The sequence below is a fragment of the Polaribacter marinivivus genome, from assembly GCF_042651285.1.
In the GTDB taxonomy this organism is placed as follows: domain Bacteria; phylum Bacteroidota; class Bacteroidia; order Flavobacteriales; family Flavobacteriaceae; genus Polaribacter; species Polaribacter marinivivus.
Map to the genome: position 1 here is coordinate 1 of NZ_JBHSCY010000002.1, position 230,686 is coordinate 230,686.

The window sequence follows — 230,686 nt, forward strand, 5'->3', positions numbered from 1 at the left end:
TTCGCAAAAATGGTAATCGATAAAAAGGAATACAAACCTGCTACCTAACTTATTCAGATTAGCTTTTTGCGAAAATTGGTTTAAATTCGCAAAAATGGTAATAGATAAAAAGGAATATAAACCAGCAACATAAAATAATTTTTTAAAAATAATTTATAATATTAATCTTTAATTCATATTTCTTTTCTATTTTTGCAGTCCAAAATTTATAAATCAACAGTTTAACTGTTTTAAAATATTAAAGATACGATGAAGGGAGGTGCCAACTTATGTTAATTATACCAGTAAAAGAAGGAGAGAATATAGATAGAGCTTTAAAACGTTACAAAAGAAAGTTCGATCGTACAAAGACAATGAAGAATTTACGTGAAAGAAAAAACTTCACAAAACCTTCAGTTGCGAAAAGAGCTCAAAAAATTAAAGCATCTTACATCCAACGTTTAAGAACACAAGAAGAAGTAGGTTAGAAATAATTTCTTTTTCAAAATATAAAAATCTCACATTATTAAATGTGAGATTTTTTTTATACATTCATTTCATTAAAAATTACTAATTCCAAAATACTTGAACTTAATAGATAGCTTTTTAGAGTATCTTTTACATGAAAAAAAATATTCATTGTTAACTGTTAAAGCTTATAAAAATGATTTAACTGTGTTTAAAGAATTCATTGTTTCAGAATTTGATGAAAATGATATTACAAAAGTAGAATACAATCAAATACGAAGTTGGATTATTGAATTAGTAAATAAGAATTTATCAAATAGATCAATTAATAGAAAAATTAGCTCTTTAAAGTCTTTTTATAAATTTTTACAAAAATCACATCAAGTAGAGGTAAATCCATTAGCTAAACATAAAGCATTAAAAACATCAAAAAAAGTTCAAGTTCCATTCACGTATAAAGAAGTAAATAGAGTTATTTCTAATATATCTGAAGATTCTAATTTTGTTTCAATAAGAAATAAATTAATTGTTGAACTTTTTTATTCAACAGGAATTAGAAGAATGGAACTGATTAATATTAAATTGTCTGATGTAAATTTAAGTGATAAAACAATAAAAGTTTTAGGGAAAAGAAATAAAGAAAGATTTGTACCAATACTAAATTCTGTAAACAACTCTATTGAAAAATATTTAATAGAAAGAAAAAAAATAAACTTAGTAACAGAGAATCTATTTGTAACAGAAAAAGGAAACAAAATTTATGAAACACTTGTTTATAGAATAATTAATTCTTACTTTAGTTTAGTTTCTTCAAAAGTAAAAAAGAGTCCTCATATTTTAAGGCATTCTTTTGCAACACACTTATTAAACGAAGGAGCAGATTTAAATTCGGTTAAAGAATTGCTAGGGCATTCTAGTTTAGCCTCTACTCAAGTCTACACAAATAATAGTCTTGAGACTTTAAAAAAAGTGTATAACCAAGCTCATCCTAGGAGCACTAAAAAATTTTAGTTTATGAAAGTATTCACACAATCAGTTAATTTTAATGCAGATAAAAAACTTATAAATTATGCTGAAGAAAAAGTCAGTCATCTTGTAAAATTCCATGATAAGATTGTAGATGCAGAAGTTTTCTTAAAAGTTCAAAACACAAGTGATAAAGAAAATAAGATTACAGAAGTTAAAATTAATATTCCAGGACATGAATTAATAGTTAAGAGAGAGACTAGAACCTTTGAAGAAGGATTAAACATGGCTGTAGATAATTTAAAAAGACAGTTAAAAAGACATAAAGAAAAATTAAGAGATTCATTAATTTCATAATTTTTAAAAAAATAATAACAAAAAGTTTTACAAATTAAAAAAACTTTATACATTTGCAATCCGTTAGAAATAGCGGATTGTTTTTTTATAACAAAAGCCGATGTAGCTCAGCTGGCTAGAGCAGCTGATTTGTAATCAGCAGGTCGTGGGTTCGAGTCCCTCCATCGGCTCAAAAAAACAAAAAAAGTTCATTTATTTATTGAATTTTAGGGGAGATTCCAGAGCGGCCAAATGGGACGGACTGTAACTCCGTTGTCTTTCGACTTCGCAGGTTCGAATCCTGCTCTCCCCACATAAAATTATGCGAGAGTAGCTCAGTTGGTAGAGCGTCAGCCTTCCAAGCTGAATGTCGCCGGTTCGAACCCGGTCTCTCGCTCAAAAAAACTGAGTTGTAGAATTAAGTATGTTAATAATAAAATTATTGACATTTACTTAAAACTTTAAACTGACAAAAGCCGGTGTAGCTCAGTTGGTAGAGCGCATCCTTGGTAGGGATGAGGTCACGGGTTCAAATCCCGTCATTGGCTCATTTAATTAGTATTATTAGACACTAAATATATTTAAACTAAGAATTAAAATTAATAATTATGGCAAAAGGAACTTTTGACCGTTCGAAACCACACTTAAACATTGGTACTATCGGACACGTAGATCACGGTAAAACTACTTTAACTGCGGCTATTACTAAAGTATTAGCTGATGCAGGTTTTTCTGAAGCTAAATCTTTTGATCAGATTGATAATGCTCCTGAAGAGAAAGAAAGAGGTATTACAATTAACACTTCTCACGTAGAATATCAAACTGCTAATCGTCACTATGCACACGTTGACTGTCCAGGTCACGCGGATTATGTGAAGAACATGGTAACTGGTGCTGCTCAAATGGATGGTGCTATTTTAGTTGTTGCTGCAACAGATGGTCCTATGCCACAAACTAGAGAGCATATCTTATTAGGTCGTCAGGTAGGTATTCCTCGTATCGTTGTTTTCTTAAACAAAGTTGATATGGTTGATGATGAAGAGTTATTAGAATTAGTTGACATGGAAGTTAGAGAATTACTTTCTTTCTATGACTATGATGGTGATGAAGGGCCAGTTGTTTCTGGTTCAGCTTTAGGTGCTTTGAATGGTGAGCAAAAATGGGTTGATACAGTTTTAGAATTAATGGAAGCTGTTGATAACTGGATTGAAGAGCCAACTCGTGAGGTTGATAAAGATTTCTTAATGCCGATTGAAGATGTATTCTCAATTACTGGTCGTGGTACTGTAGCTACTGGTAGAATTGAAACTGGTATTGCAAACACTGGAGATCCTGTTGAGATCATAGGTATGGGAGCTGAGAAATTAACTTCTACTATTACAGGTATCGAAATGTTCCGTCAAATCTTAGACAGAGGTGAGGCAGGAGATAACGCTGGTATCTTATTAAGAGGAATTGAAAAGACACAAATCAAAAGAGGAATGGTAATCTGTAAGCCAGGTTCTGTAACTCCACATGCTAAGTTTAAGGCTGAGGTTTATGTTCTTAAAAAAGAAGAAGGTGGACGTCATACTCCATTCCATAACAACTATCGTCCTCAGTTTTATGTTAGAACAACAGATGTTACAGGTACTATCAACTTACCTTCTGGTGTAGAAATGGTAATGCCAGGTGATAACTTAACAATTACTGTAGACTTAATTCAACCAATTGCATTAAACGTAGGTTTACGTTTCGCTATCCGTGAAGGTGGTAGAACAGTTGGTGCTGGTCAGGTAACTGAATTATTAGACTAATAATAAGTTAGTTTATTAATTGATAAATATAAAAGGGTGTCCCGTTTTTACGGGATGCCTTTATCAATGAATAAACGGGTTTAGCTCAGTTGGTAGAGCACTAGTCTCCAAAACTAGGTGTCGGGAGTTCGAGCCTCTCAACCCGTGCAAAATAGAAGAAAAATGAACTTTATACAATATATCAAAGACTCTTTTGATGAATTAAATAACCACATGACGTGGATATCTAAAGAAGATGCTCAAAAGACAACAGTAACTGTAGCTGTATTTACAATACTTTTTGCTTTAGCTGTTGCTGGTATAGATTACGTTTTTCAAACTGGATTAGATAACTTTTTCAAATTATTTTAAGAAATAAATTATGGCTGATTCAGTAATGAAATGGTATGTTGTTAGAGCCATTGGAGGACAAGAAAATAAAGTTAAATCTTATATAGAAACTGAAATTTCTAGAGTAGGTTTATCTGATTATGTAAGCCAAGTGATTGTGCCTACTGAAAAAGTTGTTCAGATTAGAAATGGGAAGAAAGTAAATAGAGAAAGAGTTTATTTCCCAGGATATATAATGGTAGAAGCAAATTTATCTGGTGAAGTTCCTCACGTTATTAAATCTATTACTGGAGTAATTGGTTTTTTAGGTGAAACCAAAGGAGGTGATCCTGTACCAATGCGTAAATCTGAAGTAAATAGAATGTTAGGTAAAGTAGATGAATTATCTGTACAAGATGAAAACATTGCAATACCATATAATGTTGGAGAAACAGTAAAAGTTGTAGATGGACCATTTAATGGTTTTGATGGAACTATAGAAAAAGTAAATGAAGAAAAGCGTAAACTTGAAGTAATGGTGAAAATCTTTGGAAGAAAAACACCATTAGAATTAAGTTATATGCAAGTAGAAAAGATATAATTGTTACACAAATATATATCGATTTGTTTTTAAGCTTCCAAATTAAAACAAGTCACAAAACATTTTTAAAATGGCAAAAGAAGTTAGTAAAGTAGTTAAATTACAAGTAAGGGGAGGTGCTGCGAATCCGTCGCCACCAGTTGGACCCGCTTTAGGTGCTGCTGGTGTTAACATTATGGAGTTCTGTAAACAGTTTAATGCAAGAACGCAAGACAAACAAGGTAAAGTTCTACCTGTTGTTATTACTGTTTTCAAAGACAAATCGTTCGATTTTGTTGTAAAAACTCCTCCTGCAGCAGTCCAGTTACTAGAAGCGGCCAAAATCAAGAAAGGTTCAGGAGAACCAAACAGAAAGAAAGTAGCATCAGTTACTTGGGATCAAATTAAAGTAATTGCAGAAGATAAAATGGCAGATTTAAATGCTTTTGAAGTTTCTTCAGCAATGAGAATGATTGCAGGTACAGCTCGTTCTATGGGATTAACAGTAAAAGGTGATGCACCAGCATAAACTTTATAAACAATAGTAAAATGGCAAAATTAACAAAAAAGCAAAAAGAGGCTTACGCTAAGATTGATAGATCTCAATCTTATGATTTAGCAGCTGCTTCAGCGCTAGTCAAAGACATTACTAATGTAAAGTTTGATGCATCAGTAGATTTAGCAATTCGTTTAGGAGTAGATCCTCGTAAAGCTAATCAAATGGTTAGAGGTGTAGTAACATTACCTCATGGAACTGGTAAAGATGTAAAAGTTTTAGCATTAGTAACTCCAGATAAAGAAGCAGAGGCTCAAGAAGCAGGTGCAGATTATGTTGGGTTAGATGAATACCTTCAAAAAATTAAAGGAGGTTGGACAGATGTAGATGTAATTATTACAATGCCAAGTGTAATGGGTAAATTAGGTCCTTTAGGTAGAATTTTAGGTCCTAGAGGTTTAATGCCTAACCCAAAAACAGGTACTGTAACAATGGATGTAGCTAAAGCTGTTCAAGATGTAAAAGCAGGTAAAATCGACTTTAAAGTTGATAAAACTGGTATCGTTCATGCAGCAATTGGAAAAGTATCTTTTGATGCTAAGAAAATCCAAGAAAATGCTAACGAATTAATTCAAACAATTATTAAATTGAAACCAACTGCAGCAAAAGGAACTTATGTAAAGAGTGTTTACATGTCTAGTACAATGAGTCCTTCTATTGAGGTTGATGTAAAAGCTGTTTAATAAGTTAAAACTTAACATTATGACAAGAGAGGAAAAATCACAAGTAATACAAGATTTAACAGCAACATTAGCAGATACTAACACTGTATATTTAGCCGATATTTCTGGTTTAAATGCACAGACTACATCAAACTTACGTAGAGCATGCTTTAAAGCTGGTGTTCAGTTATCAGTTGTTAAAAATACATTACTTGCAAAAGCAATGGAGGCGTCAGATAAAGATTTTGGCGATCTTCCATCAGTATTAAAAGGTAATACTTCTATGATGATTGCAGAGGCTGCAAATGCACCTGCAAAATTAATCAAAGAATTTAGAAAAAAATCCAAAGATAGACCATTATTAAAAGGGGCTTTTGCAGAAGAGTCTGTTTATATTGGTGATGATCAATTAGATGCTTTAGTAGATATCAAGTCTAGAGAAGAATTAATTGGAGAAATCATTGGATTATTACAATCGCCAGCTAAGAATGTTGTTTCAGCATTACAATCTGGTGGACAAACACTTTCAGGTATTATAAAAACATTATCTGAAAAATAATTAGCGCACAAATAAACTATAATAAAACAAAATTTTTAAAAACAATTAAAATGGCAGATTTAAAAGATTTCGCAGAACAATTAGTTAACTTAACAGTAAAAGAAGTTAACGAATTAGCTACTATTTTAAAAGACGAATATGGTATTGAGCCAGCAGCAGCTGCAGTAGCAGTAGCAGGTCCAGCAGCAGGTGGTGGAGATGATGCAGGTGAAGAGCAAACTGAATTCGACGTAATCTTAAAAGCAGCAGGTGGTTCTAAATTAGCAGTTGTTAAATTAGTTAAAGAATTAACTGGTTTAGGATTAAAAGAAGCTAAAGGTATCGTAGATAGCGCTCCAGCAGCAGTTAAAGAAGGTGTATCTAAAGATGAGGCAGAAGGTCTTAAAAAATCTTTAGAAGAAGCAGGAGCTGAAGTAGAGCTTAAGTAAGCTATTACTCCCGCTTTTTGAAGAGTTCAAAAACGGGAAAACAAATATAGGTTTAGGTACTAAAACGTTATGTTTTAGGCCTAAACCATTTTGTGTATATATTCGTTCTTTATTTTAATCAGATTTTTAATCAAAAAATATATTCTCTTTTGGCAACGAAAAACACTACTGAAAGAATCAACTTCGCAACTTCTCAAATGATTAAAGAGTATCCAGATTTCTTGGATATTCAGGTAAAATCTTTCCAAGATTTTTTCCAACTTCAAACAAAAGCAGAAGAAAGAGGTGAAGAAGGTTTGTACAAAACCTTCATGGATAACTTTCCAATCACAGATACAAGAAATCAATTTGTATTAGAGTTTTTAGATTACTTTGTAGACCCACCAAGATATAGCATTCAAGAATGTATAGAAAGAGGTCTTACTTACAGTGTCCCTTTAAAAGCTCGTCTTAAATTATATTGTACAGATCCAGAGCACGAAGATTTTGAAACTATTGTTCAAGATGTGTATTTAGGTACAATTCCTTATATGACTAACTCTGGAACATTTGTTATTAATGGTGCTGAACGTGTTGTTGTTTCTCAACTTCACAGATCTCCAGGAGTTTTCTTTGGACAATCTTTCCACGCAAATGGTACAAAATTATATTCAGCAAGAGTAATTCCTTTTAAAGGTTCTTGGATAGAATTTGCTACAGATATCAATCAAGTAATGTATGCTTACATTGATAGAAAGAAAAAATTACCAGTAACCACTTTATTCAGAGCCATTGGTTTTGAAAGAGATAAAGATATTTTAGAAATCTTTGATCTTGCTGAAGAAATTAAAGTTTCTAAAGCAGGACTTAAAAAAGTATTAGGACGTAAATTAGCAGCAAGAGTTCTTAAAACTTGGTTTGAAGACTTTGTTGATGAAGATACAGGTGAAGTAGTATCTATCGAAAGAAATGAAATCATTTTTGATAGAGATACTATTTTAGAAAAAGAACATATTGATGAAATAATTGAAGCAGGTGCTAAAACGATTTTACTTCATAAAGAAGATAATCAAATGGCAGACTATGCTATTATTCACAATACACTACAAAAAGATCCAACAAACTCAGAAAAAGAGGCTGTTGAGCATATCTATAGACAATTACGTAATGCAGAACCGCCAGATGAAGAGACTGCAAGAGGTATTATAGATAAATTATTTTTCTCAGAACAACGTTATAATTTAGGTGAAGTAGGTCGTTTTAGAATGAACACTAAACTTCAGTTAGATGTTGATATGGATGAAAAAGTATTAACAAAATTAGATATTATAACAATCATTAAATATTTAATTGAGTTAATCAATTCAAAAGCAGAAGTAGATGATATAGATCACTTATCTAACAGACGTGTTCGTACTGTAGGTGAGCAATTAGCTGGTCAGTTTGGTGTTGGTTTAGCACGTATGGCAAGAACTATTCGTGAGCGTATGAACGTTCGTGATAATGAAGTTTTTACACCTATTGACTTAATTAATGCAAAAACATTATCATCAGTAATTAACTCATTCTTTGGTACAAACCAATTATCTCAATTTATGGATCAAACCAATCCATTAGCAGAGATTACTCACAAGCGTAGATTATCTGCACTTGGACCTGGAGGTTTATCAAGAGAAAGAGCTGGTTTCGAGGTACGTGATGTACACTATACACATTATGGACGTTTATGTCCAATTGAAACTCCTGAAGGACCAAATATTGGTTTAATTTCTTCACTTTCTGTTTTTGCAAAAGTGAATAACTTAGGATTTATTGAAACACCTTATAGAAAAGTTAGTAATGGAGTTGTTGCTAAGGAAGAGCCAATTTATTTAAGTGCAGAAGAAGAAGAAGGTAAGAAAATTGCTCAATCTAATTTAGCATTAAATGAAGATGGAAGTTTTGCAACAGACAGAGTTATTGCTCGTGAAGAAGGCGATTTCCCTGTAGTTACTCCAGATGTAATTGATTATATGGACGTTGCTCCAAATCAAATTGCATCAATTTCTGCATCGTTAATTCCTTTCTTAGAACATGATGATGCAAACCGTGCATTAATGGGATCTAACATGATGCGTCAAGCTGTTCCTTTATTACGTCCTGAAGCACCAATTGTAGGTACAGGATTAGAAAGAAGAGTTGCTAAAGATTCTAGAATCTTAATTAACGCAGAAGGTAAAGGTGTTGTAACTTATGTAGATGCAAACAAAATTACAATTAAGCATGATAGAACTGAAGAAGAAAACTTAGTAAGTTTCGATTCTGATGAAGTTACTTATGACTTAATTAAATTTAGAAAAACGAACCAAGGTACTTCAATTAACCTAAAGCCAATTGTTAAAAGAGGTGATAGAGTAGAGGAAGGACAAGTACTTTGTGAAGGTTATGCAACACAACAAGGAGAATTAGCTTTAGGTAGAAACATGAAAGTAGCCTTTATGCCTTGGAAAGGGTATAACTTTGAGGATGCCATCGTGATTTCTGAAAAAGTTGTTCGAGAAGATATATTTACATCTATACATATTGATGAGTATTCTTTAGACGTAAGAGATACAAAATTAGGAACTGAAGAGTTAACTAATGATATTCCAAACGTTTCTGAAGAAGCTACTAAAGATTTAGATGAAAATGGAATGATTAGAATTGGAGCAGAAGTGAATCCTGGTGATATCTTAATTGGTAAGATTACACCAAAAGGAGAATCAGATCCAACTCCAGAAGAAAAATTATTACGTGCCATTTTTGGTGATAAAGCAGGTGATGTAAAAGACGCATCATTAAAAGCTTCTCCATCATTAAGAGGTGTAGTAATTGATAAAAAATTATTCAAAAGAGCTGTAAAAGATAAAAATAAGAGATTAAGAGATAAAGAAGCAGTAGCTACTTTAGAGCAATCTTTTGTATCTAAGTTCGAAAGTTTAAAAGACCAGTTAATAGAAAAGTTATTTAACCTTGTTAGTGGTAAAACATCACAAGGTGTATTTAATGATTTAGGTGAAGAAGTATTACCAAAAGGTAAAAAATATACACTTAAAATGTTAAACTCTGTAGATGACTATGTGCATTTAACAGGTACTTGGACAACTGATGAAGATTTAAACAAATTAGTTGGTGAATTAGTTCATAACTATAAAATAAAAGTAAACGATTTACAAGGATCTTTACGTCGTCAAAAATTTACAATTTCTGTAGGTGATGAGTTACCAGCAGGTATTTTAAAATTAGCTAAAATTTACATCGCTAAAAAACGTAAGTTAAAAGTGGGTGATAAAATGGCTGGACGTCATGGAAACAAAGGTATTGTTGCAAGAATTGTAAGAGCAGAAGATATGCCTTTCTTAGAAGATGGAACTCCTGTTGATATCGTTTTAAATCCATTAGGGGTACCATCTCGTATGAATATTGGTCAGATTTATGAAACTGTTCTTGGTTGGGCAGGTCAAAAATTAGATAAGAAATATGCGACACCAATTTTTGATGGAGCTTCTTTAGATGAAATCAATAAATATACAGACGAAGCTGGTGTTCCAAGATTTGGACACACATATTTATATGATGGAGGTACAGGTAAACGTTTTGATCAACCTGCAACTGTTGGTGTAATTTATATGATTAAGTTAGGTCACATGATTGAAGATAAAATGCATGCGCGTTCTATTGGACCTTACTCATTAATTACTCAACAACCATTAGGTGGTAAAGCACAATTTGGTGGTCAGCGTTTTGGAGAGATGGAAGTTTGGGCACTTGAAGCATATGGAGCATCAAGTATCTTAAGAGAAATCTTAACTGTAAAATCTGATGATGTTATGGGTAGAGCTAAAACTTACGAGAGTATCGTAAAAGGAGAAGAAATGCCTGAACCAGGTTTACCAGAATCGTTTAACGTATTAATGCACGAACTTAAAGGTTTAGGCTTAGACGTTAGATTAGAAGAATAAATTTTTTCAGTAACCAGTTTCCAATAGTTTCTATTGGAAACTGACTACTGCCAACTATACTTATTAAAAGACATGGCAAGAAGACAAGAGAAATACACTGTAAAAAAGTTTAATAAAATCTCAATTGGTTTATCATCTCCAGAAGCTATATTAGAAGTTTCTAAAGGAGAAGTTTTAAAACCAGAAACCATAAACTATCGTACGCACAAACCTGAACGTGATGGTTTATTCTGTGAGCGTATTTTTGGTCCTGTAAAGGATTATGAGTGTGCTTGTGGTAAATACAAAAGAATACGTTACAAGGGGATAGTTTGTGATAGATGTGGTGTAGAAGTAACTGAAAAGAAAGTACGTAGAGATAGAGTAGGACATATTAATTTAGTAGTTCCTGTTGCTCATATTTGGTACTTTAGATCATTACCTAACAAAATGGGTTACCTTTTAGGTTTACCTTCTAAAAAGTTAGATATGATTATTTACTACGAACGTTATGTAGTAATTCAACCAGGTATTGCTAAAAACGCAGAAGGTGAACCATTACAAAAAATGGACTTCTTAACAGAAGAAGAATATTTAGATATTGTTGATGAGTTACCACAAGATAATCAGTATTTAGAAGATACAGACCCAAACAAGTTTATTGCTAAGATGGGTGCAGAATGTTTAATTGATTTATTAGCTCGTATCGATTTAGATGAGTTATCATTCCAATTAAGACACAAAGCAAATACAGAAACTTCTAAACAACGTAAAACAGAAGCATTAAAGCGTTTAAATGTTGTTGAAGCATTCAGAGATTCTCAAAAAAATAGAGAAAACAATCCTGAGTGGATGATTATGAAGGCAATTCCAGTAATTCCGCCAGAATTACGTCCATTAGTGCCTTTAGATGGTGGTCGTTTTGCAACATCTGATTTAAATGATTTATATAGAAGAGTTATTATTAGAAATAATCGTTTAAAAAGATTAGTTGAAATAAAAGCTCCAGAAGTTATTTTACGTAACGAAAAACGTATGTTACAAGAATCTGTAGATTCATTATTTGATAACACACGTAAATCATCTGCAGTAAAAACTGAATCTAACAGACCATTAAAATCTTTATCAGATTCATTAAAAGGTAAACAAGGTCGTTTCCGTCAAAACTTATTAGGTAAGCGTGTTGATTATTCTGCACGTTCTGTAATTGTTGTTGGACCTGAAATGAAATTATCTGAATGTGGATTGCCAAAAGATATGGCTGCTGAACTTTACAAGCCTTTTGTAATTAGAAAATTGATTGAAAGAGGAATTGTAAAAACAGTTAAATCTGCTAAGAAAATTATAGATAGAAAAGAACCAGTTGTTTGGGATATTTTAGAAAATGTAATTAAAGGTCATCCAGTTTTATTAAACAGGGCTCCTACATTACACAGACTTGGTATTCAAGCTTTCCAACCAAAGTTAATTGAAGGGAAAGCAATACAATTACATCCTTTAGCATGTTCTGCATTTAATGCCGATTTTGATGGGGATCAAATGGCGGTTCACTTACCTTTAGGACCAGAAGCTATTTTAGAAGCACAATTATTAATGTTAGCTTCTCATAATATCTTAAATCCTGCAAATGGTGCTCCTGTTACTGTACCTTCTCAGGATATGGTACTAGGTCTATATTATATGACTAAAGAAAGAAAGTCAACTCCAGAAGTTCCTGTAAAAGGAGAAGGATTAACTTTCTATTCACCAGAAGAAGTAACTATTGCTTTTAACGAAGAAAAAGTTGATTTAAATGCTGGTATTAAAGTAAGAACTCAAGATTTAGATGAAAATGGCGAGCAAGTAACTAAAATTATAGAAACTACTGTAGGTAGAGTTTTATTTAATGAGAAAGTTCCTACTGCTGCTGGTTACATCAATGAAGTATTAACTAAGAAAAACTTAAGAGGTATTATTGGTGGTATTTTAAAAGCTACAGATATACCAACAACAGGTGCATTCTTAGATGAAATAAAAAATATGGGATATAAATTTGCTTTTGAAGGTGGTTTATCATTCTCATTAGGAGATATCATTATTCCTGCTGAAAAACAATCTATGATTGAAGAAGCAAACAAGGAAGTAGATGGTATTGTAATGAATTATAACATGGGTATGTTAACGCAAAAAGAGCGTTACAATCAGGTAATTGATGTTTGGGGTTCTACCAACAACAGATTAACTGAGTTATCTATGAAACGTTTACGTGAAGACCAACAAGGATTTAACTCAGTATATATGATGTTAGATTCTGGAGCAAGGGGTTCTAAAGAGCAAATTCGTCAGTTAACTGGTATGCGTGGATTAATGGCTAAGCCTAAAAAATCTACTGCTGGTGGTGGTGAAATTATTGAAAACCCAATTCTTTCTAACTTTAAAGAAGGGTTATCAATCTTAGAATACTTTATCTCAACTCACGGAGCTCGTAAAGGATTAGCAGATACCGCTTTAAAAACGGCAGATGCTGGGTACTTAACAAGACGTTTAGTAGATGTTTCACAAGACGTTATTATTAACGAAGAAGATTGTGGTACATTAAGAGGATTAGAAGTTACTCCTTTAAAGAAAAATGATGAGATTGTAGAATCTTTATCAGATAGAATTGAAGGTCGTATATCTTTACAAAATGTATATGATCCATTAACTGATGAAATTTTAATAGAAGCTAATCAACCAATTACTGCACAATTAGCAGAAAAAGTTGAAAAATCTGGAATTGATTCTGTAGAAGTTAGATCTCCATTAACTTGTGAGTCTGCAAAAGGTATTTGTGCTAAATGTTATGGTCAGAGTTTATCTACTCGTAACAAAGTTCAAATTGGTGAAGCAGTTGGTGTAATTGCAGCACAATCTATTGGAGAGCCAGGTACGCAGTTAACATTAAGAACATTCCACGTAGGTGGGGTTGCAGGTAACATTTCTGAAGAGAATAAGTTAGTTGCTAAGTTTGATGGTAATGTAACAATAGACGATTTAAGAACTGTTAAAGGAAAAGATAACGAAGGTAATGAAGTAGATATCGTAATTTCTAGAACAGCTGAAATTAAAATTGTTGATAAGAAAACGGGTATAACTCAAAGTACAAACATACTTCCATATGGTTCTATCATTTTTGATAAAGATAGAAAGACAATAAAGAAAGGTGATGTTATTGTACAATGGGATCCATTTAATGGTGTAATTGTTTCTGAATTTGCTGGTAAAGTTAAGTTTGACAATTTAGAGCAGGGTATGAACTATTCTGTAGAAATTGATGAACAAACTGGTTTCCAAGAAAAAGTAATTACAGATTCTAAGAATAAGAAAATTATTGCTTCTTTAATTATAGAAGATAAAGATGGTAATGCTCTACGTTCTTATAGTTTACCTGTTGGTGCTCACTTAATGGTTGATGATGGAGATACTGTAGAAAGTGGAAAAACATTAGTAAAAATACCAAGAAAGTCTGGTAAAGCAGGCGATATTACTGGAGGTTTACCACGTGTAACAGAATTATTTGAAGCACGTAACCCATCTAACCCATCTGTTGTTTCAGAGATTGATGGTGTGGTTTCTTTTGGTAAAATAAAAAGAGGTAATAGAGAAATTATTGTTGAGTCTAAAACTGGAGATGTTAAAAAGTATTTAGTTAAACTTTCTAACCAGATTTTAGTTCAAGAAAATGACTTTATTAAAGCTGGTATGCCTTTATCTGATGGTGCTACAACACCTTCTGATATCTTAAGAATTAAAGGACCATCTGCAGTACAAGAATACTTAGTAAACGAAATTCAAGAAGTATATCGTTTACAAGGTGTAAAAATTAATGACAAGCATTTCGAAGTTGTAGTTCGTCAAATGATGCGTAAAGTTAAGATTATAGATTCAGGAGACACACTTTTCTTAGAGAATCAATTAATCCATAAAAATGACTTTATCGCAGAAAATGATGCTATTTACGGAATGAAAGTTGTTGAAGATGCTGGAGATTCAGAAAATTTAAAAGCAGGTCAAATTATTACTGCTCGTCAATTAAGAGATGAAAATTCTTTATTAAGAAGAAATGATCAGAACTTAGTTGTAGCAAGAGATGCACAACCTGCAACAGCAGAACAAGTTTTACAAGGTATTACAAGAGCATCATTACAGACAAAATCATTTATCTCAGCAGCTTCTTTCCAAGAAACTACTAAAGTATTAAATGAAGCAGCTGTTAATGGTAAAGTAGATACGTTAGAAGGATTAAAAGAAAATGTAATTGTAGGTAAAAGAATACCTGCAGGTACAGGAATGAGAAAGTACGACAATGTTATTGTTGGTCCTAAAGACGAAATAGAACAAAGTTTCTAAAGTATAACGTGTAAACGTTTAAATATTTAAAGTTGAATTGTTTGCTGTAATTTTAATTACACTATTCAATTCAACTTTTTCTTTTTTAATAAGATGATAAAATTGCATCAATAAACGAACAAAATTTTTAACCATGGAAGAAAATCAAAATAAAGAAGGCCAATTAAATATTGAACTAGATCAAGAAGTAGCAGAAGGTACCTATTCTAACTTAGCAATTATTAATCACTCAATGTCAGAATTTATTGTTGACTTTATTAATATTATGCCTGGTGTGCCAAAAGCAAAAGTAAAATCTAGAATAATTTTAACACCACAACATGCTAAAAGGTTAACAAAAGCTTTAGCAGATAATGTTAGTAAATTCGAACAACAACATGGAGAAATTAAAGACTACGAACAACCTCCAATTCCAATGAATTTTGGGCCTACAGGTCAAGCTTAAAAAAAATAAAAAGAAAAACATTTGTTTTTCTTTTTTTTTATAAATGATTTTTTTTTATAAATAATATTAATATAAATCATAAAAAACATATATAAAAATTTATAAACTTAAATTCCCATCTTTGTATTGTTAAAATAAACAATTAGATGGAAAATACTCAAATTAAACAAAAATCAAGAAAACGTAACGAAAACGATATCGTAAAAGTTGCTGTTGCTTATGGAGATGGAATTGGTCCTGAGATTATGGATGCAACCCTTAGAATTTTAGATGCTGCTGGTGCTAATATAAAACCAGAAAGAATTGATATTGGTGAAAAAGTTTATTTGTCTGGTAACTCTGCTGGAATAGAGAAAAGTGCTTGGGAAACCATCAATCAAAATAAAATCATTTTAAAAGCTCCTATTACAACACCTCAAGGAAAAGGATACAAAAGTTTAAATGTTACTTTACGTAAGTCTTTAGGTTTATTCGCTAATGTTAGACCTGTAAGTGCATATGCTCCTTATGTAGAAACAAACTTTCCAGAAATGGATGTGGTTATTGTAAGAGAAAATGAAGAAGATTTATATGCTGGTATAGAGCATCAACAAACACAAGATGTTGTACAGTGTTTAAAGTTAATTACAAGACCTGGTTGCGAAAAAATTGTAAGATATGCTTTTGAGTATGCTAAAGCTTATGGTAGAAAAAAAGTGACGTGTATGGTTAAAGATAATATTATGAAATTAACAGATGGTTTGTTTCATAATGTCTTTAAAGAGATTGCTTTAGAGTATCCAGAAATAGAAAGTAATTCAGAAATTATAGATATTGCTTCAGCACGTTTAGCTGCTCATCCAGAGAGATATGATGTGGTTGTAACCTCTAATTTATATGGAGATATTATATCTGATATAGCAGCAGAAATCGCTGGTTCTGTGGGTATGTGTGGTTCAGCAAATATAGGTTCTAATGTAGCAATGTTTGAAGCTATACATGGTTCAGCACCAGATATTGCTGGTCAAAAAATAGCAAATCCTTCTGGTCTTTTAAATGCAGCTATTTTAATGTTATCACATTTAGGTAAAACTGAAATTGCAGATACTATTAAAAATGCTTGGTTAAAAACATTAGAAGATGGGTACCATACAGCAGATGTATATCAAGCAAATTTATCTAAAGAAAAAGTGTCTACAAGTAAGTTTGCAGATATGGTAATTAAAAACTTAGGAGAAAAACCTACAAAGCTACCATTGAGTAAACTATCTTCAGGAAAGGGAGAGATTGTAATTCCTGAATATGTTAGAAAAGAAGAGAAGCAAGAATTGGTTGGTGTGGATGTTTTTATCAATTGGAAAGGTAATAATCCAAAAATAATTGGTGATGCTTTATCAAGTTTAGATTCATTTAAAATGAAGCTTAAGATGATTACAAATAGAGGTGTAAAAGTATATCCTAATGGATTACCAGAAACCTATTGTACAGATCATTGGAGATGTAGATTTGTAGATGCTGAGTGTAAAACTGAAGGTCAAACTGTTTACAATGTTATTGAGTTTGAAAAAGTAATTGCTTTATTATCTAAACTTCATAGCGAAGGTTTTGAAGTTATTAAAACAGAAAATTTATATGAGTTTGATGGAAAGAGAGCATTCTCTTTAGGTCAAGGTGAATAAATAAATTTGAGTTAAGTTAATGTTTAAGTGGCTATAGATCTGTAGATGTATAGTCACTTATTTTTTTTACAACTTCTTTTTGTTGGTATTTAGATTGTAAAACCTGATGATCTATAAAAGAAATCATTTCTCTAAAGTATACAAACATTGGTTTCGAATTCCAAGAATGATTTCCATTTTGTATAGTATATAAATTGTAAGAAGTATTTAATTCCTTAAGCTTATTTGCTATTGCTTTAGAACCATAAAGCTGCAAATAGCCTTTTTTATTTTTTTTACAATAATGATGAGGAGCTACATTGTAGGGTACTAATTTATCTTTTGTGCCATGAAATAATAAAGTAGGGATAGCTCTTTTAGTTGAGATTTTTTCTATTGAAGTTATTGCACCAGCCATGGCTATTACTCCTGCATACTTAAATTCTTTTGCTAAGATTTTATTCTCGTAAACATAGGCTAAATTTAAAATTGCTTCTGCTCCAGCACTAGAACCAACTAATATTATCTTAGTCGTATCTATATTAAATTTTTTCTTATTATCAATTAAATATTTTGTGGCATAACTTATATCCTCAGAGGCTTTTATAAAAGCTTCTTTTTTCAAGCTAGCCTCTGTGTTACAACCAAACCCTAATTTTTTCATAGTTAATCTGTAAGAAATAGAAGCTACAGCAAACCCATTTTTTGCCATCTTTGAGCAATAATTTTTTATGTAATTTTCATCTCTTGCTCCTCCAGAAAAACCACCTCCATGAACATATAAAATTAGAGGTTTTGTGTTTTTATAATTAATAGATTGATAGAAATCTAACTGTAATTTGTTTTTGTTTTCAAAAGTATGATAAGTATAAGTTTCTTTAGTAATAGACTTAGATTTATCAATAAAATTTTGTTTTGATGCACAGCCTAAAAGAAGTAATGAAACTACTAAAGTTAAAAAGTAAAGTTTATATTTTGTAATCATATAAACTATATTAAGATTTAACTTTATCAAATAACTTTCTTAAATTATTATATAAAAATGCATTTGTTTTTACATAATAGAAAGAAATAAAACAGACGATAAATAAAAATAAAATGGCCCCTACTACAGCTTGAGTTGGATTTAGTGTTTTTCCAATAATTCTATTAAGTCCATATCCAGTAAAACTGCCATAAATTATAATAAAATGAATGACATAAATAGATAATGTTTTTTGACCAATTTTTAATACTAATGGAAATTTTAAATAGTTTTCAAAAGCATAAAAAAGAGCAAAATAGAGTAGAACATTTCCAAACCTTGTAAATAAATAATTATAACTAGCAGAATCAATAAATAATTGAATATCTGTTAGTTTAGATATTGTTGCTAATAAATAAGATGAATAAAATATTAATATAAAACCAACAATAATAAATGAAATTATGGTAATTAATTTAAAATTATTTTTACTTAAGTTTTTAAAAAACAATGTTGCCAAAAATGCTCCTAAAGAAACATAGCCAAACCATGGTATTATTCTAAAAACAGATCCATTGTTTTTAGAAATATAGTTACTAAATATTAAAGGAATATTTTCTGGATTTAGATTTCTGTATAAAGGTTCTGTTAAAAATATAAGAATTCCTAATAGTAAAGTAGATAAAGAAAAAATGGTATTTTTTTTAAAACAAATGATGTAAACCAATATCACTAAAATTAGACTTAATCCAATGCATTGTAAAACATCAACAGCTAAAAAATAAGTAGTAAACTTTCCAGAAAGCCATTTAAATATTGGAGCTCTTAATAAATAACCAACTCCTATTAAAAAAAAACCTCTAATAATTCCTTTTTTAATTCTTAGTTTTTCATTTCCTTTTTCTTTAGCTTTAAGTAAGAGATAGGTAAAAATTAATCCTGAAATTGTAAAAAAGGTAGGGGCAGTTATACCTCTAAAATAGCTCCAAATTTTAAAAGCAGTTGAGCTTACATCTCTATATTCTATAGATAAAAGTGTATCTATAAAATGCCCTTGCAACATCATTAAAATGGCAAAAGCTCTTACAATATCAATAAAATATAATCTCTCTGAATTCAAAAAACTTCTTTAAAAATTTAAAGATAGATAATTTATTGATTTTTAAAATACTTCTAGATAAATAAGTGTATTGTAATTTAAAATTTAGCAGAGTTAAGCTTTTCTAGTTTTATTTAATAAATAAAAATCAGCTAATACTAAAGCTGTCATAGCTTCCACTATAGGTACAGCTCTTGGTACAACACAAGGATCATGTCTTCCTTTACCCACAATTTCAGTTTCTTCACCTTTAGAGTTTATGGTTTGTTGATTACTCATAATTGTAGCCACAGGTTTAAAAGCTACTCTAAAATAAATATCCATACCATTAGAAATCCCTCCTTGTATACCTCCAGAAAGATTAGATTGGGTAGAACCATCTGCATTAAAAATATCATTGTGCTCGGAGCCTTTCATTCTTGCTCCACAGAAACCACTTCCAAATTCAAACCCTTTTACAGCATTTATAGATAACATTGCTTTACCAAGTTCTGCATGTAATTTATTAAAGATAGGTTCACCTAAACCAATAGGCATATTTTGTGCAATACAAGTAATAGTACCACCAATAGTATCACCAGCTTTTCTAATTTCTTTTATTTTAGAAATCATTTTTTCTGCAGAATTTTCATCTGGACAACGTACAATATTATTTTCTGTTTTTTTAAAATCTAACTCTTGATAAGGTTTATCAATAAAAATATCTCCAACAGATGAGGTAAACGCATTAATTTTTATGCTTGATACTAATTGCTTTGCTAAAGCACCAGCTACAACCCAATTTGCAGTTTCTCTTGCAGAACTTCTTCCTCCACCTCTGAAATCTCTTAGGCCATATTTCTGATCATAAGTATAATCTGCATGAGAAGGTCTATATACATCTGTATTATGATTATAGTCTTTACTTTTTTGGTTTGTATTTTTAATAATAAAACCAATAGATGTTCCTGTGGAAATACCTTCAAAAATTCCTGATAAAAATTCAACTGTATCAGGTTCTTTACGTTGAGTCACAATTTTCGACTGACCAGGTTTACGCCTATTTAATTCTTCTTGTACAGCATCTAAATCTAATTTTACTCCAGCAGGAAAACCATCAATAATACCACCAATAGCAGTTCCATGAGATTCTCCAAAAGTTGTTAATTTTAATAAATTTCCAAAAGAATTAAATGACATATGAAATACTTATAATTAAGCTAGCAAATATAAGAAACTAGCTAAAAGGAATTTGATTTTAAATTATAAAAGATGATTTCTAATTAATTTAATTTTTTAATAACTGTTGATTATTAACAAGATAGATATTTGTTAGTCTTATATTCAAAATAAGATAAAATTTCATAATTTTTTGTTTCACATAATAAAAAAGCTTTCTATATTTGCATCCGCATTCAGAGAATATCTGATGAGACTTCTGGAGAAATGGCAGAGTGGTCGAATGCGGCAGTCTTGAAAACTGTTGACTGTAACAGGTCCGGGGGTTCGAATCCCTCTTTCTCCGCCAAGATTTATTCAAAATCGACGAAAGTCCTGTAAACTCAATGTTTATGGGACTTTTTATTTTACCCAAAACATCAAAATATGTATTAAAAACCATTCTGTTGGTGACCTATTAGGTGACCTTTTTTAAACCTTAATTAGGTCACCTAATTGTTTATAACTGTTTATAAATCAGTGTAATATATCAATTAAAAGACCTTGAAATTTTGTAAATTAATGTATAATTAAAGGTCACCAGAATGAACAAAACATTTGGATTATTATTCTACTTAAAAAAGAGTAAAGTAGATGCACAGGGCAAATGCCCTATTTACCTACGTATTACCATAGATGGTAAGCGTACAGAGATAAGTACAAAACGTACCATTGAGATTGAGAAATGGAGCGTTGAAGCCAATAAAGCTATCGGAAGAACAGAAGATATACGAGAACTAAATGCCTATTTAGATTCACTTACTACAAAAGTATATCAAAGCCAAAGAGACTTAATACAAGATAATAAAGAGGTTACAACCGAAACCCTTAAAAACAAGTTTTTAGGTGTTGAGGAAAAACAAAGAACACTTATAACCATCTTTAAAAATCACAACAAGCAAGTTGAAAAGTTAGTAGGTAGAGAGTTTTCGGCAGGCACTTTAGAGCGTTATAAAACAGTATGTAAGCATCTGCAAAAGTTTATGCAACATCAGTATAAAGTAAGTGATATACCTGTAAACAGAATAGACCACAAGTATATTACAGATTTTGAGTTCTATCTAAAAACCGTTAGAAACTGCGGACATAATAGTACAATTAAGTATATCAAGAACTTTAAAAAGATAGTGCGTATAGCAATAGCAAACGATTGGATTAAAAAAGACCCATTTCTAAATTATAAAGTCCGCCTAAAAGAAGTAGAACGTCAATTCCTTTCAAAAGAAGAAATACAAAAACTAATTGAAAAAGAATTCTCAATAAAACGATTAGAACAAGTTAAAGACATATTTGTTTTTTGCTGTTTTACAGGTTTGTCATATGCAGACGTAAAAAAGCTATCAAAAAATGATATTGTTATTGGTATTGATGGAGATAGATGGATAAAAACGAAAAGAACAAAGACAAATACTCGAAGTAACATTCCGTTACTTAAAACCCCAGAAGTTATTTTAGAAAAATACAGTTCTTCTTCAAATTTTGCAAATAGTGATTACCTTTTACCTGTTTTAAGTAATCAAAAAATGAATGCCTATTTAAAAGAAATAGCAGATTTGTGTGAAATAAATAAGAATCTAACTTTTCATTTGGCACGTCATACTTTTGCTACAACTGTCACTTTAACCAATGGTGTGCCAATAGAATCTGTTAGCAAAATGTTAGGGCATAAATCTTTAAAGACTACACAACATTATGCTAAAATAATTGATAGAAAAGTTAGTGAAGATATGGCTGTTTTGAGAGCTAAATTGAATGTCAATAAAGTTGATAATAATAGAAAAGAACTTTACTTATAAAAATGTTTTTATATATTCATTATATGAAAACAACTCACATAGAAAAAATAATTGACACATATTTAAAAAAAGAGAAAACACAAAGTGCTATATTAATTAACGGTGTTTGGGGTAGTGGAAAAACGTTTTATTTAAAATCTCAATTAAAAGAGATTATTGAAAAAAACAATCTCAAAATCATGTATATCTCTTTAAACGGTATAAGCTCAATTGAAAGTTTAGAGCACAAATTATTTTTACATTTTATTCCAAAATTAGGCAAAAATCAAAATGATTTAGTTAAAAGTATCACTAATATTTCTACAAATTTAGCAAACGCAACAACTAAACTTTTTTTTAGAACAGAGGCTACAGATTTATTGAAAGGGTCAACTGTAAAATCTTTTAATTTTAAAAAGTTCTGTATATGTTTAGATGATTTGGAAAGATGTAAAATTCCTGTTGATGAGTTATTTGGTTATTTATCAGAATTTACAGAGCATAAACATACAAAATGTATAGTTCTTGCTGATGAAGAAAAGATAAAAAAACAAAAATCCAATAAAAAAATTGCTCTCAAGTATGATAAAATAAAAGAAAAAGTTATCAGCAGAGTTCTTAATTACGACCCTAAACTATCATCTATTTTTCCTAATTTAATTCAGAAATATAAATCAAAAACAGTTTTTTATAAATTTTTAGAGCAAAATAAATCATTAATAATTTCAATTTTTAAAGAACAAAAAGTTAAAAATCTTCGAAATATAATTTTCTATTTAGATATTTTAGAGGCAATACATCCAAACATAAAGATTGCTGACCAAAAATATGTTCAAGAAATTCTATTTATTACAGCTGTATTTAGTATTGAGTTTAAAAATGGAAATTTAACTTCAAAAGACAATAATGATTTTAAAGAGTTTAAAGAAATAAATAAAGATTGGTACTCAAGAATAGTATCTAATTTTTTAGGTAATAATAATGATGAACCAAGAAAAAAGTCTAGTTCAGAAATTTTTTATGAGAAATATTTAACAAAAAGGATAGATCAATATTACTTCTATCCGAGTATTTATCAATTTGTATTATCTGGTTTTCTGGATAGTAAAAAATTAAAAGAAGAATTAAAGAATAGAGAACCAGAAAAAGTATCCGAAGAAATTATTAGTTTTAGAAAATTATTAAATTATAAATTTAGAGAACTTAACGATGATGAATTTGAAAGTTCATCAAAATATGTTTTAGAAAAAGCAGAAGAAGGTTTTTACTGGATGTATGATTACAAACAAATAGCAAACTTTTACTACCACTTTATTGATAAAAAATTAATTGATATTCCAAAAAAGGATTTAGAAACAAAATTATTAAAGGGCTTAAAAATTTCTGCAAAAAGAAAAGAATTTCATTTAGCAACTTTTGAAACTTTAAAACATTTTAATACTCCAGATCCTGATACTAAAAAAATACTCAATAAAATTTTCGAGTTTCATATTAAAATACAATCAGAAAAAAATACAGAAACTTCAAAGCAAATTTCAAAATTAATTTCTAATAATGATATTGTTGAGTTGGCTGTATTATTTAGTAAGGAAAAATTTAATAAAGCATTCCTACCTCTTGTCAATGTGTCAAGTTTTATAAAAGCTATTAAAAAATCTGAAAATAAAATGATTTTCACATTGTGCGAAATATTTAAAGATAGATATGATTATAATAATGTTATCGATTTTATGAAAGGTGATTTAGATTTTTTAAATAATATTACCGAAAAAATAGAATACTACAAGTCAAACTTAAACCCTGATGAAAGAGTGAGAGTTCTTAATTTAAATGAGTTTATTGATGCTCTAAAAGAAATAATTAAAAAACTATCATTGGAAGTTAAATAATTTTTTTAATACATATAATTTTTATTAACATCAAAAGGTCATTTTATTTGCACAACCATTGCATTAATTAATTTATATCTTTGCTACAATGAAATATTTAACCTTCATATTATCGATTTATATTTTGGCTCTTAATTTAGCATCTTGCGAAGATTATACTGCGCTTGATAATAAGGTTAAAACAGAAATTTCACAAGCAACAGAAAGTGAACATCAACATCAAGATTTAGATTTATGTTCTCCTTTTTGTATTTGTCAATGTTGTCATATTAATACAATAGACTTCAAATTTGTAGATGTAAATATCATCTCATACTACATTTCTACACAAGATTTTTTCTACCAAAATGGTACAGAAAAAGACTTTACTACTTCAATTTTACAGCCACCAAGGGCATAATTCAGTTTTTTTAAAGGATAACTATATCCTATTTCGAGCCTAAAAGGTTCTTAAAATTTCGTGTAATTCTGTTTTTTACATCAGAATTGTCTCAACAAAGTTTAACTGTATTAACACATTTTCTATGATTAATAAAATCATTGATTTTTCAATCAATAACAAATTTATTATTGGTTTGCTTACGCTTACCATTATTGGATCAGGTATTTGGAGTATAACCCAAGTACCAATAGATGCTGTTCCAGACATTACCAATAACCAAGTACAGGTTATTACACAAGCACCAAATTTAGGAACAGAGGATATTGAACAATTTGTAACCTACCCTGTGGAAGTTGCAATGAGCAACCTGCCTGATGTAAAGGAAATTAGGTCAATCTCTCGTTTTGGCTTATCGGTTGTTACCATCGTATTCGACGATGATATGGGAACCTATCTACCTCGTCAATTAGTAGCCGAAAAACTAAACGAAGTCAAAGAACAAATTCCAGCTGGTTTTGGAGAACCTACTATGGGACCTATTTCCACAGGATTAGGGGAAATTTATCAATACACCTTAAAAGTAGCACCAGAGTATAAAGACAAATACGACATTGCAGATTTACGCTCAATGCAGGATTGGATTGTACAACGTCAAATGGCAATGGTAGAAGGTGTGGTTGAGGTTAACGCCATAGGCGGTAAAATTAAACAATACGAAGTCGCGGTTGACCCAAACGATTTAAACGCAATTGGATTGACCATTACAGATGTCTTTAATGCACTTGAAGCCAATAATCAAAATACAGGTGGTGCATATATTGAAAAGAACCATCAGGCTAATTTTATTCGTGGAGAAGGCTTGGTACGGAGTTTAGAAGACATTAAAAAAATTACGGTAAAAACCGTTAATAATATTCCTGTAACTATTAATGATATTGCAACTGTGCAATTCGGTTCTGCCATACGTTACGGTGCATTAACCCAAGATGGTGAAGGTGAAGTTGTAGGTGGATTGGTGATGATGCTAAAAGGTGCAAATTCCAATGATGTTATTGCCAATGTAAAAGAGCGAATGACTCAAATTGAAAAGTCATTACCTGAAGGTGTAATTATTGAACCCTTATTAGACCGAAGTAAATTAATTGGAGAAACAACTTCTACTGTAACCACAAATCTTATTGAAGGTGCATTGATAGTTATTTTTGTGCTTATCTTCTTATTGGGTAATTGGCGAGGTGGTTTAATCGTTGCTTCAACAATACCATTATCCTTATTATTCGCTTTTATTTTAATGAACGTGTTCGATGTTTGGGTAAACTTAATGAGTTTGGGAGCAATAGATTTCGGTATTATAGTTGATGGCGCTGTAATTATTGTAGAAAGTACAGTATTTCTCATTGCATCACAAGTACTAAAAAAGAAACAGCTTACATCCAAAGAGCGAGATAAAGTGGCGTCTAATGCTTCAAAAAAGATGATGAACGCTGCGTTTTTCGGTCAGTTGATTATCCTTATCGTTTTTCTACCCATTTTAGCCTTACAAGGTATTGAAGGAAAGATGTTTAAACCAATGGCATTGACCTTTATTTTTGCTATGATTGGTGCAATGGTACTGTGTTTAACCTATGTGCCAATGATGTCTGCTTTAGTGTTAAGAGCACCAAAAAATGATAAAAAATCTTATGGAGATAGATTTGTACATTGGGTTGAAGACAAATATCAACCTATATTGGTTAGAGCCTTGCGAAAAGGTAAATGGGTAATTGGTATTGCAGTTGTGTTGTTTGGGATAACCGTTTTTATGTTTTCAAGAATGGGTGGTGAATTTATCCCGCAACTCGATGAAGGTGATATTGCATTTCACGCTATTTTAAAACCAGGTAGTTCCCTTACTGAAACCATTGAAACTACCACTAAAATAGAGCAAATAGTAAAAGCAAAATTTCCAGAAGTAGAAAAAATTGTTAGTCGTATTGGTGTTGCCGAAGTGCCTACAGACCCAATGCCGATGGATTTTGCGGATATTTTTGTAATCCTAAAACCTAAAAGCGAATGGACAACAGTGTCTTCAAAAGATGAACTCATTGAAGAAATAAAAGAGGCAGTCGAAATTATTCCTGGCGTTAATTATGAGTTTACCCAACCTATTGAAATGCGTTTTAACGAGTTGCTTGAAGGTATTAGAGAAGATATTGCTGTTAAACTTTATGGCGAAGATATAAACATCCTCGCTCAAAAAGCAGAGGAAATATCAAAAATTATTGCAGGTACTGAAGGTATAGGTGATATGCGAGCAGAAGCTACGAAAGGATTGCCACAAATGACCATTACTTACAATAGAAATAAATTGGCACAATACGGACTTCAAATAAACACGTTAAATCAAATTGTGCAATCAGCTTTTGCAGGAGGAGTAGCAGGTACTATATTTGAAGGAGAAAAGCGATTTGATTTGGTGGTTAGGTTAAGTTCTCATAATCGTAAAGACATAACAGATGTGCAAAATTTGTTTATCAACTTACCTTCTGGTGCACAGATTCCACTTCGCGAAGTAGCTGATGTAAGTTACAAAGCAGGACCAATGCAAATAAGTAGAGACAATACCAACAGAAGAACCTATGTAGGTATCAATGTCAGAGGTCGAGATGTAAAATCGTTGGTAACTGAAATAAAATCAAAATTAGATGCACAATTGGAACTACCATCGGGTTATTTTATTCGCTATGGTGGTGCATTTGAAAATCTGGAACGTGCCAGCAACCGATTACAAACCGTTGTTCCTATCGCCTTATTACTCATATTTATACTAATATACTTTGCATTAAAATCACTACCTCAAACCTTAATGATTTATATAGCCATCCCAATGGCAACCATTGGTGGTGTAGTAGCCTTATGGTTGCGTGATATGCCATTTAGTATTTCGGCAGGTGTTGGTTTTATTGTGTTGTTTGGTGTTGCGGTATTAAATGGATTGGTAATGATAAGCGGACTCAACGAATTAAAAGAAGAAGGTGTAACCAATCTAAAGGATAGAATAGTTGAAGGTACTAAACGAAGAATCAGACCTATTATGCTAACTGCTTTTACAGATGTATTAGGCTTTCTACCAATGGCTATTTCATCATCAGCTGGTGCAGAAGTACAGCGTCCTTTGGCAACTGTAGTTATTGGTGGATTATTAACTTCAACTTTGCTTACCTTATTTGTTTTACCAATTTTATATCATTGGGTAGAAAACAAATCTTTTACGTTTAAGCCAAATAAAAAGTTAGTAACAGCAACAGCAGTTGTATTATTACTATTTGGCTTTTCACCACAAAGTAATGCACAAGAGTTGAATGATACAATTCCCGAAATTTCATTACAGGAAGCTGTTAAACTCGCAAAAAGTAATTATCCATTATTGAAGCAAAAGCAGTTGGAAATTACAAAACAAGAACAATTAAAAGCGACTGCCTATGATTTCGGAACGACTCAAATTTTTACAGGTGGAGAAGAAGTTAATAGTGACAATGGTATTTATACAACCATAGGTATTGGTCAATCTAATATTGATGTGTTTGGTATTGGTTCAAAAAGGAAGTTACAAGAACAACGCATTCAGTTAGCACAAAAAGCCTTTCAACTTTCCGAATTGGAACTGGAATTGGAAGTAAAAAAAGCGTGGTCTAAATGCTATCAAATGAAACGGAACTATAACTTGTATAAAGAACTGGATTCCATTTATTCCAAATTTGAACAAGCAGTAGCTTTAAATTATGAAGTCGAAGCCATTTCTAAATTAGAATATTCAGCAGCAAAAAATCAAGCGTTTCAAATTCAGAATAAAAAAGCGCAAGCCTATAGTAATTATCTTATTGCCTTACAACAATTCAATTTGTGGTTGGTATCAGAAGAAGTTTTTACAGTTTCAGATGAGTTTGACGTAGTGATGGAGAATGATATGGAAACGTTCAGTATTGAAAATCATCCATTGTACAGTATGTCGCAGAACATTGTAGATGAAGCAGAAGCCAAATATAAAGCTGCAAAGGCAGATAATTTACCGAAGTTCAATCTTCAAGGTGGCTTACAGCGTGTCAATGGCAATTCAGGATTTTACACCTATCAAGCAGGAATTTCAATTCCGTTTTTATCAGGTTCTAACAAAGCACAAGTTAGAAGTGCCAGAATTGATAAAGAAATAGCAGAAACCAACGTAGCGTTCAAAAAACAGGAAGTACAATCAAGGTTTGTTCAGGCTAAAGAAAATTATTTCAAATGGAAAACGTCTTGGGAATTTTACAAAGACCAAGTTTTACCATTAACAAAAGAGCAAAAAACAGGTGCATTACTGGCATATAGAGAAGGCGAAATTGATTATACTGCATTTACGCAGTTGATAAAAGAAGCAATTCAATCGGAACTTGAAGCACAGACTGCATTAGTAAACTATTTAGAAAGCACATTTCAATTACAATATTTTAATCAATAAGACAATGAAAAATAAAATATATAAAATTCTTACCGTAATGGTGTTAACCATTTTTGTTTCAGCTTGCGGAAATAAAGAAAATCATAACGAGAATGATGGTCATTCCCACGATAAGGAAGAAAAAACAGAAGTTAATGAAGAACATAATGAAAGCGAAGAAGTAATGCTTTCACAACAGCAATTCGATGCTTTAAAAATGAAAATAGATACGTTGGCATTACGTAATATGAGCGGCTATGTAGAAGCAAACGGAACGTTAGAAGTACCACCACAAAACGAAGCAGCTATTACTACTGTTGTTGGTGCAAATGTCGTTTCAATTGAAGTGATTGAAGGTGATAAGGTTAATAAAGGTCAAGTTGTGGCTTATCTATCGCACCCAAATATCATACAAGCGCAAACGGATTATTTAAACGCTTATAGCAATAGCGAGCTTGCAAAGAAAAATTATGAACGTCAACAAAAATTATACGATGCTGGTGTTGGTTCTGGTGCTAATTTCCAGAAAGCAGAAGCAGAATATCAAGCATCAAAAGCAATGGTTAATGGTTTAGAAGCGCAATTAAGAATATTGAACGTCAATACAACTTCTGTTCGTAATGGCACAATTTCACAACGCATAGCATTGCGAAGTCCAATAGAGGGTTTCGTACAAAAAGTTGAAGTAAAAACAGGACAATATGTAGAACCGCAAACCGAATTATTTGAAATTGTAAATACGCATCACGTTCACGCCGATTTAATGGTCTTTGAAAAAGATGTCCATAAAGTACAGAAGGGTCAAAGAGTAAACTTTACGGTACAATCTATACCAGATACAGAACTTACCGCAGAAATCTATTCCGTAAGCATAACCTTTGAGGACAACCCAAAAGCAGTCCACGTTCAGGCAGAAATAGAAAACAAAAAAGGTAACTTAATTCCTGGTATGTATATTCAAGGTAAAATTCAAGTAGATAATACCCAAGCAAAAGCATTACCGGAAAGTGCCATTTTTAAAGAAGGAGATAAACATTATATATTTTCAGGAGAAAAAGAAAATGATGATTGGAGCTTTAAACCTGTTGAAGTGATTGTTGGAGAAAAAGATGGCAAATGGGTAGCAATTAAATTTACTGAAGAAATAGATGAAAACACAAAATTCGCTTATAACAATGCTTATTATCTTATGGCAGAAATGAAAAAAGGAGAAGCGGAAGACCACGATTAATTATGGAAACAATAGAACAAGTATTAGAGTCAAAAAATATTCGTGTTACAGCAATGCGTATGTTAATTTATAAGTTTCTTGCAGAAAAAGAGATAGCGGTAACATTAAGTGATATTGAAAATGCTTTCTCAAAAGCAGACAGAACCACTTTATATAGAACTATTAAAACCTTTGAAGAAAAGGCTATTGTGCATCAAATAGACGATGGTACAGGGATTACAAAATATGCATTATGTGAAAAGGGATGTAATTGTGAAATTGAAACCGATTTGCACTTACATTTCCATTGTAATAATTGCAATGAAACCATTTGCTTAACAGAATATAAAATACCTCAAATAAAAGTGCCAAATGGTTTTGTGTCAGAGAATGTAAATTTGGTGGTAAAAGGTATTTGTGATAAATGTAGTGGACAATAATTGCACTTCCATTGCACTGTTTTTAATTGCATTTTTGAAATCAAAGAATTAAGTAATTATGAAAAGTAAATTAGCGATAACAAGTTTGCTTACAGCAATTACAGCTTCATTATGTTGTATAGCCCCAGTTTTGGCTCTAATCGCGGGAACAAGTGGATTTGCTTCAACTTTTTCTTGGATAGAACCATTTAGACCTTACTTAATAGGGCTAACAATAGTAGTTCTTCTATTTGCTTGGTATCAAAAACTAAAACCAGAAAAAGAAATAGACTGTGAATGTGAAACGGATGAAAAACCAAAATTTATGCAGTCAAAAACCTTTTTAGGTGTTGTAACAGTATTCGCAATAGTGTTGTTGGCTTTCCCATACTACTCAAGTATGTTTTATCCCAATTCAGAGAAACAAATTGTTGTCGTTGATAAATCAAATATAAAAATAACAGAGTATAAAATAAGTGGAATGACTTGTGCCAGTTGTGAAGCTCACGTAAACCACGAAGTAAATAAACTTAACGGAATTGTAAACTCAAAAACATCATACGAAAATGGTAACGCAATCATTGAGTATGATAAAACTAAAACAAATGAAGCGGAAATTGAGAAAGCAATTAACGCAACAGGTTATAAAGTAACTGATAAAAAAGAAAATTAATGAAAACCATATTAAAATCGGAAATCACTTGCCCTAACTGCGGACATAAAAAAGAAGAAGATATGCCAACAAATGCTTGTCAATTCTTTTACGAGTGCGAGAATTGTAAAACGGTACTAAAACCAAACGAAGGTGATTGTTGTGTGTATTGTTCTTATGGTACAGTTCCTTGTCCACCAATTCAACAAAACAAAAGTTGTTGCTAAAACAAAACTAAATGAAAAAAAAGAAAGTCAATTTAAGAGATTTAAAACCAAATTCAGAAGAACAACATTCTCACGATGATGGTCACAATCATAGCAATCCTAAAAGTGTTTCAAATTTAAACACCTATTTACCAGCTATTTTCAGTTTCGTAATGTTAATAGTTGGTATTGCTGTAGATTATTTTGAAGCATTTCCTCATTTTTCTGGATGGATTCGTATTCTTTGGTATGTGGTAGCCTATATTCCTGTTGGTTTTCCTGTGGTAAAAGAAGGATGGAAAAATCTTATAAAAGGCGATGTTTTTACCGAGTTCTTTTTAATGTCTATTGCCACAATTGGTGCGTTTATAATTGGTGAATATCCCGAAGGTGTTGCAGTAATGCTATTTTATGCAGTAGGCGAATTATTTCAAAGTGCTGCTGTAAATCGTGCAAAAGGAAATATAAAAGCATTATTAGATGTTAGACCTAAAGAAGCCAATGTATTTCGTGAGGGAGATTATAAAAGTGTTTCGCCTGAAGTTGTCAATATTGGAGAGAAAATTCAAATTCGTGTAGGTGAAAAAATTCCATTGGATGGCATTTTATTATCCGAAAAAGCATCTTTAAATACAGCTGCGTTAACAGGAGAAAGCAAACCAGATTCCATTCAAAAAGAAGCAAAGGTTTACGCAGGTAGTATCAATTTAGAAAGTGTTATTGAAGTTGAGGTAACCAACAAGTTTGAAGATAGTTCTATTGCGAGAATATTAGACTTGGTTCAAAATGCTACAGCTCGTAAGTCTAAAACAGAATTATTCATCAGACAGTTTGCTCGTATCTACACACCAATTGTAGTGTTCTTGGCTATTGGTGTTACTTTTATACCTTACTTTTTTGTAGATGATTATATATTTAGAGATTGGTTATACAGAGCATTAATATTCTTGGTAATATCTTGTCCTTGTGCGTTAGTGATTTCAATTCCATTAGGATATTTCGGTGGATTGGGAGCAGCTTCAAAAAATGGAATATTATTTAAAGGCGCTTCGTTTTTAGATGCAATGACCAAGATAAATACTTTGGTAATGGACAAAACAGGAACGGTTACCAAAGGAATTTTCAAAATTAAAGAAGTAAAAGCAATTAATTGGAAAGAAACCGAATTTATGCAATATTTAATGGCGATGGAAGAGCAATCTACGCATCCAATTGCAAAAGCAATTTTAGAGTATAAAGCAGAAGGAGAAGATTTTGAAGCACAAGACGTTTCTGAAATTGCAGGTAAAGGATTAAAAGGCATTGTAAATGGTAAAACAGTTTTAGTAGGAAATAAAGCCTTAATGACTGCAAATAATATTGAGGTTCCAACGGAAACGGAATCTATTGTAGAATCTATCGTTTTAGTAGCAATCGATAATCAATTTGCAGGTTATGTTGTCATTGCCGATGAATTAAAAGACGATGCAAAAGAAACAATTACTAATTTACATAAAGTAGGAATTAAGAATATTATGATGCTTTCTGGTGATAAAGATTCCATTACCCAACAAGTAGCAAAGGAATTGAATATTGAAAATGCCAAAGGTGGTTTACTACCAGAAGATAAATTAAACGAAGTTGAAATTTTAAAGAAAAATCCTGAAAACCAAATAGCCTTTATTGGTGATGGTATTAACGATGCACCAGTTTTAGCAGCGAGTAATGTTGGTATTGCAATGGGTGGTTTAGGTAGTGATGTAGCAATAGAAACCGCAGACGTCATTATTCAAACAGACCAACCTTTAAAAGTCGTGAGAGCGATTAAAATAAGTCGTTCGACACGAAAAATCGTTTGGCAGAATATTATTTTAGCTTTTGGTGTTAAAGTTATTGTATTGATTTTAGGAGCAGGAGGTTTAGCCACAATGTGGGAAGCAGTTTTTGCAGATGTAGGTGTGGCTTTATTGGCTATTTTAAATGCGGTTAGATTACAAAGAATGTCTTGGAACTAACTATTTTTCCAAATTATTTTTTTAACAGAAAAAAGATTTGTGATAATTTTGTACTTTTGTATTTCTAATGAAAGAATTTTCTCATAAAATATTAGCAATTTTAATGGCTTTTGTAGTATTAATTTCTACAACTTCATTTGCAGTCACAAAACATTTTTGTGGTGGTACACTTGTAGATATTGCTTTTTTTGATGAGGTTTCTACTTGTGGAATGGAAAATCAGAAAACTTCTTCAAATTCTATTTCTGGGTGTTCAATAGTTAAAAAAGACTGTTGTAATGATGTGCAATTATTAATTGAGGGTCAAGACGAACTTCAATTACAAGTTGACAAAATTTCATTTGAACAACAGGTATTCATAGCTTCATTTGTTTACACTTATATCAACCTTTTTGAAGGTTTAGATAAAAATGTATCTTCCTTTGAAGAATATAAACCACCACTCGTCGTCAGGCAAATCTTCAAGATTGACGAGACGTATTTAATTTGATTTTTAAACAATAGACTGTGTTATCCTATGGCTTTATGCTATATGGATAATTTGTTGTATTCGGTGTTTTCTAAACATCAATGTCTAACTGTTTAATAATCAAACTATATGCTTAATAAAGCAATCAAATTTCTTATAGAGAATAAACTCGTTGCAGTACTACTACTCGTTCTTTTCGTAGGATGGGGAACTGTAAATGCACCTTTCAATTGGGATACAGGATTTTTACCAAGCAATCCTGTAGCTGTAGATGCTATACCTGATATAGGTGAAAACCAACAAATTGTATTTACAAAGTGGGATGGTCGTTCACCACAAGATATTGAAGACCAAATTACCTATCCATTAACCACATCCTTGTTAGGTATTCCTGGAGTAAAAACCATTCGTAGTTCTTCTATGTTCGGCTTTTCAAGTATCTATATCATTTTTGAAGAAGATATAGAATTTTACTGGAGTAGAAGTCGTATTCTCGAAAAACTAAACTCATTACCAAGTGGTTTATTACCTGAAGGTGTTAATCCTGCTTTGGGTCCAGATGCAACAGGATTAGGACAAATATTTTGGTACACGCTTGAAGGACGTGATGAAAACGGAAACGTAACTGGTGGTTGGGATTTACAAGAATTACGCAGTATTCAAGATTACTATGTGAAATATGCGCTATCATCTGCAAGTGGTGTTTCTGAAGTCGCTTCAATTGGTGGTTATGTTCAAGAATACCAAGTTGATGTTAATCCTGAATTGATGCGTCAATATAATATTGGATTGCATCACATTGTAAAAGCTGTTAAGGAAAGTAATAAAGACATTGGTGCACAAACTATTGAAATCAATAATGCAGAATATTTAGTACGTGGGTTAGGTTATGTCAAGTCTATTTCAGACATAGAAAATGCAGTAGTTACTTCCGAAGATTATACAGCAATACGAATTAAAGACATCGGAAAAGTATCATTAGGTCCAGCAACAAGACGTGGATTATTAGATAAAGAAGGTGCAGAAGTTGTGGGTGCTGTTGTTGTGGCTCGTTATGGCGCAAACCCAATGGAAGTAATCAATAATGTAAAAGAAAAAATTAATGAATTAAGTGCAGGCTTACCTTCAAAAGTATTAGCAGACGGTAGAACTTCACAAGTAACTATAGTTCCATTTTACGATAGAACAGAATTGATTCAAGAAACGTTAGGCACACTGAATGAAGCCTTAACATTAGAGATACTCATTACCATTTTGGTCATTATCATTATGGTATTCAATCTTCGAGCGTCTGTACTTATATCTGGACTTCTACCAGTTGCGGTTTTAATGGTATTTATAGCAATGAAGTTCTTTGGTGTAGATGCAAACATTGTCGCTTTATCAGGTATTGCAATTGCTATTGGAACAATGGTCGATGTTGGTGTCATACTTTCAGAAAACATCATTAGGCACTTGGACGAAGATGATGGAACACAATCCATCAATACAGTAGTATATAATGCCACAGCCGAAGTATCTGGTGCAATAGTAACCGCAGTAATGACAACAATAATCAGTTTCATTCCTGTATTTACTATGATTGGTGCAGAGGGAAAACTATTTAGACCATTAGCTTTTACAAAAACGTTCGCTTTAACAGCATCTATTATTGTTGCTTTATTTTTAATACCACCATTTGCAGCATTTTTATTCAGAAAGAAAAGCATTAAAAACACTTTTAAATATGTTTTAAATGGTGTTTTAATAGCTTTAGGAATCGTAGCAATAGTCTTTGGGTATTGGTTAGGATTGATTTTGATAGCTTTTGGAATTACAGCACTTCTAAATCTTCAAAATAAAATATCAGACACACAAACTAACCTTATCAATATCATTATTTCAGCATCTGCGATAGTATTCCTATTAGCCGAATATTGGCGACCATTAGGCGTTGATAAAAGCATCTTTTGGAATCTCATTTTTGTAAGTGTTATATGTTTTGGTTTATTAGGTGTTTTTTCGCTATTCATCAAATACTACACACGTATTTTAAAGTGGTGTTTAGATAATAAATTATTGTTTCTATCTGTACCAACAGCTATTGTAATTGCAGGGTTTTTCATTATGAAGAACACAGGCAAAGAGTTTATGCCATCCTTAAATGAAGGCTCATTTCTACTAATGCCAACTTCAATGCCTCATTCTGGCGTAGAAGAAAACAAACGAGTTTTACAGCAATTAGATATGGCAGTTGCCAGTATTCCAGAAATTGAAACAGTTGTGGGTAAAGCAGGTAGAACAGAATCAGCGTTAGACCCAGCACCGCTATCAATGTATGAGAACATTATTCAGTATAAATCAGAATATATGCTGAATGCAGATGGAGAAAGACAACGCTACAAAGTAAATGATGATGGTTTGTTTGAATTAAAAGATGGTCGATTAATTCATAACGAAAATATAGATGTCAGTTCGAGCGCAGTCGAGAACAAAGCGATTAACAAATCAACTTTGTTAAATATCCAAAGCTCTCAACTAATCGAAGATGACGATGGTGAATACTATCGCAATTGGCGACCAGAAATTGAATCACCAGACGATATTTGGAATGAAATTGTAAGAGTCACCAAATTGCCAGGTGTTACGTCAGCACCAAAGCTACAACCTATTGAAACCCGATTGGTAATGCTTCAAACAGGAATGCGAGCACCTATGGGAATTAAGGTAAAAGGTCAAGACTTAAAGCAAATTGAAGCATTTGGCGTCCAATTAGAGAACATTATCAAGGAAGCAGAAGGTGTTAAAGAAGAAGCTGTTTTTGCAGACCGGATAGTTGGTAAACCCTATTTGTTAATTGATATTGATAGAGAGAAAATCGCACGCTACGGTATTTCTATACAAGATGTTCAAGATGTATTAAAAGTTGCAGTTGGTGGTATGGTTTTAACCCAAACAGTTGAAGGTCGTGAGCGATATGGTGTTCGTGTGCGATACCCAAGAGAATTAAGAGCAAATCCAACAGACTTACAACAGATTTATGTGCCAGTTGAAAAAGGCAGTCCTGTTCCTTTAAGCGAATTGGCAACTATTCGTTACGAACAAGGACCACAAGTCATTAAAAGTGAAGATACCTTTTTAGTAGGTTATGTACTGTTCGATAAATTAGATGGTTTTGCAGAAGTAAGCGTTGTTGAAAATGCACAAGCATTGATTCAAGAAAAGATAGATTCTGGTGAGCTAATAGTACCAAAAGGCATCAACTATGCATTCACAGGAACTTACGAAAATCAATTACGAGCAGAAAAAACACTATCTGTTGTTGTGCCATTAGCCTTGGCAATCATCTTTTTAATACTGTATTTCCAATTCCGTTCTGTTGGCACATCATTAATGGTGTTTACAGGTATTGCAGTGGCGTTTGCAGGTGGCTTTATAATGATATGGCTCTATGGTCAAGATTGGTTTTTAAACTTCAGTTTCTTTGGCGAAAATCTGCGTGATTTATTCCAGATGCACCCAATTAATTTAAGTGTGGCTGTTTGGGTAGGCTTTATTGCACTATTTGGTATTGCAACAGATGATGGTGTGGTTATGGCAACGTATTTAACGCAAACTTTTGATAGAAATACACCAGAGAATAAAAAGGAAATTAGAGCGTCCATAGTAGAAGCAGGAGAAAAACGTATCAGACCGTGTTTAATGACTACAGCAACAACCATTCTAGCATTATTGCCAGTATTAACCTCTACAGGACGAGGAAGCGATATTATGATTCCAATGGCAATACCAAGTTTTGGTGGAATGCTCATAGCCTTAATAACCCTATTTGTAGTTCCTGTATTATATAGCTGGAAATCAGAAGTTCAACTTAAAAGAGCATCAAAATGAAACATATAAAAACAGTCTTTTTTCTTTTTTCAATTCTCTTTTGTCTCAAAGGTAACGCCCAACAATTAGAAATTTTAATTAATCAAGCGTTGGAAAACAATCCAGAAATTCAAAAATTCGAGTTACAATACAAAAGAGTTTCAGAAAAAGTAAATGAAGCCAACACGATTCCAAACACCGAATTTGGTGTCGGTTACTTTGTTAGTGAACCCGAAACACGTACAGGCGCTCAACGGTTTAAAGTATCAGCAAAACAAATGTTACCGTGGTTTGGTACAATTACATCAAGAGAAAATTATGTGAGTTCGTTAGCCGATGTAAAATATGAAGACATCGTTATTGCAAAGCGAAAATTGATGGTTTCTGTATCACAATCCTATTATGATTTATACGCCAACAAAGCGAAACAAAGGGTGCTGACAGAAAACATTAAACTATTGGAAACCTATGAAACATTAGCACTAACATCTGTTGAGGTTGGTAAAGCATCTGCTGTAGATGTATTGCGATTACAAATGCGTCAAAACGAAATGCAACAACTCAAAGATGTATTACATCAACAGTTTTTAGCAGAACAAACGAATCTTAATAATCTTTTGAACAGAGAAAATGATGCTGCTGTTAGGGTGGTAGATAGTCTAATGATGCCTTCAGAAGACTTTGAAGTCACTACTAAAAATTTAGCATTGCATCCTGAATTGTTAAAGTATGATAAACTATTTCAATCCATTGAGCAATCAGAATTACTAAACCAAAAAGAAAGCAGTCCTTTGATTGGTTTTGGATTAGACTACATCAATGTTTCTGAAAGACCAGATATGAATTTCTCGGATAACGGTAAAGATATTGTGATGCCTATGGTTTCGGTTTCTATCCCAATTTTTAATAAAAAGTATAAATCTCAAACCAAACAAAATGAGTTGCAACAACAGGAAATTACGGCTCAAAAACAAGAACGATTAAATACTTTGGAAACGCTTTTGAGTAAAGCGATTAATGAACGTATTTCTGCAAGAATAAGTTATGCAACGCAAACAAAGAACTTAAAACAAGCCAAAGATGCTGAAGACATTTTAATCAAAAACTACGAAACAGGAACGATAGATTTTAATGATGTTTTGGATATTCAAGAGCTACAATTAAAGTTTCAAATGAACCAAATAGAGTCTATTAAGGGCTACTATGTGCAAAGCACAATTATTAATTATTTAATTCAGTAAACTATGAAAACAATTAATACTATTTTTTTCTTATTTCTAACATCAATTGCATTTGCCCAAGTAGGAACAAATGGCGATGACAGAAACGAAGAAGGACGATCTATAAAGGAATATAACCTCACTATAGAGGAAAATGAAATGACACTTGCAGGTGTAACAGTAAAAGGTATGACTATCAACGGCAATATTCCTGGTCCAACATTAGAGTTTAATGAAGGAGACCTCGCTATTATTAATGTTACCAACAAAATGAATGAAGAAACCTCTGTGCATTGGCACGGATTAATTCTTCCCAATTTTTACGATGGCGTGCCCTATTTAACAACGCCACCAATAAAACCTGGCACTACATTTCAATATAGAATTCCTATAAACCAATCAGGTACCTATTGGTATCATTCACATACAATGTTGCAAGAGCAAAGTGGAGTTTATGGGTCTATTATCATTCATCCCAAAGAAAAAACTTTAGAATATGATAAAGATTTGGTGGTGCTAATCTCTGATTGGACGAATGAAGACCCTATGAACGTGTTACGAAACCTTAAAAGAGGTAACGAATGGTATCAAGTTAAAAAAGGTACAGCTGTACCGTTAAGTAGAGTTATAAAAGAAGGCGCATTAGGTGCACAATTTAAGTTTTGGCGAGACCGAATGGAAGGTGCAGATATTGCGGACATTTATTATCCTGCCTTTCTATCTAATGGTAAAAAATTGGCGGAATATCCAGAGTTTAAAACGGGAGAAAAGGTAAGACTTCGTTTTATCAACGCCTCTGCATCGACTTACTATTGGATGGATTTTGGAGCAGGTAATCCTACAATCGTTTCAAGCGATGGTGTCGATGTCACACCAGTCAATAAAAGTAGGTTTCTTTTTGGTATCGCAGAAACCTATGACGTAATAGTGACTATTCCAAATGGAACATTGGAAGTTACAGCAACAGCACAAGATGGCTCTGGTAATACATCCATTCGTTTAGGAAGTGGCAAACTTTTTCAAGCAACTGTAATAGATAGACCAGACAAAGTTGCGATGATGAAGCAAATGGCTAAAATGGATATGAAAATGGGAGCACCTGCAATGGCAGGTAATCAAAAGAAAAATACACCTGAAGCTTTAATGAAAAGGTATGGAATGCAAATGGATATGAAAGATGGCAAGATGAACATGGATATGAATAATAAGATGTCTATGAAAGATGGTAAGATGGATAACCAAATGAGTATGAAAATGGACGACCAAAAACCTATGAATATGAATGATAATCATATGCAAATGGAAATGGACAAAAAGATGGATATGAAAAAGGATTCTATGCCAATGAACCATAATATGTCTATGATGCAGAAAGACTCTACATCGTTTGATTACAATACACGTAAAACATATTTCAATTATGATTTTTTAAAGGCAAAAGAAAATACTACTTATAAGGCAGATTTACCTGTAAATGACCTTTTACTCAATCTAACAGGTAATATGCAACGCTATGTGTGGAGTATAAATGGTGTGCCATTATCTGAAACCGATAAGATTAAAATTAAAGGTGGAGAAGTAACCAGAATAACCTTAAATAACTTAACAATGATGCATCACCCAATGCATCTTCACGGTCATTATTTTAGAGTAATTAACGAAAACGGAGAGCGTTCCCCATTAAAACATACGGTTAACGTACCACCAATGCAAAAAGTAGTCATTGAGTTTTATAATGAAGAGTATGGAGATTGGTTTTTCCATTGTCACATTTTATATCATATGATGGGTGGAATGGCTCGTATTTTTAGTTACGATACCCCACGTGATGAAAGAATGAAAGATTTTCCTGTTCAAATGCTGATTGATGAAACAGACCATTATTATTCTTGGGGCTTGTTGCGTGGAGGTTCAAATTTTAATGAACTCTTTTTAATGTCAAGCAATATCCGTAATGGATTTGGTTTAAGGGCAGAGTTCGATTATGACAAAAATCTTGAAGCTGAAATAAATTATGATAGATACCTTAATGACTGGGTACGTCTGTATGTTGGTATTAATACTGAAACTAAAATACCTAATTCTTTCGATGAATTCAATACAGTGGGGCTTGTTGGTGTTAAATATTTTACACCTTACAGGTTCAATGTAGATGTGAGTATGGATAATCAGCTACGCCCAAGGATAAGACTTGACAGAGAATTGTACCTATTTCCAAGAATTTTCCTCGAGGGTGAATACGAATATAGAGCAGACTTTGGATGGGTCAATGATTTAGGAGGCAGTTCTTTTGAGAGTGAAACACAATGGTTGGTTGGTCTTTCATACATCCTGTCAAGAAATTTTTCAGTACAAGCAAACTATAACAATCGTTACGGTTGGGGTGGTGGTCTTTTAGCAAGATTTTAAATACAAATTAAAATATATCAATAACAATTAAATAATAACAAAATGAGAAAATTACTATTGGGATTAAGAGTAGTTACAATAGCATTTGTAACCCTAACAGCAGTGTCTTGTAAAGATGCTAAAACAGATAAGAATGTCACAACAGAACATCATTCAGATATGAAGCACGATAATAGTGATGGTCATCATAATGATAATAAAAAGGAAATGATGAAGAATGAGAATGGCACCTCACAAGCTGTGTTAAATGATTATTTCAATCTTAAGGACGCTTTGGTAGCAGATGACAATGCAAAAGCGAAAAATTTAGGAGGTATGTTGGCTAAATCCCTTAAAGCTTTTGATATTTCTAAATTTTCAGATGATAAGCAAAGTGATTTAAAAGATATTATAGAAGATGCTACTGAACATGCAGAACATATTGCAGAAAGTAATATAGCACACCAGCGAGAACATTTTAAAGTATTGAGTAAAGATATGGTAGATATGATAGCAATTACAGGAACTTCAATGAAAATTTACGAGCAGTTTTGCCCAATGTACGATAACAACAAAGGTGGTGCTTGGTTGAGTATGAACAAAGAAATAAAAAACCCATATTTCGGTGCTAAAATGTTGAAATGCGGTAAAGTACAAAGAGAAATAAACTAAATGAAAATCGCAAAAATCATAGCATGGGTTGCATTGATTGCCTTTGTGGTCATTCAGTTTTTCCCTGTGGATTCTAACCAAAGTGAAACCTTACCACAAACCGATTTTATGCTTGTAAACAACGTACCTGCAACGGTTAAAAAATCGTTGCAGGTTTCCTGCTATGATTGCCATAGTAATAACACACAATACCCTTGGTACAACAAGATGCAACCTATTGCTTGGTTTCTTGAAGGACATATTAAAGAAGGAAAAGAAGAATTGAATTTTAGTGAATGGGGTAACCTTTCCGAAAGAAGAAAAACCAGCAAGTTGAGGTCAATTATCAAACAAATTGAAAGTCGAGAGATGCCTATGAATAGCTATACATTAATTCATAAAGAGGCACAGTTTTCAGAAGCAGAAGCCCAACGAGTTATTGTCTATATAGAAAAATTAAAAGATAGTATAACTAATTAAAAACAAATCCTATGGAACTCAAAAAATCCGTATTACTCATTCTTTTAAGTTTTGCAATTATTAGCAGTTGTAAAAACAAAGAAAAAGTTGAAGAAGAAACGTCAATAAAAGAAGTAGTTATAGATATAAAATCTGAAAAACAGTTAGTTGAAAACGTAATGAAATCATATAAAGATGCTATTCAAAACCTAACAACTGAAGGCACTTTTGAGCTTTTTACACCAAATGCAACCGTATTTGAGCAAGGTAAAGTTGAAGGGACTTACAAAGATTATATTGACCACCATTTAGGACCCGAATTAGGTCATTTTAAAAGCTTTACATTTTCAGATTATGAAATTCATACTACTGTAAATTTACCTTATTCGTATACTACTGAAAACTATTTATATACAATAGTTCTAAAAGGTAATGAAGCTAAAGGCACACAAGAGCGAACTATTGAAAGCAAAGGAGTTGCAACGTCTATTCTTCAAAAAATTGATGGTAGGTGGAAGATAATGCATTCTCATACGTCATTTAGAAAAATAAGATCATAAATGAGCCAAACCCTTTACATAAAAAATATGGTATGTAACCGTTGTAAAATGGCGATACTTAATGTATTAAATAATCAAAATATTGAAGTAAAAAGCATACAACTTGGTAAAATCACAATTGATGAAAATGTAGAGATAAACTATCAAAAACTTGAGGAACAGCTAAATGATTTAGGTTTTGAACTAATTAAAGACCCAGTAGATACATTGATTGAAAAAATCAAGGTAAAACTAATTCAGTATGTAGAAAATAGTAATAACAACACAATTGTAACCTATCTCGAAAATGAGATAGGAAAAAGTTACACAACATTTAGTAAAACATTTAGTAAAAACGAAGGAATAACAATAGAGAAGTATTCCATCAATCTAAAAATTGAAAAGGCAAAAGAATTAATTCAAATGCAAAAACTAAATTTTTCAGAAATCGCATACACTTTAAATTATAAAAATAGTAGTCATTTAGCAAAACAGTTTAAACAAATAACAGGTATGTCTATGACAGATTATAAGAGCTTACAAATTGATACCAGAAAAACTTTGGACAAAATTGTATAAAAAGTATCCCATATTAGAAAAGCTTAAAGTATGCAGTCAAAATAACTTTGTGAGTTAAACTTTTAAAAAATGAAAAAATGAAACACAAATATCAAATTCAAGGAATGACCTGCAAAGGATGTATGAGAACTGTTAATAATGCTTTGTCAGAAGTGGAAGGAGTAGAAAATGTGGAGATTGATTTTGAAACATCAACAGCAACCATAGAAATGACAGCGCATATTTCAATAGACAATTTTGAAAAAGCGCTACAAGAAAAAAAAGCAAAATATCATATTCATCCAGATAAAGGTAATGGCTTAATCACAAGAACTTTTCCAGTTAATGGGATGACCTGTAATGGCTGTAAAGCTCACGTAGAAAAAACACTTTCTTCTGTTGAAGGTGTACAAAGCGTTTCAGTTGATTTAAAAAATGCCGAAGCTACTATAGATATGAAACCAGAAATACCAATTGAAAAGTTTCAAGAGGTTTTAGAAAAAGATGGTGGTACATATAGCATTTTTAAAGCAGGTCAAAGACCTGATGCTAATCAAGAGGAAAAAGAAAAACCAAAAGGACAAGGCACAGGAACATTTTATTGTCCTATGCATTGCGAAGGCGATAAAACGTATGATAAACCAGGAGATTGTCCTGTTTGCGGAATGGATTTGGTCGAAGAACAAAATCTATCAACAGCTACTACTGAACAATGGACTTGTCCAATGCACCCAGAAGTTGTAAAAGATGAAGCAGGGTCGTGTCCTATTTGCGGTATGGATTTAGTACCAATGCAACCAGATGTTTCAGCAGAAGAAAAGACCTATAAAAAATTATTGAAGAAGTTTTGGATAGCAACTGCATTCACATTACCAATATTCTTAATGGCAATGAGCGAAATGCTCAATAACAATCCATTGTACGATATAATGGAACAGAAATATTGGAATTGGATACAGTTTGCATTATCTATTCCAGTTGTATTTTATGCGACTTGGATGTTCTTTGAACGTGCTTTTAGAAGTATTAAAACGTGGAACCTGAATATGTTCACACTCATTGGGATTGGTGCTGGTGTGGCTTGGCTATTTAGTGTAGTTGGGATGCTTATACCTGATGTTTTTCCAGAGCAATTTAAAACAGAGTCAGGTGCAGTACACGTCTATTTTGAGGCAGCAACGGTTATTCTAACCTTGGTGCTTTTAGGACAGTTGTTAGAAGCGCGAGCACATAGCAAAACCAATTCGGCAGTAAAAGAATTATTAAAGTTAGCACCTAATAAAGCCATTAAAATGGTAGATGGTGAAGAAGTTGAAGTCAGTATAGATAAGATAGAATTAAATGATATTCTAAAAGTGAAACCAGGTGATAAAATTCCTGTGGATGGTGTGATAACTGAAGGCGAAACAACCATAGACGAATCTATGATTACAGGAGAACCTATTCCTGTAAACAAATCTCAAGATGATAAAGTAAGTAGCGGAACAATTAATGGGAATCAATCATTCTTGATGAAAGCGGAAAAAGTAGGAAGTGATACGTTACTCTCACAAATCATTCATATGGTTAATGATGCGAGTAGAAGTCGTGCACCCATTCAAAATTTAGCTGATAAAGTATCAGGTTATTTTGTACCAGTTGTAGTTCTTATTTCTATTATCACATTTGTTATTTGGGCAATTTGGGGTCCAGAACCAGCTTATGTGTATGCATTAGTCAATGCAATCGCAGTTCTTATCATTGCCTGTCCTTGTGCTTTAGGTTTAGCAACACCAATGTCTGTAATGGTTGGTGTGGGAAAAGGTGCTCAAAATGGTGTATTGATTAAAAATGCAGAAGCTCTTGAAAAAATGGATAAGGTAAATACACTTATAGTTGATAAAACGGGTACTATTACAGAAGGAAAACCAACAGTAGAAACAGTAGGGACATTTAGCGATACTTTAAACCAAAAAGAGCTACTACAATATATTGCTTCATTAAATACGAATAGTGAACACCCATTAGCAGAAGCTACAATTAAATATGGAAAAGAACACAATACTGAAATAATAAAATCTCAAAACTTTAGTGCTATCACAGGAAAAGGTGTTGAAGCAATAATAAACGATAAAAAAGTAGCATTAGGAAATCCAAAAATGATGGAATATGCCAAAGCAGATATTACTTCTAAAATGAAAGACGAAGCTAAATCTTACCAAAAACAAGGTAAGACAGTTTCTTATTTGTCGATAGATAAAATCGTTGTTGGCTTTGTAGTTATAGGAGATAAAATAAAAGAAACAAGTGCCAAAGCCATTAAAGCACTTCAAGATAAAGGCATTGATGTTATAATGCTTACAGGCGATAATTACGATACAGCACAAGCAGTAGCTTCTGAATTAAATCTCGCAGATTTTAAAGCCAGTATGTTACCAGAAGATAAACTAAAAGAAGTAGAGAAACTACAAGAAAAAGGCAAAGTAGTTGCTATGGCAGGTGATGGTATTAATGATGCGCCAGCATTGGCAAAAAGTGATGTAGGTATTGCAATGGGTACAGGAACAGATGTGGCGATAGAAAGTGCAATGATAACCTTGGTAAAAGGTGATTTACACGGAATAGTAAAGGCTAAAAATTTAAGTCATTCCGTAATGAGAAACATAAAGCAAAATTTATTTTTTGCTCTCATCTACAACACATTAGGTGTGCCAGTTGCAGCAGGCGTATTATTCCCATTCTTTGGCATTTTATTGTCGCCAATGATAGCTGCCTTAGCTATGAGTTTTAGCTCGGTTTCTGTAATAGTAAACGCATTAAGATTAAGAAATATAAAAATATAATTATGAAGAATTTAATAGTAGTATTTGTGTTAACGATTTCAGTTTTAAGCTGTAAAAATCAGGAACAGAAAAAAGATGATCATCAACACCACAAAGTTGAAAAGAAAGAAACATCAAAGAAGAAACCATTAAGCCCACACACATCTACAATGGCAATGATTGGTGATGCACATATTCATATAGACTATTCATCACCAGGTGTTAGAGGGCGTATCATCTTTGGTGGATTAGTGGGTTATGATAATGTCTGGCAAGCAGGCGCACATAATGCCACTTGGATTGAAACTAATAAAGATTTAATTATAAATGATAAGGTACTTCCAAAAGGTAAATATGGGTTTTTCACGATTCCTTCAAAAGAGGATTGGACTATAATGATTAATAAAAACTGGAATCAGCACGGTAAAGACGATTATAATGAAAATGATGATGTAATAAGATTTAAAGTGGCGCCAAATATTTCAGACAAAATTACAGAGCATTTAGAATATAAAGTAAATAAGATTAGTGAAACAGAGGGAAGTATTTCTCTTGCTTGGGAGAAGGTAACAATTAGCTTTCCATTCAAAATAAATCAATAAAATGGTAAACAGGCATACAGCATTAAAAATAAGGAAAACACATCGCTATTTAGGTTTGTTTTTGGGTATTCAGTTTTTGTTTTGGACTATTAGTGGTTTATACTTTAGTTGGACAAATATTGATGAGATACACGGTGACCATTTTAAAAATATGGAATATCAACCTAAAGCATTTAACAACCTCATTAGTCCATCACAGCTTAATGTTTCACAAGGTATCAATAATATTGAGTTGAGAGACATTAATAATTTGCCTTACTACTGGGTAAATAAAAAACAATTATACAGTGCTATTGATGGAAGCCCAAAGAATAGCATCACAAAAGAGGAAGCACTTTATATAGCAAAAAACTATATGAAAAGTGATTTGGTAGTTGAAAATGTAGAGCAAATTAATGAGACTGGAAAGCACCACGAGTATAGAGAAAAGTTATTGCCAGCTTATGTGATTTCTTATAAATCTGACGAAGCCTTAAAAGCTTATGTATCTGTAAAAGATGGAAAATTTCAAACTGTAAGACATCGTAGTTGGCGTTGGTTCGACTTTTTATGGATGACGCACACAATGGATTATGAAGGTAGAGACAACTTTAATACAATGGTTTTAAGAGCCTTTTCTCTATTAGGACTAATTACTGTATTAAGCGGATTTTTGCTTTGGTTTACTTCCTCACCTACGATTAGAAAATTTAAAGAGAGAAGAAAATAATATTAATACTAAAAACAAAAATTATGAACACACAAGAACACACAAACAACGATAATAAAGGTATGTGCAATTACACTAAATTCTTTTTGATGTTAGGCTCATCATTTGTTGCAATGTATATCACAATGTACTTAAATACTTATGAATTTGACCACGTATGGTTTAGTCTAACACGATTTTATATGGTCTGTTTAGGTATTGCAGCTATGGCTTTAATTATGTTTTTCTTTATGAAGAATATGTACAAGAATAAAAGAAAAAATATTGGTATTGTATTAGGTAGCATCGTCCTTTTCCTTGGTGCTTTAGGTTTAGTACGTGACCAAAAATCAACCGTAGGTGATGTACTTTGGATGAAGGGTATGATACCACATCATTCCATAGCAATTCTAACAAGCGAAAGAGCAGATATAAAAGACCCAGAAGTTAAACAATTAGCAGAGGATATTATTAAAGCACAGAAAAAGGAAATAGAAGAAATGAAAGCAATGATAAAACGATTAGAAAATGAAAAATAATAAAATAGTCATATACATAGGTTTATTGGCAGTAGGTTTGCTCTTGGGTTGGTTCCTATTTGGTGGTTCATCAAAAGAAGAAACAGAGCATAATCACGACAAGGTTTCAGAAACCAATCAAATGTGGACGTGTTCAATGCATCCACAAATTATGCAACCAGAACCAGGAGACTGCCCTATTTGTGGTATGGATTTAATTCCTGCCGAAAGTGGAAGTGATGGCCTGTTAGCAGACCAATTCAAATTAACCGAAAATGCGATGGCATTAGCCAATATCCAAACGACTGTTGTTGGTAAAGGAAATGTTGAAGGTAATACGATTAAGCTATCTGGTAAAATTGCTGAAAATGAAGAAGCAAACGCTGTACAAGTCAGTTATTTTTCAGGCAGAATAGAACGATTGAATGTCAGTTTTACAGGCGAAGAAGTTCGTAAAGGTCAATTATTGGCAACCATTTATTCGCCAGAATTGTATGCGGCACAACAAGAGTTAATTACGGCAGCCTCATTAAAAGAATCGCAACCTGCATTATATAAGGCAGTTCGTAATAAATTGAAGTTGTGGAAACTTTCTGAAAGTCAAATCAATCAGATTGAAGAAACCCAAAAAGTAAAAGAAAACTTTCCAGTTTATGCAACCGTTTCAGGAACAGTTACCGAAAAATTGGTAGAACAAGGCGATTACATCAAACAAGGTCAACCATTGCTTAAAATTGCAAATCTCAATAAGGTTTGGGCAAACTTTGATGTCTATGAAAATCAAATCGATTTATTTAAAAAGGGACAAGAAGTTTTAGTGACTACAAACGCTTATGTTAATAAGAAATTTAAAGGGAGAGTAGATTTCATTGACCCAATATTAAATACCAAAACAAGAACGGTAACCTTGCGTGTAGTTCTTAATAACAAAGAAGATGTATTTAAACCAGGAATGTTTGTGTCTGCAAAGATTAATGGTGTTGTAAATGAAAATAAAGAAGTCCTAACAATTCCTGCATCTTCTGTATTATGGACAGGTGAACGTTCTGTTGTGTATTTAAAAACCAATCCAGATGAATCCGTTTTTGAAATGCGTGAAGTGAAATTAGGAAATCAAATAGGAAATGAATATGAGGTTTTGGAAGGATTGTTTGCAGGTAATGAAATAGTAACTAACGGAACATTTACAGTTGATGCAGCAGCCCAATTACAAGGTAAAAAATCAATGATGAATAAAGATGGTGGTAAAGTAATGACTGGTCACGAAGGGCATTTAGGTATGAATAATAATGTATCAAAAAAAGAAAGTGGCCATACTAATATGAACCAAAGATTGAAAGTATCAGAGAAATTTCAAGAACAACTAAAAGATGTTTACAATGTCTATATCAATTTAAAAGATGCTTTAATTAAGGACGATGTAATCAATAGTTCAAAAAATGCATCAGCTTTAGCATCAAGTTTAAGTAAGGTAGATATGAAATTACTTAAAGATGAAGCACACAATCATTGGATGTCATTAGTCAAAGAAATACAATCTTCTGCAACAGCTATTTCTAAAACCTCTGATATAAAGGCACAAAGAGACCATTTCAAACATCTATCATCACATTTAATAAATACTGTACAACTGTTTGGTGTTAAGGAAAAAGTGTATGTTGAGTATTGTCCTATGGCAGATAACAATAACGGAGCCTATTGGTTAAGTAAAGAAGAACAAATCTTGAATCCATATTTTGGTGACGCAATGCTTAAATGTGGTGAGGTTAAACAAACAATAGAATAAATAAACACAGATAATAATTAAATTTTTAAAAATGAAGAAAGTAATTTTAAGTGTAGCTTTAATAGTAGCTATAGGTTTAACAAGTTGTAAAAACGTAACTAAAAAAGTTGAAGAAACTACAACAACAGTAGTGTCAAAAGAAATTGCAATGACAGATTTATCTTTTGGTGTGAGAGGTAATTGTGGTATGTGTAAAAGTACAATTGAAAAAGCAGCCAATAGTGTTGAAGGTGTTGCAAGTGCCAATTGGGATGTCGATAAAAAGAAGATTGACGTTTCTTTTGATGATACCAAAACAGACGCTATGACAATTCACAAAGCTATTGCAGCTTCAGGATATGATACTGAAAAAGTTGCAGGTAGTGAAGAAGCCTATAAAGATTTACCAGGTTGTTGTAAATACGACCACGAAATGATGATGAATCAGTCTGGTGAAGTTAAAGAAGATGACCATTCAAATCACGACCATTAAGCCAATAATTTAAGAGTCTTTTTCGAAAGGCTCTTTTTTATTCCCCACAACCCAAAACCCAGTTTTTTCGTACCTCAAAATTCTCTGTCTTTTGTGTTGTTCCGCTTACCTCACAAGTTCAGCGTTTTTTTGTCTTTAAGGTAATAGCATATTACAGCTTTGGTTTTCATAAAATCAAACCAAACTGCAATAAGCTATTCTGTTATTATTTTATCATAAAACCCTAAACTCACCCAAGCTATGTTACATAATACAAGTTATAGTAGCAAAAATCCTTTCAAGGGTTTGCTAACGCAGTATTCTTATATTTTCGTAGCTATAACTGGTATTATGTAAAATATCCGCTTATCCCACGCTCACATTGGAACATACAACCACATTTAGAACTATAATGAAACAGTAGTAAGATAAAGTAGGTTAGTATATTAATTATCTCATTCATCTGCATAAAACCATCGTTAAGTCCAAGTATTCCTTACCTCAAGTCTTTGTTTGTTTCATTTCGTTAACAAATATCAAGAAACATAGTACTGTAATTGAAAGTCATTAGATTGTGCAAAACTTGAAAATGAAGTACATAAAAAAATAAAAAAGAAAGCAAATATAGGTAGCTTCCATCTGCCAACGCTCAATACTGTAAAGGTCAAGCCCTACGGGTTTTGAATAAAACTTTTTTAAGAAGCAATCGTAATAGGTTTCAAGATTTTAGAGTAAAAAACTTTTACCCAAAAACCTTGACAGCATCATCCACGCTACCTTTAACATTGGCTATCTTTTTTCTTTTCTTCAAAAAAATTATGGCAAAAGAAAAAGCCCTACAATAAAAATTATAGGACTCTTTCAGCTTCAAAGGTCAGAATGAAACTATGCTACTTCAACGATATTTAAAACGTTATATGCGCCATTTTTAAGCGGATACTGAACACCGTTAATCTCTTGGAAGAACTCTACTAATAAAACGAATATATCGTTTCCTGTGCCTGTTGGAACACCTGCAGGCATTAGTGTTTGAGTTGCAGAGGTTGAATCTATCGGAATATTTACAGTTGGACTGTATTCAATTGAATTATCTGTTGTAACAAAGTCAACTTTAAGAAATGCCGAACTTAAACTTACGTGTGTTGCGCCACTTGGATAAGCAATATCATTCGCAGGAGTTAAATTTGGAATCGTAATTTCACCAGTTGCACCATCTACAGTAAAAGGAGCAAATAAAACAGCACTTAAAATGGCTCTATTATTGAAATCCAAGCCTTTTAATGTGGCTTTACCTTCTGGTGTTGCTAATCCTGTAGCGACATTTCTTTGTCCTCTTACAGAGGTTGTATCAAAGTTTTTAATTTGTGTCATTTTTTGAGTAACACGACTTGAAACTCGATTGTCTTTTGCTCTAATCATTAAGTTTCTTACAGACGTTCTCAATAACTTACCAGATGATGCAGAACTTCCAAATTCTGAACCGTTTTCACGAGTACGCTCAAACGCTGGGTCATTTTGAATACGCTCTTTAGAAACACCGCCTTTAGTTTTTACTAAATAACCCTCTTTTGCTTTGTAAAAAGTTAGGTTGTCTAACGTTCCCTCTAACTTAATAATACCTTTTAATTTTGCCATAACTAATACATTTTTTGATGATGAATATCAAATATACGAGCTATTGACTGTCAATGTATTAGAGTGCTTCCGTGGTGTTTATAAGTTGCCAAAACTTCCGTTTTAGTTAGTTTTTTCAATGGGATATTAATCGTATATTGTATATAAGTGCTTTATAGCAACGGTATAGATAAAGTATAGTTAGAGTATTAATTTTAAATTTAAAGTGAATGAGTAGAATCTGTATTTACCCTAAAGACGTGCAGGTAGTAACAGGAAAGAGTGAGCGTTATGGCAGAACAATAATCAAAGCGATTAAAGAACGCCTTAACAAAGAAGCTCATCAGTTAGTTACTATCGATGAATTTTGCGATTTTATGGGCTTTGAAATCAGTAAAGTACAAGGATTAATCAAGTAAATTCCTTATCTTTACTACAAGGTATAAAGGTGACCTATTAGGTGACCCAACAATGGTACAGGACTGAAACAGTAATAAATAAAGGCACTACGGAAGAGGTTCACTTACCTCTTTCTCCGCAAAAACCTTATAACAATAGTTGTAAGGTTTTTTTATTTATATTTATTTCATGGACTTATTTTCTTCAGAAAAAATACAAAATATACTTCCATTTGATGGTATAACCAATTATCATGGAATAATTTTAAATAAAACTCAATGTGATTTTTACTATAACTCTCTTTTAGAAAATATAAATTGGAAAAATGATGAAGCCATAATATTTGGAAAATTAATTGTAACTAAAAGAAAGGTAGCTTGGTATGGTGATTCAGAATATGATTATACTTATTCTAAAATCACAAAAAAAGCAAATCTTTGGACAAAAGAATTATTAGCATTAAAAGAAATTGTGGAAAAAGAAAGTAATGAAACATATAATTCTTGCCTGCTTAACTTATATCATTCAGGAGAGGAAGGAATGGCTTATCATTCTGATGGTGAAAAAATGCTAAAAAAAAATGGGGCTATAGCCTCTTTATCATTAGGAGCAGAAAGAAAATTTTCTTTTAAGCATAAAAAAAATAAACAAAGAATTGATGTTTTTTTAGAAAATGGGAGTTTGTTAGTAATGAAAGAAGGAACACAAACAAACTGGTTACATAGATTACCACCCACAAAAAAAGTGAACTCACCCAGAATTAATCTTACTTTTAGAACAATAGAATTGTAATTGAATTCTTACTTTTACTCAAATTATTTTTTTTGGAAAACAACAATCAACAATCTATAAACCTAAATAAATTTATCAGCTCTACTGGAATGTGTTCTAGAAGAGATGCTGAAAAATTAATTATAGAAGGTAGGGTTACTATTAATGGAAAATCTACTCAATTAGGCAATAGAGTTTTTGAGAATGATGTTGTAAAAATTGATGGTAAAACCATTGAAAGTAAGCAAAAAACACTTTACATTGCTCTAAATAAACCAATTGGCATTGTTTCTACAACTGATTCTAAAGAGAAAAAAAATATAGTTAAACAAATTAATCATCCACAACGTTTATTTCCAATAGGTCGTTTAGATAAGCCATCTGAAGGGTTAATTTTTTTAACTAATGATGGTGATATTGTCAATAAAATTCTAAGAGCTGGTAACAATCATGAAAAAGAATATTTAGTTAGTGTTAATAAGAAAATTGACGATCAATTCATACATAAAATGAGTAATGGAATTCCTATTTTAGGTACAGTTACTAAAAAATGTAAAGTAGAAAAGCTATCAGAAAAAGTTTTTAAAATCATCTTAGTTCAAGGGTTAAACAGACAGATTAGAAGGATGTGCGAATATTTAGGTTATGAAGTAACTAAATTAAAACGTACTAGAATTATGAATATTACTCTTGGAAATTTAAAGCCCGGAGATTGGAGAGAATTAACGGAAGATGAGTTAAAGGTTATTAATAAAATGATAGCTACTTCATCTAAAACTGAAGAAGCCTCAGTTATTAAAGAGACTTTAAAGAGACCAAAATCTAAAAGAAATCATTCGCCTAGTAAAAATGACTTTAATAAAAAAAGTGCTTCTTTTAGAAAATCATCACCAAAAAATAAAAAGAAAAATAATGGTTTTTCTTCAAAAAAGAAACGACGATTTTAGTAGATATCTTTAAGATTAATTTAGTTTTTCATTGTATACATAAATGGTATCTTTGCCGACAATGATATTCGATTTAAAATCTACAGACCCAAAAAGTAAGGCTAGAGCAGGTGTTATAAAAACTGATCATGGAGTTATTGAAACACCAATTTTTATGCCAGTTGGTACAGTTGGTACAGTAAAAGGTGTACATCAAACTGAATTAAAAAATGAAATAAATCCTGATATTATTTTAGGAAATACATACCATTTATACTTACGTCCAAAATTAGAAGTTTTAGAAGCAGCAGGAGGTTTACATAAGTTTATGAATTGGGATAGAAATATTCTTACAGATTCTGGAGGGTATCAAGTGTATTCACTTTCTGGAAGAAGAAAGATTAATGAAGAAGGTGTAAAATTTAAGAGTCATATAGATGGTTCAACGCATTTTTTTACTCCAGAAAATGTCATGGAAATTCAACGAACCATTGGTGCAGACATTATTATGGCTTTTGATGAATGTACTCCTTATCCTTGTGAGTACAATTATGCAAAACGTTCTATGCATATGACTCATAGATGGTTAGATAGATGTATGAATCATTTAGAAAAGTTACCTTTTAAATATGGATATGAGCAAACATTCTTTCCTATTGTGCAAGGTAGTACTTATAAAGATTTACGAAGACAGTCTGCAGAATATATAGCTAATGCTGGTGCACAAGCCAATGCAATTGGAGGTCTTTCTGTTGGTGAACCAGCAGAGGAAATGTATGCTATGACTGAGGTAGTTACAGAAATTTTACCTGAAGATAAACCTCGTTATTTAATGGGTGTAGGAACTCCAATAAACATCCTAGAAAATATTGCTTTAGGGATTGATATGTTTGATTGTGTGATGCCTACCAGAAATGCAAGAAATGGCATGTTATTTACAGCACATGGAACTATAAATATCAAAAATAAAAAATGGGAAAAAGATTTTTCTCCTATTGATGAAATGGGTATCACTTATGTAGATACATTATATTCTAAAGCATATTTAAGACACTTATTTGCAGCCAAAGAAATGTTAGGTAAACAAATTGCGTCTATCCATAATTTAGGATTTTATTTATGGTTGACTAGAGAAGCAAGAAAGCATATTTTAGCAGGAGATTTTAGAGAATGGAAAGATAAAATGGTAAAACAAATGGATAAACGTTTGTAATTTGAAAATTATAGATTGGTACATATTAAAACGATTTTTGGTAACATTCTTTTTTACCTTATTAATCTTAATACCTATTGCTATTGCTATAGATATAGCAGAAAAAATTGATAATTTTCTAGAGAATCCAGATTTAGGATTCTATCAAGTAGTAGATGAATATTATAAAAATTTTATCATTTACTATGCAAATACATTTATGCCTTTAGCATTATTTATTGCTGTAATTTTATTTACCTCAAAACTTTCTAATAATACAGAGATTATTGCTATAACAAATGCAAAAGTTTCCTTTACAAGATTTTTATATCCTTACTTTATTGGTGCAACTTTAGTAACATTATTATCATTAGTAATGAATCATTTTGTAGTACCAGAAAGCAGTAAAGTAAGAAAAGCATTTGAGTTAGAGTATATTAAAAAGAATAGAAAGAATGAAATGCGTTTTGTAACAGATTTTAGCCTTCAGCTTACTGATACAACCTACATTTATATAAGAAATTTTAATACAGAATCTAACTCAGGATATGATTTTACCTCAGAAGTTTATGATGGGTTAAAATTAAAATCAAAGTTGGTTTCTGATAACTTTAGGTATAATGTTAAAGACTCTAATTTTGTGCTTTTAAATTGGCGCTTAAGAGTTATAGATAATAAAAAAGATAGCATTTCATCAGGTAGTAAAATAGATACTGTTTTTAATTTTACACCAAAAGATTTAATTTACAAATCTGCACTTTCTCAAGAAATGCCTTCAGGAGAATTATATGATTTTATAGAATTATCAAGAAAAAGAGGTGTAAAGAATTTAAACACATATTTAGTAGAATTTCATAAAAGAACTAGTTTACCATTAGCATCTTATATATTAACCATCATAGCAGTTGCTTTAGCATTTAGAAAGAGAAGAGGAGGTACAGGGATTAATTTAGCAATTGGTATTGGTATGATGTTTATTTATGTTTTCTTCCTAAAAATTTCAGAAGTATTGGGTGCTGTAGCTGGTGTTAATTCATTATTATACGTTTGGGTGCCTAATATTTTATTCGGCTGTATTGCCATTTATTTGTATCTAAATGCAAGAAAGTAAATTAAAACATTATTTACTACTCCATCTTATTGTTTTCATTTGGGGGTTTACAGCTATTTTAGGAGCTTTAATTTCAATTGATGCAATCCCCTTAGTTTTCTTTAGAATGGGCTTAGCTTCTATATTTATTGCCTTTTATTTTTTACTTAGAAAAAAATCTTTTTTGGTTGATAAAAGAGCACTAGTTAAATTTTTATTTACAGGTATAATAATAGCAACACATTGGATTTTCTTTTTTAAAGCCATTAAAGTTTCTAATGTATCAGTAGCTTTAGTCACTATGAGTACAGGTGCATTTTTTACTTCATTAATAGAGCCTATTTTTTTTAAAAGAAGTATTAAATCATTAGAGATTATTTTAGGCTTATTGGTTATTCTAGGCTTATATATCATTTTTAATTTCGAAAGCCAATATAAATTAGGAATTATATATGCATTAATATCCTCTTTTTTAGGATCTCTTTTTGCAGTTTTAAATGGACTTTTTATAAAAAAACATGATGCTAATCGCATTTCATTCTATCAACTTTTATTTGGTACTTTGTTTGTAGCAGTTTATCTTTTTTTTAACCAAAGTTTTAGTGTAGCATTTTTTAACTTACCAAAATCAGATTGGATATACTTGTTTATTTTAAGTAGTGTGTGTACTGCATATGCATTCATAGCTTCTGTAAAAGTGATGAAATATTTATCACCTTATACTGTAATGTTAACTATTAATTTAGAGCCTATTTATGCCATAATTTTAGCATTATTTATTTTTGGAGATAAAGAAAAAATGAACCCGGAATTTTATTTAGGAGCGTGTATTGTTTTGGGTGTTGTACTTTTAAACGGAATCATAAAAAATAAAACCACCTTAAAACAAAAGTTTTTACAAAAAGTAAAATCAAAAAAATAAGTTTCTTTAACAAAAAAAAGTAAATTTTATAGTATGTTTGTTAGTCCAAACAACAAATTCAAAACTTTAGCAAAATGGAATATTTAGATTTTGAGATGCCAATAAAAGAACTTCAAGATCAGCTTGAAAAATGTCAAATTATTGGAGAAGAAAGTGATGTTGATGTAACTGCTACATGTAAAAAAATAGAAAAAAAACTAGCCACTGCTAGAAAAGATATTTATAAAAACCTTACACCTTGGCAAAGGGTTCAGCTTTCTAGACACCCAAATAGACCTTATACCTTAGATTATATCAAAGCAATATGTGGTAATACTTTTATGGAACTTCATGGAGATAGAAGTGTAAAAGATGACAAAGCTATGATTGGTGGTTTAGGTAAAATTGGAGATCAATCATTTATGTTTATTGGTCAACAAAAAGGATATAACACCAAAACTCGACAATATAGAAACTTTGGGATGGCAAATCCAGAAGGATATAGAAAAGCCTTACGTTTAATGAAAATGGCAGAAAAGTTTGGTATACCTGTAGTAACATTGTTAGATACGCCTGGTGCTTACCCTGGTTTAGAAGCAGAAGAAAGAGGTCAAGGAGAAGCTATTGCAAGAAATATTTTTGAAATGACACGTTTAAAAACTCCTATCATTACTATTGTAATAGGTGAAGGAGCTTCTGGAGGTGCATTAGGAATTGGAGTAGGAGATAGAGTATACATGATGGAAAATACTTGGTACACAGTTATTTCTCCAGAATCTTGTTCTTCTATTTTATGGAGAAGCTGGGAGTTTAAAGAGCAAGCAGCAGAGGCTTTAAAATTAACAGGTACAGATATGAAAAAGTTAAAGTTAATTGATGGTATTATTAAAGAACCAGTTGGAGGAGCACATTCTGATAGAGAAGGAGCTTTCAAAGCTGTTCAAAATCAAATTATTGATGCTTTTAATGAACTTAAAGATTTATCTGATGCTGATTTAGTTGCTAAAAGAATGGATAAGTATGCAGACATGGGTGTGTATAAAGAATAGATACAAAGAAATAATTTCAATAAATAAAAGGTGTAATTCTAATTAAAGAGTTACACCTTTTCTTTTTGCTACTAAAGAATTTTTAGAATTTTAGATTTGTCGATGCTAAAAATTGGTTTAACTACAGAATAGAACTGTTCGTCTAATATTTCTTAATTGATGCTATAAAAAGTTGAACTTTGTAGTGTATTTAACTTAAAACCCTAATATTATGTATAAAAGTACAATCCAACAGTTCATCCTTTTTGTAATCACAACATTCATTGTAATAAAGACAGGAAAGCATATGATTGAATTAAACGATATTAATTCATTCTTTGATTTTGGAATGGTAATGTTATTTTTTATTGCTTTTATAATTTTCTTAAATGCTTTCTTAAGACTTGGTAGTAAATTAATTGGTTCTTTAGGTTTCTAAAATCTTAAATATTTAAAGAGTTTAAAAGCTGTTTTAATGCTGGATCAGAAGGTCTTGGAGCATTTGCGTCAACAATATTACCTTTTGGATCTATTAAAATAAATCTAGGTATTCCAGTAATTTCATAAGCTTGTTGAAAAGAATAATCTTTACCAGACCATAATTGTATGTCTCCTAAGTTTTTTTCTTTTACAAAATTCCTCCACTTTGTTTCAGCAGCTTCCCAAGATCCACCATTTCTTCTAGCTTCGTCTGTAGAAATACCAACAAATACAATGTTTTTGTTCTTGTAATCTTTCTTTAACTCTTTCAAGTAAGGAAATTGTACAACACATGGACCACACCAAGTTGCCCATACATCTATGTAAACATATTTGCCTTTAAAATCTGATAATGATTTAGTACCGCCTTTTACATTTAAATAATTATTGAATGTTGGTGATGGTCTACCTTTACCCATTCTTAAATTTTGGTCATAAATACTTTTAAAATAAGTAATCAATTGGCTGTTTTGTTTGTCCATGCCAGCATATAATGTACTATCTAAATTATCATAAGAATTTAAAATACTATCATATTCTTTTTTTAAGGTATTAATTTTTTTATCAAATTCAGATTGCTCTAAATCTAAAATGGTTTGTATGTCTTTTATGCTTTGATTCTTTTTAATTTGAGCAACAATAAAATTACTATTAGATGCTCCTTCACCAGAATATTTAAAGCTATTCATAAAATTATCTGAGTCACCTTCTAAAGTAATATCAAAACCATTTTTTAAATAGATTGGTGCAGCTTTACCAGGGTTTACAGAAAAATTATAAATTTCTGGCTTATCTGATTTTAATTTTAAAGTATCTTTAAAATTACCATTTTCATCTAAAGTAATTTTCTTAATAACACCTTGTCTATTAGATATGGTAATAACAGAATCTTTGTTATTTAAAAGTTTACCTTGTAAAGTAACATATTCTTTTTTATCTTCTTGACTGCAAGAAGACATGATTAACAAACAAATAAGTAGAATAGCTAGATTTTTCATTATATATTTTTAAAATCGATGCAAATATAAAGGATTCATAAGCATAAAAATTGTTAAAATCATTTGCAAATCAAATAATGAATGTAGACATTTGACACTCAATCAAATCAACTTATGAATTCTATACACTATATAGATAATCAACCTTTAGATTTATCTGATATTCAGTCTATTATTATAAATGATAAACAAATTGCATTATCTGAATCAGCTATTCAAAAAATAGAAAAATGTAGAGCTTATTTAGATCACAAGACGAAATCGATTTCGAAACCAATTTACGGAATTAACACTGGTTTTGGAGCTTTGTATAATGTAAAAATAAGTGATGAAAATCTGCAAAAGCTTCAAGAAAATCTAGTGATGAGTCATGCTTGTGGAACAGGAGATGAAGTGCCACAAGAAATAGTAAAGTTGTTGATTTTGTTTAAAATAAAGTCTTTAAGCTATGGTAATTCTGGAGTACAATTAGCTACTGTACAAAGACTTATAGACTTTTATAATCATAATATAATACCTGTTGTTTATACACAAGGATCTTTAGGGGCTTCAGGAGATTTATCGCCTTTAGCACATTTGTCTTTACCTCTAATTGGTTTAGGAGAAGTGTATTATAAAAATGAAAAAATTTCTGCAGAAAAATTATTGCATATTTTTTCTTGGGATAAAATAAATTTACAATCAAAAGAAGGTTTAGCCTTGTTAAATGGTACACAATTTATGTCTGCTTATGGTATACATTGTTTACTTAATGCTCATAAATTATCTTATTTAGCAGATGTAATTGGTACACTTTCTTTAGAGGGTTTTGATGGAAGAATTGAGCCTTTTAATGAGCTTATACATTTAGCTAGGCCACATAATGGACAGTTAAAAACTGCAGAAAGAATAAAAGAGTTTTTAGAAAATAGTGAACTCATTTCTCAAGAAAAACAGCATGTTCAAGATCCATATTCTTTTAGATGTATGCCACAAGTTCATGGAGCTAGTAAAGATACTATTAGATTTGTAACAAAAACCTTTTTAACTGAAATCAACTCAGTTACAGATAATCCAAACATTTTTGTAGATGAAGATGAAATAATTTCTGGAGGAAATTTTCATGGACAACCTTTAGCTTTGGGCCTAGATTTTTTAGCAATTGCGTTATCAGAATTAGGTAATATTTCTGAACGTAGAACTTATCAATTGGTTTCTGGTCATAGACATTTGCCTCCGTTTTTAGTTTCTAATCCTGGTTTAAATTCAGGTTTTATGATTCCACAATATACAGCTGCTAGTATTGTTAGTCAAAACAAGCAATATGCAACACCTGCTAGTGTAGATTCTATAGAGTCTAGTAATGGTCAAGAAGACCATGTGTCTATGGGTGCTAATGCTGCAACTAAATGTAAAAAAGTGGTAGATAATTTACAAACCATTTTAGCAATTGAGTTATTTACAGCCTCTCAAGCTTTAAGTTTTATGAAAGCAAAAAGTTCACCTTTTTTAGAATCAATAATTCAATTATTTAGAACTGAAGTAACTATTGTTAATGAAGATAGAGTTTTACATAATGATATTGTTAAAGCTTCAGGTTTTTTAGCCTCTTTAGAAATTGATAGCAAAGAACTTTTCAATTAAATCTTAGAAAAATACATATTTTAATACATAAAAAACCCAAACTAATTTAGTTTGGGTTTTTTATGTATTATTAAAGCTACTAGCTTATTTTTTTTGTCTTGCTTGTTGCTCTTGAGCTTGTTTCATAGCTTCATCTATTCTTTGTCTAAACTTGCTCTTTTTCTTTTCTGGTCTCTTTTTGTTTTCTTCTATTTGAGCATGAATTTTATCTTCATCAATTACATAATTTTTAATCACTAACATAATTGTAATCGTTAATAGATTCGATACAAAATAGTATAAACTTAACCCACTAGCATATCTGTTAAAGAATACCAACATCATAATAGGAGATAAGTAAATCATATATTTCATCATCTTACTCATGTCAGGCATACCTTCTTGTGGAGGTGCTTGCATACTCATTTGCTGGCTTTGATTCATTTTCATGTAAAAGAATATAGCAACAGATGCTAATATTGGAAATAAACTTACGTGATCTCCATAAAATGGAATATCAAAAGGTAAATTAAAAATAACATCATAAGATGATAAATCTGGTGCCCATAAAAACCCTTCTTGTCTTAAAGAAATGTTTGTTGGAAAAAATTTAAATAATGCAAAGAAAATAGGCATTTGTAGTAATGCTGGTATACAACCAGACATCATGCTAACTCCAGCTTTTCTTTGAATAGCCATGGTTTCTTGCTGACGTTTCATGGCATTTTCTTTTCCAGGATATTTCTCATTTAAGGCTTGTAATTCTGGGCGAATTACCTTCATCTTGGCACTAGAAACATAAGATTTATAAACTAAAGGAGACATTAAAATTCTAACAACAATTGTCATTAAAATAATTATTAAACCATAGTTAGACATCAATCCTTTTAAAAGATTAAATACTGGGTAAAAAATAGTTCTGTTTAAGAAACCGAAAATACCCCATCCTAAATCTGCAATTTCTTCTAAATCTGTACCTTTATATTGGTCACTGCTTAATAAGTTATAATCACTTGGTCCGTAAAACCATTTCATATTATAATTAAGCTCACCAGCAGTTAAAGCTAAAGGAGTTTTTAATTCGTATTTTTTAGTAAAAACGGTGTCTAATTTTTCATCATTTACTAAGTCTGTAGAAGTTACAGTTGCATTATTAAAGGGTGTGTCTGTTAGTAAGTTAGATGTAAAAAAGTGTTGTTTGTAAGCTACCCAGTCTAAGTCATTTACAACCTCTGTATTACCAGCATTTAAATAATCTACTTCATCATCACTTTTAAAGTAATAGTAAGAATACATAGTATTTTCTGTGTAAATACTTTTTTCATGTCTGTACCCGTTTAAAGTCCAATCTAAATTAATCGGATTAGAACTATTAAACACATTATTTAAACCTTGAGAACGTATGGTAAAATCTACCATATATTCATCTGGTTTAATTTCATATCTATATTCTAGAAATTGAGTTTCAGAAACTTTTAATTTCATAGATAAGATTTGATTCTTTCCATTCTGAGTTAAATTAGGCTCAAAGAATAAATCAGTAGTATTTAAAATTCTATTATCTGTAGTTCCGAAATTGATGTTAAAAGATGCATTATTGTCTTTTATCATGTATAAAGGAAGAGAATCATACGTTTGATAATTCTTAATTTCTGCTACTGAAATTTGACCTCCTTTATTATCTATTGTTAATTTAACTAGGTTGTTTTCTATAGTAGTAGACCCTTCTTTACCATTTACAGCACTGTATGCAAAAGCACCAAATTTATTGGTTAAAGCAACATTTTGTAAAGAGTCGTTTTGAACTATAGCCGTATTTTCAATTACTTTATTTTCTACAACATTGTTTTTTGTAGAATCTATAATTTGTTCTGTAGATGTTTTTTCTGGTTCAATTTCTGGTTTATTGGTTTGAAAATACCAAAGCATAATTGCTCCTAAAAGAATCATACCAATAAACGAGTTATAATCAAAAGGTTTTTTTTCCATGTGTAAATTAATGTCAGTTTGTCACTTTAATGAGTGAACTTCTTTTTAAAAACGCGACAAATGTAGTTAAAAAGCAGATTTTATACTCTTTTTAGTGCTTTAAATTTTATACTTGTTAGTAGTTCAAATAGTATTCCTAAATTTCAAATGTCATTTTTAGTACATTCAAAAACACTTAAAAAAAATAAGTAATTGAATTATTGAAACTAAAAATGACAATTTTATAAATTACTTTTTAGATTGTTTTAAAGCAGCTTTAATAAAATCTACAAATAAAGGGTGAGGCTTTAAAACTGTACTTTTATATTCTGGGTGATATTGTACACCAACAAACCAAGGATGTGAAGGAATTTCAACAATTTCTACTAACCCAGTTCTTGGATTAAATCCTGTTGCTTTCATTCCCTTTAATTCTATTTGATCTTTATACTCGCTATTAAACTCGTATCTATGTCTGTGACGTTCAAAAATAGAATCTGTTTTATAAGCTTTTTGAGCTTTAGAACCTTCTAATAAATTACATTTCCAAGCTCCTAAACGCATTGTGCCTCCTTTTTGAGTAACATCTTCTTGACTTTCCATCAAGTTAATAACAGGGTTTTTACAATTTGGTTTCATCTCACTAGAAAAAGCATCAACCAAGCCTAAAACATTTCTAGAAAATTCGATAACAGCCATTTGCATACCTAAACAGATACCTAAAAATGGAATGTTATTTTCTCTTGCATATTGCACTGCTTTTATTTTACCATCTATTCCTCTATCACCAAAACCAGGTGCTACTAAAACTCCGTTAACACCTTTTAATTTTTCTTCATAATTATCTGGTGTAAGGCTTTCAGAATGTATCCATCTTACTTTTACTTTAGTTTCGTTAGAAGAGCCTGCGTGTATAAAAGCTTCTGTAATAGATTTGTAAGAATCTTGTAACTCAATATATTTACCAACTAAAGCAATTTCAACTTTAGATTTTGGATTTTTATGTTTTGTTAAGAATTCATTCCATTTTTTTAAGGCAATTTTCTTCTTAGATTTTAGATGTAATTTCTTTAGAACAACATCATCTAAACCTTCTTGTAACATTAAGTTAGGAACATCATAAATAGTTTCTGCATCAATAGATTGGATAACATCTTCTTTTTTAACATTACAAAATAATGCTAACTTACGTTTAATGTCGTCAGAAATTTCGTGTTCTGTTCTACACACTAAAATATCTGGGCTCACTCCACTTTGCATTAAACTTTTTACAGAATGTTGTGTAGGTTTTGTTTTTAGTTCGCCAGCAGCAGCTAAATAAGGAACTAATGTTAAGTGAATTACAATAGCATTGTCTTCACCTTTTTCCCACAACATTTGACGAACAGATTCTACATAAGGTAATGATTCAATATCACCTACTGTTCCACCAATTTCTGTGATTACAATATCATACTCACCAGTTTCACCTAAAAGCTGAATTCTATGTTTTATTTCATCTGTAATATGAGGAATTACTTGTACTGTTTTACCTAAAAAATCGCCTCTTCTTTCTTTATCAATTACAGATTGATAGATTCTACCTGTGGTTACATTATTAGCTTGAGATGTAGGTATGTTTAAAAAACGTTCATAGTGCCCTAAATCTAAATCTGTTTCTGCACCATCATCTGTTACATAACATTCTCCATGTTCGTAAGGATTTAAAGTTCCAGGATCAATATTAATATAAGGATCTAATTTTTGAATAGTTACAGAAAATCCTCTTTCTTGTAATAATTTTGCTAAAGAAGCTGCTATAATTCCCTTTCCTAAGGATGAAGTTACGCCTCCTGTTACAAAAACGTATTTAGTATTGTGCATGGTGATTTTAGGTTTGAGCAAAAGTACTAACTCTAAATTTTCTCACAAATAAAAAACCTAAAAACATTTTGTATACCTATCATTTTTTAAAAGGATAAAATTTTTTTAAAAAATTTAAAAAATGTGTTTGCTTAAAATAAAAACAGTTGTATATTTGCACTCGCTTTTAAAAGGCAATTTTAGAGCTAGTAAATTAATTAGATATTAAAAAATACAGGTAATGCCAAAAAGAACGTATCAACCATCGAAAAGAAAGAGAAGAAACAAACATGGTTTCAGAGAGAGAATGGCTTCTGCTAATGGTAGAAAAGTTTTAGCACGTAGAAGAGCAAAAGGAAGAAAGAAATTATCTGTTTCATCTGAAGCTAGACCAAAAAGATAAATGATTAACAATTGTTAATATATAAGGTGTTACTTTTTTAAGTAACACCTTTTTTTATACCCAAGCACTAACTATTTTTGTAAAACTAATAAATACAACAACTTACAATGCCGAAAAGAGAAGACCTTAAATCCATTTTAATCATTGGTTCTGGACCAATAATCATTGGTCAAGCCTGTGAATTTGATTATTCTGGATCCCAATCTTTACGTTCTTTAAGAGAAGATGGAATCGAAACAATCTTAATTAATTCTAATCCAGCAACAATTATGACAGACCCTTCAATGGCTGACCATGTATACTTGTTGCCTTTGACTACAAAGTCGATTATTAAAATATTAAAAGAACATCCTCAAATAGATGCTGTTTTACCAACAATGGGTGGTCAAACTGCATTAAACTTATGTATAGAAGCAGATGAAAAAGGGATTTGGTCAGACTTTGGTGTAAAACAAATTGGTGTAGACATTAATGCTATAAACGTTACTGAAGACAGAGAGCAGTTTAGAGAACTAATGGGTAAAATTGGAGTTCCAATGGCACCACAAGCAACTGCAACTTCTTTTTTAAAAGGTAAAGAAATAGCGCAAGAATTTGGTTTTCCTTTAGTAATTAGATCTTCATATACACTTGGTGGAGCAGGAGCATCTATAGTTTATAAAGCCGAAGATTTTGATGAACTTTTAAGAAGAGGTTTAGAAGCATCACCTATTCATGAGGTGATGATAGATAAAGCTATGATGGGATGGAAAGAGTATGAGTTAGAGCTTTTAAGAGATAAGAATGACAATGTTGTTATTATCTGTTCTATCGAAAATATGGATCCAATGGGTATTCATACAGGAGATTCTATAACAGTGGCACCAGCAATGACACTTTCTGATAAAACGTACCAAAAAATGCGTGATATGGCTATACATATGATGCGTTCTATTGGTGATTTTGAAGGTGGTTGTAATGTACAGTTTGCTGTTTCGCCTGATGAAAAAGAAGATATTATTGCTATTGAAATTAATCCACGTGTTTCTCGTTCATCAGCTTTAGCTTCTAAAGCAACAGGCTATCCTATTGCAAAAGTGGCTACAAAATTAGCTATTGGATATACATTAGATGAGTTAGAAAATCAAATTACAAAATCTACATCTGCTTTATTTGAGCCTACTTTAGATTATGTAATTGTTAAAATACCTCGTTGGAATTTTGATAAATTCGAAGGTTCTGATAGAACTTTAGGTTTACAAATGAAAGCAGTTGGTGAAGTAATGGGAATTGGACGTTCTTTCCAAGAAGCATTACACAAAGCAACGCAGTCTTTAGAAATTAAACGTAATGGTTTAGGTGCAGATGGTAAAGGGTATAAAGACTATAATCAAATTATAGAAAAATTAACTAATGCAAGTTGGGATCGTGTTTTTGCAATTTACGATGCTATTGCAATGGGTATTCCGCTTTCCAAAATATATGATATCACAAAAATTGATATGTGGTATTTAAAACAATATGAAGAATTGTTTCATTTAGAAAAAGAAATTTCTACCTACACAATTGATACCATTGATAGAGATTTACTATTAGAAGCAAAGCAAAAAGGTTATGGAGACAGACAAATAGCACATATGCTAGATTGTTATGAGAGTGAAGTTTATAATAAAAGAGAAGAGCTTAAAGTACAGCGTGTTTACAAATTAGTAGATACTTGTGCTGCAGAATTTACTGCAAAAACGCCTTACTATTATTCTACATTCGAAAATGAAATACAGACTCCAAATGGAGAGGTAGTTATAGCTAATGAAAGTAAAGTTAGTGATAAGAAAAAAATTGTGGTTTTAGGTTCTGGACCAAACAGAATTGGACAAGGTATTGAGTTTGATTACTGTTGTGTGCATGGAGTTTTAGCTGCTAAAGAGTGTGGTTATGAAACGATAATGATTAACTGTAATCCAGAAACCGTTTCTACTGATTTTGATACTGCAGATAAATTATATTTCGAACCTGTATTTTGGGAACATATTTATGACATCATAAGACATGAAAAGCCAGAAGGTGTTATTGTTCAATTAGGAGGTCAAACTGCATTAAAATTAGCAGAGAAGTTAACTAAGTATGGAATCAAAATTATAGGAACTTCTTTTGAAGCTTTAGATATTGCTGAAGATAGAGGTCGTTTTTCTACTTTATTAAAAGAAAACAATATTCCTTATCCAGAATTTGGTGTAGCAGAAACTGCAGATGAAGCTTTAGCATTAGCAGATCAATTAAATTTCCCAATTTTAGTAAGACCATCTTATGTTTTAGGTGGACAAGGAATGAAAATTGTTATCAATAAAGAAGAATTAGTAGAGCATGTTGTAGATTTATTACGTAAAATTCCGAATAATAAACTGTTGTTAGACCATTATTTAGATGGAGCTATAGAAGCAGAAGCAGATGCTATTTGTGATGCAGATGGTAATGTTTATATTATTGGAATTATGGAACATATAGAGCCTTGTGGAATTCATTCAGGAGATTCTAATGCTACTTTACCAGCCTTTAATTTAGGTGATTTAGTAATGCAACAAATTATAGATCATACTCATACAATTGCAAGAGAATTAAAAACAGTAGGTTTAATTAATATTCAGTTTGCCATTAAAGATGATACAGTATTCATTATAGAGGCAAACCCAAGAGCTTCTAGAACAGTACCTTTTATTGCAAAAGCTTATAAAGAGCCTTATGTAAATTATGCAACTAAAGTAATGTTAGGTGAAAAGAAAGTAACAGATTTTGATTTTAATCCTCAGTTAGATGGTTATGCTATAAAACAACCTGTATTCTCTTTCAATAAGTTCCCTAATGTTGACAAACGTTTAGGGCCAGAAATGAAATCTACTGGAGAAAGCATCTTATTTATAGATAGTTTAAAAGATGATGATTTCTATGATTTATATTCTAGAAGAAAAATGTACTTAAGTAAGTAATTTTATTACAATTACTAATAAAAAAGCATCCTTTTGGGATGCTTTTTTATTTATTGTAAACTTTATATAATAAAATATTAATCTGTAATTTCTTTTATTTTCTTCTTTTTAGTGTGTATGATGTAAGTAGCATTTACACCAAAATGTAAATTAGGATCTTTAAAATTAAAGTTATTTGTAGTCTGTGTTAAAAAAGTATCTTCTGCAAAGTTTCTGGCATTGGTTAAATGAAACTGCAGCATTAAATCACTTACTTCCCAATTAACACCTATCATAAACGTATTGTAGGTGTCAAAAGATTTAACTGGGTTTACTACATAATTGTATTCAGAAACTAAAGATGTATGTTTTGTAATTTTATGTCTACCTCCAAAACCAATAGCAAATTGATTGTTAGCATCATTAGAATTAGAGTTTGATGCTCTATGAATAAAAGTTGGTGCTATTTGTATAGATAAATTTGGATTAAACTTTCTAGCAAATAAAGCTTGTGTAACAAAAGCATAAATATCTTCTGATGAAGTAGAAGGTTGATATAAATTACCACTTGTATTTTCTACTTTTCTATGTGATAATGTTTGTACTAATGTTAAGCTAAACCAGCCTTTTTTATCTTTATTTTTTTGTTTTAGTAAACGATATTTTAAAAATCCATCAGCAATTTTATCAAAATTTGTATATCCTAAACCAAAAGTAAAATTATCAGTAAATGCATATTCTAAACCATATCTTGTGCTAACTTCATCTGCTAAAAATTTTTGACCTGTAGCATTTGGTGTATCCCAGTATCTAAAATATAAACTTAGTTGTAAAGCACCTTTTTTACGAGTTTCTATAGAATGCATTAATCCTAATCTAGTTGTCTTAAATGTTGCAATTTCGTCAAACACTATATTAGAAAACTCTTTGTCTAATTTATCTAACAGACTTTGTGATTGTATGCTAGTTACAATAGCAATACAAATAAATAAAATGCTTTTATGTATAAATTTATTCTTCATAAGGTTGATATTGAAATCTAAATTTAATGGCTATGGTTTTTGCGATATTACTTGCTAGAATAGGAGGTATTTTAATTTTAAAATCTTTTACTAAAACATCAAACTCACCATCTAAAGTATAATTACCCTTATTTTTCTGAATATTGGTTTTAATTTCGATGTCTTTAGTTACACCATGAATAAAAAGTTGCCCTTTAATAATTTTAGTTTGTGATGCTAAGTTTTCATCAAAATCTATAATAGTACCTTCAAAATTTGCTTTCGGGTACAAATCTGATTCTATATAACTTTCATTGAAATGCTCATACATTAAATCTTTCTTAAACACAAATGCACGCATTAACATACTTACAGCAATTTTACTTTTGCTATAATCTATGATACTTAAAACCTGATTGTTATTGGCTTCAATATTTTCTACAGAAGTGTAAGAGAAAAAAGAAACTTGACCTTGTCTTGCAATTTGTTGATTTTGAGCTGATGATAAATCAGTCATAAAGAAAGATAATAATAAAAAAAGTAAAATTTTATTCATTAGTTAAAACTTCAATAGAACAATTTAGTAAAATAACGTCTTTTAAATAACCTTTACAAATCCCTTTTACTCGAATTTTTTGATTTGGTTTTAAAAACTGTGATTTTTTTTCTTCTGTATGGTTTAAATCACAAATAACACCAAAACTATTTCTGTTTTTATGATTTAATATGATGGTAGTTCTATTGTTATAATAAGTAATCTCTTTTATTGTACCTGTAACTTCTATGATTTTACCTGCGTATAATTCGTTACTTTTTTGCTCATCAATTGCAAAAGACTTTACTAACAAATTTGCATCTATAGTTAGTTCTGCAACTTCTTTTGTTAAAGGTTCATTAGAATTCTTTAATAAAGGAAATACATAAAAATATGTACATATTGCTATGAGTAAAAAAGCAATTAATAAAAAGAGATTTTCACTTTTTTTCATTACTCCAAAGAAAATACTTTTTAATTATTTTATCTATAAAAAAAAGAGCGAAAAGGAAAAAATAGACTTAAAGAGGAAAATATTTTATGAAAAGGGAAGATAAATGTTATCTTTCGACTTTATTTTTTACAATGAAAAAAGACAGATTATACTTTTTAACCTTTTTATCTATTGCTTTAGTTTTCTTACTGGTAGCCTTATTTGCTTCTACATATTTTATTAAAGTTAGTGCTAACCAACTCATAGAAGTTCAAGTTGAATCTAGTAAAAGAGAGGCTAATGAAATTTCTAAAATGATAGATTTTCAGCTAGCTTCTGGTTTAGAAAAAGATAAAATAATTACCAACATTCAACAGATTGTAGAAGGTACTAAAAATGATGCTTGGTTTATTACTGTCTTTAATTGGGGAGGTAAAGAGGTTGTAAATCCAGATAAAACCAAAGTTGGTCAAAATGTAAACTCTAATCAAACTCTTTTAAACTCTTTAAAAGAAAAAAATAATTCTGATGATTTATATGCAGTTTTAATAGATTCAGAAAATAAAGATTATGCAGAAATTATACATATTTCACCAGTAAAATCATCCGATTTAATTGTAGCTGCAAATGTAAATATTAGTAGTATAAACGAACAGTTAAATGCTTTAAAAACAAATTTTTATCTCATTTTTTTAGTAATGGGTGTTCTAGTAATAGTTTTATCATTCTTAGCTGTTAGAACTATTGGTAGTTCTTATGAGAAACAATTAGAATTAAGAAATTCTAAATTATCATCAGAAGTAATAAATCTTTCTAAACTAAATACAGATTTAGTATCTTATAAAGAAAAAGTAGCTGAACAGCCTAACACAATTAAAACTATAGAAGAATCATCAGAAAAAGAAAAAAGAAGAATCCTTACTTATGTTAGAAACGAGCTTGTACCTGTAAATATAGATGATATTGCATATGTGTATACAGAAAATACTATTACATATGTAATTTGTTTTGATGGTAGGCGTTCTACAACTAATATGAGTTTAGATGATATGTACACCAATTTAAATTCAGCTTTATTTTTTAGAGCAAACAGACAATTTATTATCAGTATTACAGCTATAGATAAGATTATAAAATATGGTAAAAGCCAGTTAAAAATTGTCTTACAATCTAAAACCTCAGAAGATATTATTATAAGTAAAAATAAGGCTGCAGAATTTAAACAATGGCTAAATATGTAGCTTATTTTCTTTAAAATTCGATTACTTTTTAATGCTTTTTTTTCCTTTTTAGCCTAAATTCTTTCCTCTTAATAAAAGTTGTTAGCTTCTAAGTTGCTTTATTTTCATTACTTTACATTGTAATATAAAAAGCCAACTAAAATGTTTAACACTTTAAAAATTAAAAAACAGTATTTCATATTGTGCTTAGGAGTTGTTTTTTCTTCTTGTTTAACTAATATAGACGAAGAGCAAGAAATAGATCCTTGTACAACAGTAACCTTTTCTGCTGAAGTAAAACCAATTATAGATGCTAATTGTGTACAATGTCATGGAACAGGAGGTAACTTTCCTAACCTTACTACTTACCAAGGTGTAAGTGGAAATGCGAGTAATGTAAAATCTCAAGTAGTTTCTAGAAAAATGCCAATAGGTAGTACTTTAACAGATGCAGAAACACAAGCAATTAGTTGTTGGGTAGATGCAGGAGCTATAAATAATTAAAAAAAATACATATGAAAACTAATAAAATTATAATAACAGTAATTAGTTGCTTCTTGCTTATTTTAAATGGCAAAGCACAAGACAAATATTTTACCAAAACTGGTGATATTAATTTTTTCTCTAAAGCACCTTTAGAAAACATTACTGCAGATAATAAAGATGTATTAAGTATTATTAATGTAGAAACAGGTGAAATGGCTATTCAAATGAAAATGATAGATTTTACATTCGAAAAAGCCTTAATGCAAGAGCATTTTAATGAGAATTACATAGAGTCTGATAAATACCCAACAGCAACATTTAAAGGAACTATCACAGACTTTAAAAATATGAGTGATACTAAAAAAGAACACACAGTAAAAGGAGTGTTAACTATACATGGTGTTTCTAAAAATGTAGAAATAAAAGCAAATTTTAAAAAGGCAAATAATGCAATAGATGTAGATGGTAATTTTATAGTAGCTTTAAAAGACTACAAAATTAAGATCCCAAAAATTGTATTTATGAATATTGCAGAAAATATAAAAGTAACATTCAAATTTAATCACCAACCATACACAAAATAATCATGAACAAGTTTTTACTCACATTTGTTTTCTTAGCATCATCTATGTTATGTTTTAGTCAAGATGATTTATTAGATATCTTAGATAAAGAAACAGTAACTAATGATAAAGATAATATTGTTACTTCTACCTTTAAAGGTACAAGAATTTTAAACGGACATTCTGTAGAAAACAGAAAAGCCAAACAATTAGAATTTATTATTTCTCATAGATTTGGAAGAATAAATTCTGGTTTTGATGATCTTTTTGGATTAGATGAATCTAACATTCGCTTTTCTTTAGAGTATGGTTTTACAGATAATTTAACAGGCGGTTTTGGTAGAAGTAGTTTCGAAAAAACCTATGATATGTTTTTAAAATACAGCTTATTTAAGCAGAGAACTGGCGATAATTCTTTTCCTTTTGCAATTTCTTTATTTGGTAGTGTAGCTGCAAAAACTTTAGAAGAGCCTTTTCCATTAGTGCAAAGAAGTTTTTCTGAAAACCTATCTTATGTAGGTCAAGTTTTAATAGCTAGAAAGGTAAGTAAATCGTTCTCATATCAAGTTTCACCTACCTATATTCACAGAAACACTGTAACTATTGCAGAAGACCCACATGATATTTTTGCGTTAGGCTTTGGTGCCAGAATAAAATTAAGCAACAGAGTATCTTTAAATGGCGAATATTATCATCAATTTAACGAATCTGTTTCTATAAATACTAAAAATGCCCTAGGTTTTGGGGTTGATATTGAAACAGGTGGTCATGTATTTCAATTGATTTTATCGAATGCAATTACGATGATTGAAAAAAGTTTTATCGCAGAAACTACTGGCGATTTTTTTGGAGGTGACATCCATTTAGGATTTAACATTTCTAGAACTTTTTAGTAATCCAATTTTAGAAAGAAAAATCTAAGTAAAGAAATACACTTGGTAGATAAATGGGTGGAGTACTCATTTTAAATTATACATTCATTTATCTACTTTTTTTCATCACTTTTTAAGTTGATGATACTAACTACACCCAAAATTTAAAAACCAAAAAACATGTTTCAAAGAAATTATAAAGTAAAAGGCGAAGATGTAAACGATTTTATGGTGATGCAAAATGCTGCCTTTTTAAAATATTCTTCTAAATTATTAGACACTTTTTTACATGTAAATGGATTTACAGGCCATAAACTAAATAAGCAAAAGGTAGGTTTAGAAAAAAAGAACGATGTTATACACCAATACAAACCTCTTTTATTTACTCAACATTTTAGTATAGCTTTACAATTTAGAGACTTGTTTGTTACAAAAAATACTATGGTTGTAGATATATATTTTTTTGATGCTAAAAATGTTTTAACTACAACAATTACTAGAGAATTATTTTGGTTTGATTATGAAAATTGGCAAACCATAGCACCACCAAAAAGTATATTAAAATACTTTAACCAAGAAAATGAATTAAGAAAAGTAGGGTAAGAATATTGTTCACGTATTTCTGTATTTAAAGTTTCGATTTGGTAGTTAGGAATTTCCGAAAGAAATTTAAAAGTTTATAAAATTGCAACTGCTTTAGTTAAGAATAAAAATAGTAGATTTTCATAAATTGAGTTAGTAAAAGTACTTTTAATTTATCGGTTCACTATATAAATGTTTTCCCCAAATTTGAATATCTCTTTCAGGTAAGTGAGAATGATTCAACAAATTGTGAATTTCTTCTTTTATTTTTTCAATTGCATTTTTGTCTTCAGTTCTTATTCTTGTTTCATAATTGTATTTTGTTCCACTTGATGTGAAATTCAAAGAACCTAAATATGCAATTTTATTATCTATGAGATAAATTTTACTATGAATAAAAGTGTCACTTTCTTCTGTTGAGTCTGGTGACATATAAACTTTAAAAGGAAATAATTGAGAATACCAATAAGAGTAAATTCGCTTATTTTTTATTTTGTTTTTATAGAGTTTTATAATTAGAAATATAACTAAAATAGGGATTAGTCCGAAAGCTACTTTTAATTCTCTTATATAATAGGCAAGACCTATTAATATTAGTAAAACTCCAATTCCAATGTAAGTAAGTCTTTTGGATAAATCTTTCCATTTCTCTCTTTTTTCTACAGCTTCCTTATCAGTATTTCTATTCTGTATAATTAATTTATGAATATTTTTTTCATGGTTTCCATAAAAGTCTTCAAGATTGTCAGTTGTTATTAGTACAACTTCTAAATTCCTTTTTCTAAAATTTATTAATTCAGAAATTAAAAAAGGAGACAAGTATGGTGAAACAATTTTTACAGATTGTTTTGCGTTTCGAATATCATTTAAAAGCTTTTTTCCTGCTCCTTTTCCAATGTAGATATCGCATTTTGCTCCATTGTAAAACATTCTTATTCTGTTTATCTATATTATTGTCAAATTAAGAACGATTAAAGTTTCATTTGAAAGACTTATAATCGTCGTTAGCGAAGTTCGGTTTTTAAAACAAGAATATCAAGGGCAAAAACACCCTTTTTTCTTACAAAAAAATCTCAAGCTTTCACTTGAGATTTAATAATTTTAAAAGAGAATCAAATTACATTGCTCCCCATTCTTTTAAAGAAGCTTTGTTCATTTTAATATATCCTGCATTGTTTGCTTTTGTTGCTAATTCTAAAGATTTTTTAGCAGCAGCTATAGCCGTTTTTTTGTTTCCAGCTTTTGCATGTATTAAAGATTGTTGTCTTAAATACCAAAAACGTGGGCTTTCTGAAGTCATTGCTACAGCTTTGTCTATCCATTCTTTTGCTTGGTTAATGTCTTTACCAGCTTCTAAATAATATACAGCAGCTCCATACATATCATTTGCAGATGGGCCAGCCATTATTTTTTGTATGCTAGAAGAAACCATTTTATCAGTTGGTACTTCAAACTTAAATGGTACATACATTCTTTCCCACATAATTCCTAACACAGCAGAACTGTTTGTTAAATCATCAAAAGTAATGGTAAATGTTTCAATATCCATAGGCATTTCAATTGGTGTAACAGTAACTTTAGCAGCTACTTTGCTTTCGTCCCATTTTCTAGGATTCCCCCAATTTGTTGCATCTGTATATAATATTACATCCCAAGTTTTTTCACCAGGTATTGTATATAAAGCATAAGTACCTTTCTTTAAAGTTTTACCATCTACCATAAAATCTGTAGAAAAAGTAAGTTTTGTGTTTTCGTTTGCACCTGTTCTCCATACTTTTCCAAAATCTTCTAAACCACCAAATATTTTTCTTCCTTTCATACCTGGTCTAGAGTATTCTAAAGTAACGTCTGTTAACCCAACTTTTTGTTCAGTTTTTTGAAAAGGACTTGGAGCTGGAGTTTGAATTTGAGCATTTGTAGCTAAAGAAATCGTTGCTGCAAATACAAATAGTATTATTTTTTTCATTGATATTGTGTTTATAAGTTGTTTCAAAATTACAATTTCAGAAAATGACAATTGTTAACAAAACCTTAAAATAAGGGATTGTATCTTTGTCTTTTATTAGCAAAAAATGAAAAGATATATTTCTGAATTTATTGGTACATTTTCAATGGTTTTTTGTGGATGTGGAGCTATGACTATAAACGAAGTTACTGGTGGTACAGTTACTCATGTAGGTATTGGTTTAACTTGGGGTTTAATTGTTATGGCTATGATTTATGCTTTTGGCGAAACTTCTGGAGCACATTTTAATCCTGCAGTTACCATTGCTTTTGCATATGCTAAAAAGTTTGCTTGGAAAGAAGTACCAAAATATATTATTGTACAGATTTTAGGCGCTTTTGTAGCTAGTGGTATTTTGCTTTTTCTTTTTCCTGAGAGTGAGTTTTTAGGATCAACCATACCAAAAGTAGATGTTTGGCGCGCTTTTGTGCTTGAGTTATTATTAACCTTTTTCTTGATGGTTACCATAATAAATGTTTCTACAGGAAGTAAAGAAATTGGAGTTATTGCAGGTATTGCTATTGGTGGTGTTGTTTTATTAGAAGCCATTTTTGCTGGTCCAATTACCAATGCAAGTATGAATCCTGCTCGTTCTTTAGGACCTAATATTGTTTCTGGTAATATAGAAGGTTTATGGTTATATGTTGTTGCTCCTATATTAGGAGCTTTATTAGCAGTGGTTTCTTGTAAATTAGTAAAAGACGATAATTGTTGTGATGAGTCACTAAATAACAATTGTTAAAAGTTAGTTTTAAGAGTATTTATTATTGTAAAACCTTAGATTTATACTAAATAAATGATGGTAGTAAGCATTTTAGGTTGTGGTTGGTTAGGTAAACCTTTAGCAGTATCGCTTGTTAAAAAAGGATTTTATGTAAAAGGTTCTACTACAAGTACAGAAAAACTTAATGAGTTAAATCAGCTTAATATTTCTCCTTTTTTAATTGATATTTCTTTGGATATCAATATTGTTGAGTTTTTAAAAACAGATGTTCTAATTATTGCTATTACCCATAAAAATATTGAAGATTTTACACGTTTAATAGCTAAGATTGAAAAATCTCCTGTTAAAAAAGTAATTTTTATTAGTACAACTTCTGTGTATCCTTCTTTAAACAAAGTAATGACAGAAGAAAGCGAAACTATGGATACACCTCATAAACAGATAGAAGATTTACTTAGAAATAATGTAAACTTTAAAACAACAGTAATTCGTTTTGCTGGTTTGTTTGGTGGTGACAGGCATCCAGCCAATTGGTTTAAAAATGGTAAAGAAATACCACAACCCAATGGTTTTGTAAATATGATTCACTTAGACGATTGTATACAAATTATTCATAAAATAATTGAAAAAGATTGCTTTGGTGAATTGTTTAATGCGTGCTCTAATCATCATCCAACAAGAAGAGAATTTTACACATATGCTAAAGTAAAAAAAGGATTTAGTGTTCCAGTATTTAAAAAAGAAACAGAAGTACAATGGAAAAAAATATCTTCAGATAAAATACAACGTGTTTTAAGATATAAGTTTATTCACGATGATTTGTTGTCTATTTAAGTATACTTTCTTTTTCTTAAATAATTAAAAACAAAACCAAAAGAAAATAGTAAGATTAAAGGTAAAGCAACATTAATAAATTGCCAGAAAGTACGTTCTTTGTAAGCTTTTTGTTTGTCTAAAATGTTAATTTTTAGTGTTTTGTTTCTAAGATTTATTAATCCTGTGTCATCTAATAAATAATCAACAGCATTAATTAAAAAATCTTTGTTGCCAAAAGTTTGACCTGTCCATTTATCTCTGTTTAAATCTGTAGGTTTTCCTTTTAATATTTGATTTTTTCCAACATCACCATCAGCAATAACAATCATTTTATTGTTTTTGGCATTCTGTTTAAACAGATTGGTTTCAAATGGTTTTATTCTGTTTTTATATGCTGATTTAAAATTACCTTCTAACAAAACTCCTAATAATTGGTTGCCAGAAACATAATCTTTTTCTTTTGGTTCTTCAGCTATAGATTGCAATTCTATAATTGTTGGTGTACCTATTTTTTGAGTTAATGGAGAACTCATTAATAAAGGTATTTTTACAATATCATTTTTTAAAGTATCAATTTGATTTGTAAACTGTAAACGAATAGGAGCTGTGTTTTTTGTAATAGGATGATTTGGATTACCACCTACTAGAGGATGAAAAAACCAATCTAAATTTTGATATTGAGTTTGATTACCAACTCTACCTGTTGCTAAAGAAATTTGTGCAGCATACAGGTCTTTAACTAAGCTAGTATTTAAACGAACTCCATAAGAAAATAATAAATCTGTTAAGTTTAAATCTCTAGGATAAGCTAGCATTTTTCCAGAAGCTAATAAACTATCTTGGTCTGCTTGTACATTGTCTAACATCCATAAAGTTTTACCACCATTTGTTATAAATTGATCTAAAGTAAATTTTTCTTTTTCTGTAAATTTTTGTGTGGGTTTTGCAATAATTGCTAAATCTAAAGAAGTTAGGTCTTGTAGTATTTGCTTAGGATTATTGGCTACTGAATCTAAAGTGAATTTAGCCAGTTTGTATTTCTTAGCCAATTCACTTAAAAAACTATACATGTAAATATCTTGCATTTGTCCATTACCTGTTAAAACAGCAATGCTTTTTTTGTTTTTTCTTGTAATCGTTTGTATGGCATTACTAAAACTATACTCAAGATTTTCTACAGCTTTTTGTAATTGTTCTTCTTGACTAGCAACAATTGCAGTTGGTAATAAAGATATAATTTGAGTTTTTTCTTCAAAGTTTACTTCTGCCCAAGGAAAAATAATAGCTTCAGATAATTTACCATCTTCTTCAACTGTTAGCTGGCTAGGCATCATACCTTTTTTAATTAAATCTTCACGTTGATTGTCTGGGTTTTCAAAATGAATTTTAATGTTGTTATTTTCTGCAGCAAGTTCTTCTAAATATTGACGAGTTTCTACTTGTAAACGTTTAAATTCTGAAGGAAAATCGCCTTCTAAATACACAGTAATAAATAATGGTTTATTTACTTTTGCTAATATTGATGTTGTAGTTTTTGATAGCGTATATCTTTGATCTTCAGTTAAATCAAAGCGTTTGTAAAATGATTGATTTATATAGTTTAGAACAAATAAACCAATTATTAAAAGCATGATATTTTTAATTTTTTTATTCATTATCTAAACGCATTTTAGTAATGAATAAAAAGAAGAAAGTAACACTTAAAAAATAGAGAATATCTCTTGTGTCTATAACACCTCTAGAGATGCTTTTAAAATGCTCGTTAATGCCAAATTGTTGAATAGCAAAGCCAGAATTACCAAATGAGTTTGCAATAGCATCAAACCCATAAAACAGCATAAAAGTGATAAAAACACCCAAAATAAAAGCCACTATTTGGTTTTTAGATAGAGTTGATGTAAATAAGCCAACAGCTGTATAAGTGGCTGCTAAAAATAACAAGCCTATGTAAGAGCCAATTGTGCTTCCAAAATCGATATTACCAACAGGATTACCTAATTGATAAACAGTGTAGACATACACAAAAGTTGGAATGATAGCAATACATACCAATAATAATGAAGCCCAAAATTTACCTAAAACAATTTGCCAATCAGAAATGGGTTTGGTCTTTAAAAGTTCTATAGTACCTGTATTAAATTCGTCTGCAAAACTTTTCATGGTTACTGCAGGAATTAAAAAAAGAAAAACCCAAGGAGCTAAATAAAAGAAAGGAGTAATGTCTGCAAAACCAGCATTTAAAATATTAAAATCGTCATTAAAAATAAATAAGAATAAACCATTAATCAACAAAAAAACACCAATAACTAAGTAAGCAATTGGGCTTGCAAAAAACGAATTGAATTCTTTTTTTAAAATTGTAATCATTTAATTATCTAATCTCCAAATTCTGTTAAAACTATATACTTTACATCGTCTATTGGGTTGAAATATAAAATGATGTTTTTCTAACAACACTTTAGATGCTATATTATTTTTATGCGTAAAAGCTTCAATAGTTTTTAAATGTAATTTTTTAAAACCAAATTCTAAAACTGTTTGCAGAGCTTCGCTCATTATTCCCTTTTGTTGAAACTCAGGTTTTAATTTATAACCTATTTCTGCATAATTGTTTTCTAAATTAATCTTATGTAAAACAATACTACCAATAATTTCTTTCTGATATTCTATTAACCAAAATACTCTATTATTACTTTGATATAAATTATCGCATTTTTCAATAAAATCATTAGCTTCTTGTAATGTTTCAACTAATTTTGTACCCACAAATTTATTAATTTCTTTATTAGAACGTAATTCAAAAACTGATTTACAATCGTCTTTTGTAGCTTCTCTTAAAAGTAGCCTTTGGGTTTTTAAAATAGGATAAGAAGTAAAGTTAAATTTCATTATTGTAAACTTACCTTTTTATCTACACTCCAAGCTTGTGGTTTATCGTTAAAATAGGTTTTGGTTTGTTTCCAAGTTTCTTTAAATAAGTCAGAATTTCTATAATTTTCTAAATCATTTTCTGTGTTCCAATACGAATAGGTAAAAAATTGCTCTGGATTATTTTTATCTTGATATAACTCTAATAATAAACAGCCTTCAGATTTTCTAATTAAGGCTTTTTTTTCATCAAACATTTTCTCAAAATCTGCTATAAACTTTGAGTGAAAACTCATTTTTACAATTCTTACAAACATAGGTTTAAGATAAAGTTGTGAATTCTGGTTTAGAGTCGTTAAAAAAATCAATGATAATTGGGTCTCTATATTCTAGGCCTAATAAAGATGATGCACCACCAACTGTTTTTAAATTACTTCTGTATATGGCAATTTCTAAATAACCAGCAGAATTAAATAAAGCTAATTTATTACCATCAAACCTATTTTTATCTTGGGTGTTGTTGCCAACAATTTCATTGTATTTATTATAGATTTTTTCAAAAGAATATCTAGATGCATTTACTTTAAATTTTCTTCCTTTACCAACATCTTGAAACATCTTTTTACTAATATTAGTAATAATGTTTCCATAGTTGTCTATATATAAAACACCTCCAATAATTTGAGTTTGTGTTTGGTTGGCTTTTGGTTGTATTTCGATTAACTTTTTATAATCTTTTATTTCTTTACCAATTACAGTTAAATTACCACCTCTAGCAATAAAACAAGCTACTTGTACAAAAACATCTAAAACAGGAAAACTACTTTCTATTCTATCATGAATATTAATTTCTACAATTTTTGTAGGTTGTATTTCTGAAGCTATCATAGATATTAATCCATTATCTGGACAAACAAAATAATGACCATCTAATTCTAAAGCTATGTGTTTATTGTCAAAACTCAATTCAGAATCTACACCAACAATATGTATGGTTCCTTTAGGAAAACTCTTGTAAGAGTTTTTTAATATGTAAGCAGTTTCAGTAATATTAAAAGGAGATATTTCATGAGTAATATCTACAATTTTAGCATCTGCTAATTCTGTATAAATAGCACCTTTTACAGCTCCAACAAAGTGGTCCTTAGTTCCAAAATCTGTTGTTAAAGTAATTAAAGACATTAATTTATTTTCTGTTAATTAATTGTGTAAAAGTTGTTAACTATTTTAAGCAAAACTAATCAATTTAGAAGTTTTAATTACTATTTTTAGTTTAATAATTCTTACTAACATACATCAAAATTTAAACATTTGAACGAACGCATTATAGAGTTAACGGAAATAAACCCAAAAGATTTTTTCGGAACTCAAAATAGTACTATAGAACAGTTAAAAAGATACTTTCCTAAAATTAAAATTGTTGCTAGAGGATCTAAGCTAAAAATTTATGGTGAACCAGATATTTTAAATGAATTTGAAATCCGTTTAGAAAGACTCATCAAATATTTTAATAGATACAATAAGTTAGATGAAAATAGTATTGAACGTATTTTAACTTCTACAGGTCAAGAAGAAAAAGCAGCTGCTTCTAAAAAAACAAAAGATGTTTTAGTACATGGTGTTAGTGGTAAATTAATTAAAGCTCAGACAGAAAATCAACGAAAAATGGTTTCTTTAATGGCAAAAAACGATATGTTATTTGCTGTTGGTCCTGCTGGTACAGGTAAAACGTATACAGCTGTTGCATTAGCTGTTAAAGCATTAAAAGAAAAGGAGGTAAGAAGAATTATTTTAACTAGGCCAGCAGTAGAATCTGGAGAAAATTTAGGGTTTTTACCTGGCGATTTAAAAGAAAAGTTAGATCCTTATATGCAGCCTTTGTATGATGCTTTAAGAGATATGATACCTCATGAAAAATTAGAATCTCATTTAGAAAAAGGAGTCATTCAAATTGCCCCTTTAGCGTTTATGCGTGGTAGAACTTTAGATAATGCTTTTGTAATTTTAGATGAAGCCCAAAATACAACTCATAATCAAATGAAAATGTTCTTAACAAGAATGGGTATGCATGCTAAGTTTATTATAACAGGAGATCCAGGTCAGATTGATTTACCTAGAAAACAAGTTTCTGGGTTAAAAGAATCACTTTTGGCTTTAAAGGATATTGATGGTATTGCACAAGTTTATTTAGATGATAAAGATGTAGTTAGACATAGATTAGTAAAAAGAATTATAACAGCATATAAAAGCATAGAAACAGAATGATAAATATTCAAGAAAGTAAATTAGGACTTCAAGATTACTTTTACATAGGCTATTTGTACTTAATAATTTTAGGTATTGTTAGTGATGCAATTTTTTACGGAATTTTTGGAGTTTCTTACTTGAATTATACTACCATTTTAGATGCGCTAATTTCTCCTGTAAGTTTATTAATTAATAACTGGAAAATTTCACTTTTTCTGTCATTAATGTTTTGGTTAATGTATTTGTATTTTACCAAATGGATGTTTTTGTTTTACAAAAAATTAAGAACAAAAAAATGGTATGCAAAAGTTTACAATATCGAAAAATGGGACAAACGCTATGAAGAATTGGAAAAGAAAAAAAATATTATACCAGGTATGATGTTTGTTTTCTTTTTACTTTTTGTTTCTATGAGAACAGGAATGGGTGTTGGAATGAAGTATAAATATACTAACAAAGAAATTGTACCAGATCATACTTTAATTTTTAAAGATAATTCTAAATTAGACATTCGAAAAATAGGACAAAATTCTGCTTATTTCTTCTATTTTATTCCTGGAGAAAAGGTAATAACTGCAACTCCAATTGCAGATAACTTAAAACAAATTAAGAAGTTGCCTAAATAATCATCATTTTAAATTCTAATTTTTGTTAGTTATTAAGAAATAATTAGACAAATTATAAAAAAGGTTTCTTTATTTTTGTAAGTAATGAAAAAAATAGGATTTGTACTTATATTTTTACTTTCCTTTTTCGCTTATTCTCAATGCCCACAAACAGAAGAATTAATTCTTTCATCTCAAGAAAGAGTTGATGAATTTGTACAAAATTATAGCACTTGTGAGCGAATTGTTGGGAATTTAAGAATAATTTCTGCTGTTTCTGGTGTAGACGACTTTACTGCAACTGGAACAGAAGTGACCGACATTTCTGGTTTAAATTTTATAAAAGAAATTACAGGTAAACTTATAATAAGTGTAGGAATTACCGAAATTTCAGGTTTTAGTAATTTAACTACTGTAGGTAGAGATATAGAAATTACAAATTCAGCTTCATTAGAAAGAATATCTGGCTTTAATAATTTACAACAAGCAAGGAGTATAACTATTGCATTAAATCCTAAATTAAAAGAAATACAAGGTTTTGAAAGCCTCTCTACTATGAACGAAAGTTTAGAGATTGGTTTTAGTGATGCTCTTGAGAGAATATCTGGTTTTTCTAGTTTAAGGAGTTTAGGAGGTCAATTAAATATAAGTAACAATCTTGTTTTAACAGAAATACCTTCATTTAATAATTTGATAACTATTTCTAATGATTTAAATTTTACCTCTAACCCAACTTTAATGCAAGTAGATGGGTTTAATAGTTTAGAACTTATTGGAAACGATTTAAATGTTGAATCTATTAGAAGCTTAACAGGCTTTACCAAGTTAAAAAAAATAACAAGTTTTGTAGATATAAGAAAAAGTACTGTAGAAATAATTCCAAGTTTTGAAAGCTTAGAAGAGGTAGGAGCAGGATTTAGAATTTCAGATACAGGAATTAAAGAAATATCAGGTTTTAATAACCTACTAAAAGTGGGGCATATATTTTTCTTAGAAGATTGGTTTATTGTAAAAAATAATCCAGCTTTAAATAAAGTGCAAGGTTTTGGTAGGTTTATTCTAGTTGATGGTAAAGTAGAAGTAACAAATAATCCATTATTATCTGATTGCAGTTGGCTCTGTAACTTATTAAATAATGGAGAAATTACAGGTGACTTAATCATACAAAATAATATAGGTGATTGTATAAATGCACTTACTGTAATACAAATTTGTGATATTGATTTTGATGATGATACCATTGCAGATGTTATAGATGTAGATGATGATAATGATGGTATTTTAGATATTGATGAAGGAAACAGAAATGTAGATACAGATGGAGATGGATATCCAGATAGCATAGATTTAGATAGTGATAATGATGGTTGTTTTGATGTTTTAGAAGCAGGTTTTTCAGACCCAAATTCTGATGGTATTTTGGGTGATTTACCTGATGAAGTAGATATAAATGGAAGAATTATTAATGAAACTACTGGTTATACAACACCTTTAGATGCAAACAATAATACAATTTTTGACTTTCAAGAAATTAGCACATTAGATCCAGGAAAAAATAATATTGTAGAATTTTGTCCATCATCACCAATAGTAGATTTAGTAACTCTATTAAATGGAACTCCAGAACCAGGAGGTGTTTGGTCTCCTGCATTAATAAGTGGTACAGGTGTTTTTGATCCTTTAAATGATGCACCTGGTTTATATACTTATACACATTATGATCCTATTTGTGGAGAAAGAAGTGCACAGTTAATTGTAGAATTGCCAAGTAGAAATAATGCAGGTTTAGATGCAGAAATCACAATTTGTGATAAAGATACAACTGTAGATTTATTCGATCAATTAAATGGTAATCCAAGTCCTGGTGGTTCTTGGTCACCAGAATTAGAAAGTAGAGGTAGTGTTTTTGATTCTAGTAAAGATGAAGAAGGTGTTTATGTGTATACAGTTTTCGATCGTACTTGTGGTGCTATTTCTTCTAAAGTTACCGTAAAAAAAACAGAAAAACCAAACTCTGGTTTAAGTAGTAAAGTTTCTATTTGTGAGTTTGCTAATCCTATAAATTTATTTGATTATTTAGGTGGAGAACCAGATACAAACGGAACTTGGTCTACAACCTTAAATGCAGCAACTACTAGTTTAGTAACAAGTGTTTTTAGTCCTAGTATTAATTCTTCTGGAGTTTATACCTACACTGTAGATAATGGAGCTTGTGGAGTGTCTACATCTACAGTAGAAGTTGAGGTTTTACAAGATAATGAGCTTACAAATGTAACTATTAAAGTTAATGATTTTTCTTCAACAAATAATAATATTGAAGTATTTGTAAATTCAGAAAGAGCGTATGAATATTCTTTAGATGGTGTTAGTTATCAAAAAGAAAACAAGTTTAATAACCTTTCTGGTGGTAACCAAACAGTCTATGTAAGAGGTGTAGATGGTTGTGAGTTTTATATAGAAACTGTTTTTGTAAAAACATATCCTACTTTTTTTACCCCAAATAACGATGGTGATAATGATTTTTGGCAATTAAAAGACTTTCCAAACATAAATTATATAGTCTACATTTATAATAGATTTGGTAAGTTAATTAAAGAATTCCCTAGCAATATTGGTTTTTGGGATGGCACCTATAGAGGAAGTCCTTTAGAATCCTCTGATTTTTGGTTTAAAGTAGTAACTGAAAATGGTGAAATTTATTATGGAAACTTTTCTTTACTTAGAAAATAATTTTATAAAAATAGACTTATTTTTGTGCTAAGAATTATTTTTTATGAATACCATTAACGAAACACATTATAATTTTCCTGGTCAAAAATCTGTTTACAAAGGAAAAGTAAGAGAAGTTTATAATATAAATGATGAGCTTTTAGTAATGATTGCAACAGATAGGCTATCTGCTTTTGATGTAATTATGCCAAGGCAAATACCTTTTAAAGGGCAAATTTTAAATCAAATTGCTACAAAAATGATGAATGATACTTCAGATATTGTTCCAAATTGGTTAATTGCAAATCCAGATGCAAATGTTGCTGTAGGTCATTTGTGTGAACCTTTTAAGGTAGAAATGGTAATTCGTGGTTATTTGTCAGGTCATGCTGCTCGTGAATATAAAGCAGGTAAACGTCTTTTATGTGGTGTAGAAATGCCAGAAGGATTAAAAGAGAATGATAAATTTCCTGAGCCAATAATAACTCCATCAACAAAAGCAGATAATGGTGAACATGATGAAGATATTTCTAGAGAAGATATACTTGCTAAAGGTATCGTTTCTAAAGAAGATTATTTGGTTTTAGAAGATTACACTCGAAAATTATTTAAAAGAGGTACAGAATTAGCTGCTAAAAGAGATTTAATTTTAGTAGACACTAAATATGAGTTTGGTAAAACAAAAGAAGGTAAAATTGTATTGATAGACGAAATACATACTCCAGATTCTTCTCGTTATTTTTATGCAGATGGTTATCTAGAAAGGCAAAATAAAGGTGAAGCTCAGAAACAATTATCTAAAGAATTTGTGCGTCAATGGTTAATAGAAAACGGTTTTCAAGGTAAAGACGGACAACAAATTCCAGAAATGTCTGATGATAAAATTTTAGAAATTTCTAATAGATATATTGAGTTATTTGAGCAAATTACTGGAGAAAAATTTGTAAAAGCTAACACAGATAATGTTTTAAAAAGAATAGAAAATAATGTTTTACAGTTTTTATCTTAATGAAAACAGCTACAGTAAAACAAATTAAAGACGAATTATCATACAAATCTGCGAATGAGTTAAAAGAGCTATGTTTACACTTATCTCGTTTTAAAAAAGAAAATAAAGAATTACTTACTTATTTATTGTTCGAAGCTCATGATGAAGAAGCATATGTGGTTTCTATAAAAAATCAAATTGATGCTCAATTTGATGAAATAAATACAAAAAGCTATTATTATATTAGAAAGAGCTGTAGAAAAATTTTATCTCAAGTTAAAAAGTATATAAGATATTCTAAAAAGAAAGAAACAGAGGCTGAATTATTAATTCACTTTTGTAAGAGTATTAAAGAAAATATACCCACTTATTATAAAAGCCAGCGTTTGCAAAGTATTTTCAATACACAGGTTAGAATGATAAAAAAAGCAATAGAAAAATTGCATGAAGACTTACAATATGATTTTCAATTAGAACTAGATCAACTTACTGATGAAGCCTAAAGAAAGACCAGTTTTAGAAAACATAGTTAAAGATGATACTCTAGAAATAGAGTCTTTTCAAAACAAAACACTTCGTCCGATAATTAAAATGCAGCATGAAATACTTATAGCTTGTTTTAATAATTATTTAGAAGAAAAGAAAATTAAATTATTAGACTTATCAGTATCACAAAAATTAAATAAAATAAAATCTATTCTAATAAAAGATAATAGTTTTAAAAAATTAATATTTGGTGTTATAATTGCTCATTTCTCATTAAGTGAACTTAGTTTTTATTTTAAGAACAAGAGAGAAGTTCATAGAAGAATTACCAATATTACTATTCAAAGACTTCAAGATACTTTAATTCATAAAAAATAAAAACCGCTACAAATTGTAGCGGTTTCAATCAATCAACCAAAAAACTTCTTTATTTATTTTCGCTAGAACGCGAAATACTTCGAGAAGTATTATTTTATTACTTTTTATTGTAATCTATTTTACACTACAAATATAAAAACTAATTGTTTAATAAAATGTTAAAATAAATAAACAATAATAAGTAATTGTTATGTTGTTATAAGACTTAATTATATTATTGTGGCATTACAACAGAATCAATAGCATGTATAACTCCATTAGATGCAGCAACATCTGTTAATACTACTGTAGAAGTGTTTCCTTTTACATCAGTTAAAATAACTTTACCATCTTTTAGAGATGCAGTTAATTGACCTCCTTGTACAGTTTTTATAACAAACTTCCCATTATTATCTGTAATAGCTTTTACTACATCTTTAGCTTTAAATTCACCAGCTACAACATGGTAAGTTAAAATAGCAGTTAATAATTTTTTATTTTCTGGTTTTAATAAAGTACCTACTGTTCCTTCTGGTAACTTAGCAAAAGCATCATTTACAGGTGCAAATACAGTAAAAGGACCTTTACTATTTAAGACGTCTACTAAACCAGCTGCTTTAACAGCTGCTACTAATGTTGTAAAATTATCATTAGAAGCTGCAACTCCTACAATAGTTTTTTCTTAGCTAGTTTCTTTTTTGATTTTTTTGTCATTTTCTGGATTAGTAACATTTGCAACACTAGATAAAGAAATTGATAATGCTAATAAAGTTAATGAGAATAATTTTTTGAAATTCATTTTAATTATGTTTTAAGTTTAAACAAAGTTAGGTAGCGTAAGACTACATTTTGTTTAATTATAAGTTAAAAAAAATAAACAAAAAGTTAAAGTTTCTAAAAAAAGACACTTCTAGTGTCTTTTTATTTAAATAAGTTGATTGATATTATTTTTTAGATGACATAAGTTTCTTTTGGTATCTTCCTTGTACTATATCTGTTATGATTAAAATAGCAATTACAAAGTAGAAAGTTGTTTTGCTCATTGGTACAATTTCGTTTCCAAATAGTTTTATATGAGCTAAATGACCTCCTTCTGTCACTAACATAATACCTACAATAAATAGTATAAATAACCCTAATACTTCATACATTCTGTTTTTTGCCAAAAATTCAGATACCTTATCTGCTAAGAATAACATCAATAATCCACTTACAACAATAGCTATTGCCATAATTATAAAAGCTGTAGTAGAGTTTTCTATGCTAGATGTAAGACCTATAGCAGCTAAAATAGAATCAAAAGAAAAAACTAAGTTCATAATAACAATACTAAAAATAGCAGCATTAGCTGTTTTTTTAGATTTAGTATCTACCATTTCTGAATTATCAAGATCTTTAGTAGATATCATATGCCAAATTTCTTTTATTGCTGTATAGATGATAAATCCACCCCCTAAAAGCACAATAATGCTATGACCATTAAAAGCAAAGCTTACAACATCTTCTATTTTTCCTGTTAAAAAAGAGAAAGGCTCTTTAAAATAATCTATAATTGAAACTAATAAAAACAGTAAAATAATTCTAAGAATAATAGCTATTAAAATTCCTAATTTTCTAACTCTTTTCTGTTCTATAATTGGAGCTTTTTTAGATTCTAATGAGATATATAAAAGGTTGTCAAAACCTAATACAGCTTGTAGCATGACAAGCATTAAAAGTGTAAATAAATTTTCTAACATAATTTAATTTTAGTTGATTTCAAATGTATTTTAATATTAGATATTTGGCAATTGTTATTTAAATAAATTTTAAAATATGTAGTTATATAATATTCGAAGGCTTACAAAGGCAATTAATATAGCAGTTGCTTTTTTTAACTGAATAGGAGTAAAATAAGAACTACTTATTCTATTACCTATTTGGCCACCTATAAAAACTGTAAATAATAAAATTGTGGTTAAATTCCAATCTATTATGAAATCTGGATTTTGATATTGACCAATTAAACCAGCTATAGAGTTTACTAAAATAAATAAACTAGCAGTTGCAGCGATTTTTTTTGGAGTATCCCAATTTGTAAGGTGTAATAAAGGAGCTAAAAAAATACCACCTCCAATACCAACCATACCAGAAATAAAACCTATAAATCCTCCTAAACCAGCATTTTTAAAATAATTAGGTTTACTTTTACTTATATTAGATGAACTAATTTTTTTGGATAGCCACATGCTTATGGATGTAAATAATAAAGTTATACCTAATAAAATAAAAAAGAAATGTTGACTTATCTTAATGTATCCTCCTAAAAAAGCAAAAGGAACACTTAAAGAAACTAATGGTGTAATTTTTTTCCAGTCTATTATTTTATTTTTAGAGAAAAGAAATACATTTCCACAGACCACAATAATATTACATAATAAAGCAGTTGCTCTAATTTGGGTAAATGCAATACTTGTAAGTGCTAAAATTGCCAAATAACTTGAGCCACCTCCAAATCCAACTGAAGAGTACAAAATTGCCACAATAAAAAACAACAGTATAATGTGCCAATTGTTAATGATTAATTCTAAAATTATATCTACACTCATTATCAACAAATATATTATTCTCTGTAACATAACATGTTTTAATATCTCAAAATTTGCTTTTTAGCGATATTTTTATGTTGTAAGTAGAAAAAATTAAAACAAAGAAGAAAGCTTTCTTAAATTCGGAATTCAGTTTATCATTTAAAATTAAGAATCTAAAACTCTAAAAGAAAAAAATAATTTCTATTTTTAGAAAGTTTTAAAACCTTCAAAAACATTATGAGTAACTACCATATTAAACACTTAGAAGAATATTTTCAAGTCTACAGAAAATCAATAAGAGAGCCAGAAAATTTTTGGGAAGAAATTGCTGTAGAACATTTTATTTGGAAAAAAAGATGGAACTCAGTTCTTGAATGGGATTTTACAAAACCAGAAGTAAAGTGGTTTGAAGGAGCTCAATTAAATATTACAGAAAATTGTATAGACAGACATTTAGGAACAAGAGGTAATAAAACTGCAATTTTATTTGAACCTAATAATCCAAATGAACCAGCAGAGCATATTACTTATAAACAACTTTTTGAAAGAGTAAATCAATTTGCCAACGTATTAAAAGAAAACGGAATTCAAAAAGGAGATAGAGTTTGTATTTATGTACCAATGATTCCTGAGTTGGCAATTGCAACTTTAGCTTGTGCAAGAATTGGTGCAATTCATTCAGTAGTTTTTGCAGGTTTTTCATCAACAGCATTAGCTACAAGAATTAATGATGCAGATTGTAAAATGGTAATTACTGCTGATGGTTCTTTTAGAGGTGCAAAAACTATTGATTTAAAAGGTATTGTAGATGAAGCATTAGAATCTTGTAATTGTGTAGAAACTGTTCTTGTGGCAAAAAGAATAAATTCTGATATCAATATGAAAGAAGGACGTGACAAATGGTTACAACCTTTATTAGATGAAGCATCAACTGAATGTGTTGCAGAAACTATGAACGCAGAAGATCCTTTATTTATATTATATACATCTGGTTCTACAGGAAAACCAAAAGGGATGGTTCATACAACTGCAGGTTATATGGTTTATACAGCATATACGTTTAAGAATGCTTTTCAATATCAAGAAGATGATGTGTATTGGTGTACTGCAGATATTGGTTGGATTACAGGGCATTCTTACATTGTGTATGGCCCTTTAGCAAATGGAGCAACATCAATAATGTTTGAAGGAGTACCAAGTTATCCAGATTTTGGTCGTTTTTGGGAAATCGTAGAAAAACATAAAGTCAATCAATTTTATACTGCTCCAACAGCAATTAGGGCATTAGCAAAACACGGAACAGAATTGGTAGATATATATGATTTATCATCTTTAAAAGTGTTAGGCTCTGTAGGAGAGCCTATAAACGAAGAAGCTTGGCATTGGTATAATGATACTATTGGTAAAAAGAAAAGCCCAATAATTGATACTTGGTGGCAAACAGAAACAGGAGGGATGATGATAACTCCACTACCATATGTAACTCCCACAAAACCAACATATGCAACACTACCATTTATAGGAATTCAACCATGCTTAATGGATGAAAATGGAAATGAATTACAAGGCAATCAAGTTGAAGGTAGATTGTGTATTAAATTTCCTTGGCCAAGTATGGCTAGAACCATTTGGGGAAATCATCAACGTTATAAAGATACCTATTTTTCTGCCTTTAATAACATGTATTTTACTGGTGATGGAGCCCTTAGAGATGAAGTTGGGTATTATAGAATTACAGGTAGAGTAGATGATGTAATCATCGTTTCTGGGCACAATTTAGGAACAGCACCTATTGAAGACGCTATTAATGAACATCAAGCAGTTGCAGAAAGTGCCATTGTTGGTTTTCCTCATGATATTAAAGGGAGTGCATTATATGGTTATATTACTTTAAAAGATTCTGGAGAAGACAGAAACCATGATAATGTCCGAAAAGAAATCAATCAATTAATTACTGATAAAATTGGACCTATTGCCAAATTAGATAAAATTCAATTTACAGAAGGATTACCAAAAACACGCTCAGGAAAAATAATGAGACGTATTTTACGTAAAATCGCATCAAATGAAATAGATAATTTAGGAGATGTATCTACCTTGTTAAATCCTGAAGTAGTTCAAAGTATAATTGATAATAAATTGTAAGTATTTTAATTTAGTTCGACTCTTTATAAACTAAAAAACAAATCCATGAAAAAACTAATTTTATTAGTATTTGCAATAACTATTATTTCGTGTAAAGATCAACCTAAAAAAGAAGTAAAACAGAATAAAAACATTGAGAAACAAGAAGTTTTTCCAGAAGAATTAGGTAAAGTTTTTAATTCTCATGGAGGTTTAAATGTTTGGAGAAAAGCAAAGGTATTATCTTTTAATAAAGGTGAAGAAGCACATACTGTAGATTTACGAACTCGTAAAACAGTAATAAATTCACCAAATTATTCTTTAGGATTTGATGGCAATGAAGTTTGGTTAGATGAAGAAAAAAAAGGAGATTATAAAGGAAACCCAGAATTTTATTATAACCTCTATTTTTATTTTTATGCAATGCCTTTTGTGTTGGCAGATGATGGAATTATCTATGAAAAATCTAACTCAATTACTTTTAAAGGAGTTGAATACCCAGGAATAAAAATTTCGTATAAATCTAATATTGGGACTTCACCTGATGATAATTACATTGTGTATTACAATCCAAAAACTTATCAAATGAAATGGTTAGCTTACACAGTAACCTATGCATCAAAAAAGCCAAGTGATAGGTATAATATCATTAGATATAACAGCTGGGAAAATGTAAATGGACTAATTTTACCAAAAGAAATTACTTGGTACAAAAAAGATGAGAATGGATACCCTACTGAACCAGCTAGAGCACCAACTAAATTTACACTTCCTTTAGTAAGTGAGGCAAAATTGGCAGACTCCTTTTTTCAAAAGCCAGTTAAATAGTTTTTAGTCTGCTTTCTATTTTATCATACACCACACAATAATACTCATGAAACCTTGGGAGCAATACGTTTTCAAGGTTTTTTGTTGATGTTAAGACCTCTAAATCAAAAAGTTTAACACCTTCAACTTCATCTTTTTGTAAAATTAGTTTTTCTAATGGAGTTTTTAATTCGGCTATAAAAACATGATGATGTTCGTTATCTATAATTCCGTTTTTATGTTCTACATGATGAATTCTTGTACCAATTTTAAATAATTCTTCCTCAGTTATAGGTAACCCAAGTTCTTCAAAAACTTCTCTTTTAGCAGCTGTTAAGATATCTTCCCCAGCAGCAATATGACCAGCTACAGAAATGTCCCATAAACCAGGAAATACTTTTTTTGTGAAGGCTCTTTGTTGTAATAAAATCTTTTTATCTGAAGTATATAACCAAATATGAACAGTTGCATGAAACCAGCCGTTTTTATGTGCTTCAGATTTTAAGGCTGTTTTTCCTGTTGGTTTTCCATCTGAAGTTAAGATGTCTATCAGTTCGTCCATTTACAAACAAGATTTAATACAGCTAACTAGTTTATTAAAATCTTCTTTTGTATTATATACATGACAAGAAATACGAATGTAATTTCCACGAAAAGAGATAAAAATATTGTTTTCTTTTAGCTTTGATTTTAGTAATTTAATATCAAGTAACTCTGGTAATTCCACTCCAAATAAATGGTGAGCTCTAAAATTTTCATTCTCAAAGAAACAACCTAATTTTTTGAGTTCTACAACTAAGTCTGCAGTAATTTCTTTACAATATTCTTGTATAGCATTTGGTGTCCATTTTAGAACCTGTTGTAAGGCTGCAATTTGCATTTTTGTATGTATAAAACTAGCATGCTCACCCACAGAATATCTATTGGCTAAAGGTTTGTATTGAGTTTGATAGGAGGTAAGTCCACTCATTTTATGGCTATTTAAACGATTACTCCAATTGTCTTCTATGGGATTTCCATCATCAAAATAGTCACCAAAATAACCATAACCACAACCATAAGGTCCAAATAACCACTTATAACCTGCACAAATTAAAGCGTCTGGCTGAATTTCTTTAACAGAAAAAGGTAAAGCTCCAACAGATTGACTGCCGTCAATAATTAATAAACAATTATTTTCTTTTGTTTTTTTTCTGATTGATTTTAAATCAAATAAAGTTCCATTTGCCCAATGAATATTACCTAAAGCAACTACTTTTGTTTTTTCAGAAATTGCATTTAGAATAGCTTCATTCCATTTTTCTCCTCTATCATTTTTAGTTTTTGGCATGGCAACAATATGTAACTTTGCATCATATTTAGTTGCCAGCTTTTCCCAAACATAATAGTTACTTGGGAATTGAGTTTCAACCAAAAGAATTTCATCATCTTTTTTTAAGGTGATATTATTGGCTACTGTAGCCATTCCATAAGATACAGAAGGTAGGTTTGCAATTCTATTATAATCATCAACGTCTATAATTTTTGCAAATAGTTTTTTCAGTGCTTTTGGAGGTTCAAAATAACTATCTCCAACAATTTTATAAGGTTGACTTTTTTCTAAAACACCTTCAATTCCTGCTTCTTCAACTGATTTAAAACTAGGTGATTGTGCTGCAATATTTAGATAAGTAATATCTTCTGGAAAACTAAATAAATGTTTTTGATTTTTTAATTCCATAAAACTTTAATTAAAAAAAGCGAAGTTAATAACTCCGCTTTTATAGTTTATTCAAAATAAGAGAAAGTGTCTCCTTCTTTAATTTTTAAAAGTGATTCGTAAATCATTTTAATTACATTTTCTACATCACTTCTATGTACCATTTCTACAGTTGTATGCATGTATCTTAAAGGTAAAGAAATTAATGCTGAAGCAACACCTCCATTGCTATAAGCAAATGCATCTGTGTCTGTACCTGTAGCTCTAGATAAAGCTGAACGTTGAAAAGGAATTTTATTTGCTTCTGCAGCATCAATAATTAAATCTCTTAATTTTTGCTGAACAGCTGGTGCATAAGCAATAACTGGTCCTTTTCCTAACTCTAACAAACCTTGTTTCTTTTTATCTATCATTGGTGTAGTTGTATCATGTGTAACATCTGTAACTATGGCAACATTAGGTTTTATAGTTTGAGTAATCATTTCTGCACCTCTTAAACCTATTTCTTCTTGAACAGAGTTTGTGATGTATAAACCAAAAGGTAATTTAATGTTGTTTTCTTTTAGTAAACGTCCAACCTCAGCAATCATAAATCCACCCATTCTGTTGTCTAAAGCTCTACAAACAAATTTATCTCCATTTAAAACATGAAATTCATCTGGATAAGTAATTACACAACCTACATGAACACCTAATGCTAAAACTTCATCTTTTGTAGCACAGCCTACATCTATACAAATGTTATCTGGTTTTGGAGCTTCTTCATTAGATTTGTCTCTTGTATGTATAGCTGGCCATCCAAAAACACCTTTAACAATGCCGTTTTTAGTATGAATATTTACTACTTTACTTGGTGCAATTTGATGATCTGAACCTCCATTTCTAATCACATAAATTAAGCCATTATCAGAAATGTAATTTACATACCAAGAAATTTCATCTGCATGGCCTTCTATAACTACTTTATATTTCGCATCAGGATTTATTACACCAACTGCAGAGCCATAAGTATCTGTTATAAAGTTATCTACATATGGTTTTAGATATTCCATCCAAATTTTTTGACCTTCCCACTCATAACCAGTTGGAGCAGCATTATTTAAATATTTTTCTAAAAATTCTAATGATTTTTCGTTTAAAATTGATTTTTCTGACATAATATCTTTTCTGTTTCTGTAAAAATAAAACGTTTTTTAGGATTTTAGAACTATAAATCATAAAAAAAATGTAACATTTACACTTATGCAACTACTTATTAAACAATTATAAAAAACTAACTTTAATGAAAAACTTTAAACTATTCTTATTTTTAACAACATGTCTATTTTTTTTGAACTGTCATACAGTTACAGAAAGTAAATCAAATAGTAATCCAGATTTTAAAGTAGGTAAAGCTGGCTTCGAAAAAAGATTAAAAAGACAATTTGATTTCGATAAACTATCTATTGGGTTTTACACAACAAAAAAGAATGGTTCATCTAAGGAGAATGGGTTAAATTTAACTTTTAAAATTAATAATTTAGAGACTATAAGCGATAGTCTAATTAACTCATATACAGATGTGATTAAAGAAGAAGTTAAAGCTAATTTATTACATTTAAAAGATTATAATTATATAAATATTACCTTTGAGAATGAACTTACAAAAGGAAATTTACGAAAAGTTAATTCTATAAAAATTAAAAAACAGCTAAACTAAACCAAGTACAGTATGAAATTAGTTATACAAAATTTAACAAAGACTTATAAAAACGGAGTAAAAGCAATAGACAATTTAAGTATTGAAATAGGAACAGGGATGTTTGGTTTACTAGGGCCAAATGGAGCAGGTAAATCTTCTTTAATGAGAACAATTGCAACATTGCAAAGCCCAGATTCTGGATCTATTACTTTTGGGGATATAAATGTATTAGAAGACAATATGTCTCTAAGAAAAGTATTAGGATATTTACCACAATCTTTTGGAGTTTATCCAAAAATGTCTGCTGAAGATTTGTTAGATTATTTTGCAACTTTAAAAGGTATTTCTAACAAAACAGAAAGAAAAGCTATTGTTAAAGAAGTTTTAGAAATTACTAATTTATATGATGTTAGGCGTAAGCATGTTGCAGGTTATTCTGGTGGTATGAAACAACGTTTTGGTATTGCTCAACTATTGTTAAATAATCCAAAATTAATTATTGTTGATGAGCCAACTGCAGGTTTAGATCCAGCAGAAAGACATCGTTTTTTAAATGTTTTACGTGAAGTAGGTACCAATTGTACAGTTATTTTTTCTACTCATATTGTAGAAGATGTAAAAGAATTGTGTAATGAAATGGCTATTTTAAATGGAGGTAGAATATTAAAGCATACTACACCTCAAGAAGCTACAGGAGTTTTAAAAGGTACCATTTGGCAAAAGACCATTGAAAGAGAAGAGTTAGAAGAAAACGAAAAATTATACAATATTTTATCTTCAAATTATAATCAAGATAATACTTTAAATTTAAGAGTACATGCTACTGAAAAACCTTCTGAAGATTTTGTTGAAGTTGAACCTCAATTAGATGATGTTTATTTTATTGCGTTAAAGCAAGATGAACCAGTTTTAACAAGTTAAGAGTTTTTAATTATGAGTTTTAAGTTAAGATTTTAAATCAATTTTAAAATGAAACTCAAAAAACAAATCACTTAAAATTTAACACTCAAAACTTATTTTATGTTTTCAACGATATTTAAGCAAGAATTAAAATACTGGTTTAATAAACCAGCATTTTATATTTATTTAGCCATATTTTTAGGATTATCTTTTTTCTTATCAGCTGCCTCAGCTGGTTTTTTTGATACTATAACAGCTACAACTGGTTCATCAAGAATAGTAAATTCACCAACAGGAGTAAGAAATGTTTTTAATGCGTTAACAGTTTTTATTTTCTTTTTATTCCCTTCAATTATAGGGCTATCTATTTATAGAGATTATAAAAGTGAAATGCATACTATTTTGTATTCATATCCTTTTACAAAAGCCAATTATTTATTTGCAAAGTTTTTTAGCGGAATTGTAATTGTTTCATTAATAGTGCTTTCTATAGCACTTGGTATGATAATAGGTTTTAGATTCCCAGGTACAAACCCAGATCTTATAACCACATTTAATGGTACAACGTATTTATTAACCTATTTAATTTTTATTTTACCAAATGTTTTACTTTTTGGAGCCATTGTATTTGCTGTAGTTGCGTTTACAAGAAATATTGCAGCTGGTTTTATTACAGTTATTGTATTATTATTTGTTCAAGGAGTTATAGCTAGTGTTTTAGGAGAACCAGAACAGAGAACTTTATTAGCATTATTAGATCCTTTTGGAGATGGTGCTGTTATCTATTATACAAAGTATTGGACGCCATCAGAACAAAACGAATTGCAAATACCTATTAGAGAAATGGTTATTTATAATCGTTTATTATGGTTAGGGATTTCAACTTTAATATTTGGTTTAGTATATCGTTTTTTTGCATTTAGTCAAAATGCATTATCAATTTCTTTTAAGAAATCTAAAGGAGAAAGAGTTATTAAAACCAATTTTAGTGGTATTACAAAAATTGTATTGCCAGAAGTAACGTATAACCATTCTTTTAGTCAGAATTTAAAAACGATGTGGAAATTATCGAATATCGATTTTAAATACATTGTAAAAAGCTGGCCATTTATTTCTATTGTTTTAGTGGGGTTAATTTTAATGATAGTAGGGTTATCTGAAATAGGAAATATTTTTGGAACACCAACTTTACCAGTAACTTGGAAAATGCTAAATATTGGTGGTGTTTTTTCTATATCTATAAACATCTGTACATTTTTATATGCAGGTATGTTAGTTAATAGAGCTAAAATTGCAAGAGCAAATCATCTGGTTGATGCTACACCAATTCCTAATTGGACGTTGTTGTTCTCTAAAGTTATAGCTTTAGTAAAAATGCAATGGATTTTACTAGCAGTTATAATGGTTTCTGGTATTCTTTTTCAAATGTATAATGGGTATTACAATTTTGAATTAGGCCATTATTTTACAGAATTATTTCTGTTAAGTTTCTTAGGTTATTTTGTTTGGGCATTATTATCCATATTTATTCAAACACTAATAGGAAACCCTTATTTAGGTCTTTTTGTATTACTTGTGATTTCTATAGGAATGCCGTTTTTATCTACAGCAGGAATAGAATTGGATATTTATAAGTACAACCAAGGACCAGGCTTTGGCTATTCAGATATGAATGGTTATGGAATTTTAACTCCATTTTTAATGTATAAGTTATATTGGATTTTATGTGGCTTATCATTATTAATTATAGCTGCTTTGTTTTGGGTAAGAGGCATACCATCTTCTTTTGGAGAAAGAATATCTATTGCAAAAAATAGATTTAAAGGAGGCTTTGCTATTAGCTTTATTATATTTTTTGTAGCTTTTGTAAGTTTAGGGTTTTCTATTTATCAAGAAACAGGAACAAAAGCCAATAAAACTTCTGCTAAAGAATTCGAATTAAGAAGAGTTGAGTGGGAAAAGAAATATAAAAAGTTCGAAAATTATGCGCAACCAAGAATTGTTGCTGTAAATGCAAACGTAAATATTTTTCCAAAAAAACGTTTTTATGATGCATCTGCAAAGTTTACAATGATTAATAAAACAGACCAAGCTATTGATAGTTTGTTCTTAAATCATAATTCCTTAAAAAGTACTTTTACTTTTAATAAGCCTAATAAGTTGGTTTCAGAAGATACTATACACAATTTTGATATATATTTCTTTGAAAATAAAATAATGCCTGGAGATACTTTAGAGTTAGAAGTTACAGTAGAAAGTGAAAAAAATACTACCTACAGAAGAAGGTCTCCAATTAGAGAAAATGGTACTTTTATCAATAATTTTTCTATGTTTCCTTCTTTAGGATATTCATCAAATGGAGAACTTACAGATGATAAAACTCGTAAAAAATACGAGTTACCACCAAACGATTTAAAACCACATCCATCAGACTCAACAGCATTAGGAAATACCTATATTTCAAAAGATTCAGATTGGATAGATTTTGAAGCAACAGTTTCAACATCAAAAGATCAAATTGCAATAGCTCCTGGATATTTACAAAAAGAATGGACTGAAAATGATAGAAGATATTTCCATTATAAAATGGATAATAAAATTTTAAACTTTTATGCATTTAATTCTGCTAGATACGAGGTTAAAAAAGAAATGTATAAAGGCATTAGTTTAGAAATTTATTATCATAAACCACATACTTTTAATTTAGATAGAATGATGAAGGGTATGAAAAGGTCTTTAGATTACAATGGTAAAAATTTTAGTCCTTATCAATTTAGACAAGCTAGAATTATAGAATTTCCTAGAACAGGAGGTACTTTTGCTCAAGCATTTGCGAACACAATGCCTTTTTCTGAAGGTATTGGTTTTATAGCAGATGTAGATGATAAAAGTGATGATGGTGTAGATTATCCTTTTTCTGTAACTGCTCACGAAGTTGCACATCAATGGTGGGCTCATCAAGTAATTGGAGCAGATGTATTAGGTGCTACTTTATTGTCTGAAAGTATGGCAGAATATGTTTCTTTAAAAGTACTAGAACATGAGTATGGAAAAACAAAAATGCGCACTTTCTTAAAAGATGCTTTAGATGGGTATTTACTACAAAGAACCTTAGAGCGTAAGCGTGAAAAGCCTTTAATGTACAATGATGGTCAAGGGTACATACATTACCAAAAAGGTTCTATGGTTTTATATGCTTTAAGCGATTATATAGGTGAAGAAAATCTAAATAATGCTATTCAAAAGTTTACTAAAAAAGTAAGATTTCAAAATCCACCATATACAACATCTATTGAATTTGTAAATCATCTAAAAGAAGCTACTCCAGATTCTTTACAATATGTTATTAAAGATATGTTTGAGACTATTACGCTTTATAAAAACAGAGTAACTGACGCTAAGGTAACAGCATTAGATAATGGAAAATTTGAAGTAGAAATAGATTTTGAAGTTGCAAAATATAGAAATGACGAAAAAGGGAAACGTTATTATGGAGAAAAAGTAGGAGATACCTTAAGCTACAAAACAGACAAGATGAATAAGCCAATATTATCATCTTTATTAAATGATTATATAGATATTGGTATTTTTACAGAGAAAGAAGTTGATGGTAAAAAAGAAGAAGTAGAATTATATCTTAAAAAACATAAAATTACTTCTATAAATAATTCAATTAAAATTATTGTTGATGAAAAACCAATGGAAGTTGGTGTAGATCCATACAATAAATTAATAGACACACAGTCTGAAGATAACAGAAGAAAAGTTGATGTCACAAATAATTAAACACAAAATAGCAATTGCTTCTTTTTTATACGTAGCAATTGCTATTTTACATATTTGTGGTTTGTTTTTTTTAAATAAAATTGCTGTTATAAGTAAACCTTTTTTAATGACAACTTTAGTCTTAGTTTATTTATTTTCAGTTAAAAAACCTAATTTTTGGTACGTATCTGCATTATTTTTTTCTTTTTGGGGAGATGTTTTACTCCTTTTTAATAATCAGTTTTTTGTTTTTGGATTGAGTTCTTTTTTATTGGCTCATATTTTTTACATAAAAATTACTAGAGATTTAATGCAAAAAATTAATATTAAAAAACTGTTTATAAGTACTTTACCCTTTGCTTTATTTTCTACTTATTTTTTGACTTTAATTTATGATAAATTAGGAGATATGAAGATTCCAGTTATTTTTTACACTGGTATAATTTCTGTCTTTGGTAGTTTTACTTTATTAAATTACCTTCAAAAGAATACTACTGGAAATTTATGGTTATTGCTAGGATCAAGTTTATTTATTTTATCAGATAGTTTAATTGGTTTAGACAGATTTTACTTAACAAATGATAACTTTCAAATTTATATAATGGTCACTTACATTTTAGCTCAATATCTAATTTGTAGATCGTTAATTAAAAATGCTTACCAAGAATAAAAATCTTTTTTCTTTGATTAATTAAAACAACTAAGGCAACAATAAAAATATAAACAGCAGCTCCAAAAAGTAAACCACCATCATTATTATGACTTATTCCTAAAATAGTAATATGGCCTAAAATAGCTCCACTCATTACTCCTAAAGTCATAAATGCACCTAACCAAGAATTTTTTGAGGTAAATAATAAAATAGAAGCAATAAGTTCTATAATTCCAGTGCCAATTCTTAAATAAGCTTCATGCTCACCAGCTATTTTTGTAAAAAGCTCAACACTTTGATTTGCAGCAGAAAATTTAAAAAATAATGTTTGCAACATAATAATAACAGCTATTCCTTTTAAAGCAAACAGTATTTTTTTTCTCATTTTTTTGATTGATTTATTTTTTAGACGATATATTTTAAAATGGCTTACAAAAAAATAGAGTTTTAGACTATTTTTATATCTAATAGAAAATAAATATTACTTTTACACAGTTAGTATTCATATCAATCAATTTTAATAAATATTATATTGAAAAAATCTTTTGTAAATAGACGTTTTCAAAAATTACTTTTAGAAAAAGAATCGAATAGAATTGTAGATTTAGGTAAAATTAAAACTATAGGAATTATTTCTTCAGACGAAATTTCTAGATGGATTGATATAAAAAAAGAAGTTGATTCAATTTATAATACAGACGCTAAAATATTCAGTTTTTTATCTTCTACTAAAAACAAACCAGAAAATACACTTCATTTTTCAGAAAAAAGTTTTGGTTGGAAAGGTCAAATAAAAGAAGCTTCATTAAAAACTTTTTTAGAAGAGCCATTTGATTTACTTATAGGATATTTTAATAAAAAAAACTTGTATACAGAATTAGCAGTTTTACATTCTAATGCCAAATTTAAAGCAGGTATATCAAAGGTAAATCAACAGCTATATGATATTGAGATTAATGAGTATCCAAAAAATACAGTACGTTTTTTAACTGAATTAAAAAGATATTTAGAAATTCTGAATAAAATTTAAACTTCTAATTTAAATTTGTTTATTCTTAATTTACTTCAATAAATATCTTACAATTTTACTTTCAATTGTTGTAATTTTGCAACTTTAAAATAATAGATATGCAAAAATTTGTTGGTATGGGTGTTGCTTTAGTAACACCATTTAAAAAAGATTTAACAGTAGATTTTGAAGCCTTAAGAAAGTTAGTTCAGTTTAATATTGAAAACGGAACTGATTACTTGGTTATTAATGGTACAACAGGCGAAAGTGCTACCATTACAAAAGAAGAAAAACAACAAATTATAAATACTATAGTAGAGGTAAACAACAAAAGAGTTCCTTTAGTTTTAGGTGTAGGTGGTAATAATACTTTAGAGGTTGTTAAAGAATTACAAACTAGAGATTTATCAGAAATAGATGGAATTTTGTCTGTAGCTCCTTACTATAGTAAGCCTACTCAAGAAGGTTTTTATCAGCATTATAAGGCAATAGCAGAAGCTACAGAAAAACCTATTATTTTATATAATGTACCTGGTAGAACTGCTAAAAATATGGAGGCTTCAACAACTTTACGTTTGGCAAGAGATTTTAGTAATATAGTAGCTATTAAAGAAGCAGGTAACAATCAACAACAATATTACAGTTTGCTTAAAGATAAGCCAGAAGATTTTTTAATTATTTCGGGTGATGATGATTTAGCAATTGGAGTAACTTTGGCAGGGGGTTCAGGTGTGATTTCTGTCATAGGTCAGGCTTTTCCAGCAGAATTTTCAAAAATGATAAATTTAGCTTTAGAAGGTAAAAATACAGAAGCTTATAAAATTCACTATAAATTAATGGATATTGTAGATTATATTTTTGAAGAAAATAATCCTGCAGGTATAAAAACGGTTTTACAAGAATTAGGAGTTTGTAGCAACTATGTTAGATTACCATTAGTAAAAGCAACAACCCAATTATCCTCTAAAATAGCTAATTTTGTTAAGCATTTTTAAATCTTAACCTTAACAAACATTTAGTATCTTTTTACAAAAACTTTACTGTTTTTTATAGATTATTGTAAAATGATTTTATAGTAGAAAAAATCGTTTTAATAATCCATAATTAATTAGTAATTTTGCCCGATGCAAAAATTTAGAAATTTAGCGTATTTAGTAGTGTTCAGCTTTTTCTTGTTCTCTTGTGGAGAGTATCAAAAAGTATTGAATAAAGGTAGTGTTGATGAGCAATATAAAATGGCCGTAAAAATGTACGAATCCAAAAAATATGCTAAAGCATTACGTTTATTTGAAAAAATTACACCAGCTTTTAGAGGGAAACCTCAAATGGAACGTATTCAATTTATGGTAGCACAATCTAATTTTAACGAGAAAAACTATAGTCTTTCTGGTTATTATTTTGATCGCTTCACAAAAAATTACCCAAAAAGCTCTAAAAGAGAGGAAGCTGCATTTTTATCTGCTTACAGTTATAAATTAGCTTCACCTGTATTTAGTAAAGATCCTACAGATACCAACAAAGCATTAGAAGCTTATCAAACATTTATAAATGCTTATCCAGATTCAGATAAGATTGAAGAAGCAAATCAGCATTATAAAGAATTAAGATATAAATTACAGAAAAAATATTTCGAAATCGCAAAAGTATATTACACAACTGCAGATTACGATTTAAGAAATTACAAAGCAGCTATACAAGCTTTTGATAATTTATTAGGTGATTATTTAGGATCTGAATTTAAAGAAGAAGCTTTATACTATCGCTTAAAAGCAGCTCATGATTTCGTACTAAAAAGTACTGATAGAAGAAAGCCTGAAAGAATAAAAGATGCTATTGAAGCTTACGAAAAGTTAAAAAGAAACTATCCAGAATCTAAATATATGGAGGATTCTAACGAAATGTTAGCAACCTTACAAAGCGAAAAAGAAAGGATAGATAAAATAATTGATAAATTAAAAGAGTTAGATAAAGAGCCTGACACTAAAGAATAATACATTATGGATTATAAAGATACAAACGCAGCAGTAAGTACTATTACTTACAATAAAAATGAAATAGAAGCTCCAACACAGAACATCTATGAGGCTATTTCAATTATTGCTAAAAGAGCAAATCAAATCAATTCTGATCTTAAAAAAGAATTAGTAGACAAGCTTGATGAATTTGCTACTTACAATGATAGTTTAGAGGAAGTATTTGAAAATAAAGAACAAATAGAGGTTTCTAAGTTTTACGAGCGTTTACCAAAACCAACTGCAATTGCTGTAGAAGAATGGATTAATGGTAAAATCTATCATAGAAATCCAGAAACTGAATAAATGTCAGTTTTAAGCGGAAAAAAAATTCTACTAGGCATTACAGCAGGAATAGCCGCTTACAAAACAGCGAACTTAGTTCGTTTATATATAAAATTAGGCGCAGAAGTCAAAGTTATTATGACTCCTGCGTCTAAAGATTTTATAACACCTCTTACTCTTTCAACACTCTCCAAAAATCCTGTTCATTCTACTTTTTATGATAAAGAAGATGAGAATGAGGTTTGGAACAATCATGTAGATTTAGGTTTATGGGCAGATTATTTTATAATTGCTCCTGCAACTGCAAATACACTTTCTAAAATGGCAAATGGTGTTTGTGATAATCTATTATTAGCTACTTATTTATCTGCAAAATGTCCTGTCTATTTTGCTCCAGCAATGGATTTAGATATGTATAAACATCCTTCAACAAAAGCAAGTTTAGATAAATTAACAACTTTTGGAAATATTATGATACCTGCTACCTCTGGAGAATTAGCAAGTGGATTAGTAGGTGAAGGAAGAATGGCAGAACCAGAAGATATTGTTTCTTTTATGGAAAATGATATACTAGATAAAATGCCATTAAAAGGGAAAAAAATATTAATTACAGCTGGCCCAACTTATGAAGCTATAGATCCTGTTCGTTTTATAGGAAATCATTCTTCAGGAAAAATGGGATTTTCAATAGCTAAAGCTGCTGCTAATTTAGGAGCAGAGGTTATTTTAATAGCTGGTCCTTCACATCAAATAATAAATCATTCTTTAATACATAGAATAGATGTTGTTTCTGCAGAACAAATGTATACTGAAGCACATAATTATTTTAAAGAGGTTGATATTGCTATTTTATCTGCTGCTGTTGCAGATTATAAACCAAAAAATGTAGCAAATCAAAAAATAAAAAAGAATGATGATACGTTATCATTAGAATTAACAAAAACAAAAGATATTTTAGCTTCTTTAGGAAAAATTAAAAAACATCAATTTTTAGTTGGTTTTGCATTAGAAACTAATAACGAGATTGAAAACGCAAAGAACAAAATAAAACACAAGAATTTAGATGCTATTGTATTAAATTCTTTACAAGATAAAGGAGCTGGTTTTGCTACAAACACAAATAAAATTACTATTATTGATAAAGATTTTAATCAAAAACCTTTTCAGTTAAAATCTAAAGATGATGTTGCAAAAGATATCATGAATGAAATTATTCTAAAAATAAATGCGTAAACTATTTTTTCTTATTGGTTTATTATTTTCCTTATCAGGGATATCTCAAGAACTAAATTGTTTAGTAAATATTAATTATGAGCAAGTTGCTGGATCTAATAGACAGATTTTTCAGACTCTAGAAACAGCTCTGAAAGAGTTTATCAATCAAACAAAATGGACAAACAGAATTGTTAAACCAGAAGAAAGAGTAGACTGTGCTATGAATATTATTATCACTTCTAGAAATGATAATACTTTTGATGCAACTCTACAAGTTCAGTCTAACAGACCTGTCTACGGTTCTTCTTATACAACACCTGTCTTAAATTTAAAAGACAATGAGTTTACATTTAGATATAATGAGTTTGAACCTTTAATTTATAATAGAAACTCTTTTGATAGTAATTTGGTTTCTACTATAGTATTTTACGTCTATACAATTTTAGGAGTAGATGCAGATACTTTTTCTGAATTTGGTGGCGAAACTGAATTGAAAGAAGCAGAAAATGTAATGCTACAAGCGCAACAAAGTGGCCTAGCAACTTGGCAAAATGTTGTAGGTAAACAAAATCGTTTTTTATTGATAGATAATTTATTATCACCTAAACTTAAAACGTTTAGAAGTGTTATGTATAAATATCATATACAAGGTTTAGATAATTTTGCATCAAATAAAAATTTTGCAAAACAAACTATAGAAGATTCCATTATTTCTATGGAAAGCCTTTTTAATAAAACTGTTGGTAATTATTTAATTAGAGTCTTTTTTGATGCAAAAGCCGACGAAATTGTTAATATTTATTCAGAAGGTCCAAAGACAAGAAGAGGTACAAATATTGCAGAAACTCTAAAAAGGATTTCTTCAACTAATAATTCTAAATGGAGGAATATTGAATAACTAATTCTTTTAGTTTTCTAAAATTATTTCACTAATTTTATACTACAAAAATTAGTCATTTGCTTACTCAACTTTCTATAAAAAATTATGCTTTAATCAATGAATTAAAAATTGATTTTTCATCAGGTTTATCTATTATTACTGGAGAAACAGGAGCAGGTAAATCTATTTTATTAGGTGCACTAGGATTAGTATTAGGAAATAGAGCAGATTCTTCTACCTTAAAAGATAACTCAAAAAAATGTATAGTTGAAGCAAAAGTTTCTATTGCTAATTATAATCTAAGAGAATTTTTTGAAGAAGTCGATTTAGATTATGAAGACCATACAATTATTAGAAGAGAAATCTTACCTTCAGGTAAATCTAGAGCTTTTGTTAATGATACTCCTGTAAATTTATCTATTTTAAATGATCTAAGATCAAATTTAATAGATGTACATTCTCAACATCAAACATTATCATTATCAGATACAAATTTTCAATTTTCTGTAATTGATGCTTTAGCAAAAAATGCAAGTAAAATAGAAAGTTATAAAAAAGGCTTAATTAAACTTAAAAACCTAAAAAAACAATTAGAAGATTTAAAAACTTCTCAAAGAGAAGCCAATCAACAACATGATTATAACTTGCATTTATTTAATGAATTAAATGATACTAACTTAGAAATTGATGAACAAGAAATTCTAGAAGAGAAACTTGAGAAATTAAATAATATTGAGGATATAAAAATTAATTTATCTGAAGCATTAGAAATTTCTATAAATGAAGAAATTGGCTTACAAACTCTTTTAAATACCTTAGAAAATAGACTTTCTAAAATATCATCTTTTTCTAAAGAATATAAAGATTTATCTGATAGAATTACAAGCGTAAAAATAGAGTTAGATGATATAGTTTCTGAATTAGAAGATGAAAATGAAAATATTGAATTTAATCCTAATGAAGCAGAAGAGTTTAATGATAGATTACAGTTAATTTATAATTTACAAAAGAAGCATTATGTAAATTCAAACAAAGAGTTGCTGGAAATTTTAGAAGAATTATCAAATAAAATTATAGCAGTAGAAAGTTCAGAAGAAGTAATAAATCAAAAAGAATCAGAAATAAAAGAAGTTGAGCAAAAATTAAATGACTTAGCAGAAAAAATAAGTAAAGCTAGACAAAAAGTAATTCCTAGTTTGCAATCTGCTTTACAATCTTTATTATCAGATTTAGGCATGCAAAATGCTCGTTTTTCAATTAAAGTAAATCTTAAAGATTCTTATTTTTCAAATGGAAAAGACGAATTACAGTTTTTATTTTCAGCGAATAAAGGAGGTAGTTTTGGAGAATTAAAAAAAGTTGCTTCTGGGGGTGAATTATCTAGAATTATGTTGGCTATCAAAAAAATATTATCAGAAAACATAAGCTTACCCACAATAATTTTTGATGAAATAGATACAGGTGTGTCAGGAGAAATTTCTAATAAAATTGCAACAATAATGCAACAAATGAGTAAGCAAATGCAAGTAATAACTATTACACATTTACCTCAAATTGCAGCAAAAGGGAACAATCATTACAAAGTATATAAAGAAGATATTAATAATACAACTACTACAAACTTAAGGTTATTAAACCCAGATGAAAGAATTGTAGAAATTGCAGAAATGTTAAGTGGTAAAGAGTTTTCAGAAACAGCCATTACTCATGCAAAAGAGTTATTAAATTAATTTATCTTTGGCACATCAACAAAAAACAAACGACTAAAACTAATATCTAATAGTATGTATAATTTATTAAAAGGAAAAAGAGGAATTATTTTTGGAGCTTTAAACGAGCAATCTATAGCATGGAAAGTTGCAGAAAGAGCACATGAAGAAGGAGCTCAGTTTGTATTAACAAATGCACCAATTGCTTTAAGAATGGGTGAGTTAAATGCTTTAGCAGAAAAAACAGGTTCTCAAGTAATAGGAGCAGATGCAACTTCTATGGACGATTTAACTAATCTTGTTGAAAAATCTATGGAAATATTAGGAGGCAAAATTGATTTCGTTTTACATTCAATAGGGATGTCTGTAAATGTTAGAAAAGGAAAGCATTATACAGATCCAAAATACGATTTTACTACGAAAGGTTGGGATATTTCAGCGGTTTCTTTTCATAAAGTAATGAATGTTTTATACAACAAAAATGCCATGAGTGAGTGGGGTTCTATTGTTGCTTTAACATATATGGCAGCACAAAGAGTTTTTCCTGACTATAATGATATGGCTGATAACAAAGCATATTTAGAATCAATAGCACGTAGTTTTGGATACTTCTTTGGTAGAGATCATAAAGTTCGTGTAAATACCATCTCTCAATCACCAACACCAACTACAGCTGGTAGTGGAGTTAAAGGTTTTGATGGTTTTATAGAATATGCAGAAAAAATGAGTCCTTTAGGTAATGCAACAGCTTTAGAATGTGCAGACTATACAATTTCTTTGTTCTCTGATTTAACTAAAAAAGTAACTTTACAAAACTTATTTCATGATGGAGGATTCTCTAATATGGGGGTAAGTGATCCTGTAATGGATAAATTTGTAGATGAAGAATAGAAAATAAAATTAAATATTAAAATGCAAACCTTTTGGTTTGCATTTTTTGTTTAGATAGCTTTTTGTAGATTCGTTAAAAATATTTTTTTTGAAATTACATTTTTCCATAATCATTCCTGTTTATAATCGTCCACAAGAAATTGATGAGCTGTTAGATAGCTTAGTAAAACAAACTTTTACTCAAGATTTTGAAGTATTAATAATAGAAGATGGCTCAACAAATAAGAGTAAAAATGTATTCGAAAAATATCAAGAACAACTTAATGTAAAATATTTTTTTAAAGAAAATAGTGGAGCAGGAGCAAGTAGAAATTTTGGGATGCAAAAAGCCACTGGAAACTATTTTATCATTTTAGATTCAGATGTAATTGTACCTAAACAATATTTAGAATTTGTTTATCATCAACTTACAGAAAATTACACAGATGCTTTTGGTGGTCCAGATGCTGCACATCATAGTTTTACAGCTTTGCAGAAAGCGATTAATTATTCTATGACTTCTTTTTTAACCACAGGTGGAATTCGTGGTAAGAAAAAAGGTGTAGGTAAGTTTCAGTTACGAAGTTTTAATTTAGGGATTTCTAAAAAGGCATTTGAAGTAACTCAAGGCTTTTCAGCAATAAAAACAGGAGAAGATATTGATTTGACTTTTAGGTTATGGGAAAAAGGTTTTAAAACTCAATTAATTTCTGAAGCTTTTGTATATCATAAAAGAAGAAGTACAATAAAACAGTTTTTTAAACAAACCTATTCTTTTGGCACTGCAAGACCTATTTTAAATAAAAAATATCCAGAAAGTAGAAAAATCACTTTTTGGTTTCCTAGCTTATTTATTTTAGGGTTTGATGTTAGTATTCTGTTATTATTTTTTAAAGTAACAGAGTTGATTCAACTCTATCTTTTTTATTTTATAATTCTTTTTCTAGATTCCTTATTTAGAACACAAAAAATAAAAGTAGCTTTTTTAAGTATTATTACTTCATTTACACAGTTTTTAGGATATGGTTTGGGGTTTTTAGAAAGTCTAATTTTTAAAAATAAGTAAAAAGATTTCTATCTTTACTTTTTGTAAAATCATTAAGAAACAATAGATTAAAATATTTAAGAGTAGAGTTTATGAAGTTATTTTTTTCTAAAATATTATTTTTCTCAATAGCTATTTCTTTTTGGCACTCTCAATTGAATTCTCAAGTAATTTTTAAACACAATGAAACATTATCAGGATTAAGTGCACTAGCTGAAAATAATGGCGTTTCTGTTGCAGATTATGATGGAGATTTAGATTTAGATTTATTTGTAGTTTCTGTTTGGAAAGATGAGGAAGGTAAAGAAAGTACGCATAGTAAACTCTATAGAAATAATGGAAATGGCACTTTTACAGATGTCACTAAAGATTCTGGTTTAGAAAATTTACTTCCTTTTGATGAAGTAAGTGCCTCTTATGAAAATTTTTTGGGTTTAGAAGGATTTAAAAATGGTGCTTTTTGGGGAGATTATGATAATGATGGGTATCCAGATATATTTTTCACACATTTATCAAGAGTGCAATTATTTAGAAATCAAGGAGATGGAACTTTCGTTGATGTTACTGATGCATCAGGTATCATTGGTCAAAACGAATGCCAAAATATGGGTGCAGTTTGGTTTGATTTTAATAATGATAGTTATTTAGATATATATATTGCAGATTGGAAAGGCTGTAAGTCGAACACATTATATAAAAATAATGGAGATGGTACTTTTGAAGATGTAACCATTCAAATGAATTTAGAAACACCTGAGGGTACTACTAGTTATAACCCTTTTCCTTTTGATTTTAATAATGATGGTTGGATAGATCTCTATGTAACAAATGACTTTAGAGAGCCTAATCAATTATATATAAATAATGCTGGTCAATCCTTTTCAGAAAAAGCTTCAGAATACAATTTAAATTCTGAATTTAATGATATGGGAATTACTGTTGGAGATTTTAATAAAGATCAACAATTTGATTTTTATATTACAACAATAGCAAATAACGTACTTTATGAAGGTAAGTCTGATAATACTTTTCAGAATAAAGCAGTTGAATTTAGTTTAAAAGAAACAGGTTGGTCTTGGGGAACTAGATTTGCAGATTTTGATTTAGATGGTGATGAGGATTTAATAGTGGTTAATGGGTTTAAAAATTCATCACAAAAACAGTACATTAATTATTATTTTGAAAATAAATTTGCTAATAACTCTTCATCATTTTCTATTACAAACCAAAAAGGAATTGAAGAATCTACAATAAGTGTAGAAATTATAGATTTTGATTATGATTCAGATGGAGATTTGGATTTGATTATTACAAACTCAGACCGTAATTCTTTTTTTTATGAAAACACAACTATAGATGTATCAGATATAAATATTCTTAAATGGTATCAACTTTCATTACAAGGCACCATATCTAATAGAGATGCAATTGGTACAAAAATAACACTAACTACAGATAAAGATACTTTTATAAGATATTATAATGGTGTTGGTTTTTTAGGACAAAGTTTAAAACCTGTTCATTTTGGCCTTGAATATGCAACTAAAATAGAAGAATTAAAAATTGAATGGCCTTCTGGTCATATAGATGTTTATAATGATGTAGAGCTTAATTCTTTTGGTAAAGCTATAGAAAACACTTCTTATCAAAATTTAAATATTTCTCCAGTAGTAAAAGTATATGGCTGTACAGATCCTAATTCTTGCAATTACAATCCAAATGCAACAATTAATGATGGGTCTTGTGCATATGCAGAGGTTAGTTCATCAATTTCTGGTCCTTCAGAAGTTGGTTTTTTTTCTAATACAAATTATTCTTATAACTTAAATCAAGGGGATAGTATTAATTGGTCTGTAGAAGGAGGTGAGATAACATCAGGTCAAGGCAGTTCTTCAATATCTGTAAAATGGCATTTTGAAACTAAAGGAAAAGTAAGTGTTGTTGTTACTACTTCTCAATGTAAAAGTGAAGAAATATCACAAGATATAAATATTAATTTGGCAAATACAGCTTCAGATAAATCAATTGCAAGAATTTGGAATGAGGCATTATTAGAGGCAATAAGAGGCGATTTTGCGAGGCCAACTATACATGCTCGTAATTTGTTTCATACAAGTATAGCTATGTATGATGCATGGGCTATTTATAGTGATCAAGCATTACCATATTTAATTGGTAATACAGTAAAAGGTTTTTCAAGTCAACTAAACCAATTTCAACCAGAAGAAGACATAGAAACATCTAGAAAAAAAGCAATTAGTTATGCTTGTTATAGATTATTATCACATAGGTTCAAAAATTCACCAAGTGCAACAGCTATTCAAGAAAAACTTGTTTTTTTAATGAATGAATTGAATTATGATATTAATTTTACAGATGTTAATTATCAAAATGGAAATGCAGCAGCATTAGGTAACTTTATTGCAGAAACTATCATTAATTATGGCTTGCAAGATGGTTCTAGAGAATTACAAAATTATAATAATGAATATTATACTCCAATAAATAGTCCATTATCTCCAATAGTTTCAGGAAATCCTAGTATAACTGATCCTAACAGATGGCAATCTTTAAGTTTAAATACTTTTATAGATCAAAGTGGTAATTTAATTACAGGGGCTACAATTGATTTTTTAAGTCCAGAATGGGGTAATGTACTCACATTTGCAATGACAGATAATGATAAAAGTACCTATACTAGAGATGGTCATAATTACCATGTTTATCATGATCCACTTTCTCCACCATTTATAAATGCTTCAGAACAATCATTAAAAGATGCTTATAAAAAAGGGTTTGCACAAGTTTCTATATGGAGTAGTCATTTAGATGCTTCAGATGGTGTGGTTTGGGATATTTCACCAAAATCAATGGGTAATATTTCTATAAATGATATGCCAACTAATTTTTCAGATTATAATAACTTTTACAATTTAAAAGATGGTGGAGATATTGGAAAAGGATACTCATTAAATCCTAAAACGAATACTCCATATGAATCTCAAATGGTAAAAAGAGGAGATTATACAAGAGTATTAGCAGAGTTTTGGGCAGATGGCCCAGATTCAGAAACACCTCCAGGTCATTGGTTTACAATTTTAAATTATGTAAATGATCATGATTTATTAGTTAAAAAGCTAGAAGGAAAAAACGAGGTATTAGGTCATTTAGAATGGGATGTAAAATCGTATTTTCTTTTAGGTGGTGCCATGCATGATGCTGCTATTTCTGCTTGGAGTATAAAAGGTTGGTATGATTACATAAGACCTATTTCAGCAATTCGTTATATGGCAGATTTGGGGCAAAGCTCAGACAGTTCATTGCCTAATTATCATCCAGATGGAATTCTTTTAGAACCAGGATTTATTGAATTAGTAACTGCAGAAGATCCTTTAGCTTTTAGAAAACCTGAAAATATTGGAAAAATTAAATTATATACATGGCAAGGTCATGATTTTATTAATAATACAGAAACTGATGAAGCTGGAGTAGATTGGATTCTTGCAGAAAATTGGTGGCCATACCAAAGGCCTAGTTTTGTAACACCTCCTTTTGCTGGTTATGTTTCTGGTCATTCAACTTTTTCTAGAGCAGCAGCAGAAGTTTTAACACTCTTAACAGGAGACGCTTTTTTTCCTGGAGGATTAGGTGAATTCGTAGCAAAAAAGAATGAGTTTTTAGTTTTCGAAGAAGGCCCTTCAGAAGACATAATTTTACAATGGGCAACCTATAGAGATGCCTCAGATCAATGCAGTTTGTCTAGAATTTGGGGTGGTATTCATCCTCCTGCAGATGATATTCCAGGACGATTAATTGGAGAAAAAGTTGGTAAAAATGCTTTTAGTTTTGGTGTGCCTTATTTTAGTAAAAAAACACTTTCTACAAATGATTACTTCAATCAAAGTAGTAGTATTTTGTACCCTAACCCAGTTTCAAATTCTAAAGAGATTAAAGTTTTAAATACTAATGCTGATGATTTTTTCTATTTAACAGATATTAATGGAAGAAAATTTTCTATTCATTATCAAACTGAAGCAAATACTACTAAAATTAATTTGGGAGATATAGCAGTAGGTGTTTATATTTTAGTAAAAAACAATAAAGAAAGATTTAAGTTAATTGTAAATTAAACCTAGTAATTTAATTGGTTTAAAGATTTAATTTTAAAATCTACTTCTTCATTTTTGTGTGAATTAAAGAAGATTATTTTTTCTTGATTCGGAATTAAATCAAAATAATTGTCTGAAAAATATCCTTCTTGTTTTGAAAAAAGAAATACATCTTTTTGCAAAACATCACTTTTTAAAATAATTTGAATTCCCTCTTTAGTTTTTTTAATTTTTTGTTGAATTTCTCCTTTTGGAAGTGCTAAGTTTTTTGGTTTGTCAAAAAAGTAAGTTGATTTCGATTTACCAAATTCAATTAAATATACATAACCCGCTTTATAAATATCTACTTGAGGAATGTGATATATTTTTTCACTTGAATTTGGTTGTATTGTAATAACTTTAGAATTAGACCAAATTTCTTTCCCATAAAAATCTATAATTTTTAATTGTAAAGTATCATTAAGCTCTTTAAATGAATCATTTATAATATAGGTGTCATAATCATATTTAGAAGCAACAGTAGAAATTAATACATTTTCATAAGCTTTTTTTGCTTTGTAGTGTAGTGCTTTCCAATTACCAAAATAATCTATTGAAGACCAAGAAATCGCTGGCCAACAATCATTGAGCTGCCAGAATAAAGTACCCATGTTATATGGTTTTGCTCTTCTTTGAGCTTCTATACCCATTACTATTCCTTTAGCTTGTAATAACTGACTTACATACACATAATCTTCATCATTAGCTGGAATTTTATAATCACGAGCCATGTATTCATCAATTAATTGAAAACCTCTAGTATGTTTTTGATGTGATTTTATAGCAACATTTTGTAGAATAATACTATCTTTTTGATTGATGTAGTTTATAACCTCATAACTTGGAAAAGACTGAAAACCAAATTCACTCATAAATCTTGGAACATTATTTTGTAAATGTTCAAAAGGATAAGCATCATGCCAAATCCACCAATCATGTGCATCTCCTTCTGTTTTATATTTTGGATTTCCTCGTCCGTATTTAGGAGAAGTTTCCCAATAGTTCGTTGTTGAATTTTGGTGAACAATATTGGGTAGAATTGAATCAAAAACTGCTAAATAATCACTCCAAATTTCTTCTTTCTCTGTTGATGTTCTATTGGCTTGCCAACCCCAACGTTTCCAACCTTCAGAATTTTCGTTATTTCCACACCATAAAGCAATTGAAGCATGATTTCGTAAACGTTTTACTTGCTGTTCTGCCTCTTCTTTTACGTTCGCTAAAAATTCGCTATCTCCAGGATACATAGCACAAGCAAACATAAAATCTTGCCAAACTAAAATCCCTTTTTTATCACATAAATCATAAAAAATATCATTTTCATAAATACCTCCTCCCCAAACTCGTAACATGTTCATATTTGCATCAACAGCATCAGATATTAATTTTATATAATGTTGATTTGTGACGTTATTTTGAAAACTATTTTGAGGAATATAATTGGCACCTTTTATATAAATAGGTTTTCCATTCAATTTAAAATAAAATGATTCTCCAATACTATCTTTTTCGTTAATGAGTTTTATATCTCGAATGCCATATTTAGAAGAAATGCTATCCAAAATGACATCATTTTTTTTAACAACTACTTTTATATCATATAAATAGGGTTCTCCTAAATTATGTGTCCACCATATTTTTGGGTTTTTGATAATAATAGGGATTTCTGGTTTTTCAGGATGCACTGGTTGTAATACATCATTTACATAAACATAGTATTTTACAAAACCAATATTAGACACCTTATCTTCTATGTAAACAGATATGTTGGCTAATGAATCTGTAATAGAATTTTTTTTGATATAGATGTTCTCAATTTTATAATTATCCCAAGCATCAATAGAAACATCTTTCCAAATACCAATTCCATTTAGTTTGGGTCCCCAATCCCAACCATATTGAAATTGTGCTTTTCTTGTATAAACTCTTTTACCTTCAGGTAATTTGTAAGGGTTTTTCTGCTCTTTTTTTGTTTCTATTTCATCAAAATTTTTGAAGATTACTTTGAGTTCATTTTCAGGTTTTACATTTTTTTTGATGTTAAAAGACCATGTTCTAAAAGCGTTATTAGTACTACCTAATAATGAATCATTTATATAAATTGAAGCATACGTATCTAATCCATCAAATTTGAGTTCAATATTTTTTTTGTTCAATATTTCTTCTGTAAGTGTAAATGATGTTTTGTATTCCCAATCTTTTTTAGACACCCATTGCACACTATCTTCATTTGTTTTTATAAATGGATTTTTAATTATTTTATGAGACAATAAATCTGTAAAAACATTTCCTGGAATAGAAGCTTTTTGCCATTTTAAGGTATCTACTCCTTTAAAATACCAGTTTTTATTTAAAGAAATTTTTATAGGTAGATCAGTTTTAGGTTGACAATTAAAAAAAATAAGAGCTAATAAAATGAATAATAAATTACGCATTTTTAATTTGATTTAAGATTTCTTTTATTGTTCTAATATCTGATATTGTTTGATTTGTACCATCAAAAAAGACAGTATTCTTTTTTAAATTTTTTGACGCTGATGTATGAATTTCGGTAAAACCAGCTTGTTTAAATAAGCCAATATTTTCGTTGTTAATTCCACTGCCAGGAAGTATTATTAATTTGTCTTTAGCTATGTCTTTGAGTTGTTTTAGTAAACCTAATCCATCTAAAGCTTTATTTTTTTGACCAGAAGTTAAAATTCTGTCAACACCTAAATTCATTAAAGTTTCTAAAGATTTTAAAGGATCTATAACACAATCAAAAGCTCTATGAAATGTAAATGATAATGGTTTAGAAAGTGCTATTAACTCTTGTGTTTTTTTTTCATCTATAGAATTATCAGCATTTAAAACTCCAGAAACTATACCTTGAAAACCAAGTTTTTTGCAAAGTTCAATGTTAGCTTTCATTTGTAGAAACTCTTCATCAGTATAATAAAAATCACCACTTCTAGGTCTTATTAAGACATGAACAGGAATTGTTACTTGTTCAACAACTTGTAGTAATAGACCATAAGAAGGTGTAAGTCCGCCAACAGATAATTCCGAACACAATTCAATTCTGTCAGCACCAGCATTTTGAGCATTTATTGCAGATTGATATGAATTTGCACAGATTTCTAAAAGCATATTATTCCACAATTATTTCATCAATAAATGTCCAAGCTTTAAAACCAGCACCTTGTCTACCTTCTGGAATTATCCCATAATTAGGAATTCTTATTGATAGATTTTTTATATTTTTTTCATCAAAAGATTCTTTAAAATTCACTAATAATTCGCCATAGTTTTCAACAGGAAATTTTATTTCTTCTTTATTATTAAAACTAATGTATAAAGATTCTGGTGCGTAAATCCATTGACCATTTCCATTATGGAATCTTGTAGTTATTGTTTTAATATTTTCTGGTTTGTTAAAATCAATTGTAATTAAAATATCTTCACCAGAAAAACCAAGCCATTCTTTATCTCCAAATCTTTTGTTATTTCCAGATATACCATTAATTAATGCTTCTTTTCCACCTGAATTATAACTTTTGTGTGGAGCAACATTTATTGTAATTTTTGAACCAACAGCTTTATGTAAGTTGATGTTCTGTGTAAAGGTTTGCCCTAATTTTTGTTTATTTTTATCAAATACACCTGCTTTTATGGTTGTTGTATTTGTTATTAGTATTGGCTCTTTATACTCAATGTTCATATTTTCATCAGATAAAGAATAGTAAATTTTTTGATCAGTAATATTAGATAATTCGTAAAGAATTTTATTATTCTTATTTACTAGATTACCTTTTAAATCATAAATATGATTAGCGTATTTTACATCTTTTGCATCTAAATATTTGAAGAAATATGTAAGTCTGTCTATAAAATCTTTATAATTTTTGTTTTCTTTTTTTGACCAAACTACCTCACTTAAAGCTACAGCTCTAGGAAAAGCCATGTATTCTACTTTTTCTGGTGTTGTTATATACTCTGTCCAAACATTTCCTTGAGCTCCTAAAACATATTTTGCTTCTTTTTTACTTAATTCTTTTGGTATTGGTTCAAAACTATACACTTTTTCAAGAGGAAGAAAACCTCCAATAGCTAAAGGTTCGTTTTCGTTATCAGACTGATAATGATCAAAATAGCAATGAGAACCTGGAGTTAAAATGACATCATGTTTTTGTTTGGCAGCCTCTACAGCACCATTAGTACCTCTCCAAGACATTACAGTTGCATTAGGTGCTAAACCACCTTCTAGAATTTCATCCCAACCTATAATTTTTTTTCCTTTAGAGTTAATATATTTTTCCATTCGAGTAATAAAATAACTCTGTAATTCGTGTTCGTCTTTTAACCCCTCTTTTTTGATTAAGTTTTGACAATGACCACAGTTTTTCCATCTTGTTTTTGGAGCTTCATCTCCTCCAATATGAATGTATTTACCTGGAAATAATTCAACAACTTCATCGATTACATTTTCTAAAAATTGAAATGTGGTTTCTTTTGGGCAATATACTTCATCAAAAACTCCCCATTTTGTAGCTACTTTTACTTGTTTTCCTGTACAACCCAATTCTGGATAAGCAGCAATTGCTGCTTGCGAATGACCTGGCATTTCAATTTCTGGAATAACTGAAATTTGTCTATCGCTCGCATATTTTACAATGTCTTTTATTTCTTCTTGAGTGTAGTATCCGCCATATTTTTTTCCATCAAATTGATGTGGGATATCTGAATAATGTCCGATTAAAGTTTCATCTCTAAAAGCTGCTATTTCTTGTAATTTTGGATATTTTTTAATTTCAATTCTCCAACCTTGATCTTCTGTTAAATGCCAATGAAAGGTATTCATTTTTAACATGGCCATTAAGTCAAGATATTTTTTAATAAAATTAACAGAGAAAAAATGACGAGATACATCTAAATGCATACCTCTGTATGAAAATCTTGGGGCATCTTTAATAGCGACACAGGGTATAGCAATAGAGGTCTTATTTGTCTCAAAAGGCATTAATTGTAATAGACTTTGTACACCATAAAATGCGCCTTTTTTCGTTTTAGCACTTATGATAATAAAATTTTCAGTGATATCTAATTCGTAAGATTCTTCATTAATTAATTCTTCATCTTTCTCAAAAATTATATGACCTCCATTGTCTTTTGGCAGATTAATTTCAAATTTCTCTAATACATAATTCTTAAAATATTCAGAAACTTCTTTAAATTCTTCATCTACTGATATAATAGAATTTTCATTTAAAATAAAAGTTCCTTCATTAATTTTTAAATGATTAGGCTTAGGAATTATTTTAACTGCAACTGGTTTACTAGTGTTTGAAGTACACCCTAAAAAAAATGTAATTAATAGTAATTTAAAATAAAGTTGAATTTTCATTTTAGTATATTGTGAGCATAAATGTAACATCTATTTTAATGAAATTTAAATTTATCCTTTATTTTATTACAATATCTTTAATTATTTCCTGCAATTCACGTTCTAAAATTTTACCAGCTCAAAAAGATCAAGCATTAATTTCTTACGTAAATCCTTTTATAGGTACAGGTGGTCATGGACATACGTATCCAGGAGCAACAATGCCTTTTGGTATGATGCAATTAAGTCCAGATACACGTTTAGATGGTTGGGATGGATGTTCTGGATATCATTATTCAGATGATGAAATTTATGGATTTTCTCACACACATTTAAGTGGAACAGGAGTATCTGATTATGGAGATATTTTATTAATGCCAACAACTAAAGCCATTTTTAATAATGGAGCTGATGGAAAAGAAGGCTATAAATCTAAATTTTCTCACGATAAAGAAATAGCTGAACCTGGTTATTATAAAGTTCATTTAGACGATACTAATATTGATGTAGAGTTAACAGTTTCTAAACGAAGTGGTATTCATAAATATTCTTTTAATGAAACACAACTAGATTATATCATTTTAGATTTAGAACATAGAGATCAATTATTAGCTCATCAAATAGAGCAAGTTTCACCAACTGTTATTCAAGGCTTTAGACACTCTAAAGCTTGGGCAACTAATCAGAAACTGTTTTTTTATATAGAGCTTTCTCATGAGGTATTGTTACAATATCCAGCCTCAAAAAATCCTACAAAAACAGCTATGTCTATTCATAATCCTAAGAATGAGTCTGTTTATGTAAAAATAGGAATTTCTGCTGTTGATATTGAAGGAGCAAAGAAAAACTTATATGAAGAAATTGGAGATAAAACTTTTGATGAAGTAAAAAAAGCAGCACAAGAAACTTGGGAAAATCAATTAGAGAAAATTGTAATAGAAGATAAAAATGAAGACAATAAAGTCAATTTTTATACTGCTATGTATCATGCTATGATTGCTCCAAACTTGTATCAAGATATAGATGGAAGATATAGAGGAATGGATTTAGAAATTCATAAAACGAATGATTTTGACTATTATACTGTTTTTTCACTTTGGGATACCTATAGAGCTGCACATCCTTTGTATACAATTATAGAACAAGATAGAACCAATGATTTTATCAATACTTTTTTAGCAAAATATGATGAAGGTGGTATCATGCCTATTTGGGATTTATCTGCTTGTTATACAGGTTGTATGATTGGATATCATGCTGTACCAGTAATTGCTGATGCCTATTTAAAAGGAATTAAAAATTACGATACAGAAAAAGCTTTGCAAGCAATGATACATTCTGCAACAAGAGATAAATTAGGTTTAGAAAGTTATAAAAATTATGGATTTATTCCTGTTGAAAAGGAATCTGAATCTGTTTCTAAAACTTTAGAATATGCATATGATGATTGGACTATTGCACAAATGGCAAAAGCCATGGATAAGAAAGAAGTTTATAAAACCTATTCAGAAAGAGCCCAATATTACAAGAATGTGTTTGACCCATCATCACAATTTATGAGAGGACGTTTTAGAAATACTTGGTTTGCACCTTTTGATCCATATGAAGTGAATTTTAATTATACTGAAGCCAATTCTTGGCAATACAGTTTTTATGTACCACAAGATATTTCTGGTTTTATGGATTTATTAGGAGGTAAAAAAGCGTTAGAAAATCAATTAGATAAATTGTTTATTGCAAAAAATGAAACTTCTGGAAGAAATCAAGCAGATATTACAGGTTTAATTGGGCAATATGCACATGGTAATGAACCTAGTCATCACATGGCTTATTTATATAATTTTGTGAATAAACCTTATAAAACTCAAGAAAAAGTACATCAAATACTAACTGAATTGTATACCAATTATCCAGATGGAATTTCTGGAAATGAAGATTGTGGACAAATGAGTGCTTGGTATATTTTTTCTTCTTTAGGGTTTTATCCTGTAACTCCTGCTAATAATCAATATATTATTGGTAGTCCATTATTTAATAAAGCAACTATTAATTTAGAAAACGGTAAAACGTTTACTGTAGAAATGGTTTACAAATCAGAAGAAAATATTTACATAAAATCAGCCAAATTAAATGGTAAAAATTATGAGTATTCCTACATCAATCATAATGATATTATAAATGGAGGAACACTTGTTTTTGAGATGACTAACAAGCCTTCAAATTGGGGTACTAAAGATGAGTTTATTCCTTCAACTTCCATAAAAGATCACAAAATAGTTCCTGCACCTTTTATTGCAAAAGGAGACATTGCTTTTAAAGAAAGTACAGAAGTTGAACTGAAATCTGTAGATGCAGCAGCAAACATTTATTTTTCTTTGGGTGATGAATACAAGAAATATAGCAATCCTATTATAATTTCAGAAAAAGCTACTTTACAAGTCTATGCTGAAAAAAATGGGGTGAAAAGCGCTGTTATTACTACAGATTTTTATAAGATAAACCCTAATGTTACCATAAAATTAGAGACCAAATATGCCAATCAATACAATGCAGGTGGAAATAATGCCTTAATTGATGGAATAACAGGTACAGAAGATTTTAGAACAGGTACTTGGCAAGGATATTGGAATGAAGATGTAATAGCAACTGTAGATTTGGGAAGTATACAGGAAATTAAAGAAGTATCAATTAATTTTTTAAGAGATCAACGTAGTTGGATATTTTTACCTACCCAAGTTGATATTTATCATTCTAAAGATGGAAAATCATTTACAAAAATTAAAAATTGGAAAGCTCCTAAACCTTTTAATACAGATGAAGTTGAATTGACAACAGTTTCCATAAATAATAATCTAACAACAAGATATATAAAAGTAGTTGCTAAAAAATTAGGTGAACTTCCAAAATGGCATTTGGGTTATCCTCATGATGGAAGAAGCTGGATTTTTATTGATGAAATACAAATAAAATAAGAAAAATGAAAAGAAGAAATTTTATAAAAAAAGCGTCAGTAACTGGTTTAGGATTGGTAGCTGCATCATCATTATTAAGTTGTAAAGAAGACAAAGAAAAAACTGTGCCAGCCTTAACTAAATCAGCTATAAAACCTTTAGTGATTGCAACTTGGAAAACAGACTTAGCAGTTGAAACTGCAGCTAAAGTTTTAGAAGATGGAGGTAATGCTTTAGATGCTGTAGAACAAGGTTGTAGAATAGAAGAAGCTAATGAAAAAGGACAATCTGTAGGTAAAGGAGGATTACCTGATAGAGATGGAGATGTGACTTTAGATGCTTGTATTATGGATTCAAAAGGAAATTATGGAGCTGTTTTAGGCGTAAAAGAAATTAAACATGTAATTTCTGTAGCTAGAAAAGTAATGGAAGATACACCTCATGTGATGTTAGTAGGGGAAGGAGCTAAGAAATTCGCCATTTCAAAAGGATTTGAACCAGAAAATTTATTAACAGAAGCTTCTAAAAAAGCATGGGAAAAATGGAAAGAAAAGTCAGAATACAAACCGATTATTAATATAGAAAACCATGATACTATAGGTATGTTAGCGATTGACAAAAATGGAGATATTTCTGGTGCTTGTACCACAAGTGGATTGGCTTATAAAATGGCTGGTAGAGTAGGAGACTCACCTATAATTGGTGGTGGCTTGTTTGTAGATAATGAAGTTGGTGGTGCCTCTGCAACAGGTTTAGGTGAAGAAGTTTTAAAAACAGTTGGTAGTTTTTTAATTGTAGAATTAATGCGTCAAGGTAAATCTCCTCAAGAAGCTTGTGAAGAAGCTATTGGAAGAATTGTAAATAAGCCAGGTAAAAATTTTAAAGATTTTCAAGTTGGCTATATTGCAGTAAATAAACAAGGAGAAACAGGTGCTTATTCTATTCATGAATGGTTTAGTTATAACATTTATAAAAACAAAGAAAACAAAAATATAAAATCAGATTTTTATAATAAAGCTTAAAAATGACAACATCAACAACCAATAAATCTTTTAAAAGTGCTTTTATCTTTCTAACGACCCTATTTTTCCTTTGGGGATTTATCACAGTATTAGTAGATAGTTTAGTGCCAAGATTAAAAGATGTTTTTGAAATGTCTTATGCAAAAACAGTATTGGTACAGTTTGCATTTTTCACAGCATTTTTTGTTTTTTCTTTACCTGCAGGATTTATATTATCTAAAATTGGTTATAAAAAAGGAATTGTCTTTGGGTTGTTAACTATGGCTTTAGGTTGTATTTTATTTTATCCTGCTGCAGAATACAGAAATTTTTCTATTTTTTTAGTGGGTTATTTTACTTTAGCTGGAGGTATTACTGTTTTACAGGTTGCAGCTAATCCTTATGTGGCATTACTTGGTTCAGAAGAAGGAGCAAGTAGTCGTTTAAATTTATCACAAGCATTTAATTCGTTAGGAACAACAATTGCACCAGTAGTGGGTGCGTTATTTTTATTGAGTGATACTGTAAAATCATCAACAGAAATAGAATTACTAACAGAAACTGAAAAAAACAATTATTATATAGCTGAAGCTGCTACAGTTCAAACTCCTTTTTTATTTATTTCAATTTTTATTGTAATTCTAGCGTTAGTGTTTTTATTTATTCAACTTCCTAAAGTGATGCAAGAATCTCCTAAAGGTGGTTATTTATCTTTATTGAAAAACAAATTAATGCTTTTAGGTGCTTTAGGTATTTTTGTTTATGTAGGTGCAGAAGTAGCTATAGGAAGTTTTTTAGTTAACTATTTTGTAGATGCTAACTTAGCTGGCATTGTTGCAGATAATGAAGTTATGATGCAAATTGCCAATACTATAGCAAGTACATTTAATAAAACCTTTTCAAATGCAGATCCAAAATCTTTACTAGGAATTTTTGTAATATTTTATTGGGGAGGAGCAATGATAGGTCGTTTTATTGGAGCCTATTTAACTAAGATAATGGCTCCAGGTAAAGTGCTAAGTATCTTTGCTTTTTTAGCTATTACAATGATTTTTATATCTATAAATACTTCTGGATTATTGTCTATGTGGACAATTTTAGCAGTTGGTTTATTTAACTCTATTATGTTCCCAACAATATTTACATTAAGTTTAGAAGGATTAGGAGATTTAAAAGCTCAAGCTTCTGGTTTACTATGTATGGCTATAGTAGGTGGTGCAATTGTACCATTTGTTTTCGGAAGCTTAATAGATGAATTTGGTTTTAAAGTTGCCTTTTTACTAACAATAGTCTGTTATGGATATATTCTATTTTATGGTCGTTTTAAAAGTAAAGCTAAACTTAATAAAAGCTAAGACTTATCTTTCATTTCAATTATAGAGTTACTGTTGTCAAATAAATTGATGTAATCTTCAATTTTAAATATTTTACTATTAAACCTAGAAGTTCTATTTCTACCATCTTTTTGTCTTACAATACTTCTAGCAAAACGTCTAATTTCACTTTTAGTAGTTAAAATTAATCCAGGTACAGGTGCACTTTTACCTTCTTCATCTTTGGCAACCATAGTAAAATAAGAGGAATTACAATGTTTAGTTTTACCTGTTCTAATATTTTCAGAAATCACTCGTAAACCAACTACCATAGATGTTGTGCCTGTATAATTTATAGAAGCTTTTAAAGTTACTAATTCACCTACTTCTATAGGATTTAAGAAATCGACTTTATTTACAGAAGCAGTAACACAATAATTTCCAGAATGTTTAGAAGCACAAGCAAAAGCAATTTGATCCATCAAATTTAAAATATGACCACCGTGAATTTTACCACTAAAATTAGAATGTGAGGGTAACATTAACTCTGTGATACTAATTTGAGAATCACTTACTTTTTTGTATTGCTTTTCATCTGATTTCATAGTATAAAATTACAATAATAATTTTCTTAAGTGTATTGTTTGCCTTAAAATCAAATAAAATTCAAGAGATTTTTTTCACTTTTCAACTTGTTTTTTTCCTCTTCAACATTTTTTCTTTGTTTTAAGTTGCAGATAATGTTTAATTTACATCAGATTTAAAGAATTAATTCATTATTTTTAGCAATGTTGTTAATTTCTTTGAAATTAATGCAATAAAATTACGACGAAACAAAAAATTATTAAATTCAACTAACATGAAAAAAAACTACATTTTTAAATTTATTTTACTTTTAATTCCTGTTTCAGCATTTACACTTTTATCTTTTTCGAGTGGTAATCCAAATGCACTTTCAGGTTCACCTGGAGACAGTGGAAATAATTGTACACAATGTCATTCAGGAACTGCTAATAATAGTAATATTACAATAACTACTAATATTCCTTTTACAGGTTATGAGTTTAATACTGAATATGATATTACTATAACAAATTCTGGAGGAGGTACAAGAAATGGTTTTCAAGTAACTGCAGAAAAAGATAATGATAATTCTAAAGTAGGAACTTTTATTTCAACTAGCTCTGATACACAACCTGCTGCAAACGACACAAGAATTATTCATACTTCTTCTGGAAATGGACAAAATTCTTGGTCATTTAAATGGAGGTCTCCTGCATCTGAACAAGGTAAAATTACTTTTTATGGATCATCTGTATCTGGTAATGGAAATTTTGGATCTTCTGGAGATCAAGTATTTTTAGGAAAATCAGAATCTTCACCATCATTAAGTACTAAAAGTTTTAATGCTTTAGCTTTTGATTTGTATCCAAATCCTGCATCAAATAATTTAAATATAGATTTACCTAATGGAGCAGTTAGTGCCAAAGTAGAATTCTACGATTATGTAGGTAAATTAGCATTAAGAGGTGAAATATCACCTAATAATAACAATATAAATGTAAGTGATTTATCATCTGGTATGTATATTTTAAAGGTAATTACAGACAATAAAATAGGTAGTAAAAAATTTATAAAGCAATAGTAAGTTTGGTTGATTGATTAAAAACCGGTTGTATTTTTTGCAATCGGTTTTTTTAATGCCTTAATTAAAGTAAATTTGTATAGCTCAAAAGAAAAACAAAATGAATTATATTTTATTTGATGGTGATGTTAGAAATGCTTTATTGCCTTTTACTTATACAAAACCTGTAGCAGATTTAAGAATAGGTATATTAACTATTAGAGAAAAATGGGAAAAATACTTAGGATTAACCACAACAACAATAACAGAAGATTACCTTGAAGAAAAATATCCAATGGTAGAAATGCCAGAGAATATTATGATTAATGCTTCTTTTTGTCCAAATGACGGTTTGGTAGAAATGGTTAAGAATTTATCTGAAAAAGAAGCTATTTTTAAAGGAGAAGATGTAATTGCTTTTTATACGACTGATACTCAAGAAGAAGTTAATTTTGAAGATTATAAGCAAGTAGAGTTTACAGAAGATGTATTACAAATTAAAAATACTTGGGATATATTTTCTTTAAATGATAAAGCCATTGAGCAAGATTTTAATTTGATTACTAAAAATAGAAAATCTCAACCTATTCCTGCAGGTGTTAATACTGTAAATCAAGAAAATATATTTTTAGAAGAAGGTGCAAAACTTACCTTTTGTACTTTAAATGCTTCTACTGGGCCCATTTATATTGGTAAAGATGCAGAAATAATGGAAGGCTGTATTGTAAGAGGTGCTTTAGCAATGTGTGATAATTCAGTACTAAAATTAGGAGCTAAAATTTACGGAGCTACAACTATAGGACCACATAGTAAAGTTGGAGGTGAAGTTAATAATTCGGTTTTAATGGGGTATTCAAACAAAGGGCATGATGGTTTTTTAGGAAATTCAGTTTTAGGTGAATGGTGTAATTTAGGTGCAGATACTAATAATTCTAACTTAAAAAATAATTATGCAGAAGTAAGATTATGGGATTATAATACTGGGAGATTTGCTAAGACTGGATTACAATTCTGTGGTTTAATGATGGGAGATCATTCTAAATGTGGTATCAATACAATGTTTAATACTGGTACTGTTGTAGGAGTTTCAGCAAATATTTTTGGAAGTGGATTTCCAAGAAACTTTATACCTTCTTTTAGTTGGGGTGGAGCAAGTGGATTTACAGAATACAAAACCAATAAAGTTTTTGAAGTTGCTAATGAGGTAATGAAAAGAAGAAAAATTAGTTTTGATGATATAGAAAAACGAATTTTAGAAAATGTTTATGAATTAACAAAACAATATAGAAACTATTAATGTTAAATTAAAAATCCGAAAAATGAAATTCATCTTTCGGATTTTTTTTGGTTGATTGAAAATTATTTAGTTTCTGTCAATAATATCACCAGAACCTACAGATTTAGAATCTACATATTTAGGGTTTCCTTTGTAATAAATATTTCCAGAACCCACAACTTTAGCTTTAATTTTAGTGTTTACAGTAGTTCTAATACTACCAGAACCAGCTATGGTTGCATTTAAAGTTTCTGTTGTTAAATCATATGCTTTTATACTACCAGAACCAGCAATAGAACAATTAAGTTCGTTTGATTTTCCGTTTAATTTTATGTTTCCAGAACCTCCAATAGAACTCTTTACTTCATCAACATCTAAAGCTAGAGTAATGTTTCCTGAACCTCCTAAAGAAACCTTTAAATCATCTGATTTTAATACACCTTCATTGGTAATATTACCAGAACCACCTAATGATACTTTATCTAATTCTGAATAGGTTACAGTAACAGTTAATTTTCTTGTAGTACTTATATTTGTGTTTTTCTTGTATTTAATTTCTAAAGTATTTCCTTTAACTTCTGTTTCTATATATGGTATTATATTTTCTTCGCCTTCAATTGTAATATTACCTTCTTTACCTTTAACAAGTTTTACATCAAAAGAACCTCCAACACCAATGCCATCGTAATCAGATGTTGTTCTTTTTACAGTTACAATATTTCCATTTCCTTTAATTCTCTTACCATTTCCCCACCACTGAGCGTTAACAGTTGTACTTATAAAAAGCACAAAAAGTCCAAATGTAATTTTTTTAATCATTTTGTTTATTTTAAGTTTTTAATTGATTTCTCTTATTGATACGCCTCCATATTGAGACCTAATTTTTATTTTTGAATTGGTATTACCCCTGCCAAATTTACCTTCATAATATCTTTTGGTAGATTTTGATATTTTCTTGTAAAATTCCATTTTATCTTCATCTGCTTTAAAAGAGGCATATTGTAAATCTAATTCAAATTCAAAAACAGCGTCAGAATCAACATCAATTCTAATCCCTGCATATTGTCCAGAAATATCTACCATTTCAAATCCTTTAGCTAATCTTTTAACAGAAACAGCACCATAATCTGTATCTATTTCTAAGTTTTTTCTAATAGTACCAAAACGCATTCCTGTATAATCTGAATTTACACTAACATTTACAGCATCACCAACAGTAATAGCTCCATAATCAGTATTAAAATTAACAGATGTTGTTTTATCTAATTTTACTGTAGAATAGTCTGCATTTACTTTTAAATTGTTAGTTTCTTCAATAGTTATTTTAGAGTAATCTATATTTACATTTCCACTTTTCATAAAACCAATAGTAGATGTAGAACAATAGTCTAAATTAATGCTATTATCATCTGCAGATAGTTCTCCAATAGAAATTTTACCATAGTCACAATTAATATTAGCAACCCCAGACAAATCATCTAAAAGTATACTACCATAATCATTATCAACATCTAATGAGTTGGTGTCAGGCATCTTAATTTCGTAGTTAATTTTGTAACTAACTCTACTGTTTCTTTTCCAGAAACTCCAACCTTTTTTTTCTTTTTCAAAAGTTGTTCTTGCTGAAACACTATTTGCATTGCTTTCAAATAAAATATCAATATTTTCAAAACGTTCTTCAACGTTATCTAAATCATCACCTTTAACTGTAATAGTTACTTCGATTTCTACTTTATTGCTATTCCAAGTAGTAATTTTTACATCACCATATTTATTGTTGATGTTTACTTTTCCGTTTTTAGTAATAGTAAATTCCTTATTAACTTTTCTGCTTTTTTCATGTCTTTTTTTAAGATCATTTGCATTAGCTATTACTGGTATTAAAAAAAGTATGACAATTATTTTATATAAAGATTTCATCATTTAAAATTTGAGGGTTTTTAATTTGTTGTATTTGATCTAAAACATTTTGTAAAATTTCTAAACGTTTTTGATAATTTTTAATCATAGCACTTATTAATCTGGTTTGATTTCCATTTGTATTTAATTCTGCTAAGAAATAATTATAGTCTTCTTCTAAATCTTCTAATCGATTTAGAGCTTGTTCAATTATAGTTTCTGTATCTAGACTTCTATTTTTTTCTACTGTTTTTAACTCTTGATTTATTGCAGTCACAAAATAATTTTCTACTTCTTCCATTTTTGGAGAAATATCTGCCAAGTGTAATTGACTTTTTTGATGATTACTACCAAGCCAAAAACCAAGAACTAATACAATAGAAGCAGCAACAGAAAGCCATTTCCAAGAATGTTTTTGTTTTTGTTTGTCATTATTAAGTTTGCGCTCAAATCGTTCTAAATGTCCAGAATGAGGCTCTTGAAAATCGAAATCATTTTCAGAAAAATAATTATGTAATTTATTTTCCATATGCTTGCGCTTTTATGTTTTGTGCAAGTATTACTTGCTTTAATTTTTTCTTTGCTCTAGAAACTGTGGTTCTCACATTTTCGTTTGTATAATTTAAAATTTGTGCAATTTCTTCATAATCATAGCCTTCAATTAAATTTAAGGTTAATACAACTCTATAATTTTCTTTTAAACTTTGTAAGTTTAGCATTACACTTTTTGGGTGTAAACCAGTATAATCTATAGCTTCATCTTCTATTTCATTAGAAGGTATTACCTCCATTTTAACTTCTTCATACCTATTGTTTTTCTTTAATTGCGTTAAGCTTTTATTAATAACAATACGTTTTAACCATGCACCAAAAGTAACTTCACCTTTAAAACTATCAATTTTTGTAAAGGCAGTTAAAAATGCCTCTTGCATAATATCTTCTGCTTCATAACTATCTTTTAAAATTCTATGGGCAGCATTAAACATAGCTTTATAATAAGCTTTGTATAATTGTAACTGCGCATTTTTATCAGACGATTTGCAGCGTTTTATTAGGTTGGTTATATGTGGTTGATTAGCTTCCAATGAAACATTTCTATAGTAAAGACACTGTAGTTTTTAAGTTGTGACAGTTTTATTTTTATAAATGTAAATATTTTTAAATAGTAAATGTTTTCTTTGGCATAACAATTGACTTATTACAACAAATATCAATTTTGTATTTTTTTAAAAAATTGATTATCAATTATTTATAGTTAAAAAGAATGATGTTAAAATATTGTTTAATAATACTTAATGTCAGAATGACAGATATATAGCAAATGAGCAAATCAAAAATTATAAAGTTAGACAGTTTGTCTTTTCAAAGAATGATGAATGAAGATTCTGAGTTAATACCATTAATGACTCCAGAAGATGAAGAAATAATAAATAATGAAAGCGTTCCAGAGACTTTACCAATCCTTCCTTTAAAAAATACAGTTTTATTTCCTGGAGTAGTAATTCCTATTACTGCAGGTAGAGATAAATCTATCCAATTAATTAAAGATGCTAATAAAGGAGATAAAATTATTGGAGTTGTTGCACAACGTAATGAAGAAAAAGAAGAACCTACTTTAAAAGATATTTATACAACAGGTGTTGTAGCTCAAATATTAAGAGTTTTAAAAATGCCTGATGGAAATACAACAGTAATTATTCAAGGTAAAAAACGTTTTGAAATTGATGAGGTCATTCAAGAAAAACCTTATTTAAGAGCAACTGTTAAAGAAGCTAATGAAGATAGAGTAATTGAAGACAAAAAAGAATTCGAGGCTATTATTGACTCAATTAAAGAGCAAGCTTTAGAGGTAATAAAGGAAAATCCTATGTTACCAAGTGAAGCTTCTTTTGCTATAAAAAACATTCAATCAAATTCTTTTTTAGTCAATTTTATTGCTTCTAACATGGATTTGAGTGTAATGCACAAACAAGTTATTTTAGAAAAAGATAATTTACAAGAACGTGCTTTATTAACACTTAAAAACCTAAACAAAGAACTACAAAAGCTAAAGTTAAGAAACGATATACAGTCTAAAACTAGAGAAGATTTAGATCAACAACAAAGAGAGTATTATCTGCATCAACAACTTAAAACCATTCAAGAAGAATTAGGAGGTGTTTCTAATGACCAAGAATTAGAAGAAATGCGTACTAAAGCAAAATCTAAAAAATGGTCTAAAGAAGTAGCAGAAACTTTTGAGAAAGAAATTTCTCGATTAAAAAGAATGAATCCTCAAGCTGCTGAGTATGGTGTGCAAAGAAGTTATTTAGAGTTATTATTAGAATTACCTTGGGGAATTTACTCAGAAGATAAATTCGATTTAAAAAACGCTACTAAAGTTTTAGATAGAGACCATTTTGGATTAGAAAAAGTAAAAGAAAGAATCATAGAATATTTAGCTGTTTTAAAGTTAAAAGGTGATATGAAATCTCCAATTATCTGTTTATATGGACCTCCAGGTGTTGGTAAAACATCTTTAGGTAAATCTATAGCAGAATCTTTAGGACGTAAATATGTAAGAATGTCTTTAGGTGGTTTACGTGATGAAGCTGAAATAAGAGGACATAGAAAAACGTATATAGGTGCAATGCCTGGACGTTTAATTCAAAACTTAAAAAAGGCTGGTACTTCTAACCCTGTTTTTGTTTTGGATGAAATCGATAAGTTAGGACAAAGTCATCAAGGAGATCCATCTTCTGCTATGTTAGAAGTTTTAGATCCTGAGCAAAATGAAGCTTTTTACGATAATTATTTAGAGGTTGGTTATGATTTATCTAAAGTATTATTTATTGCTACAGCTAATAATTTAGGTCAGATTCCTTGGGCTTTACGTGATAGAATGGAAATTATAAATGTTACTGGGTATACTATTGAAGAAAAAGTAGAGATAGCTAAAAGACATTTATTACCAAAGCAATTAAAAGAACATGGCTTAAGTGCTAAGCATTTAAAACTTGGAAAAAAGCAAATAGAACAAGTTATAGAAGGTTATACTAGAGAATCTGGAGTTCGTGGTTTAGAAAAGCAAATTGCTAAATTAGTGCGTTTTGCTGCAAAATCGATTGCTTTAGAAGAAGAATATGATATTTCTCTTTCAACAGAAAAAGTAGAAGAAATTTTAGGTACACCAAGAAACAAAGATAAGTACGAAACTAATGATGTTGCTGGTGTTGTTACTGGTTTAGCATGGACTAGAGTAGGAGGTGATATTTTATTTATAGAATCTATTTTATCTAAGGGTAAAGGAAACCTTTCTATTACTGGTAACTTAGGTAATGTAATGAAAGAATCTGCTACTATTGCTGTAAAATACATTAAGTCTAATGCAGAAAGTTTTGGAATTAATCCAGAGGTTTTAGATAAATATGATGTGCATATTCATGTACCTGAAGGAGCAACTCCAAAAGATGGACCAAGTGCTGGTATAACTATGTTAACTTCTTTAGTGTCTTCTTATACGCAACGTAAAGTAAAAAGTAAATTAGCAATGACTGGCGAAATTACATTACGTGGAAAAGTATTACCTGTAGGTGGAATAAAAGAAAAAATATTGGCAGCTAAAAGAGCTAATATTAAGGAAATTATTTTATGTGAAGACAATAGAAAAGACATTTTAGAAATAAAAGAAAGTTATCTAAAAGGCTTAACATTCCATTATGTTTCAGATATGAAACAAGTTATAGATATTGCTCTAACTAAACAAAAAGCTAAAAATGCTAAAAAGTTAAATTAATAAATAAGCCTCTCAATTTCGAGAGGTTTTTTTATGAACCAGATATAGAAGATCCAAAAACTCCAACAGCCATTTCTATATAAAGTAAAAAAAGAGCTAACGCTACTAAAATAAATACGATTAATATTGCTTTGTTTTTATTCTTCATCTGGTTGACTTTGCCAAATTACATTTACAATTTTCCATTGATTATCTACTTTTGCTAAATGAAATAAATCAATACCCCAAACCGCAGTTAATTTAGCAGACGCTGTTTTAGAATTTACATCAAAAATTTCAATTTCTTTTGGTGAGTTTTCATCTGCTTGATCATAATCTGAATTCCATCTTGCAGCCAGACGAACTAATTGTTGATGAGTCATTTCTAAATTATCTCTATAAGCTTTTTCTTTTGGATTATACCAATACCCAATTTTACGTAATTTAGGATCTACACTTTTTATAATTCTTGTAGAATCTACTAAATATAAAGCCTCTACATAATCTAAAATGGCATTTTCTACTGCTTTAAAATCTTCTTTATTGTATTCTTTTTTACTAATTTCTTTTTCTTTTTTTTGAGTGATACATGAAGAAAATAGAAGAATAGAAAAGAGTAGTGTTAGAAAAAAATGATTACTAATTTTCATAATTGGTTGATTTTTAATTTCTTCTAAAGTTATAAAAGATTATTTAAAATCAATATTATGAAAAATTCTTTAACGTATAATTAAGATAAATACGTAAACTAAAAATCGATTATTTGTATAGTTTTTTTGAAGCTTCCCAATAAACATCCATTTCTGCTAAAGACATTTCTGAGAGTTGTTTACCTTCTTTTTTGGCTGCTTTTTCTAAATATTGAAATCTATTTATGAATTTTTTATTGGTTTTTTCTAAAGCATTTTCAGGATTTACACCAATAAATCTTGCGTAGTTAATCATAGAGAAAAGTACGTCTCCAAATTCTTTTTCAATATTCTCTTTATTTCCTTTTTTTATTTCTGTATTTAGTTCAGAAAGTTCTTCTTGTACTTTTTCCCAAACTTGTTCTGGTTGTTCCCAATCAAAACCAACACCAGCTACCTTATCTTGAATTCTGTTAGCTTTTACAACTGCAGGTAAACTTTTTGGGACACCTTCTAGAACAGATGTTTTACCTTCTTTCAATTTTAATTGCTCCCAATTACGTTTTACATCATCTTCATTATCAACCTTTACATCACCATAAATATGAGGATGTCTATCAATTAATTTATCACAAATACTGTTTGCAACATCAGCAATGTCAAAAGCATTTTTTTCGCTTCCTATTTTTGCGTAAAAGACGATGTGTAAAAGAACATCACCAAGTTCTTTTTTAATTTCTTGTAGATTGTTATCTAAGATAGCATCTGCAAGTTCGTAAGTTTCTTCTATGGTTAAATGACGAAGGCTTTCTAAAGTCTGTTTTTTGTCCCAGGGACATTTTTCACGTAAATCATCCATAATATCTAATAGACGATTTATTGCTTTTAACTGACTTTCTCTAGAATTCATCTAAGCCTTTACTTCATTTTCTTCAGTAGATTCTTCAATTTTAGAAAAATCTAAACCTGCATCAATAAGTAGGTTATACCACTGAATTACTTTCTTTATGTTAGATGTATAAACTCTTTCATCATCATAATTAGGTAAAACTTCAGCAAAATAAGCTTGTAATTTGTTACCACTTTCTTTATGTGAAATTGCTTTTTTACCTTCTGCTTTTTCAGATATAGCTTTAAAAACATTCAATAAAGGTAAATCTTCTTCATAAGTATAGATTGCTATATTTTCTAACAAGCTAACATTTTGTGTTGCATTAACTGCAACTCTTTTTTTATCAATTAAAGATTCTACAATAATTGCATTTTTAGACTGAGAAATCACCTGAAATAAACCTGGTTTTCCAGCAACTGAAATAATTTTACTAAACTCCATTTTTTATATTTTTTATGTCTTGTTTAAAGACTATTTACCTTTTTTTAAATTAGGAAAACGCATTCTATAGTCTGCTCTAATTTTTCCTTTTGATATATTATCTAACTTCTTTTTAATCAATCTTTTTTTAAGAGATGATAGCTTGTCTGTAAATAAAATTCCTTCTATATGATCATACTCATGTTGAAAAACTCTAGCAGCTAAGCCTTCTAAAGTTTCTGTGTGTGTATTAAAATCTTCATCTTGATATGTAAAAGTAACTTTTGGTTGACGATATACATCTTGACGAACATCAGGTATACTTAAACATCCTTCATTAAAAGCCCATTCTTCACCTTCTTCTTCTATAATTTCTGCATTAATAAAAACTCTATTAAAATCTTTTAAAGCAGCTCTATCTTCTTCACTTAAATCATCATCTTCTGCAAATGGTGATGCATCAATAACAAATAAACGTATGTCTTTACCAATTTGAGGTGCAGCCAAACCAACACCAGAGGCATTATACATAGTCTCTTTCATGTTAGCTATTAGCTCTTTTAAATTTGGGTAATCAGCATCTATTTCTTTGGCTACTTTTCTTAATACTGGATCCCCATAAGCTACAATAGGTAAAATCATTCTTTTAAATTTTGGTGGCAAAAATACAACATCAATTTAGTAATCACGAATTTTTAAAAAAGCTTTTACTAAAATTATTGACTATATAAGTAAGATTGTAAGATAATAGTTGCACTAATTTCGTCAATTAATCCTTTATCCTGCCTTTGTTTTTTCTTTAAACCTCCATCTATCATGGTTTGAAAAGCCATTTTAGAAGTAAATCTCTCATCAACTCTTTTTAAAGGAATTTGAGGAATTTCTTTTTGTAATTTTTTAATAAATGGAAGTATAAGTGCTTCACTTTCACTATCATTATTATTCATTTGTTTGGGTTTGCCAATAATAAAAAGCTCTACATTTTCTCTAGAAATATAATCTTTTAAAAATGAGATTAACAACTTAGTTTCAACAGTTGTTAAACCAGAAGCTATTATTTGAAGCTCATCTGTTATTGCAATTCCAGTTCTTTTTTTACCAAAATCTATGGCTAATATTCTACCCAAATTAATTTAATTTTTGGCAAAAATACAAAATTAAACAAGCATAAGAAATCTGTATAAAAAGTGTATATTCGCCTTGGTTTTTATTGATACAATTATATTTGTAGCTTTAAAATTATAATTATGGATAGCATTAAAAAAATTATAGAATCTGCTTGGGAAAATCGCGAATTGTTAAAAGAACAAAACACGATTGATACCATAAGACAAGTAGTAGATTTATTAGACAAAGGAGAATTAAGAGTTGCAGAACCTATAGAAAATGGTTGGCAAGTAAATGAATGGGTTAAAAAAGCGGTTGTGTTATATTTCCCAATTCAAAAAATGGAAACTTTAGAAGCTGGTATTTTTGAATACCATGATAAAATTCCTTTAAAAAGAAATTATGAAGAAAGAGGTATAAGAGTTGTACCAAATGCTGTTGCTAGACATGGTGCTTATATTTCTTCTGGTACTATTTTAATGCCAAGTTACGTTAATATTGGAGCCTATGTAGACGAAGGAACCATGGTAGATACATGGGCAACTGTGGGGTCTTGTGCGCAAATAGGTAAAAATGTACATTTATCTGGTGGAGTAGGAATTGGTGGAGTTTTAGAACCTTTACAGGCAGCACCTGTAATTATTGAAGATGGTGCTTTTATTGGCTCTAGATGCATAGTAGTAGAAGGAGTTAGAGTAGAAAAAGAAGCAGTTTTAGGAGCTAATGTTGTGTTAACAATGTCTACAAAAATTATTGATGTTACTGGAGATGAACCTAAAGAAATGAAAGGTATTGTTCCTGCAAGATCTGTAGTAATTCCTGGAAGCTATACTAAGAAATTTGCAGCAGGTGAATACCAAGTGCCTTGTGCATTAATAATTGGAAAAAGAAAAGAAAGTACAAACAAAAAAACTTCTTTAAACGATGCATTACGTGAGTATGATGTAGCTGTTTAATTTATATTAATGACAAAAATATCAGCAATAATTCCAACTTTAAATGAAGAAATTCATATTGAGGCAGCCATAAAATCTGTAGATTTTGCTGATGAAATCATTGTAATAGATTCTTTTAGTACAGATAAAACTTTAGAGTTAGCAGAAAAACATAATGTAAAAATCATCAAACGTAAGTTTGATGATTTTTCTTCTCAAAAAAACTTTGCAATTTCAAAAGCAAAACATCCTTGGATTTATGTTTTAGATGCTGATGAAAGAGTTACTCCTGAAGTTCAAAAAGAAATTTTAGAAGCTGTAAAAAGTCCAAAAGGCTGTGTTGGTTTTTATGTTAGGAGAAGATACTTCTTTGTTGGTAAACCAGTTAATTATTGTGGTTTTCAAAGGGATAAAGTTGTACGCTTATTTTTGAAGGAGCATTGTGCATATGTTGGTTTAGTTCATGAAAAAATAGTTACGAAAGGTGAATTAGGTTTTTTAAGGCACAAGATTAACCATTATGGTTTTAGAAATTACAATCATTACATTGATAAGATTCACTATTACTCTTCTTTAAAAGCAAAAGAACTTTACTCAAAAGGTAGAAAAGTCAATTATTTTCACTTGTTTATAAAACCCTTTTATAGATTTATTTTGCATTATATAATAAGATTAGGTTTTTTAGATGGTACTGGAGGTTTTATCTTATCTAAAGCTTTTGCCTATTCAGTTTATGTTAGGTATGTAAAATTATGGTTGTTGAATCAAGGTAAAAAGTAAATTAGTTTTTAGGAATTATAAAACAAATAATTTCTAAAACATCTTTGCGCTTTATAGGTTAATAAAGTTATTAGTTGCCAAAAAGGTCTGCCAATTTCTCGAAATATTTTTTTAATTTTTGGTATTCCTTTTTTCTGTAAAGTTGTTCCACCTAAAGCAGCATCATTACTTCGCACATAACTTTTATTAGTTGTTAAAACTCTTACTTTATGCTTATAAACATCTTGCTTTAGTACATCTATAGGTGCATAAAATGAGTTTAAGTTTTTACTTAATAATTGTGCAGCTTTTTTACCAATTATTTGAGCTGTAGTTTGTAAAGAAGGAGTTAAGAAAATAGATGTAAACCTATTTTCTTTTAATTTAATAAAACCATTTCTTCCAGAAATATCAATGAAATCAAATGTTGTAGATTCATTAAATATATTTTCTAAGTCATTTAAAAACGAAGGATTTATAAGAGCATCATCTTCTAAAATAATTGCATAATCTTCTTTTTGTTTTGCAACGAGTTGAAATAGTTCGAAATAGGTTTTTGTCAACCCAATTTCGCCATCATTTAAGTTAGGGTAGTGAGCTAAAATATTAAATTGTGACTTTGCTTTTTTTAAGAATAAAGCAGGTAGTTCTTTACCATAAACAGCTGGAAATCTCGTTAAAGGCTCGTTTAAATTATTAAATTGATTTTCCATAAAATCACGCCTAACTTTACTTTTGTCTAAATTTATATAGTAGAATTTGTAAGTACTCATAATTTAATCCAGTTATCACAAGCTACTTCATTCTCTTTTTCAATTAACCATTGTTTTGGAGAAATAACAACTTTATTTTTATGATCATTTAACCAAGCACCCCACCAAGAAAAACTACTATTTGCTGTTATATTAAATCTACAAAGACTCATTAAATACATGTCTTCATGAGGTATTGTTTTATGATTAATATAAATGGCATTTTTTAGTTTTAAATTATTTTTCACCCAAGCTATATCATCAGAAAAAACAAAAAAATAAATATTTTTATACTGACTTTCTAAAAATTTTATGGATTTTTCATAGTAATCTAAATCACAAATACCATGAACTTTACTTGCTTTTTCATTGGTAATAAAATCTCCTCTTCTTACATGTATTGAACATGAGTTTTTTTCTGCTTCAATACTTTTTTTATATTTATTTGTAGTTGAAGCAATTTCTTTCTTGAGAACAAACTGTTTTAATAAAATGTCTCTAATGGAATAAAAATATTTTTCTGTTTGGAAGTAGCCCTTAACATAAGCTTTCTTAGGAATATTTAAAAAATCTTCATTAAATAATAGACTTTTTTCTTTTGTAGATCTCCTAAAACCAACTCTTGTTAAAAAGTTAGAAAGACTAGTAGAAGTTTCTATATCTATATTAAATTTATCTAATTGATAGCCTCCATGTAATTTATATTTCTTAAACTTAGAAATATCTATTTTTACATTATAACCTTTCTTTTGTAAGGCTTTTGCGTAAGCATATTGAAACATTTGATTTCCCAAACCACCTACAATTCTTACAATTACCATGTTTTATATTTAAAGTGTAAAGAATTTACTTTTGTCAAAAATACAATTTTAAAAAACATACTAATTATTATCTAGTACATGTTTTTTCTTCAAGTAAAATTATTTAGAAAATAGTTTGATAAACTTTACATTTGTAGTCTTGTTGAAAAGAGTAATGAATGAATTATAAAGAAGCTTTAGAATCTGAAATATTTGCGATTATTTCCAAAGCATCATCTATTTTAAATATAAATAGTTATGTAATTGGAGGTTATGTTCGTGATTTCTTTTTAAAAAGAGGAGAAGCAAAAGATATTGATGTTGTTGCTGTAGGAAGTGGTATAGATTTAGCTTTAAAAGTATCAGAATTATTACCAAATACACCTAAAGTTCAAGTTTTTAAAACCTATGGAACAGCAATGTTACGTTTTAAAGATGTTGAAATAGAGTTTGTTGGTGCTAGAAAAGAATCTTATTCAGAAGCAAGTAGAAATCCAGCAGTAACAAATGGTACTCTAGAAGACGATCAAAATAGAAGAGATTTTACAATTAATGCACTTGCATTAAGTCTGCACAAAGATAACTTTGGAAATTTGTTAGATCCTTTTAATGGGTTGAAAGATTTAGAAGAGAAAAGAATTATTACTCCTTTAAATCCAGATATTACTTATTCTGATGACCCTTTAAGAATGATGAGAGCCATTCGTTTTGCAACGCAACTTAATTTTAAAATTGAGCAAAATTCATTAGAAGCTATCAAAAAAAATGCAAATCGTTTAGAAATTATTACTAAAGAAAGAATAATAGATGAGCTTCATAAAATTCTATTATCAGCAGAACCATCAATAGGGTTTTTATTATTAAAAGAAACTAATTTATTACCTCAAATTTTACCTGAATTAATTGCCTTAAAAGGAGTAGAAGAGGTTGAGGGTCAAAAACATAAAGATAATTTTTACCATACTTTAGAAGTTGTAGATAATATTGCTAAATACACAGACGATTTATGGTTAAGATGGGCAGCTTTATTGCATGACATAGGAAAAGCACCAACTAAAAAATTTAGTAAAAAAGTAGGTTGGACGTTTCATGCTCACGAATTTGTGGGTTCTAAAATGGTGTATAAATTATTCAAAAGATTAAAAATGCCATTGAATAATAAGTTGAAGTTTGTACAGAAAATGGTATTGTTAAGTTCTAGACCTATTGTGTTGGCTTCAGAAGTTACAGACTCTGCAGTTAGACGTTTAATTTTTGATGCAGGTGATGATATTAATAGTCTAATGACTTTATGTGAAGCAGATATTACCACTAAAAATCCGAAAAAGTTTAAAAAGTATCACAAGAATTTTGAATTAGTTCGAAATAAAATAAAAGAGGTTGAGGAAAGAGATAGAGTTCGAAATTTTCAACCACCAATTTCTGGAGAAGAAATAATGAAAGCTTTTAATTTAAAGCCTTGCAGGGAAATAGGTCAAATAAAAGAAGCAATAAAGGAAGCTATTTTAGAAGGTGAAATACCAAATGAACACCAAGCTTCTTATGATTTTATGATTAAAAAAGGGCAAGCTTTAGGTTTAAAGAAATCTTAATTATTATTCTTTAAGTTTCCAATTTTCCCAAACAAATTCGTATTGATAAGTGAGTACATGAGTTTTTGCTAGTTCTTGCTGTATTTTACTCATTCTTTCTTTAGCATTTTCTATGATAAAGTCATGAAACTGAATTTGTAAGTTTTTAAACATACTCAGTTTATTATCTGCAATCAAAGATTCTAAGACTTCATATTCACCACCCTCAATATTGATTTTAATTAAATCAACATCGATAATATTATGTTCTTCAATAAATTTTAAAATTGATTTTAATTTAATTTTTTCTGATCCTTCACCTTCAATAAAAACAGAAGAAGCATCATTACTATTACTTATATATAGTTCTTTGTCCTCATTAGCCAAGCCAAAAGGATATGCAGTAACTTTTTTGTTATCAATAAATCTATCATTTATTGCATTGTAAAAAGATAATACAGGTTCAAAAATATGAATTTCGCAAGAATATCTATTGTATATTTCTTGTGCAAAATCTCCTTTAAAACCACCTAAATCTAAAACAATTGATGATTTTGATAAATTATAATCTAAACGTAAAGTTTTATCACCATTTACTTTAAACCAAGTTTTACAACGCTCTTTTTGAATTTTACGTTGTTGTTTTTCTAAAGAATTGCGTTTAAATATTTTTTTTAAAAAATTCATTGTAAATGATCTTGAGTAAATTTAAAGTAAGTAATAACGTATAATTAAAAGCAATAATATTAAAAAATTTATTTATGCTAAAGATTGCATACTTACTAGTTTAAAGTATTCACTTTTTTTATCAAGTAGTTCTTCATGTTTGCCTTGTTCAACTATTTTCCCTTTCTTCATTACAACAATATTATTTGCTTTTTGAATGGTAGAAAGTCTATGTGCAATTACTAAAGAAGTTCTGTTTTGCATCATTTTTTCTAAAGCTACTTGTACCAATTGTTCAGATTCTGTATCTAAGGCAGAAGTTGCCTCGTCTAAAATCATTATTGGTGGATTTTTTAAAACAGCTCTAGCAATAGATAATCGTTGTTTTTGCCCTCCAGAAAGAGAGTTTCCACTATCACCAATATTGGTGTTAAATTGTTCTGGTAAGTCTTTTATAAACTCATAGGCGTTAGCAATATCTGCAGCCTCGTTAATTTGATTTTTGGTTGCGTTTTCTGTACCCAGTTTTATATTGTTTTCTACAGTATCGTTAAATAAAATAGATTCTTGAGTCACTATACCCATTAAATCACGAAGCGATTTTTTTGTGATGTCTTTAATGTTAATGCCATCTATTAAAATATCGCCTTTATTTACGTCGTAAAAACGAGTAATTAGATTTGCTAAAGTAGATTTTCCACTACCTGATTGTCCAACTAAAGCTACAGTTTCCCCTTTTTTAATGGTTAAAGAAAAGTCTTTTAAAACGTATTCTTTTTTGTACTTAAACGAGATGTTTTTAAATTCAATTTGACTTTCGAAAGTGTTTTTTACGATTGCATTTGGTTTGTCTTTAATGCTGTTTTCAGTATTTAAAACTTGCATTATACGTTCTGCAGAAGCTTCTCCTTTTTGAATATTATAATAAGAAGTTGTAATTAATTTTATAGGATTTAAAACTGTATAAAACAAAACAATGTAACCCATAAATTCATCTGGCTGTAAAGAACTTGTATTTGATAATACTTCTGTTCCTCCATACCAAAGTATTGCAATAATGGTTGCAGATCCTAAAAATTCACTCATAGGTGAGGCTAATGTTTGCCTATGAAAAACACTAGTCATTAATTTCTTAAAAGTATCTGTAGAGTTGTTGAATTTTCTTTCAATTATTCTCTCAGAATTAAAACCTTTTATAACTCTTAAACCTCCTAAAGTTTCTTCTATGAAAGATAAAAAAGTACCTGTTTCTTTCTGTGCTTTTACAGAATTTGCTTTCAATTTTTTACTGATAGAAGAGATGATAAATCCAGAAACTGGTAATAAAATAAAAACAAACAACGTTAATTTTATACTCATAAATAGCATAATAGAAATTGCTATAACAACTGTTAAAGGTTCTCTAACAATGGTTTCTATAGATGTTAAAATAGAAACTTCAACTTCTTGAACATCAGCTGTCATTCTAGCAATTATATCTCCTTTTCTTTTTTCTGTGAAATAAGATATAGGTAGCTCTACAATTTTATTATATAGTTTATCACGAATATCTTTTACAATACCTGTTCTTAAAAAAGTGATTACATAAGAAGCTAAATACCTAAAAAAATTCTTTAGGAAAAATAATGAAAGTGCTAATAAACAGATAAATAAAAGCGTATTTATTTGTCCGTCATTTTCTATTTTTTGAGAAATAAAATGATAAAAACTTTCTTTTAAAAAACTACCAATGTTAGTAATGCCAGTATATTCTGGTTGAGTAGTTATTTTTTTTTCAGTTTCAAATAATATGCCTAATACAGGGATAAAAGCTAAAACAGAAAGCACATTAAAGATGGCATAAAATATATTAAAGAGAATATTTAAGAGTGTAAACTTTCTATATTTCTTTTCATACTTTAAAATGTCTTTAAAATGATTCATTAATTTAAGTTCATCTCTTTAATAATTCTCTGAATTTTAGCATCCAATTCTTTTTCAACTTTTTCTGCATTTTCAGTATTATCTAAAGAAGTATTTACACTAAAATAAAATTTTATTTTTGGTTCAGTACCACTTGGTCTTGCAGCAATTCTTGTTCCAGATTCTGTTTGATAAATTAAAACATTAGATTTTGGTAAATCTATTGTTGTTACTTCACCAGTAATTATATTTTTCTTTGTTGATGCTTGATAATCTGAAAGTGATTCTACTTTTTCTCCATCAATCATTGTTAATGGATTATTTCTCATATCACTCAGCATTTTCTTTATTTCAGCAGCACCATCCATTCCTTTTTTTGTAATGGCAATTAAATGTTCTTTATAAAACTTATTTTCTACATAAATATTTAATAATTCTTCATAAAAAGAACTTCCATTTTGCTTTGCATATGCAGCTACTTCGCATGCTAGTAAACATGCAGTAACAGCATCTTTATCACGAACAAAATCACCAACCATATAACCAAAACTTTCTTCACCACCTCCAATTAATTCTAATTCAGGAAAGTCTTTAACCATTTTGGCTATCCATTTAAAACCAGTTAAGCCAACTTTAGTTTCAACACCATAATTATTAGCAACATCGTTTACTAATTCTGTAGAAACAATTGTAGAGCCTACAAATTGTTTGCCATTTATTTTATTTTCTTGTTTCCATTTACGTAATAAAAAGTCTGTCATAACCACCATAGTTTGGTTACCATTCATTAACTTCATATTACCATCTGTATCTCTAACAGCAACCCCTAATCTATCACAATCTGGGTCTGTACCAATTACAATATCTGCACCAATTTTATTTGCTAAATCAGTAGCCATTTCTAAAGCTTCTGGTTCTTCTGGATTAGGAGATTTTACAGTTGGAAAATCTCCATCTGGTTTTCTTTGTTCTTCAACAATATTTACATCAGTATAACCTGCTTTAGCTAAAGCATCTGGAATAGACATGATTGATGTTCCATGTAAAGATGTAAAAACAATTTTAAGATTATTACGATTTATTTTGTCTGATAATGTTCCGTTTTTAACAGATGCATCAATAAATGCATTGTCTATTTTTTTTCCGACAACTTCAATTAAATTTTCGTTTGCATTAAAATTAATTTCAGAAAAATCTAGGGCATTCACTTTACCAATTATACCACTATCTTGTGGAGGTACAATTTGACCACCATCTGCCCAATACACTTTGTACCCATTATATTCAGGTGGATTGTGAGAAGCTGTTAATACAATTCCTGCATCACATCCTAAATGACGAACTGCAAAGGATAATTCTGGAGTAGGACGTAAATCTTCGAATAAAAATACTTTAATATTATTAGCAGATAAAACATCAGCAACTATTTTAGCAAACTTTTTACTATTATGTCTACAGTCGTAAGCAATAACTACACTTAATTGAGGTTTATTTACATTTTCTAATAAATAGTTAGACAAACCTTGAGTTGCTTTACCTAATGTGTATTTATTAATTCTATTGGTACCTGCACCCATTGTACCTCTCATACCACCTGTACCAAATTCTAAATCTTTATAAAAGCGATCTGCTAAATCTTTAGGATTGTTATTTATTAAGTTTTGAATTTCTGTCTGAGTTTCCTTATCAAAAGTTGGTGTTAACCATTGTTTTGCTTTTTCTAAAAATTCTTGCATAGCTTCTAAATTAAAGTATTATTGTAATACAAATATAAAATTTATAAATTGAGTTTTTCTCTAATTTTATAGTGTTTTTCATCATTTTTATTTCTGATGATAAGTTCTCCTATAAATCCAGCTAAGAATAATAACGTACCTAAAATCATAGAAGTTAAGGCTATATAAAACCAAGGGTTATCTGTAACTAAAATTGTTTTTATACCATTATAAACTTTATATAGTTTATAAGCCCCAATATAAAAAGCTAATGAAGTACCAAATAAAAACATAAGAGTGCCCCAAAGTCCAAAAAAGTGCATTGGTCTTTTACCAAATTTAGATAGAAATGAAATGGTAATTAAATCTAAAAAACCATTGATAAATCTATTTATTCCAAATTTTGTTTCTCCATATTTTCTAGCTTGATGTTGCACAACTTTTTCACCAATATTGGTATAGCCTTCATTTTTAGCTAAAACTGGTATGTATCTATGCATTTCACCACTAACTTTTATATTTTTTATAACTTCATTTTTATAAGCTTTTAAACCACAGTTAAAGTCATGAAGTTGTAAACCTGAAGTTTTACGAGCAACAGCATTAAATAATTTTGATGGAATATTTTTTGTTACAACATTGTCATATCTTTTCTTTTTCCATCCAGAAATTAAATCAAAATTTTGTGAAGTAATTAAATTGTATAATTCAGGAATTTCTTCTGGATTATCTTGTAGATCTGCATCCATAGTAATTACAACATTACCTTGAGCAATTGCAAAACCTGCATCTAAAGCTTGAGATTTTCCAAAATTTCTTTGAAAACGAATTCCTTTAACAGATTCATGTTTACTTGAGAGTTGCTTAATTATCTGCCAAGAATTATCTGTACTACCATCATCAATAAAAATAATTTCGTATAAATAACGATTGGATTGCATAATATTTGCAATCCAATCGTGTAATTCTATTAAAGATTCTTCTTCGTTAAGAAGTGGTATTACTACCGAAATTTCCATATAATGTTGTTGTAGATTTACAAGTTGTAAAGTTATGAAAGTATTTTAATTACTTGTAATCTATAATATCTTTAAATTTATTAATAAGTTTCTTCTTCAGATTTTTTCATAATAGCTGCAATTATTGCAGATACTACAAATCCAATAAAAGCTGCAACTATTAAAATTATACCAGAAATAATTGCTGGACTTTGAAATTTTTCTGTCATTTCTTTAGCAGATTCAATTTGATCAGAAGTTAAACCTTGATCTATCCAAGCTTGTTCTTGAATAGCCATACCTTGTGCTTGTAATTCAGGGTCTATAACGTTAGTTAATAATAAAGTATAAATAACAGTAATTACTGCACTTACCATAACAATACCCATTCCAATTTTTACACCTTGTCCCCAAGAAATAAACCCACCATTACTATTTTTATAGGTTTTGATACCAAAGACAATAAAAAATATTGTAGCTAAAGTACCTACTAAATTCCCTACCCATTGTAATTCAAAATATTGACCAGAAGCCCATAAAGCTAGACCAACTATTACACCTATTACACCTAGATATAATCCATTATTAAGAATAATACTTTTACTATTTGCTTGATTTTCCATGATTTAAAATTTAGTTAGTTATACAAATATATTATTTTCATTGAAATAGCTGTTACTTTCCATCTCAATTCATTCTGTTAGTATTCAATTTCTTAGAGATGTTACATAAAATTTGACATTTTTTTAATTGTTTAAATAAAAATAGATTGTATTTTTGCAGTCGGCAAGTCCTACACAACTAGCTCCCTTTGAATCCCCCAGGGTGGGAACACAGCAAGGGTATTAGGTTGTAGCAGTGTGATGTAGGTAGCTTGCCTTTTTTTGTACCCTAAATTTAGATTTTGTAATATTGATTTCTCAAAACTTTTAGTTAATCATGTCATCAAAAGTAGTTTTAATAACAGGTGCTTCTTCAGGAATAGGAAAATCGATTGCTTCTTATTTATCTTTAAAAGGATTTAAGGTTTATGGAACCAGTAGAAATCCTAAAAATTTAGAAAATTTTTCTTTTGAATTAATTGCTTTAGATGTTTTAGATATTTCATCAATACAAAATGCGATTGATTTAATTGTAGAAAAAGAGGGAAGATTAGATGTCTTGGTAAATAATGCAGGTATGGGTATTACAGGGCCAATTGAAGATACGCCTACTGAAGAAATGAGAAACGTTTTTAATACCAATTTCTTTGGAGCTATAGATGTTATGAAATCTGTTTTGCCTCAAATGAGAAAACAAAATTCTGGGTTAATTATTAATGTAACTTCTATTGCTGGATATATGGGTTTACCTTTTAGAGGTGTATACTCTGCATCAAAAGGAGCTTTAGAAATCATTACTGAAGCTACAAGTATGGAGGTAAAATCTTTTGGAATTAATGTTGTTAATGTTGCACCTGGTGACTTTGCTACTAATATTGCTTCAGGTAGATATCATACTCCTGTTTTTGAAAATTCTGCTTACAAGAAAAAATATAAAGAGAATTTAGAATTAATGGATTCCCATGTAGATAGTGGACTTGACCCTATAGTGATGGCAAAATCTGTTTTTAAAATAATAAATACTAAAAACCCTAAACTACATTATAAAGTTGGTGATTTTATGCAGAAATTCTCTATAGTTCTTAAGCGTATTTTACCTGATAGAGTTTATGAAAAACTTTTAATGAATCATTATAAATTATAATTAGTTTACTTTAACGTGGGTATTTGGATTTGTTTCTAAATAAGCAAATAAAACTTCTGCTTGACAAGTTGAGGTGTCCAAAATAAATTTTATCCAACCAAAATATTCTATACCACCAATATCTTTGCTAATAACAAAATAATCTGGTAGATCATTTTGCAATATATTTTTATAAGTTAAATTATTACTTAAAAAATAATTATAGTTTTCATAAGGAGATTCAAATTCGTAAAAAATATCGAGTGTATTTTTTACGCCACCAAAATACTGTCTTGTATTTTCTGAAGAAAAAGGAGGTTCAAAAATTATGGTGTATGGACTTGAGTTCTTTTTTGGAGATAAAATTTTATTTTTATTTGATGCAGGAATTAATTGTATGGTATAAGAATCAAATTTTGGTGTATTACCAATATCATTATTTTCTTCATAAGTTAGATTAAAGTCGATAATGCCATCTTTATCAACATCAATTTCTATTGGGAATTTATCTTTAAAACAATCATCAAAATACTTAGGAATCTCAACCAAATTAGATGCATCTTTAAAACTATCTATCCAAAATTTTCTTGAATATGTATTTTTATCATGAGGATCTACATAAACTAACAATCCAGAAAAAAGGCTATTTATTTCCCAGTCTTTTATATAGAATTCAGAAACTTGCATTTCTGTAACTGCAGAAACATCAACAAGTTTTCCATCATAATATTTATAAGCTCTATCAATTTTTAAACATTCATTTACTTTATTAAAAATAAAATTATAAGTTTCAGATTCATTGTATTGTCCTACAACAACTGTATAACTTAATTTTACTTGATCATTGGTAAAACTACCTTCCCATAAAACAGGATCTGTGGGGTCGTTAAAAATAATATTATCTTCTTTAGTTACAGAAATGTCAGATTTTTCACATTTTATTATTTCAATTACAACTTCCTCATCTTCCATGATTTGAGAATTTGTACAGCTTAATAAAAATATTAAAATCAATAAGGTAAATAAATTTTTAATATACACTCTAAAGGTTTTTGCAAAAATAAAGGCTTCTAAAGCTTTTTGTGCGTTTAATATGTTAAAACTTAATTGATATTCGATTGGTTAAAACTTGTTTAAAACTATTAAAATCAATTTTTTAAAAATGATTCTTTTGTAACTATCTTTGCCGAAATTAAAACATAAAATTAAACATGAAGTTTTTCATAGATACAGCTAATTTAGAGCAAATTAAAGAAGCACAAGCATTAGGTATTTTAGACGGAGTTACTACAAACCCATCTTTAATGGCAAAAGAAGGTATTACAGGTCAAGACAATATTATTAACCATTACAAAGCTATTTGTGATTTAGTAGATGGTGATGTTTCTGCTGAGGTAATCTCTACAGATTTTGATGGAATGGTTAAAGAAGGTGAAGCTTTGGCTGCTTTAAATCCACAAATTGTGGTAAAGTTACCTATGATAAAAGATGGTGTAAAAGCTTGTAAGTATTTTTCATCAAAAGGAATTAAAACAAATGTAACTTTAGTATTTTCTGCTGGTCAAGCTTTATTAGCTGCAAAAGCAGGTGCAACTTATGTATCTCCTTTTATTGGACGTTTAGATGATATTTCTACAGACGGTTTAAATCTTATTGCAGAAATTAGAACTATTTATGATAATTATGGTTTCGATACAGAAATTTTAGCAGCATCTGTAAGACATACAATGCATGTGATTGATTGTGCTAAAATTGGTGCTGATGTTATGACTGGGCCTTTAAGTGCTATAGAAGGTTTATTAAAACATCCTTTAACAGATATTGGTTTAGCAAAATTTTTAGCAGATTATAAAAAAGGAAACTAAACGTATTAGATTTCGTATCTTTGCAATGTCATTTTGAGCTTTCAGAATGACATTTTTTAATGCACAAAATGTACCCAAAAAAAGAACTTGCACAATTAGTTATTTCAGCTTGCCATCAATTTAATATTGATACAGTTGTCATATCTCCTGGTTCTAGAAACGCACCTTTAACCATTGGTTTTTCTAACCATCCAGAAATTGAAACCTTAAGTGTTGTAGATGAAAGATGTGCTGCATTTTTTGCTTTAGGTATAGCACAACAAAAACAAAAACCAGTGGCAGTTTTATGTACTTCTGGTTCTGCATTGTTAAATTATTATCCTGCTATTGCAGAGGCTTTTTATAGTGATATTCCTTTAGTAGTTATTTCTGCAGATAGACCTAAACATTTAATTGATATTGGTGATGGACAAACCATTAGACAAGAAAATGTTTTTGAAAAACATATATTGTTTTCTGCAAACTTGATAGAAAACCCAAAATTTAAAACTAGAAATTCGCAATTAATAGGTGAAGCTTTACAATTAGCAACTTCTCAAAAAGGTCCTGTACACATTAATGTACCTTTTGATGAGCCCTTGTATGAAACTGTAGATAAATTAAAAGAGTTTCATTTTCCAAATATATCTATGAGTTCTTTAGATAATGCTAATATAGATTATCAGAAGTTAGCTAATATTTGGAATAATGCTGAGAAAAAAATGTTGGTCATTGGTGTAAATTATCCAGATGCAGAATTACATAGTTTAATGGATTTGTATTCAGAAGATGACTCAGTATTAATTTTTACAGAAACCACGTCTAATCTTTACCATGATAAAGCTATTAATGCTATAGATCAATTAATTTTTTCTCTAGATGATGATGAGTTTACAGCTTTACAGCCAGATATTTTAATCACTTTTGGTGGTATGATTGTTTCAAAAAGAATTAAACGTTTTTTAAGAGATTATCAACCAAAACATCATTGGAATATCGATGAGAAAAAAGCAACAAACACTTTTTTCTGTTTATCAGAATTTATTCAAACAAAACCTGTAGACTTTTTCTCAAAGTTTAATAAAATCATCAATAAAAAAGAAAGTGATTATCAACCAAAATGGTTAAAAATTAGAGATTACAGAAGAATAAAACATGCTGAGTATTTATCACAAATAAAACATTCTGACTTTAAAGTTTTTGAACAAGCTTTACAAAGTATTCCTAATCATTGTCAATTACAAATTAGTAATAGTGCAATCATTAGATATGCTCAATTATTTACCTTAAAAAACACATTAAACGTTTTTTGTAATAGAGGTACAAGTGGTATAGATGGTAGTACATCAACTGCAATTGGAGCAGCATTTGCCAATGAAAAACAAACTGTTTTTATAACTGGTGATTTAAGTTTTTTCTATGATTCTAATGCATTATGGAACACTAATATTCCTAATAATTTTAGAATAATATTAATAAATAATTCTGGAGGAGGAATTTTTAAGATTATTCCAGGTCCATCCACTACAGATGCATTAAAATATTTTGAAACTCCACATTGTTTAACTGCAGAACAGTTTAGTAAAATGTATGGTTTTGAGTATCAAAAAGCATATTCTACTAACACAGTTTCAGAAGCATTAAAAGATTTTTATACAGCATCTAATCAACCAAAAATATTAGAAATTTTCACACCAAGCTTAGAGAATGATATTGTTCTTAAAGACTATTTTAAATATATCAAATAATGGATTTTCAAGAAGGAGATAAAGTACAGTTATTTATAAAATCTGAAACAGCTTTAGGTTACATTGTTACTATAAATGAAGAGTTTGAAGGATTGTTATATAGAAATGAGGTTTTTCAAGATGTAGAGGAAAATATGGAAATTGATGGATATATTAAAACCATTAGAGAAGATGGTAAAATTGATGTTTCTTTACGACCTCAAGGGTTTCGAAATGTCATAGATAAAGATGTAGATAAAGTTCTTGAAAAGCTTAAAAATAGCAGAGATGGTTATTTGCTATTAACAGATAAAAGCTCTCCAGAATCTATTAAATTTCAATTACAAATGAGTAAAAAAGCTTTTAAGAAAGCTGTTGGAAATTTATATAGAAATAAATTAATTGTTTTAAAAGAAGATCGTATAGAATTGGTAAAGTAATGAAAAGATTACTGGTTTTAATATTGCTCTTAAATTTTTCTTTTGTAAAAGCTCAAAATCAAGAGGTTTTATCATCAGATAGACCTGGTCAAGCATTATCTTCAAGCGTTGTTGGTAATCATGTTTTTCAAATTCAAACAGGTATAGATTTTTCTAATGAAAACTCAAATTTTTTACCAAGTTCTTATTTTAGATATGGTTTATCTGAAAGATTTGAGATAAACTCTGGGTTTATTTTTTCTGGATCTAATTTTGCAGAAAATTTAAGTTCTTTATCTATTGGAGCAAGATATCTTGTAAGTAATTCTAATAACAAGATGCAGTCTAGTTTTCAATTTTCTTATGATGTTAAAGCAGAAGAAAATAGTGGGCAATTGGTTTATATTTTAGGTAATTCTTTTAATGAGAAGCTATCTTATACAGCTAACTTAGGAATTAATTTTACAGACAATTTAAGCTTAGCTAATACTTTTTATGTTTTTAATATAACATATTCTATAAACAACAAAATAGGATTATTTGCTGAGAATTTTGGAACTTTATTTTCTTCTAATTATCAATTTAATTACGATACAGGTGTTTATTATTTACTAAATAATAATTTTCAATTAGATGCTGTAATTGGAGATAATGATGGTTTTTTTATTGGAGCTGGTTTTACTTGGAGAGTTCAACCAAAAAATAATTATTGACCACCAAGTCTTAAAATATTTTCATAATAATTATCTGCATTTGGATCAGCAGGATCCATTTTTCCATACCCAATTTTATAGTATTTAAGAGCCTTTTTAAAGTTTTTACCAGTTTCATAATATCGACCAATGTAGTATTCTCCTAAAGGAGAAGAAGGAAATCTTTTTAAAATCATTTTACCAAAATCAAACAAACGATCTCCATTTTCTTTTTCGATAATTATATTTTCTATAGCATAAATATCTTTTTCTCTAATACCTAAACTACTACCAAATAAAAACTCTATTTCTAAATATTTGTCTTCTAAGTAAGCAATTGCATCTATAGGTGAAAGTTCTTTTATTTTTTCTTCATATTCTTCTTTAGAAATGGCAGAATAAACTTCAAAGATTTTAGTCATAGCCCTTGGTATAGCTTCAGAAATAGCAGAAACAGAACTATCAGTTATAATATTGTCGTTAATAATGTTAAAGTTTTTAATTTCTAAAGTAGATAATGCAGTTTGAATTTGACTTATTTTAGTTTTCTTACTTGCTGAGAAAGCATCAGAATTATTGATATACAAATAAAAAGTATTGTCTTCATTAGCAAATTTATTTAGGTTGTAAGATTGTAATTCAGATCCAATAAAATCAGAAAAAGAAGGGTTTATGCAAACAAAAGAATTAATAAAAGCCGTATTTTCTTGTAAAAAATGAGTAATTAAATTTGCAGAATATCCTTGACCAACAAAACTTACAAAAGGAGATGTTCTGTAATTACTCTCCATATAAAATAAAACTTCGTCTCTTAAAAAATCATAAAAATTTTTAGAAGAGTTAATAAGAGCACCTGAGTTTAAATCAAAACCAACATCTTTAGCTCTAGTTTCTTCCATAGAAATGCCAACAACAATTTGTTTTGGAGCTTTATCTTTTTTTGCAAAAAGAATACTATTACCAACATAAGTATCAAACATAAATTCTTCATCTAAAACAATAGCTAAAGGGTAATTTTTTATACTGTCTCTCTCATAAGAATCAGGTATGTAAATTTTTAGGGTTCTTGTAGTTTCCATGATTTCAGATTCTAACTCTTTCACAATAATGTTTTGCGAAAAAATAGAAATACAAAAAATGAAAAATATAAATGAGAGTGATTTCTTAATCATGAGTTAGATTGTTTATTTTTGCAATGATTGACTTTTTGTTCTGATTTTAGAACGTGTAAAATACAAAAATATGATACAACCTGAATGGAAAACAGCTAAAGAGTATGAAGATATCACCTACAAAAAATGTAATGGTGTTGCAAGAATAGCTTTTAATAGACCCAATGTTAGAAATGCATTTAGACCCAAAACAACATCAGAATTATATGATGCATTTTATGATGCAGGAGAAGATACTTCAATAGGTGTAGTTTTATTATCTGCTGAAGGGCCAAGTACAAAAGATGGTGTATACTCTTTTTGTTCTGGTGGAGACCAAAAAGCAAGAGGTCATCAAGGTTATGTTGGTGATGATGGCTATCATAGATTAAACATATTAGAGGTGCAAAGATTAATACGTTTTATGCCTAAAGCTGTTATTGCAGTTGTTCCTGGTTGGGCAGTTGGTGGTGGACATAGTTTACACGTTGTTTGTGACCTAACTTTAGCTTCTAAAGAACATGCTATTTTTAAACAAACAGATGCAGATGTTACTTCTTTTGATGGTGGTTATGGATCTGCATATTTAGCAAAAATGGTAGGACAGAAAAAAGCAAGAGAAATCTTCTTTTTAGGACGTAATTATTCAGCTCAAGAAGCCTATGAAATGGGAATGGTAAATGCTGTAATACCTCATGATGAATTAGAAAGTACTGCTTATGAATGGGCACAAGAAATATTAGCAAAATCGCCAACATCAATAAAAATGCTAAAGTTTGCAATGAATTTAACAGACGATGGTATGGTTGGTCAGCAAGTATTTGCAGGTGAAGCAACACGTTTAGCATATATGACAGACGAAGCTAAAGAAGGTAGAGACGCGTTTTTAGAAAAACGTAAACCAAACTTCCCAAAAAAATGGATTCCTTAGTATTAGATTAAATTAGAGTACAATTAATAATCATTAATGAAAATAATTTGTATTGGGCGCAATTACGCAAAGCATATAGAAGAATTAGCAAACGAAAAACCAGAACATCCAGTTGTTTTTTTAAAACCAGATTCTGCAATTCTTCCTAAAAAAAATCCTTTTTTTATTCCTCCTTTTTCTAATGATGTACATTATGAAGTTGAGGTTCTAGTTAAAATTAATAAGGTAGGAAAACATATAGATACTAAGTTTGCTTATAAATATTATGATGAAATTGGTTTAGGAATCGATTTTACTGCTAGAGATGTGCAAGCAAAATGTAAAGAAAAAGGCCTGCCTTGGGAAAAAGCTAAAGCTTTTGATGGGAGTGCAATTATAGGTGAGTTTTACCCAAAAGAACAATTTGATTTAAATAATTTAAGTTTTCAATTATATAAAAATGATGAGTTGGTTCAAGATGGTAATACAGAAGCTATGCTTTGGAAAGTTGATGAATTAATTTCATACGTATCTCAATATTTTACTTTAAAAAAAGGAGATATCATTTTTACTGGTACTCCTGCAGGAGTAGGAAAAGTATCAGAAAATGATGAGTTAAAAGGATTAATAGAAGGTAATGAAGCTTTTCAAATAAGGGTTAAATAAGATTATTTAATCTAAGAAATAAAAAAAGTGAATCACTATGAATTTTTTAATTCAAATTTTAATTTCAATATTCATTGGTGCTTGTTTTACTTTTTTAGCAAAAAGGTTTGATAAAAGTCAAACATTATATTTTTTCACAGGATTTTTTATAAGTCTCTTTACAAGAATTATTTACTTATTTATATATGGTTTTATAACTGAATTTACAATAGATCAAGAATTTAATTTACATAAATATTTATCTATTATTTTAAGTATAGTAATTGCGTACATATTATTTATGGTATTAAAAAAAAGACTAATTAAAAGTCAGTCAGAACATTTAGATATTAATGAAATAGGAAAACAATGAAAGCAGAAATTATTACTATAGGAGATGAGATTTTAATTGGTCAAATTGTAGATACCAATTCGCAATGGATAGGAACTGAGCTAAATAAAATAGGTGTTTCTGTTTATCAAATATCATCTATACAAGATGATAAGCAACATATTTTAAATGCTCTACAAGAGGCACAAGAAAGAGTAGATATTGTTATAATTACTGGTGGTTTAGGTCCTACAAAAGATGATATCACCAAACATACAATTGCAGCATATTTTAATGATACTTTAGAACTCAATGAAGATGTTGTACATCATATTAAAACATTATTTGCAAAATATAACATTCCTTTTGGTGAATTAAATCGATTACAAGGTATGTTACCAACTAAGGCAACAGTTCTAAATAATAATTATGGTACAGCACCTGGAATGTGGTTTTTTGAGAATAATACTGTTTTTGTATCACTTCCTGGTGTACCTAATGAGATGAAAGGTTTAATGCAGTTTGAGGTATTGCCTAGAATTCAAAAACAATTTAAATTACCATATATCTTACATAAAACAATTATGACATATGGTTTAGGTGAAAGTGCTTTAGCTGAAAGAATAGAAGATTTCGAAGATAATTTACCAAACTTTATAAAGTTAGCATATTTACCTAATTACGGAAAAGTTCGTTTACGTTTATCTGCAAAAGGAGATAATAAGCAGATTTTAGAAAAGGCATTAAAAGAGCAAATAGAAAAATTATATAAAATCATACCAGATATAATAACAGGAGTAGATATTGATGGTAATATTGAAAAAACTGTTGGAGAATTATTAAAAGAGCATCATAAAACAATTTGTACAGCAGAAAGTTTAACAGGAGGCAAAATTGCCTCTACAATAGTTTCTGTTCCAGGTTCATCATCCTATTATAAAGGTAGTTTTGTTACCTATACAAAAGAGAGTAAAATGAATATGTTAGGTCTTTCTTCTGATTTAATAGACCAGCATTCTGTGGTTAGTGAGGCTGTAGCTAGAGAAATGGCATTATCTGCTAAACTAAAGCTAAATACAGATTATGCAATAGCTGTTACAGGTAATGCAGGACCAACAACAGATAATAATGATAAAGAAGTTGGTCTTGTTTACATAGCTTTAGCATCAAATAAAGGAGTAGAAGTTTCAGAGTTTAATTTTGGAAAACCAAGAGGAAGAGTCATAGATAAAACTGTAAATAAGGCCTTAGAATTATTACAAAAAGAAATATTAAAAAATAAATAAATTTGTTTTGTTCAGAATTAGAATTATTTGTAGATTTGCACCTCGTTTAGAGATAACACTAATAATACTGTCAAGAAGATGTCTAGAGTTTGTGAATTAACAGGAAAAAAAGCAATGGTTGGGAACAATGTTTCTCACGCTTTGAATAGAACAAAGAGAAAGTTTGACGCTAATTTAATGACAAAGCGTTTTTACATTCCAGAAGAAGATAAATGGATTACTTTAAAAGTATCTGCTTCAGCTTTAAAAAATATTAACAAGAAAGGAATTTCTGCAGTTATAAAAGAAGCAAGAGCTAAAGGTTTTTTAACAAAATAATCAGCTTAAGCTTATAAAATTATAAAGAGATGGCAAAAAAAGGAAATAGAGTTCAAGTAATTTTAGAGTGTACAGAGCATAAAGCAACTGGACAACCAGGAACTTCTAGATACATCACAACTAAGAATAAAAAGAACACTCCAGATAGATTAGAGATTAAGAAATTTAATCCAATCTTAAAGAAAATGACTGTTCATAAAGAAATTAAATAATAAAACTATCTAGAACTCAGAATAGAGCACATAGATATAAAGCATTTTACAATGGCAAAGAAATCAGTAGCATCGTTACAAACAGGATCAAAAAGATTAAGTAAAGCAATAAAAATGGTAAAATCTCCAAAAACAGGAGCTTACACATTTGTTGAAGCTATTATGGATCCTACTCAAGTAAATGACTTTTTAGCTAAAAAGTAATTTCTTCACAAACAATATTATAAAGCTACTTTCTTTTTAGATAGTAGCTTTTTTTTATGCATTATAATTATGTACTTTTGATGACAATATGACTTAAATAAAGAGTTGGCATACTTTTTATAGAATAGGTTATAGTAAATAAGTAAATATGAGTTTTTTTAAAAATATTTTTTCAAAAGAAAAAAAAGAAACTTTAGATAAAGGTCTAGAGAAGTCCAAAGAAAGCTTTTTTGGTAAACTTTCTAAAGCTGTTGCAGGTAAATCTAAAGTAGATGATGATGTTTTAGATAATTTAGAAGAGGTTTTAGTGGCTTCTGATGTTGGTGTTGCAACAACACTTAAAGTTATAGATAGAATTGAAGAAAGAGTAGCTAGAGATAAATATCTTGGTACAGAAGAACTTAATGTTATTTTAAGAGAAGAAATTGCAGGCTTATTATCTGAAACTAATGTGGGTAATGATACCGATTTTAGTATTCCAGAAAATAAAAAGCCTTATGTATTAATGGTTGTGGGTGTAAATGGAGTTGGTAAAACAACAACTATTGGTAAACTTGCTTCACAATTAAAAAAGAAAGGTTTAAAAGTAGTATTAGGTGCTGCAGATACATTTAGAGCTGCTGCAATAGACCAACTACAAATATGGGCAGATAGAGTAGAAGTGCCAATTGTTAGACAAGAAATGGGTTCTGACCCTGCTTCTGTAGCTTTTGATACTTTAAAATCTGCAGTTGCCCAAAATGCAGATGTTGTAATTATAGATACTGCTGGACGTTTACATAATAAAGTAAACTTAATGAATGAGCTTACCAAAATTAAACGTGTAATGCAAAAGGTCGTTAGTGATGCACCTCATGATGTTTTACTGGTCTTAGATGGTTCTACAGGACAAAATGCATTTGAGCAGGCTAAACAATTTACCAAAGCTACAGAAGTTACTAGCTTAGCTGTAACTAAATTAGATGGTACTGCAAAAGGTGGAGTTGTTATTGGTATTTCAGACCAGTTTCAAATACCTGTAAAATATATTGGAGTAGGAGAAGGTATAGACGATTTGCAAGTGTTTAATAAACACGAATTTGTAGATTCTTTTTTTAAGTAGAAAAACTTTTTCATTTTTTATTAAAATTATTTAATAAATTCAAATTAATAATAACCTCATAAGTAACATTCTTATTTATGTTACTATTTATTAAATTTGATATACTATATATTTAGTCTTATTTTTAATGAAATTTTTATACATGAAAAATCTACTCTTATTTTTATTGACTATTGTATTACTTTCTTGTAATTCAGAATCTAATCAACCAGACGTTGTTTTTAATAAATATGATGAAACTGCAGCTTTAGAAGCACAGCAAAATCATGAAAACCCAAGAATGAAGTTTAAACTTTTTCAATCTAAAGTATTAGATATGAATGAAGTTTTTAAACCTTTTAACGCGGCTTTATCAGCTTTTTCTGAAGAAGAGTATCAATCTTTAAAGCCATTAATCATTGAGCAAAATATACCAACAATTCAAGGTCATGTAAAAGAAGGAAAATTAAGTTATGAAAAACTAACTTTATTCTATTTGTATAGAATTAGAAAATTTGAAAGCGATAGTACAAAATCTTTAAATGCTATTATTACACTAAACCCAAATGTTTTAGAAGAAGCAAAGCAAAGAGATAAAGATAGAAAATGGGGTATTTTAAGTGATGTAGAAATTTACGGAATGCCAATTCTGTTAAAAGACAACATCAATACAGAAGGCATGCCAACTTCTGCAGGTGCTTTAGCTTTACAGAATAATAAAAATACAGAAGACGCTTTTATTGTAAAAAAGTTAAAAGAAAATGGAGCCTTAATTTTGGGTAAAGCTAATTTAAGTGAATGGGCATATTACTTTTGTTCTGGTTGTCCTCTTGGCTATAGTGCAATAGGTGGTCAATCTTTAAATCCTTATGGAAGAGCTAAATTTGAAACAGGAGGTTCAAGTGCATCAAGTGGAACAGCTGTTGCAGCAAATTATGCTGTTGCTGCTGTTGGTACAGAAACAGCTGGTTCTATAACATCTCCTTCAAGTCAAAACTCTGTAGTAGGTTTAAAGCCAACAACAGGATTGTTAAGTAGAACAGGTATAGTACCAATTTCTGGTACTTTAGACACACCTGGTCCAATGACTAAAAGTGTTACAGATAGTTGGATTTTTCTAAATGCAATGTTAGGTGAAGATAATAAAGATCCCAAATCTTTTGAAATGCCTGATAAAGATTTTGGAGATATGGAAGATGGTTTTAAAGGTAAAAAAATAGGTGTACTTACTTATTTATTACAAGATTCTATTTATAACAGTAATGTAAATAAAATTAAAGAAGCTGGGGCTACAATAGTTGAGGTAAATCCTCCAAGAGTTGGTTTACCTGGTTTTTTAACCTTGTTAAATATAGATATGAAATATGATTTACCTCATTATTTAAAAAGTGATGCAGATAAAAACGTAACAGTAACCTCTGTAAAAGATGTTATAGATTTTAATGTAAAAGATTCTATTTTAAGAGCGCCTTATGGTCAACAATTATTCGAAGGTATTGTAAAAGATACTACTTCTAAAAAACAATTAGAGTCAATTAAAGTTACTTTAAAAGAAAATGGTAGATCTTATTTTAATGCATTAAAAGAAGAAAATTTAGATGCAATTTTATCCATTAATAATTACCATTCTGCATACTCTGCAGTTGCAGAATATCCTAATTTAACAGTGCCTATGGGATATAAAGAATCTGGTGAACCTGTAAGTTTAACCTTTGTGGGGTTACCAAAAACAGAAGGTAAATTACTTATTTTAGGATATGCTTTTGAGCAATTAACTAAGGTTAGAAAATTACCTGAAAACTATCAATAGATTCTAATTTGTTCATTAAAAAACAACTATTTTTGCACTCGCTAAAATAAGCTCATATGCGTACAAAATCTATTAAAAAAAACAAGATAAATGTTGTTACTTTAGGTTGCTCTAAAAACATTTACGACAGTGAAGTGTTAATGGGGCAATTAAAAGCTAATGGAAAAAACGTTGTACATGAAGATGAAAATGATGAAGGAAACATTGTTGTTATAAATACGTGTGGATTTATTGGTAAAGCAAAAGAAGAATCTGTAAACACTATTTTACATTATGCACAAAAAAAGGAAGCAGGTGAAGTTGATAAAGTTTTTGTGTCAGGTTGTTTAAGTGAACGTTATAAACCAGACTTAGAAAAAGAAATACCAAATGTAGATCAATATTTTGGCACACACGATTTACCTAATTTATTAAAAGTTTTAGAGGCAGATTATAAGCACGAATTAATTGGAGAACGTTTAACAACTACTCCTAAACATTATGCTTATTTAAAAATTGCTGAAGGTTGTGATAGACCTTGTTCTTTTTGTGCAATTCCTTTAATGAGAGGTAAACATAGATCTACACCTATAGAAGATATTGTTACAGAAGCAGAAAAGTTAGCAGCTAATGGTATTAAAGAAATTATGCTTATAGCTCAAGATTTAACTTATTATGGTTTAGATATTTATAAAAAAAGAGCTTTAGCTGAGTTATTAGAAGCCTTAGTTAAAGTTGATGGTATAGAATGGATTCGTTTGCATTATGCTTTTCCTACAGGGTTTCCTATGGATGTTTTAGAAGTGATGAAAAGAGAGCCAAAGGTTTGTAACTATTTAGACATTCCATTACAACATATTAATACTGAGTTGTTAAAATCGATGAAAAGAGGTACAACTCATGAAAAAACAACTGCATTAATTCATAAATTTAGAGAAGTTGTTCCTGAAATGGCTATTAGAACTACTTTAATAGTTGGTTATCCAGGAGAAACAGAAGAAATGTTTCAAGAATTAAAAGATTGGGTAGAAGAAATGCGTTTTGAAAGATTAGGAGCTTTTGAATATTCTCATGAAGAAAATACTGGAGCTTATGTTTTAGAAGATGATGTACCTGAAGAAGTAAAGTTTAGACGAGTTAATGAAATTATGGAAATTCAATCTCAAATTTCATGGGAATTAAATCAACAAAAAATAGGTAAAACATTTCGTTGCTTATTTGATAGAAAAGATGGTGCTTATTTTTACGGAAGAACTGAATATGATTCACCTGATGTAGATAATGATGTTATTGTAGATGCTAGAGAGCATTATGTTAAAATAGGAGAATTTGTAGATATTAAAATTTATGATGCAGGAGATTATGATTTATATGGAATTCCTGTTTAAATTATTACATCTGTATAAATAGATACAAAAAATTATTAAAAATACGTCTTTTGACGTATTTTTTTATGATATTAATTTTTTGTAATATTGTTTTATATTAACTAAACTTTTTTAAAAATGAAAAAAATTGTATTTATTTTCTCAATGTTTTTAGCTTTAACAGCTTTTGGTCAATCTAGTGCAATAAAAGTAAACCCAGTTGGTTTAGCTTTTGGTGTAGCAAATGCTGGATACGAATTTTCTACAAGTGATAGTCAATCAGCTACAATATCTGGTTTATACTATGATGTTTCTGGTATTAGCGGTTTTGGTGTAGGTGCTGAATATCGATTTTACTTTGGAGGTGAAGCTTTAAAAGGTTGGCATGCAGGACCATCATTAGGTTATTTATCTTTAGAGGACGATTTTAATACTTCAGCAAGTGTATTTTCTTTTGGTGGAGAAGTTGGTCATCAATGGGTATGGAATAGTGGTTTTTTAGTTGATGTCTTTGCAGGACTAGGCTTTGCGACTGGTGGTGATAATTTAAATGGATTAGATTCTACAACTATAGGTATAGGTGTATCACTTGGTTATGCTTGGTAAAAAAACTATACATAAATAAAAATCCACTCAAAAATGAGTGGATTTTTTTTATTTTAAAACATCTGAGTTTAGTAAGAAAACTGCATTCACAAAAAAGAGTTTTCCATTGTCCCAAAAAGATCTAAATAAAGGATTATCAACCATATAAACAATACTTCCTCTACCTTTTCTTTCTTCGCCAAAAAGTAAAGTTTCTGGTAATTTTTCTAATACATTTTTACCAGCAAAACCAGAAACATTTGTTGTTTCTAATGGTAAGTAAGCAACATTATACCCACTATTTAAATAATCATAAGCAGAGCTACTTCTTTTTAAGGTAAAATATTCGTTATGATACCCAAAACCTAAAGGATGAGTAGTATCTACTTTACTTTTAAATATTGCACCAGCAATTAAATTAACAGCGCTTTCTCTTTCTAAATTTGCATATGGTGTTAAGTTTGGTTCTTTTTCATCTTCATTTTCAGATTTTTTTCTTTTTAAAGCAAACTCTTTATTGTCAGCAAAACTTCGTAAAGCATTATCTATAGCAATTAAAGTACCTCCAGATTGTACCCAACTTTTAAATTTGTCTAAAGTAGATTTATTCAACACACGACTATAATAGCCATTTGGTAAAATGATAACATCAAAATTTGAAAAGTCAACTCTTGAAAAATAATCCGAATCTAAAATAGTAAGTGGATATTTTAATTCAGTTTCAAAGAAATGCCAAATTTCACCAAAACTTAAGGAACTCGTTCCTTCTCCTGAAAGTACTGCAACTTTTTGCTTATTAATTGGTTTCACTGAATATGATCCAAAATCTAAGCCTTTATCTACAAAACCAGTAGAAACTGATGTAAGTTGTCTAAAATTTTTATCTGCAATTTTAATTAAAGTTTCATCAAAACTTTTATTTCTATTGTCATTTCTTAATATTATAAGACTTCCTCTTTCAAAATTATTTCCATTTAAAGTAAATGGTTTTTCAGAGAATCTAGGCACAATATTATTTTTTAATAATTCAGCTAAAAAAGTAGCGTCATTTAAACTGTTCCATTTAGAAATGTATGCGTAAGCAGCAATATTAATTTTATTATCGATTGAAAAGTTTTCATTTTTTTCAGTTGAAGCTACTTCATTTTTAGAAGCAACTGCTTCAAAACCATGAGCATAAGGTATAGACCAAGCAGTAATATCATATGTTAAAGAATCTGATAATTTAGCTTTTGGTTCAAATAAAACTTTAACCATTTTACCTTTTGGCTGATTCGTGTTAATCACTAAATCTTTAGAATTAACATCTAATTTACTTTCTTTTTGAGTTGAATAAACATAACCTTTTACAGATCCATCTTTAGCACTTGCATATTTAATTTCGTGTTTGTCTAGTAAAACTTTTAAACGGTTTATTTTATCTTGATTATCATTTTTAACAACAAAACTTTTGTATTCTAAATCATCATTCACAAAAAACTTTTTAAACTCAGTATTTAATTGTTCAGCATTTTTTGATGATATCTCTACAGTAGACAAACCTGTTGTCATATGATGAATTGCTCTGTCTTTTAGAGTAAGTACTTCTCCTTCATCAGTTTTTATGCCTAAACCAGCTCTTCCATGTCCAGCTTGTTCGTATGTCATACCTATAGCTCCCATAAAAGTTGGGTATGTATCACCATAACTTGGGTATAATAAATCAAAGCTTTCTTTGGTAAAATATAACCAACCTTCTGCATCAAAATACTTAGCATGGTTTTTTCCAATTTGTGTTTGAAAATCGCGTTGCCAATCAGAAATAATTTCATGGAAAGGTTCTGCTGCAGGTGCAAAATAATAAGGACTATTAATACCTTGTTCATGAAAGTCTACATGAATATGTGGCATCCATTTATTATAAATTTTAATACGTTGTTGAGATTCAACTTGTGTAGCCCAAGCCCAATCTCTGTTTAAATCAAATAAATAATGATTTGGTCTTCCTCCTGGCCAAGGTTCATGATGTTCTTTAGCATCTTGGCTAATATTAAAAGGTGTACTTTTTACTTGGTTATACCAATTCACATATCTGTCTCTTCCATCAGGATTTATACAAGGATCCATGATAACTACTGTGTTTTCTAACCAAGCTTTTTTAGTGGTTACCAATTCATAAAGTGTTAGCATTGAAGCTTCTGTACTTGAAGCTTCATTACCATGAACATTATAACTTAGCCAAACAATTGCTTTTTTGTTTTCTTGATTTCCTTCTAAAATACCAGTTTGAGAAAGATTTGCTTTTCTGATAGCTTCTAAGTTATTAATATTTTCTTGAGAAGAAATGTATGTAACATACAAAGGTCTATGCTCATTTGTTTCACCATATTTTTCTAATTTAACATTAGATAATGTGTTAGAAACATATGTAAAGTACTCAACTACTTTATGATGTCTTGTAAAACGAGAACCTATTTCGTAACCTAAATATTCTGAAGGTGATTGTAAGTTTTGTGCTAATAAATTTCCTAAAGAAACAAAAGCAAGAAGAATAAATAACTTAATTTTCATGTAACTAATTTAGAAGTTTCTCAAAAGTAAGCATTTATTACTATTCCTTAAAAAGTTGAATTGTTGATTGTGTTAAATATTTGTTAGCGTAATTTCAGGTTTTTACCAAGCTATAAAATAGTTGTATTTTTATCAAATAATTATTCTTACTTAATGAGTTCTAAAATAGAATTAGATTGTAAATTTAAAAGTGTTATTTATTTATGAAAGTAACACAAATTCCTTTTAAAAAAACAGGTTTTTTCTCTGATATAATGATAGATTATCTTGAGGAAAATTCAAGGTTAAAACCATTTTACAATAATTTTCCTAATGCAAAAGGTTTTTACAATCAAATAGAAGAGAAAAAGAAATCATTTAGATTACAAAATAGAATTGTATTATCTGATGCTCTGCAAAATCAATATAAAGGATTTGCTATTTCTGATAAAACTCAAGAAAATATAGATTTATTAAAAAAGCAAAACACCTTTACTATTACAACAGGTCATCAGCTTAATTTATTTACAGGTCCTCTATATTTCTTATATAAAATTATTTCTACAATAAATTTAGCAGAAGAATTATCTGAGAAGTTTCCAGAAAATCAGTTTATACCTGTGTATTGGATGGCTACAGAAGATCATGATTTTGATGAAATTAACTATTTTAATTTTGATGGTAAAAAAGTACTTTGGAATAGAAAGGATGGAGGAGCAGTAGGTCGTTTTTCAACTGAAGGATTAGAACAAGTATTTAATGTTTTTACAGAACACTTAGGTAATTCTAAAAATGCAGAATACTTAAAAGAATTATTTTCTAGAGGATATTTACAACATAATAATTTATCAGACGCAACTCGCTTTATTGCAAATGAGCTATTTACTGAATATGGTTTAGTAATTATAGATGGTGATGATAATTCTTTAAAAGAACAATTTACCCCTTTTGTAAAACAAGAATTAGAAAATCAAGTTTCTTATAAAGAAGTAACTAATACAATTGCTAGATTAGAAGAGAATTATAATATTCAAGTTAATCCAAGAGAAATAAACCTTTTTTATTTAGGTGATGATTTTAGAGAACGCATTGTTTTTGAAGATGACGTTTATAAAATAAATAACACAGCATTAGTTTTTACTAAAGAAGAACTTCTTTTAGAATTAAAAAATAATCCAAAAGCATTTTCACCAAATGTTATTATGCGTCCTTTGTACCAAGAAGTAATTTTACCTAATCTCTGTTATATTGGTGGAGGAGGAGAGCAAGCTTATTGGTTAGAGTTAAAATCTTATTTTGATGCTGTAGAAGTTCCTTTTCCAATTTTATTATTAAGAAACTCTGTACAGGTTTTATCTGAAAAACAGGCTAAAAAGTTATCAAATTTAAATATTACTAAAGAAGAAATATTTTTAAATCAACATGAATTATTATCAAAAAAGGTAATTGAAAATTCAGATTTAGAATTCTCTTTCAAAGACAAAAAAGAGTTCTTACAAAAGCAGTTTTTAGAGTTGAAAGAGGTTGCCACAAAAACAGATGTCACTTTCTTAAATGCTGTAAGTGCTCAAGAAAGAAAACAAATAAAAGGTTTAGAAAATTTAGAAAAAAGGTTATTAAAAGCTGAAAAGAAAAGACAAAATGACTTGATAGAGCGTATCATAAAACTCCAAAATAGTTTGTTGCCAAATCAATCTTTAGAAGAACGTCAGCGCAATTTTTCTGAATATTATTTAGAGTATGGAAACACTTTTATAAAAACTTTAAAAACTGTTTTAAAACCTTTAGAGTTAGAATTTACAATACTAGAATTGTAATGAAAGACAAAGGTTTACACCCCAAAAATAAATTTAATAAAGGGTATGATTTTAAAACGTTAATATTACAAAACCCTTTACTTAAAGAGCATGTTTTAAAAAATAAACATGAAATTACAACAATTGATTTTTCTGATCCAAAAGCTGTTAAAGAGCTAAATAAAGCCTTACTTTTTTCTTACGATAAATTATCTGTTTGGGATTTTCCAGATGAAAATCTTTGTCCTCCAATTCCTGGCAGATTAGATTACATTCATCATTTAGCAGGTTTATTATCAAATGAAAAAAATATTAAGATTTTAGATATAGGTACAGGTGCAACTTGTATTTATCCATTACTTGGTGTTTCTGAATATAATTGGGATTTTGTAGCAACTGATATTGATTTAGATTCTTTAGATACAGCACAAGATATTATAGATGACAATGGTTTACATCATAAAATTGAATTACGTCAACAATTTGATGAACAGCATATTTTAAAAGGAATTTTAGAAAAAGACGATACTTTTACAGCGACAATGTGCAACCCTCCTTTTTACAAGTCAGCAGAAGAGGCTAGAGGAGCAAATAGAAGAAAATCTAGGAATTTAGGTAATAATGCTGTTAGAAATTTTTCAGGTAATCATAATGAATTATGGTATATTGGTGGTGAAAAAGCTTTTTTGCACACTTACTTATATGAAAGCTCTTTATTTGCCTCTAAAAGTATTTGGTTTACAAGTTTAGTGTCAAAAAAAGAAAATGTGACTAGCTTAGAATCATCCTTTAAAAAATTAAAAGTTGAAGAATTTAAAGTAATACCAATGCAACAAGGTAATAAAGTAACTAGAATTGTTTGCTGGAAATTTTAACCTTTAAAAGTTCTCTTTTTAAAAACCATCTCCCCTTAAGATTAAAAATTTATTATTTTTAGAATTTTAGATTATATAGATTGAAAAAATATATTTTATATACGATTATCTGTTTTGTTTTTTGTTTTTGTACTTCTCAAAAACAAGAGTTTGATATTACAAGAAAAAATATAAATAATAAAGTTAATGAAGCTTATCATCTAACTCAAGAAGACAATTATGAAAAGTTAATACCTGTTTTGTTTTTTATTGATAAGAATAAAATTCAATTTAAAGATAATTGTTTACAAGCTAAGGTTACCTATTTGAGAGCTGCAAAAGCTTATTCTATATTATCTACTAATGAGCAAAAAGAATTTAGTAAACAAGCAATTGAAAAAGCTAAATATTGTGGTAATAATAAGCTAATATCATTAAGCTATAATCTACTTTCGATAGCTTATTACAGAGAGAATAATCTAGAAAAATTAAAAGAAAATGTTTTAAAAGCTATAGAATTTGGAGAAAAAGAAGATAACTATGTTTTTTTAGTAGATGCTTATTATAATTTAATTCAATATTATATAAAATTTCAAAATTGGGGTAAAGTAAGAGAATTTTCTCAAAAAGGAATTAATGCTATAAAAACATTTAATGAAAAGAAAAAAAGACTAAAATTCTTTACAATATTTTGTGCAAAGTCTCATATTGAAAAAGGTGATTTTGATTTAGCAGTAACTGATTTAGAGGAAGTAATTGCTATTGCTGAAGAAATAAAACCTGAAGATAAAACTGAATTTGCAAAAACATATAGAGATGTCTATAGGACTTACAGTCAATTAAATAGAAAAAAGGAAAATTATAAAAAAGCAAATGAATATTTGCTTTTAGTAGATTCACTATCTGTTTTAATTGATAAAGATTTAAATTCAAAAGTAAAAGATTTATTATTAAATGAAACTAATCTTAATAAAAAACTTATAGAGGTTAATAAAAAGATAATTAATAGTCAAAGAGTTTTTATTGGTATAGGTATAGTTTTTACAATTTTTATATTATGGTGTTTGTTTAAAATTAAAAACTATTCAGATAGGCTAAAAAGAACTTTAAAAAAGGAAGAACAATTAAATAATGAACTTATCTTAAAAAATGATGATTTAGCAGAAAAAAATAAAAGAATTGAAAGGTTGCTACATCAAAATGATAAGCTATTACTGTCTAGAACACTAAAAATGTCTACATTAAAAGACGCCATTCAAAATGTTTCAAAATCTATAGAAAAGCTAGTTGAAGATAATGATAAAGTTAATAGCTCTGAATTATTGTTTTTAAACCGTAATTTAAATGATGTTATTTCTGAAACTGAGCTTTGGGAGGAGTTCAAGACTGAGTTTGAAAAAAGTAACCCAGAATTTTTTATAAAGTTATTAGAAAAAGCACCTAATTTAACTATAACAGAACAAAAGCATTGTGCTTATATGTCTTTAAATATGAGTGCAAAAGAAGTTGCTAGTTTAATTAATATATCTCCAAGAAGTGTTGAAACTGCTAGGTACAGAATCAAGAAAAAACTAGATATCATAGATAATACTCTATCAGAATTTTTACAAGAAATATAAAAAAAGCCATCTATAATAAGATGGCTTATTTTTACTATAAAAAGTGGAGGACTATAATCAAAATTCTTATACAAATTTAAAACTGTTTTAGACACTTATTAGGTTATGAAGTATTATTGAAGTAGTAAAAGCAGCTCTTTTAACATTTTAATTTTAAAACGCATATTAATTTAAAAGGCTGTAGTATAAATGAAGTATACGTAAAATTAAAAATTACTTATATTCTATTAATTTGCTTTTTGTAATTAAGTATTTATTGATAAACAATATCATCAATTTTATATTTTTTACAAATAAAGTGTAAAATATAATAAACTAGCATATGCACAAATACTAAACAAAGAAAAGCATAAAGAGGTACTCCAAAAATTTGATAAGGCCAATAATACGTCCAAACTCCTAATTGTATTGTAATGACTTCACCAAAAGCTGGTAATATAAGTGCCAAAATTATAGCTAAAATTATTTTATTTTTTTGTTTTTGTTTAAATAGATAAGGAATTAAATTTTTCTCAAGTTTATACAAGTAATGAAAAGCTAGCATCCAAGCAAAAGGCACCCAAAGTGGGATTTCTCTACTAACTTCATGATATTCCCAATAACCATTATAAACACCCCAAGTTTCTCCAATAATACCACCAAAACCTGTTAATAACATGCCAATTAAAAGTACCCAGTTTTTGTTATTTTCTGGCTTAATTATTTCTTTATAAACATTATAAAATATTTTTAAAACAAGAAGTAAGGCAATTATTACATCAAATTTTTTAAGTAAACCAATAAGCATGCCTGCAATGATAAGTTTACCTAATGCTATTAAAATTTCTTTAAAAAATACTTTTTTATTTGTAATCAAAGTTCTTTTTCTTTTATCAGTTTTTGATATCTTTTTTCATTGATTGGAAATTCAATAAAATATATAATTAGAAAATACAATAAAAAAGTGGTTATAAACATTACTAAAAATTTAAATGAGTACAATCCTTTAAATCCAAAGTTAGTCCATCCTAAAATTAAAGAAAGAGGAACAGAAAAAAATGAAGTATTAATAATATAATACTTTAATTTTTTTTCTCTTTTTTTAGACCAATACTCTATAAACCTTTTGTTTAGTTTGTTGTAATGATTACTATTATTCATTTTTTAAAAATATAAAAACGTTTTAATTAATTCTTACTTATCTTTTAAAAAAATGTATTTTTAAAAAAAAGAATCATTTGTATTGAAAAATAAAAAAAAACTTATAAAATATTCAGTATATTTTTTTTCTGTACTACTAGCTATTTACTTGATTTCTAGTTTTTTTGTAAAGCAAAAAATAGAAAAAAAATAGAAGAACTAGCCTTAAAAAATAAGGTTAGTATTACAACAACTACAAAAATCAATTTATTACTTGGAGATTTTTCTTTTTTAGATGTAAAAATTGAAAAGGATAGCTTTTCTATACAATCTAAATTATTGAAAATAGAAGATATATCTTATTATCATATTCTGTTTAATAAACAATTATCTAAAACTAATCTAAAAGTTATAGAACCTCAAATTTTGGGAAAAATTGCTGACTTGAAGATTGATAATACTAAAGTAAAAGATAGCTCTAAAACAGCATTAAAAAATATTACAATCAATCAAATAGAGGTAATAAATGGTTTTGTTCATTTATCAAATGCGAATAATAAAGATTTTAAAGTTAAATCGTTTGATTTAAAAATAGATAAACTTACGAATAGAAATGAGAATCATAAGTTTCCTTTTTCTTATGGTAATATATTTTTTAAAGCAGATAGTGTCGATCAACAAGGGTCTATAATACAGCAGTTAAAAATTAATAATGTCTCATTAAAAAATAATACGCTTACTATTTCAAAATTAGCTTTACAACCTTTAAAACCTAAAAATAATTACATTAATTATGTAAAGGAAGAAAAAGATTTATATGATATAAATCTAGACTCTTTAAAAATTGTAAATATTGACATAACAAAAAAAGAAAAATATGCAATTGCTGCAGACTCAATAAATATTTATCATGGTGATTTTAATATTTATGCAGATAAAACTAGGTTTTTAAACTCAAAAAAAATAAAAGATTTATATAGTAAGGCATTAAGAGAGCTTAATTTTTTAATATGTATAAATCAATTAAATATTAAAGATTCTAAACTTACTTATGAAGAACTTTTAAAAAAAGAAAATAAACCAGGACTTTTAGTTTTTGAAAAATTAAATGTTATTACAAACAAAATTGATAATAGTACTGATAATACTAATAAGCAAGTTATAATTATAGATACAGAATTTATGGGCAGTTCACCTTTACATGTAAAGTATGAATTTAGAATTCAAGATGTTTCAGATAATTTTAGAATAAGAGGTACATTAAAAAATGTTACTTCAAAAAATATGAGTTCTTATATTTCACCAGCATTAAATGTATCTATGGATGGTTTTATAAATAGAATGGATTTTGATTTTGAAGGAAACAATTGGTCATCAAATGGTAAGTTTGATGTTATGTTTAAAGACTTTAAAGTAAAAATAAATAAGAAAAAGAAAAAAAATAAGTTTTTAAGCTGGTTGGCTAACGTAATAATAAAAGATACTTCTAAAAATGGACTAATTACAGTTGATGTTAAAGAGGTTAAAAGAAATCAAACGAAATCTTTTTGGAATTTTTTCTGGAAAAATATAGAAGAAGGTTTAATAAAATCTGTTTTATAAAAAAAACCGAAACATTTTTGTTTCGGTTTTTTTAACTTAATTCATAAAGAATTATAAGTTTGGAATTTTTAATTCCTGACCTGGATGTATTACATCTGGGTTTTTTAAGATGTCTGTGTTAGCTTTAAAGATTTCTTGGTACTTCATAGCTTTTCCATAATAATGTTTAGCAATTCCCCCTAAAGTTTCTCCTTTTTCTACTGTGTGATAAGCATAAACAGAATCATCTTCTACTTTAATGTCAGCCATAATATCTGTAGGATTATCACCTCCCACTTTTTTTATTTCATCCCATAAAAGATTTTTTTCATATTGAGTTTTAGCAGTTCCCCAAACTTTTAGTTTACCATTTTCTTCTTTTACATTACCATCTTTAATGTTTAGTTTTTCTCCTAAATCTAATACACTTTGATATTTTGCTTTCATGTTAATATTTTTTAAGTTTTATATAAATTATCTTATAGTACGTCCATTTATTTCGTCTGTATAATATCCTTGTTGTGTTAAATCTCCATCTACTTCACCACCTAAATTTTCTTTTCTTCTTTGAAGGTAAATTTCTTCATAATCTTGTGTGTAGTGTGGTGAAGTAACAACATTTAAATCAAATTTAATTGTTGTAAAAACATCACCTTCTGTATTAGCCAAAATAGTCACAAAAAATTCTACATAACCAATATTCTTAGCACTATCATAATCTAATATTATATATCCAAAATCATCTTTACCAATAGAAGTTTCAGGGAAATCAATTTCTATACAGCCACAAGAAGCTTGTACATCATATATAATTAAAGGCTCATTACCTCTGTTGTATAACTGAAATGCTGCTGTTAATTCAGAGCCTCTTAAAATAGGGTAATAATGTCTTTCTGGATCAATAACCTCCATTTTAGTTCTTTTAACTCTATCTAAATCTGGTTTTCTAAAGTTACAAGAACTAGCTATTAGAACAAGGGTAATAAGCCAATATAAATTTCTCATTATTGTAAATTTACAATATTTTAATTAAAAATAATTTCATCACATGCCATAGCATTTTTACCTTCAATTTCAGCCCTATTAATTTTTATAAAAAAGCTTTCTGATAATTGATTTCTATCAAATTTACTTGGTAAATCTATAGTTATTTCTTTTGTGTCTAATTTTGAGTTATCTTTTTTTAATGTTATTTTTTTTAATTTTTTATTTTTTTTGTCTAAAATCTCTATAGAACTTGGATAAAAAATACGATGTTTTGTGTCTTGTAAAAAAGAAAATGTAATTTTAGTTGATTTCTCTATGTTTTTTCTATTTACTTCTAATTTTAAATCATCTATTGAGTTAATAAGCCAGTTTGTATTGTAATCTAACAAACCAAATGCAGCATCATTTAAAATAGATTTATCTTTATAGTCTTCGTCTAGATTAGAAATAACTTCAAAAGGTTTTTTATAGAAATAGTGTTTTCTTTTATGGTTTGTAAATATTTTTTTTCTCCAATTATTGATATATTTTTCTATACTAAAGCCTACTTCATTGTAGGTAGATAATTTAGAAGTTTTACTATAAATATTAAGTTTATCTAATAAAATACCAACTTCATTCTTTATTATAATTTCATCATTTTTTAAAACTCCATAACCAAATTTTCCTAAACCATAATCTCTCATAATTTCTAGTTTTAGAAAAGTCAATGCTGTTGCTAATTTTAAAAAATCATTATCATATTTATTAGATTCTACATGATTATCGAATTCATCATAAAAACTAAAAAAAACTTTTGGATCTAAATATTTTGCAGCAGTATTATTTATACCACTGTAAATACTAAGTTCTTTTTTATTATTTAAAAATGTATTTTCAGAAAAAATGTAAAAGTTAGTAAGTATATCTGAAAGTGTAGAAGCATATTTTTCATTAAAAAATAGTTTTATTTCTTTATCTAAATCTAATTCTGTGTTCCAAAGTAACTTTGATAACATTACAGATTTTAATTCTTGGAAAGTGCTATAATTGTACTCACTACCATGAATAAAAACACCTTTTACACCTAGTTTTTTAAAGTATTTAAGGTTTTTATGTGTAACTTTTAAAGAAGGGTAGAGATCAAAATAATTATCAAAATTAACTGCATAATCCCAAACGTAAACTTGATTTACGTAATTTGTCCATTTTTTAATATTGGTTTCAAATTTTTCGGCATACTTTGAGTCTTCTATTGGGATTCCTTTTTGTATGTCTATATTACTATAAAAAACTCCAGTATTTTTTTCTGGTTTAAAATTTGGTATGTCTTTTACTGTAATATAAGCTGTAGTAAAAAATGTAGATTTACGATGATTTTTCGCTAATTTGTTTAAGAAAGTAAATACTGCTGGGGCAGCATCTTTAGAGGTATTTCCAACTGATTTACATGTATTACAGGTACATACAAGATTATTATCATTTGGTAATATCATGTATTTGTTTAATGCAAAATCGCTATTATAAATTTTGTTAACTTTTTCGTTTACATATTTAAATAAACTGTCGCTTGTAAAACAATATTGATCTTCTATTCTTTTATTACCAACTTTTGCAAAAGCTGTTTCTGGTAATTTAATTCCTTTTAATATTTTAGGTAGATTATGACCCCAAATTCCCCAGTTCAATTCTAAATAGTCAGTTCTGTTCCAAACTCTAAATGCTGGTGAAAAATTAGTTGAAAAATAAGGTTCTCTATATTCAAATGATGGAGAAAAACATTTATTAAAAGTAAATGGAACTAATATTTCTGCTACTTGATCTTCTGCATCAAAAATTTTACTTCTATTATAATAGTTTAATTGGGTAAACTCTTCTAAAAAAGTTGTAATTCCAAAATATAAATCAGAAATCGTTTTTCCTTTAATTATAATGTTTTTATCCTTTTTATTGTAGCAAAAATTATCTTCTTGAGTTGGATCAACTTTTAAAGATATATAACTTAAATTTGGATTTAATGCATCACTTTGTTCAATGGTGAGAACCTGCCCAGTAACTTTTATAAAATTGTTAACAAGTAATTTAGATGCAATTATCATATCATTACCAGATGATAAAGGAATATTTACCCTTGGAATTATCTTATATTCTTTAGAATATAGACTTACATCTTTTTGTGCACAACAATTAAAGCTCAAAACTAGTACAATTATTTTGATAAATCTTTGAATCATAACTGAGGTAATTGAATTTCTTTAAAACTTTGTAATAATTGTTATTGATAAATTGTACTGATTTATAAAAAAGAAAGATCTACTATCTGTAATCGGACTTTTAAAATTTATCCATGAACCATTGACTAATAACATAGTCTTAGGAGATATATTGTAACCATAGCCAGCACCAATTAAAATATTTGAAAAATCTAAAAAGGCGGTTTCACCTTCTGGTAATTGATCGTTAAAAGGAGCACTACCAAAGGAGGCTATAAAACTAACATAATCTTTTCTTGGATTAACATTGATTTTTGATTGTACAGCAAAATTGAAATAATTAAACCTATTATCTCTCATCAAAGCTAATTTTGCATTTAGCCAAATGTCTTCCCAAGATTTTGATGCTCCAAGATTTAAGGTAATAAAATTAAAGTCGTTTTGTAGTCTTGAAAAACGTAAACCTGCTTGAGCTTCATAACCGTTTTTAAAACCTTTATAAGCATTACCATACACTATAAATTTTGGAAAAAATTTAGAACCTAAAAGAACACCAACATCTGCATAAAGTGTAGGATTAAATATTCTCGAGTAATTTACACCATATTGTAAGCCTACTCCAGATCTTCTTGCTGCATAATTTACTTCTGCACCAAATGTGTTTTTTTCATCATAAATATGACTGTAACTTAAACCAGCTAGAGAAGTACTAAAAGCTAATGAATCTGATGAAGCTTCAGTATATGTTCCTGCTAATTTATTTTTTAGTTTTGCTGCCTTTAAATAGCTAAGTGTTTCTTCCCACTGAATTTTTTCATAAGGATCTTCTACTTTTCTAAATTTTTGATAATAATAAGCAGAGTCATATTGTTTCATTAATTCAAAAACAAGTCCTTTTTTATACTTAATAAAAGTATCATCAGGTCTTTCTTCTAACCTTTTATTAATTTCATCTAATGCATCTTCATTAGATTTTTGCGATATATAAAGGTTAATCATTCTTTGTAAAGAATAAATTTGCTCTGGGTTTAAACTATCTGAAAGATGATAATCTGCTATGGCTTCATCAATTAACCCTTCATCCTCGTTAGTTTTACCTCTATACCAATAAACTTCTGCTAAAGAATTTTTTATTTTTCTATCGTATTTATATGTTTGTTTAAGAGTATCTAAGATAGCTATAGCTTCGTCATATTCTTTATTTAAGGCTAATAAACCAGATAGTTTTGTTTTGAAATTTTTATTATTTGGATAAAAACTCAATGCACTTCTACTATAATTTATTCCTTTTTGATAATCTGGTATTGCTGATGAAGCATTAATTGCAATATCTAACAACGTTTTATTATCATTATCTCTAGTCAAAGCTTCTTCTATAATAGGCAATACTTTAGAAAATCTTTTTTCTTTCATTAAATACACTGCATATGCTTCAGACTGTTCAACAAAAAGTGCAGGATATCTTTGATTTAATGGAAATTGTTGTTCTAAATCTCTTGTAATTTCTAAAGCATCATCATATAAATCCATTTTTTGGTAAAGCGTAGATTTTTTTATTAGAAATTCAGGATTATTAGGTTCTAATGCAATTAATTTATCTATTTGATCCATAGACTCATCAAAGTCACTTCTTTCTAAATAAATACCAAAAATTTGTTGTTCTGCTTCTTTAGTAAAATCTGGTGAAGATTTTAGTTCTTCAAAAATTGGTAATGCTAAAGCAAATTGTCTATTAGCAACATATTGTTTAGCTCTATCATACATTATTTTATTATAAGCATAAGTTACATCTGTATCTTGAGGAAATTTTTCATGAAGATTTAAAACGGCTTTTTCATAGCTTTCTGTTTCTAAAGTTGCTCTATAAAGCTCCATTTGCTTTATTAAATATTTTTTTGAATTTGGACTTCTTTTTAAAGCCTTATTTAAAAAGTACTCTGCATCAATATAATACCCTTTACCTAAAGCATTATTGATTACATAATCTAAAGCAACTGAATTACCACCAGTCTCAGCTAGTTTTTTATTAATTTCATAAGGGTCATTATACTCATTGTAATCTGCAGATTGTTGCATTAAATAGGGTAGAGTAGTGTTGTGTATGTCTGGAAATCTTTCTTTAGGGACATCAGGAGATTTTATAAATAAAATAGCTTCTTCATGTCTACCAAGCTTTTCTAATAAACCAATCTTTTTGTCTATTAATTCTCTATCAAAAGGCAATTCTTGTAGTGCTCTATTTGTAAATTGTAAAGCATATTCAGGATTTCCTTTTAATAATTCGTTTCTTACAAGACCTATATATGCTTGTTTATTTGTTGGGTCATTATCTATAACCGTTTTATAAACTTCGTTTGCATCATCATATCTTTTATTTTTTACAGCATCTACACCATCACCTAGCATTATGTAGTTATAGTCTCTTTGTATTTCTGTATCTTCTGGATATATTTGATATAATCTTTTTAAGGCTCTTTCTGCTTCTTGAAAATTACCCATTTCTTTATAAATGTTAATTTTTCTAAGCCACCAGCCTCTACTATAAGGTGTTATTTCTAGAAGTTCATTAACAAAACAAATAGCATCTGAATAACGCTTTGTTGTTTGCTCTATATTCACTAAATACTTTAAAACGTCTATATCTTTTCTTCTTTTAAGATAAACTTGTTTTAATACATATCTAGCTGTATCATATCTACCTAAAGCCATATTAGATCTACCTAACAATGTTTTTAAATCTAAATCATCAGGTGAAATTTGTAACCCTCTCCAGCTTAATTTAGCAGCTCTTGTAAAGTTTTGATCAGCCACCTCTTTTTTAGCTTCTTCAAAAAACATATCTGAAGAATCATATGTTTGTGCATAAAAATGATTTGTTAATGCACAGATAAATAAAAATAATATTGTTTGTTTAATCTTCATTGTAATAACTAAAGCTATTATGTTTTAATTGGCTCAATTTCATTTGAGTCCTTTTTATTTTTTAACCTATCAAAAATGCTCTTTCTTTTTGTGTTGTCACCTCCAGAATTATTTCCTTTATTTCCTCCACCTTTTTTATCATCTTCTTTTTCAAACCCTTGTCTTGTCATTGTTCCCCAAGCTAATTCTCGAGAAGTAATAAAACTAAAATATCCTTTTAATGAGAAAAACATGATTAATGGGTGATAAAGTATAGGCTCTATAAAAGCAGTTAGAAACAAGCTGATTACTTCTCTTGTGGTATTGTAATATTTAAAGGTCATTTGATCCCATATTATTACTACTGAAGATATCATAATTGCAAAAGTATATGAATACAATAATATTAGCGGAGCAAAATTCCAGTTTACATATCCATAAAATAATAAAAATATAGAAAATAAAATTCCAAAAGCTTCTATAATAGGAGCTAAGAATTCAAAAATAAAAATGTATGGAAATGTAATTAATCCTAATCTTTTATAGTTAGGATTAAATAAGATTTTTCTATGGTCTGTAAACATTTGAAATAATCCACTGGCCCATCTAGTTCTTTGCCTATTTAAAATTTGTAAGTTAGGTGGTCCTTCTGTCCAACAACAAGATAAAGGTATATAACCTATTTTATAATCTAGTCTATTGTTCATCATGTGAGCAGCCATACGTGTCATCATATCCATATCCTCAGCATGAGAATCTGCACCATAACCACCAGCTTTAATAGCGATTTCTTTATCAAACATTCCTAATCCACCAGATACGTTAGGTACTGAGTTTATTAACTCCCAGCCCATTTTACCTAATAAATAAGATCTAATGTATTCTAATTCTTGAAAACGTGGAATTAATGCTTTTGGAGGTCTAACTCTAGTAATTACTCCATCTTCAATGTCACAGTTGTTAGACATTCTTAAAGTTGCACCAACTGCTATTACCCTCTTTTTATCACTTAAAATGGGTTTAATCATTTTAGTAAGTGTATTCCTTGCTAGGATACAATCTACATCTGTATTTAAATAATATGGAAATACAGATGCATTTAATCCTGCATTAAATGCGTCAGCTTTTGTACCACCATTTTCTTTATCAATGACAGTAAGAATATCATATTTAGGATTCGTAGATTTAAATGTTCTTTTGTAAGGTTTTGTTTTTATTTTTTCTACGTAAGCAAAAGGAGCTTCAACGAGTTCAAATTCTTCTGTAAGTAAATCTAATGTTTTGTCTTTACTACCATCATTCACAATAATTACCTCAAATTTTGGGTAGTTTAATGTAAGTAATGATTTTACATTTACAATAATTGTTTTTTCTTCATTGTAGGCAGGTGCAATTACAGAAATACCTGGTGCTAAATCTGAATTAATTAATTCTTCGTCATCAATATCTGTATTGTAGCTCTTATATCTATTAATTGCAATAAAAGAAAATATGGCAAGTACGATGTAACTTAAAATCAATGAAGTTGCATAGAAAAAAATAAAATACTCATAAACTTTTACAAAAATCTCAAACATATATTATTTGTATTTTATTAAAGGAGTTTCTACGTGTTTTAAAATAGTTAAATCAAATCCTTTTAAAGAGTTTTTTAAATTTTGAAAAGCTATTCTACCTTCGTAACTATAATTTAATATTGATTCTGCAATAATTTTCTTTGTATCTGTATTATTAGATTCAGTAAAAATTTCTTGTAAAAAACGCAATGATTTTCCAGAGTTAAATTTTTGGATAGTTTTTACAATTGCAACTTGACAAATTTCTGGTTCAGTGTAATATCTATCGATTAAAGTTTGTTCTGTTTCTCTAATGTTTAACTCACCTAAAGTTGTAATAGCCTCTGCTCTTACTTTTGAATTGTCGTCTTCTAATTTTTCTATTAAGATTTCTTCAATACCTTTTTGTTGAAAATGACCAACCATTTTAATAAGGAAGATAACTAACGAGTCGTTTTTTGAATAGTTAATCCATTTACCTAATCCTTCTAAGTTACCTCTTTCATTTTGTAGTTTAAGATATTGCATTAACTCTATTTCATCCCATTTTGTAATATCTCCTTCAAATTCATCAAAAAATCGGTAAGGGTCATTAGAACTAAGTGCTAGATAAGAGTTTCTTGCTTCACTTCGTATTCTTCTATTTTTACTATAAGCGTATCTTAATACTTTTGCATCAAACTTATTAAGGTTTAAAACAAATGCTTCTTGAAAAGCATCCATTTTCTCACTATTTAAACGAGAATCAAACTTCCTTTCTAAATGTTCTATAATACCAAGTGCACTGATAATTAATTCGTAATTTTCAGATTCTCTATCATCATTTTTAAAATCTACCAAAACATTCACAGCAATATCTAAAGATTCTTTGTTAACATCTTCAACGATATCTTCAAAATTTTTATAAATCTCTGATTCTGTATAAATTTTATTGGTAAATAAAATGTCTTCAAAAAGTTTTTTAATTTCTGGAAGCGTTTCTTCTAATTTTTTTTGAATACGATTATACCTTCGTCTAATGGTCCAAATAGTAATCATTAAAGCCAAAGAAGAAATGATAAATACTAAAGTTAGTACTATCGTTATTTGTATGATTAAGGGAAACGTCTTTATCTTATAGATGAAAGAAAGAAACCACTCTATGAAACTCATTATTTAGTTTTATTACTTATTAAATATTTCTTTTGGGGGAAACACTTTATAACGTAACAAACTTAGGGTAAATACGTATAATTTGACTTAATTTTTCTACCAGTTGTAATAATTTATAGATGAATGACTTCATCATAGGCATCAGCAACAGCTTCCATTACTGCTTCACTCATTGTTGGGTGTGGGTGAATTGCCTTTAAAACCTCATGACCAGTAGTTTCTAGTTTACGTCCAAGAACAGCTTCTGCTATCATATCTGTAACTCCAGCACCAATCATATGGCATCCTAACCATTCTCCATATTTTGCGTCAAAAATCACTTTTACAAAACCATCTGGTGTACCAGCTGCTTTTGCTTTTCCTGAAGCAGAAAATGGAAATTTACCTATTTTTAATTCATAACCAGCTTCTTTAGCTTTTTCTTCTGTTAAACCAACAGATGCAATTTCTGGAGTTGCGTATGTACATCCAGGTATATTACCATAATCAATTGGTTCTGTGTGTAAACCTGCTAATTTTTCTACACAAGTTATACCTTCTGCAGAAGCTACGTGAGCTAATGCTGGTCCTGGAGTTACATCACCAATAGCATAATATCCAGGTATATTTGTTTGGTAATAATCGTTTACTAAAATTTTATCTCTATCAGTAATAATACCAACATCCTCTAGACCAATATTTTCGATATTTGTTTTAATACCTACTGCAGATAATAAAATGTCTGCTTCTAATATTTCTTCTCCTTTTTTAGTTTTTACAGTAGCTTTAACTCCATCACCAGAAGTGTCTACAGATTCTACAGAAGAATTTGTCATTATTTTTATGCCTGACTTTTTAAAAGAACGTTCAAATTGTTTTGAAATGTCTTTGTCTTCTACTGGAACTATATTTGGCATATATTCTACAATAGTTACTTCTGTACCCATTGTATTGTAAAAATGTGCAAATTCTACACCTATGGCTCCAGAGCCTACAACAATCATAGATTTTGGTTGACTTGGTAAAGTCATTGCTTGTCTATAACCAATTACTTTTTTTCCATCTTGTGGTAAATTTGGTAGTTCACGAGAACGTGCACCAGTTGCAATTATTATATTGTCTGCACTGTATTCTGTAACTTTACCATCTTCTGATGTTACATCAACTTTTTTGCCTGTTTTAATTTTTCCAAAACCATCAATAATGTCAATTTTATTTTTTTTCATTAAAAATTGAACACCTTTACTCATACCATCAGCAACATTTCTACTTCTTTGAATAACAGCATCAAAATCTTTATCAATAGCTTCTGCTTTTAAACCATATTCGTCTACATGTTTTAAATAATCATATACTTGAGCAGATTTTAATAAAGCTTTTGTTGGGATACACCCCCAGTTTAAACAAATTCCTCCTAAACTTTCTTTTTCTACAATAGCAGTTTTAAAACCTAGTTGAGATGCTCTAATTGCTGTTACGTAACCTCCTGGACCACTTCCTATAATGATAATGTCGTATTTCATGATTTTTTAATATATACTTTTTTACTGTATTTATTACAAAAATTTAAGCAATATACTCAAATTGACGAATAAAGACAAGTTGTTTTTACATTCTTTTTGGTACTTGAATTCCTAAAAGTGAAAATGCTTGTTTTATAGTATTTCCAACCTTTTCAGAGATTTGCACTCTAAATATTTTTTTGTCTAAATTTTCTTCTCCAAGAATTGATACGTTTTGGTAGAATGAATTAAATTCTTTTACTAAATCGTAAGTATAATTTGCAATTATTGCTGGTGAATAACTAGCAGCTGCTTGTTGCACAGTTTCTGGAAAAGCTTCTAATAACTTAATAATTTCTTTCTCTTTTTCGTGCAATTCTATAGCAACAGATTTTGAATAATCAAAATTTGCTTTTCTTAAAATAGATTGAATTCTAGCATAGGTATACTGTATAAAAGGACCTGTGTTTCCTTGAAAATCTACTGATGATTTTGGGTCAAATAAAATCCTCTTTTTTGGATCTACTTTTAAAATAAAATATTTTAATGCTCCTAATCCTATCGTTTTATACAATTCGGTTTTCTCTTCTTCAGAATAGCCATCTAACTTACCTAATTCTTCAGAAATATTTCTGGCAGTTTCTGTCATTTCTATCATTAAATCATCTGCATCTACAACTGTACCTTCTCTAGATTTCATTTTACCTGATGGTAAATCTACCATACCATAACTTAAATGATATAATTGTTTAGCCCAGTCAAAACCTAATTTTTTTAGTATCAAAAATAAGACTTGAAAATGATAATCTTGCTCATTACCAACAGTATAAACCATTCCACCAACATTTGAGAAATCTTTTACACGCTGAATAGCTGTACCTATGTCTTGAGTCATGTAAACTGCTGTACCATCTGAACGTAATACAATTTTTTCGTCTAAACCTTCATCTGTTAAATCGCACCAAACAGAACCATCTTCTTTCTTATAAAAAACACCTTTTTCTAAACCTTGTGCTACTACATCTTTTCCTAAGAGATAAGTGTCGCTTTCATAATACAATTGATCAAAATTTACGCCTAAGTTTTTGTAAGTAATATCAAAACCATCGTAAACCCAACCATTCATTTTTTTCCAAAGTGCAACAGTTTCTTCATCTCCAGATTCCCATTTTCTTAGCATTTCTTGTGCTTCAATTAAAATAGGTGCTTCTTTTTTAGCTTCGTCTTCAGTTTTTCCAGCAGCAATTAAATCAGCAATTTCTTTTTTATATTCTTTATCGAATTTTACATAGTAATTTCCTACTAATTTATCGCCTTTTAAACCTGTAGAATTAGGAGTTTCATTATTGCCAAATCTTTTCCAAGCTAACATAGATTTACAAATATGTATACCTCTATCATTTATGATTTGAGTTTTATACACTTGTTTACCTGAAGCTTTAATAATTTCTGATACAGAATAGCCTAATAAATTATTTCTGATATGACCTAAGTGCAAAGGTTTGTTGGTGTTTGGTGAAGAATATTCAACCATAACTGCCTTTTCATTTGCATTTGGATTTACAAAACCATAGTTGTTGTTTTTATAAATATCAGAAAAGAAATTGATGTAAAAAGAGTCATCTATTACAAGATTTAAAAAACCTTTAACCACGTTAAAATTAGTAACTTCTGCTACATTTTTTAAGATGTAATTTCCTAAATCGTCAGCTATTTGAGCTGGATTTCCTTTTTTATATCTCAATAAAGGGAAAACAACAACAGTAATATCGCCTTCGAATTCTTTACGAGTAGCTTGAAATTCAACTGAAGGAATTTCTATTTCATACAAAGCTAAAAACCCTTCTTTTACTTTAGTTTCTAGTATATTTTGAATATTCATCGCTTTGAAAAAATTAAGGAGCAAACTTACCAATTTTTACTGAAAAATGTAGTATTATTTATGTATTTTTCGCCTATGGAAAAACGTCTAGAACAACTACCAAAATTAGCTGAACAAGCTAAAAAAGAAAACAAAAAATATTTTGCGAATTTAAAACGAAGAACACCTAAAAATTTAGATTATGTCATGCAAGAATTGCATGATGAAGAGTTTGCAAAAACAGATTGTTTAGATTGTGGTAATTGTTGTAAAACAACGAGCCCTATTTTTACAGATAAAGATATAGACCGAATTTCTAAACACTTAAAAATGAAAGTTGCTGACTTTGTAGATACTTACTTACAAAGAGATTCAGATGATTTTATGGTGCTAAAAACTGCTCCTTGTTCTTTTTTAGATGAAAGCGATAATACTTGTTTTATCTATGATGTTCGCCCAAAAGCCTGTGCAGATTATCCTCATACAGATAGAAGAAAATTTATACAAATTACAGATTTAACTATTGCAAATACGTTTGTTTGTCCTGCGACTTATAATATTGTAGAAGCTTTAAAAGAAAGATTACCTTATGAATATAATAAGAAGGTTAGGAGAAAGTAGATTATTCGTAGATTAAATATTTACTTCTAATCTTTTTAAAATCGGCTAAACCTTTTTGCCAAGTTTTTCTAATTTCAGTTTCAGAGAAACCTTGTTCTATTTGTTGTTGTAGTTTTTCTGTTCCTGCATGAATGGTAAAAGTTTCTCCAAAAAAAGTTTCTTCTTTAGGAGTTTGTTGGTATGCATTCAATAAAAATGATAAATCTATTTTCGAAAGATGTTTTGTATTTATTAAATTGTAACCATGGCATAATTTGTTTTTATGTTTTGGATATTTAGCACCTTCATTGGCTATAGGTGTATAAGAAAAATCAGTCTTATTAAAAAAAGGTGCTCCATATCTTTGAAATTGAAATTCTGTTCCACGTCCAGCATTTATAGTAGTTCCCTCAAAAAAACCTAAACTAGGGTAGAGGTTTATACTTTTATCATTAGGTAGATTTGGTGAAGGTTTTATAGGTAAACTATAACTTGAATTATGGTTGTAATTTTCTAAAGGAATCACTGTTAAGTCACATTTAATTCCGTTTTTTAACCATTTTTGGCCATTAATCATCTGTCCATATTCACCAATTGTCATTCCATACACTACAGGTACTGGATGTTTGCCAACAAAACTAGCATGTTTAGATTCTAAAACAGGACCATCAATATAATGTGCATTAGGGTTAGGTCTATCTAAAATAATTAAAGGAATTTTGTTTTCTGCACAAGCTTCCATTACAAAATGTAAAGTTGAAATGTAAGTGTAAAAACGAACGCCAACATCTTGTATATCAAAAACAACTAAATCAATACCTTCTAATTGTTTCTCTGATGGTTTTTTACTCTTACCATATAAAGAAACAATAGGTAGTCCTGTTTTTTTATCAATACCATCTTTTACAAGTTCTGCTGCATCTGCTTTACCTCTAAAACCATGCTCAGGGGCAAACACTTTTTGTACTTTTATTCCATTATAATTATGTAAATAATCTACTAAATGTTGTGAAACTTTTTTTGATCCCATAACATTTGGTGCAACTTCTGCTCTTTGTAAAACTGTTAAAACTGAAGTTTGATTTGCAACAATAGCAATATTCTTTCCTTTTAATTTTGATAGGTATAAGTTAGTTCTATCAGCTCCAGTTTTAATTTCTAAAACATCTTTTTCTGAATTTTCATTTTTTATTTTTTCGCTTTCAACTTTTTGAGCACAAGAAAACAGCTGAAAATTCATCAATAAAAACAAAAATAAATAGGTACTTTTACGAAGCTTAAAATGTATCATCAATTTGAATTACGAGTTATTTATTGCAAAACGTATTATTGCTGGCAAAAAGTATAAAAGTAGCATTTCATCACCAATTATAAAAATTGCAATTACAGCAATTGCTTTAGGTATCATTATTATGTTAATTGCTGTAGCAACTGGAGCAGGATTACAATATAAAATACGTGATAAAATGACTGGTTTTAAAGGTCATATTCAAATATTAAATTATGATAATAATAACTCTGATGTTTCTACAATACCCATAAAAAAAGAGCAAGAATTTTATCCAAAATTTACTACAATTGAAGGTGTAAGAAATGTTCAAGTTTATGCTAGTAAAGGTGGTATTTTAAGAACAGATACAGATTTTGAAGGTATCATTTTTAAAGGAGTCTCTTCAGATTACGATTGGACATTTTTTGAAGAATATTTGATTGAAGGTAGACTTCCTGACTTTAACCAACCAAGAACAAGAGATGTTTTATTGTCTAAAACATTAACAGATCGTTTACGATTAAAATTAAACGATACCATTTTAACTACTTTTATAAAAACTGAGAATAGCACATTACCATCAAATAAAAAGTATATCATAAGGGGTATTTATAATACTGGTTTTTTACAATTTGATAAAGCTATGATGATTGGAGATATTAGAGAGGTACAAAAACTAAATAAATGGTCTGAAAATGAAGTAGGTGGTTTTGAAATTTTAATTGATGATTTTGACGAAATAAACCAAAAAGGAGTAGAGATTTATAATGCAATTCCTTCTACTTTAAATAGTAAAACTATTTTAGAATTGTATCCTAATATTTTTGAGTGGATTCAGCTTTTTGATAACAATGTATGGTTTATAATTGCTATAATGATTGTCATTGCTGGTATAAATATGATTACTGCTTTGCTTGTTTTAATATTAGAAAGAGTACAAATGATTGGTATTTTAAAAGTTCTTGGAAGTTATAACACAAGCATAAGAAAAGTCTTTTTGTATAATGCTTCTTACTTGATTTTAAAAGGTTTGTTTTGGGGTAATTTAATAGGATTATCAATAATTGGAATACAACATTATTTTAAAATAATTACATTAGATCCAGAAACCTACTATGTTTCAACAATGCCTGTTTATATCAGTTTTACAAATATTATTTTATTAAACTTAGGTACTTTAATTCTGTGTTTTTTAATGTTAATTATTCCTTCATACATTATCACCAAAATAAACCCTGCTAAGTCTATTAAGTTTGCTTAATACTTACTTGAATTATTAAATTTTCTAAACTCTTTTTCAATAATTTCATCTTTATTGTTTTTCATATATTCTATAAATGCTTTAGCAACATTAGATAAGTTTTTAGATTTTAACCATATTAAATTCCAGTAAGTTTCTAATGGTAAACCTTTAATTTTAAGCACTTGTAAATCACCATTTTGTAATGCGTAGTTAATACCAATAATTGGCATAATAGAAATACCTAGACCAGCTATAACTGCTTGTTTTACAGCTTCATTAGATGTTAATTCCATTTTTCTAGCGATTTCAATTTTATTTTTAATTAAGTATTTTTCCATGGCTAAACGTGTAGCAGAACCTTGTTCTCTAAAAATAAAAATAGATTTGTTTAGGTTTTTATAATTGATTCCTTCTTTTGGAAAATTATAATTCTTGCCAGCTACAAAAACCATTTTATTTTTCATTAATTCAATACTTTCTATTTTTAATTTTTTTGGAATTGTAGAAACCATTGCAAAATCACATTCGTTATTTTCTAAGGCTCTTATCACAGACATTTTATTAGTAACATCCATAGTAACATCTACCATTTCGTTTTCTTTTATAAAACCAGACAAAAAATAGGGCATTGCATATTTAGCAGTAGATACAATAGAAAGTGTAAGTTTACCTGCAAGTTTTCCTTCAAATAAAGAAGACTTGTAGTTGATTGCATCTACTTCTTCTAAAATTTTTGTTGCTGCTTTTGCAATTTCCTCACCAAATTCTGTGATGTATAATTTACGGCCAACTACTTCAAAAAGTGGAAGTTTAAATTGATCTTGAAAATTTTTAAGCTGAATTGATACTGCAGGTTGAGTTAAAAATAATTGTTCAGATGCTTTAGTAACGCTCTTTACTTCAGCTATTTTTTTAAATATCTCTAATTGATGTAATGTATAATTCATAAAAATAATTAATATATAACATAATAAATATAAATAAAAATATATAAAAAATGTGTTGCAACTTTGTAAAAAATTTAAACAATGAGTTCAACAACAATTAAATCAGTAAGACAAAGAGAAAAAATTAATAATGATATAGTAATACAAATTACTAAAAGTCAATTAATTAAATTCTCTGCTTTTTTATTTCTATTAGCTTTTATTGTCATCGACTTTTTAGCAATTACTTCAAATAGCCCATTACTAACTGAATTAATAATAGCTCAAGCCATTGTAGCTTTAATTGCTTTTGTAAAATTTTCTAAATCAAATACTATCATAAAAAAATAAATCATGAACAACTCTGTAACAACAAAAAAAGATCAACAAACTTTAAAATTAATAGAAGGTACTTTTACTAAAAGAGAAGCCTTAAATATTATTAACAGTGTTGTAGATGTAAAAATAAACTTTCATAAAGTTCATAGATTATCAATTCAGGAAGGTAATGAAAATGACGAATGTAAATTTGATAACTCTAGAATTCAAGAATTAATGGAGAGTAAAAAAGAAACTAAAGCTTTTTTAAGAGCTTTAGAAAGTAAAGGACAAAACATAAAAATAACTAGTACAGTAACTATTAGTTTAGAAGAATAAAACTATAAAATTTAAACTTTTTTAGTAGGAAATAACTGACTTCAAGTAAGCTTTCCTACTTTTTTTATGTCAAATTTTTAACCTATGGATTTACATTATTTAATAGATAATTTAACAAACCCAGCACTTTTATTTTTCTTTTTAGGGTTATTAGCTGTAAATGTAAAAAGTGATTTAAGAATTCCTGAAAACTCTTCAAAGTTCATTTCTTTATATCTATTACTTTCTATTGGATTTAAAGGTGGTCAAGAACTATCACATAGTGTAATTACTTCAGAAATTATTTGGTCTTTACTTTTTGGTATTCTTTTAGCATTAATAGTTCCTATTTATTGTTATTATATATTAAGACTTAGACTTAGTGTAGAAAATTCAGGAGCAATTGCATCTGCTTATGGTTCTGTAAGTGCTGTAACATTTGTAACTACAATCTCTTTTTTAGAAATGGAAGGTATTCCTTTTGGTGGACATATGGTAGCAGTAATGGCTTTAATGGAAGCACCTTCAATTATTATTGGTGTTTTATTAATGGCAATTTATAATAAGGATAAAACTAATAAAACATCTTTTAAACAGATTATTCATCATTCTTTAACAAATGGTAGTGTGCTTTTAATTATTGGTAGTTTACTAATAGGATATTTTGCAAACGATGCTCAAGCAGAAGGTATTAAACCATTTACTACAGATATTTTTAAAGGATTTTTAGCTGTATTTCTTTTAGACATGGGTATTACTAGCGGACAAAAGCTCAAGGCTCTAGTTAAAAAAGGATGGTTTACTTTATCTTTTGCTATTATTATTCCAATTATTAACGGATGTCTTGTAGCAGTAATAAGTGGTTTGTTTATAGAAGAAGAAGGTAATAGATTATTAATGTCAATTTTAGCAGCAAGTGCATCTTATATTGCAGTTCCTGCAGCTATGAAATTAGCAGCGCCAAAAGCAAATCCTGGGCTATACATTCCAATGGCTTTAGCAATTACCTTTCCATTTAACATAACATTAGGTATGCCTTTGTATTTATGTATCATTGGTATATGTTAAAATATTGATTTTAAATAATATCAAATCCTAATGAAATTCATTAGGATTTTTTTATTCTCAAAAAAAGCAAATTTGTAGATACTTTAAAAAGAAACTACCTTTGCATCTGTAAAATTTATACATGAACTACGCAAAAAATATATTAGAAACTATTGGAAATACACCACTAGTTAAATTAAATAAACTTACTAAAGATTTGCCTTGTTTAGTGCTATCTAAATACGAAACTTTTAATCCTGGTAATTCTGTTAAAGATAGAATGGCTTTACAAATGATTGAGGATGCAGAGGCTGATGGACGACTTAAACCTGGAGGAACAATTATAGAAGGAACTTCTGGTAATACAGGAATGGGTTTAGCACTTGCTGCAATTGTTAAAGGCTATAAATGTATTTTTGTAATGTCTGATAAACAGTCTAAAGAAAAAATGGATATTCTTAGAGCTGTTGGAGCAGAAGTAGTGGTTTGTCCTACAAATGTTGAGCCTACAGATCCAAGATCCTATTACTCAGTTTCTAAACGATTAGGAGAAGAAACTCCTAATTCTTGGTATGTTAATCAATATGATAACCCAAGTAACTGTAAAGCACATTTTTTAAGTACGGGTCCAGAAATTTGGGAACAAACAGAAGGTAAAGTAACTCATTTTGTAGTTGGAGTTGGAACAGGTGGAACTATATCTGGTGTAGGGAGTTACTTAAAAATGAAAGCTAAAGAGCAAGGTAAAACAGTTAAAGTTTGGGGTGTTGATACTTATGGTTCTGTATTTAAAAAATATCACGAAACTGGTATTTTTGATGAAAATGAAATTTATCCTTACATCACAGAAGGTATAGGTGAAGACATTTTACCAAAAAATGTGAATTTTGATGTAATAGATGGTTTTACTAAAGTAACAGATAAAGATGCTGCCATCTATACTCAAAAGCTAGCCAAAGAAGAAGGTATGTTTTTAGGTAATTCTGCAGGTGCAGCAATAAAAGGAGTTTTGCAATTAAAAGAACATTTTTCTAAAGACGACGTTGTTGTTGTACTGTTTCATGATCATGGAAGTAGATATGTAGGAAAAATGTTTAATGATGATTGGATGCGTGAAAGAGGTTTTTTAGAGGAAGAAATAAAAACTGCTGCAGACTTAATAAAAAATCATGAAGAAAAGCCCTTAGTAACAGCACAAACAGAAGAATTAGTCTCTCATGCAATTGAACGTATGAAGCAATTTAAAATATCTCAAATTCCTGTTAAAGATATTAATGGTTTTGTTGGCTCTGTAGATGAGACAGATTTATTACGTAGTTTTTTATCTGATAAGGATATAGCTGATAAACCGATAAAAGAAATTATGGGAAAAGCTTATCCAATAGTTAAAAAATCTGCAAAATTAGAAACGATTTCTAAATTAATATCTAAAGAAAATGAAGCTGTTTTAGTAGATTTAGAAAATGGTAATCATCATATTATTACAAAATATGATGTAATAAGTGCCATTTAAGGTTTATTCTTTTTTACAAATCGAAACTCAAATACTTCTCATCGAAACTTGATTGCTTGTGAACGATTAAGGTAAATAAAACTTTAATTCCTAAACTATATTTGTAGTGTATTTAAGAAATAATATAACGATTATTATAAGTTGGGGGATTTATAATTGTTAAGATTGGAACACCGTTTTTATGCGGTGTTTTTTTTATACCTATTTTAAATTACAATTAGACTTGCTAATTAAACCATTAATCGAATTAGAATAAAAACGTAGTTTTATAATTGTTTCTTTGTTGTGGTTAATAGTTAAAAAAAGTTTGGCTATATTTTAAGGGGATATTGTCAAATGTATAAAATCGTGTAGAAAATTCTAGACGATTTTTTTTATGCATAAAAAAAAGGCTGTAAAAAACAGCCTTTTAAATCAACTAATTCAAATAATTTACACAATGAAAACAATTTAACTTTTGCTTTCATTTTTTAATTTGCAAGCTTCGTGCCAAATTTTTATTTGAACCTAATATATTTTTATTTTAACAAAATTTTTAAAGATCTTGAGCGTGTTTATGTGCTTTGTATGAAGAACGAACTAATGCACCACTTTCTACATACATAAAGCCCATTTCTAAACCTATTGTTTCATATTTTTTAAATTGCTCTGGAGTAATAAATTCTTTAACAGGTAAATGATTTTTTGTAGGTTGTAAATACTGACCAATCGTAATAATATCACAATTTACTTCACGTAAATCTTTCATAGTTTGTATTACTTCTTCTTCCTTTTCTCCTAATCCAAGCATTAAGCCAGTTTTTGTACGCATGCCATTTTCTTTTAAGTATTTTAAAACACCCAAACTTCTGTCGTATTTAGCTTGTATACGTACTTCACGAGTTAATCTCCTTACAGTTTCCATGTTATGTGAAACTACTTCTGGATGAACCTCAATAATTCTATCTATTTGTTTGGTATTTCCTTGAAAATCTGGAATTAAAGTTTCTAAAGTTGTATTTGGGTTTGCCCTTCTAATTGCATCTACTGTTTCTGCCCAAATAATAGAACCACCATCTTTTAAATCGTCTCTATCTACAGAAGTAATTACAGCATGTTTAATTCCCATAATTTTTATAGAACGAGCTACTTTTTCAGGCTCATCCCATTCAACAGTATCTGGTCTCCCCGTTTTTACACCACAAAAACCACAAGAACGTGTACAGATGTTTCCAAGAATCATAAAGGTTGCAGTACCTTCTCCCCAGCATTCACCCATATTTGGACAGCTACCACTTGTACAAATAGTATTTAATTTATATTTATCTACTAAACCTCTTAGTTCTGTGTATTTTTTACCTACTGGTAACTTTACACGAAGCCATTTTGGTTTTTTAGGTCTTTCAGGAGCTATAATTGTTTCTACTGCCATATCAAATTCATCAAAAATTATAATGCAAATTTACGACACAAAATCTTTAGAAACTAATTTCTTAATTTCATTAAAACTATAGTATCTCTTAAAATTCTAAAAATTTGTTGAAAAACTAAAACAAAAGGTAAAATGATAATAATTATTAATAACATTAATGGAAATAAGTAGCTTATAATTCTAAATAAATTTAAAATACTATTCTCAATTGAGTTTTCTCTTTTTTGCCTTAATAAGAATGATTTACTAGGCTCAAAACGATTATAATGTACTTTTATTTTTTCTTGATTTGAATTAAAAATAGTGTTTTTAAAGCTTTTAAGTTCTGAAGTAGTTTTAAATGGTATAGTATCTAATTTTTCTTTTAGAATATTTCTTGTTCCCTGTATATCATCAAAAATATTAGAATTTTTATATATTTTATTTTCAATTTTATAGTCATAAATTAAAGTAACTTTATAAATAGTGTCTTTATTTTTATTTTCTTCTTTTTTTACGTTAATATCAGCAATATTAGCCTTTGTAGTTTTGTAAGGTAAAATTGCATTAAAAGTGTAGCTATACATTTCTTTAGTAACACCACCAGCGTCAGAATTAAGAATAAATAACAAAATTGATAGAAATATGAATCCTACAATATTTGTTCGAAGTCTTTTTTTTACTTCTTCTTTATTTTTAAAATCTAATTTTAGTTTAGTTTTTTCATTAATTATTTTAATAAAATCTTGAAATTGTTTTGTAATGAGTGATAAAAGCCAAATGCTAATAAGAATAAAAATAATTAATATTAACAGAGAGATTAGTATAAAAAGTGTGGGTAGTTTTAAAATATATGATTTAGAAGGATTTTCATTATTTACAAAAACATTTATTTTACCACTTATTATTTCAGAGTTTAGTTTAATTATAGCTTCATTTGCAGATTTTGAATTAGATGATCTCCAGTTACCAATGTTTGGATAAATTGTTTTATTAGTATAAAAAACACTATCAACTGAATATGAGTATTCTATTTGTTCAGAATACATAATTGTGTTTTTAGAATAATTTTTGTTTTTTAAGTCAGGATCAAATAAATCAATATCATTTTTTTTATATTTTTTTGAGACGTATACTTTATTAACTTTTGCTTCTATTTTTTCCCAATTAGAATCTGCAAAATTACCATATAAGATTTTTACAATAGGAATTCCAAATAAAGACATTCCTGATATAAATATGATAGTACCTGTTAGGTAAAAAAGTAATGAGATAAAACTTAATGAAATTGGAAACTTTGGTAAATACTTTTGTAATTTAAGTTTGTTAAATATTTTTTGAAGTTTTGCCATAGTTAATAAATACTATTTAAAAACCAAATGCTAAATCCTATTAAAAATAAAATTCCAACTATGCTTAGTATTTTTGTAAAAAGTGATGGTCTGTGTTCTAATGGAGTGTGTATTCCAGTAATTAAAATTGTATTTAAAATTGCATAAAAAGGCGCAGTTAAAAAAGATAAAATAGTAGCTATTTTTACAAGACTTCCCATACTATCCATAAAATATCTAAGTATTAGAAAAGTACCTAAAAAAAGTAAAATTATCCAAAACCAATATCCGTATTTAAATTCTTTTCTAGTTAATAGTTTTGTGCTAATATTCATACTTCTAGGAGATGCATCTAAAGTTGTTATAGTTGTGCTAAACATAGTTGTAAATGCAGCAATAGCTATAAAAATATATGAAAAACTCCCTAGGTTTTTGGTATATAAATCTATAAGTTGTGATGCAAAAACAGCACCTTTATTTGAAAATGTTTCACCAGATTTATACATGACTAAAGCACCTAAAAGAACAAAACAAATTCCTAAAATTAGTGTGCCTATATAGCCCACATTAAAATCGAAAATGGCATCTTTAGGTTTAATTTTGATAAAAGAGTTTTTAGATTTTTCTACAGACCAAATTGAATGCCAAATAGAAATATCCATTGGTCCTGGCATCCACCCTAAAAAGGCAATTAAAAATGTAATTTCTACACTACCAGAAGGTAAAATTTGGCTAACATCATAAGATTCTGTTGAATTATAAAAAGCTATAGAAACTGCTGCAATTGTACTTATTGATAAGAGAACAATAATATATTTCATCAATTTGTCAAGTAGGTTATATTTACCAATTATTAAAATTACTACACTTACTAATAATATAATACTAGACCAAATTGCTAAATTAAATGCAGATGTAAAAGAACCAAATAACTGAGTAGCTAAAGCAGCTGTAACAATGGTAACTGCTGCTTGAATTATAAACATTGTGATAAAGTTTAGCACATAATAGATGGCTAATACTGGTTTTCCTAATTTTTTGTAACCTTCCAATAATGTTTCTCCAGTAGCAGCTGCATAACGTGGCCCAAACTGAAAAAAGGGATATTTAAAAATATGTACTAATAGTAATGCCCAAAGTAATCCAAAGCCAAAATCTGCACCAGCTTTTGTAGATTGTACTAAATGAGAAACACCAATAGCTGCACCTGCAAATAATAAACCTGGCCCTAAAGTTTGTAGAAACCCTTTTCTCATTACTAAGATTTTTTAATGATTTCTGCTAACAGTTTTTTTGAACGCAATAATTTAACCTTAACGTTATTAATAGGTTCATTAATTTGATTAGAAATTTCTTTATAACTTAATTCTTGAAAATATCTTAGTTGTATTACTTCTTGATATTTAGGTTTTAATTGCTTTATATCTCTTAAAAGTTTAGCTAAATTTTGTTCTCTAATAATTTCATCTTCAGGTGTAGGGTTTTCATCAACAACCATGTAAACTTTTTCTTCTTGTTCTTTAGAAGTATCAGTTGTAATAGATATATCTTTTTTTCTTTTAAGGTCTATATGAACATTTTTAGCGATAGTAATTAACCAAGTTTTAAAAACAAAATTGTCATCATAGGTTTCAATTTTATCAAATGCTTTAGAAAATGCTTGGATAGCTATATCCTCTGCATCATTTTCACTATTTGTTCTTTTTAAAAGAAACAAATAAATATCATTCCAAAAATTATTAAGTAAAAATCTAAAAGCAGCTTGATTACCTTCTTTTGCTTTTGAAATATTAACTTTAATGTTATCGTGATTTATTTCCAATGACTTGGTTTTGATATCAAATTAGATATAAATATAGTAATTTGAATCAATACTAGATAAATATCTAAAACAGGAAGTAAAAAGATTAAATGTGGTTCTTTAAACTTTTTTGTTGCAATACCCATTACTATAAATTGTGTTATAAAGTAACTTATAATAATTAATAGTATATGTTTCCAAGGATAAAAGAAAAACAAGATAGCACTAAGTATATAAGTTAAATATTTAGTTAAGCTAAATAAAAAAAGAAGAAATTTATTCTTAAGAGAATACTTATTTTGTAAGTTAAGTTGATTTCTTTTGTTTGTAAACCATTGTTTTAAGCTAGTTTTTTCTAAACATTCTACAAAACTATCTTCAGTATTAGAAAAGGTTATATTATGATTATTTATGGCGTCTTTTATAAATAAGTCGTCTTTGCCTTCTCTTATTTTTATGTGATTTATAAAACCCTTTACTCTAAAAAATTCCGATTTTGTAAATGCATAGTTTTTTGAAGATGCAGAAAAACCACTATTAAATTTAGCAAATGAAAACGATTTTAAAGTTTGTAATAAATTATCTAAACGTATAACTAAGTTTGTTAAAGAACTTTTTAGACTATATTTTTTGTATCCTAAAACTATAGATTTTTTTAATGAGAAATGTTTACTCATTTCTAAAATCCAATTTTTTGAAATAGGTTTTACGTCAATCTCAGAAAATAACAAATGTTCGTGTTTTGCTGCTTTAATGGCTAAAGTATAGGTGTATTTTTTATTACCCCAAAAAGATTCGTTATTTTCTACATCTATAATTCTAATAGATTTATCATGTTCTCTTATATCTTCTAAAATATCATCTGTATTATCTACAGAAGCATTATTAACTAGTAGAATTTCGAAGTTTGGATAATTTTGTTCTTTAAAATATTTTAAGTTTTTAGATAAATAATCACCACTATTTTTAACGTAAATTATTAGTGAAATAGGAGGAGTGTCAGTATGTAATTCTTTGTTTTTATTGCTGAAAAGAACAGAAGAAAAAATTAGATAATAGACAATTTGTATTGCTGTACATGCTACAAATATGTAGAAAATTACAGTTAAAATCATTATCTAAAAAGGCTTAATTATGCTGAGGTTCAGAGCAAGAATCAAATTGATCAGGAGTTTTGCCACAAAATCCACAAGCTTCTCCACTTTTATTTAACATTGGGTTTTGGCTAGCACAAGTTCCTGCAAATTCACCATCTTTTTTAGCCCATATTTTTATTGCAATTCCTGCAATTCCTAAGGCTAATAACCCTAAAGTAATAAATAATAATTTCATCGTGTTTTTTATGAGTTACAAAGATACAAAATAGACTTCTTCTAATGAAATCCATTTGACTTTGATTTGTAGTTTTTAAATTACGTTTACTTCTATTTCTAACTTTATATCAAACTTAGATTTTATCTCTTTTTGAATAGTTTCAGCTAAATTATAAATATCTTTTCCAGTAGCATTATTATAATTAACAAGAACTAAAGCTTGTTTTTTATGAACCCCAAAATCGCCAAATCTTTTTCCTTTAAAACCAGCTTTTTCAATTAACCAACCAGCAGGAACTTTAACTTGGTTTTCTGAAACAATGTAACTTGGTATTTCTGGATACGTTTTTTGAAGTGTTAAAAAATGAGCTTTAGTTATTACAGGATTTTTAAAAAAACTTCCACTATTTCCAATCTCTTTTGGATCTGGTAACTTAGATTTTCTTATAGCAATTACTGCATCAGAAATATTTTTTAGATTTGGTTTAGCTATGTTTTTTGAAGTAAGTTCTGTTTCTATAGCACCATAAGAAGTATTAAAATTATGGTTTTGTTTCGTTAATTTAAAACTTACAGATGTTATTATATATTTCCCTTTTACTTCGTTTTTAAAAATTGAATTTCTATAACCAAATTTACATTCTTCATTAGAAAACTGTACTAATTTACCTTTTTCAATATGTAAAGCTTCAACTTTAGTAATGGTATCTTTAACTTCAACTCCATAAGCACCAATATTTTGTATTGGGCAAGTACCTACATTTCCAGGTATTAAAGATAAATTTTCAAGTCCTCCATAATTATTGTCTACACACCAAAGCACAAATTCATGCCAATTTTCACCAGCATTAACTGTTAAAAAAACTTCATTTTCATTTTCATGATCAATAGAAACACCTTTAATATCAATATGTACAACTAATTTTTCAATATCTTTAGTGAGCAACATATTGCTTCCTCCAGAAATTAAAAAAATATCTTTTTCAACTTTTAAAAGCTCTTGAAGTTGATAAACAGAATCAATACAAATAAAGCGTTTAGCTGTTACATCAATACCAAAAGTATTGTAGTTTTTTAGTGATATGTTTTCTTCGATATTCAATTAGTTAGGATAAGTTTCTAAAGCTTCTTTTAAAATTTCAACAGAGCGTATTAAATCTTTTTTATTTAATACATAAGCTATCCTTACTTGGTTTTTTCCTTCTCCTTCAGTAGAGTAAAACCCACTTGCAGGAGCAACCATAATTGTTTGATTATTCGAATTGAATTTCTCTAAAATCCATTGAGCAAAATGGTCTGTGTCTTTTACTGGTAATTGAACAACACAATAAAAAGCACCTTTTGGTTTTGCTACACTAACACCCTCTATTTTTTCTAATTCTTGGGTAAGTGTATTTCTTCTTTCTACATATTCTTCAATGACTTCATCAAAATAACTTTGTGGGGTATCTAATGCTGCTTCACTAGCAATTAAAGCGTAAGTTGGTGGACTTAATCTTGCTTGGGCAAATTTTATAGCTGTTTTTATAAATTCTTCGTTTTTAGAAACAATACATCCAATTCTTGCACCACACATGCTGTAACGTTTAGAAACAGAATCTATAACTATAGCGTTATTTTCTAATCCTTCTATAGATAATACAGAAGTATGCTTTAAGCCATCATAAGTAAATTCTCTGTAAACTTCATCAGCAATTAAAAACAAATCGTGTTTTAATACAATCTTTTTTAATTTTTCAATTTCTTCTTTAGAGTATAAATACCCTGTTGGATTTCCTGGATTACAAATTAAAATTGCTTTTGTTTTTTCTGTTATCAGTTTTTCAAATTCTTCGATTTTTGGTAAGGCAAAATTATCTTCAAATTTTGAATTTACTGGTACCACTTTTACACCAGAAGCTGTAGAAAAACCATTATAATTTGCATAAAATGGCTCAGGAATTATAATTTCATCATCAGGATCTGTAATACTACCAATAGTAAATAAAAGCGCCTCAGAACCTCCAGTTGTTATGATTAAGTCTTTCTCAGAAACGTTTATTTCGTTTTTCTGATAGTATTTAGATAACTTAGTTCTATATTCTTCTGAGCCTTCAGATCTTGCATAAGATAATGTTTCTATAGAATTATTTTTTACAGCATCTAAAGCAACTTGTGGAGTTTTAATGTCTGGTTGTCCAATGTTTAGATGAAAAACATGCACTCCATTTTTTTTTGCATTTTCTGCATAAGGAACCAATTTACGAATTGGTGACTCAGGCATTTTTAAACCTTTTTTAGAAATAACTGGCATAAAATTGTTTACTTTTATTTTTTGCAAATTTCTTAAATTAATTTCAATTTTTATGATTGATTTTACTTTTCTTTAAAAGGTTAAATTTTTACTAAAAACTATTTTTGTTATTCTTTAATTTGTAAATTGTTTTTCATCATTATAAATTACTTTTTTGATTAAAATTAGAATTTTTATACTTCTACTATTGCTTGTGATTCCAAACATTACTAACTCACAAGAAGGCTTTCGTTTTTTGAATCAAAATAAAAAAACGGAAAGAATTAGATTTAAATTTATTAATAATTTAATTGTAATACCATTAAAAATTAATGGTAAAAAACTTTCTTTTATTTTAGATTCTGGAGTTAGTAAAACCATATTATTTAACATCACTCAAAATGATAGTATTGGTTTAAATAGTGTTGAGAAGGTTAGTTTAAGAGGTTTAGGAAAAGGAGAGCCTGTAGAAGCTTTACTATCTAGAAACAACAAACTTTCTTTAAAAAACATTGTTAGTTATGATGAGACTATTTATGTAATAGTTAGAGATTATTTTGATTTATCTAGTAAAATGGGGACAACAATACATGGTATAATTGGCTACAATTTGTTGAGTAATTATGTTGTTAAAATAAATTACAAAAATAGATATATTGACTTTTACGATCCAGAAAATTTTGAACTAAAGAGATGTAGAAAATGTGAAACTTTTCCTCTTAACTTTTATAGAAAAAAACCTTTTATAGATGCTAAAGTTCAATTAGACACAATAGGTGATAAATTAACAGATGTTAAATTATTAATAGATTCTGGAGGTAGTGATGCTATTTGGCTTTTTGAGCATACGAAACCAGAAATTGTAACACCAATCAATCATTTTAATGATATTTTAGGAGAGGGGCTAAGTGGATCTATTTATGGAAATAGAAGTAGAATTTCTACTTTTAAATTAGGCTCTTTTATAATTGAACAACCTACAGTATCTTTTTTAGATTCTATTTCTACTAAAAATGCTAGAATGTATAAAGAAAGAAATGGTAGTATTGGTTCTAATATTTTAAAAAGATTTATAGTTTGGTTTAATTACGCTAACAATACAATTACATTTAAGAAAAATGGCTCTTTTAAAAAAGGATTTAATTATAATATGAGCGGTTTAGATGTAGTTTATAATGGTAAACAATTAGTAAAAGAAGAAGATGTTAGATCATATTCAGACGCATATAATCAAAGTGTAAGTTCTACTAATTCTGTAAAATTTATAACAAGCTTTTCATATAAATTTAAACCTTCTTACAGAATTAGAAATATTGTTGCTAATTCTCCTGCAGATAAAGCTGGACTTAAAGTTGATGATATTATTTTAAGATTAAATAATAAGCCAGCACATGAATATCAATTAGGTGAAATAATACAGAAGTTTCAAGAGAAAGATGGAAAACGTATTAAAATAACTGTAGATAGAAAAGGTGAAAAACTAAAGTTTCAATTTAGACTTGAGAAAAAAGTTTAATTACTTTTTAGAATCAGATAATAAACTTTTCTCTTTTTCTAAAGATAATTTATTGTCTACATAACCTTTAATTTTAATTACTTTTCTTGCATTTTTAGCATTAGAGAAAATAGTAATCATTTTAGAAAAACCTCCTAATCTATTGGTATCATAAGAAACTTTTATTTTTCCTTTTTTACCAGGCATTATTGGGTCTTTTGGTTTTTCTGGAACAGTACATCCACAAGAAGATTGTATATTGCTTATTATTAAAGGAGCATCTCCAATATTTGTAAATACAAAAGTGCGTTCTCCTTTTGCACCTTTTGCAATTTTTCCATAGTCAATAATTTCTTTTTCAAACTTAAATTCTTGAGCATTTATAGTAAAAGAGGCAAATAATAGTGCTAAAACAATTCCAAAAGACTTCATAATCATTTATTTAGTTGTGTAAAATTAAAACATATATTTTATTCTAAAAAATCAATTGCTAATTTTCTCTACAAAAAAGAGAATTGTATTTTTGCCAACTATATATCAAAAAGGATACCAAAGCATGACAATTCCATCTAAATATGATGCAAGACTAGTAGAAGATAAATGGTATAACTACTGGATTCAACATAATTATTTTCATTCTACACCAGATGAAAGAGAGCCATATACTATTGTAATTCCTCCTCCAAATGTTACAGGAGTATTACATATGGGGCATATGTTGAATAATACCATTCAAGATGTTCTAATTAGACGTGCTCGTTTATTAGGTAAAAATGCTTGTTGGGTTCCAGGAACAGATCATGCATCAATAGCTACAGAAGCTAAAGTTGTAGCTAAATTAAAAGAACAAGGCATTAAAAAAACCGACTTAACTCGTGAAGAATTTTTGCAACATGCGTTTGATTGGAAGAACGAATATGGAGGAATTATTCTTGAGCAATTAAAAAAGTTAGGAGCTTCTTGCGATTGGGAAAGAACTGCTTTTACAATGGACCCAGAAATGTCTGAATCTGTAATTAAAGTTTTTGTTGATTTATATAATAAAGGATTGATCTATAGAGGTTACAGAATGGTAAATTGGGATCCTGAAGCCAAAACTACCTTGTCTGATGAAGAGGTGATTTATGAAGAAAAGCAAGGAAATCTATATTATTTGCAATATAAAATTGAAGATTCAGAAGAAACTTTAACTATTGCAACTACAAGACCAGAAACTATTTTTGGAGATACTGCCATTTGTATAAATCCTAATGACGAACGTTTTACGCATTTAAAGGATAAAAAAGCAATTGTACCTTTATGTAACAGAGTAATCCCAATTATTGAGGATGAATATGTAGATATTGAGTTTGGTACAGGTTGTTTAAAAGTAACTCCAGCACATGATGAAAATGATAAAGTTTTAGGAGATAAACACAACTTAGAGGTAATAGATATTTTTAATGATGATGCTTCTTTGAATTCATATGGCTTACATTATCAAGGAAAAGATCGATTTGTTGCAAGAAAAGAAATTGCCAAAGAATTAGAAGATAAAGGAATTTTATTAAAAACAGAACAACATACCAATAAAGTAGGAACATCAGAAAGAACTAAAGCAGTTATAGAACCAAGATTATCTGATCAATGGTTTTTAAAAATGACAGATTTAGTAAAACCCGCAATTGATGCTGTTTTAGGTGATGATACTGAAATTAATTTAGTGCCTAAAAAGTTTGAGAATACCTATCGTCATTGGATGGAAAATATTCGAGACTGGAATATTTCTCGTCAACTTTGGTGGGGACAACAAATACCTGCATATTATTTTGGTGATGGTAAAGAAGATTTTGTTGTTGCTGAAAATATTGACAAAGCTTTAGCTTTAGCCAAACAAAAAACAAATAACCAACAACTAACAACTAATGATCTAAAACAAGATGATGACGCTCTAGATACTTGGTTTTCTTCTTGGTTATGGCCAATGTCTGTTTTTGACGGAATTAGAAATCCTGAAAATGAAGAAATAAAATATTATTACCCAACAAATGACTTAGTTACTGGACCAGATATTTTATTCTTTTGGGTAGCTAGAATGATTATTGCTGGATACGAATATAAAGGTGAAAAACCTTTCCAAAATGTATATTTAACAGGTTTAGTTCGCGATAAACAACGTCGTAAAATGTCTAAATCTTTGGGTAATTCACCTGACGCTTTAAAATTAATAGAAGAGTTTGGAGCAGATGGTGTTAGAGTTGGCTTATTATTAAGTGCTCCAGCAGGAAATGACATTTTATTTGATGAAGAATTATGTCAACAAGGAAAAGGGTTTGCAAACAAAATTTGGAATGCATTTAGATTAATAAAAGGTTGGGAAATAGATGAAAGCTTAGCTCAACCAGAAACTTCTAAAATTGGTTTAGCTTGGTATGAAGCTAAATTTCAAAAAGCATTAGCAGAAATCGAAGATCATTTTTCTAAATATCGTTTAAGTGATGCATTAATGACAATTTATAAATTAATTATGGATGATTTCTCATCTTGGTTATTAGAAATTGTAAAGCCTGCATATCAACAGCCAATTGACAGAATAACTTTTAATGCTGTTATTGAGGTTTTAGAAAATAATTTAAAAGTATTACATCCATTTATGCCATTCTTAACCGAAGAAATTTGGCAGCACATTACAGAAAGGTCACCAGAAGAAGCTTTAATTATTGCAAAATATCCAAAAATTAAAGAATTTAATCAACAAATTATAACTGATTTTGATTTTGCTACAGCTGTTGTTTCTGGATTAAGAACTGTTAGAAAAGAAAAAAATATTTCTTTTAAAGATACTATTGAATTATTTGTAATTGATGCAGAAGAAAACACAAAAGAATTTGATACTGTAATTCAAAAATTAACAAATACTTCAACAATAAATTATGTTGCAGAAAAAGTTGATGGAGCTTCTTTTAGAGTAAAATCTAATGAGTATTTTGTGCCAATTTCTGCTGCAAATATTGATGTAGAAGCTGAAGTAAAAAAATTAGATGCAGAACTAAAAAGAGCTGAAGGTTTTTTATTTGGTATTCAAAAGAAACTTTCTAATGAACGTTTTGTATCTAATGCTCCTGAGAAAGTTATTGCTTTAGAGCGCAAAAAAGAAGCAGATACTTTAGCTAAAATAGAAACTATAAAGTCTAGTTTAAAATCTTTAAAATAGTTAAGATTTATAAAAAAATAAAAACACCATCTAAAGAGATGGTGTTTTTTTATTTATTATGCTGTTACTTGAACTTTAGATTGGTGATTTTTAAAAAACTGCATTACCATTAAAGATCCAACAATTGATGAGGCCAAACCTTCTATTATTAATGTAAACACCAATTCATAAATAGATAAATTACCTCCAATTAAAAATGAGTTATTTAATTCATTTAAAAAATTAGGATTTATTAAAGAGACATATATTAAAACTCCGATTGTAGAAAATAAGACTCCTAATGCAGAAGTACCAAATGCTATTCCATAATTTGTAGCATAGTTAGTTTCATTATTATTTTCAATACTTGTTTTTACAGCTTGTCTAATACCAACTATAACAAATACGATATTTAAAAATCGTAAATAAGGATTATTCTCTTGTCCAAATAATTTAGATAAAAAGAAAAATCCTCCAATTAGTAAAGTGATTAACATTGCATGTTTAAATATAATTTTTGTTTTACTCATAATTTTATGTTTTTTAATTTATAGTGTAATAGTCTACCTTAAATAGATGTTAGTTAATTTTTAACTATATATTTTGCTTATTACAAAGTAAAATAAAAACACAGTGAGATTTAAACTCATATGATTTAAATCTTTGCTTAAAAGAATTTTAAAACCTTTTTTAACTTTTATATTAAGGCTTCTTTTAATAAAGTAATAGGGTGTTTAGCTAAACGTTTAGTACCATCATAAATTTGATGACGACAACTTGTACCTGCTGCAGCAATTTCTGTATCTGATGAACAGTTTCTAACTTTTGGAAATAAAGTATCTTCACCCACTTGCATAGAAACCTTATAATGTTCTTTTTCGTATCCAAAAGAACCAGCCATTCCACAACATCCTGTATTCAATATTGTTACAGTATAATTTTCTGGAAGATTTAGTATTTGAAAACTAGCATTTGTACTCGATAATGCTTTTTGATGACAATGCCCATGAATTTTTAAAGTCTTCTTTTCTGATGTAAACAAGGTTTTATCTACATTACCATTTTCAATTTCTTTGGCTAAAAATTCCTCAAAAGTAAAGGTATGTTGAGCAATTTTTTCTGCGGATGTTTTATCATCTGCTAATCTGATGTATTCATCTCTAAAAGTTAAAATTGCTGAGGGTTCAATGCCCACAAGTGGTGTTTTATCTGATATTTTATCTTTAAAAATTGCAATATTTTTATCACATACAATTTTGGCTTCTTTTAAAAATCCTTTAGAAATATAACTTCTTGCACTTTCTTCATGATTGATAATATTGACTTTATAGCCTAATTTTTCTAATAAGAAAACTGCGTCTTTACCAATTTCTACATCATAAAAATTGGTGAATTCGTCGTTAAAAAGGTAGACAGATTTTTGAGATTGCTTTATTTCGGTTTTACCAAAAGCTTTTTTCTTATACCATTTCTTTAAAGTTTGTTTTGCTAGTTTAGGAACACTTCTTTTTGTTGATACACCCATTGCAGATTTTGCCAATGTTGTGTTCAAAACCAAGTTAGCTAAAGTAGGAGTAATGCTTCCTAATTTATTTAGCTTAGCATTATTAGCAAACAATTTACTTCTAAAAGAATACCCATTAGTTTCTTGATACTGATACAAAAACTCAGCTTTCATTGTTGCTATATCAACATTACTAGGACACTCAGAAGCACAAGCTTTACAACTTAAACATAGGTCTAAAACCTCTTTTAGTTTTTTTGAATCGAACTTATTAGCTGCAGAATTATTGGTTAAAACTTCACGTAATGTATTGGCTCTTGCTCTAGTTGTTTCTTTTTCATTTTTAGTAGCTCTGTAACTAGGGCACATAGTTCCACCAGCTTCTACTGGTTTTCTACAATCTCCAGAACCATTACATTTTTCAGCTAGTTTTATAATACCTTCACTATCAGAAAAGTCTTGAATCGTATCAATTTGAGGTTCATCTCTATCAATTTCATAACGCAAACTTTTGTCCATAGGAAAAGCGTCTGTGATTTTCCCTTTATTAAAAATATTGTTTGGATCAAATGCATTTTTAATTCGCCTTAATAATTGATAATTATTTTCACCAATCATCATAGGTATAAATTCTGCTCTTACAATTCCATCTCCATGTTCTCCAGAAAATGACCCTTGATATTTTTTTACCAATTGAGCTGTTTCTGTAGTTATTTTTCTAAATAGAACTACATCTTCAGATTTTTTTAAATTTAAAATGGGACGTAAATGCAACTCTCCAGCTCCAGCATGTGCATAATACACTGCATTTTGCTGATATTTAGCCATTATTTTAGTAAACTCTTCTATGTAATTGGGTAAGTCTTCTAAAGCCACAGCTGTATCTTCTATACAAGCCACAGCTTTCATATCACCAACCATATTTCCTAAAGCACCTAAACCAGCTTTTCTTAGATAGTGTACTTTTGATATATCATTACCATAAACTTTTGGATGATGATAACCAAAGTTATTTTTTTCTAAATCTGCAATTAATTTATCTGCTAAAACTTCAGCTTCTGCAAGAGTGTTTGCAGATACCTCTAACATTAAAACAGCTTCAGGGTCGCCTTGTAAAAAGAAACGATTTTTAGCTAATTCACGATTGTTTTTTGTACAATCTAAAATGGTTTTATCCATTAATTCACAATTGTACAATGTATGGTTCATTGCAATTAAGGTTGCTTTTAAACTTTCATTAATACTCTTAAAATGAGAACAAACCATAATGCTCTCCTTGGGTGGAATATCATCTAACTGTAAAGTAATTGCTGTTGAAAAAGCCAATGTCCCTTCACTTCCAGTCAAAAGTTTTGCAACGTTAATTGTGGGTTCTGAACCTCCAAATAAATCTGATTTTAAGAACTCATCTATAGCATAACCTGTACATCTTCTATGAATGGTTTCTTTTGGAAATTCATGTTTAATCTCTACCTGTGTAGATTCAGAAGTAAGCTCAGTGTAAATAGATTTATAAATAGCGCCTTCTAAAGTTTTTTCTTTACTTTTTTCTATAAATTCATCAGAAGATATTTCTTCAAAAGTTGCAGTGCTTCCATCACTTAATATAGCATCAATTTTTAAAACTTTATCACGAGTAACACCATACCTAATAGAAGTGCTTCCAGACGAATTGTTACCAACCATTCCACCAATCATACATCTGTTAGAAGTTGAGGTGTTTGGGCCAAAAAACAAACCAAAAGGTTTTAGAAAAACATTTAATGAGTCTCTAACAATACCTGGTTGAAGGGTTATTGTCTTATGCTGTTCATCAAATTCTAGAATGTTTGTAAAATGTTTAGAAACATCAACCACTATTCCATCTCCTACACATTGTCCTGCTAATGAAGTTCCTGCTGTTCTAGGAATTAAAGTAATGTTGTTTTTATTTGCAAAATCAATTAGAGCTTTAATATCATTTTCATCTTTTGGAAAAGCAACTGCAAGTGGAATTTTTCTATAAACAGAGGCATCAGTAGCATATAATGTTTTATGTAAATCATCAAATAAAACTTCACCTTTAAGTGATTTATGTAGTTGTTCTAAAACAGAATTTGTAATCATTATTGATTTTTAAAAACACATGTGATTATTGCAAATATCTGAATAATTAAAAAATAGGCTTCTATAAAAAGCAACTCATTTCTAATTTTTATTAATTATAAATTATTTATTGTTTTATTTTAATATTTATGTAATCTATTAAAATTTTAAGCTGAAAAATTGAATAAAAAATAAAATTTCTAATGTTTATCTTTGTTACAAATTCAAACTTTACACGAATGAAAAAAATAGTATTCTTTCTTTTTTTAGTATGTTTTACAATGTCTGCTCAGAAAGTAGATTTGTCTTATTATTTACCAAATGAACGTTATAATTCAGAAATACCAACACCAAAAGAAATAATTGGTCATGAAGTAGGTGAGTGGCATGTTACACATGATAAATTAGTTATGTATATGAAAGCCTTAGCAAAAGCTTCAGATAGAATAACCATAGAAGAAAGAGGTAAAACTTATGAAGATAGACCCTTACTTTTATTAACAATTACATCACCAAATAATCATAAAAATTTAGAAGAAATAAGAAAAAAACATATTGATGCAACTAATGATACATCTGTTTCAACAGATAACCCAGTAGTAGTTTATCAAGGATTTTCTATACATGGTAATGAACCAAGTGGTTCTAATGCAGCTTTAGCAGTAGCTTATTATTTAGCAGCATCAGTTTCATCAGAAACTCAAAATTTATTAGATAATACAGTTATTTTATTTGACCCTTCTTTTAATCCTGATGGATTGCAACGATTTGCATATTGGGCTAATGTAAATAAAAGTAAAAACATAAATCCAGATCCAAATGATAGAGAGTATAATGAGATTTGGCCTAGAGGTAGAACCAATCATTATCAATTTGATATGAATAGAGATTGGTTACCTGTACAATTACCAGAAAGTAAAGCTAGAATAGCTACTTTTCATAAATGGTTGCCAAATATTCTAACAGATCATCATGAAATGGGAAGTAACTCTAGTTTCTTTTTTCAACCTGGTATTCCAAGTAGAACCAATCCTTTAACACCTCAAATGAATCAAGATTTAACTAAAGAAATTGCTACTTACCATGCAAAAGCTTTAGACAATATTGGTTCTTTATATTATTCTGAAGAAAGTTTTGATGATTTTTATTATGGTAAAGGATCAACTTTTCCAGACATTAATGGAGGTATTGGAATTTTATTTGAACAAGGAAGTTCTAGAGGACATGCACAAGAAACAGATAATGGTATATTAACTTTTCCGTTTACAATTCGTAATCAAGTCACAGCAGCTTTTTCTACTCTAGAAGCTGCAAAAAGCATGAGAGAAAAGCTTTTAAAATATCAACAAGATTTTTATGAAGAATCTAGAAACACAGGAAGTAATAAAGCTATTGTTTTTGGTGATGAAAAAGATGCTGCAAAAACATATCATTTAGCAGAAGTTTTAAAAAGACATCAAGTAAAAATTCATGACCTAAAGTCTGATTTTACTCAAAATGGAAAAAACTTTAAAAAAGGATATAGTTATGTTGTGCCTATGAATCAGAAAAATCAACGTTTGGTAAAAGCGATGTTTGATGTAAGAACTACGTTTAAAGATAGTTTGTTTTATGATGTTTCTGCTTGGACTTTTAATCATGCATTTGGAGTAGATTATGCAGAAAATATATCGCTTTCTAAAGCTGGTGAAGAAATAGATAAATTAGAAATGCCAACTGCAGGAGTTTCTTTTAAAAGTAATTATGGGTACTTAATGCCTTGGAACGAATATTATGCTCCAAAAGCTTTAAATGCCATTTTGCAAAAAGGTTTACGTGCTAAAGTATCTATGAAAAACTTTAAAAATGGAGGTAAATCTTATGATTATGGAACCATTTTTATCCCTGTTCAAAATCAAAAATTATCATATGATGAAATGTATAATTTCTTAAGTATTGTAGCCAAAGAAAGTGCAACAAAAATTTATGGAGTAACCACAGGTTTAAATGAGGGTATTGATTTAGGGAGTAATAATTTTAGAGCAATCACTACACCAAAAGTAGCTATGTTAGTTGGTGATGGAGTTGCTGGTAATGATTCAGGTGAAATATGGCATTTATTTGATCAACGATTTGACATGCATTTAACAAGATTAGATACGCGTTATTTTAATAGAGTTGATATTGCAAAATATACTCATATTATAATTCCTAGCAGTGGTTTAGAAAAAGCTGCTGTTGAAAAATTAAAGACTTGGGTAAGAAATGGTGGAGTTTTAGTTGGGTATAAAAATACTGCAAGATGGTTATCTAGTAATAACATGATAAGTTTAAATTTTGAAAGAGCTAAAAGAGACTCAATTAAAGGTGTTTCATTTGAAGAGCGTTCTTTACAATCTGGAGCTCAAGTAATTGGAGGTGCAATATTTGAAGCAAATATTGATCGTTCTCATCCAGTAAATTTTGGTTATAAGAATGATAAATTAGCATTGTTTAGAAATTCTACAATGTTTTTGAAGGCTGATAAGAATAGTTATAATAACCCAATTCAATATACGTCTAAGCCATTATTAAGTGGTTATATTTCTAAAGAAAACGCTAAAGTAATTCCGAATACAGTACCTTTTAAAGTACAACGTTTTGGTAGAGGTAGAGTAGTAGTTTTTACAGACAACACAAATTTTAGAGCATTTTGGTATGGGACAAACAAGTTGCTAATGAATACTATTTTCTTTGGCGATAAAATGTAGACATATCTAGAAAAAATTAAAAAGCCATAAAATTCTAATTTTAGATTTTTATGGCTTTTTTATGTATTTAAGTTTTGTAACAAAATTAAATGAAGAGCGTCTTATTTATAGATTAATATAATTATAAATGAGTTTTTTTAGAGTTTTGTTTGCTATAATTTTCCCTCCACTTTCAGTGATAGATAAAGGATGTGGTTCTTTTTTTATCATATTTTTGTTAACCCTTTGTGGATGGATTCCAGGAGTTATAGGAGCCTTAGTAATTTTGAATAACCCTAATAGATAATTTATTTATTAAGAATTATGATTAGCTAATCTGTTCTCCATTTTTAATTTTTTTAGAAGCTTTTAATAAGACTACTTTACCTTCAGTATTATAAACTCCAAGAACTAAGACTTCACTTAAAAAATTTGCAATTTGCCTGGGTTTAAAATTTACAATAGCAGATACTTGTTTATTTTGTAGTTCTTTTTTGGTATACAAATCTATAATTTGAGCACTTGATTTTTTTATGCCTAAATCACCAAAATCAATTTTCAGTTGATAGGCTGGCTTTTTTGCTTTCGGAAAATCATTGACTTCAATTATAGTGCCTATTCTAATATCAACTTTTAAAAAATCTTCGAAAGATATTTCTTCTTTCATAGTTTAATTTTTTTTCTTGTTTAGTTTTTGAATTACCCATAAAGGACCAATTAATAAAAACTCTAAATCTTTTAAAAATGAGGGTTTAGCACCTTCTATTTTATGGCCATAAAATTGTCCAATCCAAGCTAAAATAAAAATTATTAAAGAAGCATAAAGTAAATTTACAGTATTGCCTAGCCAAAAATTACCAATAATTGATACTAAAATAACAAACAGCATTTCTGTAAAATACCAAAAACCAAGACGTAAGTAAAAAATAGAAATGATTACGCCTACAACAACTGCCCAGTTTTCTAATAAGGGATTGTATAAACCAAAAGTATTTTCTAATAGAGTTGTTGGTATAGACATCAATAAACCAATAACACTAAAAAAAATTAATGGTACACAGATGTAATGAATAGTTTGGTTGGTTTCATTTTGATGACTAACAGCATATTCATCAAAATATTCTTGAGCAGTTTTCATGTTTTAAAAGTATAGAACATAAAGATAAAAATAATTGAAATACTAATAAGAAGTTACTTCCAGTTTTTACGAATCATTAATTGCTCTATATGTGCATAATGATGCTGACAATGCCAAGCATAAATTCCAATATTTTCTTTTAAAGAAACATTAGCTTTAGTTTCTGGATGTATAAAACTTTTCTCTAAATCTTTTTCAGGTATGTTTTTTAATAAATAAACCCACTTACTATGTAGCGCTTTTAATCCATCTAAAGACAATGAAATAGGAGCAGATTTAGAGTCAAAAATCTCAGCCCATCTGTCTTCAAAATACGCTTTTATTATGGGTGTATCTTCTGTTAAGGTCCATTTAAACCTAATATAAGAATTTGTATGACTATCATAACAATGATGAATTACTTGCCTTATAGTCCATCCATTTTCTCTATAAGGTGTATCTAATTGTTTTTCTGATAATTGTTTTACCAAAAATTCTATTTCTTGAGGAAATCGTTCAATATCAGAAATCCAAACTTCTATATTTTTTTTGGTAATATTTTCTGGAATTAGAGCTTTTCCTATTGGGTATTTTAGTTGTTCTAAAGTCATTTAACGTTACTTTTTTGTTAACCTACTTAAACGAGCTTTAGAGCTTCTATTTTCAGGATTTATGGCTAAAGCTTTTTTATAATATATAATTGCGTTAACAGTATCTTTTTTTGAAAAATATAAATCACCCATACTATCATAAACGTTTGAGCTATTAGGATACAAGGCCATATTTATTTTAAATAGCTCTTTTGCCTCTTCATATTCTTCATTTCTTAAGAATCTATAGGCTAACGTATTTAATCTTCTTTCACTAACATTAGGGTTTAAGGAATCTTTTTCTTTAATTGTTTTAAAAGCAGTTAAAGCTTTATCATACTCTTTATCATTAAAGTATTCAGAAGGTGTTTTTTCACCTTTTTCCATTTTGTCAAACCTATAAATAACTCCCTTGTGTTCTGTTTTGGGAGCTAATTCAATATGCATTTTGGGTTTGCTTACAAAGAGCATTTTTTCATTTAACTCTTTCATGTAAAAAGCACTATCATTTACTTTTAATAATTCAATGTCATCATTTCCACGCCATTTAGCATGCATAATAGCATCTTCAAAATAAATTTCTAATACTTCATTTGCATTAAATAAATAACGTCCAGAAGTGGCTTCTATAAAACTATCAGAATTTTTTTGTGATGTACAACTGGTAAGTAATATAAATGTAAAAAGTATAAATAAAGTTTTTTTCATGGTTGGTAGCTAAAATGATTCTCTATTTTAGACGATTATAGATAGGTTTTTGTTACACTTTAAAGTTAATGATTTTTAAAATGTTAATATATAAATGTTATTGTTTGTTAAAATTTTATTTTGTTTAATATATTTAAATTAATTTTAAACAAAATATTTTATAATGAAAGTATCAATACAAACTTATATTGCTATTACAACGTTTTTATTGTTTTTTATAACAATTTTAGCAGCGCTTAATTATTCTTTTTCTTGGATTTTTTATTTAACAGTAATTGGTCAAGTTTTTCTACTAATTATGGTTTATAAAGTATTAACAGATAACTATAAAACAGAAAAAACGTTTGAAGATTTTTATGAAGATAATCCTATATCTCAAAATAAAAATGAATTAAATTATAGAAAGTAGCAGTTACAATTGATACAATTATTTTCAATATAAGTTTATAGATTATAACATTTATTTTAATTTATTTAATTTAAATAGTATATAAATTTTCTTTTATGATAAATAATTAGGTGGCTTAAATTAATTAGTCTAAGTTTGCACCACAATAAAAGATACCTATAGGGTTTTAAGGTAGTATATATACAATTAGTTTTTTCGAGTTTTCTCTTCTTTCCAATTTTATTTTTACAATTACTTTTTCAATAGTGTTTTAAGTTAAAAAGTTGTTTACAATTTTATCATATTTTTAATATGTTGTCTTAATTAGGTTTCTTTTTTGTGATAAAATAATAAATAATTTAAAATTAAGTAAAGATGCAAGAAGGCACAGTAAAATTTTTCAACAATTCAAAAGGATTCGGATTTATTAAATCATCAGAAACAGGAGAAGATATTTTTGTTCATAATTCTGGTTTAACAGACGATATTAGAGAAGATGACAAAGTACAGTTTAATACTGAACAAGGAAGAAAAGGATTAAATGCTATAGACGTACAAGTTATAGACTAATTCTAAATATTTTATCTTCTAAAAGATAAATTATAATAAAAAAGACCGTTTTTAAACGGTCTTTTTTTATACTAAGAACTTAAACATTTATTGTTTTATACTATTCCAAATATCTAAATACATTTTCCAATCTCCATTTATTTTTTTCCAAACAATTACATATTTCCCTTTCCAATTAGATTCTGATCCATCTGGTCTTAAAGTTATTCCTTCATAATATCCATAATCATAAGCTTCATCACCAATAATTTTTATTTCTTCAGGTTTAATTTTATGATATTTTGTTTTAAACCCTTTTGGAAGAACCCAATAATTAATAATTGCTTCCTTACCTTTAAGAATCTCTTTATTATTAGGAAAAATCTTGGCATCTTCAGTGTATGCTAAGCCTATAGATTTATAATCAGAATTCATTACAGAAACAGAGAATGATTTAATATTTGAAAGTATCTTATCAATATCTTTTTGATTGCCAATAAATGTCTGTGAACATAAAGAAGAAGAAAAAAAGAGAAAAAGTAAAAAAGAATATATTTTCATGTTTTTTTAATTGAAGGTTTTATTGATTCTAAAAACTAAATTAATAATTATATAACTCTGATTTAAATATAATTATTTTAAAAATAGGATTTATTTACCCAATCTCAGTTTATGAGTTTAAAAATAAAACGATTTTAAAAATATTTAGACATCGTATTTTTAAACCTTTTAATTTATTAAATATCAATTAGTTAATTGTATAGCTTTAAGCTGAATATAGTGTTGTACAATCTTAAATTTATATCCTTTTAAAGTTTCCAATTATTTTTGATAGTTGTTTAGTAATAAAACCAAAGAAATGGCAAAAACATTATTTGATAAAGTATGGGATTCTCATGTAGTAAGAAGTATAGAAGATGGACCAGATGTATTTTTTATTGATCGTCATTTTATTCACGAAGTAACAAGTCCAGTCGCTTTTTTAGGATTAGAAAGTAGAGGTAATAGTGTTGTTTATCCAGAACGTACTTTTGCTACAGCAGATCATAACACACCAACAATAAATCAACATTTACCAGTAGCAGATCCATTATCTGCAAATCAATTAAATGCGTTAGAAAGAAATGCTGCTAAATATGGTATTTCTCACTGGGGTTTAGGTGATAAAAACAATGGTATTGTACATGTAGTTGGTCCAGAAAACGGAATTACTTTACCTGGAGCTACTATTGTTTGTGGAGATTCACATACATCTACTCATGGTGCTTTTGGAGCTATAGCTTTTGGTATTGGTACTTCAGAGGTGGAAATGGTTTTATCTACGCAATGTATTATGCAACCAAAACCTAAAAAAATGCGTATTAACGTAAATGGAAAACTTGGTGCAGGAGTAACACCAAAAGATGTTGCATTATATATTATTGCTCAGCAAACTACTTCTGGTGCAACAGGATATTTTGTAGAATATGCTGGTGATGTTTTCGAAGATATGACTATGGAAGGAAGAATGACCGTTTGTAATTTATCTATAGAAATGGGTGCTAGAGGAGGAATGATTGCACCAGATGCAAAAACATTTGATTATATAAAAGGGCGTTCTCAAACTCCTAAAGGAGAAGATTGGAATAAAGCCATGAAATATTGGGAAACTTTATACACAGAAGAAGGTGCAGAATTTGATGCTGAATTTAATTATAATGCTTCAGATATAGAGCCAATGATTACCTATGGTACAAACCCAGGTATGGGAATTGGTGTTACAAAATCTATCCCAAATGCAGCATCTGTAGAAGGTGGTGTTGAAACTTATAAAAAATCTTTGGGTTACATGTCTTTTAATGAAGGTGAAGCCATGATTGGTAAACAAATAGATTTTGTATTCTTAGGTTCTTGTACAAATGGAAGAATAGAAGATTTTAGAGCATTTTGCTCAATAGTAGAAGGTCGTAAAAAAGCAGAACATGTTACAGCTTGGTTAGTGCCTGGTTCTCATAAAGTTGTAGATCAAATAAAAGCAGAAGGCTTAGATAAAATTATAGCTAATGCTGGTTTCGAACTTAGAGAACCAGGTTGTTCTGCATGTTTAGCTATGAATGATGATAAAATTCCAGCAGGAAAGTTATCAGTATCTACATCAAATAGAAATTTTGAAGGTCGTCAAGGACCTGGTTCTAGAACTTTATTAGCTAGTCCATTAGTTGCTGCTGCTTCTGCTGTAGAAGGGGTAGTTACAGATCCTAGAACATTATTACAAACTGCTTAAAATTAAGAAAATGGCTTACGATAAATTTAATGTATTAACAAGTACAGCTTATCCATTACCAACAGAAAATGTAGATACAGATCAAATTATTCCTGCTCGTTTTTTAAAAGCAACAGAGCGTAAAGATTTTGATATAAACTTTTTTCGTGATTGGAGATTTAATCAAGATGGAACACCAAAACCAGATTTTCCTTTAAATAAAGAAATTTATGCGGGTTCTAAAATTTTAGTAGGAGGTAGAAATTTTGGTTCAGGTTCTTCTAGAGAACATGCAGCTTGGTCTGTTTATGATTTTGGTTTAAGATGTGTTATTTCATCAGCTTTTGCAGATATATTTAAAAATAATTGTTTAAACATTGGTGTTTTGCCAGTTCAAGTTTCTGCATTGTTTGCAGACAAATTATTTGATGCCATTTTTGCTGACCCAAAAACTGAAATTAAGGTAGATTTACCAAATCAAACAGTAACTCTTTTATCAACAGGAGAATCTGAAACTTTTGAGATTAATAGTTACAAAAAAGATAATATGTTAAATGGTTTTGATGATATTGATTATTTAAAAAATATCGAAAATGAAATCGCTGCTTTTGCAGAAACAAGACCTTTTTAAAAATCCATTTTTTAAGTTTGATTTATGTCTGTAAGAAGCATTGAAATAATGGATACTACTTTACGTGATGGAGAACAAACATCAGGTGTATCATTTACAGTTTCAGAAAAATTAACTATTGCAAAACTTTTATTAGAAGAATTAAAAGTAGATCGTATAGAAATTGCATCTGCTCGTGTTTCTTTGGGTGAATTAGAAGCTGTTCAAAAAATAACTTCTTGGGCAAAAGAGCAAAATTTACTAGATAAAATAGAAGTCTTAACCTTTGTTGATGGAGGTAAATCTATAGATTGGATGTTAGATGCAGGAGCAAAAGTTCAGAATTTACTAACAAAAGGATCTTTAAATCATTTAAAATATCAACTTAAAAAAACACCTGAAGATCATTTTTCTGACATAAAGGCAACTATAGATTTAGCAACTAAAAACGGAATTAAAACAAACGTTTATTTAGAAGATTGGTCTAATGGAATGCGAAATTCTAAGGACTATGTCTTTCAGTTTTTAGATTTTTTAACAAATCAAAAAGTAGAAAGAATTTTATTACCAGATACTTTAGGAATTTTAACCCCAGATGAAACACATGATTTTATTTCTGAAGTAAGAAGTAAATATCCAAATCTTCATATCGATTTTCATGGACATAATGATTATGATCTTGGTGTTGCTAATGTTTTAGAGTCTGTAAAAGCTGGTGTTAATGGCTTGCATTTAACGATTAATGGAATGGGTGAGCGTGCAGGAAATGCACCAATGGCAAGTGTAGTTGCAGTTATTAATGACTTTTTAAATGATGTAAAAATTAATGTAAACGAAACTGCTTTAAATAAAGTAAGTAAGTTAGTAGAAACTTTTTCAGGTTTTAGAATTCCAGTAAATAAACCAGTTGTAGGTGCAAATGTATTTACGCAAACAGCAGGCATTCATGCAGATGGAGATAACAAAAACAACTTATATTTTAATGATTTAATGCCAGAACGTTTTGGGAGAAAACGTAAATATGCATTAGGTAAAACATCAGGTAAGGCAAATATTCAAAAGAATTTACAAGATTTAGGGTTAAGTTTAAATGATGAAGATTTAAAAAAAGTAACTCAAAGAATTATTGAGTTAGGAGATAAAAAAGAAGTTGTTTCTCAAGATGATCTACCTTATATTATTTCTGATGTATTAAGTAGTGATAAAATTGAAAGAAGAGTTATTGTAGAGAATTATGTATTGGGTCATGCAAGAGGTATGAAACCTTCAACTACTTTACAATTAAGAGTAGAAGGTGTATTATATGAAGCTCATGCACAGGGAGATGGACAATATGATGCATTTATGAACGCTCTAAAGAAATTATATAAAACGCATAGTAAAAAAGACTTACCAAAGTTAATAGATTATGCTGTTAGAATTCCACCTGGGAGTAATTCTGATGCTTTATGTGAAACGATTATCACTTGGAAAAAAGAAAAAAAAGAATTTATAACACGTGGTTTAGATTCAGATCAAACAGTATCTGCTATTAAAGCCACAGAAAAGATGTTGAATATTATATAATAGCTTTTAGCATTTAGCTAAATGCCAAGAGACAAAAGCAAAACAAAAAAATGAAATTAAATATAGCCTTATTAGCAGGAGATGGTATTGGACCAGAAGTCATAGAACAAGCTGTAAAAGTATCTGATGCTGTTGCAAAAAAATTTAATCATGAAATTAATTGGAGACCAGCCTTAACAGGTGCTGCTGCTATTGATGCTGTTGGTGAGCCTTATCCTGATGAAACACATGAAATTTGTGCTTCTTCAGATGCTGTTTTATTTGGTGCTATTGGTCATCCACGTTTTGATAATGATCCATCTGCAAAGGTTCGTCCAGAACAAGGATTATTAAAAATGCGTAAAAAATTAGGTTTATTTGCTAATGTTAGACCAACATTTACATTTCCTTCTTTATTAGATAAATCTCCTTTAAAAAGAGAAAGAATAGAAGGTACAGATTTAGTTTTTTTACGTGAATTAACAGGAGGAATTTACTTTGGAGAAAAGGGTAGAAGAGAAGAAGGAGAAATTGCTTATGATAACTGTGTTTACACTAGAGCTGAAGTTCAAAGATTGGCTAAAAAAGGATTTGAATTAGCCATGACACGTTCTAAAAAATTATGTTGTGTAGATAAAGCCAATGTTTTAGAGACTTCAAGATTATGGAGAGAAACTGTACAAGCAATGGAAAAAGATTATCCAGAAGTTGAGGTGTCTTATGAGTTTGTTGATGCAGTTGCAATGCGTTTAGTTCAGTGGCCAAATAGTTATGATGTTTTAATAACAGAAAATTTATTTGGAGATATTTTAACTGATGAAGCTTCTGTAATTTCTGGTTCTATGGGTTTAATGCCTAGTGCGTCTTTGGGTTCAAAAATTGGCTTATTTGAGCCTATACATGGTTCTTATCCACAAGCAACAGGTTTAAATATTGCAAATCCAATGGCTACAGTTTTATCTGCAGCTATGATGTTCGAAAACTTTGGTTTACATACAGAAGGAAAAGCTATAAGAGAAGCAGTAAACAAAGCTTTAAATGAAGGTATTGTTACAGAAGATTTAGCTGATGGTGGAAAATCTTATGGTACTTCTGAAGTGGGAGATTGGTTAGCTAATAATATTTAGTTTTAGAAAATATATATAAAATTAAAAGCTCTCAAAATATGAGAGCTTTTTTTATGTATTCTTAGTTACTCTATGTATTTGGTCTAGTAAATCTTCTGGATTAAAAGGTTTAAATATAAAACCATTCATTCCTGAAGCAGAAATTTTATCTTTAACTTCCATAAAAACAGAGGCTGATAATGCTAAAATGGGTAGTTCTTTGTTAAATTTTCGAATTTCTTTTGTAGCTGTATAACCATCCATAACTGGCATTTGAATGTCCATTAAAACTACATCATAATCTTTTTCTTTTATTTTTTCTACAGCAGACATGCCATCGTTTGCAACATCAACAATAAGTTTTGCTTTTTCTAATATTTGTTGACCAACCATAACATTTATTAAGTTGTCTTCTACTAATAAAACTTTAATGCCTTCTAAGTTATTCTTTCTCTTTTTGGTCTTTTTTTCAAGTTCTTGTTCTGGCACAACTTTTAAATCCAAAATAAAATAAAAAGTACTTCCTTCTCCAATTTCACTTTCAACTTTAATTTCTGAATCCATTGTTTCAACAATACTTTTTACAATTGGCAAACCTAAACCAGTACCTCCATATATTCTAGAAGTAGTATTAGATGCTTGACTAAATGCTTCCCAAATGGTTTGTTGCTTGTCTTCTTCTATTCCAATTCCAGTATCTGTAACCTGAGTTAAAATTTCAACATTGTCATCATATGCAAAATACTTTTTGATTTTTAAGGTTACTTTACCCTTGTCTGTAAATTTTATAGCATTAGAAACTAAATTATTTACAATTTGATTATACCTAACAATATCTAACATTACTATAGGAATATCATCATCTACATCAAGTTTCATCTCAATTCCTTTTCTTAAACAAGAAGCTTCATGTATTTTTTTAATTTGTTTCACAGCTAAAGAAAGGTCTGTAGGAATAGGGTCTAACTCAATATTAGTTGACTGCATTTTGCTAAAATCTAATACATTATTAAGAAGATTTAAGAGTATTTTTCCTGAATAACTAAGTGCATTAATATTTTCTAATTGATCTTTTCTGGGCTCATTATCAGCTAAAATATGAGATAGACCAATGATGGCATTTAATGGAGTTCTTATCTCATGACTCATTGTACTTAAAAACTGTGATTTGGCTTCAGAGGCCTCTAGTGCTTCAACTCTTTTTTTGCGGATGTTAGAGAAATATCTCATATTAAGTAAACAGAAATAAATCAACTGAAAAATAACTAGAAAAATAGTACTTGCTATAGAAATTGGGTATATATATTCAGAAGCAGAAATTTTGTCTAATTTTCTTACTGTAAATAAATCAAAATCTGTTAAATAGAGAATTGTCCAAAAAAGTAATGGTAATAGGGTAAATATAAACACCAAATATTTTTCTCTTCTAAACGAGAATAAAATAAAAGGTAAGCCAATATTAAACATGTATACAAACTCTACACTGCCTTCTCTACCAACATAAGAGGCAATAACTGCTAACCCTATATTACTAGTAAGTAAATAAATAACCCTTGACCAATTAAGAATTTCTTTTAAAGCTAAATATGCTGCAAAAACATAAGCTAAAGTATTAAGAGCGTTATAATCTCTTAACCAAATAAAACCAAATTGATGAGATAAAATGGTACAAAATATGGCAAAACCTATATTAATTAATGTTAAAACAAACATTAACCTTACTCTTCTTTTAGAAAAGGCTTCTTTTATTTGCATATTAGTTTTGGTTTCTGTTTGTTTCTAATGCTTTATCTATTTCAAATAGCAAATCATCTGGATTAAAAGGTTTAAATATAAAACCATCCATTCCACAAGCTTCAATTCTATCTTTAACCTCCATAAAAACAGAAGCAGATAATGCAATTACAGGAATGTCTTTATTAAACTTTCTAATTTCGCTTGTAGCTGTATAGCCATCCATAATTGGCATTTGTATATCCATTATAACAAGATCAAAATTGGATTTTTTAACGGCTTTAACTGCAGCTAAACCATCTTGAACTTCGCTAACTTTAAGACCAGCTTTTGTTAAAATTTGTTTAGCAACCATAGAATTGATTAAGTTGTCTTCTACTATAAGAATTTTTTTCCCTTTAAATTTATATTCTTTTTTTTCAGATATAGTTTCTATTTCTTTTTCTGAAGTTGTTTTAAGACTTATTGTAAAATAAAACTTACTTCCTTTACCAACTTCACTTTCAATAAAAACATCAGATTTCATTGCTTTTATTATACTTTTTACAATAGGTAATCCTAAGCCAGTGCCACCATAAAGACGGTTTGTGGAGTTAGATGCTTGTGTAAAAGCATCCCATATGGTTTTTTGTTTGTCTTCTGGTATTCCAATACCAGTATCAGCTACTTCAGTGTAGATTTCTACAAAACCATTAGATTCTTTTTTCTTTTTTATAATTAAATGTACACTTCCTTTATTGGTAAATTTTATAGCGTTTGAAACTAAATTATTTAAAACTTGATTAAACCTTACAATATCTAAGTTTACAATAGGAATATCTTCATCTATTTCAAGATGCATAGAGATTCCTTTTTTTATACAATTTACCTCATGTATTTTTTTTATTTGTTTTACTGCTAGAGATAAGTCTGTAGGAATATTATCAAGTTCAATTTCTTTAGATTGCATTTTACTGAAATCTAAAACATTGTTTAGTAGATTTAATAAAATCTTACCTGAGTAATTTAAAGCATTTATGTTTTCTTTTTGATCTTCTCTTGGTGTATTATCAGCTAAAATATGAGATAAACCAATTACAGCATTTAAAGGAGTTCTAATTTCATGACTCATTGTGCTTAAAAACTGAGATTTTGCATTAGATGCATCTATTGCTTCATCTTTTTTAATATGAACTGTAGTAGAATGTATTGAATTTAAATATGAAAAATAAAACAATTGAAATGTAACCAATGATAAAGTTGTAACAATTGAAATTGGATAAACTACATCTTTTGCAATTAAAATATCTAATTTTGAATTAGTTATAAGATTAAAATCTGTGATATATAGCATTACCCAAAGTAGTATAGATAATAAAGAAAAAGAAAACATATAATGTGTTTCGCTTTTAAAAGAAAATATCATGTAGGGGAGTGCTAAAGCATACATTAACATAAATTCTACTCCACCATATTTACCCACATAAGATGCAGTAACTACAATAGCTATATTAAGTGTAAAGAAATAAATAAATCTTGGAGCTCTAAGTTTTCCTTTTTTTGCAATTAAAGCAGCAATCAAAAATATTGATATGGTGAAAAAATGAAAGTAAATTAAATCAGGAACGTTTAAAAAGTATGCAATAATAGCTACTAATAGAGCTATACCCGCTGTTATCAGAGATAGGGTATATATAATTTGAACACGTCTTAGGGAGAAATCAGACATAGTTTATTAGGATATAAACTTAAATATACAAAATAAATTTTTAAAATCGTATACTAATTATTGAGTAAATTTTTCAATTTGATTTAAAAGGTCTTGAGGTTTAAACGGTTTAAAGATAAAACCATCTATTTTAGAATCTTCTAAGTCGTTTTTAGATTGCATGTAAACAGAAGCAGATAAGGCAATAATTGGGATGTCTTTATCAAACTCTCTAATTTTTTTTGTTGCCTGATATCCATCTAAAATTGGCATTTGTATGTCCATTAATATTATATCATAATCATTATTTTTTGCTTTATGAACAGCCATTAAACCATCTAGAGCTATGTCTACCTTAAGATTAGCTTTTTCTAATATTTGTACACCAACCATTACATTTATTTCATTGTCTTCAACTAATAAAACTTTAATGCCTTCAAAATTAAAATCTTTTACCTCTGTAGTTTTCTTTAATTCTTCTTTAGTTGCAATAGGTAAATCTAAAGTAAAATAAAATCGACTACCTTTTCCTTTTGTACTATCTATTTTTATGTCTGCCCCCATTCTGTTAACTATACTTTTAACTATTGGTAAGCCTAATCCAGTACCTCCATAAAGTCTATTTGTATCAGTAGAAGCTTGTGAAAATGCTTCCCAAATGGTTTCATGTTTATCTGCAGGAATTCCAATACCAGTATCAATAACCTCAGTTAAAAGGGTTACATTTTTATTGGTTTGTTTTTCTTTTGTAATTCTTAAAGTTACACTACCTTTTTCTGTAAATTTAATAGCATTTGTGACCAAATTATTTATTACTTGATTAAACCTAACAATATCTAACCAAACAAAAGGTATAGTTTTATCTACATCTAAAACCATATCAATACCTTTTTTTATACAAGATGCTTCATGAACTTTTTTAATTTGTTTTATGGCTGCTAATAAGTCTAAAGGTGTATTATCTAATTCAATTTCATCTTTTTGCATTTTACTAAAATCTAACACATTGTTCAGTAGATTTAATAAAATTTTTCCTGAATAATTTAATGCTTCAATATTTTGAATTTGATCTTCTTTTGGATTATTGTCTCCTAAAATATGAGATAATCCTATTACAGCATTTAGTGGAGTTCTAATTTCATGACTCATTGTACTTAAAAACTGAGATTTTGCATTGGATGCTTCTATTGCTTTTGTCTTTTTTTCTTGCACAGATTTGTTAAAACCAGCATTTATATATGAAAAATAGATTAATTGAAATACAATCAATAACAAAGTAAATGTCATTGAAAAAGGATATATATTGTTCTTTGCAAATTCTGGATCTAACTGCTCTACACCAAAAAAATTAAAGTTATATATGTATAATAATGTTAATAATAATACTGGTAAAAATGCATATAATAAAACCCAAATTTTTTCTCTTCTAATAGAAAAAAAAGTAAAAGGAATACCCAAAGCATAGAGTAAAAAGAATTCTATACTTGCGTTTTTACCTACATAAGAAGCAACAATGGCAACACTTAAATTAAAATTTAATATAAATAATGATCTAGCAATTTTTACATTTCCTTTTTTAGTTAGAATTGAAGAAACTAAAAATAAAAAAGAACTAAACCCAACTATATAAGCTAAAGATTTAAAACCAGTATAATAAAAAACAACAGCAAAGATGAGTGCAGAAAAAATATTTACAAGAGAACTTATGTAAATAACTTTTCTTCGTCTTTTAGAGAATTGTAATCTGTTTTTATTTTTTGATTTCATTTATTTGATTAAAAAATCTTTTACATTAGATAATAAATTATTGGGAGTAAATGGTTTATAGATAAAACCATTCATGCCACAATCAGAAATTTTATCTTTAACTTCAGAAAAAACCTCAGCAGAAAGAGCTAAAATGGGTACTTCAGAATTAAATTTTCGTATTTCTTTAGTTGCTTTATAACCATCCATAACAGGCATGTTTATATCCATTAAAACAATGTCATAATTTTCTTCTTTTAATTTGTCTACTGCTTGTTGCCCATTAATAACTGATTCTACTTTTAAATTAGATTTTATTAGTATTTGTTTACCAACCATTACATTTATTGGGTTATCTTCTACTAATAATAGTTTTTCTCCATTAAACTTTATTTCTTTAGCTGAATTCACAATCTTTTCTTCTTTAGCAACATCAAGTTTTAATTTAAAATAAAAACGACTTCCTTTACCTACTTTACTTCGTAAAATAATTTTAGAACCCATTACTTCTATAATACTTTTTACAATTGGTAAGCCTAAACCTGTACCACCATAAATTCTTGTAGTAGAAGTTGAAGCTTGTGTAAAAGGTTCCCATATTTTTTTTTGTTTACTTTTTGGAATACCAATACCAGTATCTGTTACTTCTGTATGTACATTTACTTTGCCATCTATTTGTAAACCTTTTTTTATGTTTAAATTTACTCTGCCTTTCTCTGTAAATTTAATAGCATTGTTTAACAGGTTTGTAATTACTTGATTAAAACGAACTATATCTAACATTACAATAGGTATTTTATCATCTATATTAACGTTAAGTTGAATCCCTTTTTTAATACATTGTGGTTCGTATATTTTTTTTAATTGTCTAAATGCATTTTTTAAATCTGTAGGAATGTTGTCTAATTCAATTTTAGTTGATTGCATTTTGCTAAAATCCAATACATTATTTAATAAGTTCAATAATATTTTTCCAGAATAATTTAAGGCCTCAATATTATCTACTTGATCTTTTCTAGGTTCATTATCTTTTAAAATATAAGAAAGTCCAATAATTGCATTTAAGGGAGTTCTAATCTCATGACTCATAGTACTTAGAAACTTAGATTTTGCTTCTGAAGCATCTATAGCTTCTTGTCTTTTAGAGTAGATTCCAGAATAATAAGTAAGATTTAAATTAGAGAATGAAAACAGCTGAATAATTACCATAGTTGCTGTAGATAACAAGGAAATAGGATATACATATTTTAATGCAAAAGCCTCATCTAAATGATTATCTGTAAAAAGTTTAAAGTCTGTAGCACTAGTTAAAATCCATAAAAAACCTGCTAAGCAAGAAAATACAACAACGCTATATTTTTCATCTTTAAAAGAAAATAAAATAAAAGGTAAACCTATAGCATACATAAATAAATATTCTACACTACCAACTTGACCAACATACGAAGCAGTAATTGTAATGCTGAAGTTTAACAGAATAAAGAATAAAATTCTAGTATACTTTACTAATCCTTTTTTTGCAACATAAGCTCCTAAAAAATAGAGTAGTGCAGAAATAAAATGAACATAAACTAAAACTGTAACATCTGCTAAATATATCATTACATCTATAAAATAATAGATAGCTGCTGTTGCCAAAGAAAAAATAACATGGAAGAGACAGAGTAAATAAATTACTCTAAATCGTCTTTTTGTAGTAATATACTTTTTGTTTTCTTTCATTAACAAATAATTAATATTGAAAACTTTAAGTAAGAGTTATCTTTTTTATGGGGGAATAACTTCATAACCTTGTTTGATTATTTTGATGTATCAAAATTTCACATCAATTTAGTAAAAAATAAATTATTATAAACAAAAAACTCTCCAAATTTGGAGAGTTTTTTGTTTAAATCTAATATTAAATTAGTTTACATTCATTAATTCAACATCAAAAATTAAAGTTGCATTTGGTGGTATTACACCTCCTGCACCTCTTTCTCCATATGCTAAATGAGATGGAATAACAAATCTTGCTTTGTCACCTACTTGTAATAGTTGAATACCTTCATCCCAACCAGAAATTACTTGACCAACACCAACATTAAAATCGATAGGTTGTTTTCTTTTGTATGAAGAATCGAATACAGTACCATCTAATAATTGACCTTTATAATGAACAGATACTCCAGCTCCTTTAGTAGCTTTTTTTCCATCTCCTTTTTGTAAAATTTTATAACGTAAACCACTATCAGTTTCATCATAACCAGCTGCAACTTTATCTAATAACTCAGCTTGTTTAGCTTTAGCTTCTGCTTCACGTGCTTCTCTTGCTCCTTCAAATTTTCTAAAAGCTTCTACTGCATTAAATTTTTCAGCAGCTTCACCAACTCTTAAAATTTCAACTTTCATATCATCACCTTGTGCTACTGCATCTACAACATCTTGACCTTCTACAACGCTTCCAAAAACGGTATGCTTACCATCTAACCATGGAGTAGGTACATGTGTAATATAAAATTGGCTTCCATTTGTAGCTGGACCAGAGTTAGCCATAGCTAATTTTCCAGGTTTATCATGTTTTAAATCTGGATGAAACTCGTCATCAAATTTATAACCTGGACTGCCTGTTCCAGTTCCAAGAGGGCAACCTCCTTGTATCATAAAATCTGGAATAACTCTATGAAATTTTAATCCATCATAATATGGAGTACCTTGTTTTTTTGCTGAATTTTCTAAATTACCTTCTGCTAATGCAACAAAATTACCAACTGTTCCTGGTGTTTTTTCATGTTCTAATTGTACTAAGATTTCACCTTTTGGAGTTGTGAACTTTGCGTAGATTCCGTTATTCATATTTATATTTATTATTCAATTAGTATTAATGATTCTGAAAAATAGTATCAGAATAAATTTATTTTTTTGTGTTTAACATAGATATCCCATAAGATAATCCAATGTTAATATTCGCTGAGTTTACATTACCAAAAGGAGACCACATTTGACCACCTGCAAGGTTTAATGAAAAATCATTGTTTATATGATAGTTTATACCAGCAGTAGGTCTAATTAAAATTCCTTCTCCAGAATCAACCCTTCCACCACCAGCAACACCACCAGCAGCTTCTGCAAATAAAGAAAGTTTATTTTTTGCAAATTTATTAGATCTTATTCCTAAACCGAAAATTCCATGTGCATAACCACCAGATTTACCTTCGTAAGCAAATGAAGCTTCCCCAGAAACATAAAATCTTTTGTTAATATCATATAATACTTTAATTGCGATTAATTGTAAATCGCTATCAGGAATTCCAAATTTTGCAACATCAAAATAGGTTTGATTTTGTAACGCTAATCGAATGCCTTGTGTCTTTATTTTAGTGTATTCTTTATTTGTGAACGGATCTTTTGTTCCTCCACTTAAACTGTAATATTTTAAACTAAAACCAGCAGTCAGAGCTTCAAAACTTGCTATTCCTCCTAAAGCTTTATGATATCCTCCATGTAAACTTACCCCAAATCTTTCTGAGAATCGAATATCTGCTCCTGCATTTGGGTACATAGTTAAACCACCTTCAGGAAAAATTCTACCACCAGCAGCACCTATTCCAAATTTTGCGAAAAAGTTAACGTGCTTTGTTTCTATGAAGTTTTTTCCTGCACCAATAAACATATCCATAAAACCAGCTGTTAAACCACCATACATGGCATCTAACTGAGCATAGATAAAAGTATTAGTATTTAAATATCTTTGATATTCAAACCCAATAATAGATAATGTATTTGTAATAGGTTGATATCTTGGGTCTGTACTTGCGTCAGTTCTAGATCTTCCTCTTGGAAAAAAGTAATCAAATGTAACTTGTTGTACACTTTTTACCCCAGGTTTGGTAAAAACTTCTTCTTTAGATGTATTTTTAGCAACAAATGTTTTTTGAGCCTTTTCATAAGAACTTGTTCTTAAAGTAGAAGGTATTTCTACAAAAAATGAAATATTATCACTTTTCTGAATGCCTGTAAAGAAGTTAACATAACCATATTGTACTCCAAAAGAATAACCATTTTTCTTGTATTGTATTCCTGCATTTGGGTATAACATTCCACCTCCATTTACAAGAGATCTATAGCCTCCACCACCAGCAAAATGAACATTTGCATCAAAATAAAGATCTCTATAGATAGGAAAATTTACCCCTAAAGTAACACCTAGTGTAAATAAACCTCCTTGATCACCAGTAATGGCTGTATGAAAACCAGCACCAGTATATAACCAATCATTTAAAGGTATATTATAAGTTAAACCAATAAAACCCATGGTAGGTTGCAATGTATAACCTACTTTATCTGTTGGTTGATGAACTAAAGTGTAGTTTAAACGTATACTGTTATGTAATTCTTTTGGCTCAAGATCTTCTAAAGTTAAAATTTGAGAGAACCCTGTTTGTAGACCTAAAAAGAGAAAGCATATAAATAGTATGTTTTTCATCTGTTATTTTTTAAATTCACTAGTAAAATGCAACTTAACTGATGGATATTTACTTTGTGTCATTTGAATTGTAAAAGCTGAGTCAGCTAAGAAAACAAGTTGACCTTGTTTATCTTTTGCTAAGTAACGTTGTTTTACTCTTTTAAATTCTTTAAACTCCTCATTTTTAGAATCTGTAGGTTCTACCCAACAAGCTTTATGGACACTTAAATTTTCGTAAGTACATTTAGCACCATATTCGTGTTCTAAACGATATTGAATAACTTCAAATTGTAAAGCACCAACTGTACCAATAACACGTCTACCATTCATTTCTAAAATAAATAATTGTGCTACACCTTCATCCATTAATTGATCTAAACCTTTATATAATTGTTTAG

202 protein-coding genes, 6 tRNA genes, 1 other RNA gene and 1 pseudogene (1 of these 210 cut by a window edge) are annotated in these 230,686 nt (G+C 29.0%); 129 read left to right on the plus strand and 81 right to left on the minus strand.

Translation table 11 applies throughout. The features are described 5' to 3' along the window. Positions 1 to 269: 269 nt before the first annotated feature. The 19 genes from rpsU to ACFOWD_RS08130 all read left to right on the plus strand — a co-directional run bounded on the left by rpsU (position 270) and on the right by ACFOWD_RS08130 (position 17,048). Positions 270 to 467 carry a 30S ribosomal protein S21 gene (gene rpsU, locus ACFOWD_RS08040; RefSeq protein ID WP_298993992.1) on the plus strand — a complete coding sequence of 66 codons (198 nt, stop codon included), beginning with the start codon at positions 270 to 272 and terminating at the stop codon, positions 465 to 467. Between the two features lie 97 nt (positions 468 to 564). Further along, complete coding sequence (locus tag ACFOWD_RS08045) at positions 565 to 1,458, plus strand: tyrosine-type recombinase/integrase (RefSeq protein WP_298993990.1); 894 nt, start codon at positions 565 to 567, stop codon at positions 1,456 to 1,458. 3 nt (positions 1,459 to 1,461) lie between these two features. Beyond that, positions 1,462 to 1,770 carry a ribosome hibernation-promoting factor, HPF/YfiA family gene (gene hpf, locus ACFOWD_RS08050; protein WP_298993988.1) on the plus strand — a complete coding sequence of 103 codons (309 nt, stop codon included), beginning with the start codon at positions 1,462 to 1,464 and terminating at the stop codon, positions 1,768 to 1,770. Positions 1,771 to 1,866: 96 nt separating this feature from the next. Continuing rightward, positions 1,867 to 1,940, plus strand: a tRNA-Thr gene (locus tag ACFOWD_RS08055). Between the two features lie 39 nt (positions 1,941 to 1,979). Beyond that, a tRNA-Tyr gene (locus tag ACFOWD_RS08060) sits at positions 1,980 to 2,062 on the plus strand. Between the two features lie 11 nt (positions 2,063 to 2,073). Continuing rightward, positions 2,074 to 2,146: transfer RNA gene (locus ACFOWD_RS08065), tRNA-Gly, on the plus strand. Positions 2,147 to 2,224: 78 nt separating this feature from the next. Then, positions 2,225 to 2,297 (plus strand) — tRNA-Thr (locus ACFOWD_RS08070). A gap of 60 nt (positions 2,298 to 2,357) precedes the next feature. After that, a complete protein-coding gene (gene tuf / locus ACFOWD_RS08075; RefSeq protein WP_298993985.1) occupies positions 2,358 to 3,545 on the plus strand; it encodes an elongation factor Tu in 1,188 nt (395 codons plus the stop codon). 74 nt (positions 3,546 to 3,619) lie between these two features. Beyond that, a tRNA-Trp gene (locus ACFOWD_RS08080) sits at positions 3,620 to 3,692 on the plus strand. 15 nt (positions 3,693 to 3,707) lie between these two features. Continuing rightward, positions 3,708 to 3,896 (plus strand): preprotein translocase subunit SecE, encoded by a 189-nt coding sequence (secE, locus tag ACFOWD_RS08085; RefSeq protein ID WP_114425156.1) that lies wholly within the window; start codon positions 3,708 to 3,710, stop codon positions 3,894 to 3,896. A 10-nt stretch (positions 3,897 to 3,906) separates the two neighbouring features. Continuing rightward, positions 3,907 to 4,455 (plus strand): transcription termination/antitermination protein NusG, encoded by a 549-nt coding sequence (gene nusG / locus ACFOWD_RS08090; RefSeq protein ID WP_298993982.1) that lies wholly within the window; start codon positions 3,907 to 3,909, stop codon positions 4,453 to 4,455. Positions 4,456 to 4,525: 70 nt separating this feature from the next. Next, positions 4,526 to 4,963, plus strand: coding sequence for a 50S ribosomal protein L11 (gene rplK / locus ACFOWD_RS08095; protein WP_298993980.1), 438 nt, complete (start codon positions 4,526 to 4,528; stop codon positions 4,961 to 4,963). A gap of 20 nt (positions 4,964 to 4,983) precedes the next feature. After that, positions 4,984 to 5,673: a 50S ribosomal protein L1 gene (gene rplA, locus ACFOWD_RS08100; protein WP_298993978.1), complete on the plus strand. Its 690-nt coding sequence runs from the start codon at positions 4,984 to 4,986 to the stop codon at positions 5,671 to 5,673. 19 nt (positions 5,674 to 5,692) lie between these two features. Beyond that, a complete protein-coding gene (gene rplJ, locus ACFOWD_RS08105; RefSeq protein ID WP_298993976.1) occupies positions 5,693 to 6,211 on the plus strand; it encodes a 50S ribosomal protein L10 in 519 nt (172 codons plus the stop codon). Between the two features lie 50 nt (positions 6,212 to 6,261). Beyond that, positions 6,262 to 6,639 (plus strand): 50S ribosomal protein L7/L12, encoded by a 378-nt coding sequence (gene rplL, locus ACFOWD_RS08110; RefSeq protein ID WP_298993974.1) that lies wholly within the window; start codon positions 6,262 to 6,264, stop codon positions 6,637 to 6,639. A 149-nt stretch (positions 6,640 to 6,788) separates the two neighbouring features. After that, on the plus strand, positions 6,789 to 10,598 hold the full coding sequence (gene rpoB, locus ACFOWD_RS08115) for a DNA-directed RNA polymerase subunit beta (RefSeq protein ID WP_298993972.1): 3,810 nt from the start codon (positions 6,789 to 6,791) through the stop codon (positions 10,596 to 10,598). A gap of 72 nt (positions 10,599 to 10,670) precedes the next feature. Further along, entirely contained in the window at positions 10,671 to 14,945 is a 4,275-nt protein-coding gene (rpoC, locus tag ACFOWD_RS08120; protein WP_377410975.1) for a DNA-directed RNA polymerase subunit beta', read from the plus strand. Between the two features lie 133 nt (positions 14,946 to 15,078). Further along, entirely contained in the window at positions 15,079 to 15,390 is a 312-nt protein-coding gene (locus ACFOWD_RS08125) for a DUF3467 domain-containing protein (protein ID WP_377409644.1), read from the plus strand. A gap of 146 nt (positions 15,391 to 15,536) precedes the next feature. Continuing rightward, positions 15,537 to 17,048: an NADP-dependent isocitrate dehydrogenase gene (locus ACFOWD_RS08130; RefSeq protein WP_377409646.1), complete on the plus strand. Its 1,512-nt coding sequence runs from the start codon at positions 15,537 to 15,539 to the stop codon at positions 17,046 to 17,048. A gap of 31 nt (positions 17,049 to 17,079) precedes the next feature. Here ACFOWD_RS08130 and ACFOWD_RS08135 read toward each other — a convergent pair whose 3' ends face one another. The 3 genes from ACFOWD_RS08135 to aroC form a co-directional block, all read right to left on the minus strand. Further along, positions 17,080 to 18,012 (minus strand): carboxylesterase family protein, encoded by a 933-nt coding sequence (locus ACFOWD_RS08135; protein ID WP_377409648.1) that lies wholly within the window; start codon positions 18,010 to 18,012, stop codon positions 17,080 to 17,082. Between the two features lie 10 nt (positions 18,013 to 18,022). Continuing rightward, positions 18,023 to 19,111, minus strand: a complete 1,089-nt coding sequence (locus ACFOWD_RS08140) for a heparan-alpha-glucosaminide N-acetyltransferase domain-containing protein (protein WP_377409650.1) — start codon at positions 19,109 to 19,111, stop codon at positions 18,023 to 18,025. Between the two features lie 93 nt (positions 19,112 to 19,204). Then, positions 19,205 to 20,269 (minus strand): chorismate synthase, encoded by a 1,065-nt coding sequence (gene aroC / locus ACFOWD_RS08145; protein ID WP_377409652.1) that lies wholly within the window; start codon positions 20,267 to 20,269, stop codon positions 19,205 to 19,207. 240 nt (positions 20,270 to 20,509) lie between these two features. Here aroC and ACFOWD_RS08150 point away from each other — a divergent pair. The 24 genes from ACFOWD_RS08150 (at position 20,510) to ACFOWD_RS08265 (ending at position 50,270) form a co-directional block, all read left to right on the plus strand. Then, positions 20,510 to 20,597, plus strand: a tRNA-Ser gene (locus ACFOWD_RS08150). 235 nt (positions 20,598 to 20,832) lie between these two features. Continuing rightward, a complete protein-coding gene (locus ACFOWD_RS08155) occupies positions 20,833 to 22,083 on the plus strand; it encodes a site-specific integrase (protein ID WP_377409654.1) in 1,251 nt (416 codons plus the stop codon). A 23-nt stretch (positions 22,084 to 22,106) separates the two neighbouring features. Further along, complete coding sequence (locus tag ACFOWD_RS08160; RefSeq protein WP_377409656.1) at positions 22,107 to 23,951, plus strand: P-loop NTPase fold protein; 1,845 nt, start codon at positions 22,107 to 22,109, stop codon at positions 23,949 to 23,951. An 88-nt stretch (positions 23,952 to 24,039) separates the two neighbouring features. Further along, positions 24,040 to 24,351 (plus strand): DUF6660 family protein, encoded by a 312-nt coding sequence (locus ACFOWD_RS08165; protein ID WP_377409658.1) that lies wholly within the window; start codon positions 24,040 to 24,042, stop codon positions 24,349 to 24,351. A gap of 124 nt (positions 24,352 to 24,475) precedes the next feature. Beyond that, a complete protein-coding gene (locus ACFOWD_RS08170) occupies positions 24,476 to 28,810 on the plus strand; it encodes a CusA/CzcA family heavy metal efflux RND transporter (protein ID WP_377409660.1) in 4,335 nt (1,444 codons plus the stop codon). Positions 28,811 to 28,814: 4 nt separating this feature from the next. Next, entirely contained in the window at positions 28,815 to 30,020 is a 1,206-nt protein-coding gene (locus ACFOWD_RS08175) for an efflux RND transporter periplasmic adaptor subunit (RefSeq protein ID WP_377409662.1), read from the plus strand. 2 nt (positions 30,021 to 30,022) lie between these two features. Beyond that, the gene (locus tag ACFOWD_RS08180) at positions 30,023 to 30,439 is read left to right on the plus strand and encodes a Fur family transcriptional regulator (protein WP_377409664.1); all 417 of its coding nucleotides are present in this window, start codon (positions 30,023 to 30,025) and stop codon (positions 30,437 to 30,439) included. A gap of 58 nt (positions 30,440 to 30,497) precedes the next feature. Beyond that, positions 30,498 to 31,091 (plus strand): mercuric transport protein MerTP, encoded by a 594-nt coding sequence (gene merTP, locus ACFOWD_RS08185; RefSeq protein ID WP_377409666.1) that lies wholly within the window; start codon positions 30,498 to 30,500, stop codon positions 31,089 to 31,091. Continuing rightward, positions 31,091 to 31,297, plus strand: a complete 207-nt coding sequence (locus ACFOWD_RS08190; protein ID WP_084176750.1) for a GDCCVxC domain-containing (seleno)protein — start codon at positions 31,091 to 31,093, stop codon at positions 31,295 to 31,297. Before merTP ends, ACFOWD_RS08190 begins: the two co-directional genes overlap by 1 nt. An 11-nt stretch (positions 31,298 to 31,308) precedes the next feature. Beyond that, entirely contained in the window at positions 31,309 to 33,270 is a 1,962-nt protein-coding gene (locus ACFOWD_RS08195) for a heavy metal translocating P-type ATPase (protein WP_377409668.1), read from the plus strand. 67 nt (positions 33,271 to 33,337) lie between these two features. Continuing rightward, positions 33,338 to 33,760: an HYC_CC_PP family protein gene (locus ACFOWD_RS08200; protein ID WP_377409669.1), complete on the plus strand. Its 423-nt coding sequence runs from the start codon at positions 33,338 to 33,340 to the stop codon at positions 33,758 to 33,760. Between the two features lie 108 nt (positions 33,761 to 33,868). Next, a complete protein-coding gene (locus tag ACFOWD_RS08205) occupies positions 33,869 to 37,609 on the plus strand; it encodes an efflux RND transporter permease subunit (RefSeq protein ID WP_377409671.1) in 3,741 nt (1,246 codons plus the stop codon). After that, positions 37,606 to 38,829: a TolC family protein gene (locus tag ACFOWD_RS08210; protein ID WP_377409673.1), complete on the plus strand. Its 1,224-nt coding sequence runs from the start codon at positions 37,606 to 37,608 to the stop codon at positions 38,827 to 38,829. The genes ACFOWD_RS08205 and ACFOWD_RS08210 overlap by 4 nt, the downstream gene beginning before the upstream one ends. A gap of 3 nt (positions 38,830 to 38,832) precedes the next feature. Then, a complete protein-coding gene (locus ACFOWD_RS08215; protein ID WP_377409674.1) occupies positions 38,833 to 41,217 on the plus strand; it encodes a multicopper oxidase domain-containing protein in 2,385 nt (794 codons plus the stop codon). A 42-nt stretch (positions 41,218 to 41,259) separates the two neighbouring features. Then, positions 41,260 to 41,868 carry a DUF3347 domain-containing protein gene (locus ACFOWD_RS08220; protein ID WP_377409676.1) on the plus strand — a complete coding sequence of 203 codons (609 nt, stop codon included), beginning with the start codon at positions 41,260 to 41,262 and terminating at the stop codon, positions 41,866 to 41,868. Next, complete coding sequence (locus tag ACFOWD_RS08225) at positions 41,869 to 42,327, plus strand: heme-binding domain-containing protein (protein ID WP_377409678.1); 459 nt, start codon at positions 41,869 to 41,871, stop codon at positions 42,325 to 42,327. 11 nt (positions 42,328 to 42,338) lie between these two features. Then, a complete protein-coding gene (locus tag ACFOWD_RS08230) occupies positions 42,339 to 42,866 on the plus strand; it encodes a nuclear transport factor 2 family protein (protein WP_377409680.1) in 528 nt (175 codons plus the stop codon). A 48-nt stretch (positions 42,867 to 42,914) separates the two neighbouring features. Beyond that, positions 42,915 to 43,424, plus strand: a complete 510-nt coding sequence (locus ACFOWD_RS08235; RefSeq protein WP_377409682.1) for a helix-turn-helix domain-containing protein — start codon at positions 42,915 to 42,917, stop codon at positions 43,422 to 43,424. Positions 43,425 to 43,501: 77 nt separating this feature from the next. Then, complete coding sequence (locus ACFOWD_RS08240; RefSeq protein WP_377409684.1) at positions 43,502 to 46,225, plus strand: heavy metal translocating P-type ATPase; 2,724 nt, start codon at positions 43,502 to 43,504, stop codon at positions 46,223 to 46,225. 2 nt (positions 46,226 to 46,227) lie between these two features. After that, positions 46,228 to 46,806 (plus strand): DUF2911 domain-containing protein, encoded by a 579-nt coding sequence (locus ACFOWD_RS08245; RefSeq protein ID WP_377409687.1) that lies wholly within the window; start codon positions 46,228 to 46,230, stop codon positions 46,804 to 46,806. A 1-nt stretch (position 46,807) separates the two neighbouring features. After that, positions 46,808 to 47,515 carry a PepSY domain-containing protein gene (locus ACFOWD_RS08250; protein WP_377409689.1) on the plus strand — a complete coding sequence of 236 codons (708 nt, stop codon included), beginning with the start codon at positions 46,808 to 46,810 and terminating at the stop codon, positions 47,513 to 47,515. A 23-nt stretch (positions 47,516 to 47,538) separates the two neighbouring features. Beyond that, positions 47,539 to 48,033: a DUF305 domain-containing protein gene (locus ACFOWD_RS08255; RefSeq protein WP_377409691.1), complete on the plus strand. Its 495-nt coding sequence runs from the start codon at positions 47,539 to 47,541 to the stop codon at positions 48,031 to 48,033. Then, positions 48,023 to 49,798 carry an efflux RND transporter periplasmic adaptor subunit gene (locus ACFOWD_RS08260; protein WP_377409694.1) on the plus strand — a complete coding sequence of 592 codons (1,776 nt, stop codon included), beginning with the start codon at positions 48,023 to 48,025 and terminating at the stop codon, positions 49,796 to 49,798. Before ACFOWD_RS08255 ends, ACFOWD_RS08260 begins: the two co-directional genes overlap by 11 nt. Before the next feature lie 31 nt (positions 49,799 to 49,829). Next, positions 49,830 to 50,270, plus strand: coding sequence for a heavy-metal-associated domain-containing protein (locus ACFOWD_RS08265; RefSeq protein ID WP_377409696.1), 441 nt, complete (start codon positions 49,830 to 49,832; stop codon positions 50,268 to 50,270). A gap of 864 nt (positions 50,271 to 51,134) precedes the next feature. On the opposite strand, the gene ACFOWD_RS08270 is transcribed toward ACFOWD_RS08265, so the two are convergent. Beyond that, a complete protein-coding gene (locus ACFOWD_RS08270) occupies positions 51,135 to 51,884 on the minus strand; it encodes a hypothetical protein (RefSeq protein ID WP_377409699.1) in 750 nt (249 codons plus the stop codon). Between the two features lie 209 nt (positions 51,885 to 52,093). Between ACFOWD_RS08270 and ACFOWD_RS08275 the strand changes: the two genes are divergently transcribed. From ACFOWD_RS08275 to ACFOWD_RS08310, 8 genes are all read left to right on the plus strand, one after another. Beyond that, positions 52,094 to 52,282, plus strand: coding sequence for a hypothetical protein (locus ACFOWD_RS08275; RefSeq protein ID WP_035325018.1), 189 nt, complete (start codon positions 52,094 to 52,096; stop codon positions 52,280 to 52,282). Between the two features lie 169 nt (positions 52,283 to 52,451). Beyond that, positions 52,452 to 53,054, plus strand: a complete 603-nt coding sequence (locus tag ACFOWD_RS08280; RefSeq protein ID WP_377409702.1) for an alpha-ketoglutarate-dependent dioxygenase AlkB family protein — start codon at positions 52,452 to 52,454, stop codon at positions 53,052 to 53,054. Between the two features lie 32 nt (positions 53,055 to 53,086). After that, a complete protein-coding gene (rluF, locus tag ACFOWD_RS08285) occupies positions 53,087 to 53,980 on the plus strand; it encodes a 23S rRNA pseudouridine(2604) synthase RluF (RefSeq protein ID WP_377409705.1) in 894 nt (297 codons plus the stop codon). A gap of 61 nt (positions 53,981 to 54,041) precedes the next feature. Further along, the gene (tgt, locus tag ACFOWD_RS08290; RefSeq protein WP_377409707.1) at positions 54,042 to 55,172 is read left to right on the plus strand and encodes a tRNA guanosine(34) transglycosylase Tgt; all 1,131 of its coding nucleotides are present in this window, start codon (positions 54,042 to 54,044) and stop codon (positions 55,170 to 55,172) included. 1 nt (position 55,173) lies between these two features. After that, entirely contained in the window at positions 55,174 to 56,262 is a 1,089-nt protein-coding gene (locus tag ACFOWD_RS08295; RefSeq protein ID WP_298993917.1) for an LptF/LptG family permease, read from the plus strand. After that, a complete protein-coding gene (locus ACFOWD_RS08300; protein ID WP_377409709.1) occupies positions 56,249 to 57,163 on the plus strand; it encodes a DMT family transporter in 915 nt (304 codons plus the stop codon). The genes ACFOWD_RS08295 and ACFOWD_RS08300 overlap by 14 nt, the downstream gene beginning before the upstream one ends. A 74-nt stretch (positions 57,164 to 57,237) precedes the next feature. Further along, the gene (locus ACFOWD_RS08305; RefSeq protein WP_377409711.1) at positions 57,238 to 58,191 is read left to right on the plus strand and encodes an acetyl-CoA carboxylase carboxyltransferase subunit alpha; all 954 of its coding nucleotides are present in this window, start codon (positions 57,238 to 57,240) and stop codon (positions 58,189 to 58,191) included. Between the two features lie 286 nt (positions 58,192 to 58,477). Continuing rightward, the gene (locus tag ACFOWD_RS08310) at positions 58,478 to 58,609 is read left to right on the plus strand and encodes a hypothetical protein (protein ID WP_377409713.1); all 132 of its coding nucleotides are present in this window, start codon (positions 58,478 to 58,480) and stop codon (positions 58,607 to 58,609) included. A 4-nt stretch (positions 58,610 to 58,613) separates the two neighbouring features. On the opposite strand, the gene ACFOWD_RS08315 is transcribed toward ACFOWD_RS08310, so the two are convergent. Continuing rightward, positions 58,614 to 59,648 carry a TlpA family protein disulfide reductase gene (locus tag ACFOWD_RS08315; protein ID WP_377409715.1) on the minus strand — a complete coding sequence of 345 codons (1,035 nt, stop codon included), beginning with the start codon at positions 59,646 to 59,648 and terminating at the stop codon, positions 58,614 to 58,616. Between the two features lie 114 nt (positions 59,649 to 59,762). Here ACFOWD_RS08315 and hutH point away from each other — a divergent pair, with 114 nt between their 5' ends. Then, entirely contained in the window at positions 59,763 to 61,271 is a 1,509-nt protein-coding gene (hutH, locus tag ACFOWD_RS08320; protein ID WP_377409717.1) for a histidine ammonia-lyase, read from the plus strand. Positions 61,272 to 61,355: 84 nt separating this feature from the next. Here the strand turns inward: hutH and yidC are convergent, their stop codons facing one another. Together yidC and ACFOWD_RS08330 are read right to left on the minus strand one after the other, a co-directional pair. Next, on the minus strand, positions 61,356 to 63,239 hold the full coding sequence (gene yidC, locus ACFOWD_RS08325; RefSeq protein ID WP_377409719.1) for a membrane protein insertase YidC: 1,884 nt from the start codon (positions 63,237 to 63,239) through the stop codon (positions 61,356 to 61,358). A 228-nt stretch (positions 63,240 to 63,467) separates the two neighbouring features. Further along, the gene (locus ACFOWD_RS08330; protein WP_298993902.1) at positions 63,468 to 65,081 is read right to left on the minus strand and encodes a CTP synthase; all 1,614 of its coding nucleotides are present in this window, start codon (positions 65,079 to 65,081) and stop codon (positions 63,468 to 63,470) included. Positions 65,082 to 65,301: 220 nt separating this feature from the next. Between ACFOWD_RS08330 and rpmH the strand changes: the two genes are divergently transcribed. After that, entirely contained in the window at positions 65,302 to 65,463 is a 162-nt protein-coding gene (rpmH, locus tag ACFOWD_RS08335) for a 50S ribosomal protein L34 (protein WP_298993900.1), read from the plus strand. A gap of 107 nt (positions 65,464 to 65,570) precedes the next feature. Continuing rightward, the gene (gene carB / locus ACFOWD_RS08340; RefSeq protein WP_298993898.1) at positions 65,571 to 68,426 is read left to right on the plus strand and encodes a carbamoyl-phosphate synthase large subunit; all 2,856 of its coding nucleotides are present in this window, start codon (positions 65,571 to 65,573) and stop codon (positions 68,424 to 68,426) included. Positions 68,427 to 68,503: 77 nt separating this feature from the next. Here the strand turns inward: carB and ACFOWD_RS08345 are convergent, their stop codons facing one another. The 3 genes from ACFOWD_RS08345 to ACFOWD_RS08355 are packed head-to-tail and all read right to left on the minus strand — an operon-like array spanning position 68,504 to position 70,395. Next, on the minus strand, positions 68,504 to 69,427 hold the full coding sequence (locus ACFOWD_RS08345) for a DUF5777 family beta-barrel protein (RefSeq protein ID WP_377409722.1): 924 nt from the start codon (positions 69,425 to 69,427) through the stop codon (positions 68,504 to 68,506). Continuing rightward, positions 69,417 to 69,962 (minus strand): YceI family protein, encoded by a 546-nt coding sequence (locus tag ACFOWD_RS08350; protein ID WP_377409724.1) that lies wholly within the window; start codon positions 69,960 to 69,962, stop codon positions 69,417 to 69,419. The genes ACFOWD_RS08345 and ACFOWD_RS08350 overlap by 11 nt, the downstream gene beginning before the upstream one ends. Continuing rightward, positions 69,955 to 70,395, minus strand: a complete 441-nt coding sequence (locus ACFOWD_RS08355) for an OB-fold protein (RefSeq protein ID WP_298993892.1) — start codon at positions 70,393 to 70,395, stop codon at positions 69,955 to 69,957. The genes ACFOWD_RS08350 and ACFOWD_RS08355 overlap by 8 nt, the downstream gene beginning before the upstream one ends. 131 nt (positions 70,396 to 70,526) lie before the next feature. Between ACFOWD_RS08355 and ACFOWD_RS08360 the strand changes: the two genes are divergently transcribed. From ACFOWD_RS08360 to ACFOWD_RS08380, 5 genes are all read left to right on the plus strand, one after another. Beyond that, positions 70,527 to 71,615, plus strand: a complete 1,089-nt coding sequence (locus tag ACFOWD_RS08360) for a LytR/AlgR family response regulator transcription factor (RefSeq protein ID WP_377409726.1) — start codon at positions 70,527 to 70,529, stop codon at positions 71,613 to 71,615. Between the two features lie 141 nt (positions 71,616 to 71,756). Further along, positions 71,757 to 72,098, plus strand: a complete 342-nt coding sequence (locus tag ACFOWD_RS08365) for a cytochrome c (protein WP_377409728.1) — start codon at positions 71,757 to 71,759, stop codon at positions 72,096 to 72,098. Between the two features lie 11 nt (positions 72,099 to 72,109). After that, positions 72,110 to 72,664 (plus strand): YceI family protein, encoded by a 555-nt coding sequence (locus ACFOWD_RS08370; protein WP_377409730.1) that lies wholly within the window; start codon positions 72,110 to 72,112, stop codon positions 72,662 to 72,664. 2 nt (positions 72,665 to 72,666) lie between these two features. Next, on the plus strand, positions 72,667 to 73,536 hold the full coding sequence (locus ACFOWD_RS08375; protein WP_377409732.1) for a DUF5777 family beta-barrel protein: 870 nt from the start codon (positions 72,667 to 72,669) through the stop codon (positions 73,534 to 73,536). 159 nt (positions 73,537 to 73,695) lie between these two features. Continuing rightward, entirely contained in the window at positions 73,696 to 74,118 is a 423-nt protein-coding gene (locus tag ACFOWD_RS08380; RefSeq protein ID WP_377409734.1) for a thioesterase family protein, read from the plus strand. Positions 74,119 to 74,265: 147 nt separating this feature from the next. Here the strand turns inward: ACFOWD_RS08380 and ACFOWD_RS08385 are convergent, their stop codons facing one another. Continuing rightward, positions 74,266 to 75,027, minus strand: coding sequence for a phospholipase D-like domain-containing protein (locus ACFOWD_RS08385; RefSeq protein WP_377409736.1), 762 nt, complete (start codon positions 75,025 to 75,027; stop codon positions 74,266 to 74,268). Positions 75,028 to 75,214: 187 nt separating this feature from the next. Then, positions 75,215 to 76,063, minus strand: coding sequence for a DUF2911 domain-containing protein (locus ACFOWD_RS08390; protein ID WP_298993878.1), 849 nt, complete (start codon positions 76,061 to 76,063; stop codon positions 75,215 to 75,217). A 106-nt stretch (positions 76,064 to 76,169) separates the two neighbouring features. On the opposite strand from ACFOWD_RS08390, the gene ACFOWD_RS08395 reads away from it, so the two are divergent. Beyond that, complete coding sequence (locus ACFOWD_RS08395; protein WP_298993876.1) at positions 76,170 to 76,844, plus strand: MIP/aquaporin family protein; 675 nt, start codon at positions 76,170 to 76,172, stop codon at positions 76,842 to 76,844. A 54-nt stretch (positions 76,845 to 76,898) separates the two neighbouring features. Beyond that, entirely contained in the window at positions 76,899 to 77,660 is a 762-nt protein-coding gene (locus ACFOWD_RS08400) for a dTDP-glucose 4,6-dehydratase (protein WP_377409739.1), read from the plus strand. On the opposite strand, the gene gldG is transcribed toward ACFOWD_RS08400, so the two are convergent. From gldG to ACFOWD_RS08425, 5 genes are read right to left on the minus strand one after another with little or no spacing between them, the layout of a single operon-like run. After that, a complete protein-coding gene (gene gldG / locus ACFOWD_RS08405) occupies positions 77,657 to 79,297 on the minus strand; it encodes a gliding motility-associated ABC transporter substrate-binding protein GldG (protein WP_377409741.1) in 1,641 nt (546 codons plus the stop codon). The two genes, ACFOWD_RS08400 and gldG, sit on opposite strands and share 4 nt — an antisense overlap. Then, positions 79,290 to 80,009: a gliding motility-associated ABC transporter permease subunit GldF gene (gldF, locus tag ACFOWD_RS08410; protein WP_377409743.1), complete on the minus strand. Its 720-nt coding sequence runs from the start codon at positions 80,007 to 80,009 to the stop codon at positions 79,290 to 79,292. Before gldF ends, gldG begins: the two co-directional genes overlap by 8 nt. Beyond that, positions 80,010 to 80,531 (minus strand): GNAT family N-acetyltransferase, encoded by a 522-nt coding sequence (locus ACFOWD_RS08415; protein ID WP_377409745.1) that lies wholly within the window; start codon positions 80,529 to 80,531, stop codon positions 80,010 to 80,012. After that, positions 80,531 to 80,827, minus strand: a complete 297-nt coding sequence (locus ACFOWD_RS08420; RefSeq protein ID WP_377409746.1) for a putative quinol monooxygenase — start codon at positions 80,825 to 80,827, stop codon at positions 80,531 to 80,533. Before ACFOWD_RS08420 ends, ACFOWD_RS08415 begins: the two co-directional genes overlap by 1 nt. A gap of 4 nt (positions 80,828 to 80,831) precedes the next feature. Continuing rightward, positions 80,832 to 81,692, minus strand: a complete 861-nt coding sequence (locus tag ACFOWD_RS08425; protein WP_298993865.1) for an SAM hydrolase/SAM-dependent halogenase family protein — start codon at positions 81,690 to 81,692, stop codon at positions 80,832 to 80,834. 129 nt (positions 81,693 to 81,821) lie between these two features. Between ACFOWD_RS08425 and ACFOWD_RS08430 the strand changes: the two genes are divergently transcribed. The 6 genes from ACFOWD_RS08430 to ACFOWD_RS08455 all read left to right on the plus strand — a co-directional run bounded on the left by ACFOWD_RS08430 (position 81,822) and on the right by ACFOWD_RS08455 (position 87,923). Next, complete coding sequence (locus ACFOWD_RS08430) at positions 81,822 to 82,775, plus strand: PhoH family protein (protein ID WP_298993863.1); 954 nt, start codon at positions 81,822 to 81,824, stop codon at positions 82,773 to 82,775. Continuing rightward, positions 82,772 to 83,383 carry a hypothetical protein gene (locus ACFOWD_RS08435; RefSeq protein WP_377409748.1) on the plus strand — a complete coding sequence of 204 codons (612 nt, stop codon included), beginning with the start codon at positions 82,772 to 82,774 and terminating at the stop codon, positions 83,381 to 83,383. The genes ACFOWD_RS08430 and ACFOWD_RS08435 overlap by 4 nt, the downstream gene beginning before the upstream one ends. A gap of 84 nt (positions 83,384 to 83,467) precedes the next feature. After that, positions 83,468 to 86,092, plus strand: coding sequence for a T9SS type B sorting domain-containing protein (locus tag ACFOWD_RS08440; protein WP_377409750.1), 2,625 nt, complete (start codon positions 83,468 to 83,470; stop codon positions 86,090 to 86,092). Between the two features lie 43 nt (positions 86,093 to 86,135). After that, positions 86,136 to 87,080, plus strand: coding sequence for a phosphoribosylaminoimidazolesuccinocarboxamide synthase (locus ACFOWD_RS08445; RefSeq protein ID WP_377409751.1), 945 nt, complete (start codon positions 86,136 to 86,138; stop codon positions 87,078 to 87,080). Continuing rightward, the gene (locus ACFOWD_RS08450; protein WP_377409753.1) at positions 87,080 to 87,562 is read left to right on the plus strand and encodes a hypothetical protein; all 483 of its coding nucleotides are present in this window, start codon (positions 87,080 to 87,082) and stop codon (positions 87,560 to 87,562) included. Before ACFOWD_RS08445 ends, ACFOWD_RS08450 begins: the two co-directional genes overlap by 1 nt. After that, complete coding sequence (locus ACFOWD_RS08455; RefSeq protein WP_377409756.1) at positions 87,552 to 87,923, plus strand: glyoxalase; 372 nt, start codon at positions 87,552 to 87,554, stop codon at positions 87,921 to 87,923. Before ACFOWD_RS08450 ends, ACFOWD_RS08455 begins: the two co-directional genes overlap by 11 nt. A 214-nt stretch (positions 87,924 to 88,137) precedes the next feature. Here the strand turns inward: ACFOWD_RS08455 and ACFOWD_RS08460 are convergent, their stop codons facing one another. The 3 genes from ACFOWD_RS08460 to ACFOWD_RS08470 form a co-directional block, all read right to left on the minus strand. Further along, positions 88,138 to 88,575, minus strand: coding sequence for a fasciclin domain-containing protein (locus ACFOWD_RS08460; protein WP_377410977.1), 438 nt, complete (start codon positions 88,573 to 88,575; stop codon positions 88,138 to 88,140). A 271-nt stretch (positions 88,576 to 88,846) separates the two neighbouring features. Beyond that, the gene (locus ACFOWD_RS08465; RefSeq protein ID WP_377409757.1) at positions 88,847 to 89,641 is read right to left on the minus strand and encodes a TerC family protein; all 795 of its coding nucleotides are present in this window, start codon (positions 89,639 to 89,641) and stop codon (positions 88,847 to 88,849) included. A gap of 69 nt (positions 89,642 to 89,710) precedes the next feature. Next, positions 89,711 to 90,490: a sulfite exporter TauE/SafE family protein gene (locus ACFOWD_RS08470; protein WP_377409759.1), complete on the minus strand. Its 780-nt coding sequence runs from the start codon at positions 90,488 to 90,490 to the stop codon at positions 89,711 to 89,713. A gap of 210 nt (positions 90,491 to 90,700) precedes the next feature. Between ACFOWD_RS08470 and acs the strand changes: the two are divergent. Both acs and ACFOWD_RS08480 read left to right on the plus strand, forming a co-directional pair. Beyond that, positions 90,701 to 92,617: pseudogene (acs, locus tag ACFOWD_RS08475) on the plus strand (acetate--CoA ligase); the annotation flags it as partial. A 45-nt stretch (positions 92,618 to 92,662) separates the two neighbouring features. Next, positions 92,663 to 93,424, plus strand: a complete 762-nt coding sequence (locus ACFOWD_RS08480; RefSeq protein WP_377409761.1) for a DUF6503 family protein — start codon at positions 92,663 to 92,665, stop codon at positions 93,422 to 93,424. On the opposite strand, the gene ACFOWD_RS08485 is transcribed toward ACFOWD_RS08480, so the two are convergent. Genes ACFOWD_RS08485 through ACFOWD_RS08495 form a run of 3 tightly spaced genes read right to left on the minus strand, consistent with a single transcriptional unit; the run spans position 93,417 to position 96,259 of the window. Continuing rightward, on the minus strand, positions 93,417 to 93,965 hold the full coding sequence (locus tag ACFOWD_RS08485; RefSeq protein WP_377409763.1) for an NUDIX hydrolase: 549 nt from the start codon (positions 93,963 to 93,965) through the stop codon (positions 93,417 to 93,419). The two genes, ACFOWD_RS08480 and ACFOWD_RS08485, sit on opposite strands and share 8 nt — an antisense overlap. Continuing rightward, on the minus strand, positions 93,966 to 95,123 hold the full coding sequence (locus tag ACFOWD_RS08490) for an aminotransferase class V-fold PLP-dependent enzyme (protein ID WP_377409765.1): 1,158 nt from the start codon (positions 95,121 to 95,123) through the stop codon (positions 93,966 to 93,968). Positions 95,124 to 95,170: 47 nt separating this feature from the next. Continuing rightward, positions 95,171 to 96,259: a M42 family metallopeptidase gene (locus ACFOWD_RS08495; RefSeq protein WP_377409767.1), complete on the minus strand. Its 1,089-nt coding sequence runs from the start codon at positions 96,257 to 96,259 to the stop codon at positions 95,171 to 95,173. A 173-nt stretch (positions 96,260 to 96,432) separates the two neighbouring features. On the opposite strand from ACFOWD_RS08495, the gene ACFOWD_RS08500 reads away from it, so the two are divergent. The 4 genes from ACFOWD_RS08500 to ACFOWD_RS08515 all read left to right on the plus strand — a co-directional run bounded on the left by ACFOWD_RS08500 (position 96,433) and on the right by ACFOWD_RS08515 (position 102,118). Further along, positions 96,433 to 96,801 carry a hypothetical protein gene (locus ACFOWD_RS08500; RefSeq protein ID WP_377409769.1) on the plus strand — a complete coding sequence of 123 codons (369 nt, stop codon included), beginning with the start codon at positions 96,433 to 96,435 and terminating at the stop codon, positions 96,799 to 96,801. A 12-nt stretch (positions 96,802 to 96,813) separates the two neighbouring features. Further along, positions 96,814 to 97,704 (plus strand): ABC transporter ATP-binding protein, encoded by an 891-nt coding sequence (locus tag ACFOWD_RS08505; RefSeq protein WP_377409771.1) that lies wholly within the window; start codon positions 96,814 to 96,816, stop codon positions 97,702 to 97,704. A gap of 99 nt (positions 97,705 to 97,803) precedes the next feature. Continuing rightward, positions 97,804 to 101,469 (plus strand): M1 family aminopeptidase, encoded by a 3,666-nt coding sequence (locus ACFOWD_RS08510; protein ID WP_377409773.1) that lies wholly within the window; start codon positions 97,804 to 97,806, stop codon positions 101,467 to 101,469. Then, on the plus strand, positions 101,453 to 102,118 hold the full coding sequence (locus ACFOWD_RS08515; RefSeq protein WP_377409775.1) for a lysoplasmalogenase: 666 nt from the start codon (positions 101,453 to 101,455) through the stop codon (positions 102,116 to 102,118). The genes ACFOWD_RS08510 and ACFOWD_RS08515 overlap by 17 nt, the downstream gene beginning before the upstream one ends. Here the strand turns inward: ACFOWD_RS08515 and ACFOWD_RS08520 are convergent. Continuing rightward, the gene (locus ACFOWD_RS08520) at positions 102,096 to 102,485 is read right to left on the minus strand and encodes a DoxX family protein (RefSeq protein ID WP_377409777.1); all 390 of its coding nucleotides are present in this window, start codon (positions 102,483 to 102,485) and stop codon (positions 102,096 to 102,098) included. The two genes, ACFOWD_RS08515 and ACFOWD_RS08520, sit on opposite strands and share 23 nt — an antisense overlap. A gap of 147 nt (positions 102,486 to 102,632) precedes the next feature. Between ACFOWD_RS08520 and ACFOWD_RS08525 the strand changes: the two genes are divergently transcribed. The 10 genes from ACFOWD_RS08525 (at position 102,633) to ACFOWD_RS08570 (ending at position 115,255) form a co-directional block, all read left to right on the plus strand. After that, on the plus strand, positions 102,633 to 103,130 hold the full coding sequence (locus ACFOWD_RS08525; RefSeq protein ID WP_377409779.1) for a DUF6913 domain-containing protein: 498 nt from the start codon (positions 102,633 to 102,635) through the stop codon (positions 103,128 to 103,130). A 98-nt stretch (positions 103,131 to 103,228) separates the two neighbouring features. After that, positions 103,229 to 104,104: a 4-hydroxy-tetrahydrodipicolinate synthase gene (gene dapA / locus ACFOWD_RS08530; RefSeq protein WP_377409781.1), complete on the plus strand. Its 876-nt coding sequence runs from the start codon at positions 103,229 to 103,231 to the stop codon at positions 104,102 to 104,104. A gap of 129 nt (positions 104,105 to 104,233) precedes the next feature. Continuing rightward, positions 104,234 to 105,100 (plus strand): outer membrane protein assembly factor BamD, encoded by an 867-nt coding sequence (locus ACFOWD_RS08535; RefSeq protein WP_377409783.1) that lies wholly within the window; start codon positions 104,234 to 104,236, stop codon positions 105,098 to 105,100. Between the two features lie 6 nt (positions 105,101 to 105,106). Continuing rightward, positions 105,107 to 105,427 (plus strand): DNA-directed RNA polymerase subunit omega, encoded by a 321-nt coding sequence (locus ACFOWD_RS08540; RefSeq protein WP_298993823.1) that lies wholly within the window; start codon positions 105,107 to 105,109, stop codon positions 105,425 to 105,427. Beyond that, on the plus strand, positions 105,428 to 106,639 hold the full coding sequence (gene coaBC / locus ACFOWD_RS08545; protein ID WP_377409786.1) for a bifunctional phosphopantothenoylcysteine decarboxylase/phosphopantothenate--cysteine ligase CoaBC: 1,212 nt from the start codon (positions 105,428 to 105,430) through the stop codon (positions 106,637 to 106,639). Continuing rightward, complete coding sequence (gene porD, locus ACFOWD_RS08550) at positions 106,632 to 107,519, plus strand: type IX secretion system protein PorD (RefSeq protein ID WP_377409788.1); 888 nt, start codon at positions 106,632 to 106,634, stop codon at positions 107,517 to 107,519. The genes coaBC and porD overlap by 8 nt, the downstream gene beginning before the upstream one ends. Before the next feature lie 59 nt (positions 107,520 to 107,578). Beyond that, positions 107,579 to 109,231, plus strand: coding sequence for a DNA repair protein RecN (gene recN, locus ACFOWD_RS08555; protein WP_377409789.1), 1,653 nt, complete (start codon positions 107,579 to 107,581; stop codon positions 109,229 to 109,231). Between the two features lie 54 nt (positions 109,232 to 109,285). Continuing rightward, positions 109,286 to 110,101 carry an enoyl-ACP reductase FabI gene (locus ACFOWD_RS08560; RefSeq protein WP_377409791.1) on the plus strand — a complete coding sequence of 272 codons (816 nt, stop codon included), beginning with the start codon at positions 109,286 to 109,288 and terminating at the stop codon, positions 110,099 to 110,101. Between the two features lie 88 nt (positions 110,102 to 110,189). Continuing rightward, the gene (locus ACFOWD_RS08565; RefSeq protein WP_377409793.1) at positions 110,190 to 111,146 is read left to right on the plus strand and encodes a glycosyltransferase; all 957 of its coding nucleotides are present in this window, start codon (positions 110,190 to 110,192) and stop codon (positions 111,144 to 111,146) included. A gap of 71 nt (positions 111,147 to 111,217) precedes the next feature. Next, positions 111,218 to 115,255: an FG-GAP-like repeat-containing protein gene (locus tag ACFOWD_RS08570; protein WP_377409795.1), complete on the plus strand. Its 4,038-nt coding sequence runs from the start codon at positions 111,218 to 111,220 to the stop codon at positions 115,253 to 115,255. 2 nt (positions 115,256 to 115,257) lie between these two features. Here the strand turns inward: ACFOWD_RS08570 and ACFOWD_RS08575 are convergent, their stop codons facing one another. From ACFOWD_RS08575 to ACFOWD_RS08585, 3 genes are read right to left on the minus strand one after another with little or no spacing between them, the layout of a single operon-like run. Beyond that, the gene (locus ACFOWD_RS08575) at positions 115,258 to 117,708 is read right to left on the minus strand and encodes a beta-mannosidase (RefSeq protein ID WP_377409797.1); all 2,451 of its coding nucleotides are present in this window, start codon (positions 117,706 to 117,708) and stop codon (positions 115,258 to 115,260) included. Next, entirely contained in the window at positions 117,701 to 118,402 is a 702-nt protein-coding gene (locus tag ACFOWD_RS08580; RefSeq protein ID WP_377409799.1) for a copper homeostasis protein CutC, read from the minus strand. The genes ACFOWD_RS08575 and ACFOWD_RS08580 overlap by 8 nt, the downstream gene beginning before the upstream one ends. Position 118,403: 1 nt before the next feature. Beyond that, on the minus strand, positions 118,404 to 120,656 hold the full coding sequence (locus ACFOWD_RS08585) for a beta-N-acetylhexosaminidase (protein WP_377409801.1): 2,253 nt from the start codon (positions 120,654 to 120,656) through the stop codon (positions 118,404 to 118,406). 38 nt (positions 120,657 to 120,694) lie between these two features. On the opposite strand from ACFOWD_RS08585, the gene ACFOWD_RS08590 reads away from it, so the two are divergent. From ACFOWD_RS08590 to ACFOWD_RS08600, 3 genes are read left to right on the plus strand one after another with little or no spacing between them, the layout of a single operon-like run. After that, complete coding sequence (locus ACFOWD_RS08590) at positions 120,695 to 123,607, plus strand: GH92 family glycosyl hydrolase (protein ID WP_377409803.1); 2,913 nt, start codon at positions 120,695 to 120,697, stop codon at positions 123,605 to 123,607. Positions 123,608 to 123,612: 5 nt separating this feature from the next. Beyond that, entirely contained in the window at positions 123,613 to 124,608 is a 996-nt protein-coding gene (locus tag ACFOWD_RS08595; RefSeq protein WP_377409805.1) for an isoaspartyl peptidase/L-asparaginase family protein, read from the plus strand. A gap of 2 nt (positions 124,609 to 124,610) precedes the next feature. After that, positions 124,611 to 125,942 carry a sugar MFS transporter gene (locus ACFOWD_RS08600; protein ID WP_377409807.1) on the plus strand — a complete coding sequence of 444 codons (1,332 nt, stop codon included), beginning with the start codon at positions 124,611 to 124,613 and terminating at the stop codon, positions 125,940 to 125,942. Here ACFOWD_RS08600 and ACFOWD_RS08605 read toward each other — a convergent pair. Next, entirely contained in the window at positions 125,939 to 126,505 is a 567-nt protein-coding gene (locus ACFOWD_RS08605; RefSeq protein WP_377409809.1) for an acyl-CoA thioesterase, read from the minus strand. The two genes, ACFOWD_RS08600 and ACFOWD_RS08605, sit on opposite strands and share 4 nt — an antisense overlap. A 254-nt stretch (positions 126,506 to 126,759) precedes the next feature. On the opposite strand from ACFOWD_RS08605, the gene ACFOWD_RS08610 reads away from it, so the two are divergent. Both ACFOWD_RS08610 and ACFOWD_RS08615 read left to right on the plus strand, forming a co-directional pair. Next, positions 126,760 to 127,545: a choice-of-anchor V domain-containing protein gene (locus ACFOWD_RS08610; protein WP_377409811.1), complete on the plus strand. Its 786-nt coding sequence runs from the start codon at positions 126,760 to 126,762 to the stop codon at positions 127,543 to 127,545. 100 nt (positions 127,546 to 127,645) lie between these two features. After that, a complete protein-coding gene (locus ACFOWD_RS08615; protein WP_377409813.1) occupies positions 127,646 to 128,821 on the plus strand; it encodes a GlmU family protein in 1,176 nt (391 codons plus the stop codon). A 66-nt stretch (positions 128,822 to 128,887) separates the two neighbouring features. On the opposite strand, the gene ACFOWD_RS08620 is transcribed toward ACFOWD_RS08615, so the two are convergent. The 4 genes from ACFOWD_RS08620 to ACFOWD_RS08635 are packed head-to-tail and all read right to left on the minus strand — an operon-like array spanning position 128,888 to position 131,784. After that, positions 128,888 to 129,619 carry a head GIN domain-containing protein gene (locus ACFOWD_RS08620; protein ID WP_377409814.1) on the minus strand — a complete coding sequence of 244 codons (732 nt, stop codon included), beginning with the start codon at positions 129,617 to 129,619 and terminating at the stop codon, positions 128,888 to 128,890. 18 nt (positions 129,620 to 129,637) lie between these two features. Then, on the minus strand, positions 129,638 to 130,723 hold the full coding sequence (locus tag ACFOWD_RS08625; protein WP_377409816.1) for a hypothetical protein: 1,086 nt from the start codon (positions 130,721 to 130,723) through the stop codon (positions 129,638 to 129,640). After that, positions 130,704 to 131,228, minus strand: a complete 525-nt coding sequence (locus tag ACFOWD_RS08630) for a hypothetical protein (protein WP_377409818.1) — start codon at positions 131,226 to 131,228, stop codon at positions 130,704 to 130,706. The genes ACFOWD_RS08625 and ACFOWD_RS08630 overlap by 20 nt, the downstream gene beginning before the upstream one ends. After that, complete coding sequence (locus ACFOWD_RS08635) at positions 131,218 to 131,784, minus strand: RNA polymerase sigma factor (RefSeq protein ID WP_377409820.1); 567 nt, start codon at positions 131,782 to 131,784, stop codon at positions 131,218 to 131,220. The genes ACFOWD_RS08630 and ACFOWD_RS08635 overlap by 11 nt, the downstream gene beginning before the upstream one ends. 236 nt (positions 131,785 to 132,020) lie before the next feature. Here ACFOWD_RS08635 and lon point away from each other — a divergent pair, with 236 nt between their 5' ends. After that, on the plus strand, positions 132,021 to 134,474 hold the full coding sequence (lon, locus tag ACFOWD_RS08640; protein WP_377409822.1) for an endopeptidase La: 2,454 nt from the start codon (positions 132,021 to 132,023) through the stop codon (positions 134,472 to 134,474). A 137-nt stretch (positions 134,475 to 134,611) separates the two neighbouring features. On the opposite strand, the gene ACFOWD_RS08645 is transcribed toward lon, so the two are convergent. From ACFOWD_RS08645 to ruvX, 5 genes are all read right to left on the minus strand, one after another. Then, positions 134,612 to 135,103: a nuclear transport factor 2 family protein gene (locus ACFOWD_RS08645; RefSeq protein ID WP_377409823.1), complete on the minus strand. Its 492-nt coding sequence runs from the start codon at positions 135,101 to 135,103 to the stop codon at positions 134,612 to 134,614. Positions 135,104 to 135,212: 109 nt separating this feature from the next. After that, positions 135,213 to 135,992, minus strand: coding sequence for a nucleoside triphosphate pyrophosphohydrolase (gene mazG, locus ACFOWD_RS08650; protein WP_377409825.1), 780 nt, complete (start codon positions 135,990 to 135,992; stop codon positions 135,213 to 135,215). Beyond that, positions 135,993 to 136,415, minus strand: a complete 423-nt coding sequence (locus tag ACFOWD_RS08655; protein WP_298993785.1) for a DUF5606 family protein — start codon at positions 136,413 to 136,415, stop codon at positions 135,993 to 135,995. Between the two features lie 30 nt (positions 136,416 to 136,445). Then, positions 136,446 to 137,036, minus strand: coding sequence for a peptide deformylase (gene def / locus ACFOWD_RS08660; RefSeq protein WP_298993783.1), 591 nt, complete (start codon positions 137,034 to 137,036; stop codon positions 136,446 to 136,448). 74 nt (positions 137,037 to 137,110) lie between these two features. After that, positions 137,111 to 137,521, minus strand: a complete 411-nt coding sequence (gene ruvX, locus ACFOWD_RS08665) for a Holliday junction resolvase RuvX (protein ID WP_377409828.1) — start codon at positions 137,519 to 137,521, stop codon at positions 137,111 to 137,113. Between the two features lie 120 nt (positions 137,522 to 137,641). Between ruvX and ACFOWD_RS08670 the strand changes: the two genes are divergently transcribed. Both ACFOWD_RS08670 and ACFOWD_RS08675 read left to right on the plus strand, forming a co-directional pair. Further along, a complete protein-coding gene (locus tag ACFOWD_RS08670; RefSeq protein WP_377409830.1) occupies positions 137,642 to 138,457 on the plus strand; it encodes a 2,3,4,5-tetrahydropyridine-2,6-dicarboxylate N-succinyltransferase in 816 nt (271 codons plus the stop codon). Between the two features lie 9 nt (positions 138,458 to 138,466). Next, the gene (locus ACFOWD_RS08675; RefSeq protein WP_377409832.1) at positions 138,467 to 139,216 is read left to right on the plus strand and encodes a glycosyltransferase family 2 protein; all 750 of its coding nucleotides are present in this window, start codon (positions 138,467 to 138,469) and stop codon (positions 139,214 to 139,216) included. A gap of 8 nt (positions 139,217 to 139,224) precedes the next feature. On the opposite strand, the gene ACFOWD_RS08680 is transcribed toward ACFOWD_RS08675, so the two are convergent. Both ACFOWD_RS08680 and ACFOWD_RS08685 read right to left on the minus strand, forming a co-directional pair. Beyond that, on the minus strand, positions 139,225 to 139,968 hold the full coding sequence (locus ACFOWD_RS08680; RefSeq protein WP_377409834.1) for a glycosyltransferase family 25 protein: 744 nt from the start codon (positions 139,966 to 139,968) through the stop codon (positions 139,225 to 139,227). Beyond that, complete coding sequence (locus tag ACFOWD_RS08685) at positions 139,965 to 140,768, minus strand: alpha-1,2-fucosyltransferase (RefSeq protein ID WP_377409836.1); 804 nt, start codon at positions 140,766 to 140,768, stop codon at positions 139,965 to 139,967. The genes ACFOWD_RS08680 and ACFOWD_RS08685 overlap by 4 nt, the downstream gene beginning before the upstream one ends. A 158-nt stretch (positions 140,769 to 140,926) precedes the next feature. On the opposite strand from ACFOWD_RS08685, the gene ACFOWD_RS08690 reads away from it, so the two are divergent. Beyond that, a complete protein-coding gene (locus ACFOWD_RS08690; protein ID WP_377409838.1) occupies positions 140,927 to 142,339 on the plus strand; it encodes a CCA tRNA nucleotidyltransferase in 1,413 nt (470 codons plus the stop codon). 3 nt (positions 142,340 to 142,342) lie between these two features. Here ACFOWD_RS08690 and ACFOWD_RS08695 read toward each other — a convergent pair whose 3' ends face one another. The 5 genes from ACFOWD_RS08695 to ACFOWD_RS08715 form a co-directional block, all read right to left on the minus strand. Then, positions 142,343 to 143,005 carry an FkbM family methyltransferase gene (locus tag ACFOWD_RS08695; RefSeq protein ID WP_377409840.1) on the minus strand — a complete coding sequence of 221 codons (663 nt, stop codon included), beginning with the start codon at positions 143,003 to 143,005 and terminating at the stop codon, positions 142,343 to 142,345. 72 nt (positions 143,006 to 143,077) lie between these two features. Beyond that, the gene (locus tag ACFOWD_RS08700; RefSeq protein WP_377409842.1) at positions 143,078 to 144,907 is read right to left on the minus strand and encodes an ABC transporter ATP-binding protein; all 1,830 of its coding nucleotides are present in this window, start codon (positions 144,905 to 144,907) and stop codon (positions 143,078 to 143,080) included. Beyond that, on the minus strand, positions 144,907 to 146,622 hold the full coding sequence (locus ACFOWD_RS08705; protein ID WP_377409844.1) for a phospho-sugar mutase: 1,716 nt from the start codon (positions 146,620 to 146,622) through the stop codon (positions 144,907 to 144,909). Before ACFOWD_RS08705 ends, ACFOWD_RS08700 begins: the two co-directional genes overlap by 1 nt. A gap of 41 nt (positions 146,623 to 146,663) precedes the next feature. Then, the gene (locus tag ACFOWD_RS08710) at positions 146,664 to 147,620 is read right to left on the minus strand and encodes a glycosyltransferase family 2 protein (protein ID WP_377409846.1); all 957 of its coding nucleotides are present in this window, start codon (positions 147,618 to 147,620) and stop codon (positions 146,664 to 146,666) included. An 80-nt stretch (positions 147,621 to 147,700) separates the two neighbouring features. Next, a complete protein-coding gene (locus ACFOWD_RS08715; RefSeq protein ID WP_377409848.1) occupies positions 147,701 to 148,222 on the minus strand; it encodes a DUF4199 domain-containing protein in 522 nt (173 codons plus the stop codon). Positions 148,223 to 148,383: 161 nt separating this feature from the next. On the opposite strand from ACFOWD_RS08715, the gene ffs reads away from it, so the two are divergent. Then, positions 148,384 to 148,482: signal recognition particle sRNA small type (gene ffs / locus ACFOWD_RS08720), an RNA gene on the plus strand. 56 nt (positions 148,483 to 148,538) lie between these two features. Further along, the gene (locus tag ACFOWD_RS08725) at positions 148,539 to 149,345 is read left to right on the plus strand and encodes an SDR family oxidoreductase (protein ID WP_377409850.1); all 807 of its coding nucleotides are present in this window, start codon (positions 148,539 to 148,541) and stop codon (positions 149,343 to 149,345) included. Here the strand turns inward: ACFOWD_RS08725 and ACFOWD_RS08730 are convergent, their stop codons facing one another. Beyond that, positions 149,346 to 150,296: a hypothetical protein gene (locus tag ACFOWD_RS08730; RefSeq protein ID WP_377409851.1), complete on the minus strand. Its 951-nt coding sequence runs from the start codon at positions 150,294 to 150,296 to the stop codon at positions 149,346 to 149,348. It lies immediately after the preceding gene. A 239-nt stretch (positions 150,297 to 150,535) separates the two neighbouring features. Between ACFOWD_RS08730 and fsa the strand changes: the two genes are divergently transcribed. The 4 genes from fsa to ACFOWD_RS08750 all read left to right on the plus strand — a co-directional run bounded on the left by fsa (position 150,536) and on the right by ACFOWD_RS08750 (position 154,027). Then, positions 150,536 to 151,189: a fructose-6-phosphate aldolase gene (gene fsa / locus ACFOWD_RS08735; protein ID WP_298993765.1), complete on the plus strand. Its 654-nt coding sequence runs from the start codon at positions 150,536 to 150,538 to the stop codon at positions 151,187 to 151,189. A gap of 68 nt (positions 151,190 to 151,257) precedes the next feature. Further along, a complete protein-coding gene (gene menD, locus ACFOWD_RS08740; protein WP_377409853.1) occupies positions 151,258 to 152,916 on the plus strand; it encodes a 2-succinyl-5-enolpyruvyl-6-hydroxy-3-cyclohexene-1-carboxylic-acid synthase in 1,659 nt (552 codons plus the stop codon). Next, positions 152,916 to 153,335 carry a DNA-binding protein gene (locus ACFOWD_RS08745; protein WP_298993761.1) on the plus strand — a complete coding sequence of 140 codons (420 nt, stop codon included), beginning with the start codon at positions 152,916 to 152,918 and terminating at the stop codon, positions 153,333 to 153,335. Before menD ends, ACFOWD_RS08745 begins: the two co-directional genes overlap by 1 nt. Next, a complete protein-coding gene (locus ACFOWD_RS08750; RefSeq protein ID WP_377409855.1) occupies positions 153,335 to 154,027 on the plus strand; it encodes a hypothetical protein in 693 nt (230 codons plus the stop codon). The genes ACFOWD_RS08745 and ACFOWD_RS08750 overlap by 1 nt, the downstream gene beginning before the upstream one ends. On the opposite strand, the gene ACFOWD_RS08755 is transcribed toward ACFOWD_RS08750, so the two are convergent. Then, on the minus strand, positions 154,021 to 155,109 hold the full coding sequence (locus tag ACFOWD_RS08755; protein ID WP_298993757.1) for an alpha/beta hydrolase-fold protein: 1,089 nt from the start codon (positions 155,107 to 155,109) through the stop codon (positions 154,021 to 154,023). The two genes, ACFOWD_RS08750 and ACFOWD_RS08755, sit on opposite strands and share 7 nt — an antisense overlap. A 139-nt stretch (positions 155,110 to 155,248) precedes the next feature. On the opposite strand from ACFOWD_RS08755, the gene ACFOWD_RS08760 reads away from it, so the two are divergent. The 11 genes from ACFOWD_RS08760 to ACFOWD_RS08810 all read left to right on the plus strand — a co-directional run bounded on the left by ACFOWD_RS08760 (position 155,249) and on the right by ACFOWD_RS08810 (position 163,906). Further along, positions 155,249 to 156,088, plus strand: coding sequence for a 1,4-dihydroxy-2-naphthoyl-CoA synthase (locus tag ACFOWD_RS08760; RefSeq protein ID WP_298993755.1), 840 nt, complete (start codon positions 155,249 to 155,251; stop codon positions 156,086 to 156,088). Positions 156,089 to 156,124: 36 nt separating this feature from the next. Beyond that, positions 156,125 to 156,733, plus strand: a complete 609-nt coding sequence (locus tag ACFOWD_RS08765) for a fumarylacetoacetate hydrolase family protein (protein WP_298993753.1) — start codon at positions 156,125 to 156,127, stop codon at positions 156,731 to 156,733. Positions 156,734 to 156,770: 37 nt separating this feature from the next. Continuing rightward, positions 156,771 to 157,085 (plus strand): hypothetical protein, encoded by a 315-nt coding sequence (locus tag ACFOWD_RS08770; protein WP_377409858.1) that lies wholly within the window; start codon positions 156,771 to 156,773, stop codon positions 157,083 to 157,085. Further along, positions 157,082 to 158,329, plus strand: coding sequence for a competence/damage-inducible protein A (locus ACFOWD_RS08775; protein ID WP_377409860.1), 1,248 nt, complete (start codon positions 157,082 to 157,084; stop codon positions 158,327 to 158,329). The genes ACFOWD_RS08770 and ACFOWD_RS08775 overlap by 4 nt, the downstream gene beginning before the upstream one ends. A gap of 78 nt (positions 158,330 to 158,407) precedes the next feature. Continuing rightward, positions 158,408 to 158,647 carry a 50S ribosomal protein L28 gene (gene rpmB, locus ACFOWD_RS08780; RefSeq protein WP_114425721.1) on the plus strand — a complete coding sequence of 80 codons (240 nt, stop codon included), beginning with the start codon at positions 158,408 to 158,410 and terminating at the stop codon, positions 158,645 to 158,647. Between the two features lie 29 nt (positions 158,648 to 158,676). Continuing rightward, on the plus strand, positions 158,677 to 158,859 hold the full coding sequence (gene rpmG / locus ACFOWD_RS08785) for a 50S ribosomal protein L33 (protein ID WP_075327393.1): 183 nt from the start codon (positions 158,677 to 158,679) through the stop codon (positions 158,857 to 158,859). A 51-nt stretch (positions 158,860 to 158,910) separates the two neighbouring features. Further along, on the plus strand, positions 158,911 to 159,063 hold the full coding sequence (locus ACFOWD_RS08790; protein ID WP_084339855.1) for a DUF4295 domain-containing protein: 153 nt from the start codon (positions 158,911 to 158,913) through the stop codon (positions 159,061 to 159,063). Positions 159,064 to 159,211: 148 nt separating this feature from the next. Beyond that, a complete protein-coding gene (gene ftsY, locus ACFOWD_RS08795; protein ID WP_377409865.1) occupies positions 159,212 to 160,165 on the plus strand; it encodes a signal recognition particle-docking protein FtsY in 954 nt (317 codons plus the stop codon). Positions 160,166 to 160,307: 142 nt separating this feature from the next. Next, positions 160,308 to 161,954, plus strand: a complete 1,647-nt coding sequence (locus ACFOWD_RS08800; RefSeq protein ID WP_377409867.1) for an amidase family protein — start codon at positions 160,308 to 160,310, stop codon at positions 161,952 to 161,954. 56 nt (positions 161,955 to 162,010) lie between these two features. Then, positions 162,011 to 163,321: a 30S ribosomal protein S12 methylthiotransferase RimO gene (rimO, locus tag ACFOWD_RS08805; protein ID WP_298993726.1), complete on the plus strand. Its 1,311-nt coding sequence runs from the start codon at positions 162,011 to 162,013 to the stop codon at positions 163,319 to 163,321. A 117-nt stretch (positions 163,322 to 163,438) separates the two neighbouring features. Continuing rightward, the gene (locus tag ACFOWD_RS08810; RefSeq protein ID WP_377409869.1) at positions 163,439 to 163,906 is read left to right on the plus strand and encodes a DUF3575 domain-containing protein; all 468 of its coding nucleotides are present in this window, start codon (positions 163,439 to 163,441) and stop codon (positions 163,904 to 163,906) included. A 48-nt stretch (positions 163,907 to 163,954) separates the two neighbouring features. Here ACFOWD_RS08810 and ACFOWD_RS08815 read toward each other — a convergent pair whose 3' ends face one another. Beyond that, positions 163,955 to 166,435 (minus strand): M14 family metallopeptidase, encoded by a 2,481-nt coding sequence (locus ACFOWD_RS08815; RefSeq protein WP_377409871.1) that lies wholly within the window; start codon positions 166,433 to 166,435, stop codon positions 163,955 to 163,957. Between the two features lie 203 nt (positions 166,436 to 166,638). On the opposite strand from ACFOWD_RS08815, the gene bshC reads away from it, so the two are divergent. The 3 genes from bshC to ACFOWD_RS08830 all read left to right on the plus strand — a co-directional run bounded on the left by bshC (position 166,639) and on the right by ACFOWD_RS08830 (position 170,683). Further along, positions 166,639 to 168,231, plus strand: a complete 1,593-nt coding sequence (bshC, locus tag ACFOWD_RS08820; RefSeq protein WP_377409873.1) for a bacillithiol biosynthesis cysteine-adding enzyme BshC — start codon at positions 166,639 to 166,641, stop codon at positions 168,229 to 168,231. Beyond that, entirely contained in the window at positions 168,231 to 169,085 is an 855-nt protein-coding gene (rlmF, locus tag ACFOWD_RS08825; protein WP_377409876.1) for a 23S rRNA (adenine(1618)-N(6))-methyltransferase RlmF, read from the plus strand. The genes bshC and rlmF overlap by 1 nt, the downstream gene beginning before the upstream one ends. Before the next feature lie 80 nt (positions 169,086 to 169,165). Next, the gene (locus ACFOWD_RS08830) at positions 169,166 to 170,683 is read left to right on the plus strand and encodes a helix-turn-helix transcriptional regulator (protein ID WP_377409879.1); all 1,518 of its coding nucleotides are present in this window, start codon (positions 169,166 to 169,168) and stop codon (positions 170,681 to 170,683) included. A 253-nt stretch (positions 170,684 to 170,936) separates the two neighbouring features. On the opposite strand, the gene ACFOWD_RS08835 is transcribed toward ACFOWD_RS08830, so the two are convergent. Continuing rightward, complete coding sequence (locus ACFOWD_RS08835) at positions 170,937 to 171,539, minus strand: hypothetical protein (RefSeq protein ID WP_377409882.1); 603 nt, start codon at positions 171,537 to 171,539, stop codon at positions 170,937 to 170,939. A 602-nt stretch (positions 171,540 to 172,141) separates the two neighbouring features. On the opposite strand from ACFOWD_RS08835, the gene ACFOWD_RS08840 reads away from it, so the two are divergent. After that, complete coding sequence (locus ACFOWD_RS08840; protein WP_377409884.1) at positions 172,142 to 173,404, plus strand: hypothetical protein; 1,263 nt, start codon at positions 172,142 to 172,144, stop codon at positions 173,402 to 173,404. Positions 173,405 to 173,455: 51 nt separating this feature from the next. Here the strand turns inward: ACFOWD_RS08840 and ACFOWD_RS08845 are convergent, their stop codons facing one another. The 8 genes from ACFOWD_RS08845 to argS all read right to left on the minus strand — a co-directional run bounded on the left by ACFOWD_RS08845 (position 173,456) and on the right by argS (position 185,534). After that, positions 173,456 to 173,830 carry a LysM peptidoglycan-binding domain-containing protein gene (locus tag ACFOWD_RS08845; RefSeq protein WP_298993713.1) on the minus strand — a complete coding sequence of 125 codons (375 nt, stop codon included), beginning with the start codon at positions 173,828 to 173,830 and terminating at the stop codon, positions 173,456 to 173,458. A gap of 27 nt (positions 173,831 to 173,857) precedes the next feature. Then, positions 173,858 to 174,388, minus strand: coding sequence for a DUF1573 domain-containing protein (locus ACFOWD_RS08850; RefSeq protein ID WP_298993711.1), 531 nt, complete (start codon positions 174,386 to 174,388; stop codon positions 173,858 to 173,860). Between the two features lie 20 nt (positions 174,389 to 174,408). Further along, positions 174,409 to 176,547, minus strand: a complete 2,139-nt coding sequence (locus tag ACFOWD_RS08855; protein WP_377409885.1) for a DUF4838 domain-containing protein — start codon at positions 176,545 to 176,547, stop codon at positions 174,409 to 174,411. A 57-nt stretch (positions 176,548 to 176,604) separates the two neighbouring features. After that, the gene (locus ACFOWD_RS08860; RefSeq protein ID WP_377409887.1) at positions 176,605 to 179,484 is read right to left on the minus strand and encodes a tetratricopeptide repeat protein; all 2,880 of its coding nucleotides are present in this window, start codon (positions 179,482 to 179,484) and stop codon (positions 176,605 to 176,607) included. Positions 179,485 to 179,501: 17 nt separating this feature from the next. Continuing rightward, complete coding sequence (locus ACFOWD_RS08865; RefSeq protein ID WP_377409888.1) at positions 179,502 to 181,040, minus strand: glycosyltransferase family 2 protein; 1,539 nt, start codon at positions 181,038 to 181,040, stop codon at positions 179,502 to 179,504. Positions 181,041 to 181,043: 3 nt separating this feature from the next. After that, on the minus strand, positions 181,044 to 182,171 hold the full coding sequence (locus ACFOWD_RS08870) for a HEAT repeat domain-containing protein (RefSeq protein WP_377409890.1): 1,128 nt from the start codon (positions 182,169 to 182,171) through the stop codon (positions 181,044 to 181,046). A 113-nt stretch (positions 182,172 to 182,284) separates the two neighbouring features. Beyond that, complete coding sequence (gene lpdA / locus ACFOWD_RS08875; protein WP_298993703.1) at positions 182,285 to 183,673, minus strand: dihydrolipoyl dehydrogenase; 1,389 nt, start codon at positions 183,671 to 183,673, stop codon at positions 182,285 to 182,287. A gap of 85 nt (positions 183,674 to 183,758) precedes the next feature. After that, a complete protein-coding gene (gene argS, locus ACFOWD_RS08880; protein ID WP_377409892.1) occupies positions 183,759 to 185,534 on the minus strand; it encodes an arginine--tRNA ligase in 1,776 nt (591 codons plus the stop codon). Positions 185,535 to 185,609: 75 nt separating this feature from the next. Between argS and ACFOWD_RS08885 the strand changes: the two genes are divergently transcribed. Next, positions 185,610 to 186,134 (plus strand): YkgJ family cysteine cluster protein, encoded by a 525-nt coding sequence (locus ACFOWD_RS08885; RefSeq protein ID WP_377410979.1) that lies wholly within the window; start codon positions 185,610 to 185,612, stop codon positions 186,132 to 186,134. 1 nt (position 186,135) lies between these two features. On the opposite strand, the gene ACFOWD_RS08890 is transcribed toward ACFOWD_RS08885, so the two are convergent. After that, a complete protein-coding gene (locus ACFOWD_RS08890; RefSeq protein WP_377409894.1) occupies positions 186,136 to 187,404 on the minus strand; it encodes an exo-beta-N-acetylmuramidase NamZ family protein in 1,269 nt (422 codons plus the stop codon). A gap of 4 nt (positions 187,405 to 187,408) precedes the next feature. Here ACFOWD_RS08890 and ACFOWD_RS08895 point away from each other — a divergent pair, with 4 nt between their 5' ends. Next, on the plus strand, positions 187,409 to 188,644 hold the full coding sequence (locus ACFOWD_RS08895; RefSeq protein ID WP_377409896.1) for an ABC transporter permease: 1,236 nt from the start codon (positions 187,409 to 187,411) through the stop codon (positions 188,642 to 188,644). On the opposite strand, the gene ACFOWD_RS08900 is transcribed toward ACFOWD_RS08895, so the two are convergent. Next, positions 188,641 to 189,573 carry a LysR family transcriptional regulator gene (locus ACFOWD_RS08900; protein WP_298993696.1) on the minus strand — a complete coding sequence of 311 codons (933 nt, stop codon included), beginning with the start codon at positions 189,571 to 189,573 and terminating at the stop codon, positions 188,641 to 188,643. The genes ACFOWD_RS08895 and ACFOWD_RS08900 overlap by 4 nt on opposite strands. A gap of 81 nt (positions 189,574 to 189,654) precedes the next feature. On the opposite strand from ACFOWD_RS08900, the gene ACFOWD_RS08905 reads away from it, so the two are divergent. The 4 genes from ACFOWD_RS08905 to ACFOWD_RS08920 all read left to right on the plus strand — a co-directional run bounded on the left by ACFOWD_RS08905 (position 189,655) and on the right by ACFOWD_RS08920 (position 192,748). Continuing rightward, positions 189,655 to 189,903: a hypothetical protein gene (locus ACFOWD_RS08905; protein WP_377409898.1), complete on the plus strand. Its 249-nt coding sequence runs from the start codon at positions 189,655 to 189,657 to the stop codon at positions 189,901 to 189,903. Positions 189,904 to 189,906: 3 nt separating this feature from the next. Next, entirely contained in the window at positions 189,907 to 190,209 is a 303-nt protein-coding gene (locus ACFOWD_RS08910; protein WP_298993693.1) for a hypothetical protein, read from the plus strand. 84 nt (positions 190,210 to 190,293) lie between these two features. Then, positions 190,294 to 191,256, plus strand: a complete 963-nt coding sequence (locus ACFOWD_RS08915) for a sodium-dependent bicarbonate transport family permease (protein WP_298993692.1) — start codon at positions 190,294 to 190,296, stop codon at positions 191,254 to 191,256. Between the two features lie 121 nt (positions 191,257 to 191,377). Continuing rightward, positions 191,378 to 192,748 carry a pyridoxal-phosphate dependent enzyme gene (locus ACFOWD_RS08920; RefSeq protein WP_377409900.1) on the plus strand — a complete coding sequence of 457 codons (1,371 nt, stop codon included), beginning with the start codon at positions 191,378 to 191,380 and terminating at the stop codon, positions 192,746 to 192,748. Positions 192,749 to 193,283: 535 nt separating this feature from the next. Here ACFOWD_RS08920 and lipA read toward each other — a convergent pair. The 8 genes from lipA to ACFOWD_RS08960 all read right to left on the minus strand — a co-directional run bounded on the left by lipA (position 193,284) and on the right by ACFOWD_RS08960 (position 200,876). Beyond that, a complete protein-coding gene (gene lipA / locus ACFOWD_RS08925) occupies positions 193,284 to 194,159 on the minus strand; it encodes a lipoyl synthase (protein ID WP_298993688.1) in 876 nt (291 codons plus the stop codon). A gap of 53 nt (positions 194,160 to 194,212) precedes the next feature. Continuing rightward, positions 194,213 to 195,490, minus strand: a complete 1,278-nt coding sequence (locus tag ACFOWD_RS08930) for a hypothetical protein (RefSeq protein WP_377409902.1) — start codon at positions 195,488 to 195,490, stop codon at positions 194,213 to 194,215. A gap of 2 nt (positions 195,491 to 195,492) precedes the next feature. Continuing rightward, on the minus strand, positions 195,493 to 196,725 hold the full coding sequence (locus ACFOWD_RS08935) for an Nramp family divalent metal transporter (RefSeq protein ID WP_377409904.1): 1,233 nt from the start codon (positions 196,723 to 196,725) through the stop codon (positions 195,493 to 195,495). 2 nt (positions 196,726 to 196,727) lie between these two features. Further along, entirely contained in the window at positions 196,728 to 197,291 is a 564-nt protein-coding gene (locus ACFOWD_RS08940; protein WP_377409906.1) for an RNA polymerase sigma factor, read from the minus strand. Further along, the gene (locus ACFOWD_RS08945) at positions 197,282 to 198,385 is read right to left on the minus strand and encodes a glycosyltransferase (RefSeq protein WP_377409908.1); all 1,104 of its coding nucleotides are present in this window, start codon (positions 198,383 to 198,385) and stop codon (positions 197,282 to 197,284) included. Before ACFOWD_RS08945 ends, ACFOWD_RS08940 begins: the two co-directional genes overlap by 10 nt. Positions 198,386 to 198,398: 13 nt before the next feature. Beyond that, the gene (locus tag ACFOWD_RS08950) at positions 198,399 to 198,602 is read right to left on the minus strand and encodes a membrane or secreted protein (RefSeq protein ID WP_298993681.1); all 204 of its coding nucleotides are present in this window, start codon (positions 198,600 to 198,602) and stop codon (positions 198,399 to 198,401) included. 75 nt (positions 198,603 to 198,677) lie between these two features. Continuing rightward, complete coding sequence (gene murB / locus ACFOWD_RS08955) at positions 198,678 to 199,685, minus strand: UDP-N-acetylmuramate dehydrogenase (protein WP_377409910.1); 1,008 nt, start codon at positions 199,683 to 199,685, stop codon at positions 198,678 to 198,680. Beyond that, entirely contained in the window at positions 199,686 to 200,876 is a 1,191-nt protein-coding gene (locus tag ACFOWD_RS08960) for a pyridoxal phosphate-dependent aminotransferase (protein ID WP_377410981.1), read from the minus strand. Positions 200,877 to 201,069: 193 nt separating this feature from the next. On the opposite strand from ACFOWD_RS08960, the gene ACFOWD_RS08965 reads away from it, so the two are divergent. After that, positions 201,070 to 202,371: an aspartyl protease family protein gene (locus ACFOWD_RS08965; protein WP_377409911.1), complete on the plus strand. Its 1,302-nt coding sequence runs from the start codon at positions 201,070 to 201,072 to the stop codon at positions 202,369 to 202,371. Here ACFOWD_RS08965 and ACFOWD_RS08970 read toward each other — a convergent pair whose 3' ends face one another. Further along, the gene (locus ACFOWD_RS08970) at positions 202,372 to 202,782 is read right to left on the minus strand and encodes a DUF1573 domain-containing protein (RefSeq protein WP_377409913.1); all 411 of its coding nucleotides are present in this window, start codon (positions 202,780 to 202,782) and stop codon (positions 202,372 to 202,374) included. It abuts the gene before it with no gap. A 124-nt stretch (positions 202,783 to 202,906) separates the two neighbouring features. Between ACFOWD_RS08970 and ACFOWD_RS08975 the strand changes: the two genes are divergently transcribed. After that, positions 202,907 to 205,543, plus strand: a complete 2,637-nt coding sequence (locus ACFOWD_RS08975; RefSeq protein ID WP_377410983.1) for a valine--tRNA ligase — start codon at positions 202,907 to 202,909, stop codon at positions 205,541 to 205,543. 56 nt (positions 205,544 to 205,599) lie between these two features. Here the strand turns inward: ACFOWD_RS08975 and ACFOWD_RS08980 are convergent, their stop codons facing one another. After that, the gene (locus ACFOWD_RS08980) at positions 205,600 to 206,052 is read right to left on the minus strand and encodes a hypothetical protein (protein WP_377409915.1); all 453 of its coding nucleotides are present in this window, start codon (positions 206,050 to 206,052) and stop codon (positions 205,600 to 205,602) included. 167 nt (positions 206,053 to 206,219) lie between these two features. Further along, the gene (locus tag ACFOWD_RS08985) at positions 206,220 to 209,132 is read right to left on the minus strand and encodes an FAD-binding and (Fe-S)-binding domain-containing protein (protein ID WP_377409917.1); all 2,913 of its coding nucleotides are present in this window, start codon (positions 209,130 to 209,132) and stop codon (positions 206,220 to 206,222) included. Between the two features lie 218 nt (positions 209,133 to 209,350). Here ACFOWD_RS08985 and ACFOWD_RS08990 point away from each other — a divergent pair, with 218 nt between their 5' ends. Both ACFOWD_RS08990 and ACFOWD_RS08995 read left to right on the plus strand, forming a co-directional pair. Further along, positions 209,351 to 211,840: a M14 family zinc carboxypeptidase gene (locus ACFOWD_RS08990; RefSeq protein ID WP_377409919.1), complete on the plus strand. Its 2,490-nt coding sequence runs from the start codon at positions 209,351 to 209,353 to the stop codon at positions 211,838 to 211,840. Between the two features lie 127 nt (positions 211,841 to 211,967). Further along, the gene (locus ACFOWD_RS08995; RefSeq protein WP_207972396.1) at positions 211,968 to 212,126 is read left to right on the plus strand and encodes a YqaE/Pmp3 family membrane protein; all 159 of its coding nucleotides are present in this window, start codon (positions 211,968 to 211,970) and stop codon (positions 212,124 to 212,126) included. Between the two features lie 21 nt (positions 212,127 to 212,147). Here ACFOWD_RS08995 and ACFOWD_RS09000 read toward each other — a convergent pair whose 3' ends face one another. From ACFOWD_RS09000 to ACFOWD_RS09015, 4 genes are read right to left on the minus strand one after another with little or no spacing between them, the layout of a single operon-like run. Continuing rightward, positions 212,148 to 212,486 (minus strand): tRNA-binding protein, encoded by a 339-nt coding sequence (locus ACFOWD_RS09000; protein WP_377409922.1) that lies wholly within the window; start codon positions 212,484 to 212,486, stop codon positions 212,148 to 212,150. A 3-nt stretch (positions 212,487 to 212,489) separates the two neighbouring features. Continuing rightward, a complete protein-coding gene (locus ACFOWD_RS09005) occupies positions 212,490 to 212,957 on the minus strand; it encodes an Mpo1 family 2-hydroxy fatty acid dioxygenase (protein WP_298993658.1) in 468 nt (155 codons plus the stop codon). A gap of 53 nt (positions 212,958 to 213,010) precedes the next feature. Then, on the minus strand, positions 213,011 to 213,547 hold the full coding sequence (locus tag ACFOWD_RS09010) for a YfiT family bacillithiol transferase (RefSeq protein WP_377409924.1): 537 nt from the start codon (positions 213,545 to 213,547) through the stop codon (positions 213,011 to 213,013). 6 nt (positions 213,548 to 213,553) lie between these two features. Then, a complete protein-coding gene (locus ACFOWD_RS09015; RefSeq protein WP_377409926.1) occupies positions 213,554 to 214,234 on the minus strand; it encodes a tetratricopeptide repeat protein in 681 nt (226 codons plus the stop codon). 163 nt (positions 214,235 to 214,397) lie between these two features. Between ACFOWD_RS09015 and ACFOWD_RS09020 the strand changes: the two genes are divergently transcribed. Both ACFOWD_RS09020 and ACFOWD_RS09025 read left to right on the plus strand, forming a co-directional pair. After that, a complete protein-coding gene (locus tag ACFOWD_RS09020; RefSeq protein WP_377409928.1) occupies positions 214,398 to 214,643 on the plus strand; it encodes a hypothetical protein in 246 nt (81 codons plus the stop codon). 354 nt (positions 214,644 to 214,997) lie between these two features. Continuing rightward, positions 214,998 to 215,192, plus strand: a complete 195-nt coding sequence (locus ACFOWD_RS09025) for a cold-shock protein (protein WP_298993650.1) — start codon at positions 214,998 to 215,000, stop codon at positions 215,190 to 215,192. 87 nt (positions 215,193 to 215,279) lie between these two features. On the opposite strand, the gene ACFOWD_RS09030 is transcribed toward ACFOWD_RS09025, so the two are convergent. Then, the gene (locus ACFOWD_RS09030; protein ID WP_377409930.1) at positions 215,280 to 215,732 is read right to left on the minus strand and encodes a YybH family protein; all 453 of its coding nucleotides are present in this window, start codon (positions 215,730 to 215,732) and stop codon (positions 215,280 to 215,282) included. 298 nt (positions 215,733 to 216,030) lie between these two features. On the opposite strand from ACFOWD_RS09030, the gene leuC reads away from it, so the two are divergent. Genes leuC through leuB form a run of 4 tightly spaced genes read left to right on the plus strand, consistent with a single transcriptional unit; the run spans position 216,031 to position 220,695 of the window. Beyond that, on the plus strand, positions 216,031 to 217,434 hold the full coding sequence (gene leuC / locus ACFOWD_RS09035; RefSeq protein ID WP_377409932.1) for a 3-isopropylmalate dehydratase large subunit: 1,404 nt from the start codon (positions 216,031 to 216,033) through the stop codon (positions 217,432 to 217,434). A gap of 10 nt (positions 217,435 to 217,444) precedes the next feature. Then, positions 217,445 to 218,044: a 3-isopropylmalate dehydratase small subunit gene (gene leuD / locus ACFOWD_RS09040; protein ID WP_377409934.1), complete on the plus strand. Its 600-nt coding sequence runs from the start codon at positions 217,445 to 217,447 to the stop codon at positions 218,042 to 218,044. A gap of 24 nt (positions 218,045 to 218,068) precedes the next feature. Next, positions 218,069 to 219,589 (plus strand): alpha-isopropylmalate synthase regulatory domain-containing protein, encoded by a 1,521-nt coding sequence (locus ACFOWD_RS09045; RefSeq protein ID WP_377409935.1) that lies wholly within the window; start codon positions 218,069 to 218,071, stop codon positions 219,587 to 219,589. Positions 219,590 to 219,639: 50 nt separating this feature from the next. Next, positions 219,640 to 220,695, plus strand: a complete 1,056-nt coding sequence (gene leuB, locus ACFOWD_RS09050; protein ID WP_377409937.1) for a 3-isopropylmalate dehydrogenase — start codon at positions 219,640 to 219,642, stop codon at positions 220,693 to 220,695. Positions 220,696 to 220,746: 51 nt separating this feature from the next. On the opposite strand, the gene ACFOWD_RS09055 is transcribed toward leuB, so the two are convergent. The 7 genes from ACFOWD_RS09055 to ACFOWD_RS09085 all read right to left on the minus strand — a co-directional run. After that, positions 220,747 to 222,429 carry an ATP-binding protein gene (locus ACFOWD_RS09055; RefSeq protein ID WP_377409939.1) on the minus strand — a complete coding sequence of 561 codons (1,683 nt, stop codon included), beginning with the start codon at positions 222,427 to 222,429 and terminating at the stop codon, positions 220,747 to 220,749. Position 222,430: 1 nt separating this feature from the next. Then, positions 222,431 to 224,116: a response regulator gene (locus ACFOWD_RS09060; protein WP_377409941.1), complete on the minus strand. Its 1,686-nt coding sequence runs from the start codon at positions 224,114 to 224,116 to the stop codon at positions 222,431 to 222,433. Positions 224,117 to 224,173: 57 nt separating this feature from the next. Then, a complete protein-coding gene (locus ACFOWD_RS09065; RefSeq protein ID WP_377409943.1) occupies positions 224,174 to 225,862 on the minus strand; it encodes an ATP-binding protein in 1,689 nt (562 codons plus the stop codon). Continuing rightward, on the minus strand, positions 225,863 to 227,563 hold the full coding sequence (locus ACFOWD_RS09070) for an ATP-binding protein (protein ID WP_377409945.1): 1,701 nt from the start codon (positions 227,561 to 227,563) through the stop codon (positions 225,863 to 225,865). A gap of 183 nt (positions 227,564 to 227,746) precedes the next feature. Next, the gene (locus ACFOWD_RS09075; protein WP_377409947.1) at positions 227,747 to 228,676 is read right to left on the minus strand and encodes a peptidylprolyl isomerase; all 930 of its coding nucleotides are present in this window, start codon (positions 228,674 to 228,676) and stop codon (positions 227,747 to 227,749) included. Between the two features lie 58 nt (positions 228,677 to 228,734). Continuing rightward, on the minus strand, positions 228,735 to 230,306 hold the full coding sequence (locus ACFOWD_RS09080; protein WP_377409949.1) for a hypothetical protein: 1,572 nt from the start codon (positions 230,304 to 230,306) through the stop codon (positions 228,735 to 228,737). Positions 230,307 to 230,309: 3 nt separating this feature from the next. Next, positions 230,310 to 230,686: the final stretch of a peptide chain release factor 3 gene (locus ACFOWD_RS09085; RefSeq protein ID WP_377409951.1), read on the minus strand. It continues 1,216 nt past the right edge of the window; 377 of the gene's 1,593 nt are visible here — the last part of the coding sequence; the start codon falls outside the window, past its right edge — the gene reads right to left on this strand; it ends in the stop codon at positions 230,310 to 230,312.

Coding starts and splice junctions, on each gene's coding strand:
- rpsU (WP_298993992.1), top strand. CDS start 270: ATGTTAATTATACCAGTAAAAGAAGGAGAGAATATAGATAGAGCTTTA.
- hpf (WP_298993988.1), top strand. CDS start 1,462: ATGAAAGTATTCACACAATCAGTTAATTTTAATGCAGATAAAAAACTT.
- tuf (WP_298993985.1), top strand. CDS start 2,358: ATGGCAAAAGGAACTTTTGACCGTTCGAAACCACACTTAAACATTGGT.
- secE (WP_114425156.1), top strand. CDS start 3,708: ATGAACTTTATACAATATATCAAAGACTCTTTTGATGAATTAAATAAC.
- nusG (WP_298993982.1), top strand. CDS start 3,907: ATGGCTGATTCAGTAATGAAATGGTATGTTGTTAGAGCCATTGGAGGA.
- rplK (WP_298993980.1), top strand. CDS start 4,526: ATGGCAAAAGAAGTTAGTAAAGTAGTTAAATTACAAGTAAGGGGAGGT.
- rplA (WP_298993978.1), top strand. CDS start 4,984: ATGGCAAAATTAACAAAAAAGCAAAAAGAGGCTTACGCTAAGATTGAT.
- rplJ (WP_298993976.1), top strand. CDS start 5,693: ATGACAAGAGAGGAAAAATCACAAGTAATACAAGATTTAACAGCAACA.
- rplL (WP_298993974.1), top strand. CDS start 6,262: ATGGCAGATTTAAAAGATTTCGCAGAACAATTAGTTAACTTAACAGTA.
- rpoC (WP_377410975.1), top strand. CDS start 10,671: ATGGCAAGAAGACAAGAGAAATACACTGTAAAAAAGTTTAATAAAATC.
- ACFOWD_RS08125 (WP_377409644.1), top strand. CDS start 15,079: ATGGAAGAAAATCAAAATAAAGAAGGCCAATTAAATATTGAACTAGAT.
- ACFOWD_RS08130 (WP_377409646.1), top strand. CDS start 15,537: ATGGAAAATACTCAAATTAAACAAAAATCAAGAAAACGTAACGAAAAC.
- ACFOWD_RS08135 (WP_377409648.1), bottom strand. CDS start 18,012: ATGATTACAAAATATAAACTTTACTTTTTAACTTTAGTAGTTTCATTA.
- aroC (WP_377409652.1), bottom strand. CDS start 20,269: ATGTCATTTAATTCTTTTGGAAATTTATTAAAATTAACAACTTTTGGA.
- ACFOWD_RS08155 (WP_377409654.1), top strand. CDS start 20,833: ATGAACAAAACATTTGGATTATTATTCTACTTAAAAAAGAGTAAAGTA.
- ACFOWD_RS08160 (WP_377409656.1), top strand. CDS start 22,107: ATGAAAACAACTCACATAGAAAAAATAATTGACACATATTTAAAAAAA.
- ACFOWD_RS08165 (WP_377409658.1), top strand. CDS start 24,040: ATGAAATATTTAACCTTCATATTATCGATTTATATTTTGGCTCTTAAT.
- ACFOWD_RS08170 (WP_377409660.1), top strand. CDS start 24,476: ATGATTAATAAAATCATTGATTTTTCAATCAATAACAAATTTATTATT.
- ACFOWD_RS08175 (WP_377409662.1), top strand. CDS start 28,815: ATGAAAAATAAAATATATAAAATTCTTACCGTAATGGTGTTAACCATT.
- ACFOWD_RS08180 (WP_377409664.1), top strand. CDS start 30,023: ATGGAAACAATAGAACAAGTATTAGAGTCAAAAAATATTCGTGTTACA.
- merTP (WP_377409666.1), top strand. CDS start 30,498: ATGAAAAGTAAATTAGCGATAACAAGTTTGCTTACAGCAATTACAGCT.
- ACFOWD_RS08190 (WP_084176750.1), top strand. CDS start 31,091: ATGAAAACCATATTAAAATCGGAAATCACTTGCCCTAACTGCGGACAT.
- ACFOWD_RS08195 (WP_377409668.1), top strand. CDS start 31,309: ATGAAAAAAAAGAAAGTCAATTTAAGAGATTTAAAACCAAATTCAGAA.
- ACFOWD_RS08200 (WP_377409669.1), top strand. CDS start 33,338: ATGAAAGAATTTTCTCATAAAATATTAGCAATTTTAATGGCTTTTGTA.
- ACFOWD_RS08205 (WP_377409671.1), top strand. CDS start 33,869: ATGCTTAATAAAGCAATCAAATTTCTTATAGAGAATAAACTCGTTGCA.
- ACFOWD_RS08210 (WP_377409673.1), top strand. CDS start 37,606: ATGAAACATATAAAAACAGTCTTTTTTCTTTTTTCAATTCTCTTTTGT.
- ACFOWD_RS08215 (WP_377409674.1), top strand. CDS start 38,833: ATGAAAACAATTAATACTATTTTTTTCTTATTTCTAACATCAATTGCA.
- ACFOWD_RS08220 (WP_377409676.1), top strand. CDS start 41,260: ATGAGAAAATTACTATTGGGATTAAGAGTAGTTACAATAGCATTTGTA.
- ACFOWD_RS08225 (WP_377409678.1), top strand. CDS start 41,869: ATGAAAATCGCAAAAATCATAGCATGGGTTGCATTGATTGCCTTTGTG.
- ACFOWD_RS08230 (WP_377409680.1), top strand. CDS start 42,339: ATGGAACTCAAAAAATCCGTATTACTCATTCTTTTAAGTTTTGCAATT.
- ACFOWD_RS08235 (WP_377409682.1), top strand. CDS start 42,915: ATGGCGATACTTAATGTATTAAATAATCAAAATATTGAAGTAAAAAGC.
- ACFOWD_RS08240 (WP_377409684.1), top strand. CDS start 43,502: ATGAAACACAAATATCAAATTCAAGGAATGACCTGCAAAGGATGTATG.
- ACFOWD_RS08245 (WP_377409687.1), top strand. CDS start 46,228: ATGAAGAATTTAATAGTAGTATTTGTGTTAACGATTTCAGTTTTAAGC.
- ACFOWD_RS08250 (WP_377409689.1), top strand. CDS start 46,808: ATGGTAAACAGGCATACAGCATTAAAAATAAGGAAAACACATCGCTAT.
- ACFOWD_RS08255 (WP_377409691.1), top strand. CDS start 47,539: ATGAACACACAAGAACACACAAACAACGATAATAAAGGTATGTGCAAT.
- ACFOWD_RS08260 (WP_377409694.1), top strand. CDS start 48,023: ATGAAAAATAATAAAATAGTCATATACATAGGTTTATTGGCAGTAGGT.
- ACFOWD_RS08265 (WP_377409696.1), top strand. CDS start 49,830: ATGAAGAAAGTAATTTTAAGTGTAGCTTTAATAGTAGCTATAGGTTTA.
- ACFOWD_RS08270 (WP_377409699.1), bottom strand. CDS start 51,884: ATGGCAAAATTAAAAGGTATTATTAAGTTAGAGGGAACGTTAGACAAC.
- ACFOWD_RS08275 (WP_035325018.1), top strand. CDS start 52,094: ATGAGTAGAATCTGTATTTACCCTAAAGACGTGCAGGTAGTAACAGGA.
- ACFOWD_RS08280 (WP_377409702.1), top strand. CDS start 52,452: ATGGACTTATTTTCTTCAGAAAAAATACAAAATATACTTCCATTTGAT.
- tgt (WP_377409707.1), top strand. CDS start 54,042: ATGATATTCGATTTAAAATCTACAGACCCAAAAAGTAAGGCTAGAGCA.
- ACFOWD_RS08300 (WP_377409709.1), top strand. CDS start 56,249: ATGCAAGAAAGTAAATTAAAACATTATTTACTACTCCATCTTATTGTT.
- ACFOWD_RS08305 (WP_377409711.1), top strand. CDS start 57,238: ATGGAATATTTAGATTTTGAGATGCCAATAAAAGAACTTCAAGATCAG.
- ACFOWD_RS08310 (WP_377409713.1), top strand. CDS start 58,478: ATGATTGAATTAAACGATATTAATTCATTCTTTGATTTTGGAATGGTA.
- ACFOWD_RS08315 (WP_377409715.1), bottom strand. CDS start 59,648: ATGAAAAATCTAGCTATTCTACTTATTTGTTTGTTAATCATGTCTTCT.
- hutH (WP_377409717.1), top strand. CDS start 59,763: ATGAATTCTATACACTATATAGATAATCAACCTTTAGATTTATCTGAT.
- yidC (WP_377409719.1), bottom strand. CDS start 63,239: ATGGAAAAAAAACCTTTTGATTATAACTCGTTTATTGGTATGATTCTT.
- ACFOWD_RS08330 (WP_298993902.1), bottom strand. CDS start 65,081: ATGCACAATACTAAATACGTTTTTGTAACAGGAGGCGTAACTTCATCC.
- rpmH (WP_298993900.1), top strand. CDS start 65,302: ATGCCAAAAAGAACGTATCAACCATCGAAAAGAAAGAGAAGAAACAAA.
- carB (WP_298993898.1), top strand. CDS start 65,571: ATGCCGAAAAGAGAAGACCTTAAATCCATTTTAATCATTGGTTCTGGA.
- ACFOWD_RS08345 (WP_377409722.1), bottom strand. CDS start 69,427: ATGAAGAATAAATTTATACATAAAAGCATTTTATTTATTTGTATTGCT.
- ACFOWD_RS08350 (WP_377409724.1), bottom strand. CDS start 69,962: ATGAATAAAATTTTACTTTTTTTATTATTATCTTTCTTTATGACTGAT.
- ACFOWD_RS08355 (WP_298993892.1), bottom strand. CDS start 70,395: ATGAAAAAAAGTGAAAATCTCTTTTTATTAATTGCTTTTTTACTCATA.
- ACFOWD_RS08360 (WP_377409726.1), top strand. CDS start 70,527: ATGAAAAAAGACAGATTATACTTTTTAACCTTTTTATCTATTGCTTTA.
- ACFOWD_RS08365 (WP_377409728.1), top strand. CDS start 71,757: ATGTTTAACACTTTAAAAATTAAAAAACAGTATTTCATATTGTGCTTA.
- ACFOWD_RS08370 (WP_377409730.1), top strand. CDS start 72,110: ATGAAAACTAATAAAATTATAATAACAGTAATTAGTTGCTTCTTGCTT.
- ACFOWD_RS08375 (WP_377409732.1), top strand. CDS start 72,667: ATGAACAAGTTTTTACTCACATTTGTTTTCTTAGCATCATCTATGTTA.
- ACFOWD_RS08380 (WP_377409734.1), top strand. CDS start 73,696: ATGTTTCAAAGAAATTATAAAGTAAAAGGCGAAGATGTAAACGATTTT.
- ACFOWD_RS08385 (WP_377409736.1), bottom strand. CDS start 75,027: ATGTTTTACAATGGAGCAAAATGCGATATCTACATTGGAAAAGGAGCA.
- ACFOWD_RS08390 (WP_298993878.1), bottom strand. CDS start 76,063: ATGAAAAAAATAATACTATTTGTATTTGCAGCAACGATTTCTTTAGCT.
- ACFOWD_RS08395 (WP_298993876.1), top strand. CDS start 76,170: ATGAAAAGATATATTTCTGAATTTATTGGTACATTTTCAATGGTTTTT.
- ACFOWD_RS08400 (WP_377409739.1), top strand. CDS start 76,899: ATGATGGTAGTAAGCATTTTAGGTTGTGGTTGGTTAGGTAAACCTTTA.
- gldG (WP_377409741.1), bottom strand. CDS start 79,297: ATGAATAAAAAAATTAAAAATATCATGCTTTTAATAATTGGTTTATTT.
- gldF (WP_377409743.1), bottom strand. CDS start 80,009: ATGATTACAATTTTAAAAAAAGAATTCAATTCGTTTTTTGCAAGCCCA.
- ACFOWD_RS08415 (WP_377409745.1), bottom strand. CDS start 80,531: ATGAAATTTAACTTTACTTCTTATCCTATTTTAAAAACCCAAAGGCTA.
- ACFOWD_RS08420 (WP_377409746.1), bottom strand. CDS start 80,827: ATGTTTGTAAGAATTGTAAAAATGAGTTTTCACTCAAAGTTTATAGCA.
- ACFOWD_RS08425 (WP_298993865.1), bottom strand. CDS start 81,692: ATGTCTTTAATTACTTTAACAACAGATTTTGGAACTAAGGACCACTTT.
- ACFOWD_RS08435 (WP_377409748.1), top strand. CDS start 82,772: ATGATAAATATTCAAGAAAGTAAATTAGGACTTCAAGATTACTTTTAC.
- ACFOWD_RS08440 (WP_377409750.1), top strand. CDS start 83,468: ATGAAAAAAATAGGATTTGTACTTATATTTTTACTTTCCTTTTTCGCT.
- ACFOWD_RS08445 (WP_377409751.1), top strand. CDS start 86,136: ATGAATACCATTAACGAAACACATTATAATTTTCCTGGTCAAAAATCT.
- ACFOWD_RS08450 (WP_377409753.1), top strand. CDS start 87,080: ATGAAAACAGCTACAGTAAAACAAATTAAAGACGAATTATCATACAAA.
- ACFOWD_RS08455 (WP_377409756.1), top strand. CDS start 87,552: ATGAAGCCTAAAGAAAGACCAGTTTTAGAAAACATAGTTAAAGATGAT.
- ACFOWD_RS08465 (WP_377409757.1), bottom strand. CDS start 89,641: ATGTTAGAAAATTTATTTACACTTTTAATGCTTGTCATGCTACAAGCT.
- ACFOWD_RS08470 (WP_377409759.1), bottom strand. CDS start 90,490: ATGAGTGTAGATATAATTTTAGAATTAATCATTAACAATTGGCACATT.
- ACFOWD_RS08480 (WP_377409761.1), top strand. CDS start 92,663: ATGAAAAAACTAATTTTATTAGTATTTGCAATAACTATTATTTCGTGT.
- ACFOWD_RS08485 (WP_377409763.1), bottom strand. CDS start 93,965: ATGGACGAACTGATAGACATCTTAACTTCAGATGGAAAACCAACAGGA.
- ACFOWD_RS08490 (WP_377409765.1), bottom strand. CDS start 95,123: ATGGAATTAAAAAATCAAAAACATTTATTTAGTTTTCCAGAAGATATT.
- ACFOWD_RS08495 (WP_377409767.1), bottom strand. CDS start 96,259: ATGTCAGAAAAATCAATTTTAAACGAAAAATCATTAGAATTTTTAGAA.
- ACFOWD_RS08505 (WP_377409771.1), top strand. CDS start 96,814: ATGAAATTAGTTATACAAAATTTAACAAAGACTTATAAAAACGGAGTA.
- ACFOWD_RS08510 (WP_377409773.1), top strand. CDS start 97,804: ATGTTTTCAACGATATTTAAGCAAGAATTAAAATACTGGTTTAATAAA.
- ACFOWD_RS08515 (WP_377409775.1), top strand. CDS start 101,453: ATGTCACAAATAATTAAACACAAAATAGCAATTGCTTCTTTTTTATAC.
- ACFOWD_RS08520 (WP_377409777.1), bottom strand. CDS start 102,485: ATGAGAAAAAAAATACTGTTTGCTTTAAAAGGAATAGCTGTTATTATT.
- dapA (WP_377409781.1), top strand. CDS start 103,229: ATGCAAAAATTTGTTGGTATGGGTGTTGCTTTAGTAACACCATTTAAA.
- ACFOWD_RS08535 (WP_377409783.1), top strand. CDS start 104,234: ATGCAAAAATTTAGAAATTTAGCGTATTTAGTAGTGTTCAGCTTTTTC.
- ACFOWD_RS08540 (WP_298993823.1), top strand. CDS start 105,107: ATGGATTATAAAGATACAAACGCAGCAGTAAGTACTATTACTTACAAT.
- coaBC (WP_377409786.1), top strand. CDS start 105,428: ATGTCAGTTTTAAGCGGAAAAAAAATTCTACTAGGCATTACAGCAGGA.
- porD (WP_377409788.1), top strand. CDS start 106,632: ATGCGTAAACTATTTTTTCTTATTGGTTTATTATTTTCCTTATCAGGG.
- ACFOWD_RS08560 (WP_377409791.1), top strand. CDS start 109,286: ATGTATAATTTATTAAAAGGAAAAAGAGGAATTATTTTTGGAGCTTTA.
- ACFOWD_RS08570 (WP_377409795.1), top strand. CDS start 111,218: ATGAAGTTATTTTTTTCTAAAATATTATTTTTCTCAATAGCTATTTCT.
- ACFOWD_RS08575 (WP_377409797.1), bottom strand. CDS start 117,708: ATGCGTAATTTATTATTCATTTTATTAGCTCTTATTTTTTTTAATTGT.
- ACFOWD_RS08580 (WP_377409799.1), bottom strand. CDS start 118,402: ATGCTTTTAGAAATCTGTGCAAATTCATATCAATCTGCAATAAATGCT.
- ACFOWD_RS08585 (WP_377409801.1), bottom strand. CDS start 120,656: ATGAAAATTCAACTTTATTTTAAATTACTATTAATTACATTTTTTTTA.
- ACFOWD_RS08590 (WP_377409803.1), top strand. CDS start 120,695: ATGAAATTTAAATTTATCCTTTATTTTATTACAATATCTTTAATTATT.
- ACFOWD_RS08595 (WP_377409805.1), top strand. CDS start 123,613: ATGAAAAGAAGAAATTTTATAAAAAAAGCGTCAGTAACTGGTTTAGGA.
- ACFOWD_RS08600 (WP_377409807.1), top strand. CDS start 124,611: ATGACAACATCAACAACCAATAAATCTTTTAAAAGTGCTTTTATCTTT.
- ACFOWD_RS08605 (WP_377409809.1), bottom strand. CDS start 126,505: ATGAAATCAGATGAAAAGCAATACAAAAAAGTAAGTGATTCTCAAATT.
- ACFOWD_RS08610 (WP_377409811.1), top strand. CDS start 126,760: ATGAAAAAAAACTACATTTTTAAATTTATTTTACTTTTAATTCCTGTT.
- ACFOWD_RS08615 (WP_377409813.1), top strand. CDS start 127,646: ATGAATTATATTTTATTTGATGGTGATGTTAGAAATGCTTTATTGCCT.
- ACFOWD_RS08620 (WP_377409814.1), bottom strand. CDS start 129,619: ATGATTAAAAAAATTACATTTGGACTTTTTGTGCTTTTTATAAGTACA.
- ACFOWD_RS08625 (WP_377409816.1), bottom strand. CDS start 130,723: ATGATGAAATCTTTATATAAAATAATTGTCATACTTTTTTTAATACCA.
- ACFOWD_RS08630 (WP_377409818.1), bottom strand. CDS start 131,228: ATGGAAAATAAATTACATAATTATTTTTCTGAAAATGATTTCGATTTT.
- lon (WP_377409822.1), top strand. CDS start 132,021: ATGAGCAAATCAAAAATTATAAAGTTAGACAGTTTGTCTTTTCAAAGA.
- ACFOWD_RS08645 (WP_377409823.1), bottom strand. CDS start 135,103: ATGAAAATTAGTAATCATTTTTTTCTAACACTACTCTTTTCTATTCTT.
- mazG (WP_377409825.1), bottom strand. CDS start 135,992: ATGAATTCTAGAGAAAGTCAGTTAAAAGCAATAAATCGTCTATTAGAT.
- ACFOWD_RS08655 (WP_298993785.1), bottom strand. CDS start 136,415: ATGGAGTTTAGTAAAATTATTTCAGTTGCTGGAAAACCAGGTTTATTT.
- def (WP_298993783.1), bottom strand. CDS start 137,036: ATGATTTTACCTATTGTAGCTTATGGGGATCCAGTATTAAGAAAAGTA.
- ACFOWD_RS08670 (WP_377409830.1), top strand. CDS start 137,642: ATGGATAGCATTAAAAAAATTATAGAATCTGCTTGGGAAAATCGCGAA.
- ACFOWD_RS08675 (WP_377409832.1), top strand. CDS start 138,467: ATGACAAAAATATCAGCAATAATTCCAACTTTAAATGAAGAAATTCAT.
- ACFOWD_RS08680 (WP_377409834.1), bottom strand. CDS start 139,968: ATGAGTACTTACAAATTCTACTATATAAATTTAGACAAAAGTAAAGTT.
- ACFOWD_RS08685 (WP_377409836.1), bottom strand. CDS start 140,768: ATGGTAATTGTAAGAATTGTAGGTGGTTTGGGAAATCAAATGTTTCAA.
- ACFOWD_RS08690 (WP_377409838.1), top strand. CDS start 140,927: ATGAATTATAAAGAAGCTTTAGAATCTGAAATATTTGCGATTATTTCC.
- ACFOWD_RS08695 (WP_377409840.1), bottom strand. CDS start 143,005: ATGAATTTTTTAAAAAAAATATTTAAACGCAATTCTTTAGAAAAACAA.
- ACFOWD_RS08700 (WP_377409842.1), bottom strand. CDS start 144,907: ATGAATCATTTTAAAGACATTTTAAAGTATGAAAAGAAATATAGAAAG.
- ACFOWD_RS08705 (WP_377409844.1), bottom strand. CDS start 146,622: ATGCAAGAATTTTTAGAAAAAGCAAAACAATGGTTAACACCAACTTTT.
- ACFOWD_RS08710 (WP_377409846.1), bottom strand. CDS start 147,620: ATGGAAATTTCGGTAGTAATACCACTTCTTAACGAAGAAGAATCTTTA.
- ACFOWD_RS08715 (WP_377409848.1), bottom strand. CDS start 148,222: ATGGAAAATCAAGCAAATAGTAAAAGTATTATTCTTAATAATGGATTA.
- ACFOWD_RS08725 (WP_377409850.1), top strand. CDS start 148,539: ATGTCATCAAAAGTAGTTTTAATAACAGGTGCTTCTTCAGGAATAGGA.
- ACFOWD_RS08730 (WP_377409851.1), bottom strand. CDS start 150,296: ATGGAAGATGAGGAAGTTGTAATTGAAATAATAAAATGTGAAAAATCT.
- fsa (WP_298993765.1), top strand. CDS start 150,536: ATGAAGTTTTTCATAGATACAGCTAATTTAGAGCAAATTAAAGAAGCA.
- menD (WP_377409853.1), top strand. CDS start 151,258: ATGTACCCAAAAAAAGAACTTGCACAATTAGTTATTTCAGCTTGCCAT.
- ACFOWD_RS08745 (WP_298993761.1), top strand. CDS start 152,916: ATGGATTTTCAAGAAGGAGATAAAGTACAGTTATTTATAAAATCTGAA.
- ACFOWD_RS08750 (WP_377409855.1), top strand. CDS start 153,335: ATGAAAAGATTACTGGTTTTAATATTGCTCTTAAATTTTTCTTTTGTA.
- ACFOWD_RS08760 (WP_298993755.1), top strand. CDS start 155,249: ATGATACAACCTGAATGGAAAACAGCTAAAGAGTATGAAGATATCACC.
- ACFOWD_RS08765 (WP_298993753.1), top strand. CDS start 156,125: ATGAAAATAATTTGTATTGGGCGCAATTACGCAAAGCATATAGAAGAA.
- ACFOWD_RS08770 (WP_377409858.1), top strand. CDS start 156,771: ATGAATTTTTTAATTCAAATTTTAATTTCAATATTCATTGGTGCTTGT.
- ACFOWD_RS08775 (WP_377409860.1), top strand. CDS start 157,082: ATGAAAGCAGAAATTATTACTATAGGAGATGAGATTTTAATTGGTCAA.
- rpmB (WP_114425721.1), top strand. CDS start 158,408: ATGTCTAGAGTTTGTGAATTAACAGGAAAAAAAGCAATGGTTGGGAAC.
- rpmG (WP_075327393.1), top strand. CDS start 158,677: ATGGCAAAAAAAGGAAATAGAGTTCAAGTAATTTTAGAGTGTACAGAG.
- ACFOWD_RS08790 (WP_084339855.1), top strand. CDS start 158,911: ATGGCAAAGAAATCAGTAGCATCGTTACAAACAGGATCAAAAAGATTA.
- ftsY (WP_377409865.1), top strand. CDS start 159,212: ATGAGTTTTTTTAAAAATATTTTTTCAAAAGAAAAAAAAGAAACTTTA.
- ACFOWD_RS08800 (WP_377409867.1), top strand. CDS start 160,308: ATGAAAAATCTACTCTTATTTTTATTGACTATTGTATTACTTTCTTGT.
- rimO (WP_298993726.1), top strand. CDS start 162,011: ATGCGTACAAAATCTATTAAAAAAAACAAGATAAATGTTGTTACTTTA.
- ACFOWD_RS08810 (WP_377409869.1), top strand. CDS start 163,439: ATGAAAAAAATTGTATTTATTTTCTCAATGTTTTTAGCTTTAACAGCT.
- ACFOWD_RS08815 (WP_377409871.1), bottom strand. CDS start 166,435: ATGAAAATTAAGTTATTTATTCTTCTTGCTTTTGTTTCTTTAGGAAAT.
- bshC (WP_377409873.1), top strand. CDS start 166,639: ATGAAAGTAACACAAATTCCTTTTAAAAAAACAGGTTTTTTCTCTGAT.
- rlmF (WP_377409876.1), top strand. CDS start 168,231: ATGAAAGACAAAGGTTTACACCCCAAAAATAAATTTAATAAAGGGTAT.
- ACFOWD_RS08845 (WP_298993713.1), bottom strand. CDS start 173,830: ATGAAAGCAAAATATCAAAGTGTATTAGATTTAGGAGAAAAACTAAAC.
- ACFOWD_RS08850 (WP_298993711.1), bottom strand. CDS start 174,388: ATGAGAAATTTATATTGGCTTATTACCCTTGTTCTAATAGCTAGTTCT.
- ACFOWD_RS08860 (WP_377409887.1), bottom strand. CDS start 179,484: ATGAAGATTAAACAAACAATATTATTTTTATTTATCTGTGCATTAACA.
- ACFOWD_RS08865 (WP_377409888.1), bottom strand. CDS start 181,040: ATGTTTGAGATTTTTGTAAAAGTTTATGAGTATTTTATTTTTTTCTAT.
- ACFOWD_RS08870 (WP_377409890.1), bottom strand. CDS start 182,171: ATGAGTTTCATAGAGTGGTTTCTTTCTTTCATCTATAAGATAAAGACG.
- lpdA (WP_298993703.1), bottom strand. CDS start 183,673: ATGAAATACGACATTATCATTATAGGAAGTGGTCCAGGAGGTTACGTA.
- argS (WP_377409892.1), bottom strand. CDS start 185,534: ATGAATATTCAAAATATACTAGAAACTAAAGTAAAAGAAGGGTTTTTA.
- ACFOWD_RS08885 (WP_377410979.1), top strand. CDS start 185,610: ATGGAAAAACGTCTAGAACAACTACCAAAATTAGCTGAACAAGCTAAA.
- ACFOWD_RS08890 (WP_377409894.1), bottom strand. CDS start 187,404: ATGATACATTTTAAGCTTCGTAAAAGTACCTATTTATTTTTGTTTTTA.
- ACFOWD_RS08900 (WP_298993696.1), bottom strand. CDS start 189,573: ATGAATTATACATTACATCAATTAGAGATATTTAAAAAAATAGCTGAA.
- ACFOWD_RS08905 (WP_377409898.1), top strand. CDS start 189,655: ATGAGTTCAACAACAATTAAATCAGTAAGACAAAGAGAAAAAATTAAT.
- ACFOWD_RS08910 (WP_298993693.1), top strand. CDS start 189,907: ATGAACAACTCTGTAACAACAAAAAAAGATCAACAAACTTTAAAATTA.
- ACFOWD_RS08915 (WP_298993692.1), top strand. CDS start 190,294: ATGGATTTACATTATTTAATAGATAATTTAACAAACCCAGCACTTTTA.
- ACFOWD_RS08920 (WP_377409900.1), top strand. CDS start 191,378: ATGAACTACGCAAAAAATATATTAGAAACTATTGGAAATACACCACTA.
- lipA (WP_298993688.1), bottom strand. CDS start 194,159: ATGGCAGTAGAAACAATTATAGCTCCTGAAAGACCTAAAAAACCAAAA.
- ACFOWD_RS08930 (WP_377409902.1), bottom strand. CDS start 195,490: ATGGCAAAACTTCAAAAAATATTTAACAAACTTAAATTACAAAAGTAT.
- ACFOWD_RS08935 (WP_377409904.1), bottom strand. CDS start 196,725: ATGAGAAAAGGGTTTCTACAAACTTTAGGGCCAGGTTTATTATTTGCA.
- ACFOWD_RS08945 (WP_377409908.1), bottom strand. CDS start 198,385: ATGATTTTAACTGTAATTTTCTACATATTTGTAGCATGTACAGCAATA.
- ACFOWD_RS08950 (WP_298993681.1), bottom strand. CDS start 198,602: ATGAAATTATTATTTATTACTTTAGGGTTATTAGCCTTAGGAATTGCA.
- ACFOWD_RS08960 (WP_377410981.1), bottom strand. CDS start 200,876: ATGCCAGTTATTTCTAAAAAAGGTTTAAAAATGCCTGAGTCACCAATT.
- ACFOWD_RS08970 (WP_377409913.1), bottom strand. CDS start 202,782: ATGAAGTCTTTTGGAATTGTTTTAGCACTATTATTTGCCTCTTTTACT.
- ACFOWD_RS08975 (WP_377410983.1), top strand. CDS start 202,907: ATGACAATTCCATCTAAATATGATGCAAGACTAGTAGAAGATAAATGG.
- ACFOWD_RS08980 (WP_377409915.1), bottom strand. CDS start 206,052: ATGAGTAAAACAAAAATTATATTTAAACATGCAATGTTAATCACTTTA.
- ACFOWD_RS08985 (WP_377409917.1), bottom strand. CDS start 209,132: ATGATTACAAATTCTGTTTTAGAACAACTACATAAATCACTTAAAGGT.
- ACFOWD_RS08990 (WP_377409919.1), top strand. CDS start 209,351: ATGAAAAAAATAGTATTCTTTCTTTTTTTAGTATGTTTTACAATGTCT.
- ACFOWD_RS08995 (WP_207972396.1), top strand. CDS start 211,968: ATGAGTTTTTTTAGAGTTTTGTTTGCTATAATTTTCCCTCCACTTTCA.
- ACFOWD_RS09000 (WP_377409922.1), bottom strand. CDS start 212,486: ATGAAAGAAGAAATATCTTTCGAAGATTTTTTAAAAGTTGATATTAGA.
- ACFOWD_RS09005 (WP_298993658.1), bottom strand. CDS start 212,957: ATGAAAACTGCTCAAGAATATTTTGATGAATATGCTGTTAGTCATCAA.
- ACFOWD_RS09010 (WP_377409924.1), bottom strand. CDS start 213,547: ATGACTTTAGAACAACTAAAATACCCAATAGGAAAAGCTCTAATTCCA.
- ACFOWD_RS09015 (WP_377409926.1), bottom strand. CDS start 214,234: ATGAAAAAAACTTTATTTATACTTTTTACATTTATATTACTTACCAGT.
- ACFOWD_RS09020 (WP_377409928.1), top strand. CDS start 214,398: ATGAAAGTATCAATACAAACTTATATTGCTATTACAACGTTTTTATTG.
- ACFOWD_RS09025 (WP_298993650.1), top strand. CDS start 214,998: ATGCAAGAAGGCACAGTAAAATTTTTCAACAATTCAAAAGGATTCGGA.
- ACFOWD_RS09030 (WP_377409930.1), bottom strand. CDS start 215,732: ATGAAAATATATTCTTTTTTACTTTTTCTCTTTTTTTCTTCTTCTTTA.
- leuC (WP_377409932.1), top strand. CDS start 216,031: ATGGCAAAAACATTATTTGATAAAGTATGGGATTCTCATGTAGTAAGA.
- leuD (WP_377409934.1), top strand. CDS start 217,445: ATGGCTTACGATAAATTTAATGTATTAACAAGTACAGCTTATCCATTA.
- ACFOWD_RS09045 (WP_377409935.1), top strand. CDS start 218,069: ATGTCTGTAAGAAGCATTGAAATAATGGATACTACTTTACGTGATGGA.
- leuB (WP_377409937.1), top strand. CDS start 219,640: ATGAAATTAAATATAGCCTTATTAGCAGGAGATGGTATTGGACCAGAA.
- ACFOWD_RS09055 (WP_377409939.1), bottom strand. CDS start 222,429: ATGCAAATAAAAGAAGCCTTTTCTAAAAGAAGAGTAAGGTTAATGTTT.
- ACFOWD_RS09060 (WP_377409941.1), bottom strand. CDS start 224,116: ATGTCTGATTTCTCCCTAAGACGTGTTCAAATTATATATACCCTATCT.
- ACFOWD_RS09065 (WP_377409943.1), bottom strand. CDS start 225,862: ATGAAATCAAAAAATAAAAACAGATTACAATTCTCTAAAAGACGAAGA.
- ACFOWD_RS09070 (WP_377409945.1), bottom strand. CDS start 227,563: ATGAAAGAAAACAAAAAGTATATTACTACAAAAAGACGATTTAGAGTA.
- ACFOWD_RS09075 (WP_377409947.1), bottom strand. CDS start 228,676: ATGAATAACGGAATCTACGCAAAGTTCACAACTCCAAAAGGTGAAATC.
- ACFOWD_RS09080 (WP_377409949.1), bottom strand. CDS start 230,306: ATGAAAAACATACTATTTATATGCTTTCTCTTTTTAGGTCTACAAACA.